The following is a 225,295-nucleotide window of genomic DNA, read 5'->3' as shown; positions in this document are numbered from 1 at the left end:
GATCCGGTCGAAGGTGCGCGCGATGGTGTTGGTGCGGCCCTCGATGCGCCGCTCCAGCTGCTGGGTGTCGCGCTGGAGGCGGTGGTAGCGCTCGGCCCAGCGGGCGTGGTCCTCGCGCTCGTCGCAGCCGTGGCAGGGGTGGGCGCGGATCTCGGTGCGCAGCCGGGCGATCTCGCGGTCGTCGGCGGCGGCCGAGCGCTGCTTGTGGTGGCGGTCGGGGTTGATGTGGCCGGCCTTGCTCCGCAGGGCGGAGGCGAGGTCGCGACGGGACTGCGGGGAGCGCGGGTTGAAGGACTTGGGGATCCTCATCCGCTCCAGTGCCTCGACCGGGACGGGGAAGTCGATGGAGGCGAGCCTCTTGACCTGCCGCTCGGCGGTGAGGACGAGGGGGCGGGGTCCGTCGTGGTGCTCGAAGCCGCGGTGGCCGTTGGTGCGGCCGGCGGGGATGCCCGGGTCGAGGACGAGGGCGAGTCCGGCGAACTTGCCGGTGGGGACGTGGATGACGTCGCCGGGCTTGAGCTTCTCCAGGGAGCCGGCGGCCTGGGCGCGGCGCTGGGCGGCGCCCTGGCGTGCCAGTTCGGTCTCGCGGTCCTTGAGGTCGCGGCGGAGCCGCGCGTACTCCTCGAAGTCGCCGAGGTGGCAGGTCATGCCCTCGCGGTAGCCTTCGAGGCCCTCCTCGTTCTTCTGCACCTGTCGGGAGATGCCGACGACGGAGCGGTCGGCCTGGAACTGGGCGAAGGACGTTTCGAGGAGCTCGCGGGAGCGGTGCCGGCCGAAGCCTTCGACGAGGTTGACCGCCATGTTGTACGAGGGCTTGAAGCTGGAGCGCAGCGGGTATGTGCGGGTGCCGGCGAGTCCGGCGAGGTGGTCGGGGTCGAGACCGCGCTGCCAGAGGACGACGGCGTGGCCCTCGACGTCGATGCCGCGGCGGCCGGCGCGGCCGGTGAGCTGGGTGTACTCGCCGGGGGTGATGTCGGCGTGCTGCTCGCCGTTCCACTTGACGAGCTTCTCCAGGATGACGGTGCGCGCGGGCATGTTGATGCCCAGGGCGAGCGTCTCGGTGGCGAAGACGGCCTTGACGAGGCCCTTCACGAAGAGGTCTTCGACGACCTCCTTGAAGGTCGGGAGCATGCCGGCGTGGTGGGCGGCGATGCCGCGCTCCAGCGCTTCGAGCCATTCGTAGTAGCCGAGGACGTGGAGGTCTTCGGTGGGGATGGCCGCGGTGCGCTCCTCGACGATCTCGCGGACGCGGCGGCGCCCCTCGTCGTCGTTGAGCCGGAGTCCGGCGTAGAGGCACTGCTGGACGGCGGCCTCGCAGCCGGCGCGGCTGAAGATGAAGGTGATGGCGGGCAGGAGGCCTTCCGCGTCGAGGCGCTCGATGACCTCGGGGCGTCCGGGGGTCCAGATGCGGGAGCGCTGGCGGCGCTCGCGCTCGCGGTCGGCCTCGCGGATCATCTTGCCGCGGCGCCGGTCGCGCGGGTTGTACGTGCGCGTGTTCTCGGTGCGGGCGAGACGCTGGAGGTCGGGGTTGACCTCGCGGCGGGAGGCGCCGCGGCCGCCGTGGTCGGTCTCCTCCTCGAAGAGGTCGTACATCCGGCGTCCGGCGAGGACGTGCTGCCAGAGGGGGACGGGACGGCTCTCCGAGACGATGACCTCGGTGTCGCCGCGGACGGTGTCGAGCCAGTCGCCGAATTCCTCGGCGTTGGACACGGTCGCGGAGAGTGAGACGAGGGTGACCGATGCGGGGAGGTGGATGATCACTTCCTCCCAGACGGCGCCGCGGAAGCGGTCGGAGAGGTAGTGGACCTCGTCCATGACCACGTAGCCGAGGCCGGAGAGGGCCTGGGATCCCGCGTACAGCATGTTGCGGAGGACTTCGGTGGTCATGACCACGATGGGCGCATCGCCGTTGACGCTGTTGTCGCCGGTGAGCAGGCCGACCTTGTCGTTGCCGTACCGCCTGACGAGGTCGGCGTACTTCTGGTTCGACAGCGCCTTGATCGGGGTCGTGTAGAAGCACTTGCGGCCCTGGTCGAGGGCGAGGTGGACGGCGAATTCGCCGACGATGGTCTTGCCGGAGCCCGTGGGCGCGGCGACGAGTACGCCCTTGCCCGCTTCGAGGGCCCGGCATGCCTCGATCTGGAAGGGGTCCAGACCGAACTCGTACATCTCGCGGAAGGGGGCCAGCGCGGTGGCCGCATCGGCGTTGCGGGCAAGGGCGGCCGCGTACGCCTCGGCTGGTGTGAGGTCCTCTGTCATCTTGTTCTCGAGCCTACCCGCCGCCTGTGACAGTGACGCGATCTTTATCGAGGGGATGTGGAGGGTCTCGCTCCGGGGCTCGGCGCGGGTTCCGCACCAGGCCTCGGCGCGGTTCCGCTACGCCTCCGTTCCGGGCTCCTCGCCGGGGGCCGGGGCGAGGACGCGCAGTGCGCCGGGGACGCAGCTCACGGTGAGGGGGAGCCTGCCGAGGGGCTCGCCGTCGGCGTACCCGGTGGTGTCGGGGGCTTCGAGGGTGAGGGTGCGGACCCGGTACGTGGTGACCTTCGGGTGGCTGAGGTGGGTGCCCTTGTAGACGCGGGGGAAGACCTTGAGCAGGGTCCTGCGGTCGCAGTCGCCGACGACGGTGACGTCGAGGAGTCCGTCGTCGAGGCGGGCGTCGGCGCAGATCCGCATGCCGCCGCCGTAGGAGCTGCCGTTGCCGACGGCGACGAGGGTGGCGTCGGTCTCGACGACGCTGCCGTCGTCGAGGGTGAGGCGGTACGGGACGGGCCGGAAGCCGGCGAGCTCGACGAGGATCGCGAGGTCGTACGTGAAGCGCCCGGCGGGGACGCGCATGCGGTTGCCCCGGTCGTTGACGCGGGAGTCGAAGCCGGAGGCGAGGACGGTGGCGTACCAGCGGCCGTTCGCGGATCCCCCGGCGAGGCCTTCGGCCGCGTCGCCGGTGGGTTCCCCGGTCGCAGCGCCGGCCGGGTCGCCGGCGCCGGTCGGGCCCCCGCCGGTCCGGATCCGTCCCAGGTCGATGCTCCGGGCGCCCGTCGTCCTGAGGATGCGTGCCGCGAGGCGTGCCGCGGCGGCCGGGTCGCGGACGGGCAGGCCGAGTGCGCGGGCGAAGTCGTTGCCGGTGCCGGCGGGGATGATTCCGAGTGGGGTACGGGTCCCGGCGACCGCGCGGAGCGCGAGGGAGATCATTCCGTCGCCGCCGACGACGACCAGGGCGTCCGTGCCCGCCGCGACCGCCTCGCGGGCGCGTCGGAGGGCGTCGTCGGCGTCGTGTCCGAGGACCGTACGTACGGAGAATCCGGCGTCTCGCAGGATGCCGGCGGCGGGCCGGGCGGCGTGGGCGCCGCGGCCGCGGCCCGCGGTGGGGTTGACGAAGAGGGTGAGCTCGCTGGTCATGGGGTCCCCCCGGACGGAGTCTGGGGGGACCCTACAAGATCAGGTGATGTCGTCGTAACCGTTCGCGCGCTGTACGCCGGCACCGCCGGGTTCGCCGGTGGCCTGCTCGGGCAGGGCGCGGGCGGCGCCGACCGGCTCGATGGCTCCGACGGCCTGCGGGGTGAGGTCCAGCACCGAGGCCTCGTCGTCGTCGAGCTCGGCGTCGGGGTTGTTGCGCTTGCGCCGCCGGTCGTTGAGGAGGGAGAAGCCGACGGCCCCGAAGTACAGGACGGTGATGGGTCCGGCGAGGGCGATCATGCCGACGGGGTCGGTGGTGGGGGTGATGACGGCGCCGAAGACGAAGACGCCCATGATCACGCCGCGCCACCAGCCGGCCATCCGGCGGCCGGTGAGGACTCCGGTGAGGTTGAGCATGACCAGGACCAGCGGCAGCTCGAAGGCCAGGCCGAAGACGAGCACCATGCGGAGGGTGAAGTCGAGGACGTCACCGAGCGAGAGGATGTTCGCGGAGCCCTCGGGCGTGAGGCTGATGAGGACCTTCACGCTGATGGGGAGGATCAGGTACGCGAGGTAGGCGCCGGCGGAGAACAGCGGTACGGCGGCGCCGACGAAGGCGTACGTGTACTTCTTCTCGCTCTTGTGCAGTCCGGGCGCGACGAAGGCCCACAGCTGGTAGAGCCAGATGGGGCTCGCGACGACGAGGCCCGTGGTCAGCGACAGCTGGATCGTCGTGCTGAACGGGGCCATCAGCGTGTTGAAGGAGACGATCGCGCAGTTTCCACCGTTGCTGGCGACGTTCGGGCCGCAGGTGGGCACCGACTTCGTCAGGAACTGCATCAGCTCCTCGCTGTACACGAGGGCCACGATCGTCACCGCGGCGACGGCGAGGAGACCTTTCGCCAGTCGGTTGCGGAGTTCACGCAGGTGCTCCACGAGGGGCATCCGGCCCTCGGGATCCTTCTCCTGCTTGCGGGCAGACTTGGGCAACCCACGTCCTCATCTCGTGCGGCAGGCCGCCGCACGGTGCGGCGGCCGCGGCGGACCGGGTCAGCGCTTGGTGGTGTCCGAGGGCTCGGTCACGGGACGCGCGCTGGTCACGTCACCGGGAGCGGCCTGGATGGTGCGCGGGGCGGGCTCCTGGGCGGCGGCGGTGCCGGCGACGGGCGGGTCGGCGGGGGCGCTCTGCTGGTCGTCCGACTTCATCGCCTTGGCCTCGCTCTTGAGGATGCGGGCCGACTTGCCGAGCGAGCGGGCCATGTCCGGGAGCTTCTTGGCGCCGAACAGCAGGATGATGACGACGAGAATGAGAATGATCTCGGTGGGGCCGAGCCTACCCATAGCTGTTTACCTTCTTCACCGAGGCGACATGGAGTGCGGTGCCCGGCGGGTCGGACAAGCGTCCGGCCACCGCGCTGTCTGCGATCGTAACCCGCAGGAGTAAACGCAGGGCAATGCCCTTGCATACTCCCGATTGCGTCCCGCGCGCCCGGTTCAGGGCCGCTCCACGCAGCGTACGGCACGGACTCAGCGCAGGGACTCGCCCGTTCGGGCCAGACCGACGGCGGCCGTTTCGAGGTCTTCGGCGGCCTGGCTGATCCGCTGTGTGGTGTGGGCCACTTGACGGCCGAGGCGCTGGACCTCGACGAAGACCCGGACGGCGAGGACGCCGAGGACGGCGATGCCGAGGAAGCCGAGGGCGATGGCGAGCATGGGCCAGAACATGTGCTGAGCCTAGACGTTGGATGCGGCGGACCCGGCGGCCGGGCCGCGCGCTCAGACGCTCGTGTGGAGTCTGAGGGTCCGGACGCCGCCGCCGGTGAGGAGTTCGACGATGCGCTCGCCGGCGGGCTTGCGGACGGAGCTGCCGCACTCGGGGCAGGTGAAGGAGTAGAAGGTGGTGCGGCGGCTGGCCCCGATGGCGAGGCGCAGGGCGCTCGCGGAGAGTTCGAAGCGGGAGCGGCAGTCGGGGCAGGCGGCCTTGAAGAGGACCGGGGCCACCGTCGCCGTATAACCGTGCATCACGGACATTTCCCTCATCTCTTGACTCCCGCTCTCTACGCACCACGGGACGCGAGGCACGTACGTCCGCACCTGCCTCGGCGTGCCGGGGCCGTCACCACACCGGTCACCACGTCAGCGACGCCACCACGTCAGTAACAGCGTCCCCCGGGCGGGGAACGTCACTCGCCCCCGTACGCGGCGAGCGCGGCGGCCGCCGCCGTCCTGGCGTTGTCGGCGAGCTCCTGCGGCGCGACGATCCGCCCGTCGCTGCCCAGCCGCAGCGCGAGCCGGCGCAGCGAGGCCGGGTCCGGCGTCCGCAGGGTGATCCGCAGCCCGCCGTCGGGCAGCTCCTCGGCCCGGTCGTGCGGGTAGTACTCGGCGACCCAGCGCCCGCCGGGACCGACCTCGACGACGACCTCGGGGTCGTCGGCGGAAGGCTGGACCAGACCCGCGGAGAGGTCACGCAGCTCCAGCTCGGGCGGCGCCGCGTGCTCGTCGAGGATGCGGATCTCGGCCACGCGGTCGAGCCGGAAGGTGCGGCGCGCCTCGGAGAGCCGGCACCACGCCTCCATATAGGTGTGGCCGACGGCGAAGAGCCTGATCGGGTCGACCTCGCGCTCGGTGAGTTCGTCGCGGGCGGGCGAGTAGTAGCGCACCCAGAGGCGGCGGCGCTCGGAGATCGCGCGGTCGACCTCGGCGAAGACCCCGCCCTCGGACTCGAAGGTCACCGAGAGCCGGGAGCTGGCCCCGGCGGCCTCGCCGGCGGCCGCCTCCAGCTTGGCGGTGGCGCGGAGCAGCGCCTCGCGGTCGCTCTCCCGGAGTCCGGGAAGGGTGGCGACGGCGCGGGCGGCGACGAGGAGGGCGGTCGCCTCGTCGGCGGCGAGCCGCAGAGGCGCGGCGACGTCGTCCGGGTTGTGCCACCAGATCCGGTCGCCGTCGGTGTCGATGTCGAGGAGGTCCCCGCCACGGAAGCTGGTGCCGCACATGGGCAGCACGTCCAGGTCGGAGATCAGCTCGTCCTCGGTGATCCCGAAGGCGCGGGCGACATCGGCGACGTGGGCGCCGGGGCGCTCACGGAGATAGGTGACGAGCGAGAGCATCCGCCTCGTCTGGTCGATCGCGTTGGCAGCCATGCGGTACGTCTCCCCCTCAGCCCTTGGCCACGGCGCGCAGCCGGTCCACCACGTCGGCCCGCAGATCGGCCGGTTCCAGTACGACGACATCGGGGCCGAACTCGACGAGCCAGGCGTCGAGGCCGTGCCCGTACGGGATCTCCAGCTCGTCCCAGCCGTCGGCGCCCTCGGTCACGGACTGGGCGCGGGCGCGCAGCGGGTAGCCGCAGCCCGTGCGCAGCCGGATCCGGGCGGAGCGGGTGGCGGTCTCGCCGGCCCAGCTCTCCACGGTCTCGCGGACGGTGACGACGTCGGGCACGGGCGCGGTGAAGGCGCCGGCCCGGGAGCGGACCTTGCCGGTGATGCGGGAGAGCCGGAAGACGCGCTCGGCGCCGCGCTCGCGGTCCCAGCCGGCCAGGTACCAGTGGCCGCGCCAGCATTCGAGGGTCCAGGGTTCGACCTGGCGGGCCTCGGGGCGGGCGGCGTTGGCCTTGCGGTAGTCGAAGGTGACGGGCCGGCGGTCGCGGCAGGCCAGCATCAGTGGTTCGAAGGCGGTCTCGTGGACGGGGATCCGCGGTTCGAGGGCGCTGGGCTGGGTGTCGTACGAGTCCTCCGCCTCCGGCATGCCGGCGGCGCGGAGCTTCTGCAGGGCGCCGCTGGCGGCCCCGGCGAGGCGGGCCTGCTGCCAGACCTTGGCGGCGAGGCCGAGCGCGGCGGCCTCCTCGGCGTCCAGGGTGATGGGCGGCAGACGGTTGGAGTCGCGGCGGGCCAGGTAGCCGGTCTCGCCCTCCAGGTTCTCGACGGTCTCGATGACGAGGCCGAGCTCGCGGAGATCGTCCTTGTCGCGCTCGAACATGCGGTTGAACGCGTCGTCGCCGCTCGCTTCGAGGTAGGCCTCGATGGAGCCGCGGAGCTCCCGCTTGCTCAGCGGGCGGCGTGTCCCGAGCAGGCACAGCGCGAGATTCATCAGCCGCTCGGACTTGGCAATCGCCATCGACGCCCCGCACCCCTTCGCCGTTCCACTTCTCGGACGTCCGACCGTACCGCCCCGGGGTGTCGGGACCAAAGCCGGGACCGGAGCCGGGAGCACGGCCGAGGGCCCCCGCCGGCGATGGCGGGGGCCCTCGGAGCGACCGGAACCGGTCGGGGTGCGCGGGTCAGCGCTTGGTGACGCCCACGAGGTCGCAGACGAAGATCAGCGTCTCGCCCGGGGCGATCTTGCCACCGGCGCCGCGGTCGCCGTACGCGAGGTGCGCGGGGATGACCAGCTGGCGGCGGCCGCCGACCTTCATGCCCTGGACGCCCTGGTCCCAGCCCTGGATGACCTGACCGGCACCGAGGTGGAAGTCGAGGGGGGCGCCGCGGTTCCAGGAGGCGTCGAACTCCTCGCCGGAGTCGAAGGACACACCGACGTAGTGGACCTTCACGAAGTCACCGGCTTCGGCGAGGTCGCCGTCGCCCTCCCAGATGTCCTTGATCTCCAGGTCCTTCGGCGGCTCGCCACCCGGGAAGTCGATCTCGGGCTTCTCGATGCTCACTGAACTGCTCCTCATACTGATGAACTGCGTGATCGGGACAGTCTTACATCTTCGCCAGGATGTCCACGGCGAACACCAGCGTGGAGTTCTTCGGAATGCCCTGCTGCTCTTTGTCGCCGAACGCCTCGGACGGCGGGGCGACGATGAGGACGCGGCTGCCGACCGTCTTGCCGACCAGACCGTCCTTGAGGCCCTTCAGCGTGAGCTGCGAGAGCGGGAAGTTCGCGGGCTTGCCCGAGGTGTACGTCGAGTCGAAGACCTTGCCGTCCTTCCACAGGGCGGCGACGTAGTTCACGACGACGGTGTCGGTGGCCGTCACGGCCTCGCCCTTGGCCTCGAGCACGTAGTTCGAGACGAGCTTGGTCGGCGGGTCGACCTTGGGAACCGTCAGCGAGGGGGCCTTGCCGTCGGTGTTCGTGCCGACCTTCGGCAGGTCCTTGTTGTCCTGGGCGACCGGCGTGCCGGTGGCGGACTTGGGGATCGTGACGGACTTCAGGATGTCCACGACGAAGACGAGGGTGGCGTTCGGCTGGATGCTCGGCGGCGAACCCTTCTCGCCGTAGCCGAGCTCCGGCGGGATGCCGACCTCGATGCGGCTGCCGACCTTCTGTCCTTCGAGGGCCTGCTCCCAGCCCTTGATGACCTGGCCCTCGCCCAGCGTCACGCTGAAGGGCTCGCCGCGGTCGAAGCTGTTGTCGAAGGGGGTGGTGGAGTCCCAGGCCTGACCCAGGTAGTTCACCGAGAGGGCGTCGCCCTTCTTGGTCACCGCGCCCTTGCCCTCGCTGATGACGTTGACCTTGAGTTCCTTGGGCGGGGCGCCCTCGCCCTTGGCGAGGGTCGGCTTCTCGCCGAACTTGGCCCCCGCGGTGATGGCGGGCAGCCCGTTCGTCATCGAAGCGGAATCGGAGCCCTTGTCGTCGCTGCCGCACGCCGCTGTGGAGAGCAGCAGCAGCGGGACGACGAGAAGGCCGGCAAGTCGGCGCACGTGTTCCTCAGATCTCAGACGGCACAGTAGTGGTCCCGACACTCTAGGGGACCCTCCTGTCACGTCGAGGGCCCCGCACGCCAAACGTGCGGGGCCCACATCGCCGGTACGACCGGCCTACATTCCGGCGATCAGCTTTTCCACGCGGTCGTCGACGGAGCGGAACGGGTCCTTGCACAGCACCGTGCGCTGTGCCTGGTCGTTCAGCTTGAGGTGCACCCAGTCGACGGTGAAGTCCCGTCGCTGCTCCTGGGCGCGGCGGATGAAGTCGCCGCGGAGCCGGGCCCGAGTGGTCTGCGGGGGCACCGACTTGCCCTCGAAGATCTTCATGTCGTTGCAGATCCGAGCCGCCTGGCCGTTCTTCTGCAGCAGGTAGTACAGCCCACGACGGCGGTGGATGTCGTGGTAGGCGAGGTCTATCTGCGCGACCCTCGGGTTCGACATGGTCATGTTGTGCTTGGCCCGGTAGCGCTCGATGAGCCGGTGCTTCATGACCCAGTCGATCTCGGTCTCGATCCTGTCGAGCCGCTCGCTCTCGATCGCGTCGAGCGTGCGGCCCCACAGCTCAAGGACCTGGGCGACGGTGCCGTTGCGGATCCCGCGGCGGTCGACGAAGTCGACGGCCTTCTCGTAGTACTCGCGCTGGACCTCCAGAGCGGAGGCCTCGCGGCCGCTGGCGAGCCGGACCTTGCGCTGCCCGGTGGTGTCGTGGCTGACCTCGCGGATGGCCCGGATCGGGTTCTCCAGGGTCAGGTCGCGCATCACCGTGCCGGCCTCGATCATGCGGAGCACCAGGTCGGTGGCGCCGACCTTGAGGAGCATGGTCGTCTCGGACATGTTCGAGTCGCCCACGATGACGTGCAGCCGGCGGTAGCGCTCGGCGTCCGCGTGCGGCTCGTCGCGGGTGTTGATGATGGGGCGTGAGCGGGTGGTCGCCGAGCTGACGCCCTCCCAGATGTGCTCGGCGCGCTGGGAGACGCAGAACACCGCTCCGCGCGGGGTCTGGAGGACCTTTCCCGCGCCGCAGATGAGCTGCCGGGTGACCAGGAACGGAATGAGGATGTCCGCGAGCCGGGAGAACTCTCCGTGGCGGGCGACGAGATAGTTCTCGTGGCAGCCGTAGGAGTTTCCGGCCGAGTCGGTGTTGTTCTTGAAGAGGTAGACGTCGCCCGCGATTCCCTCCTCGTGCAGGCGGCGTTCGGCGTCGACGAGCAGGCCCTCGAGAATGCGCTCACCGGCCTTGTCGTGGGTGACCAGTTCGGTCACGTTGTCGCATTCCGGTGTGGCGTATTCCGGATGCGATCCCACGTCCAGGTACAGGCGGGCGCCGTTCCGCAGGAAGACATTGCTGCTGCGGCCCCATGACACGACACGGCGGAAGAGGTAGCGCGCCACTTCGTCAGGAGACAGTCGGCGCTGTCCCCTGAACGTGCACGTGACGCCGTACTCGTTCTCCAGCCCGAAAATGCGGCGGTCCATGTCTGAACATTACGCCTGACGGCCTGTGCTGAAACCGGGTTGGGCGTTCCCGTTTCGATCATTTTCCGATCAGTGCGTGTTCTTTTCCGTGTGTACGGCGGTGGGGGCGCCCGCACCGACGGCGTGTCGCGGCTCGGCCCCGGGGGGTTCGGGGGCCGCGGGCACGTGGAGGACACGGCCGGTGGCGAGCAGGACGAGGAGGGCGACCAGGCCGCCCGCCCCGGCGACGGCGAATCCGGCGACCGTCCCGGCGAGTTCGATGGCGGGGCCCGCCACGGCGGAGCCGAGGGCCGAACCGACGCCGAAGGTGGTGACGAGCCAGGAGAAGGCCTCGGTGACCGTGCCGCGCGGCGCGTGCCGGTCCACGACGATGAACGCGCAGGCGAGGACGGGCGCCAGGAAGAGCCCGGCGAGGGCCGCGAGGCCGGCCATGGCGACGGGGCCGGGGGTGAGCACCAGCGGCAGGTAGCAGACGGCGAGGAGCAGGACGAGGACGCGCAGCCGCCGCTCGGGCGCTCCGGACCACTGCCGGGTGCCGTAGGTGACACCGCCGACGAGGGCGCCGAGGCCGAGCGCGGCCATCAGCCAGCCGTAGACGGACGGGGTGCCCCGGTCGTCGGCGTACGCGACGGCGGCGACGGTGATGGAGCCGAGCGCGAGGCCGACGAAGAAGAACGAGCCGAGGAGGGCGAGGAGGCCCGGGGAGCGCAGGGCGCCCAGCCAGTGGGCCTCGCGGGGCGCGGAGCGCCAGGTGCGGGAGGGCTCGGAGAGGACGACTGCGAGGGCGCCGAGGACGCCGAGGAGGTTGATGACCAGGAGGGCGGCGGCGGGCGACCAGAGGGAGACCAGGAGGGTCAGCAGCAGCGGGCCGACGGTGAACATGACCTCCTGTGCGACCGCGTCCATGGCGTACGCGCGGTGGACGCGGTCCTCGCGGCCGAGGACGCTCGGCCACAGGGCCCGCAGCCCACCCTCCAGGGGCGGTGTGAAGAGTCCGGCGACGACGACGGCCGCGTAGGCGAGGCCGAGGTGGCCGATGCCGGTGAGGGCGAGCAGGGCCATGCCGAGGGCGGAGAGGACCGCGGCGGGCAGCTGGACGCGGGGCTGGCCCTTGAGGTCGACGGCGCGTCCGAGCAGGGGCTGGCCGACGGCGGTGGCGACGCCGTAGGCGGCGATGAGGCCGCCGGCCAGGGTGTAGCTGCCGCCCTGGTCGCGGACGAAGAGGGTGATGGCGATGGGACCGACGCCGTTGGGCAGGCGCCCCACGAGGGTGCCGGCGAGCAGCCGGGCCGCGTGCGGCGCCCGGAGTATGTCGAGATAGCCGCCTCGCGCCGGGGCCTCGGTGGCCATGTGGTCTCCCCTCGCCTCGGACCGCGCCGAGGTTTTACGTATAACTTCCGTGGTCATACGTACCATGTCGGCAGCGCGCGGGTCCACCCCGCGCCCAGTGACCGGTTCGTGGACCGCCCGACGCGGAGGCTTGTGTGCAGACCCCGGAGCCGCTCGGCGGCACCCGCCCCACCAGCCGGGACGTCGCCCGGACCGCGGGCGTCTCCCAGGCCACCGTCTCCCTCGTGCTCGGCGACAAATGGCGCGGCCGTGTGTCGGAACGCACCGCCGAGGCGGTGCGCGGGGCCGCCAGGGAGCTCGGCTACCGGCCCAACCTGGCCGCCCGCAATCTGCGCCTCGGCCGCACCCGCACCGCCATGCTCGTCGTCCCGGCCCTCACCAACGAGTTCTTCGCGCACGTCTACACGGGAGCGGCCGCCGAGGCGGCCCGGCACGGCTTCGGCGTGGTCCTCTACCCCTCCCCCGACGGCCTGGGTCCCGCACGCGACCCCTTCGCCTCCGCGCAGGCCGCCCTCGACGGGGTGATCGCCTCCTCGATGGCGACCGGCGCCCTGGAGGCCTTCCGGGGCACCGACCTCCCGCTCGTCATGCTCGACAGCGACCCGGCCGGACCCGGGGCCGCCGCCCACGTGAACCTCGACGTCGCCGACGGCATGCGCCGGGTGACCGACCACCTGCTCGGCCTCGGCCACCGCCGCTTCCTGCACCTGGCCTCCGCGGCCCCGTCCTGGACCTTCGACGTACGGGCCGCCGCCCTCGCCCACGCCCTGCGCGGCACGGAGGTGCGCACCGTGCGGTCGCCGCTGAACGTCGCGGACGCGTGGGAGGCCGCCGGCCGGGCCCTCGACGTCCCCGGCCCCCTGCCCACGGCGGTGATCTGCGACGACGACATCCTCGCGGTCGGCGTGTGCAAGGCCGCGCGCCGGCTCGGACTGCGCGTCCCCGAGGACCTGTCGGTGACCGGCTTCGACGACATGGCCCTGGCGACGGTGGTCGAGCCGGAACTCACCACCGTGCGGCTGCCCGCCGAGGACTTCGGCCGGCGGGGCATGGAGGCCCTCCTCGCCGTCCTCGCGGGCGAACGGCCCCTGCCGGACACCCTTCCCGTCGCCCTGGTCCCCCGAGGCTCCTCGGGGCCCGCACCGGCCGCCTGAGGGGCGGACACGCCGGAGGGGCGGACACGCCGGAGGGGCGGACACGCCGGAGGGGCCCCGGTCCGCGCGGACGCGACCGGGGCCCCTCCGGGCCGTGCCGACTACTCCTCGGGAGCCTCGTCCGAGGGCTCGTCCGTCTTCGCCACCGCCGCGTTGTCCGCCTCCAGGAGACGCGACAACTGACGGCCGACGATCCGCTTGAACTTGCGCTGCTGCGGCCGCGTGCGGTCCAGGACCGCCACCTCCAGGCGCTCCGCGGGGATCTCCCGCTCGCTGCCGTTGGTGTCCCGCGAGAGCGCCTGCACGGCCAGCCTCAGGGCCTCGGCCAGGGACATGCCGTCCCGGTGGCGCTGGTCCAGGAAGGAGCCGATCTGCTCGGCGTTCCCGCCGACCGCGACCGAGCCGTGCTCGTCCACGATCGAGCCGTCGTGCGGCAGCCGGTAGATCTGGTCGCCCGACGACTCGGTGCCGACCTCGGCGACGACCAGCTCCACCTCGTAGGGCTTCTCCCCCGCGCTGGAGAAGATCGTGCCGAGCGTCTGGGCGTAGACGTTGGCCAGGCCGCGCGCGGTGACGTCGTCCCGGTCGTAGGTGTAGCCCCGCAGGTCGGCGTAGCGCACGCCGCCGATGCGGAGGTTCTCGTACTCGTTGTACTTGCCGGCGGCCGCGAAGCCGATCCGGTCGTAGATCTCGCTGAACTTGTGCAGCGCGCGGGACGGGTTCTCACCGACGAAGACGATCCCGTCGGTGTACTGGAGGACGACAAGGCTGCGGCCTCGGGCGATGCCCTTGCGGGCGTACTCCGCCCGGTCGGCCATGGCCTGCTGGGGTGAGACGTAGAACGGAGTGGACACCGGCGGTCCGTCCCTTTCTTCTGGGCTTCAGTCGGGCGACGAGTGGTCAGAGCAGGGCGGCGCGGGGCCCGTCGGGCTCCTCGAGACGCCGCTCGGTGACCGACCGGGCCAGCGCGGAGGACTCGTCCTCCGTGAGCCTGCGGTAGCCCTCGTCCGTGATGACCGTGATGATCGGGAAGATCCGGCGTGCCATGTCCGGACCGCCGGTCGCCGAGTCGTCGTCCGCCGCGTCGTAGAGCGCCTGCACGACCAGCGTGGTGGCCTGCTGCTCGGTCAGGTCGGCGCGGTAGAGCTTCTTCATCGAACCGCGCGCGAAGATCGAGCCGGAGCCGGTGGCGGCGAACCCGTGCTCCTCGGAGCGGCCGCCGGTCACGTCGTAGGAGAAGATGCGGCCCTTCTCCTTGCCCTCGTCCCAGCCCGCGAAGAGCGGTACGACGGCGAGCCCCTGCATGGCCATGCCGAGGTTGCCCCGGATCATGGTGGAGAGGCGGTTCGCCTTGCCCTCCAGGGAGAGCGTGACGCCCTCCACCTTCTCGAAGTGCTCCAGCTCCAGCTGGAACAGCTTGACCATCTCCACGGCGAGGCCGGCGGTGCCGGCGATGCCGACGGCGGAGTACTCGTCGGCAGGGAAGACCTTCTCGATGTCCCGCTGCGCGATCATGTTGCCCATGGTGGCCCGCCGGTCACCGGCGAGCACGACCCCGCCGGGGAACGTGGCCGCCACGATGGTCGTCCCGTGCGGGGCCTCCACGACACCGTCGGGGAGCTTCCGCCCGCCCGGCAGCATCTCCGGCGAGTGGTCCGCCAGGAAGTCGATGAACGAGGACGAGCCCGGCGTCAGGAAGGCCGCCGGCAGACGCCCGGTGCTACGAGGGTTGGCTTCCACGCGATTCCTTCCGGGTGGGAGAGTCGGCCCGCCGTGGGAAGCGCCGGCCGATCTTGCTTGCTGTGCACGGACCTTACCCGTGCCACCGCTTGTCATCCGTCCCCGGGCCCACGGCTTTCGCCGGGGCTCCGGGGACGGTGACGACAGACGCGCCGTGCGGCTACTCGCCGCCCTTTTGCACAAAGGACCGAACGAAGTCCTCGGCGTTCTCCTCGAGGACGTCGTCGATCTCGTCCAGGACGGAGTCCACGTCGTCGCTGAGCTTCTCCTGGCGCTCCTGGAGATCGGAGCTCGCCTCCGTGGTGGTCTCCTCGACCTCCTCCGTGGAACGCGTCGCCTTCTGCTGTCCGCCGCCGGTGTCCTTGGTCGCCATATCCCTCACCCCGCTCGAATCGGCCCGCTCGGTTGAGTCCGTACAAGATCAGACCCTATAGGGCGGGTCCGACTTCGGCCCCGCAGTTTCGACAACGCCCGGGCACTGATTCCATGATTCCCAGTGCCGGGGCATTTCAGGCCCCCGTGGGGCCTCCGATCAGCCGCCGGACAGGACCCGCACCAGTTCCTCGGCGGTCCTGCATCGGTCCAGGAGCGATTTCACATGGGCTTTGGTGCCCCGCAGCGGCTCCAGGGTGGGGACGCGCTGGAGCGAGTCCCGGCCGGGCAGGTCGAAGATCACCGAGTCCCAGGAGGCCGCCGCGACGTCGTCGGCGTACTGCTCCAGGCACCGGCCGCGGAAATAGGCGCGGGTGTCCTCCGGAGGCGCCGTCTCGGCCCGCTCCACCTCGGTCTCGTCCAGGAGCCGCTTCATGCGCCCACGGGCCACCAGGCGGTTGTAGAGGCCCTTCTCGGGGCGTACGTCCGCGTACTGGAGGTCCACCAGGTGCAGCCGGGCGGCGTCCCAGTCCAGGTCGTCCCGGCGCCGGTAGCCCTCCATGAGCTCCCGCTTGGCGATCCAGTCGAGCTCGCCGGCCAGGCTCATGGGGTCGTTCTCGAGCCGGTTGAGCGTGTCCTCCCAGCGGATCAGGACGTCCTTGGTCTGCTCGTCGGCGTCCACGCCGTACCGCTCCTCCACGTACTTCCTGGCCAGCTCGAAGTACTCCATCTGGAGCTGCACCGCGGTGAGTGTCCGGCCGCTGCGCAGCGTGACCAGGTACTGGAGGGTCGGGTCGTGCGAGACCTGGTGGAGGGTCCGTACCGGCTGGTCGACGGCGAGGTCGACGGTGATGAACCCGTCCTCGATCATCGAGAGGACCAGGGCGGTGGTGCCCAGCTTGAGGTAGGTCGAGATCTCCGAGAGGTTCGCGTCGCCGATGATCACGTGCAGGCGGCGGTACTTCTCGGCGTCGGCGTGGGGCTCGTCGCGGGTGTTGATGATGGGCCGCTTGAGGGTGGTCTCCAGACCGACCTCGACCTCGAAGTAGTCGGCGCGCTGGCTGATCTGGAAGCCGTTCTCCCGGCCGTCCTGTCCGATGCCGACCCGTCCCGCGCCGGTCACGACCTGGCGGGAGACGAAGAAGGGGGTGAGGTGGCGCACGATGTCCGAGAAGGGGGTCTCCCGCTTCATCAGGTAGTTCTCGTGCGTGCCGTAGGAGGCGCCCTTGTTGTCGGTGTTGTTCTTGTAGAGGTGGATCGGCTGGGCTCCGGGGAGCTGGGCGGCCCGCTCGGCGGCCTCCGCCATGATCCGCTCGCCGGCCTTGTCCCAGAGGACGGCGTCGCGCGGGTTGGTGACCTCGGGTGCGCTGTACTCGGGGTGGGCGTGGTCCACGTAGAGGCGGGCCCCGTTGGTGAGGATCACGTTGGCCAGGCCGATGTCCTCGTCGGTGAGCTGGCTGGAGTCGGCGGCCTCGCGGGCGAGGTCGAAGCCGCGGGCGTCCCGCAGCGGGTTCTCCTCCTCGAAGTCCCAGCGGGCGCGGCGCGCCCGGTGCATCGCCGCCGCGTAGGCGTTGACGATCTGGGACGAGGTGAGCATGGCATTGGCGTTCGGGTGTCCCGGGACGGAGATCCCGTACTCCGTCTCGATGCCCATTACTCGCCGTACGGTCATGCGGCCCTCCTTGCCCGGCGGCGCTCACTGTGCGCGACTCGGCGGTACCGATGAGCCTAGAGCGGCTCCGCGCTGGTGGGGAGATCAGTTGCGTATTTCCCTGTGATGCCGGGGAAATGCTGGATGGAATGCGTCGGCTGCGGATGCCCGGTTTCCGGACATCCGCAGCCGGTGGGCGTTTTACAGGTACTGGCCGGTATTGGCCACCGTGTCGATGGAGCGCCCGGTGTCCGCGCCCTGCTTTCCGGTGACGAGGGTGCGGATGAAGACGATCCGCTCGCCCTTCTTTCCGGAGATTCGGGCCCAGTCGTCGGGGTTGGTGGTGTTGGGCAGGTCCTCGTTCTCCTTGAACTCGTCCACGCACGCCTGGAGGAGGTGGGAGACCCGGATGCCCTTCTGGTTGTGGTCGAGGAAGGCCTTGATGGCCATCTTCTTGGCCCGGTCGACGATGTTCTGGATCATCGCGCCGGAGTTGAAGTCCTTGAAGTAGAGGACTTCCTTGTCGCCGTTGGCGTACGTGACTTCGAGGAAGCGGTTCTCCTCGGATTCGGCGTACATCTGCTCGACGACGGACTGGATCATTCCGTGGGCGGCCGCCGCCTTGGAGCCGCTGTGCTCGGAGATGTCGTCCGAGTGGAGCGGCAGGGTGGCGGTGAGGTACTTCGCGAAGATGTCCTTCGCGGCCTCGGCGTCCGGACGCTCGATCTTGATCTTGACGTCGAGCCGGCCGGGTCGCAGGATCGCGGGGTCGATCATGTCCTCGCGGTTGGAGGCACCGATGACGATGACGTTCTCCAGGCCCTCCACACCGTCGATCTCGGCGAGCAGCTGGGGGACGATGGTGTTCTCCACGTCCGAGCTGACACCGGATCCGCGGGTGCGGAAGAGGGATTCCATCTCGTCGAAGAAGACGATGACGGGGGTGCCCTCGCTCGCCTTCTCCCGGGCACGCTGGAAGACGAGGCGGATGTGCCGCTCGGTCTCACCGACGTACTTGTTGAGGAGCTCGGGGCCCTTGATGTTGAGGAAGTAGGACTTCCCCGCGGGCTGGCCGGTCACCTCGGCGACCTTCTTGGCCAGGGAGTTGGCCACGGCCTTCGCGATCAGCGTCTTGCCGCAGCCGGGCGGGCCGTAGAGCAGGATGCCCTTGGGCGGCCGCAGTTCGTGCTCCTTGAAGAGGTCCGGGTAGAGGTAGGGGAGCTCGACCGCGTCCCTGATCAGCTCGATCTGGTTGCCCAGGCCGCCGATCTTGGTGTAGTCGACGTCCGGGACCTCTTCCAGAACGAGCTCTTCGACCTCGCTCTTGGGGACCACCTCGTACACGTAGCCGGACCTGGAGTCGAGCAGCAGGGCGTCGCCGGGGCGGATGGTGACGTCCAGCAGAGGCTCGGCGAGCCTCACCACCCGCTCCTCGTCGGTGTGCCCGACCACCAGGGCGCGCTCGCCGTCCTCGAGGATCTCCTTGAGGGTGACGATGTCCCCGGCCCGCTCGAACTCCATGGCCTCGACCACGTTGAGCGCTTCGTTGAGCATGACTTCCTGGCCGCGCTTGAGCTCTTCGAGCTCGATGCTCGGGCTGACGTTCACCCGGAGCTTGCGGCCCCCAGTGAAGATGTCGCACGTGCCGTCCTCATTGGCCTGCAGGAAGACACCGAAGCCGGCCGGCGGCTGCGCGAGCCGGTCGACTTCCTCCTTGAGGGCCACGATCTGGTCGCGGGCCTCACGGAGCGTGTTCGCCAGTCGTTCGTTCTGCGCGGACACGCCGGCCAGGCTGGTCTGCAGCTCGACGATCCGCTCTTCGAGAATCCTCGTGTGTCGCGGAGAGTCGGCGAGCTTGCGGCGCAGGACGGCGATTTCCTGCTCGAGATAGGCAACCTGGCCGGCGGGGTCTTCAGACCCCCGCCCCGGCCGGATGCCGCGGTTGATGTCGTCGTCGTGGGCTGCCACGGTCCTCACCTCCTCCAAGGGGAGCTGGACGCTTCCTGACCCTACCTGCGTGGGTGGTGATTGAAACCCCTAGATCAAAAAGACTCCGAGGTGTGTCCGATCTTCACCCTTGCGCTTCCCCTGTCGACAGGGGAATACCCACCCTGCGCTGCTTGAAAGCGGGCGGTTGTATCGTCGTCATGGGCCAACACCCGTCAGAGGTGGCCCGACTTACCCGCGAGAAGCGACACGAGAAGCAGAAACGGCAGGAGATATGACCGTGCAGCACGAGGCTCCGTCCACGGGCGCCGCAGAGGCGCTGGAGGTCTGGATCGACCAGGACCTGTGCACCGGGGACGGGATCTGCGCGCAGTACGCTCCCGAGGTCTTCGAGCTGGACATCGACGGGCTCGCTTATGTGAAGAGCGCCGACGACGAGCTCCTCCAGGACACCGGTGCCACGACGCCGGTCCCGCTGACGCTGCTCCAGGACGTGGTGGACTCCGCGAAGGAGTGCCCGGGCGACTGCATCCATGTGCGCCGGGTCACGGACAAGGTCGAGGTGTACGGCCCCGACGCGGAGTGACGGGTCAGGCGCCGCGCGCCTCGGCCTGTCCCGTACGTACGAAGGCGCCGCCCTTCCAGTGCCAGCTGACCTGCTCCTTCTCGTCGGGGCAGCAGCTGGGGACGTCGGGTGACGAGTAGCCGAGCAGGGTGGCGTGCACCGCTCCGCCGCGTACGGAGAAGTCGGTGACGCTCTTGAGGAGCTCGGGCGCGACGAGGGTGGCCACCACGCGCGCGGGTGCGCCGGCCTGCTTGCCCCGGGTGAGGACGTAGACGCCGCTCGGCGGCGTGCCGGAGCCCGCTTCGCAGTGCACGACCGCAACGGTCTCGGGGTTCCCGTCTCCGTCGAGGTCTCCGGAGGCCCGCTTCGCGACCCTGTGGGGTGCTCCCCCGCAGTCCAGGGGGTAGGCGGCGCCGGCGGCCTCGGGAGCCGGTGCGGGGCTCGGTGCCGTGGCCGGGGTCGCGGCGGCTCCGGCGGGGCCGGGCTGGAGCAGGCCCGCGAGGGCGACGACCGCGGCGGTCGCGGTGGCGGTGGCGAGCCACTGGGCCGGCCGGGCGTGGGCGTGTGCGAGGTCCGCGAGGTCCGGGGCGGCGGAGGGCTGCACGCGAGACGTCTCCTGTGGGGGTGGTGCGGCGGGTTTCCGGCATCGTGCCACACGTCACAGGGGTACGGAACCGTCGGGGTCGGCCTCGTGGGAGACGGGGGTCCGCCGAACATGAGGACGCCGCCGTCGAGTTCCCCGCTGTGGGCGGGGAACTCGACGGCGGCGCACCGTGGATGTCGGGACGTCAGCCCTTGTTGGGGCCTTCGTAGTCCTCGCCGTAGGCGCCCTTGGCGGGGCGGCGGCGGCGCATCGGGGGCTCGACGCCGTCCGCGAGGCGGCGGGCGGTGACGAGGAAGCCGGTGTGGCCGATCATGCGGTGATCGGGGCGGACGGCGAGGCCCTCGACGTGCCAGTTGCGGATCATGGATTCCCAGGGCTGCGGCTCGGCGTAGCAGCCGAACTCGCGGATGGATTCCACGGTGCGGGCGAGCTGGGTGGTGGTCGCCACGTAGCAGCAGAGGATGCCGCCGGGGACGAGTGCCTTGGAGACGGCCTCCAGGCACTCCCAGGGGGCGAGCATGTCCAGGATGACGCGGTCGACGTCGGTGTCGGACAGGTTGTCCTGGAGGTCGCCGACGGTCAGCTGCCACGCGGGGTGGGGGCCGCCGAAGTAGCGTTCGACGTTGCCCTTCGCGATCTCGGCGAAGTCCTCGCGGCGCTCGTAGGAGTGCAGCATGCCGCTGTCTCCGATGGCGCGGAGGAGGAAGCTGCTCAGCGAGCCCGAGCCCACTCCCGCTTCCACGACGCGGGCGCCGGGGAAGATGTCGGCGAAGGCCAGGATCTGCCCCGCGTCCTTGGGGTAGACCACGGCGGCGCCGCGGGGCATGGACAGGACGTAGTCGGGGAGCAGGGGGCGCAGCGCGAGGTAGGCGACGTTTCCGGTGGTGCGGACAACGCTGCCCTCGGGGGCGCCGATCAGTTCGTCGTGCGGGAAAGAACCCTTGTGGGTGTGGAAGTTCTTTCCCTCTTCGAGCGTGAACGTGTAGTGACGGCCCTTGGGGTCGGTCAGCTGAACCTGGTCCCCGACCTTGAAGGGCCCGCGTCGGCGGGCGGCACCGGTCGGTTCGGACATGTGACCAGAGTACAAGGACTACGAGGAGGGTCGTGCCATGGCCTGGACGAAGGCGCGCTCGACGTCGGTGGTGGAGAGGACTCCGTAGATCTCGCCGGTGTCCTCGACGACGAGGTACTCGGTGGCCGGGCTGGCGCGGAGGTGGTCGAGGAGGGGCTGGCCGGTGAGTTCGGCGGGGACGCGCATGCCGTCGGTGAGGTCCTGGGCGAGGGTGCTGACGGCGACCCAGGGGCGGCGGTGCTCGGGGACGGCGGCGATGGCGGTCTCGCGGACGATGCCGGTGGGGTCGCCGTGGCCGTCGACGACGACGAGGGCGCGGGCGCCCGCCTCGTTGGCGCGGCGGAGGGCCTCGGAGAGGGGGGTGACGGGCTCGACGGGGATGGCGCGGCGGGTGAGGCTGCGGGCGCGGAGCTCGGGGAGGTGTTCGCGGAGGCGGGCCATGCGGAGGCTGTTGCCGGCGCCGGTCCAGATGATCGCGGCGAGGATCGCGGCGAGCAGGGCGTCGGTGACGGTGTTGAGGCCGCTGATGTCGTCGGTGGAGTTGCCGAGGAAGCCGGTGCGGGTGAGCAGGGGCAGTCCGATGAGGACGAGGACGGCGAGGGCGCGGCCGACCCAGGCGGCGGCGATGGTGCCGCTCATGGGCTTGCCGGTGATCTTCCAGACGACGGCGCGGAGCATGCGGCCGCCGTCGAGGGGGAGGCCGGGGAGCAGGTTGAAGATCGCGACGATCAGGTTGGAGATCATCAGGCCGGCGAGGAGGACGCCGGGGACGGTGCCGGACTCGACGGCGTACATCGAGAGATAGAACACGCCGGCGAGGACGAGGGAGAGGAGGGGGCCGACGAAGGCGAGGACGAATTCGCGGCCGGGGGTCTCGGTCTCCTTCTCGATCTCGGAGACGCCGCCGAAGAACTGGAGCTGGATGCGGCGCACCGGGAGTTTGAAGCGGAGCGCGGCGATGGTGTGGGCCAGTTCGTGGACGAGCACGGAGGCGTAGAAGGCGACGGCGAAGAAGAGGGAGACGAGGTAGCGGGCTGCGCCGAGTTCGGGCAGGACGCGCTCGATCTGGTCGCCGAAGACCCAGGTGATGAGGGCGGCGACGAGGAACCAGCTGGGGGCGACGTAGACGGGCACGCCGAAGGGGCGGCCCATGAGGATGCCGCCGCCGGGCTCCTCGGTCCGCTGCGGCTTGGGCTCGTCCTGGTTCACGGGTTCCTTTCGTCGCGGAGGGTGACCCACGTCGGTGTGTCACGGTTCGATCATGCAGTGCGACGGGGTCCCAGGTCGATGGTATTCCGCTCGCTGTCGGTGGCGGGTCGTAGGGTCTTCGTCATGAGTACGAGCGAGCAGGTGCCGGCGGAGCCCCGGGCGCCCATGTCGTTGTCGCCTTCGCGGGCGAGCGATTTCATGCAGTGTCCGCTGCTGTACCGGTTCCGGGTGATCGACCGGCTGCCGGAGAAGCCGAGCGAGGCGGCGACGCGGGGGACGCTGGTGCACGCGGTGCTCGAGCGGCTCTTCGACGATCCGGCGGTGGAGCGGACGGCTCCGCGGGCGCGGGCGATGGTTCCGGGGCAGTGGGACCGGCTCCTGGAGTCGAAGCCGGAGCTGGGTGAGCTGTTCGCGGAGGATCCGGAGGGCGAGCGTCTGGCGGGCTGGCTGGGTGAGGCGGAGCGGCTGGTCGAGCGGTGGTTCACGCTGGAGGATCCGACGCGTCTGGAGCCCGCCGAGCGTGAGCTGTTCGTGGAGACGGAGCTGGATTCGGGGCTGCGGTTGCGCGGGGTGATCGACCGGATCGACGTGGCGCCTTCGGGTGACGTGCGGATCGTCGACTACAAGACGGGCAAGGCGCCGCGGCCGGAGTACCGGGACGGCGCGCTGTTCCAGATGACGTTCTACGCGCTGGTGGTGTGGCGGCTGCGGCGGGTGATCCCGCGGCGGCTGCAGCTGGTGTATCTGGGCAGCGGGGAGGTGCTGACGTACGACCCGGTGGAGGCGGATCTGCTTCGGGTGGAGCGGAAGCTGCTGGCGTTGTGGGACGCGATCCGGCTGGCGACGGAGACGGGTGACTGGCGGCCGCGGCCGACGAAGCTGTGCGGCTGGTGTGATCATCAGGCGGTCTGTCCGGAGTTCGGGGGGACTCCCCCGGTCTATCCGCTGAAGATCGTTTCGGTGCGCCCGCCGGAGTCGGGCGATTCGGGGCAGGGCAGAATGGACCTGGCCCCGCCGGCGCCGTAGTGCCGGTGTACCTCGTGAGCTCAGCCCCGTGAAGGAGCCCTTGTGACGATCCGCGTCCTCTTGGTCGACGATCAGCCGCTGTTGCGCACCGGCTTCCGGATGATTCTGGAGGCGGAGCAGGACATCGCGGTGGTGGGTGAGGCCGGGGACGGTCTCCAGGCGCAGGACCAGGTGCGGGCCCTGCAGCCGGACGTGGTGCTGATGGACATCCGGATGCCGCGGATGGACGGGGTGGAGGCGACCCGGCAGATCACGGGTCCTGGCCGGGACGGTCCGGCGAAGGTGCTGGTCCTGACGACCTTCGATCTCGACGAGTACGTGGTCGAGGCGCTGCGGGCGGGGGCGAGCGGTTTCCTCCTGAAGGACGCCCCGGCGAACGAGCTGGTGCAGGCGATCCGGGTGGTGGCTGCCGGTGAGGCGATGCTGGCGCCGTCGATCACGCGCCGGCTGCTCGACAAGTACTCGGCGCATCTGCCCACGGGCGAGGAGCAGATGCCGGACACGCTGAACACCTTGACGGACCGTGAGGTCGAGGTGCTGAAGCTGGTGGCGCGGGGCCTGTCCAACGCGGAGATCGCGGCGGATCTGTTCGTCAGCGAGACGACGGTGAAGACGCATGTGGGCCATGTGCTGACGAAGCTGGGCCTGCGCGACCGGGTGCAGGCCGCGGTGTACGCGTACGAGAGCGGTCTGGTGCGCCCGGGGGCCAACGGGCAGTAGCCCCGGCGGGTACGACGGCAGCAGGGACGACGGAGGGGCCCGGTGCGCGGGATGCGCGCCGGGCCCCTCCGTCGTGTCCGGGGGCGGGTCAGCCCTTGCGGATCTCCCAGAAGCGGAAGACCGTCGAGGCGTCGAGGGTCCATTCGAGGCCCGTGACGTCCTGGCGGGCGACGGCGTACTGCTTGCCCTGCCAGAGCGGCAGGAGGGGCAGCTGCTCGGCGACGAGGTCCTGGAGCTTGCCGTACTCGTCGGCGGTGGCGGCGCGGTCCGGGGCGGCGGCGGTCCTGGGGAGGAGGCTGCCGGTGATGGTGGCGTTCTCGTAGTGGTTGCCGAGGACGTTGCCCTCGCCGAAGAACGGGGTGGTGAAGTTGTCGGCGTCGGGGTAGTCGGGGACCCAGCCCTTGACGTAGACGCCGTACTTGCCGGCCGCGATGTCCTTCTCGTACTGGTCGTAGGGGACGGACTGGACGTCGGCGTCGAAGAGGCCGCTGGCGTTGAGCTGCTCGGCGATGGCCTTGAGCTCCTGGTCGGTGGACGGGCCGTAGCGGCTGGGCGTGGACCAGAGGGTGAGCTTCACCTTGGCGGTGATGCCGGCGGCGCGCAGGGCCTTCTTCGCCTTCGCCTTGTCGGGGGCGCCGTAGGTGTCGTAGAAGGCGGTGTTGTGTCCGGCGATGCCGGCCGGGACGATCGAGTACAGCGGCGTGGCCGTCGACTTGTAGACGCCTTCGACGAGGGCCTCGCGGTCGACGAGGTGGGCGATGGCCTGGCGGACGCCGAGCTTGCCGGCGACCGGGTCCTTCATGTTGAACACGAGGTGCTGGACCTCGGCGCTGCTGCCCTGGACGACCTCGATGCCCTTGTCGTCCGTGGTCTCGGAGGTCTCGAGGGTCGCGATGTCCTCGGCGGAGAGGCCTCGGTAGGCGACGTCGACGTCTCCGTCGGTGAGGGCCTTGGAGAGGGCGGAGCGGTCGCCGCCGTAGAGCTTGAGGGTGACGGCGTCGTTCTTGCGCTGCGCGGTGCCCTTGTAGCCGGGGTTGGCGGAGAAGGTGGCCTCGGTGGCGCTGAACGAGTCCAGCTTGTAGGGGCCGGAGCCGGTGGCCTTGCCGTCGGTGCGCAGGGCGTCGGCGGGGTACTCGCGGTGGTCGACGATGGAGCCGGCGCCGGAGGCGATCTTGCTGGGGAAGGTGGCGTCGGGGACCTTGAGGTGGAAGACGACGGTCTTCTCGTCCGGGGTCTCGATGCTCTTGATGGTGGCCAGCAGCGGCGCGGGGCCCGAGGGGTCGGCGATCTTGAGGGCGCGCTCGAAGGAGAACTTGACGTCCTCCGAGGTGAGCTTGTTGCCGTTGGAGAAGGTGAGGCCGTCGCGCAGGGTGCAGCTGTACACGGTGCTGCCGGTGGCGAAGCCGCACTTGTCGGCGGCCTCGGGCTCGGGCTCGGAGCCGCCCTTGGGGAAGGCCAGCAGGGACTGGAAGACGTTGTTGAACAGCAGCCAGGAGCCGGGGTCGTAGCCGGCCGCCGGGTCGGTGGCGACGATCTCGTCGGACATGCCGACGCGTATGCCGTTGCCGGAGTCGCCCGAGCCGCCCTGCTCGGTGCCACAGCCGCTGAGGAGGGCGGCGGACAGACCGGCGGCGAGGGGGGCCGTCAGCCACTTGTTGTGCGTCTTCACAGAACGTGCCTCGTGATCTCTTGTCAGGCCGGCCGCGCGCGGGTGCGCGGCCGGTGTAACCGATCCAGTCGACGGGGTTATGCGGTACCGCGGCCCAGTTCCCAGAGCAGGAGGTCGGAGGACGTGTTGAGGGCGTACTCGACTCCGTTGAGGTCGTCGCGCGCGGCGACGTACTGCTTGCCCTGCCAGAGCGGCAGGACCGGTACGTCCTCGGCGACGATCTTCTGGATCTGGTTGAAGACGGGGCTCGCGGCGGTGCGGTCGGCCTGGCGGCGCGAGCGCGGGATGAGCTGGTCGCGGACGACCTTGTTCACGTACGGGGTGTTGAGGAAGTTGTCGCTGTCGAGGAACGGCGCGATGTAGTTGTCCGGGTCCGGGTAGTCCGGGAACCAGCCGAGTCCGTAGACGGCGTAGTCGCCGCGCTTCTGGGCGGTGCGGAACGTCGACCACTCGGCGCCCTGGACGGTGACGTCGAAGAGCTCGCTGGCGACGAGCTGCTTCTTGAGCGCCTCGAACTCCTCGGCGGTCTCGGCGCCGTAGTGGTCGGTGGTGTAGTTCAGCGTCAGCTTGACCGGGGTCTTGACGCCGGCGTCCTTGAGGAGCTTGGCGGCACGGGCCTGGTCGGGCTCGCCGTACGCGTCGAAGAAGGGGGTGGTGTGGCCGGTGATGCTGGAGGGGATCAGCGAGTACAGCGGCTCGGCGGTGGTGCCGTAGACCCGGTTGACGAGGGCGCCGCGGTCGACGACGGCGGCCATGGCCTGGCGGACGGCCTTCTCCTGGACGGCGGGGGCCTTGGTGTTGAAGCCGAGGTAGCGGATCTCGAGGCCGGGGACCTCGATGACCTCGATGCCGTCCTTGGGCGTCTCGGTGAGGTCCTTGATCTGCTGGCGGGACAGGGAGCGGGCCATCATGTCGATGTCGTCGCTCTCCAGGGCCCGGCCCATGGTGTTCGCGTCGGTGTAGGGGCGGAGCTCGACCTTCTCGTTGCGCAGGGTGATGTCGCCCTTGTAGGCCGGGTTCTTGGTGAAGACGAAGCGGGTGGCCTTGTCGCCCTCGCGCTCGACCTTCATGGTGTACGGGCCCGAGCCGTCGACGTCGAAGCCGTCGCGGAGCTTTCCGGCTTCGTACTTGTCCTTGCTGAGGATGCCGGCGACCGGGGTGGAGAGCTTGTACGGGAAGGTGGCGTCGGGGGTCTTCAGGTGGAAGACGACCTCGTCGGCGCCCTTGGTCTCGATGGTGTCGATGTTCGAGAGGAGGGCGGCGGTGCCGTTGTCCGACTTGATCTTCAGCACGCGCTCGATGGAGAACTTGACGTCCTCGGCGGTGATCGGGCTGCCGTCGGCGAAGGTGAGGCCGGAGCGCAGCTTGCAGCGGTAGCTCTCGCTGGCCTTGTCGGAGAACCCGCAGTTCTGGGCGGCCTCGGGGACGGGCTCGCCGCTGTCGCGGGGCACGTGCATCAGGGTCTGCACGGTCTGCCGCAGGATGTTCCACGCGCCGGTGTCGTAGGCGAAGGCCGGGTCGAGCGGCGCGGGGGCGTCCGCGGTGGCGATGAACTGGTCCGTGGTGCCGACGACGATCGCTCCGCCTTCCTCCGCACCGCCGCAGGCGGCGAGCAGGGGGGCGAGCAGTCCGGCCACGGCCGGCAGCACCAGGGTCTTGCGGTTCATCAGGGACGATCTCCTCATCCGGCACTGGGATACAGCGGTCAGTGGAACTCCGCCGCGGCCGCCCGGTCAGGGCGGGAGCGATCGGGCCGGGTGTTGCGATCGGTCCTGTGTTCACGGCGACTTGGGTGTGCGCCGGTGCACGCGGGTTATGCGGCGAAGTACTCGCGAAAGATTAGTGGGCGGCACCGCTATTGCCTGACCACGGGCGGCCGTGGGGGTAATCGCACAGTGATCATGAATACGGGAACCTCGATAGTCATGCGCCGGATGATGCGGACGGTGGCGATCGAATCGGGACACAGGGGGCGCCGAAATGTGCGGTAATCGGACAGGGGACGCACGAAGGCCACCCACCGTCCGGCACTCTGCGTGACCAACGTCACGCGGAGGCCTTTTCGGCGAATGGCCTGATCGTTTTCCCGGGGCGTTCCCCCGGTGCACCGCGCGTGTCCCCCGGGGGCGCTCCGCCGGGTGCCTCCCGGGCGAAATCGCATTCCGCCCGGGGGAAGCTCAGATAAAGCTCAGATTCCGGTGATCAATGTGCGGAGGAAGGGCACGTCGACCTCTTCCAGGGAGCGCACGACGACCCGGCCCGGAGAAGGCGGGATCGGAGCGACCGAGGGCACCGCGACGACCCGGCAGCCGGCCGCCTCGGCGGCCGCCACACCGGTCGCGGTGTCCTCGATGACGGCACAGAGCACGGGGTCGGCCCCGACCCCCTGGGCGGCCGTCAGGTACGGCTCCGGGTGCGGCTTGGTCCGCACGACCTCGTCACCCGCGACGGTGAGCGAGAAGCGGTCACGGCCGAGCGAGTGGAGGACCTTGTCGATGATCCGCCGGTGCGAGGCGGAGACCAGCGCGGTCGGGATGGAGTGCCGGGCCAGCTCGGCGAGGAGCCGCTCGGCGCCGGGCATCAGGGGCACGCCGCGCTCGATGCGCTGCTCGAACTTCTCGTTGAGCAGGACGGTCAGCTCGGCGACGGTGATGTCGGCGCCGGTGGACTCGATGAGGTAGCCCGCGCTGCGCGTCATCGGGCCGCCGACGACGATGTCCCGCCAGGCCTCGTCCAGCCGGTGTCCGAGGTCGGCGAAGACCTCGACCTCCGCGTCCCACCAGAAGCCCTCCGTGTCGACGAGGGTCCCGTCCATGTCGAGGAAGACCGCCTGCAGGGCGGAGCTTCCGTTGGTACGGATCAGGGACGCGGGGACCGTACTGGTCATCCGGCACACCTCCATGGAGGGACGAGAAGGCCGGCCCCCCTCCCCGGTACGGGGAGGAAGACCGGCCTGCACTGGACCGACAAGTGTACGTCCGGATCACCGAAAGGGCGCGGATTTGCCCCGGGGGTCCCCCGGGCGGCGTCCGGGGGTGCCCCGCCCGGTCACCGAGCGTTGAAGTACTTCGCCTCGGGGTGATGGATCACGATGGCGTCGGTGGACTGCTCGGGGTGGAGCTGGAACTCCTCGGAGAGGTGGACGCCGATCCGCTCCGGACGGAGCAGCTCCGCGATCTTCGCGCGGTCCTCCAGGTCGGGGCAGGCGCCGTAGCCGAGGGAGAAGCGCGCGCCGCGGTACTTGAGGTCGAACATGTCCTCGACCGCGTCCGGGTCCTCGCCGCCGAAGCCGAGCTCGCCGCGGACGCGGGCGTGCCAGTACTCGGCCATGGCCTCGGCGAGCTGGACGGAGAGTCCGTGCAGCTCCAGGTACTCGCGGTAGGAGTCGGACTCGAACAGCCTGGCGGTGGCCTCGCCGATCTTCGAGCCGACGGTGACGACCTGGAGGCCGACGACGTCGGTCTCGCCGGACTCCTCCGGACGGAAGAAGTCCGCGAGGCAGAGGCGGCGGCCGCGGCGCTGGCGCGGGAAGGTGAAGCGGGTCCGCTCGTTGCCGGCGTCGTCGAGGATGATCAGGTCCTCGCCCTTGGAGACACAGGGGAAGTAGCCGTAGACGACGGCCGCTTCGAGCAGGTTCTCGGTGTGCAGCCTGTCGAGCAGGCCGCGCAGCCGCGGCCGGCCCTCGCGCTCGACGAGCTCCTCGTACGTGGCGCCGCCGACGCGGGCCTGCTTGAGACCCCACTGGCCCTTGAAGAGGGCTCCCTCGTCGAGCCAGGAGGCGTAGTCCTTGAGCGGGATGCCCTTGACGACGCGGGTGCCCCAGAACGGCGGCGTGGGGACGGGGTTGTCGACGGCGACGTCGGAACGGCCGCCCGGCTCGTCCGCCTCCTCCGCCTGGGGGACCGAGCCCCCCGCCCTCGAAGGCGTCGCGGGCGTAGCGGACCTCGCCCTGGTAGATCTCGTGGAGGTCCTGCTCGACGTACGCCCTGGTGAGGGCGGCGCCGCCGAGGATCACGGGGTACTTGGCGGCCAGCTCGCGCTGGTTCAGCTCCTCCAGGTTCTCCTTCATGATCACGGACGTTGTAGCCGTTGTTGGAGAGGATGATGTCGACGAGGTTCTTGCCGATGTCGTGGACGTCGCCGCGGACGGTGGCGAGGACGATCGTGCCCTTGCCGTCGGCGTCGCTCTTCTCCATGTGGGGTTCGAGGTACGCGACCGCGGTCTTCATGACCTCGGCGGACTGGAGCACGAACGGCAGCTGCATCTGGCCGGAGCCGAACAGCTCGCCGACCGTCTTCATGCCGTCGAGCAGGATCTCGTTGACGATCTCCAGAGCGGGGCGGATCGTCAGGGCCTCGTCGAGGTCGGCCTCCAGGCCGTTCTTCTCGCCGTCGACGATCCGGCGCTTGAGGCGCTCGTCCAGGGGCAGGGCGAGGAGCTCCTCGGTCTTGCCGGCCTTCATCGACTTGGTGTTGACGCCCTCGAAGAGGGCCATCAGCTTCTGCAGCGGGTCGTAGGCCGGTTCGTCCCCCTGCTGGGGACGTCGCCGGTCGTAGATCAGGTCGAGCGCGGTGGTGACCTGCTCGTCGTCGAACCGGGCGATCGGCAGGATCTTCGAGGCGTGGACGATCGCCGAGTCGAGGCCGGCCTTGACGCACTCGTCGAGGAAGACGGAGTTGAGGAGGATGCGAGCGGCCGGGTTCAGGCCGAAGGAGATGTTGGAGAGGCCCAGGGTGGTCTGGACGTCCGGGTGGAGCCGCTTGAGCTCCCTGATCGCCTCGATGGTGGCGATGCCGTCCTTGCGCGACTCCTCCTGGCCGGTGCAGATGGTGAAGGTCAGGGTGTCGATGAGGATGTCGGACTCGTGGATGCCCCAGTTGCCGGTGAGGTCCTCGATGAGCCGCTCGGCGATGGCGACCTTGTGCTCGGGGGTACGGGCCTGGCCCTCCTCGTCGATGGTGAGGGCGATGAGCGCGGCGCCGTGCTCCTGGGCCAGCCGGGTGACCTTGGCGAACCGCGACTCGGGTCCGTCGCCGTCCTCGTAGTTGACGGAGTTGATGACGGCCCGGCCGCCGAGCTTCTCCAGACCGGCCTGCAGCACGTCCACCTCGGTGGAGTCGAGGACGATCGGCAGGGTGGAGGCGGTGGCGAAGCGGCCGGCGAGCTCCTGCATGTCGGCGACGCCGTCGCGGCCGACGTAGTCGACGCAGAGGTCGAGCATGTGCGCGCCCTCGCGGATCTGGTCGCGGGCCATCTCGACGCAGTCGTCCCAGCGGGCCTCCAGCATGGCCTCGCGGAACTTCTTCGAGCCGTTGGCGTTGGTGCGCTCGCCGATCGCCATGTACGCGGTGTCCTGGCGGAACGGCACGGTCTGGTAGAGCGAGGCGGCGCCGGGCTCGGGGTGCGGCTCGCGGACGGCGGGGGTGAGGTCCCGGACGCGCTCGACGACCTGACGCAGGTGCTCGGGGGTCGTACCGCAGCAGCCGCCGATCAGGGAGAGGCCGTACTCGCGGACGAAGGTCTCCTGGGCGTCGGCGAGCTCGGCGGGGCTGAGCGGGTAGTGGGCGCCGTCGGAGGTGAGGACGGGCAGGCCGGCGTTGGGCATGCAGGAGAGCGGGATGCGCGAGTGGCGGGCGAGGTAGCGGAGGTGCTCGCTCATCTCGGCGGGGCCGGTGGCGCAGTTCAGGCCGATCATGTCGATGCCGAGCGGCTCCAGGGCCGTCAGGGCGGCGCCGATCTCGGAGCCGAGGAGCATGGTGCCGGTGGTCTCGACGGTGACGGAGACGATGAGCGGCACGTCGGCGCCGAGGGCGTCGAGGGCGCGGCGGGCGCCGATGACGGAGGCCTTGGTCTGGAGCAGGTCCTGGGTGGTCTCGACGAGCAGGGCGTCGGCGCCGCCGGCGAGGAGGCCCTCGGCGTTCTGCTGGTAGGCGTCGCGCAGCAGGGTGTAGGGGGCGTGGCCGAGGGTCGGCAGCTTGGTGCCGGGGCCGACGGAGCCGAGGACCCAGCGCTGGCGTCCGGTGGAGGCGGTGAACTCGTCGGCGACCTCGCGGGCGATGCGGGCGCCGGCCTCGGAGAGTTCGTGGACGCGCTCGGGGATGTCGTACTCGCCCAGGGCGGCGTGGTTGGCGCCGAAGGTGTTGGTCTCGACGCAGTCGACGCCGGCGGCGAAGTACTCCTGGTGGACCGAACGGACGATGTCGGGCCTGGTGATGTTCAGGATCTCGTTGCAGCCTTCGAGGTTCTGGAAGTCCTCGAGGGTGGGGTCCTGTGCCTGGAGCATGGTGCCCATGGCGCCGTCGGCGACGACGACTCGGCTGGCGAGTGCCTCGCGGAGGGCTGCGGCGCGGTTCCGGCTGTCTGCGGAAGGGGTCGGCAACGAGGCCATGGATGAGCTCCCTGGGATGCGACGGCTGTCGGCTTTGCACCTTCGGAGGAGGGTGCACGGGGCCAGCGTAACCGCGCTCCGGTCGGGGTGGACACGGCGTCTCGCGGGGCGGACGGCATCCTGTGTGCGGGGACTCCCGGTTCTGACCGTTCTTGACCGACACTGTCATGTGTCACGCAAGGTCGGCATCGACCGATAGTGTTCAGCATTGTCGAACAGCGTGAGAGGGAGAAGGGGTCGGGCGATGGCGAAGAACATCCAGTCGCTTGAACGGGCGGCGGCGATGCTGCGACTGCTCGCGGGCGGCGAGCGCCGGCTGGGCCTGTCCGACATCGCGTCCTCGCTGGGACTCGCCAAGGGCACCGCCCACGGCATCCTGCGCACGCTCCAGGCGGAGGGCTTCGTGGAGCAGGAGGCGGCCTCGGGCCGCTATCAGCTCGGTGCGGAGCTGCTGCGGCTCGGCAACAGCTACCTCGACGTCCACGAGCTGCGCGCGCGGGCGCTGGTCTGGACGGACGACCTGGCGCGGTCCAGCGGCGAGAGCGTGCATCTGGGGGTGCTGCACCAGCAGGGCGTCCTGATCGTGCACCACGTCTTCCGGCCGGACGACAGCCGGCAGGTCCTGGAGGTGGGGGCCATGCAGCCGCTGCACTCCACGGCGCTCGGCAAGGTCCTTTCGGCGTACGACCCGGTGGCGCACAGCGAGGTCCTGGAGATCGAGCGGGAGCCGTTCACGCCGCGGACGACCACGGCGCTCGGGGAGTTCGAGTCGCTGCTCGACATGACGCGGGCCAAGGGCTGGGCGGCGGACGTGGAGGAGACCTGGGAGGGGGTCGCCTCGGTGGCGGCGCCGATCCACGACCGGCGGCGGATGCCGGTGGGCGCGGTGGCCGTGACGGGCGCCGTGGAGCGGCTGTGCCCGGGCGGGGAGCTGCGTCCCGAACTCGTCGCGGCGGTGCGGGACTGCGCCCGCGCGGTCTCCCGGGATCTGGGAGCCGGGCGCTTCTGACCCTGCGCCACCACGCACCCCGACCCGAGTGAACCCGCCGGTAACGATCGCGTTATCGGCGGGTTTTTCGCTTCCCGGGGCCTTGACGTGCTGTTAACCCGGGGGCAAAACTTCCGTTCATCGGTCGGCAATGCCGAACACCTAACGGCAATACACGCTAGAGTGTGGCACTGCCAAGGGCCGGAAACAGCCCTCACACGAGGGTGCGGACCCCCGGAGAGATCCGGAGTCCGCCGTTCCCCTGGACGAAGGACAAAGGAGTCGCGGGTGTCCAGCTCCGACATCTTCCTCGGCGAGACCATCGGTACCGCCGTTCTGATTCTGCTCGGCGGCGGCGTGTGCGCCGCCGTCACGCTCAAGGGCTCCAAGGCCCGCAACGCGGGCTGGCTCGCGATCACCTTCGGGTGGGGCTTCGCCGTCATGACGGCCGTCTACATGACGGCTTCCCTCTCGGGTGCCCATCTGAACCCCGCCGTCACGGTCGGCATCGCGATCAAGGACGGCGAGTGGGGCAACGTCCCCGTCTACATCGCCGGCCAGATGCTCGGCGCCATGATCGGCGCGGTCCTGGTCTGGGTCGCCTACTACGGCCAGTTCCAGGCGCACCTCGCCGACCCCGAGGCCTCGGGCAAGAAGCCGATCGAGGGCCCCGGACCGGTGCTCGGCATCTTCTCCACCGGCCCCGAGATCCGGAACACCTGGCAGAACCTGGCCACCGAGATCATCGGCACCGTCGTGCTCGTCCTGGCCGTGCTCACCCAGGGCCTCAACGACAGCGGCAAGGGCCTCGGCGTCATAGGCGCCCTGATCACCGCGTTCGTCGTGGTCTCCATCGGCCTCTCGCTCGGCGGCCCGACCGGCTACGCGATCAACCCGGCCCGTGACCTCGGCCCGCGCATCGTGCACGCCCTGCTCCCGCTGCCGCACAAGGGCACCTCCGACTGGAGCTACTCCTGGATCCCGGTGGCCGGTCCGCTGATCGGTGGCGCCATCGCCGCGGGTATCTACAACATCGCGTTCGCCTGAGCCGTCCTTCTCCCAGACTTCCCTTGGAGCCAACCGTGACCGACGCACACACCTCCGGCCCGTTCATCGCGGCCATCGACCAGGGCACCACCTCCTCCCGCTGCATCGTCTTCGACAAGGACGGCCGGATCGTCTCGGTCGACCAGAAGGAGCACGAGCAGATCTTCCCGAAGCCGGGCTGGGTCGAGCACAACGCCGCCGAGATCTGGACCAACGTCCAGGAGGTCGTCGCCGGCGCCCTGACGAAGGGCGGCATCGCCGCCGCCGACGTCAAGGCCATCGGCATCACGAACCAGCGCGAGACCACGCTGCTCTGGGACAGGACCACCGGCGAGCCCGTCCACAACGCCCTCGTCTGGCAGGACACCCGCACCGACGCCCTCTGCAAGGAGCTCGGCCGCAACGTCGGCCAGGACCGCTTCCGCCGCGAGACCGGCCTGCCGCTGGCGAGCTACTTCGCCGGCCCGAAGATCCGCTGGATGCTCGACAACGTCGAGGGGCTGCGCGAGCGCGCCGAGGCCGGCGACATCCTCTTCGGCACCATGGACTCGTGGGTCATCTGGAACCTCACGGGTGGCACCGACGGCGGCGTCCACGTCACCGACGTCACCAACGCCTCGCGCACCATGCTGATGAACCTGCACACCCTCGCCTGGGACGAGAAGATCGCGGAGTCGATGGGGGTCCCCCTCAACGTCCTCCCCGAGATCCGGTCCTCCGCCGAGGTCTACGGCCACGTCAAGGACGGCGCCCTCGCCGGCGTCCCGGTCGCCTCGGCGCTCGGTGACCAGCAGGCCGCCCTGTTCGGCCAGACCTGCTTCGCCGAGGGCGAGGCCAAGTCCACGTACGGCACCGGCACCTTCATGCTGATGAACACCGGTGACAAGATCATCAACTCCTACAGCGGCCTGCTGACCACGGTCGGCTACCAGATCGGCGACCAGAAGCCGGTCTACGCCCTGGAGGGCTCGATCGCCGTCACCGGTTCGCTGGTGCAGTGGATGCGCGACCAGATGGGCCTCATCAAGTCCGCCGCCGAGATCGAGACCCTCGCGTCCTCGGTCGAGGACAACGGCGGCGCCTACTTCGTGCCGGCCTTCTCCGGCCTGTTCGCCCCGTACTGGCGCTCCGACGCCCGCGGTGTGATCGCCGGCCTCACCCGGTACGTCACCAAGGCGCACATCGCCCGCGCCGTCCTGGAGGCCACCGCCTGGCAGACCCGCGAGATCACCGACGCCATGACGAAGGACTCCGGCGTCGAGCTCACCGCGCTCAAGGTCGACGGCGGCATGACCTCCAACAACCTGCTGATGCAGACCCTCTCGGACTTCCTGGACGCGCCCGTCGTGCGCCCGATGGTCGCCGAGACCACCTGCCTCGGCGCCGCCTACGCCGCCGGCCTTGCCGTCGGCTTCTGGCCGGACACCGACGCGCTGCGCGCCAACTGGCGCCGGGCGGCGGAATGGACCCCTCGCATGGACGCCGACAGGCGTGACAGCGAGTACAAGAGCTGGCTCAAGGCCGTCGAGCGGACCATGGGCTGGATCGAGGACGAGGAGTAATTCGACATGACCACCCTGCAGAGCGTCCCTGCCCTCGGGACGCACCCGGCGTCCGGCTCCCTCCCGAGCCGCGCCGAGACCCGGGACCAGCTTTCCAAGGCGACGTACGACCTCCTGGTGATCGGCGGCGGCATCCTGGGCATCTCCACCGCCTGGCACGCCGCGCAGTCGGGCCTGCGGGTGGCCCTGGTGGACGCCGGCGACTTCGCCGGCGCCACCTCCTCCGCCTCCTCGAAGCTGCTCCACGGCGGTCTGCGCTACCTGCAGACCGGCGCGGTGAAGCTGGTCGCGGAGAACCACTTCGAGCGGCGTGCGGTCTCCCGTCAGGTGGCACCGCACCTCGCCAACCCCCTCACCTTCTACCTGCCCGTCTACAAGGGCGGCCCGCACGGCGCGGCCAAGCTCGGTGCCGGTGTCTTCGCCTACAGCGCCCTCTCGGCGTTCGGTGACGGCGTCGGGCACCTGCTCTCCCCCGCCAAGGCCGCGCAGGACGTGCCGGAGCTGCGCACCGACAACCTCAAGGCCGTGGCCGTCTACGGCGACGACCAGATGAACGACGCCCGCATGGCGCTGATGACGGTCCGCGCCGCCGTCGACGCCGGCGCCACCGTCCTCAACCACGCCGAGGTCACCGGGCTGCGCTTCACCAAGGGCCGGGTCACCGGCGCCGAGCTCAAGGACCGGACCAGCGGCGACGAGTTCGGTGTCACCGCCCGCCTCGTGCTCAACGCCACCGGCCCGTGGGTCGACCACCTGCGCCGGATGGAGGACCCGAACGCGGCCCCCTCCATCCGCCTGTCCAAGGGCGCGCACCTGGTCCTCAAGCGGACCGCGCCGTGGAAGGCCGCCCTGGCCACCCCGATCGACAAGTACCGCATCACCTTCGCCCTCCCCTGGGAGGACATGCTGCTGCTCGGCACCACCGACGAGGAGTACGAGGGCGACCCGGGCCAGGTCGAGGTCACCGAGAAGGACACCGCCCAGATCCTGGACGAGGCCGCCTTCTCCATCCGCGACCAGCAGCTGTCGCGCGATCTGATCACCTACGCCTTCGCCGGTCTGCGGGTGCTCCCGGGCGGTCCCGGCGACACCTCGAAGGCCAAGCGCGAGACGGTCGTCACCGAGGGCCGCGGCGGGATGCTGTCGGTGGCCGGCGGCAAGTGGACGACCTTCCGTCACATCGGCCGTACGGTGATGAAGAAGCTGGAGCAGCTCCCCGGCCACCCGCTGGGCGAGGACTACGAGTCGGTGTCGACGCTGCCGAAGCGGCTGCCGCTGCCCGGTATCGCCAACCCGAACGCCGTCGCGCACCGGCTGCTCGTCGACGGTCCGGCGCCCGGCCCGCGGATGGCCGCCGACACCGCCAAGCACCTGGCGACGCACTACGGCTCGCTCTCCTTCGACATCGCCCGCATGGCGAACGAGAACCCGGAGCTGGCACGGCGCATACACCCGGACGCGCCGGAGATCTGGGCGCAGGTCGCCTACGCCCGCGACCACGAGTGGGCCGAGACGGCGGACGACGTACTGCGCCGCCGTACGACCCTGACCATCCGCGGCCTCGCGACGGACGAGATCCGCGCGGACGTCGAGAAGATGCTGAACAAGTAGCACCGGGAGCGACTCCCGTACGCGCAGGGGCGGTTCCTCTCCGGAGGACCGCCCCTGAGGCGTGCCACACGCCGTCCACACCGCCGCAACACCCGGCGCGCAGAGTGGAGCGCATGAAATTCCAGGTGCTCTCGATCGTCCACCACTCCCCGCACCCGCTCACCGGCGAACTCCTTTCCGCCGCCGACCGGTTGGAGCAGGTCGTCGCGCTCGGCGAGACCGCCGAGCGGTTCGGATTCGACGCGTACGCCGTGGGTGAGCGGCACGCCGGCCCGTTCCTCTCCTCCGCCCCGACCGTGCTGCTCGCCGCGCTCGCCGCCCGCACCACCCGGATCAGGTTGCTCACCGGTGTCACCGTCGTCGCGATCCTCGACCCGGTCCGGGTCGCCGAGGACTACGCCACCCTCGACCAGCTCTCCCGCGGCCGGCTCGAACTCGTCGTCGGCAAGGGCGCCGAGGCCGGCCACTTCGACCTCTTCGGCCTGGACGAGGGGCGGCAGTGGGACCTCCAGAAGGAGAAGTACGAGCTGCTCCGGCGGCTCTGGACGGAGGAGGGCGTCGACTGGGAGGGCGAGTTCCGGCCCGCGCTGAAGAACGTCACCACGGTGCCGCGCCCGTACGCGGGACCGCCCCGGATCTGGCACGGTTCGGCCACCAGCCTCAACTCCCCCGAGCTCGCCGCGAAGCACGGCGATCCGCTCTTCACCGCCAACGCGATCCAGCCGCGCGAGGCGTACGCGAGGCTCATCGCCCACTACCGGGAGAAGTTCGAGGAGTACGGGCACGACCCGGCGCACGCGCGCGTGGCGGCCGGTTCCGGCGGCCTGCTCATCGCCGACACCACCGAGGAGGCGATCGCCCGCTACAAGGACCTGTACGAGGCGAAGGTACGGCAGAGCTTCAGGCCGCACCTGGAGGGCAAGGCCGGATACAACACCCCGTTCCGCACGATCGAGGACGCCGTCGCGGACGGCCCCCAGCTGATCGGCTCCCCGCAGCGGATCATCGACAAGATCCTCGGCTATCACGCCCATTACGGGCACGACCTGCAGTCCGTCACCGTCGACCCCTTCGGTCAGTCGACGGCCGAGCAGATCGAGACGCTCCAGCGCTTCGCCGAGGAGATCGCGCCGGTGGTCCGGAGGGAGGCGCCGAGCACGCTCTGGGAGGACTGAGACCGCCGTGTGCGAAGGCGAGTTCCTGGGTAGTCGATCAAGGCCGCACGGGTTTTCGGGGATGTCCGGGGGCTGCGGACGGACCTGGAGAAAGCCGTAAGGTTGGTCCGTACGACAGGAACTTCGAAAAGGAGGCGCTGGGTGATCGAGCTCGAGGGGGTACCCGAGCTGATCGACCCGGTCATGGTGGCCGCGTTCGAAGGCTGGAACGATGCCGGCGACGCCGCCTCCACCGCGGTCGCCCATCTGGACCGGGAATGGAAGGGCGAGGTGTTCGCGGCGCTCGACGCCGAGGACTACTACGACTTCCAGGTCAACCGGCCGACGGTCTTCCTGGACAACGGCGTCAGGAAGATCACCTGGCCGACGACCCGGCTCTCCGTGGTCCGGGTCGGCGGCGACAAACCCCGTGACCTGGTGCTCGTGCGCGGGATCGAGCCGTCGATGCGCTGGCGCTCCTTCTGCAACGAGATCCTCGCCTTCGCCCACGAGCTGGGCGTGGAGATGGTCGTGATCCTGGGCGCGCTGCTCGGGGACACCCCGCACACCCGGCCGGTGCCGGTCAGCGGCGTGACCTCGGACCCTGACCTGGCGCGCACGATGGACCTGGAGGAGACCCGGTACGAGGGCCCGACGGGCATCGTGGGCATCCTCCAGGAGGCGTGCACCCACGCGGGCGTGCCGGCGGTGAGCCTGTGGGCCGCGGTGCCGCACTACGTGTCGCAGCCGCCGAACCCGAAGGCGACCCTGGCGCTCCTCAACCGGCTCGAGGACCTGATCGGGCTGCGCATCCCGCTGGGCGAGCTGCCCGAGGACGCGCGGGCCTGGCAGGTGGGCGTGGACCAGCTGGCCGCCGAGGACAGCGAGGTCGCCGAGTACGTGCAGACTCTTGAGGAGGCCCGGGACACGGCGGAGCTGCCGGAGGCCTCGGGCGAGGCGATCGCCCGTGAGTTCGAGCGGTATCTGCGGCGGCGCGAGCCGGGCACGGGTCCCGGCGGCCCCGGGGTGGCGATGGAGGGCGGCGACACTCCGTTCCTCCGGGACACCGGCAGTGGCCGTACGCGTCCTCCGAAGCCGGAGCAGCCGGGACCGGAGGCGGTCCCGGGTACGGAGGAGGGCGAGGGGGTCGAGGCGGCGGAGGAGCCGGACGCTCCCGAGGCGCCGCAGGCGGGCGGTGCACCGGACACGGGCGAGGACACGGCTCCCGATCCGAGCACGGACACCGCCGCGGACACCGACACCGACACCGACGGCGGCACGGACGCCGAGTCCGACAAGTAGCCGCCTGCGCCGGGGAGTCGTGACGGAACGGGAGGGGTGCCCGAGGGCGCCCCTCCCGTTCTCGCGTCAGCCGCAGCCGAACCGGGCCGCCGCCCAGTCGCCGTGGTCGCCGCTCTTGGACCCGTTGGTGTCCGTGATCTTCAGCCGGACGTGCCGCGCCCCGGTCACGTCGACGTTCACGGGCAGGGTCGCGGAGGCGCCGGTGACCCGGGGTGAGGTCCACAGGACCTTGCCGTCGGCCTCGACGGAGAAGGCCACCTCGCCGTAGCCGTTGATCTCGTCGTCGATCCCGACGTCGGCGGTGAAGGTGGTGCAGCGCCCGCCGAGGTAGACCTCGATGTCGGAGTCGGCGTGGGCACCGATGCCCTTCTCGTAGGTCGTGCCGGCCAGGGTGAGGGTCCGGCCGTCGGTGGCGCCGGACTCGCCGTTGGAGCGGTCGCGTTCGGGCGGTCCCCAGCCGTTGGTGGAGCGCAGCCAGACGAGGTCGCTCGCCCAGGCGTCGCCGGTGGGCGGCGGGGGCATCACGCCGACCGCGAACCGCTGCGTGGCGGTGCGGTCGGTGCCCGCGGCGCGGTGCCGGGCGGTGGCGGTGAGGGTGGCCTCGCCGGGCTTCGCGTCCGGCGCGGGGGTGACGGTGACCTCGACCCGGCGGGTGGTTCCGGCCGGGACGCGGCCGATCGGCGCGGCCGGGGTGACCTGCCAGCCGGCCGGAGCGGCCAGGGACACCCGTACGTCGGTGGCGTCGCGGGTGCCGGCGGTGACGTCCACCGCGACGGTGCCGGGCGCTCCGGCGCCGAGCTCCTGCGCGGTGGGGACTGCGAGGGTGGCGGAGGCTCCCGGTACGGCGCCGCCGACCGCGCTGGTGTCGCTCAGCCGCAGCTCGAAGTCGCGGGCGGTGGAGAGGGCGGCCGTCTTGACCCGGACCACTCCCCCGCGCTCGTCGCGGTCGTACCACCAGCCCTGGGAGGCCGCGTCGAAGGCGGCGCGGGAGGTGAGGGCGGGCAGCGTGCGCCCGTCGAGCCGGACGGCGCCGGGGGCGTCGCCGGTGTGGACCGTGAAGGCGTACGGCCGGGCGTTCGCCTTGCCGGTGTACGTGCCCTTGCTCGCGCCGATGCGGACGGTGACGTCGCCGGCGCCGCGCTGCGGGGCGCGGACCTCGGCACGCTGGGTGGCGTACCGGCCGGTGCGGTGTTCGCGGGTGACGCCGTCGTCCTCGTACAGCTCGAAGGAGGAGTCGCCCTTCGGGTAGACGTCCCAGGCGATCGGGTCGCCGGGGGCACGGTCCGTGTACGAGCGGATGTCGCCGGGCCACATCGGGACGGTCGCCCCGGCCCGTACGAAGAGGGGCAGGGTGTCGAGCGGGGCGCTGTAGTCGTCGACGGTGACGGGGCCTTCGTAGGTGCGACCGCTCCAGTAGTCGATCCAGGTGCCCTTGGGCAGGTAGATGCCGTCGCGCTCCACGGCGTCCTGGTAGACGGGGGCGACCAGGAAGTCCTCGCCGCTGAGGAACTCGTACTTGGCTGCTTCGGTGGCGGCCCTGGGGTCGTCCGGGTACTCCAGGGCGAGCGGCCGGGCGAGCCCGACGCCGGTCTTCGTGGCCTGGTGGGCGTGGCTGTAGATGTACGGGAGCAGGGCCTCGTGCAGCTTGAGGGAGGCGCGGTTGATGCCGGTGTAGGGCTCGCCGTAGCGGAAGGGCTGCTTGTCGTTGGCGGCCCAGCCGTCCATGGTCATCGTGACCGGCAGGAAGGTCTTCCACTGCAGGTCGCGGGTGTAGGTCTTGGCGCTGCCGCCGAAGATGCCGTCGACGTCACCGGTGGTGTAGGCGAGTCCGGACATGGACGCGCCCGCGTAGGTGGGGATCTGCCAGCGGATGTACTCCCAGGTGCCGGACTGGTCGCCGGACCACTGGACGCCGCAGCGCTGGGCGCCGGACCAGCTCTCGGGGGCCCAGGTGAAGCCGCGGGCGTCGCTGTGGGCCTCGATGCCGGCGTGGGCGTCCTTGCAGCCGTCGAGGGCGAACTTGTAGCCCTCGCCGACCCAGGCGACGTCGAGCTTGGCGACCCGCTGGCCGGCTTTGACCTGCTCTTCGAGCTTGTCGATGCCGTCCTCGGTCCAGAGGCCGAGCTTCATGCCGCGCTCGCCGAGTCCGGCGGAGGCCTCGGCGAGGTTCTCGTAGCCGCAGCCGTAGCCGTCGTTGACGAGCATCCAGCCGTTGGGCATGTCGTTCTCGACGTAGCCGTCGGCGACCTTCAGGGCGTCGAGGGTGCGGCGCTCGCCCCGGTTGGCGTTGTGGAGGTAGCAGTCGGCGTCGCCGATCTCCAGGCCGTACACGGGCGGCATGAAGGGCTTTCCGGTGAGCCGGGTGTACTGGCCGATGACGTCCTTGGCGGCATCGCCGCCGGTGCCGGCGAAGTAGTAGGCGTCGAAGCGCCGTTCCTCGGCGCTGGTGGTGACGGGCTCGGTGAAGGCGTAGGTGTTCGGCGCGTAGGTGTTGCGGTAGACGCCGTATCCGGCGGAGGAGAGGTAGAACGGGACGGAGTTGGGGTGGCCGCCGTCGTTCCAGTTGTAGTCGACGCCGACCTCGACGGTCTTGTCCCGGTGGGAGGTGTTGCCGCGGCCGTTCTGCATGCCGGCGCCGTAGAACTGTTCGGTGGCACCGCGGGCGAGGGTCTGGGTGGTGCGGTCGGCGGTCCAGCTGAGGCCGCGGGACTCGCTCCAGAGCGGGGTGCCGTCGGCGCGCAGCGCGGCGAAGCGGAGGGGTGACTTGTAGGCGCGCAGGGTCACCGCGGCGCTGCTCAGTTCGTAGCGGTCGCCCAGGTCGCGCCAGCGGGTGGCCGGGGGCGGGCCCTGGGGCAGCGTGATGTCGCTGCCGGTGGGGTCGGTGAACGTGCCGTCGGGGGCGAGTTCGATGCGGAAGGTGTCGGCGGTGACGAAGCTGACCCGTGCCTGGGCCTGGCCGGCGGTCAGCCGGTAGACGGGCCCGGCTGCGGCGAACCCGGTGAGGTCGCCGACCGTGGTGTCGGGCTCCTGTGCCGTGGTGTCGGCCTTGGCGGCGCTGTCGGTGGGGAGGGCCGACGCGGTGGTGCCGGGTCCCGCGAGGGCCGTGAGGAGCCCGAGGACGGCTCCGGCGAGTGCAACTTTCATGCGTGATGATGATTGCATGAAGCTTATTTAGCGCAGGAACGAGCATGCCCGCCAGGACAAAACGGAACCGCCCTCGGACTTCGGCGAGAAGTCCGAGGGCGGTTGCCTGAAAGGGAGTTGTGCGGTCCTGCCCGCTACAGGGCCACACCGAGCAGTGCGTCGACGGCGCGGGAGACGAGACCGGGAGCGGAGTCGTCGGTGCCGCCCTCGGCCGTCTGGAGTGCGGCCCAGCGGTCGACCGCGGCGAGCGCGGTGGGCGTGTCGAGGTCGTCGGACAGGGCCTCGCGGAGCTCCTCGACGAGCGCGTCGGCGGACGGGCCGTCGGGGCGCGACACGGCGGCGCGCCACCGGCCGAGACGCTCCACGGCGTCCTGGAGGACCTGGTCGGTCCACTCCCAGTCGTCGCGGTAGCGGTGGGAGAGCAGCGCGAGCCGGATGGCGGCCGGGTCGACGCCGTCGCGGCGGAGCTTCGAGACGAAGACCAGATTGCCCCGGGACTTGGACATCTTCTCGCCGTCGAGGGCGACCATGCCGGCGTGGACGTACGCCTTCGCCATGGGGAACTCGCCGGTGAGGGTCTGGGCGTGGGAGGCGCCCATCTCGTGGTGCGGGAAGATCAGGTCGGAGCCGCCGCCCTGCACGTCGAAGCCCATGCCGAGGTGGTCGAGGGCGATGGCGACGCACTCGATGTGCCAGCCGGGGCGGCCGGGGCCGAGACTCGCGCCGTCCCAGCTCGGCTCGCCCTCACGGGCCGCCATCCAGAGCATCGGGTCGAGCGGGTTCTTCTTGCCCGGACGGTCCGGGTCCCCGCCGCGCTCGGCGGAGAGATGACGCATCAGCTCGGTGGTGTAGTTCGAGACCTGCCCGAAGTGCGGGTCGGCGTCGACGGAGAAGTAGACGTCCCCTTCGAGCTCGTAGGCGGCTCCGGAGTCCCGGAGGCGCTCGACGAGCGGGACGATGCCGGGTATGGCTTCGACGGCGCCGATGTAGTGCTGCGGGGGCAGCATCCGCAGGGCGGTCATGTCCTCGCGGAAGAGGGCGGTCTCCCGCTCGGCGAGGCCGACCCAGTCGATGCCGTCGCGGATCGCGCGCTCCAGGAGCGGGTCGTCCACGTCCGTGACGTTCTGGACGTAGTGCACCTGCCGCTTGGTGTCGAGCCACACGCGCTGAACGAGGTCGAACGCGTTGTAGGTCGCCGCGTGACCCATGTGGGTCGCGTCGTACGGCGTGATGCCGCAGACGTAGATACGGGCGACGGGGCCGGGGGCGAGGGTCACTCGTCCACCGGTCGCGGTGTCGTGGATCCGGAGGTCGCGGCCCTTGCCGGGAAGGGCGGGGACCTCAGAAGCGGGCCAGGCATGCATGACCCGAGCGTAACCGGACAGGTGTTCCGGATACGAACCGGATCCGGGATCTTGACCTATTAGGCGCTCTTGCGGGTCGGAGGCCTGCGTGCATACCCCCCAGGGGTGCACGACCCCGGGGAGGCCCATCCGCAGGGATGGCCGGAACCTTTCGGTCCCGTCAGACGGGAGGCCAGGGGATCGCCGGCCACTGCCCCGAGGGCTCCGGGTGCCGTCCCGTGGTCCGCAGCACCTCCACGCGGGCGCGTACGGCCACCACCTCGGCATCCGTGAGCAGTTCCGCCAGACGGGCGGACAACGGCGCTCCCGGGGCCAGGGAGCGGCCGAGGCCGTCGAGCACCCCGGCGGCCTCCGCGGGCAGCTCCTCGCCCGCCCAGCCCCACAGGAGGGTGCGCAGCTTGTCGTCGACGTGGAAGCTGACCCCGTGGTCGATGCCGTAGAGGTGTCCGCCGGGAGCGGGCAGCAGGTGCCCGCCCTTCCGGTCGCCGTTGTTGATGACGGCGTCCAGGACGGCGAGCCGCCGCAGGTCGGGGGTGTCCGCGTGGACGAGGAGCGCGGTGCGGTCCTCGGCGACCTGGGCGGGACCGACGGCCTTCCAGCCCTCGCCCGCCTCGTCGTCCTCGGTCAGGGCGAGCAGCCGCGCCTCGGGATCGGCCTCGATCCACAGCTGGACCATGCCCTCCCCGTACGGACCGTCGCGAAGCACGGTCGGCGGGACCAGGCCCCAGCCGGTGGCCTCGGAGATCTCGTACGCCGCGACCTCGCGCTGGGCGAGCGTGCCGTCGGGGAAGTCCCACAGCGGCTGCTCCCCCACGACCGGCTTGTAGACGCAGGCCGCCTCCCGTCCCTCGTACGCGACGGAGCAGTAGAGCACGGCGTTGGAGGCCTCGCGGACCCGGCCGCGCACGGTCAGCTCACCGTGGGCGAGCAGCTCGGCGTCGGGCGGCGTCGGGGGGGTGCTGCTCATGCTCCGCGGCGGTATCCGTTCTGGCGCGGGCAGACATGGCCCTCGGGGTCGAGCGGCAGGCTGCACAGCGGGCAGGGCGGACGGCCGGCGTTGACGACGTCCAGCGCCCGCTTCGCGAAGGCACGGGCCTGGGCGCCGCTGAGGCGCACCCGGAGCATCGGCGGGCCGTTCTCCTCGTCCTGGAGCAGCCTCTCCTCGGCCTCGGCGAGGTCCTCCTCCGACTCCACGTCGAGTTCGACGAGCGCCTGCGCCTCGACGATCATGCGCTGCTCCTCACCGTCCCAGGCGAGCGCCATGGTCCCGACCCGGAACTCCTCCTCGACGGGTACGTCGAGGGGGGCGGTGTCGGCCACCTCGGCGGGCGCGACGGCGGGAACCGGGGCGTTGCCCCCGGTGCGGCGGACGACCTCGTCGAGGAGTTCGTCCATGCGCTCGGCGAGCGCGGCGACCTGTGTCTTCTCCAGGGCGACGCTGGTGACCCGGCCGGCGGCGGACGCCTGGAGGAAGAACGTACGGCGGCCAGGCAGCCCGACCGTACCGGCCACGAAACGCTCCGGTGGGTCGTAGAGGAACACCTGACGGGACACGTTTCCCGGCTCCCTTGCGTCTCGACAGTCGTACTACAGCGGCGCGTCCACCCTACTGCGCGAAGGGATCACGGTGCGCCCGCACCGCCCCCGACCTCAGCGGTCCCACTGCTGTCGGGGTGCTCGCGCGGGGCGAAGCCGGCGAAGTCCCCGGTGTCGCCGAGGCGGACGAGGAAGGGACGCAGGCGCGTGTAGCGGATGACGGTGACCGAGCACGGGTCGACGTGGATGCGCTGGAAGAGGTCGAGGTGGAGGCCGAGCGCGTCCGCCACGATCGACTTGACGATGTCGCCGTGCGAGCACATGACGTAGGCGGCGTCCTCGCCGTGTTCGGCCTCGATCCGCGCGTTCCAGTCGTGCACGGCGTCGACGGCACGGGCCTGCATCGCGCGCATGGACTCGCCGCCGGGGAAGGCCGCGGCGGAGGCGTGCGCCTGGACGACCTCCATCAGGGGTTCGTCGTTGAGCTCGGCCAGCTTCCGGCCGGACCAGTCGCCGTAGTCGCACTCGTTGATCCGGTCCTCGACGTGCAGCGGGAGGTCCGGGCGGGCGTCGAGGAGGGGCCGTACGGTCTCCCGGCAGCGCTGGAGGGGACTGGAGACGACGGCGGCGAGCGGGACGTCCGCCAGCCGCCCGGGGAGCGCGGCGGCCTGCGCGGCGCCCCGCTCGTCGAGGGAGATCCCGGGGGTGCGCCCGGCGAGGACCCCGGAGGTGTTGGCGGTGGAGCGTCCGTGCCGGACGAGGATCAACGTGGCCATGGCGGCCAGCCTAGGCGGTGCCCGCAGGTGCCCGACGGGTCCGGCCTCCGGGGCCGGCGGCGCTGCGGGCGGATCCACGCGTGCGTCGCGAGGCCGTTCGATGGAGAATACGGCGCGTGATCGTGGACTCAGCCATCTACCGGGACGGGCGCCGTACGGACGGCCCCGCCGACCTCTCCGACGCGCTCGACCAGGCGCGGGCCACCGGGGACGCCTTTCTGTGGGTGGGGCTCCACGAGCCCACGGAGGCGGAATTCGACCATGTCGCCTCGGAGTTCGCGCTGCACCCGCTGGCCGTCGAGGACGCGCTGAAGGCCCACCAGCGTCCCAAGCTCGAGGTCTACGACGACTCGCTGTTCGCGGTGCTCAAACCGGTCGACTACGAGCCGGAGAGCGACCGGGTCTCCTCGGGCGAGCTGATGCTGTTCATGGGCGACTCCTTCGTGGTGACCGTCCGGCACGGCGAGGGCGCTCCGCTCGCGCAGGTGCGCCGGCGGCTCGAAGCCGACCCGGAGGTCCTGAAGCACGGGCCGACGGCGGTGCTGTACGCGGTGAGCGACGCGATCGTGGACCACTACCTCGATGTGGCGGGCGAGCTCCAGGTCGACCTCGAGGAGCTGGAGGCGGACGTCTTCGCGCCCACCGGCGGCAATCCCGCGAACACGGCGGAGCGGATCTACACGGCGAAGCGGCAGGTCCTGGAGTTCCGCCGGGCCAGCGGTCCGCTCGCCGGGCCGATGTCCCGGCTCACGGGCGGTTCGGTGCCGTTCGTGAACGAGAGGTCGCAGCCCTTCTTCCGGGACGTCAACGACCATCTGCTGCGCGCCAACGAGCAGGTGGAGGGGCTCGACCGGCTGCTGTCCGACGTGCTGTCGGCCCACCTCGCGCAGATGGGGGTGCGGCAGAACGACGACATGCGGAAGATCTCGGCGTGGGCGGCCATGGCGGCCGTCCCCACGATGGTCGCGGGCATCTACGGCATGAACTTCGACCACATGCCGGAGCTGCGCTGGGTGGCCTCGTACCCGGTGGTGCTCGTGGCGATGGCGGGCATCGTCCTCACCCTGTACCGGATGTTCAAGCGGCGCGGCTGGATGTGAGCCGCCGGCCCGCCCCCCGCGGCCCGGCGGCCGCCCCGGAGCGGGTCAGAACGCCGGGGCGGGGGTCGCGGGCCCGCCGAGGGCGTCGAGTCGCTCGGGCATCTTCAGGCCGACCATCCGGTGCCAGCCCGCGGCACGCTCGTACACGTACATCCCGCGGATGCCGGCGGCGAGCGCGGCGGCCTTGGGCCTGGGCCAGCGCAGGATCCGCCCCATGTGGCCCATCACGGCGAGACTGACGTCGCGGTAGACCTGGATCTCGACGAGGGCGGACTCGCGCAGGGTCCGCTGGATGAGCCGGCCGTGCCCCGCGCGCGCGAGGCGCAGCAGTTCCTCGTGGCAGTAGGCGAGGTGGTTCACCTCGTCGTTGTCGATCATGTGGATGGCCTTGCCGAGTTCGGGATGGTCCCCGAAGTACGTGACCAGCATGTCCATCTGGTCGGCGGCCCGCTGCTCGGTGACCCGGCTGTGGGCGAGGTAGACGACGATGTCGTGCTCGGTCAGCGGCTCGTCGCGGCGCAGCTTGTCGTGCGCGAGGCCGATGCCGCGCTGTTCGAGCAGCATCGTGTAGTCGGTGTCGGGCGGCACCGGGACGGGTTCGAGGCCGCGCTTCTTCATCAGCGCGTTGAAGATCCGGCCGTGCTTGTCCTCGTCGGCGCCGTGGCGGGTGATCTTGGGCGTGAGATCCCTCATGCCGGGGGCGACGAGCGCCGCGATCCGGGCGTTCTCCCAGCCGCCCTGGGACTCGCCGCTCGCCGCGATCGAGCAGAAGAGGGCGAAGGACTCGTCGTTGTCGATGATTTCCTGGAACAGACCCTTGGCCGTGAGCATCGCCGCCACCTCCGTGCGCATGTCCGCACTCCGTCCGGCCCCCGGGACAACGAGTCAAATGCGGTACGCGGCGAGGGGCAACACGAGGACCCGACGACTCGGCCGAAAGAGTGAGTCCCGAGGGCGTAACCGAGGGCCCCGCGAAGCCGTTGTGCAGCGTGACGGCCGTGGCGGGGAAGACCCCCGAGCCCCCACCACGGCCGCAGAACCTCCGACGGCGCCCCTCGGGGTCACGCCAGTCCGGCTCGCTCCATCGCCTCGACGCCCGCCCGCAGCGCCGCCACCCGCTCGTCCAGGGTGAAGCCGGCCGGGGCGAGGGTCAGGGTGGTGACACCGGCCTCCGCGTAGGCCGTCATCCGCTCGGCGATCCGCTCGACGGACCCGAGCAGCGAGGTCTGGTCGATCAGGCTCTGCGGTACGGCCGCGGCGGCACCCGCCTTGTCGCCAGCCAGGTACTTGTCCTGGATCTCGGCCGCCTCCTTCTCGTAGCCCATGCGCTGCGCGAGCTGGTTGTAGAAGTTCTGCTTGCGGCTGCCCATGCCGCCGACGTACAGCGCGGTGTACGGGCGGAACACGTCGGCGAGGGCGTCGACGTCGTCCCCCAGGGCGAGCGGCACGGTGGGACAGACGTCGAAGCCGTCCATCGTCAGCCCGGCCTTCTCGCGGCCCGCGCGAATGTGCCGGAGCGCGGTCTCCTCCAGGTGGGCGGCGGAGGGGAAGATCAGCAGGGCGCCGTCGGCGATCTCGCCGGTCTGCTCCAGGTTCTTGGGACCGATCGCGGCGATGTAGAGCGGGATGTGCTCTCGCTCCGGGTGCACGGTGAGCTTGATCGGCTTGCCGGGGCCGCCCGGGAGCGGCAGGGTCCAGTGCTCGCCCTCGTAGCTGAGGCGCTCCCGGGTCATCGCCTTGCGGACGATCTCGACGTACTCACGGGTCCGGGCCAGCGGCTTGTCGAACTTCACGCCGTACCAGCCCTCGGAGACCTGCGGTCCGGAGACGCCGAGGCCGAGGCGGAAGCGGCCGCCGGTGAGCGAGTCGAGGGTGGCGGCGGTCATGGCCGTCATCGCGGGCTGCCGGGCCGGGATCTGCATGATCGCGGAGCCGACGTCGATCCGCTCCGTCTTCGCCGCGACCCAGGCCAGCACGGTGGGCGCGTCGGAGCCGTAGGCCTCGGCGGCCCAGCAGACGTCGTAGCCGAGGCGGTCCGCCTCCTGGGCGACGGCGAGGTTGTCGCCGTCCATGCCCGCGCCCCAGTAGCCGAGGTTGATGCCGAGCCGCATGTCCACGCACCCCTTACCCATCGGTAACGTTCTTGTGGGCGGGACTCTAGCGCGCGGTCGGCGCATCCGTCAGGACGCCGTTGTCCACAGGCTCTCTCCGCGTGGTGCCCTGGCCAGTAATCTCGCGCCCATGGAGCAGAGGCATCTCGGACGTACCGGCCTGCGTGTGTCGCGCATCGGACTCGGCACCCTCACCTGGGGCCGGGACACCGACGAGCACGACGCCGCCGAGCAGTTGAAGTCGTTCTGGGACGCGGGCGGCACGCTCGTGGACACCGCCGACGTGTACGGCGGGGGCGAGGCGGAGTATCTGCTCGGCCGTCTCATGGAGCGGCTCGTGCCCCGGCAGGACCTGGTCCTCTCGACCAAGGCGGGCAGCGTGCCGGACCCCGACCGGCGTACGGACGGCTCGCGCGGGCATCTGCTCGCCGCGCTCGACGCCTCCCTCGCCCGGCTCGGCACGGACCACGTGGACCTGTGGCAGCTGCACGCCTTCGACCCGTACACGCCGCTCGAGGAGTCGCTCCAGGCGCTCGACATCGCGGTACGCAGCGGACGCGCGCGGTACGCGGGCGTGGCGAACTTCTGCGGCTGGCAGCTCGCCAAGGCGGGCACCTGGCAGCTCGGCGGGGACCGGACGCGGCTGGCGGGGGCGCAGCTGGAGTACTCGCTGCTCCAGCGGGGCGTGGAGCGCGAGGTGCTGCCGGCGGCGCAGGACCTCGGGATAGGCCTGCTGCCCTCCTCCCCGCTGGGGCGCGGGGTCCTCACGGGCAAGTACCGCGGCGGGACCCCGTCCGACTCGCGCGGCGCCTCGGAGACGATGGCCCCGTTCGTGGAGCCGTATCTGGACGATGCCGCGAGCAGGATCGTGGACGCGGTCACGACGGCCGCCGACGGCCTCGCGACGACCCCGCTGCACGTGGCGCTCGCCTGGGTCCGCGACCGGCCCGGGGTGACCGCGCCGATCGTCGGCGCGCGCACGGCGCGCCAGCTCACGGCCGCGTTGTCGGTGGAGACCCTTAGTCTTCCTGACGAGATCTGTCGGGCGCTGGACGATGTGTCGGCGCCCGTGCACCGCTATCCGGATCACGACTGGAGCACCTTGTGACCGAGCCTTCCGGGGAGACCGCGCCCGAGGCACCCGAGGACGTGGCACCCACCGAGGACGTCCAGGAGGACGTACGGCAGGGAGCCGCCGAGCCGGAGGAGCCGGGGACGGCCGAGGAGTCGGCGACCGGCGAGGAGCCGGCGGCGGCCGAGGAGCCCACGGCGGCTCAGGAGCCCGACGTGGCCGAGGACTCGGACGAGCCCGACGCGGACGCGGCGGAGACGTCGGACGAGCCCGACGTCGCCGACGCGTCTCACGAGTCGGCCGGCGCCGAGCCCGACGAACCCACCTCCGAGGCGGCCGAGGCGGCCGGAGCCTCCGAGGAGCCCGGCGCGGACGGGGACGCAGGCGCCAAGCCCTCCGACACGCCCGAGTTGAGCGACGCGCAGGCCGAGCTCGCCGCGCAGCGGGAGCTGCGGGCGAAGATCGAGGCGCGCAAGGCCGAGAAGGAAGGGCCCCTGTCGAGCGGCGCCAAGCTGAGCGGCACGGCCGCCGATCTGCTCGCGGCCGTCCGGGCCGTGGAGGGCGGCGCGGCCTCGGGCAGCGCGTTCTACGAGGCCCCCGAGCCCGCACCCCGCCGGCCCACCCCCGAAGCGACCCCCGCCCTGACGGTGCGGCCGCCCGTACCGGCGCAGGCGTCCGCCCCGGCTCCCGGCACCACCGCCGCCGTGCGGGAGGTCCTGGCCAAGGGCGGCGCCCCCGAGACCCTGGCCGCACAGGTGGCCGCCGCGCTCGGCGAGGGCGCGGCCCAGGCCCTGCTCGACGACCCCTGGCAGCTGCTCGCGGTCCCCGGGCTCCGCCCCGAGCAGGCCGACGGCTTCGCGCGGGCGCTGCTCGGCGCCGCGTGCGGCCCCGACGACCCACGCCGGACGGTGGCCCTGACGGTGTGGCTCCTGGAGCGGGCGGCGCTCCAGGGGCACACGGCGCTGGAGATCGACACCGTGCGCGCCGGACTCGCCGGGCACGCGGTGCCCGATCCCGGGTCGGCCGTCGAGGAGGCGGTGTCCGCGGGCGCGGTCCTCGTCTTCCAGGAGGAGGAGTCGGCCGAGGAGGTGCACGAGGAGGACGAGGAGTCGCCGGAGGCAGCTGAGGCCGCCACCGACGAGCCGGCCGCGACCGTGCTGCTGGGGCTCGACCGGTACGCGCTCGCGGAGGAGAGCCTCGCGGACGGCCTCGCCCGGCTGGTCAGGACGGCGGCGGCCGACCCCTGGGAGGGCTCCGAGCTCGAACGGGCCGCCGGGGCGCACGGCCTCGTCCTGCACACGGGCGGCGAGGCCTCCCGCGCCGAGCCGGTCGCCCTCGCCGCGGCCGCCCGCGAGCGCGGGCTGCGCACCCTGGTCGCCGTCCACGCGGACGGCGGGCGGCGCGCGCTCGGCCCTGCCGGGGCGGACGCGGTGACGGTCGCCGCGCTGCTCTCCGGAGCGGCCGGGCCCGGCCGGGACGAGGAGGGGGCCTTCGCCCTGGACCTCCTGGTGGTGCTCGACGCACCACAGCTGGACGTGGAGACCGCCGCGATGCTCGTGGAGTCGCTGCCCGACAGCTGCCGGCTGGTACTGAGCGGCGACCCGGCCGTGCTCGGCGCGCCGGGTGCCGGCCAGGTCTTCGGCGATGTGGTCGCGGCCCGGGTCTGCCCGCGGATCGCCTCGCGCGTGCCCGACCCGGGCCCGCTCGGCGAGCTCGTCTCGGGCATCGGCGCCGGCGAGCTGAACCAGGTCGAGGCACCCGGCAAGGAGATCGTGATCGTCCCCGTGCGGGACGCCGGCGAGGCCGTGCACCGTACCGTCCAGCTGGTGGCCGACTCGGTGCCGCGGGCGATCGGGGTACCGGCCGAGCAGACGCAGGTCGTCACGGTCGGCCACGGCGGCTCGGCCGGTACGCGCGCGTTGAACGCCGCGCTCAAGCAGCGGCTGAACCCCGGTCCGGGCCGGTTCGGCGGTTACGACCCCGGGGACCGCGTGGCCTACGCGCCCGTGCCGGGGCGCACGGTGACGGGCACGGTCCTGTCGGCCGACGCCGAGGGGCTGCGGCTGCGGTGCGGCGACGAGGAGCTCCTCGTACCGAAGGAGCGCGTGGAGTCGGCGCTGCGGCACGGCTGGGCTCTCACCGCGCACCAGGCGGCCGGGCTGCGCTGGCCCGCGGTGGTCGTGGTGCTGCCGGGCGACGCAGCCGGGGGCCTGAGCAGGCCGTGGGTGTACACGGCGTTCGGCCGCGCGGAGCGGCACCTGTCCGTCGTGCACGGCGTGGACCAGGCGCTGCCGCGCGCGGTGGCCGAGGGCGTGGCCCCGGAGCGTACGACGCGACTGCGGCCGCTCCTGGAGGCGCTGCTCGCCGTGCCCGAGGAGTAGGAACCGCGAGGAGCGTGGGCCCCGGGCGACAGGGGCCTGAGCGCGGAACGGCGGAGGGCCGGGACACCACGATCGGTGTCCCGGCCCTCCGCCGTCTCCCCGCGTCTCACGCTCCCCCAGGTCTGCCTCAGGAGGCGGCGCGGCCCGCCCCGTCCTCGTCGCCGTCGTGATCGCCGTCCTCGTCCTCGTCGAAGACGGAGCTGACGTCGAAGCGGCAGACGATCCGCTCCGGATCGGCGTGCTCGAAGGGGGCGTTGAGCCACTCCCCCGGTTCCGGGAGCTCCTCGGCGGCGGTGACCCAGAGCGTGGAGTCCCCCTCCTCCAGGCCGAACTCCTTGTGCCGGGAGGCGATCTCGTCCGGTTCGTACTCTCCGAAGAGCACACCGAGCGCGGCGAGCGGCGAGACTCCGGCCCGGGCGCCGGGACCGGTGGCGGCGTCCGCCTCGCCGTCGATCTCGGCGATACGGCGGGCCTGGGCGAGCAGACGCTTCGGTTCCGCCACGGCGTAGTCGCGGCGGATCAGCAGGCTGAGCGCATGCGGTTCGTCGGGTCCGGCGTACGGCGGCAGCGAACCGTCCGCTCCGGGGATCTCGAAGGGAGTGACCTCGTCGTAGCGGTCGTAGAGGAGTTCGTCGTACGCCTCGGCCGCCCCCGCGAGGGCGTTGAAGGCTTCGTAGACGGCCGGGTCGTCGTCACCCGTGCGGCGTTCGACCGCCGTGAGGTGACGGTCCAGTGCGGCTTTGACCGCCTCGGCGGCGGCACGTACCTCGGCAGCGGTGGGCTGCGCAGCATCAGACATGGGACGCACGCTATCCGTAGCGGGCCCGTGCCCGCACAATAGATGCGATGCCGGAATACGAATTTGTCGACGTGTACGTGCCGCGCGGTGTCTCCCGCAGGGAGGCGACGCGCCTGCTGACCGACCATGCCGAGTACGGACACTGGGAGTTGGACCGTCTGAGCCTGCACCGGGACGGGAGCCGCAGAGTGCGGCTGAAGCGGCGGATCATCCGCCAGGTTCGAGCGACCTGGTAGTACGACGAGAAGGGGCCCCGCGGTCTGCGGGGCCCCTGTGCGTGGTGCGCGTGCGCCGCGCGCGGTGCGCCTGGATCGGCCCTCCGCGCGTCTCGACCGGCGCCGCGGGTCAGGCGGCGCTGCGGGTCAGGCGGCGCCGCGAGTCAGGCGGCGCTGCGGGACCGGCGGTAGATCAGCGAACCGGCGAGCAGCAGACCGGCCCCGGCGGGGACGATCACGCCGAGCGGACCGGAGCCGGTCTCGGCGAGCTCCTCGACGGCACGGGGCGGCGTGACGCTGTGCTCACCCGGGGTGTTCGGACCACCCTCAGTGCCGGGGGTACCCGGGTTGCCCGGGGTGCCGGGCGTCCCCGGAGTGCCGGGGGTTCCAGGAGTACCCGGAGTGCCGGGGTTGCCGGGGTTGCCGGGGTTGCCCGGATTCCCCGGGTTCCCCGGGTTCCCCGGGTTACCCGGATTCCCGGGGTTGCCCGGGTTGCCAGGGTTCCCGGGGTTCCCGGGGTTCCCGGGATTGCCCGGATTCCCGGGGTTGCCCGGGTTGCCAGGGTTCCCGGGATTGCCCGGATGCGTCGGCTCGATGCCGTTGCCGCAGCTGTTGCCCGCGGCGGCGTTGCCGAGGCCGATGCCCGTGACGCTGTTGCCGCACACGTTGACCGGGACGTCGACGGGCACCTGGACGGTGTTGCCGGAGCCGACGCCCGGGGAGTTGGCGGTGTGCCCGCCGGCGGAGGAACCACCGCCCGGCTTGCCGGGCCTACCCGGCTTGGAGGTGTTGGCGCACTTGTTGCCCATCGCCGGATTGAGCAGTCCGACGACGTTGACGGTGTTTCCGCAGGCGTTCACCGGCACGTGCACCGGGACCTGGACGGAATTTCCGGACGCGACGCCCGGGGAATTCATGGCCGTACCGTTCGCACCGGAATCGGCGTGCGCATAACCGCCGCCGACGGCGGCGAAAACGCCTCCGGCTGCCGCAACGGTGACAAGACCCTTGCGCGTGACCTGTCGCATAGCTTGTTCCCTGCCTGATCGGCTTCGAAAGAGTGCCACCGGGCGGAACACCCGGGGCGGAAATGGCCACCGGCCCCGGAGTGCATGGCACGCACTCCGGGGCCGGACCGGCTCACGCCCTCACGGGCGAGGCACAACGTCAGGCGTTGACGCAGGTGTTGCCGAAGGCGGGGTTCAGCAGCCCGATCACGGAGACCGTGTTGCCGCACACGTTCACGGGGACGTGAACCGGCACCTGGACGACGTTGCCCGAGAGGACACCGGGGGAACCGATGGCCGCACCCTGGGCACCCGAGTCGGCAACGGCCATGCCCGCGCCCGCGAGAACCAGACCGCCAGTGGCAGCCGCAGCAGCGACGACCTTCTTGATCATTATTCCTCCTAGTTGGAAATGCGGTCCCAGCCGCGGACCGCACCACCTGTAACGAGGGGGAATGGTGGGGGCTACGAGCCCCCGAGTTCATTCACTCTTTCCGGTCACATGCAAACGCGCGGACGAATTCCGGCGAACGACGTGCACGGGTGCCGTGCACGGACGTCGCGATCGTCGTCAGCAGGCGTCGATGAAACGGTCCAGGACACGGGCGCCGAACTTCAGGCCGTCCACCGGCACCCGCTCGTCCACGCCGTGGAACATGCCGGCGAAGTCGAGCTCCGGCGGCAGCTGGAGCGGGGCGAAGCCGAAGCAACGGATGCCGAGGTCGTCGAAGGACTTCGCGTCGGTGCCGCCGGACAGCATGTACGGCACGGCGCGGGCGATCGGGTCCTCGGCGCGCAGCGCCAGCTGCATGGCGTCGACCAGGGCCCCGTCGAAGCTGGTCTCCAGGGCCTTGTCTCCGTGGACGTCCTCGCGCTTCACGTTCGGGCCGAGGATCCGGTCGAGGTCGGCGAGGAACTCCTGCTCGTAGCCGGGCAGGAAACGCCCGTCGACGTGCGCGGTGGCCTGGCCGGGGATCACGTTCACCTTGTAGCCGGCGCCGAGCATGGTCGGGGCGGCCGAGTTCCGCAGGGTGGCGCCGACCATCTTGGCGATGCCGCCGAGCTTGGCGAGGGTGCCGTCCATGTCCTCGGGGTCGAGCGGGGTGCCCAGCGCGTCGGAGAGCTCGTCCAGGAACGAGCGGACGGTCTTGGTGACCCGCACCGGCCACTGGTGGCGGCCGAGCCGGCCGACGGCCTCGCAGAGCTCGGTGATGGCGTTGTCGTCGTTGGTCATCGAGCCGTGACCGGCCGTGCCCTCGACGGTGAGCCGCATCCAGTGCATGCCCTTCTGGGCGGTCTCGACCAGGTAGAGCCGCAGGTTCTCGTTCACGGTGAAGGAGAAGCCGCCGACCTCGCCGATGGCCTCGGTCACCCCGTCGAAGAGGTCCCGGTGCTTGTCGACCAGGTGCCGGGCGCCGTAGGTGCCGCCCGCCTCCTCGTCGGCGAGGAAGGCGAGGACGATGTCGCGCGGGGGCTTGCGGCCGCTGCGCAGCCGGTCACGGACGACCGCGAGGGTCATCGCGTCCATGTCCTTCATGTCGACGGCGCCGCGGCCCCAGACGCAGCCGTCGGCGATCTCCCCGGAGAAGGGGTGGTGGGTCCAGTCCTCGGCGTTGGCCGGGACGACGTCGGTGTGGCCGTGGATGAGCAGGGCCGGCCGCGACGGGTCCTCGCCCTCGATGCGGGCGACGGTGGAGGCCCGCCCCTGGTGCGACTCGATGACCTTCGGCTCGAGACCCACCTCCGCGAGCTTCTCGGCGATGTACTCCGCCGCCGCCCGCTCACCCGGGCCGGAGTGGTCGCCGTAGTTGCTGGTGTCGATGCGGATGAGGTCGCGACAGAGGTCCACGACCTCGTTCTCGGCGGTCTCGGCGTTGCCGCTTCGACCCGTGTTCGACTCGCTCACGCTGCTTCCTCCCACTACGTGCCCCACGTGATTGCTTCGGTCCTCGCCCCATCCTCGCGCGTGCCCCCCTCCCCGCCCAAGGGCGGCCCTCGGCCGACATGCGGCTGTCACACGGCAGGGGGTGACCAGGGGTGGTGATCGGCCACCCCGAATGTTTGCTATGGTTTTCCTCGTCGGAAGGGCCCAGCGGCCGGGAAGACAGACACCTTGTCCGGGTGGCGGAATGGCAGACGCGCTAGCTTGAGGTGCTAGTGCCCTTTATCGGGCGTGGGGGTTCAAGTCCCCCCTCGGACACCACACGAAGTCCCGGTCGATCTCATCGACCGGGACTTTCGGCATGAATACGTGCAGTCACGAGGCGGAGCCGTGAGACGGAGAGCGAAGGCGCCGGTCGCGCCGTTGCCGCAGCGGGACGGGATCGACCCCGTGCGCCTGCGGCTGCCCGAGGACCCGGACGGGGTCTGGGCGACCGTACGGGAGCACCTGCTCGACCGGTACGGGGTGGCCGTCGGGGCCGGGCGGGTCGAGGAGATGCTCGGTGAGGGCCGGTTCGTCGGGATCGACGGGCCGGTGGCCGGGGACGATCCGTACACCGTGGGCCGTTATCTCTGGTTCCACCGGGACTTTCCCGTGGAGGAGCCGGTGCCGTTCCCCATCGGGGTGGTGTACCGGGACGAGCGGATCGTCGTCGCGGACAAGCCGCACTTCCTCGCCACGATGCCCCGGGGGCGGCATGTCACGGAGACCGCGCTCGCGCGGCTGCGACGGGAGCTGGGGCTGCCGTCGTTGCAGCCCGCGCACCGGCTCGACCGCCTGACGGCGGGCCTCGTGCTCTGCGTCGTACGGCCGGAGGACCGGGGGGCGTACCAGACGCTGTTCCGGGACCGGCTGGTGCGCAAGGAGTACGAGGCGGTGGCGCCGTACGACCCGGTGGTGGAGCTGCCGGTGACGGTGCGGAGCCGGATCGAGAAGGAGCGCGGGGTGATGGCCGCCCGGGAGGTGCCGGGCGACCCGAACAGCGAGAGCCGGATCGCGCTCGTGGAGCGGCGGGGCGGCCTCGGGCGCTACCGGCTGGTGCCGGAGACCGGGCGGACGCATCAGCTGCGGGTGCACATGAACGCGCTGGGGCTGCCGATCCTGCACGATCCGATCTATCCGGTGGTCCGTGAGGACGGGCCGGAGGACTTCCGGCGTCCGCTGCAACTGCTGGCCCGGACGCTGGAGTTCACCGACCCGTTCACGGGTGCGCCGAGGCGCTTCGAGAGCCGGCTGGCTCTCAGTGGCCTCGGTTGAGCCACTCCTGGAGGTGCGGGGCCTCGGCGCCGATCGTGGTGCTGTCGCCGTGGCCGGTGCGGACCACCGTCTCCGGCGGGAGGGTGAGGAGCTTCTCGCGGATCGAGTCGACGATCGTCGGGAAGTCCGAGAAGGACCGGCCGGTGGCGCCGGGGCCGCCCTGGAAGAGGGTGTCGCCGGTGAAGACCGTGCCCAGGTCGGGGGCGTACAGGCAGATGCCCCCGGGGGCGTGACCGGGAGTGTGCAGGACCGTGAGGTCGGTGCCCGCGATGGTGAGGACCTGACCGTCGGCGAGTTCGCCGTCGGGGCTGTGGCCGGGGTGGGTCTGCTTCCACAGCGGCTGGTCGGCGGGGTGGAGCAGGATGCGGGCGCCGGTGGCGGCCGCGAGCGCCGGGGCCGCGTCGATGTGGTCGTTGTGGGCGTGGGTGCAGACGATGGCGCGCAGGGCGCGGCCGTCGAGCGCGGCGAGGATGGCCTCGGCGTCGTGGGCGGCGTCGATGACGATCGCCTCGCTGTCGTCGCCGACGATCCAGACGTTGTTGTCGACGTCCCAGGTGCCGCCGTCGAGGCTGAAGGTGCCGGAGGTGACGAGGTGGTCGATGCGGGCGGCCATCAGAACACCACCACCGAGCGCAGCACGTCGCCCTCGTGCATGCGGCCGAAGGCCTTCTCGACGTCGCCGAGACCGATGGTCTCGGTGACGAAGGCGGCGAGGTCGATGCGGCCCTGCTGGTGCAGGTCGACGAGCATCGGGAAGTCGCGGGAGGGCAGGCAGTCGCCGTACCAGGAGGACTTCAGCGCGCCGCCGCGGCCGAAGACGTCGAGGAGCGGGAGTTCGAGCTTCATCTCGGGGGTGGGGACGCCGACGAGGACGACGGTGCCGGCGAGGTCGCGGGCGTAGAAGGCCTGCCGGTAGGTCTCGGGGCGGCCGACGGCCTCGATGACGACGTCGGCGCCGAAGCCGCCGGTGAGCTCGCGGACGGCTTCGACGGGGTCGGTGGACCGGGAGTTGACGGTGTGGGTCGCCCCCATCGTCCTCGCCGTCTCCAGCTTCCGGTCGTCGATGTCGACGGCGATGATCTTCGCGGCTCCGGCGAGGCGGGAGCCGACGATCGCCGCGTCGCCGACGCCGCCGCAGCCGATGACGGCGACGGTGTCGCCCCGGCCGACGTTTCCGGTGTTGATGGCGGCGCCGATGCCGGCCATCACGCCGCAGCCGAGGAGGCCAGCGACCTCGGGGGCGACGGCGGGGTCGACCTTGGTGCACTGGCCGGAGGCGACGAGGGTCTTCTCGGCGAAGGCGCCGATGCCGAGGGCCGGGGACAGCTCCGTGCCGTCGAGCAGGGTCATCCGCTGCTTGGCGTTGTGGGTGTCGAAGCAGTACCAGGGGCGGCCGCGCAGACAGGCGCGGCACTGGCCGCACACCGCGCGCCAGTTGAGGATCACGAAGTCGCCGGGCTCGACGTCGGTGACGCCCTCGCCGACCGACTCGACGATTCCGGCGGCCTCGTGGCCGAGCAGGAAGGGGAACTCGTCGTTGATCGCGCCCTGCTTGTAGTGGAGATCGGTGTGGCAGACGCCACAGGCCTGGATCTTCACGACGGCCTCACCGGGGCCCGGATCGGGGATCACGATCGTCTCGACCCGTACCGGTTCGTTCCTGCCGGGGGCGATGACCCCCTGGACGTGCTGCGGCATCGCGAACTTCCCTTCCTCCGACCGGATCTTGTAAGGCTCTTGCGTACCACTATCTCCTGACAAAAGGCGAGACCCCCGCAGGCCGTGCCTGCGAGGGTCCCGCCGTTCCCGTGGGGGAGGTCAGTCGCGGTTCGCCGCGGCGGTCGTACGGACCCGCTTGCGGACGAGGAACCAGCCGCCGACGAGGGCCGCCGCGATGAGCGGCAGGCAGTTGACGGTGGTGCGGCTGATGCCGCCGTCCATCCACATGAGGACGAGGACGGAACCGAGGAAGACGAGGGTCACGATCTGGGTGTACGGGGCCCAGGGCAGGTTGTAGCCGGGGCGGGTCAGCCTGCCCGCCTGGGCGCTGCGCCAGAACAGGAGCGAGCAGACCATGATCATGGCCCAGGTGCCGATGATGCCGATGGAGGCGAAGTTGAGGACCAGTTCGAAGGCCTCGCCGGGCATCACGTAGTTGAGCGCGACACCCATGACACCGAAGGCGGCGGTGAGCAGGATGCCGCCGTAGGGGACGCCGCCCTTGTTCATGACGCCGGTGAACTTCGGCGCGGAGCCGGAGAGCGACATGGAGCGCAGGATGCGGCCGGTGGAGTAGAGGCCCGAGTTGAGGCTGGAGAGCGCGGCCGTGAGGACGACCAGGTTCATCACGCCGGCGGCGCCGGGGATGCCCAGCTTGTCGAAGACGGTGACGAAGGGGCTCTGGTCGCCGGAGTACGCGGTGTACGGGAGGATCAGCGCGAGCAGGACGACGGAGCCGACGTAGAAGAGGCCCACGCGCCACATGATCGAGTTGATCGCCTTCGGCATGATCTTCTCGGGGTTCTCGGTCTCACCGGCGGCGACGCCGCACAGCTCGACGGAGGCATAGGCGAAGACGACGCCCTGGATGAGCAGCAGCATCGGCATCATGCCGTTGGGGAAGATGCCGCCGTTGTCGGTGATGTTGGAGAGGCCGGGAGTACTGCCGCCGACGTCGTGCGAGGTCACGACGAGGAAGATGCCGATCAGCATGAAGGCGACGAGGGCGCCGACCTTGATGATCGCGAACCAGAACTCCATCTCGCCGAAGTACTTCACGGAGATGAGGTTGGCGGCGAGGACGACCGCGAGGGCGATCAGCGCGAGGATCCACTGGGGGACGTCGCTGAACATCGACCAGAAGTGGGCGTAGGTCGCGGCCGCGGTGATGTCGGCGACGGCGGTGGTCGACCAGTTGAGGAAGTACAGCCAGCCGGCCGTGTAGGCGCCCTTCTCGCCCATGAACTCACGGGCGTAGGAGACGAAGGCGCCGGACGAGGGGCGGTAGAGCACGAGCTCGCCGAGGGCACGCACGACGAAGAAGGCGAAGACGCCACAGACCGCGTACGCGATGAAGAGGGAGGGGCCCGCCTGGGACATCCGTCCGCCCGCGCCCAGGAAGAGGCCGGTGCCGATCGCGCCGCCGATGGCGATCATGTTGATGTGGCGGGACTTGAGGTCCTTGCGGTATCCGGCGTCGCCGGCGTCGACGTGGGGGGCGGCCGGGTTCGCCGTGGGGGCGGACAGCGGGTCGGCCGCGATGACGCGGTCACTCATGGAGTTGTTCGCCTTCGTGAGGGGGCTGTGCGGTACCCGGCCGTGCCTGGTGGGGGGGGTCACCCCGGCACGGCCAGCGCACATCCTCACGGCAAGCAGCGGTAACTGACTGTGGCGCATGTCACTGAACGCCCATATTTGAGCTAGTTCAGAGCTTGCATCCGCTTTACCTGAGGTTTACGGCGTGGTTTGCGGGTGTTCCGCCGCGGAGCTCGTCGCGAGCCCTATGGAGCGAGGACGTCCAGTTCCTGGAGGGCGCCGACCGCGATCTGGCGGGTGAGCTCCTCGGCGCGGGCCGCGTCCCGTTCCCGTACGGCCTCGGCGACCTGGACATGGAGGGTGACGGCGGCCGGGTCGGGATCCTCGAACATCACGTGGTGGTGGGTGCGGCCGGTGAGGACCTCGGCGACGACGTCGCCGAGGCGGGCGAACATCTCGTTCCCGGAGGCGTTGAGCACGACCCGGTGGAAGGCGATGTCGTGGACGAGGTACTCCTCCAGGCGCCGGCCGCGCGAGGTGGCGACCATGCCGAGGGCGTGCTCGGTGAGCTCGCGGCACTGGTCCGGGGTGGCGTTCTCGGCGGCCAGGCCGGCGGCGACGGGCTCGACGGCCGAGCGGAGCACGGTGAGCGAGCGGAGCTGGCGGGGGCGGTCGGAGCCGGCCAGGCGCCAGCGGATGACCTGGGGGTCGTAGACGTTCCAGCCGGCGATGGGGAGGACGGTCACGCCGACGCGGCGGCGGGACTCGACGAGGTGCATGGACTCCAGGACGCGGACGACCTCGCGGACCACGGTCCGGGACACGTCGAAGCGCTGGGCGAGTTCGTCGGAGCGCAGCACCGTGCCGGGCGGGTACTCCCCCGCGGTGATCGCGAGACCCAGGGCGGCGAGGACGTGCGAGTGAAGCCCCTGAGCCGGTGTCGTCATGGTGGCAAGCCTATGCGGGCTCGCACGGATGATCACGTCGGGATTAAAAGTACGACTTTTACATCACAGTCTCTTGAATACGTCGTACCCAATGGGTTTCATGGGCGCGACGGATCGATGTCGAAGAAGACAGCGAGGCACCACCCATGAGCACCACCCCCCAGCCCAGGACGAGGACGGTCGTCGTCGTGATGGGCGTCGCCGGGACCGGCAAGACCACGATCGGCCCGCTGGTCGCCGAAGCCCTCGGCCTTCCCTACGCCGAGGGCGACGACTTCCATCCGGCGGCGAACGTGGCCAAGATGTCGGCCGGCATCCCCCTGGACGACAGCGACCGCGAGCCCTGGCTGGACGCCATCGGCGTCTGGGCGCACGACCGGGCCGGGCTCGGCGGTGTGGTGAGCAGCTCCGCGCTGAAGCGCAGCTACCGGGACCGGCTCCGCGCCGCGGCCCCCGGTGTGGTCTTCCTTCATCTGACCGGTGACCGGGAGCTGATCGAGCAGCGCATGGGGGCCCGCAAGGGCCACTTCATGCCGACGGCGCTCCTCGACTCCCAGTTCGCCACCCTGCAGCCGCTGCAGGAGGACGAGGCCGGCGTCGCCGTCGACGTCTCCGGCACCCCCGAGGAGATCTCCGCCCGGGCCGCCGCCGCGCTGCGCGGCCTCGCCGGCTGATCCCCGCCCCCGTCCCCCGTTCCCCCGCTCGTACGAAGGACACCAGCGTGACCAGTCTCAGCGTCGAGATCCTGGCAGCGGATGCCGCCGAACCGATCACCTCGGCAGGCAACGCCCAGCTCGGCATCGCCGTACTCGCCGGCATCGCCGTCATCGTCGTGCTCATCACCAAGTTCAAGCTGCACGCGTTCCTGGCGCTGACCATCGGGTCGCTCGCTCTCGGCGCGTTCGCCGGTGCTCCGCTCGCGGACACCATCAAGTCGTTCACCACCGGCCTCGGCAACACCGTCGCCGGCGTGGGCGTCCTGATCGCCCTCGGCGCGATCCTCGGCAAACTGCTCGCGGACTCGGGCGGCGCCGACCAGATCGTCGACACCATCCTGGCGAAGGCGAGCGGCCGGGCGATGCCCTGGGCCATGGTCCTGATCGCCTCGGTGATCGGCCTGCCGCTCTTCTTCGAGGTCGGCATCGTGCTGCTGATCCCGGTGGTGCTGCTCGTCGCCAAGCGCGGCAACTACTCCCTGATGCGGATCGGCATCCCCGCCCTCGCCGGACTGTCCGTCATGCACGGCCTCATCCCGCCGCACCCCGGCCCGCTCGTCGCGATCGACGCGGTCGGCGCCAACCTGGGCGTCACCCTGGCCCTCGGTCTCGTCGTCGCGATACCGACCGTGATCATCGCCGGTCCTGTGTTCTCCCGGTACGCGGCCCGGTGGGTCGACATCCCGGCCCCCGAGAACATGATTCCGGTGCGTCCCTCCGAGGGCCTGGAGAAGCGACCCGGCTTCGGCATCACCGTCGCGACCGTGATGCTGCCCGTCGTCCTCATGCTGGTGAAGGCGCTCGTCGACATCGTCGTGGACGACCCGGAGAACGGCGTCCAGAAGGTCACCGACGTCATCGGCTCCCCGCTCATCGCGCTGCTCGCGGCCGTCATCGTCGGCATGTTCACCCTGGGCCGCGCGGCCGGCTTCACCAAGGAGCGGCTGTCCACGACCGTCGAGAAGTCCCTCGCCCCGATCGCGGGCGTGCTGCTGATCGTCGGCGCGGGCGGCGGCTTCAAGCAGACGCTGATCGACATCGGCGTCGGCCAGATGATCCTGGAATTCTCCGAGAACTGGTCCATTCCGGCTCTGCTGCTGGCCTGGCTGATCGCCGTCGCGATCCGGCTGGCGACGGGCTCCGCGACGGTGGCGACGATCTCTGCGGCGGGCCTCGTGGCTCCGCTGGCGGAGGGCATGTCCACGAGCGAGACGGCGCTGCTCGTCCTCGCGATCGGCGCGGGTTCGCTCTTCTTCAGCCACGTCAACGACGCCGGGTTCTGGCTGGTGAAGGAGTACTTCGGGATGACCGTCGGCCAGACGATCAAGACCTGGTCGGTGATGGAGACGATCATCTCGGTCGTCGGCATCGGGTTCGTGCTGCTGCTGTCGCTGGTGTTGTAGCCCGGCGCTTCCGACACGCCTCCGAGGGCCGGTCGTGGCTGACAGACTGTCGGCCATGACCGGCCCTCACGCGCTCAAGCCCTTCCTCCTCGCCTTCCCGGGACCCCTGCGGGACCGGCTCGTCGCGGCGGTCCTCTCCGGCGAGAAGGTCGCCACGACGGGGCTCCTCGTGGAGTACGAGGTCGAGAACGAGGAGCTGCCGGAGGCGGGGGAGCGCTCGGCGCTCATCGACTCGGACGGTCGCGAGGTGGCGGTCGTGGAGATCACGGAGGTCGAGGTCCTTCCCCTGGGCGCGGCGGACCTGCGGCTCGCGCTCGACGAGGGCGAGGGCTTCCTGTCGGTCGCGGACTGGCGGGAGGCGCACGAACGTTTCTGGCACAGCGCGGAGATGCGGGAGGGGCTGGGAGACCCCGGGTTCGTGGTGGACGACGCGACGATGGTGGTGGTGGAGCGGTTCAGGGTGGTGGAGACGCGCCCCCAGGGGTGAGCGGTACGCGTTCCGTCACTCCGTCACCCCGCGCCGGCGGGGTGCCGTTCGTCAGCTCACCGCCCTGGCCGCCGCCCTGCCCGCCGCGCGGCCCGAGAAGATGCAGCCGCCGAGGAACGTGCCCTCCAGGGAGCGGTAGCCGTGGACTCCGCCGCCGCCGAAGCCGGCCGCCTCGCCCGCCGCGTACACGCCCTCCAGGGGTTCGCCGCCCTCGGTGAGGACGCGGGAGTCGAGGTCGGTCTCCAGTCCGCCGAGGGACTTGCGGGTCAGGATGTTGAGGCGGACGGCGATCAGCGGGCCCGCCTTGGGGTCGAGGATGCGGTGCGGGCCGGCCGTGCGGATCAGCTTGTCGCCCAGGTACTTGCGGGCACCGCGGATCGCCGTGACCTGGAGGTCCTTGGTGAAGGGGTTGGCGATCTCGCGGTCGCGGGCGGTGATCTCCCGGCGGAGGGCCTCCTCGTCGATGAGGGGCTCGTCGGTGAGCGCGTTCATGCCCCGGACGAGGGCGGAGAGGTCGTTCTCGACGACGAAGTCGACGCCCTTGTCCATGAACGCCTGGACCGGGCCCGGCACATCGGCGCGGGCGCGGCCGATCACGTCGCGGACGGACTTGCCGGTGAGGTCGGGGTTCTGCTCGGAGCCGGAGAGGGCGAACTCCTTGCCGATGATCCGCTTGTCGAGGACGAACCAGGTGTGGTCGTGGCCGGTCCGCATGATGTGTTCGAGGGTGCCGAGGGTGTCGAAGCCGGGGAAGAGCGGGACGGGCAGCCGCTTGCCGGTCGCGTCCAGCCACAGCGAGGACGGTCCGGGGAGGATGCGGATGCCGTGCTTGGCCCAGATGGGGTTCCAGTTCTCGATGCCCTCGGTGTAGTGCCACATCCGGTCGCGGTTGATGTGGTGGGCGCCGGCCTTCTCGGCGATGCCGAGCATCAGGCCGTCGACGTGGGCGGGGACGCCGGAGAGCAGCTTGGCGGGCGGGGTGCCCAGGCGTTCGGGCCACTGGGCGCGGACGAGCTCGTGGTTGCCGCCGATGCCGCCGGAGGTGACGATCACCGCCTGGGCGCGCAGTTCGAAGGCGCCGGTGGCCGTGCGGGTGCTCGCGGCGCCGCGCTCGGCGGTGGAGGGTTCCAGGATCTCGCCGGTGACGGTGTCGACGGCTCCGGCGGTGCGGCCCAGGGCGGTGACCCGGTGGCGGAAGCGGAGCTGGACGAGGCCGCGGGCGACGCCCTCGCGGACCTTCCGCTCGAAGGGGGCGACGAGGCCGGGGCCGGTACCCCAGGTGATGTGGAAGCGGGGGACGGAGTTGCCGTGGCCGTTGGCGTCGTAGCCGCCGCGCTCGGCCCAGCCGACGACGGGGAAGAACCGCACCCCGCGCGCGTGGAGCCAGGAGCGCTTCTCGCCGGCGGCGAAGTCGACGTACGCCTCGGCCCACTTCTTCGGCCAGTGGTCCTCGGTCCGGTCGAAGCCGGCGGTGCCGTACCAGTCCTGGAGGGCGAGGGCATGGCTGTCCTTGACGCGCATCCTGCGCTGTTCGGGCGAGTCGACGAGGAAGAGACCGCCGAAGGACCAGTGGGCCTGGCCGCCGAGGGACTGTTCGGGTTCCTGGTCGAGGAGGATCACGGTGCGGCCGGCGTCGACCAGCTCGGCGGTGGCGACGAGGCCGGCGAGGCCCGCCCCGATCACGATCACATCTGCGTCGTAGGACATGGACCGCATCTTGGATACACGGATGTATCGAGTCAACCTTTTCGCCGTTCCGTCGTGACGCACACCTCCCTCCCGTTTTCTAATGCCGAGCATTAATATGAGTGCATGGCGAGGACATCGGGGCCCGAGACCCGGGACAGACTGATCCGCGCGGCGGAGGAACTCTTCGCCGCCCAAGGCGTCCACGGCGCGCAGCTGCGGGACATCGTGAGCCGCGCGGGGCAGGCCAACCCCTCCGCCGTGCAGTACCACTTCGGCTCGCGCGCCGGGCTGCTCGACGCCGTGATGGCCGGCCGGCAGGCTCGTACGGAGGGCGTGCTCGCCCCGCTGCTCGCGGCCGCCCCCGACGAGACGCACGCCCTGGTCGGCGCCCTCGTCACGGCCGAGGCCAGTGAGCTGCGCACCGACCGGGGCCGCCGCTGCCTGCGGATCTCCGCGCAGCTCAGCCACGAGAGCGGTGTCCGCACCCGGACCCCCCATCCCACGCTCGCCGGCACCGGCTACTGGCGTCTGATCGAGCGGATCGCGGACCGGCTCGCCGCCGACGGCCTGCCCGAGCCCCTGCTCCTGGAGCGCCTCGACCTGGCGCTGACCGTGGTGGGCGCGGCGATGGCCGACCGGGCGCGGCAGTACCTCGACGGCACCGAACCCCTCACCGGTGAGGCGCTCTTCCTCGCCGACCTGGTCGAGACCACCACCGCCCTGCTGCATGCCGCGCAGCCGGAGCAGGCGCACCTCCCCCGAAAGGACCTTTCATGAACGACCTCACCGGCAGGACCGTCCTCATCACCGGCGGTGCCCGCGGTCTGGGCGCGGAGGCCGCCCGGCAGGCGGTCGCGGCCGGCGCGAACGTCGTCGTCACCGATGTGCTCGACGAGGAGGGCAGGGCGACCGCCGAGGCGCTCGGCGAGCGGGCGCGGTACCTCCACCACGACGTGACCTCCGAGGAGGAGTGGGCGGCGGCCGTCGCGTACGCCGTGGCGGAGTTCGGCGGGCTGCACGGCCTGGTGAACAACGCGGGCGTCTCCACGGGCGCGTTCCTGGAGACCGAGTCCGTCGAGCACTTCCGCAAGGTCCTCGACATCAACCTGACCGGTGTCTTCATCGGCATGAAGGCCGCGATACCGGCGATGAGGGCGGTCGGCGGCGGCTCCATCGTCAACATCTCGTCGGCGGCGGGCCTGATGGGCCTGGCGCTGACCGCCGGATACGGCGCCTCCAAGTGGGGCGTGCGCGGGCTGACGAAGATCGGCGCGGTGGAGCTCGGCACGGCGGGGATCCGCGTCAACTCGGTCCACCCGGGCATGACGTACACCCCGATGACGGCCTCCGTGGGCATCGAGCGCGGCGAGGGCAGGTACCCGAACACGCCGATGGGCCGGGTCGGGGAGGCCGACGAGATCGCCGGCGCGGTCGTCTTCCTGCTGTCGGACGCCGCCTCGTACGTGACGGGCGCGGAGCTGGCGGTGGACGGCGGCTGGACCACCGGGCCGACGGTCAAGTACGTCATGGGGCAGTGACCCGCGTACGTCGTGGGGCAGTGACCCGCGGCCCAGGCGGTTTGCTTGGATGGCGGGATGAGCGCCGCTGAAGAGATTCTCGATGTCGTCGACGAGCACGACCGGGTGATCGGGCAGGCCCCGCGCGGTGAGGTGTACGCGCGCGGACTGATCCATCGCTGCGTCTTCATCCGGGTCCGGGACGCCGAGGGCCGGATCTTCGTGCACCGCAGGACGCCGACCAAGCTGGTCTTCCCGTCGATGTACGACATGTTCGTCGGCGGGGTCGTCGGCGCCGGCGAGTCCTACGACGAGGCCGCGCTGCGCGAGGCCGAGGAGGAGCTGGGGGTGCGGGGCCTGCCCCGGCCCGAGCCCGTCCTGACGTTCTTGTACGACTCCGCGGGCGTGGCCGGCAAGTGGTGGTCGGCGGTCTACGAGGTGCGGTGCGACCTGCCGGTGAACCCGCAGGTGGAGGAGGTCGCCTGGCACTCCTTCCTGACGGAGGAGGAACTGGCGGCGCGGCTCGGTGAATGGGCGTGGGTGCCGGACGGGCTCGCGGCGTACGAGCGGCTGCGGGAGCACGGGGGCGGCGGGGTGCGGCCGGCGGGCTGATCACTCGCGCGGGCCGGGCCCGGTGGGGCACGGGCCGTGCCCGACCGGTGGCGGCGGGCCCGAGGGCACCCGGCGGGCCCCTCAAGCGAACGTTAGGGTGCGCGTGTGAGCGATTTCGTACAGAGCCTGCGGCTGTGGTTCGCACCGCAGCGGATCCGGGACGAGGGAGAGACCCCCGACTACCGGTTCTCCCTCGCCAACGAGCGGACCTTCCTGGCCTGGATCCGGACCGCGCTCGCCCTGGTCGGTGGCGGTTTCGCCGTCGACCAGTTCCTGCCGGACCTGCGCTGGGGCGTCCGGGTCGGGCTCGCGCTCGCGCTGCTCGCGGCCGGGGTGCTGTGCGCGCTGCGGGCGGTGAACCACTGGGTGCGCTGCGAGCGGGCGATGCGGCGCGGCGAGGACCTTCCGGGGTCCCGCTTCCCGGCGGTGCTGAGTCTGGTCGTGGCGGTGGTGGCGGTCGCGATGGTCGTGGTCGTGCTCTTCGGCTGGGCGGGGCGGTGACGGAGACCGCCTCCGGGATCGACGCGCGTGATCCCGGGCTCCAGCCGGAACGGACCCGGCTCGCGTGGCGGCGGACGACCCTGTCGTGCACGGTGGTGGCGGTGCTCGCCGTCAAGCTGGCCGTGAGCGACGAGATCACGGCCGTGGGGATCACCGGGCTCGCGCTGTCGGCGCTCGTGTGGATCGGGTTCCTGGCCGTCGCCCACCGCCGGATCCGCGCTCTCAGCCCGGCCCGGCCGCAGCCCCTCTCCCACCGGGGCGCGCTGCTCGCGGCCTGCTGCACGATCGCGCTCGCCGTCTGCGGGGCGGCGATGATCTGGTGAGCCGGCCGGCCGGAGCACCGCCGGGGAGGCCTCAGGGGACGGTGACGACGACCTTGCCGTTCAGGCCGCCCGCGGCGTTGGCGCGCTGGGCGTCCGCCGCCTGCTCCAGGGGGAACGCCCTGGCCACCCGTACGGACAGCACGCCGTCGTCGACCAGGTCCGCGAGGGCCGCGAGGTCGACGGGATCGGGGCGGACCCAGAAGTAGCGGCCGCCGAGGGCGAGGACCTCGCCGTCGGCGATGGAGGCGAGCCGGCCGCCGGCCGCCAGCAGCCCGGCGGAGATCCGCAGGAACGGTCCGCCGATGGTGTCGAGGACGGCGTCGACGCCCTGCGGGGCGAGGGTGCGGACCTGGTCGGCGAAGGTCGCCTCGTCGTAGACGACCGGTTCGGCGCCGAGCTCCGCGACCCGCTCCAGGCCGGCCTCCCGCGCCGCGCCGATCACCCGGCAACCGAGGTGGCGGGCGATCTGCACCCCCATGGAGCCGACCCCGCCGGCCGCCGCGTGCACGAGGACGGTGTCGCCGGGGCCGACCGCGAGGGGCTGGTGGAGCGCCTGGTAGGCGGTGAGACCGACGAGCGGCAGGGCGGCGGACTCCTCGAAGCCGACCGAGCGCGGCTTGCGGGCGAGGGTACGGACGGGGGCGGCGACGTACTCCGCGAACGTGCCCCGGGAGAGGAAGTCCTCGCGGACGTAGCCCATGACCTCGTCGCCCTCGGCGAACTCGGTGACGGAGACCCCGGGCCGGACGACGACACCGGAGACGTCCCACCCGGGGATCACGGGGAAGACCGCGTCCATCATCCCGTCGAGGTACCCGGCCTGGCACTTCCAGTCGACCGGATTGACCGCGGCCGCCCGCACCCTGACCAGCACCGCGTCGGGGCCGATCTTGGGGTCGGGCAGCTCGCCGTACTCCAGGACCTCGGGGCCGCCGTACCGGCGGTAGCTGATCGCCTTCATACTCCGACCCTCGATGCAGCACTGTCGGCCCGCAAGCCGGGGAGACTCTTCCCTGTCCGATCGGGCCCTCACGCCTCTCAACCGGGGGAATCCCTATGTCTGCCACCGACTCCTACGACGCCTACGCTCCCCACGTGGTCACGCTCGCGCCGAACGTCCACGCCTTCCTCCAGCCCGACGGCGGCTGGTGCCTGAACAACGCCGGCTTCCTCGGCGACGCGCGCGAGACGCTGCTCGTCGACACCGCCGCCACCGAACGCCGGGCGCGGCTGCTCCGGGAGGCGGTCCTCGCGGCGGGTCTTCCCCTGCCGGGGACGATCGTCTCCACCCACCACCACGGCGACCACACCTACGGCAACGGGGTGTTCCTGCCGGAGGCGCGGATCGTCGGCCACGAGAACTGCCGGAGGGAGCAGCTCGCGGCCGGGCACCAGCTCCATCTGCTGTGGCCGCAGACCGACTTCGGGAAGATCGACATCGTGGCGCCGTCCGTCACGTACCACGAGCGCATGACGCTGTACGTCGGCGGGATCGAGGTGCGGGTGATCCATCCGGGGCCCGCGCACACCACGGGCGACTCGATCGTGCACCTCCCCGAGCAGGGCATCGTCTTCACCGGTGACCTGGTCTTCCACGGCGGGACGCCCTTCCTGCCGATGGGTTCGCTGGCCGGGTCGCTGCGGGCGCTCGACCTGCTGCGCTCGCTGGACGCGCCGACGGTGGTCCCGGGGCACGGCCGGGTGACCGACCCCTCGGCGTACGACGCGACCGAGCGGTATCTGCGCTGGGTGCGGGAGATCGCGGCGGAGGGGTACGCCAAGGGGGCGACGCCCCTGGAGACGGCGCGGCGGGCGGAGCTCGGCGAGTTCGCCGCGTGGCGGGAGAGCGAGCGCCTGGTCGCCAACCTGCACCGGGCCCATGCCGAGCTGGCCGGCCTGCCGGAGGCGTCGCCGCTCGACCCGGTGGCGGTCTTCGGCGACATGGCGGCGATGAACGGCGGGGTGCCGGTGGCCTGCCACGCGTAGCCGGTGGCGGACGGCGGCCCGGTGCGAGGCCGCATGGTGCGGGAGGGAGCGAGGGGCGCAAGCGCCCGCGAGGGCGCCGTCCCTTGCGCCCACCCTCCCCCGGACTCCGGGGGGGGCGCCCGCACCCCGCGGGACCATCGCCCACGAGCGACTACCAACGGCGGGGCCGCCACTCGGGGTTCGCCGCATGCATCGCCGCCGCGTCGTCGCGGTCCCGCAGGGTGCCGTCGTCGTCGAGCCAGCGGCGGTGCAGGGCGGCGAGCGCGTCCCGGTCGAGGTCGACGCCGAGACCGGGCGCATCGGAGACGGTGAGCCGCCCGTCCCGGAAGACGGGGCGGGTGGTGACGACGTCCTCGGTCTGCCACGGGTAGTGGGTGTCGCAGGCGTGGTGGAGTTCGGGCAGGGTGGCGGCGACCTGGGTCATGGCGGCGAGGCTGATGCCCAGATGGGTGTTGGAGTGCATGGAGAGGCCGACACCGTACGTCCGGCAGAGCGCGGCGAGTTCGCGGGTGCGCCCGAGGCCGCCCCAGTAGTGGTGGTCGCAGAGGACGATCCGTACCGCCCCCTTCGCGAAGGCCTCCGGGATCTCCTGGACGGTGGTCACGCACATGTTGGTGGCGAGCGGGACCTCGGTGCCGGCGGCGACCTCGGCCATCGCGTCGGTGCCGCTCGCCGGGTCCTCCAGGTACTCCAGCACGTCCTTGAGTTCGCGCGCGACGGAGAGGGAGGTCTCCACGGACCAGGCGCCGTTGGGGTCGAGGCGGAGCGGACGGCCGGGGAACTCCTCCGCCAGCGCTCGGATCGCCGCCATCTCCTGCTCCGGCGGGAACACCCCGCCCTTGAGCTTGAAGGACCGGAAGCCGTGGGCGCGGTCGAAGCGGCGGGCCTGGGCGACGATGCCGGCGGGGTCCAGGGCCGCGCCCCAGTCGTCGACGGGGCCGCCGGCGGGGTGGGCGGCCCAGCGGTAGAAGAGGTAGGCGCTGTACTCGACGGAGTCGCGGACCTTGCCGCCGAGGAGGGCGTGGACGGGCAGGCCGAGGGTCTTGCCGAGGGCGTCGAGGCACGCGGTCTCGAAGGCGGAGACCACGGAGAGGCGGAGCTTGTCGGCGGTACGGACGCCGCGCAGACCGCCCGCGTCGACGCCGGCTTCGGAGGCGCCTTCGTCGCCGGAGCCGGAGCCGGAGCGGGGACCCGGATCGGTGGCCTCCGCAAGCGCGAAGAGATCATTCACATCCGTGACCGCCCGTCCCGGGAGCGCCTCGGCCAGCGGGCGCGCCAGGTCCAGGTAGACACCGTCGCCGTACGTCTCCCCCAGACCGCTCACACCGCCCCGGGTGATCACCTCGACCACGAGGCGGGGCGTGTACGGCTGGTGAACCCCCTGGACGTTGAGGAGAGGCGGGTCGGAGATGAGGATCGGGGTCAGCCGGACTTCGTCGACGATCAGCTTCGCATCCATATGTGAACCCTATTCATGGACAGGACCGGTGGCCAGAGGGCGCGGGACGCTTTCACGACTCCCCTCTGGACGACATACCGACTGGTCGGTCATCATGAACGCCGACCGAAGCCGATCCGGAGGTACGCACGTATGAGTTCCGCCCCGCCGCCAGGCCTCGACCCCGAGCAGCTGCGCCGCTTCCTCGACCGCGAGCGCCCCGGCCTGGTGTCCGGCCCCCTCGAAGCCCGGCTGATCGAAGGCGGCCGGTCGAACCTGACGTACGTCGTGACCGACGGCACCGGTCGCTGGGTCGTCCGCCGGCCGCCGCTCGGCCACGTCCTCGCCACCGCCCACGACATGCGGCGCGAGCACCGGGTCATCAGCGCCCTGCACGCCACGGACGTGCCCGTGCCGGAGACGCTGCTGCTCTGCGAGGACGACTCCGTGCTCGGGGCGCCCTTCTACGTCATGGAGTTCGTCGACGGGACGCCGTACCGCTCGGCCGCGGAACTCGCCCCGCTCGGCCCCGAGCGCACCCGTGCCGCCGTCCTCGGCCTGGTCGACACCCTCGTCGATCTGCACGCCGTGGACCCGGCGGCCGTCGGGCTCGCCGACTTCGGGCGCCCCGAGGGCTTCCTCGACCGGCAGCTGCGGCGCTGGGGCAAGCAGCTCGACGCCTCGCGCGGCCGTGAACTCCCCGGGATCGAAGAGCTGCACGCCGCCCTCGGCCGCGCACTGCCCGTCTCTCCGGCGCCCACCGTGATCCACGGCGACTACCGCCTCGACAACGTCCTCATCGACGGGGACGACCGCATCCGGGCCGTCCTCGACTGGGAGATGTCGACCCTCGGCGACCCGCTGACCGACCTCGGCCTGCTCGTCATGTACAGCACGCCGCTCGACCTGCCCGACTCCCCCATCTCCACCACCGCCACGGCCCCCGGGCACCCGACCGCGGCCGAACTGGTCGAGCGCTACGCCGCCCGCTCGGGCCGCGACACCTCCGCCCTCGCCTGGTACACCGCCTTCGCCTGGTTCAAGCTCGCCGTGATCCTGGAGGGCATCCACTACCGCTGGACCCTCGGACAGACGGTCGGCGCGGGCTTCGACCGCATCGGCGAACTCGTCCCCGTCTTCATCGAGCACGGCCTGACCACCCTTCAGGAGGGCTGAACCGCCATGGACTTCGCCTACGACGCGCGCACCGAGGAACTCCGCGAGAAGCTCCTCGCCTTCATGGACGAGCACGTGTACCCGGCCGAACGGACGGCCGAGGAGCAGCGCGCCCTGCTCGCCTCGCCGTGGGACACCCCGCCGGTCGTCGAGGAGCTGAAGGCCGAGGCCAAGCGGCAGGGCCTCTGGAACCTCTTCCTGCCGGACGCGGAGTACGGTGCCGGGCTGACGAACCTCCAGTACGCGCCGCTCGCCGAGATCACCGGCCGCAGCCCGCAGCTGGCCCCGACCGCCCTCAACTGCGCCGCCCCCGACACCGGGAACATGGAGCTGCTCGCCCAGTTCGGTGACGAGGCGCAGAAGAAGCAGTGGCTGGAGCCGCTCCTCACGGGTGAGATCCGCTCGGCGTTCGCGATGACGGAGCCGGAGGTCGCCTCCTCCGACGCGACGAACATCGAGACCCGGATCCGGCGGGACGGCGAATCGTACGTCGTCGACGGCCGCAAGTGGTACATCTCCGGGGCCATGAACCCCGACTGCAAGATCTTCATCGTGATGGGCAAGACCGACCCCGACGGGACCGACCCCCGCCGGCAGCAGTCGATGATCCTCGTGCCGCGCGACACCCCCGGCGTGGAGGTGCGGCGCGCGATGCAGGTCTACGGGTACGAGGACCACTCCCACGGCGGCCACGCCGAGGTGATCTTCGACGGCGTCCGGGTCCCCGCCTCGCACCTCATCGGCGAGGAGGGCGGCGGCTTCGCCATCGCGCAGGCCCGGCTCGGCCCCGGCCGCATCCACCACTGCATGCGGCTCATCGGCATGGCCGAGCGGGCCGTCGAGCTGATGTGCCGCCGGGCGGTCTCCCGTACCGCCTTCGGCAAGACGCTGGCCCAGCAGGGCGTCGTGCAGAACTGGATCGCCGACGCCCGGGTGCAGATCGAGCAGCTTCGGCTCCTCGTCCTCAAGACGGCCTGGCTCATGGACACCGTCGGCAACCGGGGCGCGCACACCGAGATCCAGGCCATCAAGATCGCGACCCCGCGCGCGGTGGTCGACATCATCGACAAGGCCGTGCAGGCGCACGGGGCGGGCGGGGTCTCGCAGGACTTCCCGCTGGCCGAACTGTGGGCGGCGGCGCGGACGCTGAAGCTCGCGGACGGCCCGGACGAGGTGCACCAGCGGTCGCTGGCGCGGCGGGAACTGAAGAAGTACCTGTAGTCGAGGGCGTTCAGCCGAGACGGAGGCAGAGGATCCCCGTCGAGGTGTGGACGCAGAGGCGTTCGTCGTCGAGCCACTCCAGGCGCAGGATCTCCCCGCCCAGGAAGATCCGGTGCAGGATCTCGGTGGTCTCGGCGTCGAACAGCGTCAGTCCGCCGTCGGCCCCGGCCGTCAGGACCGTGGGGCGGCCGTGCCTGGTCTGCAGCCGCAGGGCGGTGACCGGGACACGGTCGGGGCGGGGGACGACATCCGGCTCCCCCGTCTGCTCGCCCGCGGTGCGGGGGAACCGGGTCAGGACGGCGAGGTCCCCGTCCGGCGTGACGAGACCGAAAACCGGGCCTTCCGGCCAGTGGCCGAGGTCGTGGCCCACGGTGGCGGAGGTCACCTCCGTGGTGAACCGGACCGTGTCGTCCGGCAATGACCGCACCAGGAGGAAGGATCGGGGCGGCGGCGAGGAGATGCCGCTGTCGTCGGTGCCGGCGTAGTACCGGTCCCCGACCACGGAGACGACGATCCGGTCGCCGTCGGGCACGATCCGGACTTCGGTGAGCACCTGGAGTTCGGTGCGGACGGTCGGCCCCTCCGGGCCGTCGGCCGCGTGGAGGGCGAGCATGCTGTGGGCGCCCCGGACGGGCCCCACATCGGCGACGAAGCGCGGCGCTCCGTCGCCCGGCACCGGGTGGGCGTGGGCGAACTTGCGTACCTCGGAGAGCCGCACCCGGGCTCCGGCGGTCCACACCCCGACCTCGACGGGGTCCCGCCACCTACGGACCAGGTCCCAGCGCAGAACCGGGGCGCCCGTGAGGGCTCCGACGGCCGAACCCCGCTCGCCGTCCTCGGCGCGGTCCAGCAGCTCGCCGGTCGCGCCGTCCAGAAGCCGGGCTCCGGAGGCGTCGTGGACGACCACGACGGGCCGTCCGTCGTAGAGGCCGGTCCCGACGGTCGTCGGGAGGCGACCCGCCTTGTCACCGCCCTCGGGCGGCGGGCCGAGATCCCATACCTTGGCGGACCGGGCAGCGGCGCCGAGGGAGACGAGCCGGGGTCCGTCCGGTCCGTGCCCGGCCGCCAGGAGCCGCTGGACCGGCGCGTCGGTGCGCGTCGCGCCGACGACGGCGCCACGGGCGTCCTGGGCGGTCACGACCGGCCCTGACGCGAAGAAGCACATCGGGCCCTCCTCCGCCGCGGCCGTCGGGACGCGCCCGTCCCCGTCCCGGACGTCCTTCCCCGTATCGGCCCCCGCCACGGTCGCGAGGAGCGGATCGGTCCATGGGACGTGCCCTCTCCACTCGACCACGCGCAGGCCGTCCGGCTCGGTGACGAACGGTCTGGTGTCGCCCGCACTCGCCACGTCGGTGCGTGTGGCCGCGGCGACCACACCGCCCCCGCGGAGGGCGAGGGCGGAGGTCGCCCGGCCTCGCAGGGTGTGGCGCAGCACCCGGTGGAGGGCCAGGGTTTCGGGGGACTCGCCCCTGAGCTCCCACACCGTCAGCCGGACGCGGCGCCGTGGGGCGTCGCCGCACTGGTCACGGGTGGCGGCGACGCGCAGCACCCGGCCGTGGCGCTCGACGGCGAGCCGGGTGGCGTCGAACGGACGTCCGAGGTGCAGCACCGGCCCGGACCGCAGGGTGAGCGGGGCCGTGTCGCCGGACGCGCCGGCCAGGGTGACGGTGCCCTTCCGGTCGAGGGCGCCGACCAGGCAGGCGCCGCCCACCTCGGCCAGGGCGCAGTCCACCGTGTCGGGCGGCGCGGCGACCGCTCCGATCAGGTCGCGGGTCTCCACGTCCCAGACCCAGATCCGTTCGGCGGTCCTGAGTGCGGCCCAGGGCCGGGTCGGGCAGCCGTGGACGGCGGTGATCGGGCCGAGGTCGTCGGGGAGTTCGGCGAGGAGTTCGCCGCCCTCGGTGTCCCAGGCCCGGACCGGCCCGTCGCGTTCGGCGGTGACGAGGACGGGGCGCCCGTGCACGGGGACGACGTCGGCCCCCGGGAGCCCGGCGGCGAAGGTGCCGATGGTGGTGTACGGGACGGGGGCGACCTCGGCCCATTCGGTGTCCCAGGGCAGGTCCGGGTAGCGGCGGCGGACGGCGGCGGCCAGTTCGTCGGCACCGGACTGGAAGGCGGAGAGCCGGAGTTGGGCGGCCCGGGTGCCGTGGTCGGCGCGGGCGCGCAGGAGGGCCGCGCAGTGGCCGACGGCGCGGGCGGCGGCCCGGGCGGGCTCGGTCGTGGCCCGGTTGAGGACGCGCTGGAGCGCGGAGGTCCCGGCGGCGAGCAGGAACGCGGGATCGAGGGCGAGCTCGTCGAGCAGGTCGGTGCCCTCGGCGTGCTCGGCGAGGTGCCGGCGTACGTACGGGGGTGCGGCGGCCCAGTCGGGTCCGTCCGGTCCCTCGGGAACGAGCCCGGCGAGCGCGTGGGCCACGCGGGAGCGGGCTCCGGGGTCGACGGTGGTGCGCAACGCCTCGGCGTACGCCTGGTGGTAGAGGCGGTAGACGGAGCGGCCGTCGGCGTCGAGTTCCTCGACCAGGTGCTCGCCGACGGCTTCGAGCAGCCAGGCGATGTCGTCCCAGGTGAAGGCGGTGCCCTCCCGCCCGGTCTCCTGTCCGGTCGCCCGCCCGGTCGCCCGCCCGTTCTCCTGTCCGGTCTCCCGCCTGGTCCCCCGCCTGTTCTCCGGCTCGCCGGCGCACGCCCCCGCCGTCGCCCGCCAGACGGCGTCCGGCGGCAGGCCCGGGCCCTCCGCGAGGGCGAGGGCCGCGAGGAGGGCGAGCCCCCGCTCCCGGTCCGGGCCCAGCTGATGGCGGACCACCCGGAGGAAGGTCAGGCCGGGGGTCTCGCCGACCTCCGGCACGTGGGTGCGCCAGTCCGGGGCGGTCGTGTCGACGGCGCGGGCGGCGTGGCCCAGGTGGCGGGCGGCGATACGGGCGGAGAGGAAGCTTCCGTGGGCGCGGGCGGCGATCTCCCGGGCGACCGTCACCGCGGTGGCGTCGTCGTACGGGCCCTCGCTCCCCGGGCCGTCGGGGGCCTGGAGCAGCCGGCGGGCGTAGTGCGCGACGTCCCGGGCGCTGCTCTCCCGCACGTCGTCGAGGTCGATGACCTCCGGTTCGCCGTCGAAGGCGTCCAGGACATGGGGGCGGGTGCCGACGAGGAGCCGTACGCAGCGGACGCGGAGCAGGGGGCGCAGCAGGACCTTCGCGATCCGCCGGGCCTCGGTGTCGTCGCCGTGGGCCTCCCCCGCCTCGTCGAGCGCGTCGACGATCAGGTGGAGCGGGGCCCTGCGGGCCGCGAGGGCGCCCAGGAGCGCCTGCGGGGTGGGGGCGGTGATCCCCGCGGCGTCGGCGACGGCGGCCACGAGGTCTTCGAGGAAGCGGTGCCGCGCGTGGATCGCGGTGGGGGCGGGAATCCTGGCCGTACGGGCGGCGGAGCGCAGCAGCAGCTTGCCGAGCAGGGCGGACTTGCCGACGCCGGGGCCGCCGGTGACGACCAGGCCCCGGCGCCCGCGGCGGTCGCCGTGGGCGAGCCAGTGGCCGATGCGGTCGAGTTCGTCGGTGCGGCCGACGAAGTAGGAGCCGTGCCGTCCGGGCGCGGTGTGTTCGAAGCCCTGGCCGCGCGGGGCGAAGTGGTTCTCCAGGTCGGCGCGCCTGCGCCGGGCCTCGGGGCCGGTGCGGGCGAGACGGGCGGCGAGTTCGGCGACGTCCCCCTCGTCGTACCGGGCCTCGGGGCGGTAGCCGGTGTTCTCGAAGGAGAAGAAGGAGTGGCGCTCGCTCTCGACGAGCGCGCGGGCCGTCTGGCGGATCCGGGCACTTCCGTAGATGTCGTTGACGGTGTCGACGACCTGGCTCACGGAGAGGTACTGCTGCTTGTGGGAGACGGAGAGCCGGTGGAGGGCCGTTTCGAGGGCGGACGCGAAGACCATCGGGGAGGCGGCCTCCCCGGCGCGGGCGACGGCGATCACGGCGAAGTCGGTGAGCCGGCGCCCCTCGGGGCCGGGGCGCCCCCCGAGGTTCTCGGCGGCACCCTGCCGGAGCGCGGCGCGCAGCCCCTCGGCGATGGCGGTGGCGTCGGCGCCGCCCTGTCCCGCCTCGCAGGTGTCGATGACGAGCAGGACCCGTTCGGCGCCGGAGGCGAGGACGTAGCGGGTGAGGTCCTCGGCGGCGAGCGCCGTGCCGACGAGCCGGTCGGGGTGGCTGTCGGCGCAGAGCAGATAGTGCCGGCCGGGGTCCCCGATGCCGTGGCCGGTCCAGTAGAGGACGACGGCGGTGCCGGTGCCGTCGGTGCGGTAGGCCCAGTCGCGGAGCCGGTCCCGGGTGGTGGTGAGGTCGGCGTCGGTGATGCGTTCCTCGACGCGGTAGCCGAGTCCGCCGAAGACGTCGACGGCGGCACGCAACTCCTCCGGGACGAAGGGGAGTTCGGGGAGGTGTCGGTAGGTGCCGGTGCCGACGACGACGAGCCTGCGGCCGATCCCGGCCGCGCCGTCCGCCCCGTGCACCCCGACCACCCCGTCCACGGGGCCAGTTATACCCCGAAGGGTTCCGGGTGTCCGGGCCTCAGGGCCGCAGGGCCCGGAGCAGGAGGTCGGCGAGGTGGCCGGCGACCTGCTCGGGGGTGAGCGGGCCGTCCGGGCGGTACCAGGTGGAGAGGTGGTGCACCGAGCCGAAGTGGTAGTCGACGACCAGGTCGGCGGGGGTCGCCGAGGAGAACACCCCGGCCCGCTGCCCCTCCTCGATCAGGGCGCGGAACCGCTCGTGGTAGCGGCGCCGCTCCGACCTGACCTGCTTGTTCTTCTCCGGGCTGAGGTGGTGCATGGAGCGGAAGAAGATGGCGGCGTCGTCGAGGTTCTCGATGGTGGTGACGACGACGTCGGCGGCGGCGTCGCGCAACCGGTCCCCGATGGGCGCGTCGGCGTCCGCGAAGGCGTCGAGGCGTTCCTGCTGGAGACGCAGGACGCGGGAGTAGACCTCCTGGAGGAGGTCTTCCTTGGAACCGAAGTAGTGGTAGAGCGCACCCTTGGTGACCCCGGCGGCCTCGACGATCTCCTGGACGGAGGTGCGGTCGTACCCCTGCTCCGCGAAGAGCCGGGTGGCGGCGGCGAGGAGCCTCTGGGGGACGGGTGTGCCGCTCCCGTCCGTCGTCCTGGCCATGCTCCGCCGCCTTCCTTGGTGGTCGTTCTCGGTGGTCGTTCTCGTGATGATTTTCGGTCAGGGGAACGCGTTCCCGCCGGTAGATCTTCGCATCCGATCGGGCCCGGCTAGCGCGTGCCCGTCTCCCAGGTCTGCTGGACGTGGTTCATGGTGCCGAGCCAGCGCTCCGGATCGGTGGCGCGGTTGCGGTAGTAACCGGCAACCTCGGGGTGCGGCAGGACGAGGAAGCGGTCGGCGGAGATCGCGTCGAGGAGGGCGTCGGCGACGTCCTCGGGCTCGATGGCGGTGGGGGCGAGGACGAGTTCGCCGGCCGTTCCGGCGGCCGTGAGCATGTCCGTACGGACGCCCTGCGGGCAGATGGCGTGGACGGCGAGGCCGCGGTGCCGGTAGGTGAGGGAGAGCCATTCGGCGAAGGCGTACGCGCCGTGCTTGGAGACGCTGTACGGCGCCGCGCCGATCATGGTGAGCAGCCCGGCGGCGGAGACCGTGGAGACGAAGCGGCCGCCGCCGCGCTCCAGCCAGTCGGGAAGCAGGGCGCGTGCCGCGCGGACGTGGGCCATGACGTTGACGTCCCAGGCGGCGGCCCAGACGTCCTCGTCGGCGAAGGCGTCGCCGGGCGAGGAGAGGCCGGCGTTGGCGCACCAGATGTCGACGGCGCCGCCGAGGGCCTCGCGGGCCTCGTCGACGACGGCGGAGGCGTCACCGGGGACGGCGAAGGCTCCGATCTCCTCGGCGACCGCCTTGGTGCGGACGGGGTCGAGGTCGTTGACGACGACCCGGGCTCCCTCGGCCGCGAACCGGCGCGCGAGGGCGGCACCGATGCCGCCGCCCGCTCCCGTGACGACGACTCCGGCGCCCTGGACCTGGTTCGTGCCCTCGCTCATGGACCCACCTCTCCGCTCGACGACCTGTGACGATCCGTGACTCTGATGACCTGTGACGACTGTGATGACCAGTGACGACGCGAACAGACTAACCAGTCGGTATGGAAAGACGGAAGAGTGTCGACCGCATGCCTCGTTCCCGTGGGCGATCAGGACCGCTAGCGTGCGTGCCCATGTCACGCGCCCCGGCCGGGGACGGCGATCGAGGAGGTTTCGCATGGGCCTGTCGCGACGGAGTCTGCTGGCCGCCGGGGGCGCCCTCGGGGCGGTGGCGGCCGGCGCGCCGACCGCCTCGGCGGAGGAGCGGCCGCACGGACACGCGCGCGTACGGACCGGATTCGAGCGCCTCGCCGACGACGGGTACGCGCTGCTCGCCGGGGAGCGCGTCGGCGTCGTCACCAACCCGACCGGCATCACCCGGGACGCCCTGCACATCGTCGACGTGATGCACGCCGACGAGCGGGTGGACCTGGTGGCCGTCTTCGGCCCGGAGCACGGCTTCCGGGGCACCGCCCAGGCGGGCGGCTCGGAGGGGCGGTACGACGACCCGGCGACCGGGCTGCCCGTCTACGACACGTACCTGAAGAGCGGGCGGCCGCTCGCGGACGTCTTCACCGCCTCCGGCGTAGACACGGTCGTCTTCGACATCCAGGACGCCGGCGCCCGCTTCTACACCTACATCTGGACGCTGTACGACTGCATGGCGGCCGCCGCGCTCGCCGGGAAGCGGTTCGTGGTCCTGGACCGGCCGAACCCGGTGACCGGGCGGGCCGCGCTGGGCCCCGTCCTCGACCGGGCGTTCGCCACCTTCGTCGGACGCGAGCCGATCGCGCAGGCGCACGGCATGACGGTGGCCGAGCTGGCCCGCCTCTTCGACGGCGAGTTCCTCGCGACGCCGGTCGCCCTGGAGACCGTACGGATGACGGGCTGGCGGCGGACGGACTTCTTCGACGCGACCGGACTCCCCTGGGTGCCGCCCAGCCCCAACATGCCGACGCCGGAGACCGCGCTCGTCTACTCCGGCACCTGCCTCTTCGAGGGGACCAACCTCTCCGAGGGCCGGGGCACCACCCGCCCCTTCGAACTCCTCGGCGCGGAGGGGATCGACCGGCGATGGGCGGAGGCGGCGAACGCGCTCGGCCTGCCCGGCGTCCGTTTCCGCGAGGCGTACTTCGCGCCGACCTTCTCCAAGTTCCAGGGGAAGACCGTCGGCGGCGTGCAGCTGCACGTCCACGACCGGGAGTCCTTCGATCCGGTGCGGACCGGGATCGGGCTCCTGGTGACCGCCCGGAGCTCGTGGTCCGGCTTCGCCTGGCGGGCGGACAACTGGATCGACAAGCTGACGGGTTCGACGCGGGTGCGGACGCTGATCGACGCCGGCGCCGGGGTGGACGAGGTCGTCGGGGCGTGGCAGGCGGACCTGGCGGCCTTCCGGGCGGTGCGGAGGGAGTACCTGCTGTACCGCTGAGGGCGGTTGAGGCGAGGCCGACCGAGCGGCGAGCAGGGCGGGGGTGGGGTTTTCCCCATGATCGACAGGGGTGCAGAGGGTATGTCCGTGGAATGTCCCGCCGACCAGGCTTGACCCCATGAACCTCTCCGGCACCTCCGTACGACGTCGACTGCCCCTCGTAGGACTCCTGCTCGCCGCCTGCCTCGGCTCCCTGGCGCCCGCCGCCGGAGCCGCCGGGCCCCCGGCCGCTCCCGACCCCGCCCGCGAACTCGCCCGCACCGCACAGCCGTTCACCGATCTCCGGCCGCTCGACCGGATGATCGGCTCGGCCAAGGTCGTCGGCGTCGGCGAGGCCACCCACAGCTCGGCGGAGTTCTTCACCGCCAAGCACCGGATCTTCGAGCACCTGGTGGAGCGCAAGGGCTTCACCACCTTCGCCCTGGAGGCCAACTGGTCCACCGGGCTGCTCGTCGACGAGTGGGTGCGCACGGGGCGCGGCGACATCCGGGCGATCATGCGGGACGAGTTCCAGGAGTCGTACCGCCTCTGGAACACCGAGGAGTACCTCGACCTCTTCCGCTGGATGCGGCGGCACAACCAGCTCCACCCCGACCACCAGGTCCGCTTCATGGGCAACGACCTCGGCTACGCGGGCGCGAACCTCTTCGACCACGTGACCTCGTACGTGGCCCGCACCCATCCCGCGCTCCTCCCCCGCTTCCAGGAGCTGTACCGGAGCTCGCGCCCCACGGGCGAGGTCGCGGCCTGGATGAAGGGGTACATGACCAAGCCGCGCCCCGAGCGGCAGCGGATGGCCGCCGATGTGAACGCGGCGCTCGCCCTCCTGGAGCGGCAGCGGCCCGAGAAGGAGCCCCGGGCGCGTGAGGCGGCCCGGTGGGCGGTGCAGCACGCGCGGGCCATCGCCCAGGTCGGCACCGAGTACGCCCACGACATGGAGACGGAAGGGGGCGTCGCCGCGGCGATGCTCTACCGCGACCGGGTCATGGCCGAGAACACCGTGTGGTGGCAGCGGCAGACCGGCGACCGGATCGTGCTCTCCGCGCACAACGGGCACGTCGGCTACGAGACCCCGAAGCCCGACCACTACCCGCGGATCCAGGGCGCCTTCCTGCGGGACGCGCTCGGCCGGGACTACGTGAGCGTCGGCGCCTCCTTCGGGCAGGGGTCGTTCAACGCGCACGACACCGAGGCACCCGGTGAGCCGCTCCGCCCGTTCACCGTCGGCACACTCGGCCCGGACAGCAACGCCCACACCCTCGACCGGGTCTCGCCGACCGCCTTCTACCTGGACATGCGGCGCGCGACGCCGGCCGCACGGGACTGGCTCGCCACCCCCCGGCCGACCCGGGGCATCGGGACGGCGTACCCGTGGTCGGACGCCGTGCACCAGGCACGTCTCTCCACCGGGTACGACCTGCTGATCCACTTCCCCCGGATCACGGCGGCGCGCATCCGCTGAGGCGGGAGGTACGGGTGGGCCGGCCGTGACGGTACGCGGCCGGCCACGGACCGTCCGGAGAGGTACGCCTCCCGGTCGAGGTCTGGCCGGGGTCAGGCGCGGGCATGCTGGCCCTGGAGCCGCCGCCCGCGCTTGGCGCGTCCGGGTGCGACGGCCACCTCGACGGAGAGGGACGGGTCGGCCGTGACCGGGATGAGTGTGGAACCGTACCGGGAGATCACCTTCGACAAGGAGGGCGACGGGCCCGCGGGGCAACCCGCGGCCCTCGCCGCACTGGCCCGGCAGGGCGTCACCGACCTGGTGGTCTTCGCGCACGGGTGGAACAGCTCCCCGGCCGGCGCCACCCGGCTCTGCTCCGACTTCTTCGAGCCCTTCCCCGGTCTGCTCGCCCCCGGCGTCGAGGCCGGGTACGCGGGCGTGATCTGGCCGTCGATGATGTTCACCGGCGAGCCGGTGCCCGACTACCGGGCCCTCGTGACGGTCCTTCCCGAGAAGGAGCCGGTCCTCGACCGGCTCACCGGACTCCTCGTGACGGCGCCGGCGGACGAGGCGGCGTTCGCCGAGTTCGGCGCGCTGCTGCGGGAGCTGACGGACGTGGCCGCCGGTGAGGACGGCCGGGCGGGCGCCGCGGGGCCCCGGGAGCCGGTGCCGGAGTTCCTGGTCGGGGACCTGGTGGAGGTGTGCGCCCTGTTCACCGAGGCACTGGAGGCGGATGCCGGCCGGCCGGAGGACCCCGGGCCTGGTGCCGGGCAGGGCTCCGGTCCCGCGGAGGGCTTCGGGGAGGGGCTCAAGCGGTACTGGAAGGGGGCCCGGGAGGTCCTGAGGCAGGCCACGTACTACGTGATGAAGAAGCGGGCCGGTCACGTCGGCGAGTTCGGCCTCGGCCCGCTGCTCGGCGAGGTCGCCCGCGCCGCCCCCCGCCTCCGCGTCCATCTGGTCGGGCACAGCATGGGCGCCCGGCTCGTCGCGTACGCGTTGAAGGGGCTGCCGTCGGGGGCTCGTCCGGTCGCCTCCGTGACCCTCCTCCAGGGCGCCTTCTCGCACTACGCGTTCGCGGCCCGGCTGCCGCACGACTCCGGGCGCCCGGGCGCGCTGCGGGACCTGCAGAACCGGGTCCGGGGGCCGGTGGTGGCCTGCTACTCGCGGCACGACACGGCGCTCGGCGTGTTCTACCCGCTGGCGTCCCGGCTCGCGGGCGACTCGGCGTCGCTGACCCGGGCCGCCGGTCTGCTCGGTTCGGACGACCCGCGCTGGGCGGCGATCGGGCACGACGGCGTCCAGGCGGTGCCCGGGACGGTCGTCCGGCCGCTGGCGACGGTGCTGCGCGAGGGAGTGCCGGCCTCGGGGTGCGTGAGCGTCGACACGGCGGACGTGGTCCGCTCCCACAGCGACATCTGCCGCGCGGAGCTGGCCCGGGTGGTGGTGTCGGCGACGCGGACGGGCAGGTAGAAGGGGGTACGGGCCTCCCCCGAGCCTCGTCCGGACCTCACCGCCGCCTCGCCGGACTCCTTCGTTCCGCCCTTCCTCGGGGGCCCCTCGGGCACCACTGATGGCTGCCATCCGAATTTCGATGGAACACGACGGGGCGCTCGTTCGTCCCTCTGATATCGCGGAATGACCAGCGACGGAGGTGGCGGGAGATGGCCGGTTTCCGGAGTCTCGCGAGACAGGTGCGCGATCCGGGGTGCGACACGGCCCTGCGCAGGTACTCGCTGCGCAAGTGTCTGGAGCGGTTCGCGCCGTACGGGCACCGGGCTACGTGGGACCACCTGTGCCGCAGGCACAGGTTCGGACCCGAGGACCGGGAGCTCGACCCCGGGCGGCTGATCGCCGCGCTCGACGAGCTGGAGGAGGCGCGGGCCGTGTGGCTCGCGTACGAGGAGGAGTTCGCCGCCCGGCGGCGGCGCGAGAAGCACGAGGGGCTGCGCGGGCTCGGCGCCCTCGACGACTGGCACCGGCGGGTCTGGGGCGGCAACGGCGTGGTGCGGTGCGGCGATCCGGCCGTGCACCCGTCGGACCCGCTGCCCGAGGTGCTGCGGCGGCTGATCAAGGCCCTGGAGAGCGGCCCCGGAGAGCGGTGCCCGGTGTGCTCGGGGCCGCGCATCGAATGGGCCGGTCCCGGCGACACGTACGAGCCGTGGCACGGGCCGGTCTGCGGGGACTGCGGAGTGGGTGTGCCGCGCGCGGTCCTCACCTCGGGGGCGCTGGCCCGCGCTCGTGGGGAGCGGAGCCGCTCACTGGCCTCTGCGGCGTGAGTCCGCGGGGACCCGACGTGCCACAGGTTCCACCGGGGGTTCCGGTGCTTCAGGTCTGTCTCAACGGCGCGCGGGGGCCCGGGGATTCGGCGGCGGTGCCGATGTCGCCCGAGTCGCTCGCGGAGTCCGCGGCGCGGGCGGTGGCGGCGGGCGCCGGGGAGGTGCGGGTGCATCCCCGGACGCCGTGCGGGGGTACGTCGCTCTCGCCCCGGGTGCTCGGACCTGTCCTGAGCTCGGTCCGGGCGGCGGTAGGCAGGGGTGTGCGGGTCACGACCGCCGCGGCTGCCGAGCCCGACACGGGGCGCCGGGTGGAGCGGATCCGGTCCTGGGCGGTGCTGCCCGACCTGGTGTCGGTCGACTGGCACGAGCCGGGGGCGGAGGATGCGGCGACGGCGCTCCTGGAGCGCGGGATCCGGGTCGAGGCCGGGCTGTGGGCCCGTACCGACGGGCAGGAACGCTTCGCCCGCTCTCCGCTCGCACCCCGCGTACGGCGGGTCCTCGTGAAGGTCCCGTACCCGCTGCCCGGGAGCGGGGCGGAGGCAGCCTCGCGCTCCTTCCTGTCCGGGCTGGAACTGCCGCCCGCCGTCCCCGTGTTGCTGCACGGCGAGGACGGCAGCGCCTGGCCGGTGCTGCGCGTCGCCCGGCGGCTGGGCCTGGTCGCCCGCATCGGCCTCGAGGACACCGTGCTGCTGCCGGACGGCACCCCGGCGCGGTCCAACGCGGAGCTGGTCGTCGCGGCCCTCGCGGGCCGGCGGGTGCGCTCTCGCCGATCAGGGCACGAGCCCGGCCCGAGCGACAGGACACCTCCCGGGCGGGACTTTCCGGGTTCGGCCTGATCGGCAGGACAGGTCCTAGCCTTCGTCGCCGCCCGGGGCGGGGTTGCGCACCGGCAGCAGGCGGGATCCCGCCATCCGCTCGCCGAAGACGTCGTCGGGGTTGGACAGCACGCAGGTCTCCAGGGAGAGACAGCCGCAGCCGATGCAGTCCGTCAGGTGGTCGCGGAGCCGGCCGAGCTGTTTGATGCGCTCGTCCAGCTCGGTGCGCCAGGCCGCCGAGAGCCGGGCCCAGTCCTCGTTCGTGGGTGTGCGCTCCTCCGGGAGCTGGGCGAGGGCCTGCCGGATCGTCGCCAGTGGGATCCCCACGCGCTGCGCGGCGCGGACGAAGGCGACCCGACGCAGGGTGTCACGGCCGTAGCGGCGCTGGTTGCCGCTGGTGCGGCGGCTGCTGATGAGCCCCTTCGCCTCGTAGAAATGGAGGGCGGAGACGGCGGCCCCGCTACGGGCGGAGAGCTGGCCGACGGTGAGCTCGTGGATCTTCTCTGGAATCTGCGGCACCCCGCGACCCTACTGGTCCGTTGACAGCGGACCGCTCACCCCACATGCTGAGCAAGCGCTTAGATACCGACCGTTGGGTATGCCGTACCAGGTGGGGTATGCCGGACCAGAAGGGACCAGGAACATGGCCGAGCCGAGGATCTTCACCTCCGCCGAGGAGCTGCGCGCGGGGGTCGGCGAGCAGCTGGGGCACAGCGACTGGGTGGAGATCGACCAGAAGCGGATCGACCTCTTCGCCGAGGCGACCGGGGACCACCAGTGGATCCATGTGGACCCGGAGCGCGCGGCGACCGGCCCGTTCGGCACGACCATCGCGCACGGCTATCTGACCCTGTCGCTGCTCCCGCTGTTCGTTCCGCAGGTGCTGCGGGTCGAGGGCATGAAGATGGGCCTCAACTACGGCACGGAGAAGGTGCGTTTCCCCGCGCCCGTACCGGTCGGCTCGCGACTGCGCGCCTCGGCCGTCCTGACGAAGGTCGAGGAGGCCGGCGGCGGTGTGCAGGTGACGGCGGCCGTGACGGTGGAGCGCGAGGGCTCCGAGAAGCCGGTCTGCGTCGCCGAGTCGGTCTCCCGCTACTACTTCTGAGCGCCGACCATCCTGAGGACGAGGTCGGCGTAGAGCGCGCCGACCTCGTCGGGCGAGCGGCGCCCCTGGGCGTTGAACCAGCGCGAGACGTCGATGCAGAGCGAGAGCACGGCGACCGTGGTGCCGGCCACGTCCGGTACGTCGAACTCGCCCGCCGCCACGCCCTCGTCGATGACGCCGCGCACCGTCGCGTCGGACTGGCGGCGCAGCTCCACGATCTCGGCCCGGTGCTCGGGGCCGAGGGCGTCCAGTTCGTACTGGACGACCCGTGCGGTGGTGTGGCGCTCGGCGTGCCAGCGGACGAAGGAGCGCACGGCGTCGGCGAGGCGCTCGGCGGCCGTGCCGTCGCCGTCGGCCGCGGCCCGGAGGATCTCCAGGGCCTTGTCGTGACCGATGCGGCTGATCCGGTGGAGCAGCTCTTCCTTGGTCTTGTAATGGATGTAGAGCGCGGCCGGGCTCATCCCCGCGCGGCCGGCGATGTCCCGGGTGGTGGTGGCGTGGTAGCCGCGCTCGGCGAACGCCTCGACGGCGGCCACCAGCAGTCGCCGGGCCGCCTCGGGCGTGACCTCGCCCCAGGGCATGTCCTCGCCCCCGGGCGTCTCCTCCGCCGCGCTCATCCCACACTCCCTCTCGGACCCCGTCAGGACGCTCACCATACCAACGAGGGTGAGCAAGCGCTTAGAGACGGAGAGTGGCAGCTCAGCGCCCGCCGAGCGGTCAGAGCTTCTGGAAGGGGTCGTGCTCGGCGAGCAGCTTCTCCAGACGGGCCTGGTCGACCCGGCTGACGATCTGCCCGGCCTCCTGGCGGTCGCGGACGACCTTGGCGAGCGTGAAGGCCGAGGTGGTGAGGTAGAGGACCGCGACGGCGAGGAAGGCGCGGACCCAGGCGCTGGCCTCCAGCTGGTAGATGCCGACGGCCACGGCCCCGAGGGCGAGCGAGAAGGAGGCGACGGCCTGGGCGTAGTAGGCGGCGGTGTTCTGCTGCTTGACCGGTGTGTCACTCATGGGCACAGCATCGGACGGATGTGGCCGGCGCCACATCCGTCCGCGTACTCAGCGAGGTACTCAGAAGCGCGGCCGACGGGTCCGGACGGGGTCAGAACGCCGAGACCCCCGTCAGCGCCCGGCCGATGATGAGCTTCTGGATCTGACTGGTGCCCTCGTACAGGGTCATGACGCGGGCGTCCCGGAGGAGTTTGCCGACCGGGTACTCGTCGATGTAGCCGTAGCCGCCGAAGACCTGGAGGGCGTTGTTCGCGGCGCGGACGGCGGCCTCCGAGGCGTACAGCTTCGCCTTGGAGGCGGCGGTCGCGAAGTCCTGGCCGCGGTCGATCAGGTCGGCGACCCGCCAGGTGAGCAGCCGGGCGGCGTCCACGTCGACGGCGATGTCGCTGATCAGTTCCTGCACGAGCTGGTACGAGGCGATGGGCTTGCCGAACTGCTCGCGCTCCCCGGCGTACCGGACGGCCGCGTCGAGCGCGGCCTGGGCGATGCCGACGCAGCCGGCGGCGACGGACATCCGGCCCTTGGCGAGGGCGGACATGGCGACGGCGAAGCCCTTGCCCTCGGGGCCGAGCATCGCGGAGGCGGGGACGCGGACGTTTTCGAGGACGAGTTCGGCGGTGGCCTGGCCGCGCAGTCCGAGCTTGCCGTGGATGGCGCGACGGGTCAGTCCGGGGCTGTCGGTGGGGACGAGGAAGGCGGAGACGCCCTTGTGGCCGGGGGTGTCGCCGGTGCGGGCGAAGAGCAGCACGACCTCGGCCCAGGTGCCGTTGGTGATGAACATCTTGGTGCCGCTGACGAGGTAGTCGTCGCCGTCGCGCACGGCCCGGGTGGCGAGGTTCCCCGCGTCGGATCCGGTGCCGGGCTCGGTGAGGCCGAAGCAGCCGAGCGCCTCGCCGGACGCGAGCCGGGGCAGCCACTCCCGCTTCTGCTCCTCGCCGCCCCAGGCGGCGACGGTCTTGGCGACCAGGCCGAGGGAGACGGAGACGATGCCGCGCACGGAGGAGTCGCCGCGGCCGAGTTCCTCGGTGACGAGGCAGTACGCGAGGTGGTCGCCGCCGGAGCCGCCGTACTCCTCCGGGAGGGTGAGCCCGAGGAAGCCCACGGAGCCGAGCTTCTTCACGATCGCCCGGTCCACCTCCTCGGCGCGGTCCCACGCCACGGCGTGCGGGGTGACCTCGCGCGCGACGAAGTCCTCGGCGAGCCGCCGTACGGCTTCCTGCTCCTCGCTGAGTTCCAGATTCATGCGGCGCCCACCTCACCCGACCATTTAATTACCACTGCTAGTTTTTGCGGTGCAGGCCTACTATGTGCGCCATGGCCCGACCGCGCAAGCCCCTGCTCAGCCGAGACCGCATCGTCGAGACGGCGGGCGCGCTCGTGGACGCGGAGGGCCTCGGCGCGCTCTCGACCCGCCGACTCGCAGCCGAACTCGGGGTGAGCGGACCCTCCCTCTACAACCACTTCCGCACCAAGGACGAGATCCTCGACGCCGTCGCCGACGCGGTGAGCACGAAGATCGATCTCTCGATGTTCGCGGAGGACGACGGCCGCGACTGGCAGACGGCGCTGCACGACTGGGCCGTCTCCTACCGCGCCGCCCTCGCCGACCACCCGCACATCGTCCCGGTCCTCGCCCAGGGCCCCGGCCGCCGCCCGGCGGGCCTGCGCGTCGCGGACGCCGTCTTCGGCGCGATGGTCCGCGCGGGCTGGCCGCCGGCCCAGGCCACCTCCATCGGCGCGCTGATGCGGTACTTCATCACCGGCTCGGCCCTGGGCTCCTTCGCACGCGGCTTCGTCGACGACGAGGCGGCCTACGACCCGGCGGACTACCCCCACCTGGGCCAGGCGCACCGTCTGGCCGAGCACCGCCAGAAGGTCGACGAGGGAGCCTTCGCCACGGGCCTGCGCGCGCTGCTCGACGGGCTGCGGCTCCAGTACGAGGCCCAGGTGCGCGAGGCCGCGGGGCGCCCCTCCGGCTCTCAGGACAGTTCGGCCACCGCCGAAGCGTGAGTGCGGGAGGCTGGACGCATGGCTGCCAGTGACCTCGCCGCGCTCGCGGCGCTCTTCGCGGACGAGACCCGCGCCGCGTTCCTGCTCGCCCTGCTCGACGGGCGGGCCTGGACCTCCGGGGAACTCGCCCGGCACGCGGGGGTGGCCCCCTCCACCGCCAGCGAGCACCTCGGAAAGCTCGTCACCGGCGGGGTGCTCGCGGAGGAACGGCAGGGCCGCCACCGGTACGTGCGACTCGCCGACCCCGGGATCGCGCATCTCGTCGAGGACCTGGCCACCCGGTCCGAGCCGGCGGTGCCGCCGCCGCCCCGCTCGCTGGGCGCCGCGAGCGCCGGCCGGGCGATGGCCCGGGGCCGGACCTGTTACGACCATCTCGCCGGGCGGCTCGGCATCGCGATCACCGAGGCGATGACCGCCCGCGGGCTGCTGCGCCAGGACACCGGGTTCGCGCTCACGGACCGGGGCCTGGCCTGGTTCGACGAACTGGGCATCCCTCTCGTACGCCGGGGGCGGCGGCCCGTCGCGCGCGGCTGCCTCGACTGGACCGAGCGCCGGCCGCACCTCGCGGGGCTCGCCGGCGCCGCGCTGTGCCGGCACGCGCTGGACGACGAGTGGTGCGTACGGATCGGGTCGGAGCGGGCCGTGAAGGTGACCGGGCGGGGCGAGAGCGCGCTGTTCGCGAACCTGGGCATCGCTCCGGAGGCGCTTCGATGAGACGGCTGCCGCACGGCGACCCCCGGCCCGCTCCCGGCTCCCGGCTCCCGGCCCCGCCTCGGCTCCGGCTCCGGCTCCGGCTCCGGCTCCGGCTCCGGCTCCGGCTCCGGCTCCGGGGATATTGCGGTGAGCGCCGAAGGGTCCGCGCCCTACGGTCGAGCCATGCAGAAGCAATCCTCGCGGCTCGCCCTCGCCGCCGCCGGTGTCACGGTCGTCCTGTGGGCCTCCGCCTTCGTCTCCATCCGCAGCGCGGGAGAGGCCTACTCCCCCGGCGCGCTCGCGCTCGGGCGGCTGCTCGCCGGCACCCTGGTCCTGGGGGCCGTCCTCCTGGTCCGCCGCGAGGGGCTGCCGCCCCGGGCGGCCTGGCCGGGGATCCTGGTCTCGGGCCTGCTCTGGTTCGGGGTGTACATGGTGGTTCTCAACTGGGGCGAGCAGGAGGTCGACGCGGGCACGGCGGCGATGGTGGTGAACATCGGCCCGATCCTCATCGCCCTGCTCGGCGCCCGCTTCCTGAAGGAGTCCCTGCCGCCGCGGCTGCTCGCGGGCATGGCCGTCTCCTTCGCGGGCGCGGTGGTCGTGGGCCTCTCCATGTCCCGCGCCTCCTCCGGCGCGCACGCCTCGCTGCTCGGCGTACTCCTCTGCGTCCTGGCGGCGATGGCGTACGCCGGCGGGGTCGTGGCACAGAAGCCGGCGCTCGCCCACGGCAGCGCGCTCCAGGTGACGACGTTCGGGTGCCTGGTGGGGGCGGTGGCCTGTCTGCCGTTCGCCGGGCAGCTGATCGACGAGGCGGGCCGGGCCCCGCTGTCGGCGACCCTGAACATGGTCTATCTGGGGGTGTTCCCGACCGCGCTCGCGTTCACGACCTGGGCCTACGCCCTGGCCAGGACGACCGCGGGGAGGATGGGCGCCACGACGTACGCCGTGCCCGCCCTGGTGGTGCTGATGGCGTGGCTGTTCCTCGGCGAACTGCCGGGACTGCTCACGCTCGCCGGGGGCGCGCTGTGCCTGGCGGGTGTGGCTGTATCCCGTTCACGGGCGCGGATCCCCGCCGACGCCGGAACGGCTGAATCCACCTGACAGGGCATGGCTCCGGTTCCGGACACTTCACACGCCCCCGGCGTCGGGTGTGCGCCCGCGACCTGGGGCTGAGATGCCCGTCAAGCCCCAGTTTCGGCCGGTGGGGCGAGAGGACACGTTTCGTGGCCCCTCGGCCGGATAGTTTCGAGTCGGTCACAGGCGCGGGCCGGAACATCACGCTCCGGCACCTTCTCGCAAGCCGACGGGGGAGCTCATGGCGATTCAGCAGCGGGCGGAACGTACGAGACAGGAAATCCTGTCGGCGGCCGCGAGGGTGTTCGACAGGCACGGGTACGAGCGGGCCTCGCTCGCCAGGATCGCCGGCGAGGCCCGGGTGACCACCGGCGCACTCGTCTTCCACTTCGCGACGAAGGCGGAGCTGGCGACGGCGGTCCACGGGCGGGCCCACGCGGCCACCCGGATCACGGTCGAGTCGGCGTGCCTGTCCACGGAGGGCGTCGGAGGCACCGCGATCGACAAGCTGGTGATCGCCACGCACGCGCTGATACGGCTCTTCGAGACCGATCCGACGGCGCGGGCCGGTGAACGCCTCGCGCGGGAACTGCAATTAGCCGACCCGGGGTTCTCCCGGGACTGCCCCTGGCGGCGCGAGGTGGCGCGCCTGGCACGCTACGCGGAGGCCGAGAAGGCCCTGCGCCCCGGCGTGGACGCGACGGCGGTCGCCGCGCTGATCGGCTACGTGATCACCGGGGTCGAGCTGGAGATGCGCTGCCCGAACGGTCCGTCCGAGGAGTGCTGGCCCAGCGAGGACCCGAGGAGCGCGGACAGCGGCGCTTTGCACGGCCCTGCCGAGCAACGGCTCGACCGCATCTGGAAGTTGATCCTCCCGGGCCTGGTCCACCCGGCCGGGCGGCGGCCCGGCGCATAGCGGCGCGGGCGGCCGGGAAGCGGCGCCCGGCGGGCGCGCCGCTCCGTCTCACTCCCCCGACCGCAGCAACTGGCGCGCGAAGTCGGCGAGGGAGCGGCCGATGCGTTCGGTCGACAGGCCGAGTTCGTGCCGCTGGAACTGGTAGAGCTCGGGTGACAGCGGGCTGAGAGCGATGTCGATCAGCGGGTCCGGGTCCTGGATCCCGTGGTCGACGAGCAGCGTGCGGACATGCACGCGCCAGAAGCCGTACGCACCCGTCCGGAAGCGCGCGGGGCCGGTCTCCGCACCGAGGGCCAGCGGCAGGTGCCGTTCCAGGAGATCGAGCATCGCCAGGTAGAACGCCGCCAGCCGCTCCCCCGCGGGCGCTCCGGGGCCGAGCGGCGGCGGGCCGTAGATGAGCTGACCCTGGAGCCGTCGCTCGTGCTCGTCGAGCAGTGCGACGGCGACCGACGAGGGATCGGGGAAGCTCCGATAGAGCGTGGCCCGGCCCACCCCGGCGGCCTTGGCGATCCGGTCCATGGTGACCGTCCGCGGATCCTGCTGGGCGAAGAGCTGCTCGGCCGCGGCCAGGATCTGGGCCCGGTTGCGTTCCGCGTCCGCGCGTCTGCGCGGGGCGACCGGCTGGTCGTCCGCGGCCTGAAGATCGCCGAGGAGCCCGCCGACCCGGTGGACGGAGGCGGCTCCACGACCCCGCTGCTCGTCGTCGCTCATGGACCAGACCTTACTTCCCCTGGAGCTAAGTGGACACCTTGTCCGTTTGCCATGTCTCGTGGCATGCTAAACGGACTCAGTGTCCACTTATCCCCGCTCGCCATCCCGCCCCAGGGAGATCCAGATGCACACCGCGCTCCTCGCCGCGGCCCTGCTGGTCGGCTGCCTCCTGGCCGTCCAGGCCTCGGTGAACCTCCAGCTCAACTCGGCCGTCGGCACCCCGTACGGCGCCTCGACCATCCAGCTCGGCGTCGCGACCGGTCTGCTGACCGTGCTCGCGGTGGCGGCCGGAGCACTCGGCGCGCTCGGCAAACTGCCCGACGTCGAGCCCTGGCAGCTGCTCGGCGGACTCGCCAGTCCGCTCTACATCACCAGCGGCATCCTGCTCTTCCCACGGCTCGGCGCCCTCGCCGCCGTCGGACTCTTCGTCACCGGCCAGATGTTCGCCTCGCTCGCGCTCGACCTCTTCGGTCTCCTCGGTCTCGAGCAGCAGGACCTGAGCGCCGGGATCGTCATCGGCGCCGTGGCCGTGCTCGCCGGCATCGTCGTGATCATCCGGGGCATGAAGGCGGCGGCCCCTCCCGGCGCCCCCAGGATGTCGAGTGCCGGCCGCGCCGGCTGGCTCGCCCTCGGCGTCGTCGCCGGAGCCGTGCTGCCCATCCAGGGCGCGGTCAACGCCCAGCTCCGCGCCCAGCTCAAGCAGCCCGTCACCGTCGCCGTGATCAGCTTCGCCGTGGCGACGTTCACCATCGCCGTCGTCCTGCTCGTGCTGTACGCGACCCGGAAGACGCCGAAGCCCAAGATCGCCCCGCTGAAGAAGATGCCCTGGTGGGGCTGGCTCGGTGGCGCTTGCGCCGCCGCCTACGTCACCGGGACCTTCCTGCTCATCCCCGAGATCGGGGCGGCGGTGACCATCGCGCTCACCGTGACCGGGCAGCAGCTCACCTCGGCCCTGATCGACCACAAGGGCCTCTTCAAGCTCCCCCAGCGCTCCCTCACGAAGCCGCGCGCCCTGGGTCTCGCCCTGCTGATCGCCGGCTCCCTGACCATCCAGCTCGTCTGACCGAGGCCGGCGCTCCCCGGGGACCCCGTCCGGGAGCCACGGCCCGCACGGTGCGTCATGAAAGGTGTGCCATGAAAGCGTCCTACACCGCCGGGCCGGACCTCCACGTCCTCCCCTCGGCACTGCCCATCCCGGGCCTCGGCGACCAGCCGGTGAACGCCTTCCTCCTCCGGTCCGGCCAGCCGATCCTCGTGGACACCGGCATGCCCGTCGACCGGGAGGGCTTCCTGGACTCCCTGTGGTCGCTGATCGAGCCGGCCGACCTGCGCTGGGTCGTCGTCACCCACGACGACCGCGACCACACCGGCGCCCTCGCCCGGATCCTGGAGGCGGCGCCGAACGCGAAGGTCCTCGCCAACGCCATATCGCTGACGCGAATATCGGAAGAGTTCGCCATTCCGCAGGACCGGGTCGTCACCGCGAACCCGGGAAGCCGCGTCAAAGTCGGCGACCGTGAGCTCAGTTTTCACCGGCCTCCCACTTTCGATTCACCCGGAACCCTCGCCGTGTTCGACCATTCCGATGGAACGCTCTACAGCTCCGACAGTTTCGGGACCGTCGTAGAAGAAATCAGCCAAGAGTTCACCGAACTCTCCGAGGCGGAATTCTTCCACGGCTTCGAGGTCCTGAACCGGGCGATAGCCCCGTGGACCGCGCTGGTCGACGAGACGAAATTCCTCCGGCCGGTGCACGAGCTGGCCGCCCTGCGCCCCGCGAAGCTGCTGAGCGCCCATGGGCCGACCGTCCGCGAGGCCGCCGTACCGCGGCTCTTCGAGGCGATGGCCCGTATCCCCTCCCTGCCCGCCTGGCTGCCCGACGCCGACCTCGACCTCGAGGCCGCGCTCGACGCCGTCGAGCCCCCCGCCGCCTGAGATCCCCGCACGAACCGAGGAGAACCATGTCCGACCCGACCACCGCCGACCTGACGCCGCCGCGCGGAGTCGTCACCGTCTTCTCCGACATCTGGTGTTCCTTCGCGCACATCGCGATCCACCGGCTGCACACCACCCGGGCCCGTCTCGGCCTGGAGGAGCAGGTCTCCTTCGACCTGCGCGCCTTCCCCCTCGAACTGCTCAACGACGCCCCGAGCCCGCGCCCCGGCACGGACAGCGAGGTCGCCCGGATGGCCAGCCTGGAGCCGGCCGCCGGCTGGCAGCTGTGGCAGGCCAAGGACTGGCTCTACCCCTCGACGACCCTGCCCGCACTGGAGGCGGTGCTCGCCGCCAAGGAGCAGAGCCTGCGCGCCTCGGAGCAGCTCGACCTCGGGCTGCGCCGGGCCTTCTGGGCCGAGTCGCGCTGCATCAGCCACCGCAAGGTGATCCTGGACGTGGCCGCCGAGACCGGCGCCGTCGACGTCGGCACCCTCGCCGAGGCCCTGGACGACGGGCGCGCGCGCCGCACGCTCGCGGACCAGTCGGCGCTCGCCCAGAGCGACCGGGTGGACTGCAGCCCCCATCTGTTCCTGCCCGACGGCTCCGACCACGCCAACCCCGGCATCGAGGTGGACTGGGAGGGCGCCTACGGCATCGGCTGGCCGGTGATCGGCTCGGACGACCCGAAGGTGTTCGAGGACATCCTGCTCAAGGCCGCCACTGAATAGTTGAACACGCCGCCAAAAGCGGCCGCAGCACCGGAACGACGGCCAGGCATTCCTTTACGAGGAATGCCTGGCCGTCGTTCCTTTTTTTCATCGGCAGAACATCGCGGTGATTATTAATTGCGTGACCCGGCCGTTATTCGCAAGGGCGGTCGAAGCTCCTACAGTCATTCACGCCGCCGGAATTCCGGACGGAGATTCGTATCGACAGCGGGAGTTCTTCATGTCGTTGACCGACAAGGCAGACGTCAGCACGTTCGTCGACCTCACCCAGCACGAGATCGAAGCCCTGAAGACCCGGTTCAACCTGGCCGACGCGCACACCCACCAGCGTCAGTCCACCTCCCAGGAGCGGATCGTCTCGCGGCTTCCCGAGCTGTGGCACGAGTCCGAGTCGAAGCAGCAGGCGCACTTCGAGCGGCAGTTCCTGGACGCCTTCTTCCGGCTGCACCAGCAGCCCACCGCCCGCGCGATGGGCCGCACGCTCCTTTCGTACTCCGCGAGCGTGTCGACCATGGTCGCCGGCATGTTCCTCAAGCAGCGCGGGATGTCGGTGCAGTTGGTCGAGCCCTGCTTCGACAACCTGGTCGACCTGCTGCGCAACATGCAGGTGCCGATCGCCCCGTTCGCCGAGTCCGCGCTGCACGACAAGGACGCCATCTACGAGCGTCTCGTCGACGAGATCACCGCGGACGCGATCTACCTCGTCGACCCCAACAACCCCACCGGGTTCACCCTGCTCGCCGAGAAGCTGGAGGGCTTCCGCGAGGTCGTCCGCTACTGCGTGGACCACGACAAGGTCCTGGTGATGGACTTCTGCTTCGCGTCCTTCGCGCTCTGTGACGAGGGCATCGGCCGGGTGGACATCTACCGGCTCCTGGAGGAGTCCGGCGTCACCTACATGGTCATGGAGGACACCGGCAAGACCTGGCCGATCCAGGACGCCAAGTGCGCCATGATCACGGCCAGTCAGGACATCCAGGAGGAGGTCTACAACCTCCACACCAGCGTCCTCCTGAACGTCTCGCCGTTCGTCCTCAACATGGTCACGCAGTACGTCGAGGACTCCATCACCGACGGTTTCGCCTCCGTCCGCGACATCATCCGCACCAACGGCGAGGCCGCCCGCAACGCCCTCAGCGGCACCATCCTGGAGTTCCAGGAGCCGGTCGTCGGCACCAGCGTCGCCTGGTTCCGCATCAAGCCGGATCACCTGACCGCCACCCAGCTCCAGGCCGTCCTCTTCGACGAGGAGGTGTACGTCCTGCCGGGCACGTTCTTCTACTGGAACACCAAGGAGAAGGGCGAGCGCTTCGTGCGCCTGGCCCTGGCCCGCGAGCCGGAGCTGTTCGCCGGCGCGATGGAGCGGATGCGGAAGGTGCTCGAGCGCTATGCCGTCTGACACCGACCCGGTGGTCTTCATCGACGCCACCACGTTCATGGGCATGCACAGCAAGGACGACGCGGTCCGCGTGGCCGCCAAGGCCTTCTTCGCCGGCCGGCTGGCCGCGGGGGACGCCGGCGGGGTCGTCATGAGCTGGGAGCAGGTCGGCCGCTGCGACGACCTCGTGTGGGGCTACGAGCGGGAACTGCAGGACGAGTACTACCCGTTCATGGACGTCCTCCACACGGACCTGGCGATCGACCGGATCGCCTACGCCGAGGACGACGTCCGCCGGGCCTTCACCGAGCCCGCGCTCGACGGTCTGCCCACCCATGAACGCCTGCTGCTCGCCCAGGTCATCGCCCGCGGGGGCGTGCTCCACACGGCGAGCCCCCGGCTCGTCCGGACGGCCGGCCTGCCCGTCGTACCGCTGGCCCCGCTCGCCCCGGCCGACGCTCCCGCCCTCGGCGAGGAGCCGTCGTTCCCCGCGTACCTGGAGGACCTCTACCGGCGGTCGCTGGTCCTGAAGGTCGTCTCCGAAACCCTCTGATTCGTTCCGAAGGGCACCCCACTCATGCCTGGCACCTACTCCGGGACCGTCGTCCCGCTGATCACCCCGTTCGACGAGCACGGCGTCGTCGACGAGCCGAGCGTGGTCCGTCTCCTGGACCACATCCGCACCGAGGTCAACGGCTTCATGCCGGCCCTGACCTCCGGCGAGGGCTGGAAGCTCGACGCACGGCAGTGGCAGGACGTCGTCACGTACACCGTCCGGCACGCGGGCGGTCTGCCCGTCCTCGCCGGCATCCAGCTTCCCGACACCGACGCGGTGATCGACCGGGCCCGGACGGCGGCCGCGATCGGCGCCGACGCCGTCGTCGTCACCACGCCGTTCGGGGCCGAGGTGACGCAGGACGGGATCGTCGAGCACTACAAGGCGATCCGTGCGGCCCTCGACATCCCGATCTTCCTCTACAACGAGGAGGCGCTCTCGGGCAATCGCATCGAGTTCGACACCCTGATCCGGATCTGCAAGGAGATCCCGGGGATCGTCGGCATCAAGGAGTCCAGCGGAGACGCCGCCTTCACCCGGAACATGGCCGAGGCCGGCACCGGCATCCCGGTCTTCGAGGGCTGGGAGAACCTCCTCGTCGACGCCCGCGGCATCGACGGCTTCATCGGCCCGCTGGCCAACCTCGAACCCTCGCTGTGCAACGCGATGCTGGTCGACCCGACCCCCGACCGCCAGGCGGAGATCAACACCGTCTGCGAGCGGTACGGCGTCTTCAAGGACGACTGGTACCGCTGGGTCAAGAAGGAACTGCACCGACGCGGCGTGATCTCCTCCCCGACCGTGCACGAGGAGGCGAAGGCGGCATGAGCACCACCCCCGCCGCTCCCTCCGCGTCCCCGCCGGCCGCGTCCGCCCCGCCGGTGGCCGCGCACTCGATCACCGCCCCGGCCGCGACCTCCCAGCGCGAGCTGCACAGCCTCTACCGGCGGGTCCCCAACCTCGGCGACTACGGCTCGATGACCGCGATCGAGGAGCGCTGGATCCTGCCCAAGGCACGGGCGTACGAGACCTCCGCGCCCCGGTTCGGCTCGCCCGGCGAGCTCCTTCAGGCGCTCAAGGAGTTCCTCGCCGAGGAGGAGGCCTCGCTCCCGGAGAGCGCCACCTTCCTCGCCGAGCACGCGACGCTCGACCAGTTCAAGGTCGTGGTGCGCCAGTTCGCGCTCGACGGTCTCACCGAGTCGGAGTCGCTGCTCCCGGTCGTGCCCCGGCTCCCGTACCGCTCGGCGATGGCGGTCTTCCGCGTCCTCATCGACGAACTCGGCTGCGGCAACGAGGAGAAGGCGCACTCCCAGCTCTACCGCGACCTGCTCACCGAGCTCGGCATGAGCCTCCGGCTCGACGACTACCTCGACGAGACGACCCCCGAGTGCTTCGCCTACGTCAACATGTTCCACTGGCTGGCGAGCCGGGCCCCTTCGCCCCAGTACTTCCTGGGCGCGTACGCCTACTTCGAGACCAGTGTGCTGTACGCCTTCCAGAGCTTCGCCCGGGCGGCGCGGCGGCTCGGGATCACCCACGACGCCTACTACACCGAGCACCTCTACATCGACTCGTACCACAGCAGTCATATGCGTACGGCGATCCGGTCGCTCGAGGAGCCGGACCTGGCGAAGATCTGGGCGGGCGTGCGACTGGCCTCCGACATCGTCGGCACGGCCACGGAGGCGGCCGTCGCGCGAGCCCGGGAGACCGTCGCATGACGGCCGTGCCCGCGGGGCGGCGGCGGGACTCCGACGAGCCCACAGTCCGCCAGGTGACCGAGGACCTGGTCCTCGTCGAGGTCGGCGGCCGCAAGGTCCTCGCGGCCGCCGTCTGCCCCCACCGCGGGGGCCGGCTCAAGTACGGCAGGGTCGACGGGGACAGGCTGCGGATCACCTGCCCCCTGCACCACACCACCTTCGACCTCACCAGCGGGGAACGCCTGGCCGGAGCCGCGTGCGCGGCCCTCCGCGTGGTGGACGTGCTGCCCGGGGACCTCGGCGTGCCCGAGCAGCGCGACCCCACGCACGACAGTGACGCGGCCGCCGCCACCCGAGCGGCCGCGCCCGGGATGGCCCCGTCCGGGGGCGCCTCATGACCACCACACCGACCGGGGCGGCGTCCACCGTGGCGCCGCCCCGTGCGGCGGTCGACCACGACGGCATCGCGCCGGTGCCCGAGGCCGAACGCACCTCGTCCCCGGGCGACTTCGGCTGGATCTGGCCCTCCGCGCAGTTCTCCTTCGGCACGGTCGTGCTCGGCGCGCTGCCCGTCGTCTTCGGCCTCGGCTGGTGGGCCTCGGCGAGCGCCATCGCCGTCGGCGTGGCCGTCGGAACGGCACTGCTCGCCCCGCTCGCCCGCTTCGGCGTCCGGACCGGCACCAACGATCCCGTGTCGAGCGGCGCGCACTTCGGCGTACGGGGCAGGGTCGTCGGCAACGTCCTCACGGTGGTGACTGCGCTCGGCTTCTTCGCCATCGCCGTGTGGACGGGCGGCACCGCCGTCATGGTCGCCGGCCACCGGCTGTTCTCCACCCCCACGGGCCCCGGCGCGCTGACCGCCGCGATGTTCGTGACGGCGGCGGCGGTCGCACTGGTCGCCGTCCGCGGCCACGAGACCCTCGTCCGTACGTACAAGGTCACCGCGGTCACCGGCGGCGCGGTCCTCCTCGGCACCGTGCTCGTCCTCGCCCCGGAGTTCGACGCGGGCTACTCCGGCGGGACGCTCGCGCTCGACAGCACCCTGCACACCTGGCTGCTCGCGGCGACCGCCTCCGCCACCGTGCCCCTGTCGTACGCCACCTTCCAGGGCGACTACACCCGCTTCATGCCCGCCTCCACGTCCACCGGCCGGGTCGTGCGGGCCAGCGGGATCTCCATGTTCCTCAGCAGTCTCGCCGCGCTGCTCACCGGCGCGTACGTGACGACCCTCTTCCCCGTCCCCGACGAACCCTGGCTCCAGGGGCTGACGGACGCGGTGCCCGGCTGGTTCGCGGTCGCGGTCGTCGTCTTCGGCTTCGCGGGCACCCTGCCGCAGGCCGGGCTCTGTCTGTACGCGGCCGGGCTCTCCGCCAACTCCGTGTTCTGGCGCTCCTCACGGACCGGCGTCACCACGGTGGTCGCGGTGCTCGCGGCGGCCGTGCTGTACCTCGGGGCGGTCGTGTACGACGCCATGGACGCGATGTCGGCGTTCGTGACGCTGCTGCTCACCGTCGTCGCCCCGTGGGCTGCCGTGCTCTTCGTCGGGTACGTGCTCCACCGGGGCCGGTACGACGCGGAGGCGCTGCGCACGTTCACCACGGGCGGCGGCGGCCGGTACTGGTACACCGGCGGGGTCAACCCGCGGGCCGCCACGGCCTTCGCGCTCGGCTCGGTCGTCGGGGTCCTCTGGGTCAACAACCCTCTGTACACGGGCCCGTTGACCGATCTCACGGGTGGGGTCGACCTGAGTCTGCCGGCCTCCTTCACGGTCGCCGCCGTGCTGTACGGGGCGCTGTGCCGGGTATGGCCGGAGCCGCTGCTGCCACCGACACGAGTTTCGAGGTGACGATGTCCACCACAGTCCCGCTCACCGCCCGGCTCACGGTCCGGTCGGTCGTCCCCGAGGCCGACGGCGTCGTGGGGCTCGTCCTCACCGACCCCACGGGCGCCGAGCTGGCCCCGTGGGAGCCCGGCGCACATCTGGAGGTGACGCTGCCGTCCGGGGCTGTCCGGCACTACTCGCTCTGCGGGGACCCCGCGGACCGGAGCACGTACCGGCTCGGGGTGCTGCGGGAGCGCGCCGGCCGGGGCGGGTCGGAGGAGGTCCACACCGCCGTCGGCGCGGGCACGGTCCTCGGGGTGCGGGGCCCGTTCAACCGCTTCCCGCTGGTGCCCGCCGAGCGGTATCTGTTCATCGCGGGCGGCATCGGCATCACCCCGCTGCTTCCGATGGTCCGCTCGCTTCCGCCGGGGTCGTGGTCCCTGCTGTACGGGGGCCGGAGCCTGCCGGCCATGGCGTACCGCGAGGAGCTCGCCGCACTCCCCGGGGTCACCCTCGTCCCGCAGGACACGGCGGGGCTGCCCGATCTGGACGACGTCCTGGCGGGGCTCCCGGCGGAGACGGCCGTGTACTGCTGCGGGCCCGAGGGACTGCTGCGGGCGGTGGAGGAACGGTGGACGGGTCGCCTGCACACAGAGCGGTTCGGGGCGGCGCCGGCCCCGCACCCCGGAGGGGGCTCCGGCGAGGACTCCGGGACCGGCGGCGGCTTCGAGGCGGAACTGCGGCGGAGTGGCCGGACCGTGCACGTCCCGCCCGGTCGCACCCTGCTCGACGCCGTGCGCGAGGTGGTCCCCGGTGTCGCGTACTCCTGTGAGGAGGGCTTCTGCGGCACCTGTGAGACGAAGGTGATCGCCGGTACGCCCGAGCACCACGACTCCGTCCTCGGCGAGGACGAGAAGGCCTCGGGGGCGACGATGATGATCTGCGTGGGGCGCTCGCGCGGCGCGCGGCTCGTGCTCGACCTGTGACGCGACCGCGCTCTGTGAGGTGACCGCGCCCTGTGAGGCGGCCTCGATCCATGGCATGACGTGGCCCGTGGCATGCCGTGACCCCTGACGCGACGTGATGCGTGACGCGACATGATGCGTGAGGCGCGTTGACGGGTGACGCGCGGAAGCCCGTACCGGTACGCCGGTACGGGCTTCCGCGCGGGCGTGGCCGCCCGGTGTCAGGGGAAGACCACCAGGGCCCGGCCGCCCTTGCCCGCGAGCATGTTCTCGAAGGCGCCCGGGATCCCGTCCAGGGTGATCCGCTCGGTGACGAGCGCGCTCAGGTCGAGCCGGCCGGCGCGGATGTGCTCGGCGAGGACCGGCAGGTCGACGGCCGGGTTCGAGTTGCCGTAGACGCAGCCCGCGAGGGTGCGGCCCCAGTGGAAGATCTCCAGGGCGTTGAAGGTGACCTGCTGGTCCTTGCCGCCGATGCCGACGACCGTGGTGCGGCCGCCGCGTCGGGTGGAGTCCCAGGCGGCACGGATGGTGACGGCGCGCCCGACGCACTCGACGGCCACGTCGACGCCGTGGCCCCCCGTCAGCCTCCGGACCTCCTTCGCCGTCGTCTCCGAGGCGACGACGTACTCGGTGGCCCCGGCCGCCCGCGCGAGCGCCTCCTTCTCCGGGGAGACGTCCACGGCGACGATCGTCGAGGCGCCCGCGATCCGGGCGGCCTGGAGCGTGGCGAGCCCCACCCCGCCGACGCCGAACACCGCCACCGTCTCGCCCTCGCGGACCCGGGCGGAGTGGTGGACCGCGCCCCAGCCGGTGAGGACGGCGCAGCCGAGGAGGGCGGCGTCGGTGAGCGGCACGCCGTCGGGCACCGGGAGGACGCAGCCCGCGGCGACGACGGTCTCCTCGGCGAAGGCGGCGACGTTGAGACCGGGATGGAGGTCCCTGCCGTCCTGGGTGCGGGCGTGGATGTTCGCGGTGCCGGTGAGCGCGTTGACGCAGAGCCAGACCTCGCCGAGCGCGCAGGGGTGGCAGTCTCCGCAGGAGGGCGCCCAGTTGAGCACGACACCGTCGCCCGGGGCGACGTGGGTGACGCCCTCGCCGACGGAGACGACGGTCCCCGCGCCCTCGTGGCCGAGGACGGCGGGCACCGGCACGCGCATGGTGCCGTTGGAGAGCGACAGGTCGGAGTGACAGACGCCGGCGGCCGCGAGCCGGACCCGGACCTGGCCGGGGCCCGGTTCGGGGAGTTCGATGCCGGTGATCTCCAGCGGGGAGCCGACGGAGGGCAGGACGGCGGCGCGGATCAGGCTCACGTGCGGTGCTCCTCGGGAGTCGCGTGGACGGGGCGGAACGACGGGGCAGATCGGGCCGGTGGGGCCAGTCGGGCCGGTTCGGGCCGGGGGATCGGTCGGGCCGGTGGGGCCAGTCGGGCCGATCGGGTCAGTGGAGCCCGGCGGGCCGGTGGGCGGCTCAGAACTGCAGGGACTTGGTCTGGAGGTACTCGGTGAGGCCGTGCGCGCCGAGCTCCCGGCCCACGCCGGACTGCTTGTACCCGCCGAAGGGGGCCAGCGGGTTGAACCGGCCGCCGTTGATGTCGACCTGGCCGGCCTCCATGCGGCGGGCGAAGGCGACGGCCTCCTCGGGGTCGCCCCAGACCGCTCCGGCGAGGCCGTAGACGGTGCCGTTGGCGATGGCGAGGGCCTCCTCCTCGTCCTCGTACCGGAGGAGCGAGACGACCGGTCCGAAGATCTCCTCCTGCGCGATGGTCATCTCCGGGGTGACATCGGCGAAGACGGTCGGGGAGACGTAGTAGCCGGTCTCCAGGGGGGCCTCGGGGCCGCCGGCGACGAGCCGGGCGCCCTCCTCGACGCCCTTCTCGATGTAGCCGCGGACCCGCTGCCGCTGCTTGGCGTTGACCAGGGGGCCGAGGCGCTCGCCGGGGACGTACTTGGCGACGGCCTCGGCGGCGAGCGCCACCGCCTCCTCGTACCGGTCCGCGGGGATCAGCATCCGGGTCCAGGCGCTGCACTTCTGGCCGGAGTTGGACATCACGTTGGCGACGCCGACGGAGACGGCCTTGGCGAGGTCGGCGCTCGGCAGGATGACGTTGGCGGACTTGCCGCCGAGTTCGAGGGCGACCCGCTTCACGGCGCCGCCCGCGAGGGCGCCGATGCGGCGGCCGACGGCGGTGGAGCCGGTGAAGGAGACGAGGTCCACGTCGGGGTGCTCGGCGAGGGCCTGCCCCGCGACCGGGCCGAGGCCGGTGACCAGGTTGAAGACGCCGGCGGGCAGGCCTGCCTCGTGCACGGCCTCGGCGAAGAGCTGGGCGGTCAGCGGGGTGTCCTCGGCGGGCTTGAGGACGGTCGTGCAGCCGGCGGCGAGGGCCGGGGCGACCTTGGCGACCACCTGGTGGAGCGGGAAGTTCCAGGGGGTGATCGCGGCCACGACGCCGACGGGCTCGGAGTAGACGGTGGAGTTGCCGACCTTCTCCTCGAAGGAGTGGGTGGCGGCGAGGTCCGCGTACGTCCCCGCCACGGCGATCGGCAGTCCTGCGTGCACGGCGGCGGCGAGCTGCGGCGGAGCGCCGAGCTCGGCGGTGACGGTGGCGGCGATCTGCTCCGCGCGGGCGGCGAGGGCGTCGCGCAGGGCGGCGATCCGGGCGCCGCGCTCGGCGGGCGGGGTCGCGGCCCAGCCGGGCAGGGCGGCGCGGGCGGCGCGAACGGCCGCGTCGACGTCCTCGGCGGTGCCGGCCGGGACGTGGGCGATGACCTGTTCGTCCGCCGGGTTGAGGACGGCGATCGTGTCGGGACCGGCGGCGGGCCGCCACTCCCCGCCGATGTACATCGCGTCGTGCGCCTTCATCCGATGTCTCCTCACACTACCGACCGGTTCGACACCCAAACTAGCGCTGTTAGTTTTTGGGCGCCAGGGTCTTCGGACGTGCCCCCGGTCTCAGTACCGAACCGATCGTGCCGCCCTGACGCACCCACTGTCCACGACAGGACCGGACAGGCGCCGGGCGCCGGAACCGGCCCCGGCACCCTGGACGGCGTTGCGGGCGGGGGCTCCCGACCTGCCGGGTTCGCCCGGCGAGGGCACTCCCCCCGCCGGTTCGCGCGTGGGGCTCCCGCCGCGAGGGCGGGTTCTCCGCCGGGCGGGTCCCGGCACGACGCCGCGCCCGGCGGGCGCGCACCGGATGGTGCGGCCCGCCGGACGCGGCGGGGAGGGGCCGACGGAGCGGCTGGGTCCGTCGGAACCGTGGTTCAGATCTGCTGGTCGATGTCCGTGAGGTGGGCGAAGACGACGATGTTCGCCTCGTAGCCCTTTCCGGGGTCGAAGGCTCCGCCACAGGTGAGCAGCCGCAGTTCGGGCCGTCCGGTGGAGCCGTACACCTCCTTGTCGGGGAAGTCGTTCTTGGCGTACGTCACGACGCGGTCGACCGTGAAGACGGCGACCTTGCCGTCGGCGCGCGCGACCCGGACGGTGTTGCCGGGGCTGAGCGAGTCGAGACTGACGAAGATGGCGGGGCCGGTACGGGTGTCACGGTGGCCGACGACGACGGCGGTCCCGCGCTCACCCGGGGTGACCCCCTTCGCGTACCAGCCGACGACCAGGGGGTTGTCGATGGGCGGTGTGGCGAGCCGGCCTTCGGCGTCGAGACCGAGCTCCATCACGGGGGCCTCGATGGTGATGGCCGGTACGGCGACGGTGGTCGGCCGCGAACGGGCCAGCGGCGCGGGCGGGGGCGAGGGGCGGGGCGACGGTACGGCCTTCGGCCTCGCCCTGGGCGTCGCCCTGGGCTTCGCCTCCGGTTTCACCGTGGACCTCACCTGCGGCCCCGCCTCGGGCTGCGTCCCGGGTTTCGTCCCGGGCTTCGTCTGGGGCTTCGCCTTGTGATCCAGGGCCGCCGGCGCTCCGACCGCCGCGCCCGCCCCGCCGGGAGCGGCCGGTGCGGCGAGCGCCGCACCGGCCGGTTCCTCGTCACCGGCCCACCAGACGCAGCCGGTCACCAATGCCACGGTGACCGCCACGGTCCTGACGAGCCGGAACAGGCGCCGTTGGCGACGCGTGAGGCGCGAGGACCTACGCGGCGCCATTGTCGCGGCGGCGCGAGCGGCGGATCAGGACCAGTCCGGCCGTACCGGCGAGACCGGCGGCGACGGCCGCCCCGATGCCGAAGTTGGACGAGTCGTCGGCGGCGACCTCCGCGCTGCCGCCGCCGCCGGCGCCGACCGGTCCGTGCGGGGGCCTGTGGTGACCGTAACCGCCGTTGCCGTTCCCGCCGTTGCCGTTCCCGCCGTTGCCGTTCCCGCCGTTGCCACCGTTCGGGCAGTTGACCCGGAAGACCTTCGACTTCGCCGCGCCGTTCTGGCCCACCCACGTCCATTCGACCTTGTACATGCCGGACGCCAGGCCGGTGATGTCGTCCGTGTGTCCGTCACCGTTGCTGTCGACGGCGATGCTGCCGTTCTTCAGCGACGGATCCTGGTTGCCTGGCTGGCCGGGCTGCTCGTAGATGTTCCATTGGATGCTCTGCAGGCCGTCGAAGTTGAAGGCCGCGAAGCGGAAGACACATCCGACCTGGGGCTCGTTGGCCTGGCTGGTGTCGGGGGTGCCCTGCCGGTGAACCTTGACGTCACCGTTGTCGCCGGGCGCGGCGAAGGCTGCCGGGGCGCCGGCGAGGGTCACGCCGCCGAGCGCCAGGGTGGCGAACGCCGCGCGGAGCAGGGTGCGGGTGTGGGGGGTCGCCATGAGGGAGGTCCTCCAGTCGTGAGTGAAGACAGCGGACGCGTATTGCGATAATCCGACTATCTGTCACGACACGGGCACAGAAGGTGACGGCACGGCCGCGTCGTCCCCCGTCTCCACCCGTCCGGCCCACTCCCCGTCCCCGGCACACCGCGGCCAGGGACGGGTCGGGCCGCACCGGGAGCCCCGGATCGGCTCAGACGATGCCGAAGAGGATCCCCGACACGAGGACGACCAGCGAGGTCAGGGCGGCCCACTTCACCGTGAACCTGGTGTGGTCGCCGAACTCCACCTTCGCCATGCCGACGAGGACGTACACGGCGGGGACCAGCGGGCTCGACATGTGCAGCGCCTGGCCGACCAGGGAGGCCCTTGCGATCTCCAGGGGCGAGACGCCGTGGGCGGCGCCCGCCTCGGCGAGGACCGGCACGACGCCGAAGTAGAAGCCGTCGTTCGACATGAAGTAGGTGAGGGGGATGCTGAGCACACCGGTGACCAGGCCCATGTGCGGGCCCATGCCCTCGGGGATGGCACCGACGAGCCAGTCGGCCATGTGCTTGACCATGCCTGTGCCGGTGAGGACGCCGGTGAAGACCGCGGCGGCGAAGACCATGCCGGAGACGTTGAGGACGTTGTCGGCGTGGGCGGCGATACGCGCCTTCTGCTCGGCCATCTTCGGGTAGTTGACGGTGAGCGCGAGCGCGGCGCCGAGCAGGAACAGCACCGGGATCGGCATCAGTTCGAGGATCATCGTGGCGAGCAGCGCGATCGTCAGTCCGGCGTTGAACCAGTACAGCTTGGGGCGCAGGGTGGCCCGGTTCGGGTCGAGCCCCTGGAACCCCTCGTCCTCCCCGTCGCCTTCCCCTGAGCCCGGGACCGCGCCCGGCGCATCCCCGGAACCGCCGGCGGGCTTCTCGGTCGGATCCACGGCGCCACCGGCACCGCCGCTTCCACCACCGGCACCCGCCGTGACGAGCACCGTGTCCGTCTCGGGCACCAGGACCTCGTCGAGCGTGAGGTAGCCGATGCGCTTCCGCTCGCGGCGCCCGAGGACGTACGCGAGGACGAACACGAAGAGCAGGCCCATGCCGAGCGCCGGAATCATCGGTACGAAGACATCGCCGGCGTCCAGCTTCAGCGCGGTCGCGGCGCGGGCCGTGGGGCCGCCCCAGGGCAGGGTGTTCATGACGCCGTTCGCGGTGGCGGCGACACCCGTCATGACCACCAGACTCATGCCGAGCCGCTTGTAGAGCGGATACATCGCGGAGACGGTGATCATGAACGTGGTCGAGCCGTCACCGTCCAGCGACACGATCGCGGCGAGCACCGCCGTACCCACGACGATCCTCACGGGGTCCGCCTTGCAGAAGCGCAGGATGCCCCGGACGATCGGGTCGAAGAGGCCGACGTCGATCATCACGCCGAAGTAGACGATGGCGAACATCAGCATCGCCGCCGTCGGTGCCAGCTTGCCGACGCCTTCGATGACGTAGTCGCCGAGCTGGGCCCCCTGCCCGACCGCCACGCAGAACAACGCGGGGATCAGCACGAGTGCCGCGATCGGCGACATCTTTTTCATCATGATCAGGACCAGGAAGGTCGCGATCATGGCGAAGCCGAGGACGGTCAGCATGGAGGACACCTCACGTTCACCCTTGAACTCCCGCCGAGCGGCGGTCCGGATGACGGTAGGTGCCCCCTTCTGCCGTTAACAAGACGTTGACGCGTGAGCAATACGAGCAAAACCCCAGGTCACGGGCGGGGTCACGGCGAGAGTCGCAGCAGGGACCCCAGCACGGGTCACGGCAGGGGTCACGGCAGCGGCGCGACCTGGACCGGGAAACCGTTCAGCACGGCCGTCCCCGACAGGGGGTCGAGCCGGGAGCCGTCGAGCAGCTGGTTGACATTGACTCCGGGGCGCGCGGACGCGACGGTCAACCGGGTGCCCGGCCGGTCGTGACCCCAGCCGTGCGGAAGGCTCACCACCCCCGGACGCACCCCGTCGGTCACCTCGACCGGCACCTCCAGCTCGCCGCCCTCGCCCTTGACCCGCGCGAGGCCGCCGTCGGCGAGCCGCAGCCGGGCCGCGTCGTCGGGGTGCACCTGGAGGGTGCACCGGTTCGTACCGCCGCCGAGCGCCGGGGTGTTGTGCAGCCAGCTGTTGTTCGAGCGCAGGTGGCGGCGCCCGACCAGCTGGACGCTGCCGGAGTCGGGTGCGACGTCGAGCGCGGCCCTCAGCCGGGGCAGGTCGGCGGCGAGCGGCGCGGCGAACAGCTCGATCCGTCCGCTTCGGGTCTTCAGGACCTGCGGGACGCGCGGCTTGAGCGGGCCGAGGTCGATGCCGTGCGGGTGGGCCCGCAGCTCGTCGAGGGTGAGCCCGTACGGGCCGAGGCGCAGCATCAGGTCGAGCCGGCGCTCGGGCCCGGTGTCCCCACTCAGCCCCGCGGCGAACTCCACGGGGTCCGCTCCGTACGCCGGTGAGTGCTCCTGGGTCACCGCCTTGGCGAGGGTGGTGTCGATCGCGAGCTGGTCGACGGCGGACGGCGGGGCCCCGTGCATCCCGGAGACGGCGAGGATCAGCCGGGCATGGATCTCGCACTCGTCCATCCGGTCCGCCTCCAGGGGGACGGCGGCCGGGGTGTAGCGGGCCTGGTCGCGGACGGCGAGGGCGTTGAAGGCGAAGTCGAAGTGGGCGCTCCTGGAGGGCGGGGGCGGCGGCAGCAGGACATCGGCGTGGCGGGTGGTCTCGTTGAGGTACGGGTCGACGGCGACCATCAGGTCGAGGGAGCCGAGCGCCGCGTCGAGGCGGTCCCCGTCGGGTGCGGACAGGACGGGGTTGGATGCGACGGTGATCAGCGCCCGGATGCGGCCCTCCCCCGGGGTCTCGATCTCCTCGGCGAGCGCGACCATCGGCAACTCCCCCTTGACCTCGGGGTGGTGCGAGACCCGGCTGTGCCGGCGGCCGAGGGTGAAGCCCCGGCCGGGTCCCGCGGGGCGCGGGGCGGGCGCCGTGGCGGAGAGCGGGAAGAGGGCGCCGCCGGGCCGGTCGAGGTTGCCGGTGAGGGTGTTGAGGACGTCGACGAGCCAGTTGGCGAGCGTTCCGTACTCCACGGTGGAGCTGCCCATCCGCCCGTAGACGGCGGCGGTGGGCGCGGCGGCGAGCTCCCGGGCGAGGGCGCGGATGGTGTCCGCGTCCACGTCGCAGGCGTCGGCGACCGCCTCGGGGCTGAACTCCCGTACCGCAGCCCTTACCTCCTCGACCCCCTCCACATGGGCGGCGAGCGGGCCGAGGTCGGTGAGCCCCTCCTCGAAGAGGGTGTGGACGAGCGCGGCGAGGAGGAACGCGTCGGCGCCGGGGCGAATGGCGACGTGCCGGTCGGCGAGCCGTGCGGTGCGGGTGCGCCGGGGGTCGACGACGGTGAGGGTGCCGCCGCGCCTGCGCAGTGCCTTGAGCCTGCCGGGGAAGTCGGGGGCGGTGCACAGGCTTCCGTTGGAGTCCAGCGGGTTGGCTCCGAGGATCAGCAGGTGATCGGTGCGGTCCAGGTCCGGCACGGGGATCGCGAAGGGGTCTCCGAACAGCAGGCCGCTGGAGACGTGCTTGGGCATCTGGTCGATCGTCGACGCCGTGAACAGGTTCCTGGTGCGCAGCGCACCGATCAGCAGGGGCGGGTAGAGGGCGCCGGCGATCGTGTGCACATTGGGGTTGCCCAGGACGATACCCACGGCATCCGGCCCGTACTCCTCGATCAGCGGACGAATTCTCGCCGCGATCGTGTCGAACGCCTCCTCCCAGGTCGCCTCCTGGAGCCGCCCGTCCTTCCTGACCAGCGGGGTGCGGAGCCGGTCGGGGTCGGCGTCGATCCCGGGGAAGGCGGCCCCCTTGGGGCAGATGAACCCCTGGCTGAACACGTCCTCGCGGTTTCCGCGCGCCCCGGTGACCCGGGACCCGTCGATCGTCAGGGTCAGTCCGCAGGTCGCTTCGCAGAGGGGGCAGATGCGCAGGGCGGTGGACATGGCGTCTCCCGGGGGCAGCGTCGGGTCGGGGCCGGGGCGTCGGCCCGCAGCGAGCATACCGACCGGTAGGCACGCCCGGGAGGGTTACGACAGGGAGGGCGAGAGATAGGCGTGAAGGAGTTGCCGGGTCTCGTCGATGACGGCCGGGTCGCCCTCGGGGGCGACCCGGAAGGCGAGCCGGACGAGCGTGTCGGCGGTCTCGACGCCGACCCGGACCTTGCGTCGCAGCGTCTCGTCGGCGGGACGGCCGAGGTGGGCGGCGAGCAGATCGCAGATCCGCTCGGCGACCAGGCCGTTGGGGTCCTCGCCCGCCTCCTCGGCGGCGGGTACGCCGAAGTCGACGAGGGCGAAGCCGGGGACGGTCCGCTTCATGGCGATGAACTCGTCGAGGACACCGTCGATGGCCGCGTGCGGGTCGGGGTCGGCGGTGGCGTCGAGGTGGGCGGCGATCCGCTCGGCGTACCGGTCGAGATTCCGGTGGGCGAGCGCGGCGACCATGGCCCGCTTGTTGTCGAAGAAGCGGTAGACCGAGCCGATGGGGACTCCCGCACGGGCTGCTACGGCGCGGGTGCTCAGCTGCTCGTAGCCGGTCTCGTCGAGCAGTTCGGCGCAGGTGTCGAGGATCCGGGCGAGCCGCTCGGCGCTCCGCTGCTGCACGGGGGCCCGGCGCAGCGTGGACGGGGTCTGGGCGTGGGACTGGGGCACGGGGTCCATGATGCCGCTCCTGCCGCCCTGCCGGGCCGGGCAGGGCGCGGAACCGTCCGGGCCGGCAGCGCCCGGTCGTTCCGGACGAGCAGTCCCGGGCCTCGGCCGGTGCCGCGCGCCGGAACCGGACGCGGGCGTACGGTCAGGCGATCAACAGGCCGATGCCACCGAGGGTGTACGCGATCATCAGCGCGAACAGCGGGAGTTGGCCGGCGATCGCGCGGTCGGGCGGGAAGAGGCGCACGGACCGGTCGTGGGCGGCGACGACACCGAGGACGTGGCCGGTGACGATCGCGGCCACCTGAAGCGTCGCGAGGCCTCCGGGACCCAGGAACGGGGCGGGTGCGAGGGCGTTGTCAGTACCCCCTGCCATCATGACTGTGCGTGGTCCTTCGGTGACGAAGAGCGAGAAGTAGTGGGCGACGAGATAGCCGAGGGCGATGGGCAGGAGCGAGTGGGCGAAGGAGGTGAGCGGAGTGGTGAGGGTGCGGTTCATCAGGCGGAGGGCGCCCGCGCAGAGGCCGTAGCCGGCGGCGACGAGGGCGACGGCGGCGAGCAGGCCGAGTGTGGCGGTGGGGACGGGGCCGAGGGGTGAGGTCTGGAGGGTGGTGATCCAACGGGGGTTGTCGGAGAGGCCGTCGTAGGCGGTGGAGCCGAGGAGGACGCAGACGGTGGCGACGAGACCGGGGGTCTGCGGGGTGGCGTCGAGGCCGTGGAAGGGGGAGCGGAGGACGAGCCGGCCGTCGGCGCGGCGGCCGAGTGGGGAGAGCCGGGCGAGAAGGGAGGAGTACACCTCGAAGGGGTCGGCGTGGGCGAACCATCGGTCGCCGTGGCGGGCGGCGCCGATGAGCTGGACGCCGGTGTGGAGGGCGAGGGCGGTCAGGAGGGTGGCGGAGGAGGTGTTGTCGGGGGCGACGAGTTCGAGCCAGGTGAAGAGGAGGAGGCCGAGGGCGGCCGGGCGGATGCCGAGGGCGGCCGGCAGCGGACGGGGGTTCGGCGGCGGGTGCAGGGAGTGGACGGCACGCAGGGGGTTGAGGAGGCGCCAGACGGGGCCGAGGAGGAGGGAGGCGGGGACGAGTCCGACCCAGAGCAGGACGTAGAGGGCGCCGGGCGCGGGGTTGCGGTCGGGGTCGTCCGGCCCGAGAAGGAGGTGGAGGAGGAGGACGAGGGCGGCGACGGCGCCGAGGAGCCGGAGCGCGGTGCGGGTGGCGGGGGCGTCGGCGACCCGCTGGAGGGCGAGGGGGAGCGGGCGTCCCGAGAGGTCGCCGCGGAAGCGGGAGGAGGACCAGAGCAGCCCCAGGGCGAGGAAGGAGACGAGAAGCGCGGCGAAGGCGCCCGCGTAGGCGTAGAAGGGAGAGAGAGGGAGGTCGTGCCGGGAGCCCACGCCGTGGGCGAGCGGAAGGCCGGGGCCGGGATCGGGGGCGAGGGCGTGGGCGAGTCGGGTGAGGGGGCCGGTCACCGGACGACGAGTTGGGTCAGCAGAAGTCCGGACTCGTGGGTCTCGACCTCGAAGAGGCCGGTGCGGTCCGCGGTGAGGGTGAGGGTGGCGGGGGTGCCGGGAGAGAGGGGGAGTTCGCGGTCGTAGCCGTGCACATGGAGGGTGTCGGCGCGGTCGCTGGTGACACGGAGGGTGAGACGTTCACCCTGGTGCAACTCGACGCGGGAAGGGGGTGGCTGGACGGTCGATCCGGAGACGGTGATGTCGACGGTGCGCCCGGTGGCGGTCGGCCGGGGTGTCGGTGCCGGGCTCGGGGGCGCGGCACCGTCCAGACGGACGGTGGCCTGGACGGGGGCGCCGGCGACGGCCCAGGTGGTGTGGTCGTCGGCGTGGAGGCGGACGATGAGGGTGCGGGTGCCGGCCGGTATGTGTCCCCACGGGCTGTAGAGGCGGCCGGCCTCGCGGCCGTCGATCAGGAGGCGGGCGTGGCCGCGGCCCGGGAGGGCCGCGCCGCCGGTGCTGTCGGGGGTGAAGCGGAACCTCTCCACCGTGAGGTGGACGTTCCAGCCGCCCTCGGTGTCGGGGCGGGTCTCGACGCGGACGGCGGGCGCCTCCGCCGCGGGGAGTTCGCGGAGCCGGTGCCCGCTCTCGTCCCGCGCGGTGAGCAGGGTGCCGGTGCCGCCGGTGGCCTCCTCGTGGCTGGTGCCGGGCTTGTGGTGGGTGGTGGCCCGGCCGCCGCACCCGGTGAGGAGCACGACGGCGGCCAGGACTGCGGCCAGGGCCGCGACGAGGGGCGGGCGGGTGACGCCGGCGCGCGGCCGCCTCACGCCGTGGCCTCGCCGTGCGGCCGGGGCTCGGCCGGGGCGGCGCCCGCGCCGGGGGCCGTACCCGCCCGTGGGACCGTCTCGGGGTCGGGCTCCGGTGTCGCCTCCGTCGGGGCCGGGCCGCGGGCTCCCGCGGCCACGACCGCCCACAGCACCCAGATCACGCCCAGCAGCAGGCGGAGCCAGGCGGGGCTCAGGGGGATGCCGGGGACCATCAGGATCGCCTTGTCGAAGGCGTCGAGGAGGGTGAGGGCGCCGAGGGCCACGGTGGTCCAGCCGAGGACGGGGCGGGAGGGGCGCAGGGCGAGGCCGAGGAGGGTCCACCAGGCGCCGGTGAGGAGCAGTGCGAGGGCCGGGACGACGGTCGGCGTGAGGGCGAGCGTCGAGCCGGCGACGTCGAGGGCGAGGCCCGCCAGGCCGATGAGGGTGGCGGCGCCGGCGAGGCGGTTGCCGCGCAGGCGGCGCCACCAGAGGGCCAAGCCGGCCAGGGCGAGGACGAGGGAGCTGCCGAGGGCGAGTTGGGTCTCGACGCGCTGGAGGCCGCGGGCGCCGTACCAGTCGCAGCCTGCCGGGAGGCGGCGCGCCTGGACGTTGTAGTCGGCGCAGACCAGGAGTTGGGCGAGTTTGACGGGTTCGCCGATGAGCCGGTCGGTGTCGCCGGAGACGTCGCCGCGGCGTGCCCCGCAGCCGGGCAGGGCGCCGGGGCTGGCGGCGCCGGTGTCGGACTGCCAGCAGTTGCCGCTGCCCTGGCCGTCCCACCAGACGTCGGCGCGGTTGGGGCGGGCGGCGCCGGACTTGTCGACGCCGAGGTGGTTGCCGGCGTAGCGGTTGTGGTGGGAGGTGTCGGTCTGCTTGCCCCAGGCGGACTCGCCGCGGATGAAGGCGGGGACGGCGTTGAGATAGAAGGCGGCGCGCTGGTGGCCGTAGACCCAGTTGTTCTCGTAGAGGTTCCAGTTGCCGCCGGCGGTGATGATGCCGGTGCCGGGGGGCATGGAGATCTGGGGGCAGACGACGCCCTGTTCGTAGCCGCGTTCGACGGGCGGCTTGGCGCAGGTGCCGTCGGCGACGTACGGGTAGTAGTTCTGGTTGTTGTCGTGGATCAGGTTGCGTTCGAAGCGGGCGTGGTTCTGCGGCAGTCCGGGGTGGCCGGGGAAGGCGGAGTCCATCGAGGCGCCGCCCATGTTGTGGTCGAACTCGTTGTCGTGGACCCAGACGGAGTCTCCGGCGGTGCCGGAGTAGCCGACCATGTTGTGGTGGCTGCGGCAGCCGGTGATCTCGATGGAGTAGCGGGGGACGTCGTAGCCGCGGCCGTCGTTGATGTCGGAGGCCGAGCCGGGGTAGATGCCGGAGTCGCCGTTGCCGTAGGACTCGCAGTTCTTGTAGAGGCCGTGGTCGGAGGCGAAGGTGAGGAAGCCGTACTCGTCGTTCCAGCGGGTCAGGACGTCGTCGATGACGAAGCCGTCGGCGGCGAGCACGTACAGCGAGTTGAACGTGGTGCGCTGGGCGGTGAAGTTGCGGAAGTAGACGCCGTCGCTGCCGTCGGCCCGCAGGGCGTTGAGCTTCCGGTACTTGGCGTCGACGACGACGTCGAGGCGGGAGGCTCCGGTGCCCTCGATCTGAAGGTTCTTCTTGCCGAGGATGGCGACGAGGTTCTGGTTGTGCGGGCACTGCCGCTGCTGCTCGTAGCTGAGGATCTGGTAGCCGAGTGAGGACTTGGGCGCGTCGAGCGTGGCGCAGGCCCCGGTGGGCGGGGACAGCGAGGGCTCCTCCTCGTACAGGCCGGGGAGGATCGCGATGGTCATGCCGGGCCGGTCGACGGCGTCGACGGCCTGCTGGAGGTGGCGGTGGCCGTCGCGGGCGCAACGCTCGTAGAGGGCCCGGTTGCGGGCCTTGAGGGGGGCCGGGAAGCCGGAGATCCGGCTTTCGAACGCGGTCCGGTCGGTCTTGCAGACGAGGAGGTCGGGTTCTCCGGTGCGGAGCTTCGGCACGGTGCCGGAGCCGTCGGGGAAGGTGACGGGCCGCTCCTCGTGGGCCTGGGCCCCGGGGGCGGCGAGCAGGGCAGCGGCGAGGGCCGCGAGCACGACCGAGAGCGCGAGGACGAACCTTCGGGTCCAGGACATGGGCGTGAGAGTAGAGGATTGTTCATCTTTTTTGACCCCCTCGCGCAGCACCCGGTTTCCGGGCACCGCGCCCACGGAGGCCCACATCCCGTTTCGGCCACCACCTCCCGGTGCCCCGTTGACGTGAGCCGCGCGGAATCCTACGGTCATGCATAGGATTCCCTTGTGGGCTTCCCTTGTGGGCTCAGGACAGGAGCGGGCGATGACCACGGAGCAGGCCGAGAAGCGCGAGCAGGCCAGGAAGACGGCCGAGGCGCTCGGCTACAGCACCGGTTTCGGCAACGAGCACAGCTCGGAGGCGATCCCCGGCGCGCTGCCGCACGGCCGTAACTCACCGCAGCGGGCACCCCTCGGCCTCTACGCCGAGCAGCTCAGCGGCAGTGCGTTCACCGAGCCGCGGGCGCACAACCGCCGCTCCTGGCTCTACCGGATCCGCCCCTCCGCGGCGCACCCGCCGTTCACCCGGATCGACAACGGCGACGTCCGCTCCGCGCCCTTCGACGAGACCGTGCCCGACCCCAACCGGCTGCGCTGGAACCCGCTGCCCGCCCCGGCCCCCGGCACCGACTGGCTGGCCGGCCTGTGGACCCTCGGAGGCAACGGCGACGCGACCCAGCGGGCCGGCATGGCCGTGCACCTCTACCACGCGAACGCCTCCATGGAGCGGGTGTTCGGCAACGCGGACGGCGAGCTGCTGATCGTCCCGGAGCGCGGCGGCCTCCTCCTCCGCACCGAGCTGGGCCTGCTCGCCGTCCACCCCGGCGAGACGGCGCTGATCCCGCGCGGGGTCCGATTCCGCGTGGACCTTCTGGAGGACACCGCCCGCGGCTACGTCTGCGAGAACTACGGGGCTCCGTTCCAGCTCCCCGACCTCGGCCCGATCGGCGCCAACGGCCTCGCCAACGCACGTGACTTCCGGGCCCCGGTCGCCGCCTACGAGGACGTCGAGGGTCCGGTCGAGGTGGTCAACAAGTACTGCGGCAACCTCTGGTCGGCGACGTACGGCCACTCGCCGCTCGATGTCGTCGCCTGGCACGGCAACCACACCCCGTACGTCTACGACCTGCACCGTTTCAATGTCATCGGGACGATCTCGTACGACCACCCCGACCCGTCGATCTTCACGGTCCTCACCTCGCCCTCCGACACCCCGGGGCTCGCGAGCGTGGACTTCGTGGTCTTCGCCCCGCGCTGGCTGGTCGGCGAGGACACCTTCCGGCCGCCGTACTTCCACCGCAACGTGATGAGCGAGTACATGGGCCTCATCGAGGGCGCGTACGACGCGAAGGCGGAGGGCTTCGTGCCGGGCGGCGGCTCGCTGCACAACATGATGTCCGCGCACGGCCCCGACCGGGAGACCTTCGACCGGGCGAGCGCCGCCGAACTGAAGCCGCAGAAGATCGACGACGGTCTCGCCTTCATGTTCGAGACCCGCTGGCCGGTGACCGCGACCCCGCAGGCCGCGGGCGCCGACCACCTGCAGAAGGGCTACGACGACGTATGGCAGGGTCTTGAGCGCCACTTTCGGCCGTAGTGTCTCGGCCGTAAGCCCGTAGCCTTCGTACGGAGAACCCGTGACCGCCTTCGCACCCGACTCGCTGGTCCTGAACCGCAAGCTGCCGCTCTGGTATCAGGTCTCGCAGTCGCTGCGCGCCTCGATACTGGGCCGCACGCCCGACGCCTCGCTCCGGCTGCCCACCGAGGAGCAGCTCGCGGCGCACTACGGCGTCAGCGTGCTCACGATGCGCCAGGCCCTCAAGGAACTCGAGGAGGAGGGCCTGATCAGCCGGCACCGGCGGCGCGGGACCTTCATCGAGCCGGGCGCCCGGCGCTCCACCCCGCGCCGGCTGCTCGGCTCGATCGACGCGATCGTGGCCCAGCAGTCGGGCGAGCGGACGACGGTCCTGGGGCACGGCAGCGAGGCGGTACCGGGTGAGCTCGCCGAGCACTTCCCCGACCTGACGGAGATCGTGGCGTACCGGCGGCTGCGCCGCGACGGAGAGAGCGGCGAGCCGACCAACTGGGCGGAGAACGCGGTGCGTCCCGAGCTCGCCGCCGCGATCGACCCGGCCGATCTGGAGCGCTGGCCGATGACGAAGGTCCTGCGGGACGTCGTCGGCGTGCGGATCAGTCGCATCACGGACACGGTCGAGGCCCGGCTCGCCGACCCGGAGACGGCGGCGCTCCTGGAGGTGCCGCTCCTGTCGCCGATCCTGCACTACACCGGCGTGACCTACGACGCGGAGGGAAGGGTCGTCGACGTGGCGCGCATCCGGTACCGGGGCGACCGCTTCTCCTTCACGGTCACGGTCGAGGCCCAGTAGCAGGGGGCCGGGGCCTCCGGGACAGTGGAGACCCGCGGACCGCGGTCGTTAGCATGCGGGGCGTGACGGAAGCCCCCGGAGCGAACGACGCCGATCTGCCTCCCCTCGCCGACGCGCCGACCGGCGCCGACCTCCCCCTCCTCGACGACCTCATGCCGTGGTCCGTCGCACCGCTGCGCTTCGGCCGCTCGTGGATCGTGGCGCCGGACGCGCGGACGCTGCGGTCCCGCTGGGACCGACTGGTGGCCGCCGAAGGGGCCGAGCGCGAGGCCCTGTTCCGCCCCAGCCGGGCGCGGACCCCGGCGAGCGCGGTCGCCGCGCTGCCGGGCCAGCGCACCGGGACCGTGCGCTGGGCCCGTGAGTCCGGCCCGTGCCCGGAGCCGGTACGGGTCGCGCGCGGGCCGTTCGACGAGCAGCTGCTGCTGCCCGACCACCGGCTGATCGACACCGCACGCCCGGAGCTGTGGCGGGTCGCCGGCGAGCCGCAGCTCTTCGCCGTCGAGCAGGGTCATGTGCCCGGTGCGGCCGGGCCCGCGCTCCTGGTGACGGCCGCGCTGCCCGAGGGTCGCTCCCCCGCGGGCCGGCCGGGCCGGATCCGTCCGCTGTTCCGGCGCCCCGGAGGCCTGGAGCCGAACCTCGCCCCCGGTCTCCTCGGTTTCCTCGGCGAGCGGTACGGGCACGAGGTCGACGCCCTGGAGTGGCTCGCGTGGACGGTGGCGGCGGTCCGCCCCTCCCCCGGCGGATGCCGGGTGCCCCTCCCCGGGGACCCGGAGGTCTGGGCGGCGGGTGTGGCGCTCGGCCGGGAGCTCGTCGACATCCAGGCGCGGGGTGCGCTGACCGGGACGAAACCGCGGCTGCCGGGCGGGCGCCGTCCGTACGTGCGGGCCGCGGTGCCGCCCCGCCCCGAGGCGATGACGTACGACGCGGCCGACGAGGCCCTGTGTCTCGACGAGGGCCGCATCTCGCCCGTACCGGCGGAGGCCTGGGAGTTCAGCGTCGGCGGGGCACGGGTCCTCGAACAGTGGTTCGCGCACCGGACCGCACCGGTGGAGCCCGGGTCGCTCGACGCGATCGGGCCGGCGGTCTGGCCGCAGGAGTGGACCTCGGAGCTGCTCGACCTGGTCACGGTGCTCGCGCTGCTCGGCGCGCGGGAGCAGGAGCGGGCGGCCCTCGTCCCGGAGGCGGCCGGATCCGCGGGCCGGGCGGAGCTGCGGGCGGCGGGCGTGCTGCCTCCGCCGGCCGGGTCCCGCCGCCCGGCCTCCGTGCTCGACCATCAGGAGGAGGGCCCGGAGGGCCAGTTCATGCTGCTGTGAGGGGGCCCTCCGGCGGTGCGAACGAGTCGAGGAGGCGTCCGATGGTCATGGCGAAGATCTCGTCCGGGTCGACGGGGGCGGCGGGGGCCTCGGCGAGCAGTCCGGCGAGGTGCGGGTACCTCCCGCTCGCGACCTGCCCCATGAGGTAGGCGCCGCGCACCACCTGCTCCTCCTCCTCGGACCAGGGAAGCCCGCGGGCCCGTTCGGCGATGGCCTGTTCGTTGGCGACGGTCGCCATCACCGTGCCGTTGACCATGGCGATCAGCTGCATCTTCAGCCCCGCGGGGACGTCGAGCGGGACGAGGCAGCCGAGGCACCACTCCAGGAAACGCAGGGCGTTGGGGCTGAACCCGTACGCGGTGGTCATCACCCGGGCCAGCCAGGGGTGCCGGTACATGATCGCGCGGCTCTGGTACGCGATCCCGGTCATGTCGGCGCGCCAGTCGCCGCTGGGTTCCTCGGGGAGCGCGTACTCGCCGCTGACCGCGTCGACCATGAGCTCGTACAGGTCCTCCTTGCGGGGGACGTAGTTGTAGAGCGACATGGTGCCGCAGCCGATCTCGGCGGCGATCCGCCGCATGGAGACCGCGTCGATGCCGTCCGTGTCGGCGACGCGCACGGCGGCGTCCACGATGTCCCGGCGGCTGTACGCCGGTTTCGGGCCTCGGCCCGCGCGCTCGGGCCGCGCCCAGATCACTTCCGGTTCGGCCGCTCGGCCCGCCATGGATCATCACCTCGCCCCCCCATCGTAGTTACGTACACCGTACGTAGTGCGGTATGGTCGCGCCATGACGACTACGTACGCTGTACTTAGTGAGGGTCTGCAGAAGCGATACGGCGATGTCCACGCCCTCCGCGGCCTCGACCTCGCCGTCCCCGAGGGTTCGGTCTGCGGCGTGCTCGGCCCCAACGGCGCCGGCAAGACCACCGCCGTCCGTGTCCTGACGACCCTGGTGAAGCCCGACGCCGGCAGCGCGCTCGTGGCCGGCCACGACGTGGTACGCGACCCGGCGGGGGTACGGAAGCGGATCGCGGTCACCGGGCAGTACGCCTCCGTCGACGGGGACCTGACCGGCGCCGAGAACCTGCGGCTCTTCGCACGGCTGCTGCGCGCCCCGCGCGCCCGCGCCGACGAACTCCTGGAGCAGTTCGGTCTCGCGGCGGCCGCCGGGCGCCCCGCCCGCACCTACTCCGGCGGCATCCGGCGGCGGCTCGACCTGGCCGCGAGCCTGCTCGTACCGCCGCGGGTCCTCTTCCTCGACGAACCGACGACCGGGCTCGACCCGCACAGCCGGAACGGGATCTGGGACGCCGTACGGGGGTTGGCGTCCCGGGGCACCACGGTGCTGCTGACCACGCAATACCTGGAGGAGGCCGACCAGCTCGCCGACGACATCGTCCTGATCGACGAGGGCCGCGCGGCCCAGCGCGGCACGCCGGCCGAGCTCAAGGCGCTCGTCGGCAGCTACGCCGAGGTCGTGGTCGCCGAACCCTCGGCCCTCGAAGCGGCCGCGGCCGTCCTCGACCGGCTGACCGGTTCGGCCCCTGTCCTGGACGCCGAGCGCCGCACGGTCGGCGCGGTGACCACGGACAGCACGCTCACCCTGCCCCGGATCGTCCGCGAGGTCGACGCGGCCGGGGTCCTCGTCGTCGACGCCTCGCTGCGCCCGCCCACCCTCGACGAGGTGTTCCTGCGCCTCACCGACCGGAAGGAACTCGTCGCATGAGCACCGCTCTCGTCCCGGAGCAGGGAACGCGTCCCGTGAGCACCGCTCTCGTCCACGACGGAACGGCCGTCCTCGGGCGTCATCTCCTGCGCATCCGGCACGCGCCCGCGATCACCGTGATGACACAGACGATGCCGATCGTGTTCCTGCTGTTCTTCGGGTACGTGTTCGGCAGCGCGCTCGCCATGCCGGGCGCCGAGTACCGGTCCCACCTGGTGCCGGGCCTGCTCGTCGCGACGGCGGCCGGGGGCCTGATGACCGGCATGTTCCAGGCCGCCCAGGACTCCCACCGAGGCGTCATGGACCGCTTCAGGACCATGCCCGTGAGTCGCTCCGCCGTCCCGCTCGGGCAGGCGCTCGCCGACCTCGTGGCCGGCGCCGTCGGCACCGTGCCGCTCGTCCTGGTGGGGCTCGCGATGGGCTGGCGGATCGAGGGGACGGCGCCGGAGGCCCTGGCCGCCTTCGGCCTGCTGCTGCTCTTCCGCTTCGCGACGACCTGGGTGGGCATCCTGCTCGGCCTCGCCTCGAAGAGCGAGGAGGCGGCGGGCCAGCTCGGCAGCGCCACGTTCATGCTGCCGCTGCTCTCCAACGCGTACATCCCGACCGACAACATGCCGGGCTGGCTGCGCGCGGTCGCCGAGTGGAACCCGATCTCGGCGGTCACCACGGCGGTACGGCTCCTCTTCGGCAACGCGCCCGTCCCGGCGGACGCGGCCTGGCCGGTGGCCCACCCGGTCGCCGGGGCGCTGCTCTGGTCGCTCGGCCTGATCGCCCTCTTCGCCCCGCTCGCGGTCCGCCGCTACACCCGCGGCTGACGCCCCTCCCCACGCCGGGGGTGACATGTCCCCTGGTGACAAGGACCGGCCCCGCAGGGTAGGCAGGGCTTTCATGAGCACTCAGCCACTCCCCCTCGAAGGCATCACCGTCGTCGCCGTCGAGCAGGCCGTCGCCGCCCCCTTCGCCACCCGGCAGCTCGCCGACCTCGGCGCCCGCGTCGTCAAGATCGAGCGCCCCGACGGCGGGGACTTCGCCCGGGGGTACGACACGGCCGCGCGGGGCCTCGCCTCCCACTTCGTGTGGTGCAACCGGGGCAAGGAGTCCGTGGCGGTCGACCTCAAGGACCCGCGCGGTCTCGCCCTCGTCCGGCGGATGGTGGGCGACGCGGACGTCTTCGTGCAGAACCTCGCCCAGGGGGCGGCGGCCCGGCTCGGTCTCGACACCGCCGCGCTGTGCGCCGCACACCCGCGACTGATCGCGGTGGACGTCTCCGGGTACGGCGCGGAAGGGCCGTACGCGCACAAGCGGGCGTACGACATGCTCGTCCAGTGCGAGGCGGGTCTCGTGTCGGTGACCGGGACGCCGGAGCAGCCGGTCAAGTCCGGGATCCCGGCGGCCGACATCGCCGCCGGGATGTACGCCTTCTCCGGTGTCCTCGCCGCGCTCGTACGGCGTGGCACGACCGGCCGGGGCGGCCCGGTGGAGGTCTCGCTGCTCGACTCGCTGGCCGAGTGGATGGGGCACCCGTTGCATTACGGCATGCATGGGGGTACGCCCCCGGCGCGAACCGGGCTCGCGCACGCGGTGATCGCCCCGTACGACGCCTATCCCACGGCGGACGGCGGTCTGGTGCTGCTCTCCGTGCAGAACGACCGGGAGTGGCGGCGGCTCGCCGAGCAGGTCCTCGGCAGGCCCGACCTCGCCGACGCCCCGGACTTCGCGACGAACACGGCGCGGGTGGCGGGCCGGGCGGCGACGGACGCGGTGGTCGCGGCGGCGCTGGCCCCGCTGGCGGCGCCCGAGGCGCTGGCCAGGCTCGACGCGGCGGGCATCGCCTGCGCCCGCCTCAACTCGGTGGCGGAGCTCGCCGACCATCCCCAGCTGACGGCCCGTGACCGCTGGCGGGAGGTCGAGTCGCAGGTCGGGGCCCTGCGTTCGCTGCTGCCGCCGATCGTGTTCCCGGACGGGCCGGAGCCGCGCATGGACCGGATCCCGGCCCTCGGGCAGGACACGGACGAGGTGCTCGGCGAGCTCGGGGTGCCGGAGGCGGAGGTGAAGGAGCTGAGGAAGGCGGGGGTGATCGCCTGAGGCCGTGCGGGCCGGGCTCAGCCGACGGGGTCGGGCCCGCGGCCGGGTACGACTGATCGCCGGACGGGCGGGGACACGTCCGGCGATGTCGCAGTCGTGCAGTCGGAGTCGTACGGGCGACCGGGCGGAAGCGGGCGGGAACCTCGGGATTGCTCGGCCCGGAGCGCCCGGCTCCTAGTGACGCGTTCCGAAGAGGGAGCGGCGCAGGCGGCGGAGCGGGGCGAAGAGCGAGACCCGTGCGCTGCGGCTGCGGTGACCGTGCACCGGAACCTCGGGCGTACGCGACGTCAGTTCACGCATCAGCAGCGTCGCCTCGGCCACCTCCCGCTGGGGCACGGCGGGACCGCCGAGCACCGCGAGATGACGGTCGAGCCGCGAACTCGTCGCGCTGCTCCCGCAGGTGATGGCAGGCACTCGCGGCCTGCTGCGCATTGCTATCTGTTCCATGTCACTCCCCACCCGTACAAGGGCACCCGACCCAGGGCAGGTTAACCCTATCGCCCCGCGGTGACACCCGTGTATCCCGGCGGCGGGATTCACGGCACTCGTACGGGGGTTGACGGTCACCGTCCGAATCCATCTGATTCCAGGGCGAGTTGGACAGGATTCGAACACCTGCCGAACCGTCACGAACCATCCTGCCCTCCGGACCCGCGTCCCCGCCCACCCGGACCGGTGTGATCTCCACCACCAAGATCGCTCCCATCGCGCGGCGCCCCGACCGGGCACCGCACCCCCGACGGACCGGGGCCGGGAGGACGCCCCTCGGCTACCGTGGATCCATGACGGCGATCGCGGGTCGTTACCGGCTTCTGGACGTGCTCGCCGAAGGGGCGACGGGCACCGTCTGGCGCGCCCTGGACGAGACGGACCGCCACGAGGTGGCCCTCAAGGAGCTACGGGCCCCGGACGGACTTCCGGCGGACGAGGTGCCCCTTCTGTACGCGCGGCGCGAGCGCGAGGCCCGGGCCGCCGCCCGGATCTCCCATCCCGGAGTCGTGCGGGTGCTCGGCGTCGCCACGGAGGACGGCCGGCCCTGGGTCGTCATGGAGCTCGTCCGGGGCCTCAGCCTCGCCGAGACCCTGGAGGGGGCCGGGCCGCTGCCGCCGCGCGAGGCCGCCCGGGTCGGGGCGGAGGTCCTGGCCGGACTGAGGGCGGCGCGGGAGGCGGGCGTACCGCACCGGGAAGTGGATCCGGAGCACGTCCTCCTCGCCAACGACGGACGGGTCGTCGTGACCGGCTTCGGTACGGCTCCGGAGGACGATCCGGGACCGGCGGCGGAGCTGCGCGCCCTGGGGAGCCTCCTCGGAGCGACGATGTCGGCCCTGCCGTCGCCGCTGCCCGCGAAGGACGACCGGGCCGGGGAGCTCCGTGCTCTCGTCGAGGGGCTGTCGCACGCGGACCCGGAGCACCTCCTGACGGCGGACCGGGTCGAGCGGGAGCTGCGGCGGATGGCGACGGGCGGGGCGCGGCCCGCCCGGGCGGAGCCGGGCCGGACACCGGCGGAACCGCCCGCCGGAGCGCTCTCCGCTCCCGCGGAGGGCGAGCCGAGCCGTCGGAACGGGAGTCCTCACGACAACACCCCCGCGGAGCGGGTCAGTTCGGCGCCGGAATCCCCCGGGGCGAAGTCGCCCCGGCGCGCCCATGTCCTGCTCGCCGGACTGATCGGCGCGCTGCTCATCGCGGGAGCCCTGGCGTATCACCTGGTCCGGGACGAGGAGCGAGGCGCCGGGCCCGGGCCGGGCGGTGTCACGAGCACCGCTCCGGCCGGCCCCGGCGCCACGGACGGCGCGGGCGGCGGTCCGGTTACACCGCGTTCCTGAAGCTGGGCAGGTAACCGCCGGACTGGCCGGCGGCCGTCGGGTGGTAGGACTCCCCGATGTTGAGCCAGTTGACGCTGTGCAGCCAGGCGGAGCCGGAGCAGATCTCGTGTCCGGTGAACGCCGGGACGACGCTGGAGAAGGTGTAGCCGTGGTCGGCCGCGCGCTTGGCGACGGCGGCGTTGAGGTAGTCGGAGGCTCCGTTGATGGCGCGGCGCTCGTTCTCGCTCAGGCCCGCGACGCAGCTGCCGCCCAGCTGGTAGAAGCGCGGGTAGCCGAGGACGATCACGTGGGCGGCGGGCGCCTTGTTCCTGATCGCGGTGTACACGGAGTCGAGCTTGCCGGGCAGCGTCGAGTCGACGTAGCTCTTGGCCTGATTCACACGGCTGATGCAGGTGGCTTCGGACTGCAGCACACAGGTCGTCATGACGTCGGCGAAACCGGCGTCATTTCCCCCGATCGTGAGGGAGACCAGGTCGGTGGCGGACGAGAGCGGACCGAGCTGATTCGCGGTCACATCACCCGTTCGGGCGCCCGAGCAGGCGGTGAACGCGAAGGAGGAGGGGGCGTTCGCGTTCTTCCACAGCACCGGATACGCCTTCGTGGAGCGCTTGCAGTCGCCGCTGGCGCTGTCGTAACTCCCCGATCCGACACCGGAGGAGTACGAGTCGCCAAGGGCCACGTAGTCGAGTGCGGCGGTCTCGGCGGCCTGGGCGGCGCCCGCCCCGGTGAGGGCGAGGACGGCGCCGAGCAGGAGCGAGGACGATAGGGCGGCAAAACGGGACAGTCTCATGGAACCTCCCTGTAGCAGGATCTCTGCGCTACCAGGTAGTAGCATCGGATCCGCCGCGCCGGAAGTGTTCATGTCAAAAGTGAGGGTGAACGTCACCCGACCCTCCGTCAGCGACCGTCGAGTTCCGGCCATGGACGACGGACCGTAGGCGGACGATCGACGAGGGACAGGAAGCGGAGGCTCCGGTCCCGGTCAATGATCGAACGAGAACGCGACACATTCGCACAACAAAGCACAGAAGCCTGATCCCGCATCACTGCCCCCCACATGCAACCGGATTGACCGAATCCGATCGGGACGGTTGCACACGTGACCATCGAAGCTTCGCCAAACTGCGGAAAAGCGGGCCACAGATCAGGGACTTGCCATACAGTCCCATTCATCAATACCGTCGACATCTCACCCGCACCGATCCATCACGCAAAGCGGCTCAGGGGAGGGCTCTAGCGTCGCTGATGGTCCCGGGGCGGGGCGCGGTAGGGGGGTGCCGTGCTCGGTGTTCGAACGTGCGCCGAGTCGCGGGTACCGCGCGGCCAGACATGCCAACTCGCCGATTTCGCAAGGAGATCCTTTCCGCGCGGGCGGTGGCGAGAACCCCCCTTTCGAACCGGACACACCATCGGACCGCCCAAGGGGTGGGCGGCCCACCGGACGAGAGGGAAAACCAGACCCATGAGCTCGTTCCTGCGCCCATCCATCTCGGGCCAAGAAATGACCGAGCCGAGTCGAATAGCCGCCCAGTACCGGGCCATCACCTCACATCTGGCGATCACTCCGCCGGTGAGTGTTGTCATTCCCGCGATGAACGAAGCCGAAAATCTTCCGTACGTGTTCAAGACACTGCCGGAATGGATTCACGAAGTCGTCCTCGTCGACGGAAATTCCACGGACAACACGGTGGATGTCGCCCGTGAACTGCGGCCGGACGTCAAGGTGGTCAAGCAGGTCGGCAAGGGCAAGGGCGACGCGCTGATCAGCGGCTTCGCGGCCTGCACCGGCGACATCATCGTCATGGTCGACGCGGACGGCTCGGCCGACGGCCAGGAGATCGTCTCGTACGTCTCCGCCCTCGTCGGCGGTGCGGATTTCGCCAAGGGCTCCCGTTTCGCCAACGGCGGCGGCACGGACGACATGACGACCATTCGCAGACTGGGCAACTGGGCCCTCTGCTCGCTCGTCAACCGCAAGTTCGGCGCCCGGTACACCGATCTCTGCTACGGCTACAACGCCTTCTGGCGCCACTGCCTCGACAAGATCACCCTCGACTGCACCGGTTTCGAGATCGAGACCCTCATCAACATCAGGGTCGTCACGGCCGGCCTCAAGGTGCAGGAAGTCCCGAGCCACGAATACAACCGCATACACGGCGTCAGCAACCTCAACGCCGTACGCGACGGCATCCGGGTCCTGAAGGTCATCCTCAAGGAGAAGGCCGTCAGCAAGGCCGCCCGCCGCCGGCCGGCCCCGTTCTCGGTCAACGTCCCCCGGGGAGAGGCGTCTTGAACGACCGCACGTCCCCGCTTGGCTTCTCGGTGGTGATCTGCGTCTACACGGAGGAACGGTGGGAGGACATCCTCGCCGCCGTCGACTCCGTACGGAAGCAGTCACTGCCCGCCCTGGAGACGCTGCTCGTGGTCGACCACAACGAGCGGCTCCTCTCCCGGCTGACCGAGGAGTACGCGGAACAGCGGCTCACCGAGGAGGTGCGGGTGCTCGCCAACGCGGGCCCCCGCGGCCTCTCCGCCGGCCGCAACACCGGAATCGCCGCCGCCCGCGGCGAGTTCGTGGCCTTCCTCGACGACGACGCCGTCGCCGAGCGGGACTGGCTCCACCACTTCTCGGCGGCCTACGACGATCCGTGCGTCATGGCCGTCGGCGGCCGGACGCTGCCCTCCTGGGCCTCCGGCCGCCGCCCGGCCTGGTTCCCCGAGGAGTTCGACTGGGTCGTCGGCTGTACGTACCTGGGCCTGCCCCCGGGACGCGTACGGGTGCGCAACGTGCTCGGCGGCAACGCCTCCTTCCGCCGTACGGCCTTCGACGCGGCCGGCGGATTCGCCACCGGCATCGGGCGGGACGGCGACCGGCGGCCCCTCGGCGGCGAGGAGACCGAGCTGTGCATCCGGCTCTCCAAGGCACTGCCCGAGGCGATCCTGCTCATCGACGACCGGGCCGTCATCCACCACAAGGTGCCCGCCGTCCGCGAGCGCTTCGGCTACTTCCGTACCCGGGTCTACGCCGAGGGGCTCTCGAAGGCCCTCGTCGCCCGCAGCGTCGGCGCGCAGAAGGGCCTGGAGTCCGAACGGCGCTACACGACACGGGTGTTGCCCGCGGGAGTCCTGCGAGGAATGCGCGACGCACTGCGCGGGCGCTCCGGGGGCGCGGGCCGCGCCGGGGCGATCGTCACCGGGGTGACGGTCGCGGCCGGAGGCTACGCGCTGGGGACGCTGCGGGCCCGGAGGAGCGGAACGACTTTCTCCTGGGGGCCGATCGAGCGTCACGGCGCCGGGACGACCGCGGCCGGGGCCGGAGGCGATGCCTCTACCGGCGCCGGAACCGGCGAAGCGCTTCGGGCAGAGGCCGTGGCCTCCGAGGGAGGGGCCCGGTGACCGACAACCCCGACTACACCGACAACACCGCCGTGCCCGTCCCCATCCTCATGTACCACGCCGTCGACCCCGACCCCGCCCCCGCGACCCTCGGGCTCTCCGTCACCCCCGAGGCCTTCGCCGCGCAGATGGACGTGGTCGCCGAGCGGGGGTTCACCCCGCTGACCACCGCCGCGCTCGCCGCCGCCTGGCGCACCGGCGGCCCGCTGCCCGCCCGGCCCCTGCTCGTCACCTTCGACGACGGGTACGAGGGCGTCCACCGCCACGCCCTCCCCGTGCTCGCCAAGCACTCCTTCGCGAGCACCGTCTTCGTCTCCACCGGCTGGCTGCGAGGCAGGCACGAGACGGGCGGCGCGCTCGACACCATGCTCGACTGGGCGCAGGTGCGGGAACTCGCCGACGCGGGCACGGAGATCGGGGGGCACAGCCACACCCACCCCCAGCTGGACCAGCTCGACGCGGGACGGCTCCGGTTCGAGACGCTGCGCTGCCGGGAGATCGTCGGCGAGGAGCTCGGGACGGCGCCGGCCTCCTTCGCGTACCCCTACGGATACTCCAGCCGCCGGGTCCGTCGTACCGTCCGGGAGGCCGGCTTCACCCAGGCGCTCGCCGTCGGCAACGCGCTGGCCAGACGTCGCCAGGGGCCGTACGCCCTGGAACGGGTGACCGTGCGCCGGTCCACCGGCGTCGAGGAGTTCACCCGGCTCGTGGAGGGGCGGGCGATCGCCCGTACCTTCGCGGCGGACCGGGTCATGACGAAGGGGTACGCGCTCGCGCGGCGCGCCCGGGGCGCGGCGCGGGGTCACTGGATCTGAGCCCCAGGTCCGGCTCCGGGAGCCGGGCGTCAGAGGAATCGTCCCGATCAAAACCCGGTGCACGCAATGCCCGGTTGCCCGATCATGGGCCCATGGCTGACACCCCACCGGTACCGTCCGAGCCGCAGCGGTCGCTGCCGATCCGGCTCACCCTCGACGACAGCGACTCGCCCGCGGACGTGGTGGACGCGCTGTTCCTCGGCCGCTTCGCGACCGGGGAACAGCCGCACTCGCACAGCACCACCGTGGACCGCGTCAAGCCTGAGGCGACCCTCCTTCCCGTCGGCGCCACCGTGCTGCGGGCCGCGAAGGACGACGACCGCAGCGCCGTGCTCGCCGAGGGCGAGGGATGGACGCTGCTGATCTCCCGCTGGAACCGGGGTGCCGACGTCACCGTCACGGCCACCGACTCCGACCTCGCCGAGCGGGTCCTCAAGGAGGCGACCGACGGGGCGAAGGACGAGCCGGAACCCCAGCCGGAGAACGTGACGATGGGGTTCTGGTACGTGTCCCCGCGCCGCGGCCCGCACCGGACGACCCGGCAGATCAGCGCCGGGACCTGGGACGAGGTCCGGCCCAACTACTCGGCGCCGGTGGCCGAGTCGATGGACCGGCTGATGAAGGTGACGCCCGAGTCGATCTCGGGCCGCCTCCTGCTGCTGCACGGCCCGCCCGGCACCGGCAAGACGTCCGCGCTGCGCACCCTGGCACGGTCGTGGCGGGACTGGTGCCAGGTGGACTGCGTCCTCGATCCGGAGCGGCTCTTCAACGACGTCGGCTATCTGATGGACATCGCCATCGGGGAGGACGAGGGCACGGCGAAGGGGCGCTGGAGGCTGCTGCTCCTGGAGGACTGCGACGAGCTGATCCGGGGCGAGGCGAAGCACACGGCGGGTCAGGCCCTGTCCCGGCTGCTCAACCTGACGGACGGTCTGCTCGGCCAGGGGCGCAACGTGCTCGTCGGCGTGACCACCAACGAGGACCTGGAGCGGCTCCACCCGGCCGTGGTCCGGCCGGGCCGCTGCCTGGCCCGGATCGAGGTGGGACCGCTGAGCCGGGCCGAGTCCGTGGAGTGGCTCGGGCGCTCGGAGGACGTGCCGCGCGAGGGCGCGACGCTGGCGGAGCTGTTCGCCCTGCGCCGCGGCACGCCCCCGGCGGAACTCCCGGAACCCCGCACGGCGGGGGCGGGCCTGTACCTGTAGGTCCTTCGCGTCGGGGTCAGCTGTCGTAGGCCGCGCGCAGGGCCTCGTTCATCGCGGCCTCCGCCGCCTCGCGGCTGAGGCCGAGGCGGCGGGCCTCCTCGGCGTACTGGGCGGCGGCGGTGGCGGCCCGGCGGGTCGCCGCGTCCCCCGCGGCGGCGACGAAGGTGCCGTGACGTCCGCGCGTCTCGATCACCCCGTCCGCCTCCAGTGCCTTGTACGCCTTGGCGACCGTGTTCGCGGCGAGGCCCAGCTGCTCCGCGAGGCCTCGTACCGTCGGCAGCTTGTATCCGACCGGCAGTCTGCCCGACCGGGCCCGCTCCGAGATCTGGGCCCGCAGTTGTTCGTACGGAGCGGTGGTGGATGCGTGGTCCACGGCGATGGTGAGTGTCACCCCGCCGATTCTGCCCCCACCCCACCGGAAAATGGGAGGCGGCGGCGCACCCCCGGCCCGTAGCGTGCGACAACATGACTGTGATCGTCCGTGACGTGCGGGCCGAGGACGCCGAGGGCTTCGCCCGCGTCCGGCGAGCCACGCTTCCCTACATGCTCGCGACCGCCGAGCAGCTCGTCTTCGACTGGTCCCATGCCCATCCCGACAGCCACTACCGCCCGCTCGTCGCCGTGACCGAGGCCGGCGGGATCGTCGGGACCGCCCAGGTCGGCATCGCGCACGAGGCGCCGCAGCCCGGGATCGGCTATGCCAACGTGTACGTGGACCCCGCGCACCTCGGACAGGGCGCGGGGACGCTGCTGCTGCGCGCCGCAGAGGAGTACCTGGCCGAGCGCGGGGCGCGGACCCTGTACAGCTGGGCCCTGGACGCACCGGAGAACCTCGCCTGGGCCGCGCGGCGGGGGTACTCCCCCAGCCGCTCCGCGTACTTCCTCCGGCTCGACCTCACCACCGCCGAGCTGCCGCCGCTGCAGGCGCCGCCGGCCGGTGTCGAACTGCTCACCGCCGAGGACTTCGCGGCCGATCCCCGGCCGCTCTTCGAGCTGGACGCGCTGACGTCGGCCGACGAGCCGGGGGACGTGGGGGTGGAGATCGACGACTTCGCGCACTGGAGGGCGACCACCTGGGAGCACCCGCTCCTCGACCGGGCGTTGACGACGGTCGCGGTGGTGGACGGCGTACCGGCCGCGTTCAGCGCGGCGCAGACGGACGGTCTGGGCCGGTACAACTCGGGGATGACCGGCACCGCGCCGGCGTTCCGGGGGCGCGGGCTCGCGAAGCTCGCCAAGAACGCCTCGCTGCACCGGGCGCGGGCGGCGGGCTGCACGGAGGCGTTCACCGGGAACGACACGGGGAACGAGCCGATGCTGGCGATCAACAAGTGGTTCGGTTACGAGGTCGGAGCGCGGGAGGTGCGGCATGTCCGGACGATCGGTTGAGGTAACCCTGACGAAGGCGGGCCGGACGAAGATCCGCTACCCGGCGGAGGTGCTCACGGAGGACGGCGCCCGGCTCTCGGTGCGTGCCCCGTGGGCTGCCGAGGGGGTACGGGACTTCGGCTTCGTGCGGTTCGAGCCGGGCGATGTCTTCGTGGAGCACTACTGGAGCGACCGCTGGTTCACGGTCAAGGAGGTGTGGTCCGCGGACGGCGCCCTCAAGGGCTGGTACTGCGACATCACCCGGCCGGCCGTGATCGACGGCTCCGGGGTGGTGATCGAGGACCTGGACCTGGACCTGTGGGTGTCGGCGGACGGCAGCGAGGTGCTGCGGCTCGACGAGGACGAGTTCGCGGCGAGCGGACTCACCGCCTCCGATCCGGAGGCGGCAGCGTGCGCCGTGGTGGCTCTCGACGAGCTGGAGGTCCTGGGGCGCGAGGGCCTGATCGAGCTGCTGCGCTAGCGGGGGTCCGGCCCGGGGGCCGGCCGCCGGCCGCCGAACCGGCGACCGTATGCCCGGGGCGTCGTCAGCGGAGTTCGACGGCCGCGTCCTCGGCGGCGAGGAAGCCGGGCGTCGGCAGGCCCGTCTCGCCGGCCGTGAGCTGCATCAGGGTGGCGCGTACCCGGGCCGCGCCCGGCCGGTAGGCGGGGTCCTTCACGACGGAGGTGTTGACCCACTCGTGGAGGTGCCCGTCGCAGACGGCCTGGGTGCCGCCGATCCCGGCGGAGCGGTCCCCCTGGACGAGGGTGGAGCTGACGAAGACGGGTCCGGCGCTGTCGTCGAGGCAGCGGTACATGCCGGAGAGCGTCACCGTGCTGTCGTCGCCGACGGTTCCGTATCCGTAGACGGAGAGGTCGTCGGCGACGCCGCTGTCGAGCGCCTGGCCGTTCAGGGCGGGGCCGTCGAGGGCGGGGCCTGCGGAGAGGCCGTCGGCCCCGCCCGCGTGGGCGAGTGGGGCGACGGTGGCGGAGGCGAGCAGGACGCCTGTGGCGATGACGAGTCGGACGCGCATGAGCGGGGTCCCTTCGGGGTGGGGGATGGTACTGCCCGCCAGGCATACCGGATCCGGCCGCAGCCTGGCCGAAACTCACCCTATCGGGGGCGAGTTGAGCGCCTTTCGGTAGTGAATACGGTCGTACGGTCCGTCCACGTGGCGCTCGACGACCTCATAGCCGTACCGCTCGTACAGCTTCTGGTTCTCCCACATCATCGCGTTGGTGAGCAGCCGGACCTCGGGAAGACCGAGCTCGCGCGCCCGGTCCTCCAGGAAGCGCAGCAGCCGTCGCCCCAGACCCGTGCCCTGGGCGTCGGGGTGGACGGCGATGTTGTCCAGGTAGAGGTGGTCGGCCTCGGTCCTCAGGACCACCAGACCGACCACCGGGTCACCGGCGACGAACACCCTCCCCGCGGCGACGTCCGCCGCGTGGTCCGCCTCCATCGGTGCCGGTACGAGACCGATGCGGTCGATGTAGTGGTGATAGGCCGCGTCGGTCACGGCCTTCACCCTCGGGACGTCGGAGCTCGTCGCGCGGCGGATGTCCTGTGTCATGCCGACACGTTACGACGCCGGACGACCACCTTCCTGAGCAGCGGCCAGGTGAGCAGGAGGACGACGACCGCGTAGACGGTGATCGAGAACGGGGTGTTCACCAGACCCGTCACCGAACCGTCGCTGATCTGCAGGGCACGGCGCAGTTGCTGTTCGGCGGCCGGGCCGAGGATGACCCCGATGACGGCCGGCAGGACCGGGAGTCCGTACCTCCGCATGCCGAGTCCGATCAGGCCGATGACCAGCAGGATGACCAGGTCGAGGGCCTCGCCGCCCACCGCGTACGCGCCGACGGCGGCGAAGAAGAGGATGCCGGCGTAGAGGTACGGGCGCGGGATGCGCAGCAGCTTGGCCCAGACGGGAGCGAGCGGCAGGTTGAGCGCGAGCAGCAGCACCATGCCGACGAACAGCGAGGCGATGAGCCCCCACACCAGGTCGGGCTCGCGCTCGAAGAGCAGCGGGCCGGGCTGGATGCCGTACTGCTGGAACGCGGCCAGCATCACGGCGGCGACGGCCGTCGTCGGCAGCCCGAGGGTCAGCATCGAGACGAGCGTCCCGGCCGCCGAGGCCGAGGCCGCCGACTCGGGTCCGGCCACGCCCTCGATGGCTCCCTTGCCGAACTGCTCCTTGTGCTTCGAGAGCCGCTTCTCCGTCACGTACGACAGGAAGGTCGGTATCTCCGCGCCGCCGGCCGGGATCGCACCGAACGGGAAGCCGATGAGGGGGCCGCGCAGCCAGGACTTCCAGGTGCGCTTCACATCCTCCCCGCCCAGCCAGGGACGGCCGACCGGGATGGCCTCCCCCGCCGTGCGGCGCAGGTGCGCCGCGACCCAGAGGGCCTCGCCGATGGCGAAGAGTCCGACCGCGACGATGACGACGTCGACGCCGTCGGCGAGCTGGAGCGAACCGAAGGTGAGGCGCTGCTGCCCGGTCATCTGGTCGAGGCCGACCAGACCGATCGTGAGGCCGACGAGGAGGGAGGCGAGACCGCGGATGCGGGAGGAGCCGAGGACCGAGGTCACCGCGATGAAGGCGAGGACCATCAGGGCGAGGTAGTCGGGGGCGCCGATGTCGACGGCGAGCGCGGCGACCGTCGGGGCGAGGACGACGAGCAGGATCGTGCCGATCATGCCGCCGGCGAAGTGACCGACGGCGGCCGCCGCGAGCGCCTGCGCGCCCCGGCCCGTCTTGGCCATGGGGTTGCCCTCGATGGCGGCGACGACGGCCGCGCTCTCCCCGGGGGTGTTGAGGAGGATCGAGGTGGTGGAGCCGCCGAACATCGCGCCGTAGTAGATGCCGGCGAACATGATGAACGCGCCGGTCGGTTCGAGGCCGTACGTCACCGGGAGCAGCAGGGCCACGGCCATGGCGGGGCCGATGCCGGGCAGGACGCCGATGGCGGTGCCGAGGAGCACGCCGACGGCGGCCCACAGCAGGTTCATCGGGGTGAGGGCGGTGCCGAAGCCGTCGATGAGGGAGTTCAGGGAATCCATGGGTCAGATCACTCCCATCAGCGGACCGCCGGGCAGCGGGACGCCGAGCAGCTTGTCGAAGACGACGTAGGTCAGGAGCGAGAGGGCGGCCGCGATCAGCGGGTCGCGGTGGAAGTGGCGGCTGCCGAGGGCGTACGCCGCGCCCCAGAAGAGGAGCGCTCCGGCGACGGGGAAGCCGACGGGGCCGATGAGGACGGCGAAGGCGAGGAAGACACCGGCGAGGAGCAGGACCGTGCGCCAGTCGGCGGGCTCGGTCAGGTCGACGTCCTCACCGGCCTCGGCCTCGCCGCGGCCGCCGCGCAGGACGTCGACGGAGAGGAGGACGGCGACGACGAGCAGTCCGCAGCCGACGACGAGGGGGACGGTGGCAGGGCCGACGGGGCCGCGGCCCGCGAGGTCGGCGTCGAGGGTGAGGGCATCGGTGAGGACGAGCGCACCGAGGACGAACAGCAGCACGCCGACGCCGAGTTCGGATCGCTCGCGCCACCAGGCGGCGAGGTTCCCCTTCCTGGTGCTCACGGATGCGGTGCTCACGGATGTGGTACCCCCGGAGGAGGTGCTCCCGGCTGGGGTGCTCACGGATGTGGTGTTCTCGGATTCGGTGCTCTCGGATTCGGTGCTCACAGACCGAGCTCCTTCAGTACGGAGCCGACGCGGCGGTCCTGCTCGGCGAGGAAGGTGCCGAACTCCTCGCCCGGCAGGAAGGCGTCGTTCCAGCCGTGGGTCTTCAGCGACTCGCGCCACTGCGGGGAGTCGTGCAGCTCGGTCACCAGGGTGACGAGCTTCTCGCGCTCGGCGTCGGAGAGGCCGGGCGGGGCGACGATGCCGCGCCAGTTGGTGAACTCGGTGTCGAGGCCCGCCTCGCGGAGGGTGGGTGCGTCGAGGCCGGGGACACGCTTCGGCCCCGTGACGGCGAGCAGACGCAGTTCGCCCGCCTTGATCTGGTCGAGGTACTCGCCGACGCCGGAGACGCCGAAGGCGACCTTGTCTCCGAGGATGGAGGCGAGGAGCTCGCCGCCGCCGTCGAAGGGGACGTAGTTGACGTCCTTCGGGGCGATGCCGGCCGCCTGGGCCATCAGCATCGGGGCGAGGTGGTCGGGGCCGCCGGGCGAGGAGCCGCCGCCGACGGGCAGCTTGCCGGGGTTCCCCTTCCAGGCGGTGAGCAGCTCGTCGATGGTCTTGTACGGGGAGTCCTTGCCGACCACGACGATGTCCTGCTCCTCGGTGAGCCGGGCGATCGGAGTGGTGTCGGCGAGGGTTCTGGGGGTCTCGTTGGTGTGGACGGCGCCGACGACGCCGAGGCCCATGGACATGGCGAGACGGCCGTTGCCGCGTTCGCCGACGAGCCGGGTGAGCCCGACGGTGCCGCCGGCGCCGGGCAGGTTGAAGACCTCGATGTCGCCGGTGAGGTCCGCCTCCTCGGCGTTCTTGGCCGCGGTGCGGGCGGTGATGTCGTATCCGCCGCCGGGGGTGTTGGGGACCATGAAACGCAGGCCGGGTATCCGGGTGCCGGTGTCGGAGCCGCTGCCGGGACTGAGCAGCGGTGGGCCCACCAGCACCAGGAGCGCGGCCCCGAGGAGGGCGAAGGGGGTGCGCAACCGCACGTGTGCCGCCTCTCAGCTGTAGGGGAAGGGATGTGAGGTGGCCCACATGTTGCCCTCGCGTGAGGAAGCTGTCTCTCTTCCGCAATCAACGGACGTTGTGGTCGTTGTGGTCGGGACCTAGCGTGGGTCGTCGTGACGAACGTGCTGGTGGTGGACGACGACTTCATGGTCGCCAAGCTGCACTGCCGCTATGTGTCGGCGGTGGCGGGCTTCACGGTGTCCGGGGTCGCGCACAACGGCGCCGACGCCCTGCGCGCGGCCGAGCGGCTCAGGCCCGACCTGGTGCTCCTCGACGTGTTCCTGCCGGACATGGACGGCATCCAGGTGCTGCGGGAGCTGCGTGCGGCGGGCCTGGGCATGGACGCGCTCTTCATCACGGCGGCCCGGGACGTGGGCACGATCCGCGAGGCGCTGCGGGCGGGGGCGCTGCACTATCTGATCAAGCCGTTCAGCCAGGCGGCGCTGCACGAGCAGCTCCGCCATGTGGCCTCGCTGCGCAGCCGCCTCGACGAACTCGACGAGGCCCGCCAGGAGGACGTCGACCAGATCTTCGGCACCCGCCCCCGCGGCTCCCGGGAACTCCCCAAGGGCCTGGCCGCCCACACGGCCGACCTGGTCGACTCGGTCCTCCGCGCCCACCCGGAGGGCCTCTCGGCCACGGAATGCGCCGAGGCCGGCTCCCTGTCCCGGGTGAGCGCCCGCCGCTACCTGGAGTACTTCGCGGAGACGGGCCGGGCGGAGATCACGCTGCGGTACGGGGGGACGGGGCGGCCGGAGCGGCGGTACCGGCGGTTGGGCTGAGCCCCTCCTACGAGGACGTCCCGGCGTTCCGGTACTGGTCGAGGAGTTCCTCCGCGTGAACCGTCCAGGGATGCGTCGGGCCCAGCACCCGGGTCCGCCCCTCCACCAGCAGCTCTCCGTGCTCGATCGCCTCGGCGTGCCGGCCCAGGGCGTGCAGGACGACGCTGAGCGTCTGTCGTGTGTTGAGCAGCAGGGGGTAGTCCGGCGCGAAGACGCGTTCGAATCCGGAGAGGGCTCTCCGGGCATGGGGCAATGCCTCGGCCGGTCTCTCGGCGGCGGCGAGTGCGAACGCGTAGTTCAGTTCGGCCCCGAGCGTCATGGGGTGATCCTCGCCGGCGGTGCCACGACAGTCCTCGATGACGGCGGGGCCCGTGGCGAGGATCTCGTCCCTCTCCGGAAGCGCGGCCGCGTCGGGGCGCCCGATCACCTCCAGGACGGCCTTTCGCGCGATGAGCGTGAGCGGGTGAGATCTCCCGAGTGTCTCCTCGCGGCCGCGGACCGCCCGCTTCCTCAGGAGGATCCCGTCCTGGAGTCGACCACGGTGGGGGAGCACGAACCCGAGCCGCAGACATGCCTCCCACGTGTCCGGATCGTCGGGCCCGAGGACCCGCTCGCAGTCGTCGAGCACCGCCTGGTACACGGCCTCGGACTCCTCGAACCGTCCCTGCCGGAAGAGGGCACGGCCGACCCGCATCCGCAGCCTCAGCAGGAACGCGTTGTCGACGGGAAGGGCCCGGGAGGCGATGTCGACGGCTTCGTTCGCCAAGGTGAGCGCGGAGGCGTAGTCCCCCGACCTGTGCACGGCGACGACGAGCCGGAGTGCGCAGTCGGCCGCGCCCTCCACCACGGCGGGGGCGGCACTCCAGCCGGTCACGCGCCGGAGGAACGCGGTGACATGGGGAGCGAGCAGGGTCACCGCGGGATCCTGCTCCCCCCGCTCGGGCACCTCCGGAAGGACGGCCCTGAGGAGTCGGACGGCCGTCGTGGCGAGCCGTTCCCGCTGGTCGGGCGGGGTGGCCTGGGCGACGCTGTCGAGGAGGATCCCGTGGACGCGCAGGCAGCGCACGCGGCCCGGTACGAGCTCGGCCAGCGAGTGGTCGAGGAGGCCGCGGAGGGCGGACTCCACGCGGGACGGGTGGAGCTCCGTGCCGAGTTCGGCACCGGAGAGGAGCGGGAGCGGGAGGGGGTCGCCGGCCCAGCAGGCGAGCAGGCGCAGCAGGGCGGTGGCCTCGGGGAGCCCCTGGGCGGTGAGCGCGTCCAGGGAGAGCTGCCACGTACGGCTGAGCAGGTGGCGGGACTCGGCGCCGGTCTCGGCGCCCCGGTCGAGGAGTTCGATGGGGTGGTAGCCGGCCCCGCCGTCGAGTCCGTTGCGGTAGTCGGCGAGGTTCCACGGGTCGATGATCTGGTGGGCGAGGAATCCGCCGGCGAGGGTGAGCGCCAGGGGGAGCCGCCCGAGGCGGTCGGCGATCTCCGCCGCCTCCTCCATGCTTCCCGCGTGGGGGGCGAGATCCTGGAGGACGAGGGCGGCGTCGTCCCGCGGGAGGACTCCGAACTGGAGGAGCTCGGCGCCTGACCACCAGTGGGACGCCGCCTGGCGGGTGGTGACGATGACGATGCCCTGGGAGCTGGTCCGCAGCCACCCGCCGTCGCGGAGAACGGCAGGGGTGTCGGCGTTGTCCAGGACGAGCAGCCAGGGCCGGTCGGAGGCGTCGAGGTACTGCCAGACGAGGTCGGCGGCCGGGCGAAGCCCGCTGCGGGCGCCGGTGAGTTCGGCGTCGGTGGCGCCCCGGTCGGCCGCGACGGCGAGCATGCCGGCCCGCAGGGAGGCCGGGTCGGAGGCGTTGACCCAGAGTCCGATGCGCTCGGCGTGCTGGGTGGCATGGCGGAAGACGGTGTACGCGACGGCGGTCTTGCCGCAGCCGCCCATGCCGTGGAGGACGTAGGCGCGGTTGCCGACGCCGGGCTCGACAGCGGCTCTCAGGCGGTCCATCTCGCCGACGCGGTCGCGGAGTACGACGGGAGCCCGGCCGACCGCCGGGTGACGTACCGAGTCGGGGCCGGACCACTCGGGGGCGTGGTGATGGTGCTCGACGATGTGCTGGTCGCCCGAGGCCTGGTACACCCGCCCGTACCCGTCGGCCCGCGCGTCGTTGGCGCCGCTCATCGCTGGTCGATGTGCTGGTCGCGGCCCGCCTGGTACACCCGGGCGTGTCCGGAGGCGGTGGCGTGCTGCGTCACCGACGGGACGTCGGGCGTCAGCGGCTGCAGTTCGTCGATCAGCCTCCGGAGCGCGGCGGCCTCCTCGGGATGCGTCACGAGCAGCCGCCGGATGCGGCCCTGCCACTCCGCCCCCAGTTCGCCGCCGACCTCGGCATCGCCACTGTCCCGCGCGGCCAGCAGGTCCGTCCGGGCGACTTCGAGCTCGGCGGAGATCGCCTCGGCCCGCGTCGGCTCGGCGCGACGCCACAGCGAGGTGATCCCGTCGCTGACGCGCTGCCACGCCTCGGTCGTCAGCAAGGTGACCAACGTCGTCCCCGCCGTGCCCGCCAGCACGGCCAACTCCGCGTCCAAGACCCCGTCCCCTCCAGCCAGTTGTCGCCTGTCGGCCCAGAGTAGTCGCAACCACGGCCCGGAGGCGGCCGGCGGCGGCTTCCTCAGGCGCCGCTTAGTCCTTCCTTAAAGCGGTCCTAAGGATCGCCACATCCCGCTCTCCAGCAGCGATTTCGCGGTTCGGGGCGGCTAGTTTTCTGGGCATCCCCCCACCTCACCCTCGTGAAGGAGCTGTCCCCCCATGACTTCTCGCCGTACCGCCGCCGTCACCGCCACCGCGGTTCTGGCTCTCTCCGGGCTCGCCTCCGGGCCGGCGTTCGCGCACGGGTCGATGACCGATCCGGTGAGCCGGGTCTCGGCCTGTTACGCGGAGGGGCCCGAGTCGCCGAAGTCGGCGGCCTGCAAGGCGGCCGTGGCGGCGAGCGGGACGCAGGCGTTCTACGACTGGAACGCGGTGAACATCGCCAACGCCGCGGGCAAGCACCGTGAGCTGATCCCGGACGGCAGGCTGTGCAGCGCGGGGAACGACAAGTACCGGGGACTCGACCTCGCGCGGGCCGACTGGCCGGCGAGCCCGATGGCCTCCGGGGCGCACACCTTCCGTTACAAGGGGACCGCGCCGCACCGGGGCTCGTTCGCGCTGTACGTGACGAAGGACGGGTACGACCCGTCGAAGCCGCTGAAGTGGTCGGACCTTGAGGAGAAGCCGTTCGCGACGGTGACCGACCCGCGGATGGAGAGCGGCGACTACGTCTTCCAGGGCACGGTGCCGAACAAGTCCGGCCGCCACCTCATCTACTCGATCTGGCAGCGTTCCGACTCCCCCGAGGCCTTCTACACCTGCTCGGACGTGGTGTTCGGGAAGGACAGCGGCGGCGGTACGGCCCCGGCGCCGACCGCGTCCGCGCCGAGCGACGAGCAGATCGAGGACGGTCAGGACGAGTCCTCGGTCGAGCACGGCGGGCACGGGGACGGTGACGCCTCCACGGGCGCCGGGGAGACCGCGCCCGCCCCCGGGCCGAGCCAGGAGGCGAGTCACGGGGCGGGCCACGAGACGCAGCCCGCTCCGTCCGCCGAGGCCTCCTCCGCCGCGCCCAACGCGCCCGCTCCCGCGGCCGGTTCGGAATCCGGCTCCGGTGAGGTGCTCGCCGAGACCGGTGGCGACGCCACCACCCCGTATCTCGCGGTCGGTGGCGCCGCCGTGCTCGCGATCGGCGCGGCCGTGCTCTTCGGGTCGACGCGCCGGCGGCGTACCCAGGGCTAGAAGGACTAGCCGATCACCGAGAGGCAGGTGGTCGGGGTCGCGTGGGCCGGGTCGAGGGCGTTCTCCACCTCGTGGAAGGTGACCCGGTCCACCGTGCCGATGGCCACGTGCTCGGACAGGTCGAGCGCGCACTTGTCCTGGATCAGGACGTTGGTGACGTTCGGGCCGCTCAGGAACTGCGAGCGGTACGGGGTGACCACCTCGTCGTACTGGGTCGCGATGACGTGGTAGCGGACCCCGGGCACGGTGTCGCCTCCCTGGTTGAGCTTGGTGATGAACGGCGACCCGGCGATCTGGTCGGCGAGGCCGGGGGTACCGGCCTTGATCAGGTCCTCGGCGCCGGGGAAGTACGGCAGGAGCTTGGTGAGGCCGAGCAGGGTGGTGCCGTGGTTGTCGGGGGCGATCCCGACGAGCGCGTTCACCTTCTCGGCGCCGCCGAGGAACTTGAGGTACCAGCGCGGCATCATGCCGCCCTGCGAGTGTCCGACGATGTCCACCTCCGGGGCGCCCGTGGCGGCGAGGACCCGGTCGACGTAGGCGTCGAGCTGTCCGGCGGAGGCCTCGATGGGGCCGAGTCCGTGGAAGAACGGCACGTTCGGCAGCTGGCCGTAGTCGAGCGAGAAGACGCAGTATCCGCGGTTGACCAGATACGGCGCGAGGACGAGCCAGTTGTCGACGGAGTTCCCGAGGGTTCCGTGGACGAGGACGACGGGCCGCGGGTGCGCGGCGGAGGGCTTGCAGGAGTAGTCGTTCCAGCCCCGACTGGTGGTGGCGGTCTCGGCCTGGGCCGAGGCGGCGGTGGTCGGCGCGAGGGTGGCGGCGGCGGTCAGCAGCAGGACGGACAGCGCTCTGACGGTGTGTTTCCAGGGCAGCATCGGGCGATCTCCTTGCGGCTCAAGGGGATGGTGGGGGTGCTGTGCCCTGCGGTCCGGACCACAAGTGGGGATGCGCGGTGGGGATGCGCTTCAGCCAAGCTACGCACGGGTAGCCTTGGCTGGGAAGTTACGCGTCGGTAAAAAGTGATGTGTCGTCACGAGAGCCTGGTGAAAGGGCCGTCAGGCCGCCAGCGATCCCGGCAGTACCGCCCGCGGGCCGAATTTCGCCCGTGCCTTGTCCGCCACCGCCTCGATCCGCCGGGCCTTCTCGTCCGCCGGGTCCAGGGACAGCTGGTGTGCCGCGCCCTCCGCGCCCGCAAGCCCCTCGGCGCGCAGGGCGATGCCCCGTACCCGGGCCCGCTGGAGGCCGAAGGAGTCGTGGACGGCGTGGGCGAGGGCGGTGAGCGCCGCCGAGTGGGCGGTGGGTTCGGGCAGGGTACGGCTGCGGGTGGTCGTGGTCCGGTCCGCGTACCGCACGGTGACGGCGAGCGCGCGGCACACCTGCCCCTCCGTGCGCAGCCGGGTGCCCAGTTCCTCGGCGAGCGAGAGGAGGGCCCGGCGCTGCTGCGTCCGGTCGGTCTCGTCGTGCGGGAAGGAACGTTCGGCCGCGACCGAGCGGGAGGCCGCGTGCGGGACGACGGGGGTGCGGTCGATGCCCCGGGCCCGTTCCCACAGCTCGCGGCCGGTCTTCGCGCCGACGAGCCGCTGGAGCACGGCGAGCGGCGCGTCCGCGACGCGGCCGACGGAGTCGAGTCCGTAGCCGCAGAGGGTGCGGGCGGTGGCGCGACCGACGCCGTCGAGCGCGACGACCGGCCGGTCGCGCAGGAAGGTCGCGGGGTCGTCGACGACCAGGGTGACGCCGGGCCGGGCCTCGCTCGCCGCCATCCGGGCCAGCATCGGGTTGGGGCCGGCTCCGATGACGCAGTCGACGCCGTACAGGGCGAGGGCCCTGACGCGGATCACCGAGGCGAGCTCGGCCGGGCTCCGGTCGAAGTAGCGCAGCGCACCCCGCACGTCGGCGAGCGCCTCGCAGGGCGGGGCCGCCTCGACGACGGGGGTGAACTCGGCGAGCAGGTCGATCAGCGGGGGAAGCAGAACCCCGGCCCCTCCCGTCCCGGAAGCGGGGGAAGCGGGGTAAGCGGGGGACTCCAGCCGGAACCGCACACAGAGGATCATGTCGCTCCCCTCCGTCCCGTGTCCCTGTTCGCCCTAGGGCGGTTTGCCCCTGAACGCCCCTTCCCGCTCCCTCAGCCTAGAGCATGTTCGAATATTTGTGCGAGTCACGAGAGGGGTGTCAACCGGGGTTGACGCCCGAGTGCTTGTCAACGTAAGTTGACGTCATGACCGATGCGACCGATCTCGCCGCACGGGCGGGCGACCGCGACCCACGGGTCGGACTAAGGGCCGTCTCCGCCCTGAGGCGACTGCTCGAACAACTGGAAGCCGTCCAGGTGCGCAGTGCGCGCAACCAGGGGTGGTCGTGGCAGGAGATCGCGACCGAACTGGGTGTCAGCCGACAGGCCGTCCACAAGAAGTACGGGAGGCAGTGATGTTCGAACGGTTCACGAAGGCCGCGCGCACCGTGGTGAAGGGCGCGGTCGAGCACGCGGAGCGGAGTGGCGCGACGGTCGTCACCCCGGAGCATCTGCTCCTCGCCCTGCTCGACGGGGAGGGCACCCGGGCGGCGGACGCGTTGCGCGCACTGTGCCCGCTGGAGCGCCGGCCGTCCCTGGTGGCCGCGCTGACCGGCGCCCGCCGCCGGGCGGGACTCTCCCGCGCGGACGAGGAGGCCCTGGCGGACCTCGGCATCGACGTCGGCGCGATCGTGGCGCGGGTGGAGGAGACCCACGGCGAGGGCGCGCTGGCGGGCGACCGCAGGGACTCCGGGTGGCGGTCGGGTCGCCGCTCCTTCTCGCGGGAGGCCAAGACCGTCCTGGAGAAGTCCCTCCGGGTGGCGCTGGCCCGCAAGGACCGGGAGATCGGCGACGAGCACATCCTGCTCGCGCTCACCACGACCGGCGGGTTCGTCGCGGAGGTCCTGGCCGACCACGGGGTGACGTACGCCTCCGTCGACACGGCGGTCTCCGGAGCGGCGACCGCCTGATCCACGGCGGTCCGTCCCACGGAACGGCTCAGCCCGCCGAACCCGGGCTGCTGTGCCACAGCTTCCGTCCACTCGGAGTCCCTTCACCCGCCGGCTTGAGGTCGGCCCAGGGGTTCATCTCGTATCCCGTGGGCATCGTGATGCGCCGGCCGGAGTCGCCGCGCCCGGCGACGGGCGCGGCGTCGCCGTTCCCGACGCCCGTGGCGGGCGCGGTCGGCTCGGCGGGTTCGGCGAGGCGCTCCCCCACCGCGTCCAGGCCGCCGGACGCCCGGAGTTCGACGAGTTCGGCGAGGTTCCAGGCGGCGGCGCCGACCACGCTGACGCTGCGTGGGCCGCGCCGCTGCACCACTCCCCGGACCAGCAGCAGCCAGGAGTGGAAGACGGTGTGGGCGCAGCGCTCGTGGGCGTCGTCGAAGAAGGCGAGGTCGACCAGGCCGGTGCCGTCGTCGAGGGTGGTGAAGATGACGCGCTTGCCGGAGCGGATCGGCGGGGTCTGGGTGGCGGCCTTGGCGCCCGCGACGAGGACGGTCCTGCCGTGCGGGGTCTCGCGGAGGCGCTGGGCGGAGACGACGCCGAGTTCGCGGAGGAAGGCGTGGTGGTCGCCCATGAGGTGGCGGGAGGCGTCCATGCCGAGGATGCCGAGCTCGGCGCTGAGGCGTTCCGTCTCGTCGAGGTCGGGCAGGCCGATGGGTGCGGTCTTCCCGCCCTGGGCGAGCGGGAGTTGACCGCCGTGCGAGGCGGCTCCCCGCTGGATGCGCCGGAGTTCGGTGAGGTGGAGGAGGAGGTCGCGGCGGTTGGCGCCGAAGGCGTCCAACGCACCTACCTGGGCGAGTCGTTCGGCGACGTGGGTGCGGGGGCGGGCCCGTTCCCAGAAGTCGAGGAGGGAGGCGTACGGCCGGCCGGCCTCGATCCGTGCGCCCTCGGCCTCGCTGATGCCGTGGACGTCGGTGAGGCCCAGCCGGAGCCCCCACCGACCCGTGGATTCAGACACCAGTTCGATACGGTGGGCGACCGCCGACCGGTTCACATCCAGCGGCAGCACCGGCACCCCCCGCCGGCGCGCGTCCGCGAGCAGCAGCCGCTTGGGGTACATGCCGGGGTCGTGGGTGAGCAGCCCGGCATAGAAGGCGGCCGGATGGTGCGCCTTGAGCCAGGCGGACTGGTACGTCGGTACGGCGAAGGCCACCGCGTGCGCCTTGCAGAAGCCGTACGAACCGAAGGCGGCCACGATCTCCCAGGTACGGGCCACGACCTCGTCCGCGTATCCGCGCGCCGAGGCCTCCCGGGCGAACCAGAGCCTGATCCGGCCCTGCGATTCAGGGTCCGAGAGCCCGCGCCGCACCTGGTCGGCCTCGTCACGGCCGCAGCCGGTCATGATCCGTACGATCTCGATGATCTGCTCGTGGAAGACGACCACGCCGTACGTCTCCCGCAGCGTCTCCTCCAGGTCGGGGTGCGGGTAGCGGACGGGCGCGCGGCCGTGCCGGGCCTCGATGAAGGGGCGGACCATGTCGGCGGCGACCGGACCCGGCCGGAAGAGCGAGATGTCGACGACGAGGTCGTGGAAGGTGGCGGGCTGGAGCCGGCCGACCAGGTCGCGCTGGCCCGGCGACTCGATCTGGAAGCAGCCGAGGGTCTCGGTGGAGCGGATGAGCCGGTAGGTCTCGGGGTCGCCCTCCGGGACCGCGTCGATGTCCGGGCGGGTGCCGGTGGCCCGCTCGACCTCGGCGACGGCGTGGGCCATCGCGGACTGCATCCGTACCCCGAGGACGTCGAGCTTGAGCAGCCCGAGGTCCTCCACGTCCTCCTTGTCGAACTGGGACATGGGGAAGGGGGCACCCCCCGTGCCCTTGAGGCTGTGGGGGACCTCGCCGCTGGTGGGCACCACGGGGGTACGGGCGAGCAGCGAGGCGTCCGAGAGCAGGACCCCGCAGGGGTGCATGGCGGTGCCGCGCGGCAGCGCGTCGAGGGCCTCCACCAGCTCCCAGAGCTTCCCGAACTTCTGTCGCTCGCCCGCGAGTTCACGCAGCTCGGGCAGTTCGTCGAGGGCGGCGAGGGCGTCGCGGGCGCGGATGTGCGGGAAGGCCTTCGCGACCCGGTCGATCTCGGCCGGGTCCATGGAGAGGGCCGCGCCCACGTCCCGTACCGCGTGGCGGACCCGGTAGGTCTCGGGCATGGAGACGGCGGCGACGCGTGCGGTGCCGAAGCGGTCGATGATCGCCCGGTAGACCTCCAGACGGCGGGCGGACTCCACGTCGATGTCGATGTCGGGCAGGGCGGTGCGGCGCTTGGAGAGGAAGCGTTCCATCAGGAGGCCGTGCTCGACCGGGTCGGCGTGGGCGATGCCGAGCAGGTGGTTGACCAGGGAGCCGGCGCCGGAGCCGCGGGCGGCGACCCGGATGCCCGTCTTCCGGACGTCGTCGACGACCTGGGCGACGGTCAGGAAGTAGGGGGCGAAGCGGTGATGGGCGATGACGTCCAGCTCGCGGTGCATCCGGTCCCAGTAGGCGCCCCGTTTCTCGTACCCCTTGAGGATCATGCCGGCGGCGGCGCGGGAGGCGAGGACGCGCTGGGCGGTGCGGTGCTCGGCGCCGACGAGGTGCGGTTCGGGGAAGTGCGCGGAGCCGATGCCGAGGTCGTCCTCGGGGTCGACCAGGCAGGCGGCGGCGACCGTCGCGGTCTGTTCGAGGAGCCGGTGGGCGGTGTCCCGGCGGAAGCCGGCGGCCTCGACGATCCGTTCGGCGGCGGCCAGCATGCCGTCGGCCCCCTTGAGCCAGGCGGCGCCGCTGTCGAGCTCCTTGCGGGGGTCGACGGGGACGAGCCGGCGGGCGGAGTCGAGGACGTCGGCCACCGGGCCCTGGCCGGGGTCGGCGTACCGGACGGCGTTGCTGAGGACCGGCCGGACGTCCTGCTCGGCGGCGAAGCCGACGGTCCGGGCGGCGAGCCGCAGGGAGCCGGGCCCGGTGCCGGAGCGCCCGTGGTCGACGGCCGCGAGGCGCAGCGCGTCGCCGTACCGGTCGCGCCAGGGTGCGAGCAGCCGGACGGCCCGGTCGGGGCGGCCGGCGGCGAGGGCCTGTCCGACGTCGGAGTCGGGGCCGAGGAGGACGAAGACGTCCTCGTCGCACAGGGCGGACCAGGGCAGCAGGGGCCGCGCCCCTCCCCCGGCGTGGGCAGCGGTGATCATCGCGCAGAGCGAGGCCCAGCCGGCGCGGGAGCGGGCGAGGAAGAGGGCGCGGGGCGCGGACTCGTCGATGAAGGCCCCGCCGCGGACGGGTACCCGCCGGATGTCCTGCGGGCCGCGGCCGGGGACCCGCCCGCCCCGCGGGCCGCCGCCGGGCGCGGTCGCCCGCGCCTGCCCCGCTCCCTGTCCGGACCGTCCCGGCCCCGACCCGGGCGCCGTCGCCTCGTAGGCGAGGTCCACGCCGAACAGGGGGCGGACCCCCGCCTTCGCGCAGGCCTTCGCGAAGCGGATCGTGCCCGCGAGGGTGTCGCGGTCGGTCAGGGCGAGCGCGTCCATGCCGCGCTCGGCGGCACGCGCGGCCAGTCGTTCGGGGTGGGAGGCTCCGTAGCGCAGGGAGTAGCCCGACGCGGTGTGCAGATGCGTGAACCCCGGCATGGCGCACCTCCCGGCTTCCGCATCGAAATCGTACGTACGTTCCCACCCCCTCGTTTCTCACCTTAGCTCATTTCGAACGTCCGTACGATAAGCGCGCCGGGTCGTCCTTCGGTCAACCATTCGGGCGCATCCCACCTGCGGAAACACCCCCTGCCCCGGAGCGTGGGGGCATGAGCCTCGTCGACGAACTGAAAAGCGCCGTCACCCCCCGAGCCGCCCTCCTTGTCGTCGGCGTCTTCGCCCTCCAGCTGCTGTTCATCACCTCGTACGTCGGGGCTCTGCACCACCCCGAGCCGAGGGACGTCCCCTTCGGCGTCGTCGCACCGCAACGGGTCTCCGCACAGCTCGTCGGACAGCTGGACCAGCTCCCCGGCGCCCCGCTCGACCCCCGCCCGGTCGCCGACGCGGCCACGGCACGGAACCAGATCCTGAACCGGGACATCGACGGCGCCCTGATCGTCGACCCCACCGGCCGCACCGACACCCTGCTCGTGGCCTCCGGCGGCGGCACCGTGCTCTCCTCGGCCCTGGAGACGATCCTCACCCGGGTGGAGGCGACCCAGCAGCGCACCGTACGGACCGTCGACGTGGCCCCCGCCTCGTCGGAGGACTTCGACGGGCTCTCGGCCTTCTACCTCGTCGTCGGCTGGTGCGTCGGCGGCTACATCTGCGCCGCGATCCTGGCCATCAGCGCGGGCTCCCGGCCCGCGAACCGGGAACGCGCGATCATCCGCCTCGGGGTCCTCGCGGTCTACTCGGTCCTCGGCGGGCTCGGCGGCGCGGTCATCGTCGGCCCGATCCTGGGCGCCCTGCCCGGCAGCGTCGCCGCCCTGTGGGGGCTCGGGACGCTGGTCGTCTTCGCCGTCGGCGCCGCCACCCTCGCCCTGCAGTCGGTCTTCGGGATCGTCGGCATCGGGCTGGCGATCCTGCTCATCGTGGTCGCGGGCAACCCCAGCGCGGGCGGCGCCTTCCCGCTGCCGATGCTGCCCCCGTTCTGGAACGCGATCGGCCCCGCCCTGCCACCGGGCGCCGGCACCTGGGCGGCGCGCTCGATCGCGTACTTCAAGGGCAACGACATGACGAGCTCGATGCTGGTCCTCTCGGCCTGGGCGGTCGTCGGCGTGGTCGTCACCCTGGTGATGTCCTCCCTGAAGCGCGGGCCCGAGGCGGAGCCGATCGCGGACGAAGTCGACACCGCGAGCGGCGCGCGGACCCACTGACGTCAAAAACCCTTGGCCCACCAGCCCGTCGGCCGTTACGTTCACGGGGCAGCATCAACCCTTCCCCGAACCGACAAGGCTCTCCGTGACACGTGTGCGCCCCGCCCGTCCCGACGAACTCCCCGCCCTGGTCGAGCACCCCGGCGACCCCGAGCGCAACGCCGCCACCCGCGCGTATCTCGCCCAGCTCCTCGACAGCACGTGCACCCGGCCCGAGTGGTGCCTGGTCGCCGAGGACGGCGACGGCCGGCTCACCGGCAGCGTGGTGCTGTGGACCATGCCGGGTCACGAGGTCCCGCTCGCACTGGTGCTGTTCGAGGCGCCGGAGGACGCTCCGCAGACCGCTGCCGCGCTGCTCGACGCGGCCGCTGTCACGGCCCGGGAGCTGGGCGCGACGGAGCTGGAGCACGTCGTCGACTCCCCCGCCCAGGCCCCGCAGTTCCAGCGGAACCCGGAGCACCGGGGCGAGCTGCTGCGGGCGTCCGGGTACGCCGTGATCCGCGACGGCCGCAGGTTCAGCCTGCGGGCCCCCGCCGCGAACGGAACCGGTGACGCCGGGCCGGAGGCACCCGGTGCGCCGGACGGGCTGCCGGCCGACGACCCCCGGCTGACCTTCCGCTCGCTCGCCGAACTCGGCCCCGAGCCCTTCGTCGCGGTCCTCGCCGAGCTTCTCGCCGAGACCGCCGACGCCCGCCTCGCGGCCGACGTACGGCAGCACGGCGCCCGGCGCGCGGCCGAGCTGCTCTTCGAGGAGACGGCCGAGCTGAAGCACGAGCCCGCGTGGTGGGAGCTCGGCTACGACGCGGACGGCACCGTCGCCGTGATCAGCCTGCCCGCCGAGAACCCCAGCGTTCCGGTCATCGGTTTCGTCGGCGTCGCCCCCGCCCACCGGGGCAAGGGATACGCCACCTCGGTGGTGATCCGGGGCACGCGCGTCCTGGTCGGCGCCGGGGCCACCGAGATCCGCGGGGACTGCGACGCCGCGAACGTGGCGATGGCCAAGGCCTTCGAGCGCGCCGGATACGTGAACTTCGCCGACCGGCTGGAGTTCGCCCGCGCCCTCTGAACTCGCGCCCTCTGAACTCGCGCCCTCCGCCCCGCGCCCCCTGACGCGGTCCGGCAGGACGGCAGAGTGCCGCCCCGTGCTTCCTCGCACGGGGCGGCACCGTCGTGCGGCGGCGGACTACCGGCCGGAGTACGCCCGGGTCATCAGTTCCTCCGTCTCCGGTACCCGCGTCCCGGGTCGGCTAGAAGACGCTGACCCCGTACGCGCTCAGCGCCTCCGTCACGGGCTGGAAGAAGGTCGTCCCGCCCGTGGAGCAGTTGCCGCTGCCTCCCGAGGTGAGGCCGACGGCGCGGCTCCCCGAGTAGAGCGGGCCGCCGGAGTCGCCGGGCTCGGCGCAGACGTTCGTGCGGATCAGGCCGGAGACGATGTCGCCGCCGCCGTAGTTCACGGTGGCGTTGAGGCCCGTCACGGAGCCGCTGTGGGTGCCGGTCGTGGAGCCGCGCCGGGTGACGGACATGCCGACGGTGGCGTTGACGGCACTCGTGATGTCCACGTTGCCGACCGTGCCGGACTTGGTGACGGAGGTGTTGGTGTAGCGCACCAGACCGTAGTCGTTGCCCGGGAAGCTGGACCCGGCGGTGGTACCGAGGACGGTGGTACGGGAGGAGTTGGAGTACCAGGTGCCCGCGCCGTCGGTGCAGTGTCCGGCGGTCAGGAAGTAGTAATTGCCGGAACCGTCGCGGACGTTGAAGCCCAGCGAGCAGCGCCAGCTGGTGGCGTAGATCGCGTCGCCGCCGGATATCAGCTTGCTGAACCTGCCGGGGGTGCGCTCGACGCGGATGGCGTCCGCGTTCGCGCCGGCCTGCCGCTTGATCTTCGCGAGCTCGGCCTGGCTGACGGTGGAGTCGGCGGTGACGACCAGCTTGCCGGTGGCGGTGTCGGCGTACCAGGCGGTACCGGCCACGTCCGCGGCGCGGACGGCGTCGCCGGTCGCCGAGAGGGCGGCGGCGTCGAAGGTGCGGGTGCTCTGTGCGGTGCCGGCGCTCGCGGTGGGGGCGGCGAGCGCGGCGGCGGCGGCGAGGCCTGCCACGACGGCGAGCAGCCGGACGGTTCTCGTGGGGGTGGTGCGCATGGTCCTCACTTCTGTTCCTCCCGAGGGGAATCGGGGGCCCGCCGTGGGGTGCCGGGCCCGTGAGGCGCGGCCTGGGGCCGGCGCTGTGGGGGAGTCTCGGGCCGTACGACTTCACGCCGCAAGGGCGCGATTCGGCCGTACGGCCCGCAACTTCCCGGCGATTCGCCCGGGTTGAGGAGTCAGACCCCGCTCAGCCGTCGCTCCCCCGCCGCGACGGCGGTGTCGAGCGTGTTCCCCGGAGGCGGGAACGGGCAGATGAAGTGGTCGACGAAGGCGCAGGGCGGCAGCAGCGCACGATTGAGGTCGACCGTCACCGAGCCGTCCGCCGCCGGGGCCGCGGGGCGCAGGAAGCGGAAGCGGTAGCTGTCCCGGCCGCTGGTGGCGTCCGCGAAGACCGCCCACAGGGTGCCGTCGTCCTCGACGGCCACCTGGAGGGTGTGCTCGCCGCCGTGCAGTTCGAAGACCAGCTCTCCGGAGAGCCCGAGACCGCGCTCGCGGCCGTCGGCGTTCTCCACCCGTACGCTGCGCGTCCGCTCGTACGGCCGGAAGACTCCGGGCACCACCCAGCGCTCGTCGTACGGGGTGGCCTCGATGCCCCGGAAGGCGGTACGGGCCTCGGAGCCGGGGTCGAAGTCCCGTACGGCCCAGAGCCCTTCGCGCCGCAGCACCACGAGCCGCCGGCCCGCCGACTCGACACGGGACTCGTGGATCGGGCCGTGGTCGGCGGTGAGCCGGACGGTGCCGGTGAAGGGCTTGCCGTCGACGGTGATCCCGTCCTCGGCGCCGGCGCTGAGGAGCACCTCGTCGCCGTCCTCCCGCCACTCCCCCGGAACGGCCGGAATTCGCCCCTCCGGGAAGTCCGAGAGCCAATGGGTGCCCGTGAGGGAGAGCGGACCGTACGAGGAGGAGACCGCGGCCTCCCGCTGCTCGTGCCAGTGCTGCCACTCCTGCCGGGGGTCGGCTCCCGCGTCCGTACCCGTACCGCTGTCGTTGTCCGTGCTCATGGTGCTCAACCTTTCCACACGGGCTCGGGAAGCCCGAGGTGCGACCGGAGCGTCGTGCCGGAGTACTCCGTACGGAAGACCCCCCGCTCCTGGAGCAGCGGGACGACCCGGTCGACGAAGTCGTCGAGGCCGCCGGGGGTGAGATGGGGGACGAGGATGAAGCCGTCGGCGGCGTCCGTGGCGACGAACTCCTCCAGGGCCGCCGCGACCGTCCCCGGGCTGCCGACGAAGGACTGCCGGCTCGTGGACTCGACGACCGTCTGACGGATCGACAGGCCCTTGGCCTCGGAGAGCGCCCGCCACCTCCTGGCCACCCCGACCGGGTCGGCGACCCGCACCCGTCCCTGGACCAGGGTCGAGTCGGGATCGGGGTCGATGTCCGGGAGCGGTCCGTCCGGGTCGTAGCCGGACAGGTCGCGGCCCCAGATCTGCTCCAGGGCGAGGATCGCGTTCTGCGGGGAGACCTGCTGACGGCGGATCTCGCCGGCGCGCTCCTGTGCCTCGCCGTCGGTGTCCCCGAGGACGTACGTCACCCCGGGCATGATCTTCAGATCGCCCGGCTCCCTCCCGTACCGGGCGAGCCGCCCCTTGACGTCGGCGTAGAACTCCCGGCCGGCCTCCAGGGTCGAGTGCCGGGTGAAGACCACGTCGGCGGCCGAGGCGGCGAACTCCCGGCCCTCGGCGGAGTCGCCGGCCTGGATGACGACCGGGTGCCCCTGCGGGGAGCGCGGGACGGTGAACTCGCCCTCGATCCCGAACTGCGGCCCGCTGTGGACGAAGGGCCGCTGGCGGCCCTCCGGGGTCCAGGAGTCCCACAGCTCCCGGGCCGTGGCGAGGAACTCGGCGGCCCGGGCGTACCGGTCGGCCCGGTCGAGGAAGCCGCCGCGCCGGAAGTTCTCGCCGGTGAAGGCGTCCGAGGAGGTGACGACGTTCCAGGCGGCCCGGCCCGCGCTGAGGTGGTCGAGCGAGGCGAGTCGCCGGGCCAGTTCGTACGGCTCGTTGAAGGTGGCGTTGACCGTGCCGGCCAGGCCGAGCCGGTCGGTGACGGCGGCGAGCGCGTTCAGGACGGTGATCGACTCGGGCCGGCCGACGACGTCGAGGTCGTGGATGCGGCCGTTGTGCTCGCGCAGCCGCAGCCCCTCGGCCAGGAAGAAGAAGTCGAAGAGGCCCCGCTCCGCGGTCCGGGCGAGATGCTCGAAGGAGGAGAAGTCGATCTGCGAGCCGGAGCGCGGATCGGCCCAGACGGTGGTGGAGTTGACGCCGGGGAAGTGCGCGGCGAGGTGGATCTGCTTCCGGCCCGGAGTCGTGCTCATGCACGTGCTCCCGTCGTCACCCGTGCTTCGGCGGCGTACTGGCTGACGGGGCGGGCGAGCCCCAGCTGGTCGCGGAGGGTGGTCCCCTCGTAGGCCTTGCGGAAGAGCCCGCGGTCGCGCAGCCGGGTGACGGTGCCGGCGGTGAACCGCTCCAGGTCACGCTCGGGCACGGCCGGAACGAGGTGGAAGCCGTCGACGGCGCCGCCGCCGTGCCAGCCCGCGATCAGTTCGGCCAGCGCCGCGGGCCCGCCCTCGTACGCGTCGAGGTCGACGGTCGCCGAGAGCAGGACGCGCAGCTGTCCGGGGTCCCGGCCGTGGGCGCGGGCCCCCTGCCGCAGCTCGGCGCGCAGGGCCGCGGCCTCCTCGGCGGAGGAGGCCCTGATCAGAGCGACGTCGGCGTGGTGGGCGGCGGTGTCCCGGGCGGCGGGGCGGGTGGCGTCGACGACGGTCACCGGGTTGCCCTGCGGGGGCCGGGGGACGATCGAGGGGCCCGTGACCGAGAAGGTCGCACCCTGGAAGTTCACGTGGTGCAGCTTGCGGCGGTCGACGAACCGCCCGGTCACCACGTCCCGTATCTCGGCGTCGTCCTCCCAGCTGTCCCACAGTTTGCGGGAGACCTCGGCGACCTCGCCCGCCTCCTGCCAGAGCTCGGCGGTGGCCGGGGCCGTGCGGCGGCCGAAGAGCGCGGCCTCGGCTCCTGTAGGGGAGACCGCGATCCGCCAGCCCGCCCGGCCCCGGCTCACCCAGTCGAGGGTGGCGACGGCGGCCTGGACGTGGAAGGGCTCGGTGTGGGTCGTGGTCACGGTCGGCACGAGGCCGATGGAGCGGGTCTCGGGGGCGACCCGGGCCAGGACGGCGAGCGCGTCGAGGCCGGGCCGCGTGAAGGAGTCGTCGTGGGTGAGGAAGTCGAGCGCGGCACCCTCGGCGAGCCGGGCGAGCGCGACGGTTCGGGCGGCGGTGCCGCCGACGGCGGGTGCGGCGGTCCGGGCGGAGGCGAGGGCGCTCGGGGAGTCACCGGCGCCCGGGGCGAGTTCGGCGGCGAGGTGGAGCGTTCGGCTGCTGGTCATGCGGTCTCTCTCGAAGCGACGTGGAGCGGACGGAGCGGGGCGCGGTCAGTTCTTGGTGCGGGGCAGCCCGGGCGGGTTGATCTCCGACTTCGTCACGGCCTCGCTGTCGAGGCCCCAGCGCTTGAGGACCTGGGCGTAGGTGCCGTTCTCGACGATGTGGTCGATCGCGGCGGCGTAGGCGGCGACGAGCCCGCTGTCCTTCTTCGTGGTGGCCGCGATCTTGCCCTGGAGTCCGGCGCCCGCGCCGGAGAACTTCCCGACGATCTCGGTCTGCCCGGCGGAGAGCACGTGGTAGGCGGCGACGGGGTTGGGCCCGAGGTAGCCGTCGATCCGTCCGGACTGGAGCGCCAGGTAGTAGTCCGAGGTGTTCTGGTAGTACTTGATGTCGACCGGCTTGCGGCCGGCCTTCTCGTTCTGCGCGGACCAGTCGACGAGGATCTTCTCCTGGTTGGTGCCGGAGCCGACGGCGATCGCCTTGCCCGCCACGTCCTCGGGGCCCTTGACCGTCCAGCCGGAGCCCTTCTTCGCCTCGAAGGCGAGGTCGTCCAGGCGGTAGGTGGCGAAGTCGTACTTGTCCTTGCGCTCCTCGGTGACGGTGACGTTGGAGAAGACGGCGTCGTACTTGCCACTGTCGAGGCCGACGAAGAGGTTCTCCCACGAGACCGGGTTGAACTCGGGCTTCAGACCGAGGGCGTCGGCGACCAGGGTCGCGAGGTCGACCTCGACGCCGATCAGCGTCTTGTCGTCGGTGGCGTGGAAGGCGAGCGGCGGATTGCTCGTCGCGGACACGCCGAGGACCAGGGTGCCTCTCTTGCGGACGGCCTCGGGCAGCTGGGCGGCGAGTGCGTCGACCTTGGGGGTGTGGACGCGGTTCTGCTCGGGGCTGAGGTTGATGCCGTCGGCGGCCTTCTTCGCCTCGGGCTGGGCCGCGTCGAGGGCGGCGTCACCCGAGCCGCAGGCGGTGAGGACGCCGAGGGCGGTGAGCGAGGCGAGGGCGGTGAGGACGGTGCGACGGGTCTTCATGGCAGTACTCCTGAGAGGAAGGGGTGGGTGGTCACATGACCTTGGAGGGGAAGGCGCGGGTGGTCAGAGGACCTTGGAGAGGAAGGCGCGGGTGCGTTCGTGGCGGGGGCTGTCGAGCACCTCGGCCGGCGGACCCTGTTCGACGATCCGGCCCTCGTCCATGAAGACCACGGTGTCGGCGACCTCGCGGGCGAAGCCGATCTCATGGGTGACGACGATCATGGTGGTGCCGGAGGCGGCCAGGTCCTTGATGACGTCGAGGACCTCGCCGACCAGCTCGGGGTCGAGCGCGGAGGTCGGCTCGTCGAAGAGGAGCAGGCCGGGTTCGAGGGCGAGCGCGCGGGCGATGGCGACCCGCTGCTGCTGTCCGCCGGAGAGCTGTTTGGGGTACGCCTCTGCCTTGTCGGCGAGTCCGACGCGTTCCAGCAGCGTCCGGGCCGCGGCCTCGGCTTCCTTGCGGGGGCGCTTCAGGGCCGAGACGGGGGCCTCGACGATGTTCTCCAGCACGGTGAGGTGCGGGAAGAGGTGGAAGTTCTGGAAGACGAAGCCGATCCGGGTGCGCTGCTTGAGGATGTCCCGCTCGCGCAGCTCGTAGAGCTTGTTGCCGGAGCGGCGGTAGCCGACGAGGGTTCCGTCGACGCTGACGGTGCCGCTGTCGACCTTCTCCAGGTGGTTGATGGTCCGCAGGAGGGTGGACTTGCCGGAGCCCGAGGGGCCGAGGACGACGGTGACCTCGCCGGCGCGGACGTCGAGGTCGATGCCGCGCAGGACGTGCAGGGGGCCGAAGGTCTTGTGGACGGCCCGGATCTCGACCTTGGCGGTGGTGGCGGCCTGGGCTTCGGCGGCCGGGTCGACGGTGACGGAGCTCATCGGACGCTCCCCTTCGCGTAGTGGCGTTCGACGTAGTGCTGGACGACGGAGAGCGCGGTGGTGAGCAGGACGTACCAGGCGGTGGCGACCATCAGGAGCGGGACGACCCGTCCGTTGCGGCCGTAGACGACCTGGACCTGGTAGAAGAGTTCGCCGATCGCCATGACGGAGACGATCGAGGTGCCCTTGAAGAGCGAGATGATCTCGTTGGCCGCGTTGGGCAGGATCGAGCGCATCGCCTGCGGCAGGACGATCCGCCGCACCTGCCGGAGCCGCGGGATGCCGAGGGAGGCCGCGGCCTGCACCTGGCCCTCGTCCACGGCGAGTACACCGCCGCGGACGATCTCCGCCGCGTAGGCCGCCTGGTGCAGGGCGAGCCCGAGGACGGCGGCGCTCATCTCGCCGACCAGGCCCGTCGTGTCGAAGGAGAGGAAGCTCGGCCCGAAGGGGATGCCGATGCTCAGTTCCTTGTAGAGGTAGGCGAGGTTGAACCAGAAGAGCAGCTGGACGATGAGCGGGATCGAGCGGAAGGCCCAGATGTAGCCGAAGGCGACGGACCGCAGGAACGGGCTGGCCGAGAGGCGCATGAAGGCGAGCACGATGCCGATCGCGAAGCCGAGGGCGGTGCCGTGGAAGGTGAGCTGGAGGGTGACCCAGACGGCCCGCAGGACGGTCTCGGTGGTGAAGAACGCGGCGAAGACGTCCCACTCCCAGCCGGGGTTGGTGACGAGCCCGTGGACGAACTGGACGAGCAGGACGGCGGTGACGGCGACGGCCACCCAGCGCCAGGGGTGCCGCACGGGGACGACCACGAGCTCGGGGCCCGCCACGGGTTCCTTCTCGACGGCTCTGGTGACGGGCGGATCGCTGGTGAGAGACATGGCGGTTCCTCGGAAAGGGGTCGGGCGGCGGGAGGGAGTGGAGAGGGATCAGGCGCTCAGCGGGGCCGGGAGCCGACACGCCCGGTCGCGCAGGAACGTCAGGGCCGCCCGCGCGGTGACGTCGTTCTGCCGGAAGGCGACCCCGCCGGTACGGGGCCGGGTGAAGGCGCTGTCGGTCCGCGCGGTGGTGTGCGGACCGAGCGCGAAGCGGCGCGGGTGCGGACGTCCGTCGAAGTCGAGGACCCGGCCGTCGACGGGGTCGACGACGAGGAGGCCGCTGGCCGTGGCCCGGGCGCCCTCCTCGTGCAGGGCGCGCAGGAGCGGGCTGCTGGTGAGTTCGAGGGTGGGGTCGGGGAGCCGGGCCTCGACCAGGGCGCGCGCCTCGGTCCACTCCCCCGGTACGGCGGCGGACGCGGCCCGGAAGACGCCGCGTGCCTCGTCGGCCTCGACGGTGATCTGGGGGCCGAGGAAGCGGACGACACCGGCGCGGGAGAGGGCGAGGAGCTGGCGCAGCCGGGGGCCGGGCGGCCCGGAGGCGAGGTAGCTGAAGAAGCCGTGCCACCAGTCGCCGGTGTCGATGCGGTTTCCGAGCCGGAGGAGTTGTCCGTAGACGGAGAGCAGGCCGGCGAAGACGGCGGCGTCGGAGCTGTGGCCGGGATCGTGACGGCGGGTCAGGTCGTCGGTGATGTAGTCGCGCAGACCGTGCTGGAGGGCTTCCTTCGAGGCGAAGCGGAGGCCGTCCAGGGGATGGTCGAGGGCGTCGAGGTCGAGCCGGTCAGCCGGGTCGGGGACGGCCGCGGCGACGACGGCGGCGAGTTCGGCGCCGCGCGGCGGCGCCGCCTCGTAGGCCCGCTCGAAGTCGCCCCACGCGAGCGTGGTCCGCTCGGGGTGGGTGGAGAAGAGCCGGTGGTAGTGGGCCCAGCCGAGTTCCTTGTCGACCAGCGGCCACACATCGCGCCGGAAGTCGATCGGCCCGGGCCTCCGCAGCAGGGCGTCGGTCTGCTCGGGGCCGAAGAAGCGGGGCAGCGGGGGCCGTTCGCCTTCGAGGGCGTAACCGATCTTCGAGTGGTACGGGACGCCCCGGCGCGATCCGACGTGCAGCACCGGCTCCCTGCCGGAGGGTACGTAGACCAGCGCGTCGCCCTCGCCCTCGTACCGTCCGCCGCGGCCCTCGGTGAGCAGCACCATCAGGTCGACGAAGGCGAGCCCGAAGCCGCGGACGAGGACGGCCTCGCCGGCGGGAACGGCGGTCAGGTCGGTGTCCGCGGTGAAGTCGGGCGGCAGGTGGACGAGGCCGTGGCGGGCGGCGAAGCCGGCGAGGGCCCGCTGCTCCGGATCGGGTTCGGCGTCGAGATGGCCGACGGTGAGGACGACGAGGTCGGCGAGGAGGGGCACGGCGGAGCCCTCCAGCCAGACCCGCTGGCGTCCCTCGCGCGGACCGCCGATCCGCAGGGCGGTGGTGCGGTGCTCGTGGACGGAGACGGAGGCGGGCAGCGCGGCCCGGGCCCGCTCGAACACCCAGCGCAGATAGGCGCCCTGCTGGGGGCGGGTGGGGAAGGTCCGGCCCTCGATGCCGGCCCATTCGGCGACGGTGGGGCCGGGGCGGACGGGGCCCACCAGGTCCACGGTCTCGTCGGTGAACATGGTGACGTCCTCGGCCCGGGAGTTCATCCAGAGCAGCGGGGACTGCGCGGTGCGCCAGATGCGGCCGGGGCCCGGCGGGTGCGGGTCGACGAGGTGGAGGTCGAGGGGGCGGTCGCCGTACAGCTCGGGCAGGTTGGCGGCGAGCCGTTCGAGGAAGCCGGTCCCCCGCGGCCCGGCGCCCACGATCACGATCGCGTGCGTGGAGGGGGTCGTGCTCATCGCGCACCCGCCGTACCGCGGGCGTAGTGGCGCTCGACGTAGTGCTGGCCGAGGCTCAGGACGGAGGTGACGGCGACGTACCAGAGCGTGGCCACCAGCAGCAGCGGGATGACCTCGTACGTGCGGTGGTAGACGAGCTGGGTCGAGTAGAGCAGGTCCTGGACGGCGATCACGGAGACGATCGAGGTGCCCTTGAGGGTGCCGATCAGCATGTTCCCGGCCGGCGGGACGATCGCCCGCATGGCCTGCGGCAGCACGATCCGGGAGAGCCGGCGCCACCGGCCGAGGCCGAGGGACTGGGCCGCTTCCAGCTGCCCGCGGTCGACGGAGAGGATGCCGCCGCGTACGACCTCGGCGGCATAGGCGGCCTCGTGCAGGGTGAGGCCGATGACGGCGACGGACACGGGGCCGAGGAGGTTGACCGTGCTGACGCCGAGGATCTGCGGGTAGAGGGCGCCGATGTTGAACCAGAAGAGCAGCTGGACCAGGATCGGGGTGGACCGGAAGAACCAGACGTATCCCCAGCTCACCGCGCGCAGCACGGGGTTGGCGGAGAACCTGAGCACGGCGAGCAGGGTGCCGAGGACGAAGCCGAGCGCCATGACGAGGGCGGTCAGCCACAGGGTGAGGCCGAGTCCGCGGAGCACGGACGCCGAGGTGAAGTACTGGGCGACCACGTCCCACTGGAAGGCCTTGTTGCGGACGACCGAGACCAGGCCGAGTGCGAGCAGGGCGAGGACGAGGGCCGCGGCGGTCCACTGCCCGGCACGGCGGGCGGGGACGATGCGGGGCGGTGGTTCGGCCGGCCGGGCCGTGGAGGGGGTTCTGACCAGGGTCGCGGACATACGAAGACTCCGTGGATGCCAGAGGCGGATCGAACACGGGGTGCGCCTTCACACGCGGTGAGCACGGAACCGGGCCCCTCAGCCCGATCCGCCCTTCGAGGCTATGCGGTCAACGGCCCCCATTGTCAAGGGTGTCCGCACTGTGAGCCGTACGTCTCATCATGGTTGACGCGGGAACGGATGCCTGTTCCACTGTGGCCATGCATTCGCAGCAGCTGGTCACGCGCTCCCACATCGACTTCGGTCGCGTGTGGTCCTCTTCCTGTTGAGCCGACCCTCTGCTCGGTGAGCCGACCTCCGGCTCCGCCCCGTCCGCGTGCTGTTCTCCGCGGCGCCTTCACATCCAGGCCCCTCGTGGTGCCTGAGCTCTCCCCTCCCCTCGCTCTGCCGTGCCGCCCTCCCTCGTTCTGAAGGGCTGCCACTCCTTCGTCCTGAAGGACCGTCATGACCTTCGCGCTGTCCGTGCACCGGACCACGACCACCGACCCCCTGGCGCGCCCGCTCCTCGACGAGCTGGCGCACGAGTACACGACCCGGTACGGCTCCGCGCACGATCTGAGCCGCTACCCGGCGGAGGAGTTCGCCCCGCCCCACGGCGCCTTCCTGCTCCTCCTGGAGCAGGGCCGGCCCGTGGCGGGCGGCGCCTACCGCCGCTACGACGACGACACCGCCGAACTGAAGAGGATCTGGACCAGTTCGGCGCACCGCAGGCGCGGACTCGCCCGCCGGGTCCTGACCGTGCTCGAACGGGAGGCCGCCGCCCGCGGCTACTCCCGCCTCTATCTCACGACCGGACCGCGCCAGCCGGAGGCCAGGGGCCTCTATCTGGCGAGCGGCTACCGCCCGCTCTTCGACGTGTCCGCCGATCCCGAGTCGATCGGCCCGCTGCCGTTCGAGAAATCCCTGGAGAACCCGAAGCCATGACCACGCGCACGCGTCCCGGCACCGCACGCACCGCCCTCGTCTTCGCCCTGATCACCGGCGCCGCCCTCACCCTGACCGCCTGCGCGGGCGGGGATCCCGCGACGGCACCGGCCGGCGCCTCGGGGGCGCCGGGTGCCGCGGGGGCCGCGAAGGGCACGCTCCCGACGGAGGACGTCGTGTCGGCGGTGAAGAGGAACGAGGCGGCGGCGAAGCTGCTGCCCGCCGAGGTGCGGCAGCGGGGCAGCTTCACGATCGCCTCGTCCGTCGCCACCCCGCCCAGCTCGGCGTACCTGCCCGACGGCAGGACCGTCGTGGGGGTCGACGCCGACTTCGCCGCGGCCGTGGCGAAGGCCCTCGGCCTGGAGCTCAAGCGCGAGGTGGTCGGGTTCGAGGCGATCCTGCCGGCGCTCGGCAGCGGCAAGTACGACGTCGGCACCGGGAACTTCGGCGTGACCGAGGAGCGGCGCAAGGCCATCGACTTCGTGACCTACATCAACGACGGCCAGGGGTTCGCGAGCCGTGCGGACAGTCCGCTGAAGGCGGTCACCGACCTCACGCAGCTGTGCGGCCTGAAGGTGGCCGTGAACGCGGGCACCACCTTCGAGCGGACCCTGGAGCAGAACAAGGGCCGGTGCGCGGAGGCGGGTAAGAAGCCGTACGAGGTGAACGTCTACAGCGAGACCGGGGCGATCTGGATGTCGCTCCAGCAGGGCCGCAGCGATGTCGTGATGAACACGATCAACGGGGTGCGGTACGCGGTGACGCAGCAGAAGAACGTGAAGTTCCTCAACGAGTACCGACGGCTCGACGTCGGCTTCGCCTTCAAGAAGGGCACGCCGCTCGCGCCCGCCTTCCAGGCCGCGGTGAACGGCCTGAAGGCGGACGGGACGTACGACAGGATCCTGCGGAAGTAGGGCGTGACGGGATCGGGCATCGCCACGTCGCAGATCTCCCCGCCGGAGCTCCCGGCGCCGGAGAGGTAACGGGAACGGGCTCCGGTGGGGCGAAGCTGCGGCGGACCGACGGTCCGTCAGCAGCCGTCGCAGGGGCAGCAGCAGTCGCAGTTGCCGCAGCCGGGGTCGCAGTCGCAGTCCCGGCAGCAGCCCTCGCGCTTCTTGCGGGACCAGGGGCCCTCGTACTCCTTGGCACAGCAGATCTGGCAGGTGCAGAAGAGCCAGGTGAACATGGCGCACCCGGCGAGGAAGCCGCGTGGCTTGGGTGCCTGCGGGGCGCCGCCGCCGAACTGCGGCGGCAGCCCGCCGGGCCCGCCGAATCCACCGGATCCGCCCTGGCCGCCGGATCCGCCCTGGCCGCCGTGGCCGCCGCCGTACGGGTTCCCGCCACCGCCGCCGTGGGGCTGGTACGGGCCGGGCGCCCCGCCCGCGTACGGATTGCCCGGCACCGGCACCGGCCCCTGCCCGTACCCCGGCCCCTGCCCCGCGCCCGGCGCCCCGTGCGCACAGGTCGTCGTGCCGAAGGCGCGGTCCACCGAGGTACGGAGTTCATGGGCGAGCAGCACATGCGCCAGCTTGTCGTCGACGAACTCTGCGTCCCTCAGCGCGAGGCGGATGCCGTGCAGGGCGTCGTCGGCGAGCCGGCGGGCCTCCTCTCGGGAGGTGCCGGTGGCGGTGAGCGGGTTCCAGGCACCCTTCTCCGCGTCGGCGGTCTGGTCCTCGACGGCGTCGAGGAGGTGGGCGAGGCGTCCGAAGAGCCGGCCCGCCTCGGCGAGCGGCTCCGCGTTCCCGGGCCGTCCGGCGAGGACCGCGGTGTGCGCGAAGGCGGCCGCGGTGGCGGTCTCGGTCGGTTCGGTGACGGTGAGCAGGGAGGTGCCGGGTCCGGCGAGGGCCTCGATCCCGGTCTGGCGGTCGACGGCGTCGACGAGGACGGCGGTGTCGAAGCCGAGGGCACGGCCGGTCCTGGCCCCTGCCTTGTCCCAGGAGCGGGCGACGCGGCGGGCCGCGGCGGCGGCGGGCCGTCGGGCCAACAGCCCGTCCCGGTCGGCGACGTGGTCCCGTACCTTCGCCGAGGCGAGGACCAGCGAGACGGCGGCGGCGAGCCGGGCGCCCTCGCCCCTGGCCACGGGGGCGGTCCGCATGGCGCGCAGCGCGCAGGGCCCGGCCGTGCGACGGCCTGCCGCCGTGACACCGGTCTGAGCCTCCGTCAGAACAGAGACGATGAGCCCGTCGTAGTTGGTGACGACTCGGGCGAACTGGCCGTGGTCGGCGCGAAGTGCCAGGCAGAGGCCGCAGAGATGGGCCATCCACTCGGTCTTGAGCCCGTCGGTGAGCCGATGGGTGCAGGGTCTGACGATTCCGAACATGGACTCCCCCGTGAGTCGTGAATCTGGGCCGGGCTATGGACCGCCGGACGGCCTCGCGGCATCGTAGCGAGCGGATCCGTTCACCCGTACGCGCCCATCGTCACCCTTGTGACCCGACTTTCATATTTTCAGCTACATGGCCCTCCCTCAGGCCCCGCATACCGCAAGTTTCCTGACGAATCACCAGGAAACGGTGCTCACGTTCTGCACCAGTACCGTCACGAATCCCCTGCGCGCCGACTATCCACTTGGCGCGCGATCCGCATCATGAAGGACGATAGGGATTGCGGAACCACAAGTGACCGCGTGAAAGGAGGCGTCCATGGGATCGGTGCGCAAGGCGAGTGCCTGGCTGGGACTCGTCGAGGACAACGACGAGCGTTACTACGACGACGAGTACGCCGACGGTGCCGAGGGCGGCGACGCCTGGGTGACGGACCCCCGGGTCCGGGTGGCCACGGACACCGCCGAGGACCGGGGCCGGCGGATCGCCACCGTCTCCCCGGACGGCTTCCGGGACGCCCGGGGCATCGGCGAGCTCTTCCGTGACGGTGTTCCGGTGATCGTGAACCTGACCGCGATGGAGCCGAACGACGCCAAGCGCGTGGTCGACTTCGCCGCCGGTCTCGCCTTCGGTCTGCGCGGTTCGATCGAGCGCGTGGCCACGCGGGTCTTCCTGCTGACCCCCGCCGACACCCAGATCGTCACCGGTGAGACGGGCCGCCGCCAGCAGGACGGTTTCTTCAACCAGAGCTGAGCGGGTCCGCCGGCCGGCCGGGCACCCCCCGAGGGATCGGGTCAGTGCGCCGGACGCCCCGAGCCGGCGGGCTCGATCGCTTCCCGGGTCGCGGGCACCCGCGGCTCGGACGGGTCGGCGAGCCGCGGCGCCTCGGACGAATCCGGGGACCTCACGGCCCCCGTCGACTTCGAGAGCACCGGCGCGGACCGGACGGGCTCGGATCCAGCCGCCTCGGACCCGGCCGTCTTGAAGCCGGCAGTCTCGGATCCAGCCGCCTCGGACCCGGCCGTCTTGAGTTCGTCCGCCGCGAACCCGGCCGCCTCGGACAGAGCCGGCTTCGACCGCGCCGGCGGCTCCGCCTCCGGGACACCGGCGGACATCGTCTCCTCCGGATTCACCGGGCACTCCATCACCCGGGGCAGGCGCCGGGCCATCGCCGCGCCGAGCAGCAGCAGCCCCGCGCTCACGAAGAGCGTGATGTGCAGCCCGTTCACGAAGGCGTGCCGGGCGGCCTGGTACAGCGCGCCGCCGGCCGCGCCGCCGAGCTGATCGGCGACCTGATAGGCCTCTCCGAGCGAGTTCGCGGCGGCCCGGCTCGCCTCCGCGGGCACCCCGGGGAGGGCGGCGAGCCCGGGGGCGTACGCCGCGTTCATCACGCTGCCGAGCAGGGCCGTACCCATGCCCGCGCCGAGCTGGTACGAGGTCTCGCCGATCGAGGCGGCGGCGCCGGCGCTCCGCTGCGGGGCCTCGCTGAGCATCGACTCGTACGCCGAGAACAGCGTGGTCTGCAGGCCGAAGCCGAGCAGCACGAAGCCCACCGTGAGCAGCAGGGGCCGGTCGTGCTGTCCCATGAAGGTGAGCAGCAGCACGGCGGCGGCGGTGAGGACGAAGCCCCAGCCGACCATCCGGCGCGGTCCGATCCTGCGCAGGGTGTACGAGCCGGTGGCGCCGGCGGCCATCGCGGCGAAGGTGAGGGGCAGGAGGCGCAGCCCGGTCTCCAGCGGGCTGAGGCCGAGGACCAGCTGGAGGTACTGGACGGCGATGAGCTGCAGGCCGACCAGGGCCAGCATCGCGAGCACGATGCAGCCGACCGAGGTGGTGAAGGCGGCGCGGGAGAAGAGGCGCATGTCGATCAGCGGGTGGGGCCGTCGCCTCTGGCGTCGCACGAAGAGGACGAGGAGCGCGGCACCGAGCAGCAGCGGCCCGGCGGTCGGGAGCGCGAGGAGCGGTTCGCCGGCGCCGGCCCGCTTGACCCCGAGGACGCAGCCGAGCACACCGGCGGCGGCCATGAGCGCGCCGAGGACGTCCCAGGGTCCGTCGGCGGCTCCCCGGGACTCGGGGAGGAGGCGGCGACCGAGCGGCAGGATCAGCGCCATCAGCGGAATGTTGATGAGGAAGACGGAGCCCCACCAGTAGTGCTCGACGAGGAAGCCGCCGAGCACGGGTCCGGTGGCGGCCCCTATCGCGGCGACCGCCGTCCAGATCCCGATGGCGGTGGCGCGCTCCCGCCGGTCGGGGAAGACCGCCCGGAGGATGGAGAGCGTGGCGGGCATGATCATGGCGCCGCCGACGCCGAGGAGCACCCGGGCCCCGATGAGGACGGAGGGTTCGGTGGCGAGCGCGGCGACCGCCGAGGCGATGCCGAACAGCGCGTATCCGAGGAGGAGGATTCTGCGCCGCCCGACCCGGTCCCCGAGGGTGCCGAAGAGGATCAGGAGCGAGGCGCAGATCAGGGGGTAGGCGTCGACGATCCAGAGCAGCGAGGTGGAGCTGGGGCGCAGGTCCTCGGTGAGCGAGGGGATCGCGACATGGAGGATGGTCGCGTCGAGGGCGACCACGAGAAGGCTGACGCAGAGGACGACGAGGACGACCCAGCGGTTGGCTCCGCCGTCGGCTGCGGCACGCGGTCGTGCTGGGGCCGTGTTCGTCCGCGACATGTACGTACCTCCCAGTGAAGCTCTCGCGCTCGGCGGGCCCCGACCAGGGCTTATGCCCCTGGGGTGGCCCGGCATCGACGGGCGAGTGAGCCGTCAGCGTACGCGAGTTCAAGGCCCGAGCGCGTGGTGCAGCTCTCACCCCGGCGGGCCACGCGGTGTGGCGTACGCCACTCGGGGCGGGCCGCGCGTCGCATGGAATTCCGTACGGACACCTGTTTGAAGCAATTCCCGAGCATTCAAACACTCTTCCGGAAACGACTCCGCGACAATAGGGCGGAAGGTCATCGGATTTCCTGACGGACGACAGGAATAGGCCGCCGACTGAGACCTACTCCACATCACATCAACATCACGAACAGACCGGAACGACCGGGTCTGCTTCTCACTCCCTGTAACGTCCATTGGGTGCGTACCGACATCTTTGCCCGGCTGGACCGGGAGCCGGAACCGCCGAAGATAGAGGTCCCGCGGATGACCCGCACGCGTCTCGCCCTCTTCGGCGGGACGTCGGCGTTCTATCTCGCCATGGTCGTCGCCGTGCTGCTCTCGACGTGGCTGGTGACCCTCGACTGGAAGATCATGCTCTTCCGGCCCTATCAGCAGTGGCCGGAGATCCACGGCTTCCTCGACTACTACGTCGTCCTCGGCCAGCGCGGCCCCACGGCCGTCATGGTGGCCGCCTGGCTGGGCTGGCGCTCCTGGCGCCAGCACACGCTGCGGCCCCTGCTCTGCCTCGGCGCCGCCCTCCTGCTGCTCAACGTCACGGTCGGCGCGGTCAAGCTCGGGCTCGGCCGTCTCGGACCCCACTACGCGACCGAGGTCGGCTCTGCCGAGCTCTTCGCGGGCGGCGACATATTCCCCTCGGGTCACACCGCCAACGCGGTCGTGACCTGGGGCATCCTCGCCTATCTGGCGACCACTCCGAGGGCCAGGCGCTATCTGTCGGCGCTCTCCGCCGTGGTCGCGCTCGGCGTCGGACTCACCACGGTCTACCTCGGCACGCACTGGCTGAGCGACGTCCTCCTGGGCTGGGCCGCCGGACTGCTGATCCTGCTCGCCCTGCCCTGGTGCGAGCCGGTCCTCGCCGTGGCGGAGTCGTGGATCCTCACCCTGCGCGACCGGGTACGGGACCGGCTGCGGGACCGCCGCCGTCTGGTTCCCTCGCTGCCCGTGGCCTCCGGAGGACCCCGCCCGGGGTACTTCCCGCAGCGTCCGCCCGGGTCCGAGGAGCCGGTCCGAGGGCCGGCCGGAGTGGCCGGCGGGCGCGCTGCGGCGACCCGCACGGGAGTGGCCGGCGGCCGCGCCCCGGCGACCCGCGGCTGACCACGAGCGTCTGCCCACCCGCATACGGAAGGGCCCCGGCCGATGGATCGGCCGGGGCCCTTCCGTATGCCCGGGTACCGGACGCACCGAGCGCGCCCGGTGCGTCCGGCGCCGGTCCCTCAGCCGAGCCAGCAGCGGGTGACCGTGCCGCCCTCGACCTCGAAGTTGATGCGTCCGGCGAGGTACTCCATCGTGATGATCGAGCCGGGCGGGAGCGACCTCACGGTGCTCCAGCCCCGCGTCCTGGCGAGCCGTGCGGCGCCGTCCGCGTCCAGGCCCACATAGGACTCGGGGGCGTCGCGGGGCGGTTCGGGAGTGCGCGATGTGGGTGCCATGGCCCTCACGTTAGTCCCTTGGCGGTCACGCTTGTGTCACAAGTTCTCGACATATGTTCGGCATGATCCCGGTCACTTCGGGACACGGATTCCGGCCGTTTCTCCAGTAATTCCGAAGGGCATCCGGCAGTTCGCACCACGGGGCCGGAAGTGCCGACGGAACGCGGGTAATTCGACTCTTCCCGCTCCGCCCGTCCCGAATTGTCTCGGCGACGCGCACGCGAGGCGCTCACTCTTCCCTTACACAATGCTTACGCTGTCCGAACGCCCGGAGACGCGGAGCCGGGACGACCGCGAAGCGGAGGCAGCGGATGGGCAACGGGACAGCGACCGCGACCGTCGAATCGAGCCGCGAGCGGCACGGCCGGATCCTGATCGACTGGCTCACCACCACCGACCACAAGAAGATCGGGCACCTCTATCTGGTGACCGCGTTCGTCTTCTTCCTCATCGCCGGACTGATGGCGATGCTGATGCGGGCCGAGCTGGCCCGCCCCGGACTCCAGCTGCTCACGAACCAGGAGTTCAACCAGGCCTTCACCCTGCACGGCACGATCATGCTGCTGCTCTTCGCCACACCGACCTTCGCCGGCTTCGCCAACGAGCTGGTACCGCTGCAGATCGGCTCGCCCGACGTCGCCTTCCCCCGACTGAACATGTTCTCGTACTGGCTGTTCCTCTTCGGCAGCCTGATGGTGATCGGCTCGCTGCTCACCCCGACCGGCCCGGCCGCCTTCGGCTGGACCGCCTACGCCCCGCTCAACAGCCTGGAACGGTCCCCCGGCGTCGGCGTCGACCTGTGGATCGTGGGGCTCGCGCTCTCCGGCTTCGGCACCATCCTGACGTCGGTGAACTTCCTCGCGACCATCATCGGGATGCGGGCGCCCGGCATGACCATGTTCCGGATGCCGATCTTCACCTGGAACGTGCTCTTCACGGCGGTCCTGGTGATCGTCGCCTTCCCCGTGCTCGCCGCGGCCCTGCTCGTCCTGGAGGCGGACCGGCGCCTCGGCTCGGTGGTCTTCCAGCCCGAGAACGGCGGCGCGCTGCTCTGGCAGCACCTCTTCTGGTTCTTCGGTCATCCCGAGGTCTACATCATCGCGCTGCCGTTCTTCGGGATCGTCAGCGAGATCATCCCGGTCTTCGCCCGCAAGCCGATCTTCGGCTACACCACGCTGATCGCCGCCACCATGGCGATCACCGGCCTGTCGGTGGTCGTCTGGGCCCACCACATGTTCGCGACGGGCGCGGTGCTGCTGCCGTTCTTCTCGCTGCTCTCGTTCCTGATCGCGGTGCCCACCGGGGTGAAGTTCTTCAACTGGACCGGGACGATGCTGCGGGGCTCGCTCTCCTTCGAGACCCCGATGCTGTGGTGCGTGGGCTTCCTGGTGTCGTTCCTCTTCGGCGGCCTGACCGGAGTGATCCTCGCCTCGCCGCCCATGGACTTCCAGGTCACCGACTCGTACTTCGTGGTCGCCCACTTCCACTACACGGTCTTCGGCACGGTCGTCTTCGCGACCTTCGCCGGCTTCACCTTCTGGTGGCCCAAGTTCACCGGCCGGATGCTCGACGAACGCCTCGGGAAGATCCACTTCTGGACCCTCTTCATCGGCTTCCACCTGACCTTCCTGGTACAGCACTGGCTCGGCGCGGAGGGCATGCCCCGGCGGTACGCCGACTACCTGGCGGCGGACGGCTTCACCGCCCTCAACACCGTCTCCACCATCGGCGCCTTCCTGCTCGGCGCGTCCACCCTGCCGTTCCTCTACAACGTGTGGAAGACCACGCTGTACGGGCCGAAGGTCGAGGTCGACGATCCGTGGGGCTTCGGCCGCTCCCTCGAGTGGGCCACCTCCTGCCCCCCGCCCCGGCACAACTTCGAGGCCGTCCCCCGGATCCGCTCCGAGGCGCCGGCCTTCGACCTGCACCACCCCGAGTTCGCGGCCTACGAGCGGATGCGGATCACGAGCCCTCCGCCGGAGCGGAGGCGGACCGGTCGAGGGAACGGGACAACAGGTCCCTGAGCGCCCGTACCCGGTCGACCAGCTCGGGCGGGTCGAGCACCTCGAACTCGAAGCCGATCAGCGACACGTGGATCACCATCACATCGAGGCTGTGGGCCCCCGTCCGGAGCAGGCAGGCGTCCTCACCGTCCGCCGTCAGGACGCCGTCGGCCGCTCCGACGGCCGCGGCGGCCTCGGCGAGCGGCACATGCAGCCGGATCGTCGCCTCGGTCGCGTACGCCGAGGTGGACACGCCCTTCGCCACGTAGGCGGCCAGATCCTCGGCGGGCGGCTCGCGGGGCGGGAAACGGGGCCCGTGCGGCGGCGTCGGCACGATCCGGTCGGCCCGGAAGGTGCGCCAGTCGGCCCGGTCCACGTCCCAGGCGACCAGGTACCAGCGCCGCTCGCTGCAGACCAGGCGGTGCGGCTCGACGTTCCTGCGGGTGGTGGCCCCGCCGTGGTCCCGGTACTCGAAGCGGAGCCGTTCGGTGTCCCGGCAGGCGTTGGCGAGTTCGGTGAGGACGGCCGGGTCGATCCGCTCGCGCGGCGTGCGCAGCATCGGGACGGTGAAGGCGTTCAGGGCGCTCACCCGGCGCCTCAGCCGCCCCGGAAGCACCTGCTCCAGCTTGGCCAGGGCACGTACCGAACTCTCGCCGATGCCCTCGACCCCCTGCCCGGCGGCGGCGCGCAGGCCGACGGCGACCGCCACGGCCTCCTCGTCGTCCAGGAGCAGCGGCGGCAGCTCGGCCCCGGCACCCAGCTGGTACCCGCCGCCGGTCCCGGGGCTCGCGTTGACCGGGTAGCCGAGCTCACGGAGCCGGTCGACGTCCCGCCGTACGGTGCGGGGCGTGACCCCGAGCCGGTCGGCGAGGTCGGCACCGGACCACTCGCGGTGGGCCTGGAGCAACGAGAGCAGACGCAAGAGCCGTGCGGAGGTCTCCAACATGATCCCGAGTCTGCCAGCCCTCGCGGACGACTTCTGTCCTCGATGAACGGGCGTCCCGGGGGGGGCGGCCGGTCAGCGGAAGCGGCGGACGAGCCTGCCGGCCCGCGCCTTCAGGGCGTAGACCGCGTCGATCACGCGACCGGTCCCGGTGTGCAGCGCCACCCGGCCCTGCGGGTGGGTGCGCAGGCTCGCGCCCCGCTCGACGAGCTCCGTCCACAGCGCCTCGTGCCGGGCGGCGATCCGGACCGGGTCGAACCGGTCGGACGCGTCGAGCGCCGCCCGTGCCGTCTTGGCCCGCAGTTCGTCGTCCTCGACGAGTCGGCGCAGTGCCCGCGCGAACGCCGTCACGTCGTCGACCGGCACCAGGAAGCCGTCGACCCCGTCCTCGATGATCTCGCCCGGTCCGTGCGGGCAGTCGGTGGAGACCACGGGGAGTCCGCAGCGCATCGCCTCGACGATGGTCATGCCGAAGGACTCGCGCTGCGAGGTCACCGCGGCGATCGAGCCCTTGGCCAGCTCCGGTTCCAGCGGAGTCGCCGACCCCATGAGGAAGACCTGCTCGCCGAGGCCCCGGTCCTTGATCTGCCGGGTCAGCGGCCCCCTGAGGTTCTGGACGGCGTCGCCGCTGCCGTAGATCCGCAGCCTCCACTCCGGGTGGTCGGCCGCCACCTCGGCGAAGGCGTCGATCAGCAGGTCGTACCGCTTGACGCGGGTGAGCCGGCCCGCCGCGACGACGGTCTTCGCCGCGGGGTCGGCGGGCGGCACCGGGGGCGCGGGCACGCTGTTGGGCACGGACTCGACGCGTACGCCGGGCAGCCCGAGCTTCCGGTAGGCGCGGGCGTCCGCCTCGGTGACGGTGGTGACGGCGTCGAGCAGCGCGTACTCGTGGCCGATGTCCCGGCGCAGCCGGAAGGTGTGGCCGTCGAGGATCAGGTGCTCCTGTCCGACGAGGACCGGCCCCCGCCGGGCCTGTCGGACGAGTTGCACGTTGAGCCCGGGGCGGGTGCCGACGAGGACGTCGGCCTCGACGCCGCGCAGGTGCTCCCCGATCCGGGCGTCGGTGAGCGCGCTGTACTGCTTCCAGCGTCCGTCGCCGCGCGGGAAGACCTCGGCGGGCCGGTGGAAGTCGGGGTGGCCGCCGTCGTATCCGGGGCTGTCCTCGCGCAGGTCGACGAGGTGCCGCAGGGTCACCCCGGAGGGCAGGCCGAGGAGGGGGCGGTCGCGGTGGCGGAACACCGAGACGATCTCGACCTCATGACGCTTCGCCAGTTCCTCGGCGAGGGTGAACGTCGTCCGGATCGTGCCGCCGTAGTGGTAGCCGTTGTGGAGCAGAAAGGAAATACGCATCGCGCTGCCGGTTCCCCCCGGTCAGTTGATCGGTCGCCCGACTGTACTGCCGGTGGAGGGGGGCCGTTCACGGCCCGTGGCCGACGAGGCGTCAGGGGCGGTAGCCGAGCTGGGGCACGGTCGCGCAGTTCTTCGTCATCTCGCCCTGGCTCACCCAGCCCCGGCCGTCCTGCCAATGGGCCACGGAGAGACAGGTGTTCCGGGTCGCGGGCGGTCGCGCGAGGTGCTCGTAGCGGACGGGGAGCAGCAGTCCCCGCGCGGTGTACGCCTCCGGGCGGTTCATGTACGCCTCCACGCACGCGCGGGTGAGCCCACCGCCGGCGTCACCGTTGCCTCCGCCGCCGGCGGCACCGCTCCCCCCGCCGCTGTCCCCGCCGTCGGTTCCGCGCCCGGCGAGGCAGGAGCGGGCCGCGTCGGTGAACCACATCGCCGCCGCCCAGCCCTCCAGCTGCCACTGCGACAGCGGCCGTTCCCCCATCGCCGCCCGGAACTCGCGGACCGCCGGATTCCCGGTGTCCTGGTGGTTGCGGCTCGCGCCGGTCACCCAGAGGGCGTCCCGGCAGCCGGGCGCGCGGGCGTAGTCGCGGGCGACGGACGAGGACCAGTTCTGCACGTTGGTGACCTTGGCGTCGACCCGTACGCCGAGGTCCTCCATCGCCTCGCACAGGCGCACGTTGCCGTGGGTGTCCATGGCGTCGAAGAGGACGTCGACGTGCTGGGCCCGCAGATCGGCGGCGACCGCGCGGAAGTTGGGCAGGGCGAAGTCCACCTGTTCCCCGACGACCCGGTAGCCCTCGGCGCGCAGCCCCCGGGTGACCAGCCGGGCGTACGCGGCGGACGCGCTCTGGTTGTAGGAGACGACGGCGGCGGTCCGTGCCCCCTTCTCCTTCGCGAACCAGCGGTAGACCTCGGTCCCGCCGTACAGGACCCCGCCCCAGCCGGGTTCCTTCCCGGTGCGCGGGGCGGAGCTGCCGTAGATCCCGTACAGATGCGGATAGGTGTCGTACGCGGGGGTGAGTGGCTGGCCGCCGATGTCGGGCACCCCGGCACGGGAGACGAGGGGCGCGCCCGCGTAGTCGAGGGCGGTGGTGGCGACCAGGGCGAAGACCCCTCGCTCGTCGATCAGCCGGTGCACGCACGCGTTGTTCCCGACACCGCTGCCGCCGTCGTCGCAGGTCTCGACCTCGACCCGGCGCCCGTCCAGGCCACCGCGCGCGTTGAGGGCGTCGAAGTAGGCGCGGGCGCCGTCGCGCGTGCCCGTGAAGGCCTGTCCGCCGACGGGGCTGGTGACGCTGGTGATGATCCCGACGCGGAGCGGCTCACCGCCGGAGGGGTGGGCGGTGGGCCGCGTCTCGAAGGCACGCTCCGGGAGCCGGCTGCCGCAGGCCGTGAGAAGAAGGAGCAGCAGGGCCAGGAGCAGTGCCGCTCCCGCCTCAGCAGCCCGGAACGGTGACACCGCTCAGCTGGACGAGGCCGCACAGCGTCTTCACGGTGACCTTCCAGGTGTCGTTCTGGAGGACGGACGTGCCCTGCGAGCCGGGCAGCGCGGGGGCTCCGCCGACCAGCAGGTCGTATGTCACATTGGCCTCGGTGGCGGAGGTGAACTCGACGCCGGTGACCTTCGCCGAGGTCATGGCGGCGTTCTTGTCGCCGCCGAATGCGGCGAGGACGCCCTGCATCTGCTCCCCGTTCTCCAGGAGCTTCACCCGCTCGGCGGCGGGGGTTCCGGGGTCGAAGAACGCCGTCCAGTTCCTGGTGATCTCCGCCTTGGCGGCGGCGGGGTCGTCGGGTTCGTCGCCCCCCGTGGGCGCGGCGGAGGTCTCGGTGCCGTCGTAGCGGCCCTCGCCACCACCGGCACCGTCGTCGGAGCACCCCGCGACGACGGGGGTGAGCACCAGGACGGCGGCGGCCGCGAGGGCGGCGAGCCGGGGGCGTCGGCCGAGTCGTGCGAAAACCATCTGGTTCACCACCGGTGTCCCTCCGGGCCGTACGGCCCGATGCTTCCAGGGTGGGACGTATCGGGGCATAGTGCAAGATCAGGGCATAGCGTGAGGAAGAGACGAGGGAGGTCGCCGTGCCGACATCCCGGACCCTGCTGTGGAGCGGTCTCGTGGCGGCCGCCGGGGGCGCGGTGCTGTGCGTGCTCGGCTGGTACGGGATCTCCGGCGAGCGGTTCGCGGAGCGACAGCTGCCCTATCTGGCCTCGTGCACGGTGCCGGGCGCGGCCCTGATCGTGGCGGGCGCGATCCTCGTGGTGACGGCGTACGCCCTTCCCGTACGCCCGCCGGAACCGCACGGCCCGAGGACGGCGGAGGACGGCCCCGCGGCGGAGGACGGCCCCGCGATGCAGGAGACTCCCCCGCCCTCCTCCGACGGTCCGCCGCTCCGCGTCCCGGGCGGAACGCTCGCGCACCGCCCGGACTGCCCGCTGATCACGGGCAAGCCGGAGGCGACGGAGGTGGGGGAAGCGGTCCTGGCCCCCTGTCCGGTATGCGAGCCGTGGCCGCCCTGATGGCCTCCCTGACGTACGAGTTGACGCTCGCCGGCCTCGCGGTCGGCAGCGCCGCCGCGCTCACCGGGATCGGACTGATCGTCACCTACCGGGCGACCGGCGTCCTGAACCTGGCCCACGGCGCGGTGGCCATGATCTGCGCGTACGTGCTCCGCCAGCTGGTGGTCGTCTGGGGCTGGCCGCTGCCCGTGGGCGCCCTCGTCACCCTTCTCGTCTTCGCCCCCGGCATCGGACTCGTCCTGGACCTCGGGGTGTTCCGGCCGCTCGCCCGGCGGGAGGCGAACCCGGCGCAGTCCCTGGTGGCCTCCATCGGCGTCTTCGTGCTGCTCGTGGGCGCGGCGGTGCTGCTCTGGGGCCCGGGGGCGCGCGACGACGCACCCGTGCTCCTCGGCGACGATCCCTGGGCGCAACTCGGCGCGGTGGTGGTGCTCGCCTGCCTGGTGGGCGCGGTGACCCGGTGGACCCGGTTCGGGCGGGAGCTGCGGGCCGTGATCGACAACCGGCCGCTCGCGGTGCTCTCCGGGATCGACGCGGACCGCGTCGCGGCGGCCGGCTGGGCCTTCGGCTCGTTCACCGCCGGGCTCACCGGGGTGCTCCTCGCCCCGTACGTACGGCTCGACCCCTACGGGATGTCGCTGCTCGTCGTCGAGGTGATCGCGGTCGCCGTCATCGCGCGGATGCGGTCCCTGCCGGTCGCGGTGACCGCCGCGCTCGCCATCGGCGTCGCCCAGGCCCAGCTCACCCGGCTGCACCCGGAAGGATGGGCGGGACCGCTGGTCCAGGCCGTCGGGGCGAACCTGTTCGTGGCGGCGCTCCTGGTGGCCGCCCTCGTCCTGCCGGGGATCGGCGGCAAGGGCCGGGACGCGCTGCCGCCGCCGGTGCGCTCGGAACGGGTGCCGGGGGCCGTGTGGCTCGTCGTGGGCCTGCTGTTCCTGCTCCCGCTGGGCTTCGCGGGCTCGGACCTGCACACGGCGATCCAGGTCCCGGCGCTCGCGGTGATCCTGCTGTCCCTGGTCGTGGTGGCGGGGCGGGGCGGGCAGATCACGCTCGGGCAGGCGGCGTACGCGGGCCTGGGCGCCCTGTTCACGGCGCTGCTCACGGCACGCGGGGTCCCGGGCCTCCTCGCCCTCGGCCTGGCGGTGCCGCTGGTCGGGGCGGTGGGCCTGCTCACGGGCTGGCCGGCGATCCGCCGGCACGGCCTTGCCCTGGCGCTCGTGACGCTGGCGACGGGCGTGGCGGTGAGCCGTTTCGTCCTCACCCAGCCGTACGCGACGGCCGGCCTGTCCCTCGGCCGCCCGGCGGGCTTCTCCGACGACCGCGCCTTCTACGCCCTCGAACTCGTCGTCCTCGCGGGCTGTCTGGCCCTGGTGGCGGCCCTCCGCAGGGGCCGGACGGGCCGGGCGCTCGCGGCGCTGCGGGACCACGAGCCGGGCGCGGAGGCGGCGGGTGTCGCGGTCCCCGGCCTGAAGCTCCTCGCGTTCGTCCTGGGCGCGGCCCTGGCGGCCCTGGGCGGCGGCCTGCTCGGCATGGGCCTGCGTGCCTTCGACCCGGAGGCGTACGACCCCGTCCGCGGCCTGCTGTGGTTCGCCGCGGTCCTGGTCCTGGGCGCGGACAGCCTCCTGACACCGCTGGCGGCGGCGGCCCTCCTGACGACCCTCGACGCGGGCGCGTACGCGGGCACGGCGGCCCTGGCCCTGGGCCTCCTTGCCACCCTGACGGCCAGAATCCCCCCGCTGACGACGTTGCTCCCCCAGACGCACCCCGCACCCGCGGCCGCCGACGGCGGCGCGCGCCCCACGGGAGGACCGAGGGCCCTCGTGCCCCGCCGCACCGCCCCTGCCGGCGGGGAGCCCCGTCGTGCCGAAGGCCGGACCCCCTCCCACCGGCCCGCGGTCCACGCCCGCGCGCCCGTCCCCCGCCTCCATGCCCACGACCTCACCGTCATTCACCCCGGAGGGGTCACCGCCCTCGACCGCGTCACCCTCGACCTCGCCCCCTCCCGCGTCACCGCCCTCGTCGGCCCCAACGGCGCCGGCAAGAGCACCCTCTTCGACTGCCTCGCGGGCACCCTGCGCCCCCGTGAGGGCCGGATCACCCTCGACGGCACCGACATCACCCACCGCTCGGCCCACGCCCGCACCCGCCTCGGCATCGCCCGGACCTTCCAGCGCCTCGCCGTCTTCCCGTCCCTCACCGTCGAGGAGAACGTCCGCCTCGGCGAGGAGCAGGGCCACCTCCGAAAGGACCCCGCCGCGGTCGAGCGGAGCCTGCGTCTCCTCGGCCTCGCCGGATCCGTACGGCACGCCGCGGCGACGGGCCTGCCCACCGGGACCCTGCGCCGGGTCGAGCTGGCCCGCGCGCTCGCGGGGCAGCCGCACACCCTGCTCCTCGACGAGCCCTCCGCCGGTCTCGACGCCGCCGAGACGGCCGCCCTCGCCCGGGTCCTCGCCGCGCTGGCCGCGGACGGCCTGACCGTCCTGGTCGTCGAACACGACCCGGATCTCGTCGCGGGCATCGCCCACACCGTGCACACCATGGAAGGCGGCCGGATCGTGTCATGAGCGTCGAGATCGCCCTGCGCGCCGCCCGGGTCGGCTATGGCCCCCTGGAGGCCCTGCACGGCCTCGACCTGCCCGTCCCCGCCGGCACGGTCACCGTCCTCCTGGGCCGTAACGGCTCGGGACGGACGACGGCCCTGCGCGCCCTCGCCGGCGTGGTACGGCTCACCGCCGGCCGGGTCCTGTGGCGGGGCGCCGACGTGACCCTCCTCCCGGCGCACGAGCGGGCGCGCCGCGGGCTGTGTTTCGTACCGGACCTGCAAGCGGTGTACGCGGGCCTCACCGTCGCCGAGAACCTCGCGCTCACAAGTCCCGGGGCGCGGCCCCCCTTCCCCGAGCTCGTCCCCCTCCTCGACCGCACCGCCGGGACCCTCTCCGGCGGTGAGCGCCGCATGCTGGCCCTCTCCCGGGCCCTTCTCCCCCGCCACGCGCGCGTGGTGCTGGTCGACGAACCGTCGCTCGGCCTGGCGCCGCCGGTCGCCGCCCGCACGTACCGAGGGCTGGCGGCACTCGCCGTGGAGGGCGGCGCCGCCGTGGTCCTGGCGGAGCAGCGGGTCCCGGACGGACTGCCGCCCGGGACTCTCGTGCACGAGCTGCGGCGCGGATCCCTCGCGTTCAGCGGGGAGCGGACCGAACTCGGGTGACGGCCCCGAGTCCCGTCACAGCGGGCCGATCCGCAGCATCGTCCCGACGACGACCCGGTTCGGATCGGGCCCGACGAGGCTCCGGTTCGCCGCGTACAGCGCCTTCCAGCCGCCCTTGATCCCGAAGCGGCGGGCGATGGAGCTGAGGGTGTCGCCGGGCTGGACGGTGTGGGCGCGCCCGCTCAGCCCGTACCGCTTGGAGCAGACCGGCCAGGCCCCCCATCCCTGGGTGCGGAGCACCTCCTCCGCGACGGCGATCTGCTGGGGGCGGGTCGCCAGGTCGGCGCGGGGCGCGTACCGCAGTCCGCCGTGCTCGACCCAGGTCGGGTGCCAGAACTGGAGCCCGCCGTAGAAGCCGTTCCCGGTGTTGATGTGCCAGTCCCCGCTGCTCTCGCACTCGGCGACACAGCCCCACGGCCACTGGTCCTTGGCGCAGGGATAGGCGGGCACGGCCGCGGCCGCCCGAAGCCCTTCGGCCACGTCCCGGAGCACGGTGGACGTGGTCCGGGGCCCGGCCGCCACGTCCCGGGCCAGGGCGGGTGCCGGGGCCAGGGTCAGCAGCGCGGCGGCGGACGCCGCCACAAGCGAACCCGCCGTCCAAAATCGGATCTTCGACATCGGGGCAGGCTAGGCAGCGCCCCGCCGCCCGCGGTCCGTGCCGCGCGGAACACTGTTCACACCCCACCCGGTCGGAGTCACCCGCGTTCCGGGCCTCCCCGGAGCCCCGCTGCCCCGCTTCCGCACGGGCCGGTGCCAAGTTGCCTCGCTTCCACGCGTGACCCCGGCCGAGCCTGACCCGTTGAACTCGTCATGAGACGACCGGGAACGGCCCGGCGTCCCCCCGTACCGAGTCCAGGGAGCCCCCCGTGCCGCGCATGCTCGACGTCAGCGAGGACGTACGCGCCGAGATCGGCGACGAAGAAGCGGACCGGCTGCTCGCCGGCGACAACGCCCCGGGCAGCTACGACTGCACCTCCTGCCGCACGCCGGGGGACTCCGGGCAGGAGCGCACCAGCACGGTGCTGTTCGTCGGCGACGAGACCGCGGTCCTCGCGTTCGCCCACGCCAGCTGCATTCCGTCGCAGGTCGTCCGGGTCGCCGAGGAGCAGCTCCAGGGCGCCGTCGCCTCCATCACGGCCTCGGACACCGCCGACGCGCTGTCCGCCGCCCACCCCGAGCAGGCCGTGCTCGGCGTCACCAGCGGTCTCGTCCTGATCCAGGGCGAGCTGCACCCGGCGCTCGTCGTGGAGCCGACCGCGCCGGTGGCCCGTCCGGGTTCGGACGGCCTCACCGACGAGTTCCTGCCGCTCCTGGCCGACCAGGGCTTCCACCAGGTCATGAACCTCGACGAGAAGCCGGCCGCGCTGCCGGGCTGGTCGGTCCTGGTCGCCATGGGCCAGCTGCACTCCGTCCTCCAGCCCGGCCCCGGCGGCGCCGGGCAGGCCGCCTGGTGGCAGGCGCACCAGCCGCTCCAGGTCACCGAGGGCTGGCGTGCGGCGGCCAACAAGTCGCACACGGTGCTGGTCTTCGCCGCCCCGGTCGGCTCGATCGGCCAGCAGCCGCGCGAGGACCTGCTGCGCGACGCATTGGAGAAGGCCGCGGCGAACGGGCGCCTGGTCGCCGCCGCGATGCCGCTGGCCGGTACCTGATGGAGGGCAGCCGGCCGGGCATAGGGTGGGCGCGGGTCTCCGGCGTACCGACGGGGTCCGCCGGTCCGGCGTCCCCGACGGTGCCGCGTCCCCGGCCTGCGCTCCTTTCGGAGAGCCGCCCGCATCCGACGGGCGGCGGGGTCGTTGGCACCTACGTGCACCCATACGACCCCTTCCTCCCGCCGTATCCGAGCCAGATCCCTTCGATGCGCCCTGCGCAGGACGTCACGGCGGGGGCCTCGCCCACGCCGATCTACGACGCCCTGTACTCGGAGTACCGCAGGTCGTTCCGCACGCTGCCGGGTGACCGCAGCGGCGAGGAGGAGCTGACGTTCCGGGCGTTCGGTACGGCGGTGAGCACGGGCGTGTACGGACACGGGCAGGGCAGCCGGTACACGTCGGCGTATCCGGCGGCGTGGTCGGCCCCGTACCCGCCGACGCACACCCACACCCAGGCGGCCCTGCCGCCGGGGCCCCGCAGGGGCGTCTAGGCACACGGCACACCGGGGGAACGGCGGAGGGCCGGGGCGATCGCGCCCCGGCCCTCCGCCGTGTCCCCGGTCCATATGGCCCGGACGGACCGACTACTTCTTGCGGCCGCGCTTCTCGCGCACGCGCACCGAGATGTGGATCGGGGTGCCCTCGAAGCCGAACTCCTCGCGGAGGCGGCGCTCGATGAAGCGTCGGTAGCCGGCCTCGAGGAAGCCGGAGGCGAAGAGCACGAAGCGGGGCGGCTTGGTGCCGGCCTGCGTGCCGAAGAGGATGCGGGGCTGCTTGCCGCCGCGGATCGGGTGCGGGTGGGCCGCGACGATCTCACCGAGGAAGGCGTTGAGCCGGCCGGTGGGGACACGGGTCTCCCAGCCGGCGAGGGCGGTCTCGATGGCCGGTACCAGCTTCTCCATGTGGCGGCCGGTCTTGGCGGAGACGTTGACGCGGGGCGCCCAGGCGACCTGCTGCATCTCGGTCTCGATCTCGCGCTCGAGGTAGTAGCGGCGCTCCTCGTCGAGCTCGTCCCACTTGTTGTAGGCGATGACGATGGCGCGGCCCGACTCGACCGCCATCGTGATGATGCGCTGGTCCTGGACCGAGATGTTGTCGGTGGTGTCGATGAGGATGACGGCCACCTCGGCCTTCTCGACGGCGGCGGCCGTCCGCAGGGAGGCGTAGTAGTCCGCGCCCTCCTGGAGGTGGACCTTCTTGCGGATACCGGCGGTGTCGACGAACTTCCACGTCACGCCGCCGAGCTCGATCAGCTCGTCGACCGGGTCGCGGGTGGTGCCGGCCAGCTCGTTGACGACGACGCGGTCCTCGTTCGCCACCTTGTTGAGCAGCGAGGACTTGCCGACGTTCGGGCGGCCGATGAGAGCGATGCGGCGCGGGCCGCCGACGGCGTTGCCGAAGCGCTGCTCGGGGGCCTCGGGCAGCTTCTTCAGGACCTCGTCGAGGAGGTCGCCGGTGCCGCGGCCGTGCAGCGAGGAGACGGGGAACGGCTCGCCGAGGCCCAGGGACCACAGCATGGCCGCGTCGGCCTCGCCGGACTGTCCGTCGACCTTGTTGGCGGCGAGGACGACCGGCTTGCCGGCGCGACGCAGCAGCTTGACGACGGCCTCGTCGGTGTCGGTGGCGCCGACGGTGGCGTCCACCACGAAGAGACAGGCGTCGGCGGCCTCGATGGCGAACTCGGCCTGGGCGGCGACGGAGGCGTCGATGCCGAGGACGTCCTGCTCCCAGCCGCCGGTGTCGACGACCTTGAAGCGGCGCCCGGCCCATTCGGCCTCGTAGGTGACGCGGTCGCGGGTGACGCCCGGCTTGTCCTCCACGACGGCCTCGCGGCGGCCGATGATGCGGTTCACCAGGGTCGACTTGCCGACGTTCGGACGGCCGACGACGGCGAGGACGGGGAGGGGGCCGTGGCCCGCCTCCTCGATCGCGCCCTCGACCTCTTCGACGTCGAAGCCTTCTTCGGAGGCGAGCTCCATGAACTCCGCGTACTCGGCGTCGCCAAGTGCCCCGTGGTCGTGCTGGTCGTTCATGAAGTCCGTTCCTTGATCATTCGTGGTCGGTGGGTCCCCGGGCCGCGGGGCCCACTACTGAAAGTCTCGCTCAGCGCCCGGTGAGACGCCTGGCGTTTTCCAGGTGGTCGGTGAGCTTCCCCTGGATCCGTACGGTGGCCTCGTCGAGCGCCTTGCGCGTGCGCCGGCCGGAGCCGTCACCCGCGTCGAAGGCGTCGCCGAAGACGACGTCGACGCGGCCGCGCAGCGGAGGCAGTGCCTTGACCAACCGTCCGCGGCGGTCGGTGCTTCCCAGGACGGCCACCGGGACGATCGGGGCTCCGCTGCGGACGGCGAAGTACGCCAGGCCCGAGCGGAGCGAGGCGAAGTCGCCGTCGCCCCTGGTGCCCTCGGGGAAGATCCCGAGGACGCCGCCCTGCTCCAGGACGCCCAGGGCGTTGCCTATCGCCGTGCGGTCGGTGCTGTCGCGGTCCACCTTGAGCTGCCCGATGCCCTCCAGGAAGCTGCCGAGCGGGCCGACGAACGCCTCCTTCTTGATGAGGAAGTGCACGGGGCGCGGTGCGGTGCCCATGAGCATGGGGCCGTCGATGTTGTGCGCGTGGTTGACGGCGAGGATGGCGGGGCCGGTGGCCGGCACCTTCCAGGCGCCGAGGACGCGCGGCTTCCAGAAGCCGTACATCAGGCCGATGCCGATGCGTCGGCCGACGGCGGCGCCCTTCCCGGAGGGCACGGTCACTTGGCGGCCGTCCTCTTCTCGTCCACCAGGGTGACGACGCATTCGATGACCTGGTCGAGGGTGAGCTCGGTGGTGTCGACCTCGACGGCGTCGTCCGCCTTGGCGAGCGGCGAGGTCTTACGGCTGGAGTCGGCCGCGTCCCGCTTGACCAGGGCCTCCTTCGTCGCCTGTACGTCGACGCCCTTCAGCTCGCCGGAGCGGCGGGCGGCACGGGCCTCGGGCGAGGCGGTGAGGAAGATCTTGAGATCGGCGTCGGGCAGGACGGTGGTGCCGATGTCCCGGCCCTCGACGACGATGCCGTGCTCCGCGCTGCGGGCGATGGACCGCTGGAGCTCCGTGATCAGGCTCCGCACCTCGGGGACGGCGCTGACGGCGCTGACCTTGGAGGTGACCTCCTCGGTCCGGATGGGGCCCGCGGCGTCGGCGCCGTCGACGGTGATCGTGGGCCGCGCCGGGTCGGTGCCGGAGACGATGACCGGCTTGGCCGCGGCGTTGGCGACGGCGTCGGCGTCGTGGACGTCCACACCGTTGCTGATCATCCACCAGGTGATCGCCCGGTACTGGGCACCGGTGTCGAGGTAGCTCAGACCCAGCTTGGCGGCGACCGCCTTCGAGGTGCTGGACTTGCCCGTGCCGGAGGGCCCGTCGATGGCGACGATCACGGATTCCACGGTGGGAACACCTTCCTGGGGGTGAGTGACGGGCCCGGCAGGATGCGGGGGACCTCCACAAGGTTACCGAGTCCCCGGCCCCCGCCCGGCCCCACCTCTACGGGGCCCCCGCCGCCCCGCCGCGCGCCGCGTCCCGCGGGGCCCTACGGGAGCGGCCCCCCGCCGCCGGGGCCGGGGCGCGTCAGCCTGTCCGAAGCGCCCAGCCGCGTTCCTGCAGCGCCGCCCCCAGCCCCGGTGCCGCCGAGGGTTCCACCATCAGCTGGACCAGACCGGCCTGCTGCCCCGTCGCGTGCTCGATGCGGACGTCCTCGATGTTGACCCCTGCCCGGCCCGCGTCGGCGAAGATCCGGGCCAGCTCGCCCGGCTGGTCGCTGATGAGGACGGCGACCGTCTCGTACGCCGTGGGCGCGGCACCGTGCTTGCCGGGGACGCGGGAGCGGCCGGCGTTGCCGCGGCGCAGCACGTCCTCGACGCCCGAGGCGCCGTCCCGGCGCTTGTCCTCGTCGGCGGACTGCAGGGAGCGCAGCGCGCGGACGGTCTCGTCGAGGTCGGCGGCGACGCCGGAGAGGACGTCCGCCACGGGGCCGGGATTCGCGGACAGGATCTCGACCCACATGCGCGGGTCCGAGGCCGCGATCCGGGTGACGTCGCGGATGCCCTGCCCGCAGAGGCGTACGGCCGACTCGTCGGCCTCCTCGAGGCGCGCGGCGACCATCGACGACACCAGCTGCGGGGTGTGGGAGACCAGGGCGACCGCGCGGTCGTGGGCGTCGGCGTCCATGACGACGGGGACGGCCCGGCACAGCGCGACGAGCTCCAGAGCGAGGTTGAGGACCTCGGTGTCGGTGTCCCGTGTCGGGGTGAGCACCCAGGGGCGTCCCTCGAAGAGGTCGGCGGTCGCGGCGAGCGGGCCCGAGCGCTCCTTGCCGGACATGGGGTGCGTACCGATGTACGCGGTGAGGTCGAGGCCCAGGGCCTCCAGCTCGCGCTTGGGGCCGCCCTTGACGCTGGCCACGTCGAGGTAGCCGCGCCCGAGCCCGGCGGTCATGGCCTCGGCGAGGGTGGCGGCCACGTGCGCCGGGGGCACGGCGACGATGACGAGGTCGACGGGCCCCTCGGGCGCCTCGTCGGTGCCGGCGCCGAGCGCGGCGGCCGTGCTGGCGCGCGCCGGGTCGTGGTCGCGCAGATGGACGGTGACGCCCCTGCCCGCGAGGGCGATCGCGGCGGAGGTGCCGATCAGTCCGGTGCCGATGACGAGCGCTGTTCTCACTGGGCGATGTCCTTGCGCAGAGCGGCCGCGGCGCCGAGGTAGACGTGCGCGATCCGGGACTTGGGAAGTTCGGTCTCGACATGGGCGAGGAGCCGGACGACCCTCGGCATCGCGCCCTCGATGTCGAGTTCCTGCGCGCAGATCAGGGGGACGTCGACGATGCCGATGCGGCGGGCCGCGGCGGCGGGGAAGTCGCTGTGGAGGTCGGGGGTGGCCGTGAACCAGATGCTGATGAGGTCGTCGGCGTCGAGTCCGTTGCGCTCGAGGACGGCGGTGAGCAGCTCTTCGACCTGCTCGCTCATGTGTCCGGCCTCGTCCCGCTCCAGCTGGACGGCTCCTCGGACCGCTCGTACCGCCACGTCGTGCTCCTTCGCCTGCGTCAGTGCTCCGTTCAGCCTAGTCAGGGGCCGGAGGGCGTGCCGGGGCGCCCGCTCTCCGAGACGGAGGACGGGCGCCGCGAGGGCCTTCGGAGCCCCGGGAGGCCGGGAACCCGGGTTCGCCGGTCAGAGATTCTGCTCGCGGATGATGTCTTCAAGGGAGCCCTGGGGCATCGAGCCGGTCGGCGTCAGCTTGTCGACGGCCTGCGGCAGCGACTGCGCGATCCGGTCGGCGGCCTCCTCCGGGCTGACGCCGGCGTCCTGGGCCACCTTCCGCAGGGTCTCGTCCGGGAGGGCCTCGGCGATCTGGGCGCCGCTGACGGGCTGGTTCTCACCGGTGCCGACCCAGGACCGGGTCTGGTCGGTGAGGCCCGACCTGGTGAGCATGTCGAGGAGTCCACCGAGCGGGTTCGACGCACCGCCCGCGCCGCCCCCGCCCTGGCCGCCCGCGAGCGCGCCGATCAGGGAGCCGAGGATGCCGCCGGCACCGCCACCGCTCTGTCCGCCGGGACCTCCCAGGAGACTCCCGAGGAGCCCGCCGAGGTCGTTTCCCGCCATGGTCCTGCCTTTCGTCCGGTTCGGATCACGCCCAATGTCACCCGAACCGGGGTGCTCCGCCACTCGGGGTACAGGCCTCGCCCGGATGATCCGCGGGGTAGAACTGTCGACATGTTGCTGCACGTCGTACCGCTGGCCGACTGGTCCGCCGCCCCCGATGCCCCGTACGCCCCGGCGTCCCTCGGCGCCGAGGGCTTCGTCCACTGCTCGCCGGACGAGGCCGCGGCCCTCGTGATCGCCGACGCCCGCTACCGGGACGTCCCGGGCCCGCTCCTGGTGCTGGTGATCGACGAGGAGCGGCTGGCCGGGGAGGTCCGCTGGGAGGGCTCGGGAGGGACGCTCTTCCCTCATGTGTACGGGCCGATCGAGCGGGACGCGGTGACCTCGGTCCTGGAGGTGCGGCGTGGCGCGGACGGCCGTGCGAGGGAGCTGACCCTCCGGGCGTAGGCGTGTTGCGGGACCCGGCGTCCCGGCGGCGCCAAGGTGGCCGTATGACTTCACGCGTCACGAACCTGACCTCACGCGCCACGAGCCGCCGTACCGTCCTGGTCGCCGCCGCGGCCCTGACGGCGGGCTGCGGCTCGGACGACGGAGGCGACGGCGGTACGACCACCGGCGCACCGGCCACCCCGGGCGACACCGCCGGCACGAGCGCTCCCGGCACGAGTGCGCCGGCCACCCCGAGCGCCCCCGCCGAGACGAGCGCCTCCCCCGGTGCTCCCAGAGGCAAGGCCCTGGCCAAGACCGCCGACATCCCGGTGGGCGGCGGCAAGGTCTTCGCCGGGGAGAAGGTGGTCGTCACCCAGCCCACGGCCGGTGACTTCAAGGCGTTCTCCGCGGTCTGCACCCACCAGGGCTGTCTGGTGAACAAGGTCGCGGACGGCACCATCGACTGCCCTTGTCACGGCTCCAAGTTCAGCGTCACCGACGCCGCGGTGGTGGCGGGACCGGCCCCGCGCCCGCTGCCGCCCGAGCAGATCACCGTCTCGGGGGACTCGATCACCCTGGCATAGCCCTGTCACAGCCCTGTCGTAGCCTGACCGGCATGACTCCGGACGAGCTGGTGCGCGAACACACGATCTACTCCTGTGTGATGGGCTCACGCGCCTTCGGTCTCGCGACCGAGGGCAGCGACACGGACGTCCGGGGCGTGTACCTCGCCCCGACGCCGTTGTTCTGGCATTTCGACAAGCCCCCCGCCCATGTCGAGGGACCGGGCGAGGAGCAGTTCAGCTGGGAGCTGGAACGCTTCTGCGAGCTGGCTCTGCGCAACAACCCGAACGTCCTGGAATGCCTCCACTCCCCCGTGGTCGAGTACGTCGACGACCTCGGCCGCGAACTGCTCTCGCTGCGCGGCGCCTTCCTCTCCCGGCAGGCCCATCAGACCTTCGTCCGTTACGCGGACGGGCAGCGCCGCAAGCTCGACGCGGACGTACGCCAGTACGGCCACCCGCGCTGGAAGCACGCCATGCACCTGCTGCGGCTGCTGACCAGCTGCCGGGACCTGCTGCGCTCGGGCGAGCTGCGGATCGACGTCGGCGAGGAGCGCGAACGCCTCCTCGCGGTCAAGCGCGGCGAGGTGACCTGGCCCGAGGTCGAGTCCTGGATGAACCGCCTCCAGGAGGAGGCCGACCGCGCCCTGGACGCGACCCCGCTCCCGGCGACGCCGGACCACGCGCGCGTGCAGGACTTCCTGATCCGCGCGCGCCGGGCCTCGGTGCCGGCGGTACCGGACGCGCGGTAGGGCCCGTTCCGCCCTGCCGGGCTGCCCCGCCCGGCCCGGGCGCACGTCCTACGGGGCCGTCGACCGCGCCCGTACGACCAGATCGTGCAGCAGGTCGTGGGCGCGTACCGACGCCTCCCGCAGGCCGGACACGGCCTGCGCCTCGTCCAGGACCCCGTGCAGGGCCTCCGTCTCCGCCCGTACGTCCTCGACCGACACCCCCGCGAGCCCGTGCTCCGCCGCAGCCTTCGCCGCGACGAGGTCAGGCAGCCGGGCGGGCGCCTCGGCGACCTCCTCGACCAGCGTCGGCAGATGCGCCTGCACCTCGCCCGCCCGCATCAGATGGATGCCGGTCAGCAGCGCCCGGTAGGTGTAGAGCAGCGGCTTGAGCTCGCCGCTGCGCTCGAAGAGCCGCCACTGCGTGCCGGCGAACCCCCGGTAGTGGTGGGCGTGGTGGGAGGTGAGCACCTCGGGCACGAGCGAGACCAGCTCGGCGTGGGTCTCCGTGGTGTGCGCGACGAGCGGGGAGGTGAGCTGCTCCAGGACGTAGCCGTTGCGGCGCAGCATCAGCCGGGCGAACTTCCGCAGGTCGTGGGTGACCAGGTCCATCTCGACGCCGTCCCGGTCCCACATCCGGCTGCGGGTCTCCTCGGGCTCGCGCAGCCCGACCAGCGCCTCCGTCGGCAGCAGGTGCGCGCCGCGCAGGTCCACGTCCGAGTCGCGGGACGGGAACCCGTACAGGTGCGCGCCGGAGACGGTCGCGAAGAGCAGGGGGTCGGGCTGTCCGGCCACGACGGCGGCGAGGTCGGTGTCCAGGGCGGACTCGAGGGAGAGCGTCATCGGTCAAGCGTCCCAGAGCGCACCGAAGGTCAGCAGGTCGCTCCGGTACTCGACGCGCTCCTCCCACTCCTTCGGCCAGGCGTCCGCGCCGAGGTGGGCACCGGCGAAGGCGCCCGCGAGGGCGGCGATCGAGTCGGAGTCGCCCCGGGTGCAGGCGGCCCGGCGCAGCACGGCGAGGGGCTCGTCGGGGAAGAGGAGGAAGCTGAGGAGCCCGGTCGCGAGGGCCTCCTCGGCGATCCAGCCGTCTCCCGTGTACGTACAGGGGTCGAGCTCCGGGTCGGCCGTGCGCTGGACGGCGTCGAGGCGCTCCAGGACGGCCAGGCACTCGTCCCAGCCGCGCTCGACGAAGTGCCGGGCGGAGGGGTCCTGGGAGCGGGTCCAGAGGTCGCCGAGCCAGTGCTCGTGGTAGCGGGAGCGGTTCTCGTACGCGTACGAGCGCAGCTGTCCGACGAGTCCGGCCGGGTCGACGCCCTGGGCGAGGAGGTACACGGCGCGGGCGGTGAGGTCGGAGGCGGCGAGCGCGGTGGGGTGACCGTGGGTCAGGGCCGCCTGGAGCTGCGCCGCGCCGGCCCGCTGCTCCTCGCTGAGGCCGGGGACGAGACCGATGGGCGTGACGCGCATGTTGGCGCCGCAGCCCTTGGAGTGGATCTGGCTGGCGTCCTGCCAGAGCCGGTCGCCGTCGAGGAGCGCACAGGCGCGGAGGCAGGTGTTGCCGGGGGCGCGGTTGTTCTCGGGCGAGTGGTACCAGTCGACGAACTCGTCCCGGACGGGCCGAGCGAGGCGCAGCGGGGCGAGCACGCCGCGGTCCGTCGCGGTGCGGATCCCCCGGGCGAAGGCGAGGGCCATCTGGGTGTCGTCGGTGACGTACGCCTTCCCGTTCCTGACGGGCAGCGGCATCTCCCGCCAGGGTCCGAACGAGGCGAGGATCGACGGCACGTCCTTGAACTCGGTCGGGAAGCCCAGCGCGTCGCCGAGCGCCAGCCCGATCAGGGAGCCGGTCGCGGCCTGCTTGGTCGCGGTGCGGGTCGGGTTCACGTGGATCGTCCTTCCGGTCGCAGGAGGGGCGGATGGAGGGTGGTGGCCTCGCCCGCCCGGTAGAGAGCGGCCGGTTTCCCCCGTCCGCCGGTGAGGCGCGGCGGTCCTTCCACGGCCTGGACGAAGCCGGGCGTGGCGAGGACCTTGCGCCGGAAGTTGGGGCGGTCGAGCTCGACGCCCCAGACCGTCTCGTAGACCTGCCGCAGCTCGCCGAGGGTGAACTCGGGCGGGCAGAAGGCGGTCGCGAGGCAGGTGTACTCCAGCTTGGCGCCGACCCGTTCGTGGGCGTCGGCGAGGATGCGGTCATGGTCGAAGGCGAGCGGCCCGTGCGTCCCGTACGGCATCCACCGGGCCTGCGCCGCGTCTCCGCCGCCGCGTGGCTCGGGTGCGTCGGGCACGAGCGCGGCGAAGGCGACGGAGACGACCCGCATCCTCGGGTCGCGGTCCGGTTCGCTGTAGGTGCGGAGCTGTTCGAGGTGGAGTCCGGCGACGGTGGTGTCGGAGAGCCCGGTCTCCTCGGCGAGTTCGCGGCGGGCGGCCCGCTCGGCGGACTCGCGGGGCAGGACGAAGCCGCCGGGGAGGGCCCAGTGTCCGGCGTACGGCTCCTGGCCGCGCTCGACGAGCAGGACGTGGAGGCGCTCCTCGCGGAGGGTGAGGACGGCGAGGTCGACGGTGACGGCGAACGGCTCGAAGGCGTACGGGTCGTAGCCCTCGGGCGCGTCTGCCGGCCCTGCCCCGGGAGTGCGCCCCGGCTCCCCGCCCGGCCCCGCCCCGGATGTGTACTCCGACTCCCCGCCCGGACCCGCCCCGGGCGTGCTCCCCGGCCGTCCTCCGCCCGGCACCCGGCCGCCGCTCATCGGCGCTCCGGCAGCGGGTCGGCGAGGTCCCAGCCCTCGGCGAGCAGCCCGTCGACGGCGGCGACCGCGGCAGCGAGGCGTTCCTCGTGCGGGCCGCTGAGGACGGCCGTGCGGCGGCCGCTGTGGGCGAGCTGGGTGAGGAAGCGCGCGGTCATCCAGGGCCGCAGGTGCTCCCCGTCGCGGAGGCCGTCGTCCTCGAAGTCGACGCCCCGGTGGTCGGTGAGCAGCCAGAGGTGCTGTCGGCCGTGGGCGGCGATCTCGCCGGTGGCGGGGCTGGTGGTGCCCATGTAGCGCTCGTGCCAGATGGTGGTGGCGAAGGCGTCGGTGTCGCAGAAGAGGACGGGTGAACCGTCGCGGGCCGCCTCTTCCTCCAGTTCGGCCTGGCGCTGGGCGATGACGGGGAAGTCGGAGGAGTGGAAGGCGACGTCGGCCCATGCGGCGCCGGGGCGTTCGGCGCGGAGTTCGGCGAGTTTGAGTTCGCTGTACTCGCGTCCGTACTCCGGCACGTACCGGGTCCGGGCCCAGACGCCGCCGCGCCGCCGGTAGTGGTCGGCGAGGGCGAGGGCCATGGTGGTGGTGCCGGTGGACTCGGCGCCGAGGACGACGACGCGCCGGGTGAGCGCGGAGCGCACGGGCGCCTCCAGGAAGTCCCAGCAGCCGGCGGGGTCCGCGCGGACGGCGGTACCGGAGACGGGGAAGCGGTCGCGCGCGGGGTCGACGCAGACGGACTCGGCACCGAAGCGGCGGGCGAGCTCCTCCCCGTACGGCTCCGAGGTGAAGACGGCGTCGACGCGTTCGGGCACGGCGGCCCGGAAGACGGCCATGTGGGCGTCCCAGACGTCGGGGTCGTGGAGGTCGACGGGGATGTCGTCGACGGCTCCGACGACGAGGGCGTCGGGGTGGACCTCCCTCATCCAGGCGACCCGGTCCTCCAGGGGGATGCTCTCCACGGAGGAGGCGCAGACGAGGACGGTGAGGCGCTCGCAGCGGGCGAGGGCCGTGTGGACGAGATGGTGGTGGCCGGCGTGCGGCGGATAGAACTTGCCGAGGACCAGGCCGTGTCCGTAGCGCCTCATGCCGCCGCCTCCACCTGGAGGGCACGGCGTGCGGTGAGGTCCCTGGTCCAGCCGCGCAGGCCGAGGGCGCAGAGCGTCATGAAGCCGACGTAGAGCAGCGAGGTCAGGTACAGCTCCTTGTACGCGTACAACGGTACGTAGACCACGTCGGCGGCGATCCACAGCCACCACGACTCCAGGCGCTTCCGGCACTGGCCGTAGGTCGCCATGAGGGAGAGCGCGGTCGTCAGGGCGTCCCAGAAGGGGACGGTCGAGTCGGTGGCGCGGTCGAGCAGGAGGGTGAGGGCGAAGGTCCCCACCACCCCCGCCGTGAGCAGCCACGTCCACTCGGTGCGCGTGGTGCGGCGCACCGGGAGGGCGTCGGAGCCTGGTCCACCCCCGTGGGTCCAGGTCCACCAGCCGTACACGGCGAGGGTGATGAAGACGATCTGGAGACCGGCGTCCGCGTACAACCCGGCCTGCGTGAAGAGCAGGACGAAGAACAGGTTGTTGGCGATGCCGATGGGCCAGTTCGCGAGGTGCTGACGGGCGACGAGCCAGACGCAGAGCGCCCCGCTGCCGAATCCCAGGACCTCGGTCCAGCTGACCGGGGTGTCCAGGATCGTGAAGAGCGGCTGCTGCAGCGGTTCGAGAATGCTTGCGAGGCTCACGCCCGCCTCCTTAAGAGTCATATTGACTATAAAGCGTGGCGGCCTTCGGCCACAAGCCCGAAAAGCGCGGCGCCGAGCCCCGCCGGAGATCAGCCGGCTCTCGCCCGGGCGCCGGCGCGGAGAACACGGAAGCCCGCGACCGGCGGACGGTCGCGGGCTTCTCGCGTGGAGCAGGCCTGGGGCCTGCGGGCCTCGGGGCCTTACATGCCGACTTCCTTCATCAGCATGCCGACCTCCGTGTTGGTGAGCCGGCGCAGCCAGCCCGACTTCTGGTCGCCCAGGCCGATCGGGCCGAAGGCCGTACGGACCAGCTTCTCGACCGGGAAGCCCGCCTCGGCGAGCATGCGGCGCACGATGTGCTTGCGGCCCTCGTGCAGCGTGACCTCGACCAGGTAGTTCTTGCCGGTCTGCTCGACCACACGGAAGTGGTCGGCCCTGGCGTAGCCGTCCTCCAGCTGGATGCCGTCCTTGAGCCGCTTGCCGACCTCACGGGGCAGCGGGCCGGTGATGGCGGCCAGGTAGGTCTTCTTCACGCCGTACTTCGGGTGCGTGAGGCGGTGGGCCAGCTCACCGTGGTTGGTGAGCAGGATGATGCCCTCGGTCTCCGTGTCGAGCCGGCCGACGTGGAAGAGGCGCGTCTCACGGTTGGTGACGTAGTCGCCCAGGCACTGGCGGCCGTCCGGGTCCTCCATGGTGGAGACGACACCGGCCGGCTTGTTCAGCGCGAAGAACAGGTACGACTGGGTGGCGACGGTCAGGCCGTCCACCTTGATCTCGTCCTTCTCCGGGTCGACGCGCTTGCCCTGCTCCAGGACGATCTCGCCGTTGACCTCGACGCGGGCCTGCTCGATGAGCTCCTCACAGGCGCGGCGCGAACCCATGCCGGCGCGGGCGAGGACCTTCTGCAGCCGCTCGCCCTCCTGCTCGGCGCCGGGGAAGGTCTTCGGGGTCTTGATCTCCGGCCGGTTCTCGTACCGCTCCCGGTTGCGCTGCTCGATCTTGGCGTCGAGCTCGCGCGAGCGGGCCGGGGCCTGGCGCTGACCGTGCGGGCCACGACGGGGCGGCATGCCGCCCTGAGGGGCCTTGGGGCCGCCCTTGGCGCCGCCGCGGGCCGCGGAGCCGCGACCCTTCTTCGGGGCCTCGGAGGGGGGGCTCACGTCGTAGGAGCGCTCCTCGGGGCGAGGCCGGCGCGGGTTGCTCGGGCTCTTCTGGCCGTCACGGCCGCCGCCCTGGTAGCCGCCACCGCCGCCGCCCTGGTAGCCACCGCCACCGGAGCCACTGCCGCTGCCGCCGCGGTAGCCACCGCCACCGCCACCGCTGCCACTCCCGCCACCGGAGCCCCGGTAGCCGCCACCGCCGGCGCCGCTGCCACCACGGCCGCCACCGCTGCTGCCGCCGCGGCCGCCGCTGTTGCCACCACGGCTCCCGCCGTTGTTTCCGCTGCTGTTCCTGCCGCTGCTGCTTCGCATCAAACTTCCGTCTTGTCGTCGTCGTCCTCACGATCCGGTGCATCCGGATCGAACGACGGGACTCCTTCCAGTGAGTCCGGCTCGACCGCCTCCGCCTCGGGGAGGAAGGGCGCGAGCTCGGGGAGCTCGTCCAGGCCGCGCAGGCCCATCCGCTCCAGGAAGTAGTTCGTCGTCCTGTACAGGATCGCACCTGTTTCGGGTTCCGCGCCCGTCTCCTCCACCAGACCCCTCTGGAGGAGGGTCCGCATCACGCCGTCGCAGTTCACTCCGCGGACCGCGGAGACCCGGGAACGGCTGACCGGCTGGCGGTACGCGACGACCGCGAGGGTCTCCAGGGCCGCCTGGGTGAGCCGGGCCTGCTGGCCCTCCAGGACGAAGGCCTCGACGGCCGCGGCGTGGGCGGCGCGGGTGTAGTAGCGCCAGCCTCCGGCCACCTGGCGCAGCTCGAAGCCGCGGCCCTGGACGGTGTACTCGTCGGCCAGCTCGCGCAGGGCGTCGGCCACCTCGCGGGGAGTGCGCTCCAGGACCTTGGCGAGATGCGACTCGGTGGCGGGTTCGTCGACGACCATGAGGACGGCTTCGAGAGAGGGCTTGAGGTCGCTCATGCGGTGGTCTCCTGGGTGGTCTCCTGGTCGAACTCGTCGGTCACTGCCCCCGTGGGATCGGTCTCCCCGCCGGTCCAGGAGACCGTGAGGTCCCCCAGGGCGGTCTCCTGGTCGAGGGCGACGGCCTTCTCCCGGTAGAGCTCCAGGAGGGCGAGGAAGCGGGCGACGACGGTGAGGGTGTCGTCGCCGACGTCCTCGATGAGCTCCCGGAAGAGCGCGGTCCCGCGCTCCCGCAGCAGCGAGACGACCACGGCGGCCTGCTCACGGACGCTGACGAGCGGGGCGTGGATGTGGTCGACGTACACCTGCGGCTCGGCCCTGGGCTGCATCGCCTTGACGGCCAGCCTGGCGAAGCCCTCGGCGCCGATGGAGATGACGACCTCGGGGAGAAGCTCGGCGTGGTGGGGTTCGAGTCCGACGGTACGGGGATGGCGGCGGCCCTCGGCCTCCCAGCGCTCCTCGAAGATCGCCGCGATGCGCTTGTACGCGCGGTACTGGAGGAGCCGGGCGAAGAGCAGGTCCCGGGCCTCCAGGAGCGCGAGGTCGGCCTCGTCCTCGACCTCGGCGGCGGGCAGCAGCCGGGCGGCCTTGAGGTCGAGCAGGGTGGCGGCGACGACGAGGAACTCGGTGGTCTGGTCGAGATCACCGTCGGGCCCGAGGGCACGCAGATGCGCCATGAACTCGTCGGTGACCTGGGAGAGCGCGACCTCGGTGACGTCGAGCTTGTGCTTGGTGATCAGCTGCAGCAGCAGGTCGAAGGGCCCCTCGAAATTGGCCAGCCGCACGGTGAACCGCCCGTCCCCGGCCTCGGGCGTGGACCCGGACTCGGGCCTCGGCCCTGACCCGGACCCGACCGCAGGCCCTGCCTCGACCTCCAGCCCGGACTCGGGCGTGGACCCGGACTCGGGCGTGGGCCCGGACTCGCGCGTGGGCCCGGACTCAGGCGTGGGCCCGGATTCAGACTCGGGCGTCGGCTCGGGCTCGGGCGTGGGCCCGTCCTCGGGCCCGTCCTCGGACTCGGGCGTCGGCCCGGACTCGGGCCCAGACCCAGGCCCCAGCCCAGTCGCGGGCTCGGTCGGCACACCGGATCCGGCCGCGTCGGCATCGCCGTCCGCGCCCGGCACCGCCCCGTGGCCGTCCCGGACCTCCCCCGCCGCCGGAGCGGCCGCGGGCCCCTCCGGCTCGCCCGGGCCGCGGCCCAGGGCGCGGCGGCGTGGCGGGCGGGACGTTTCGTCAGAGGCGTGGTGCATGGAGGTCCAGGGGAACGGGGAGCGCGGCAGCCCGCAGGCTACCGTCAGCGGCCGCGCAGGCGGCGCACGAGGATGCTCGCGTCGCCGCGGGACTCCAGGTCCGCCAGGACGACCGCGACGGCCTCCCGGACGATCCGGCCCCGGTCCACGGCGAGACCGTGCTCGCCCCGGAGGACGAGCCGGGCGTGCTCCAGGTCCATCAGCTCCTCGGCGGAGACGTAGACCGTGATCTTCTCGTCGTGGCGCTCACGGCCGCTGGGCCGCCGGTTCGGGGCCCGGCCGCCGCCGCGCCGCCGTGCCGCCGCCGGGGCGGGCACCGCGGCGGTGGGCGTCGCGGGCTTCTGAGCGGCGGCGCCCTCGGGCTCCGCCGTCCGGGCGCGCGGCTCCGACGCCTCGGAGTCCGCAGCCGTGTGCTCCGCGGAGCCCTCGGCCGCCGTCGTGTCGCTCTCGCCCGCGGGTGCCGGGACGGCCCTGCGGGGTGCGGACGCCTGGAGCGCCGTTCCCCCGGTCGTACGGAAGAGTTCGTCGGCGCCGGGCAGACTCACTCGGCGTGACACCGGGCGAGCACCTCCCTGGCGAGCTGACGATAGGCGGCGGCGCCCACGGAGTTGGAGGCGTACGTGGTGATGGGCTCGCCGGCGACCGTGGTCTCCGGGAAGCGCACCGTCCGCCCGATGACCGTGTGGTACACGTGGTCGTCGAAGGCCTCGACGACGCGCGCGAGGACCTCACGGCTGTGCACGGTACGGGAGTCGTACATGGTGGCGAGGATGCCGTCGAGCTCCAGCTCGGGGTTGAGCCGCTCCTGGACCTTCTCGATGGTCTCGGTCAGCAGTGCCACTCCGCGGAGAGCGAAGAACTCGCATTCCAGCGGCACGATGACCTTGTGAGCCGCCGTCAGGGCGTTCACGGTCAGCAGGCCGAGCGAGGGCTGACAGTCGATCACGATGTAGTCGTAGTCGTTCATCAGCGGCTTCAGGGCGCGCTGGAGCGTCGACTCGCGCGCGACCTCGCTGACGAGCTGGACTTCGGCGGCCGAGAGGTCGATGTTGCTCGGCAGCAGGTCCATGTTGGGTACGGCGGTCTTGAGGAGGACCTCGTCCGCCGACATGCCCCGCTCCATGAGCAGGTTGTAGACGGTGAGGTCGAGCTCCATCGGGTTCACGCCGAGGCCGACCGACAGGGCTCCCTGCGGGTCGAAGTCGACGAGCAGCACCCGTCGTCCGTACTCCGCGAGCGCGGCACCCAGGTTGATGGTCGACGTGGTCTTGCCGACGCCGCCCTTCTGGTTGCACATCGCGATGATCTTCGCGGGTCCGTGGTCCGTCAGCGGACCGGGGATCGGGAAGTACGGCAGGGGCCGTCCCGTCGGGCCGATCCGCTCGCGGCGCTGACGGGCAGCGTCGGGTGCGAGGGTGGCCGCGTACTCGGGGTCGGGCTCGTACTCGGCGTCGGGGTCGTAGAAGTGCCCCTCGGGCACCTCGTCAAAGGCGGCGAAGTGGGTGGACTCTCGGCCCATCTCGTTGCCGGCCGTGGCGTTCACGTGTAGGCCGTCCATCGTCTTCATCGTGTGGGCTGTCGTCATGGGCTGGTGCGTCGCGAAGGTCCGCACCGCGACGGAGCCGATCGGAGCACCTGGCGCACCGCTCCCGGGAGTAATTGTCGACTCATTCACAAGTCGTCTTACCTCCTTGGATGTCACCAGGAACATTTATCGATAGGTCAGCGTGGCACCATGCCGACGGTTGGCGACTCTATGGCGTGTCACCGCTCCGCAGCAACACAATCCGCCGGACCCGGCCCGATGTGTCGGCAACCGAACACCTCTCTGTCAAGGGTGCGCAGGCATGCATCCACACGTTTCAGGGGTGTGCGAAACGGTTAAAGGGTTACGTTCGAGGCGAGTTGGCCGAACGTTCCGCCGGGTGCGGACACACATCCGGCCGGACCTTGTCGAACAAGGTCCGGCCGGGTGTGTGGCATTGACGGCACGCGTTGACGGCGGTGCCGCGAGGGTCAGCCCAGGAGGGTGCTCAGCTCGACGTGCTCGAGGCCGTGCGCCTCGGCGACCTCCTTGTAAACCACCTTGCCGTCATGGGTGTTGAGGCCCAGACCGAGCGCGGCGTCGCGGCGCAGCGCCTCGGCCCAGCCGTTGTTCGCCAGCGACACGATGTAGGGCAGCGTGGCGTTGGTGAGGGCGTAGGTGGAGGTGTTCGGGACCGCGCCCGGCATGTTGGCGACGCAGTAGAAGACCGAGTTGTGGACCTGGAAGGTCGGCTCGGCGTGAGTGGTCGGGTGCGAGTCCTCGAAGCAGCCGCCCTGGTCGATCGCAATGTCGACAAGGACACTTCCGGGCTTCATCTTGGCGACGAGCTCGTTGGTGACCAGCTTCGGGGCCTTGGCGCCCGGGATGAGGACGGCGCCGATGACGAGGTCGGCCTCGACGACGGCCTTCTCCAGCTCGTAGGCGTTGGAGACGATCGTCTTCACCTTGGTGCCGAAGATCTTGTCGGCCTCGCGGAGCTTGTTGATGTCGCGGTCGAGCAGGGTCACGTGGAAGCCCATGCCGACGGCGATCTGGGTGGCGTTCCAGCCGGAGACGCCACCGCCGATGACGACGCACTCGCCGGCGTGGGTGCCGGGGACGCCGCCGGGGAGCACGCCGCGGCCGCCGACCGAGCGCATCAGGTGGTAGGCGCCGACCTGCGGGGCCAGGCGGCCCGCGACCTCGGACATGGGGGCGAGCAGCGGGAGCGCGCGGTTGGCGGTCTCGACGGTCTCGTACGCGATGGCGGTGGTGCCGGACTCCAGGAGCGCGTCCGTGCACTCGCGGGAGGCGGCGAGGTGCAGGTAGGTGAAGAGGGTCTGGTCCTTGCGGAGGCGGTGGTACTCCTCCGCGATGGGCTCCTTGACCTTGAGCAGCAGGTCGGCGGTGGCCCAGACCTCGTCGGCGGTGGGGAGGATCTCGGCGCCGGCGGCGACGTACTCCTCGTCCGTGATCGAGGAGCCGACACCGGCGTTCTGCTCGACGAAGACCTGGTGGCCGTGGCGGACGAGCTCATGGACACCGGCGGGGGTGATGGCCACGCGGAACTCGTTGTTCTTGACCTCGCGGGGGATGCCGACCTTCATCGTCGATCACGGTCCTTGAATCTGGGGGGATACATGGGGCACTGCGATACATACCCGGATGCACTGCGGCGCACCGGGGCAGACCACGTTCGAACGCGGCGCACCCAGTCTAATGAAGGAGTTCCCGCTGTCTAGCCTTTCAAAGTACTAATCTTCGATCGACCCACTGCGGATTTCGTAGGCAGAGGATTCCGTTTCCAGCAGTCTCTCGGCCGCAGCCCGGTGCAGCCGGGCCGCAGCCGGGTCGCCGAGCCGGTCGAGAGTGTCGGCGAGCCGCAGCTGGAGCGCGGCCTGGAGCCGGGAGTCCTGGGCGCGCCGGGCCCACTCGACGGCCTCCTCGCAGGTCCGGAGGGATTCCTCGGGCCGTCCCGCGTACTCCTGGACCCGGGCGGCCTCGCTCAACGCCCGCGCGTAGCCGGGGAGATCGTCGAGCCGCCGATAGCCGGCCGCGGCAGCCCGCCAGTTGCGCAGGGCCTCGCCGTACCGGCCCGCGTAGGTCTGTACGGCGCCGAGGCGGGCGTACAGCCTGGCCTGATCCGCTCGCTCGTCGCGGGCGAGGCGCTGGGCGAGCGCCCGCCCGTACCAGTCGCCGGCCCGCTGCCAGTCCCCCAGCTCCTGATACGAGCCGCCTACGGATTCCATTGCCCGACCGGTCGCGTACGGGTCATTTGCTGCGCGTCCGGCGTCCAAAGCCGACCGATATCGCAGCAGAGCGTCCTTCGTCCTGCCGGTACGGGCGTCGAGATCGGCCAGGTTCAGCAGGGCCGCGGCCCGCTCCCTGTGCAGCCCGCGCCGCTCGGCCACGTCCAGGACCAGCTGGTGGAGCCCGTACAGCTGGGGGGCGGCCGCCTCGGCGCCCCGGTGCGCGGCGAGCGCCCTGACCAGGGAGGCGACGAGACGGCGGGCGAGGGTGTCGAGCTCCCCGTCGGCGACGGCGAGCCGGGCGGAGGCCAGCAGGAAGGACTGCCGGGAACGCAGCCAGTCGGCCCCGGCGGCGACGCTGGGGAAGCGCAGGGCGCGCGGCAGACCGGCCAGTTTCCGCCGGGCCGGCGAGCCCTCGGGTTCGGTGACCGCACGGCAGGACTGGAGGAGCCGTACGGTCCGCTCCAGCATCCGGGCCCGGGCGAGCTGCACCTCGGCGGGCCGGTCGCGCTCCTCCAGCTGAGCGCGCAGGAGGGGGACGAGATGGCCGGGGACCTCGTACTGCCCGTCCTCGCCGCCTTCGAGCAGCCCCAGGGCGGCGAAGTCGGCGAGGGTGGTCGCGGCGGCCGAGACCGAGCAGCCGGCCAGGGCGGAGGCCGTGTGGGCGTCGGCCCGGCCGAGGGGGGCGAGGGAGAGGTAGCGCAGTATCCGGGCGGCGGTCGCGGGCAGCGCCTCGTGGGCGAGGGAGAAGGCACGGGTCAACGGATCGCCACTGAGCGCGCGCAACCGCTTCGCCAGGTCGGCGACGGAGGCCTTGGGCCGGGTCGAGAGCCAGCCGCCGGCGAGGACGACCGCGGCGGGCAGCCCGCCGCACTCCTCGACGAGCGTCTCGGCGGCCTGCGGATCGACGGTGATGCGTACGGAGCCGGTGAAGGCGGTGAGCAGCTCGATGGCCGACTTGGGGTCGAGCCCGCCGAGGGTGCAGGGCCGTACGTCGGGGATGCCGGTGAGCGGTCCTCGGGCGACCCCGATCACCAGGGAGTCGGGGTTGTCGGGGATGAGCGGATCGGCGTGCTCGGCGTCGACGGCGTCGTCGAGGACGAGGACGGCACGGCGCTCGCCGAGTGCCCTGCGGACCAGCTCGGTCAGCTCGTCCTCGGCCGCGCCGGGAGGCTCGGGGACCCCGAGCGCGGCGAGGAGTTCCTGCGCGACACGGGCGGTGGGGACGGGGTCGCCGCCGGGCTCGGTGAGCCGGGCGCGGAAGATCCCGTCGGGGTACTGGTCGGAGAGTCCGGCGGCGAGCTCCTCGGCGAGCGCGGTACGTCCGGAGCCCGGCTTGCCGGCGACGAGCAGGACACGGGCGCGCGGAGCCTTGCGGCCGGTGAGGGTGTCGAGGCCGGTCCGCTCGATGTCGGCGCGCAGGGCCTTCAGCTCCCGCTGCCGGCCGAAGAACTGCCGGCTGCCGGCCGCCGCCACCGCCTGATCCGTCACGGGCCACGCTCCCGTCCACCTGCGCACGAGCCGATCCCGCGGGGGGCTCCGCACGGGCGATCTCGAGCGTAGTTCAGGGCGTGTGCCGGACCTGGCGGAGCACGACGAAGACGTCCCCCGATCGGATCAGCAGATCGTCACACCATCCACCGCCCCACCCTCGATGCGCCGCCGTGCGGGCGTACCCGCTCCCCCGCCCCTCCGCGTGACCACGCCCGCCACCCCCGCCGTGTGGGAACGCCCGCGCCCCCGCCGGGTGGGCACACGGGACGGCGCGCTTGGCGGCGCCTGCGCCCCTTGTACCCGGCCAGCACCCCTTGCGCGTCGCACCCATGGTGCGGGTTCAGGCGCGTAAGCCCAGGCCCGGCAACGGGCACCGTCCGTCGTGCCCACCCGATCCGCCCCAGCGGAACGAATGCCCACAACGGGGGGCGGCGACCGCGCGCCGGCCGAGCGCGCGGCCCACAGGGCCGGAGGCCCCACCGCCCCCCCTACGCCTCGAACGGTCGCGCCGGCCACTCCGCGTCCGCCGCCCGGAGCTCCCCCTCACCCCCGCCGGCGCGCGCGGCCGCCAGCGACAGTACGCCCACCACCAGGCAGTTGTTGTGCAGCTCCCCCGCGAGAACCCCCCGCACCAGCTCCCCCAGCGGCACCCGCGCCAGTTCCATGTCCGCCTCCTCGTCGGAGACTTCGTACCGTCGGCCCTCCGCCTCGGAGAGCCCCCGCGCGAGGAAGATCCGTACGGCCTCGTCGCAGCCGCCCGGAGTCGTGTAGACGTCGGCCAGGACCCGCCACTCCTCGGCCTTGACGTGCGCCTCCTCGTAGAGCTCGCGCTGGGCGGCGTGCAGGGGGTTCTCGCCGGGGACGTCGAGGAGTCCCGCCGGGATCTCCCAGAGCTTCTGCCGCACCGGGTGCCGGTACTGCTTCAGCAGCAGGACCCGGTCCTGGTCGTCGAGGGCCAGGACGGCCACCGAGCCGGGGTGGACCTGGTAGTCGCGGCGGGCGACCGTGCCGTCCGGCATGACAACGTCGTCCGTGCGGACACTCGTCTTCTTTCCCTGGAACGGGGTCGTCGTCGCGACGACCCGCCACTCCTCCGGGGTGTCCTGCAACTCCATCTGCGTCCTCCCACACACGAAAGCCGGGGTACGGATCCGTCAGGACCCGTACCCCGGCAACGTTAACGCGCGGCGACTACTTGGCCGGCTTGCCCGTCTTGCGCTCCACGGCCGCCTTCACCAGACCGGCGAAGAGCGGGTGCGGACGCGTCGGACGCGAACGCAGCTCCGGGTGCGCCTGCGTGGCGACCAGGTAGGGGTGGATCTCGCGCGGGTACTCGACGTACTCGACGAGCTTGTTGTCCGGGGAGGTGCCGGAGAAGACCAGACCGGCCTTCTTCTCCAGCTCCGCGCGGTAGGCGTTGTTGACCTCGTAGCGGTGACGGTGGCGCTCGTCGACGTACGGCTGGTCGTCGTAGACCTCACGGACGATCGAGCCCTCGGCGAGCTTCGCCGGGTACAGGCCCAGGCGCATCGTTCCGCCCAGGTCGCCGGCGCCCTCGACGTACGCGAGCTGCTCCTCCATCGTCGAGACGACGGGGTGCGCGGTGGCCGGGTCGAACTCGGTGGAGTTGGCCTCGGGGATGTCGGCCAGGTTCCGGGCCGCCTCGATGACGATGCACTGCAGACCGAGGCAGATGCCGAGCAGCGGCACCTTGTTCTCCCGTGCGTACTGGATCGCGCCGACCTTGCCGCTCACACCGCGGTCGCCGAAGCCACCGGGGATGAGGATCGCGTCGACGTCGCCGAGCTGCTTCTTGGCGTCGGCCGGGGTCTTGCAGTCGTCGGAGGTGACCCACTTGACCTTGACGCGGGCCTTGTTCGCGAAGCCGCCGGCCCGCATCGCCTCGGTGACCGAGAGGTACGCGTCGGGCAGGTCGATGTACTTGCCGACGAGCGCGACGGTGACCTCGTGGTCGGGGTTGTGGACGCGGTCGAGCAGGTCGTCCCACGTCGACCAGTCCACGTCACGGAAGGGCAGGTCGAGCTTGCGGACGACATAGGCGTCCAGGCCCTCGGTGTGGAGCACCTTGGGGATGTCGTAGATCGACTTGGCGTCGATCGCGGCGACGACCGCGGCCTCGTCGACGTCGCACATCAGCGAGATCTTGCGCTTGATGGAGGTCGGGACCTCACGGTCGGCGCGCAGCACGATCGCGTCGGGCTGGATGCCGATGTTGCGGAGCGCGGCGACGGAGTGCTGGGTCGGCTTGGTCTTCAGCTCGCCGGAGGGGCCGATGTAGGGCAGCAGCGAGATGTGCACGACGAAGACGTTGTCGCGGCCGACCTCGTGGCGGACCTGGCGGACGGTCTCCAGGAACGGCAGCGACTCGATGTCGCCGACCGTGCCGCCGACCTCGGTGATGACGACGTCGACGTCGTCGGTCGCCATGCGGCGGATCCGGGACTTGATCTCGTTGGTGATGTGCGGAATGACCTGCACGGTGTCACCGAGGTACTCGCCGCGCCGCTCCTTGGCGATGACCTGCGAGTAGACCTGGCCGGTGGTGACGTTGGCCGAGCCGTCGAGGTCGACGTCGAGGAAGCGCTCGTAGTGGCCGATGTCCAGGTCGGTCTCGGCGCCGTCGTTGGTGACGAACACCTCGCCGTGCTGGAAGGGGTTCATCGTGCCCGGGTCGACGTTCAGGTACGGGTCGAGCTTCTGCATCGTGACCCGCAGGCCCCGGGCCTTGAGGAGCGCACCCAGGCTGGAGGCGGTCAGGCCCTTGCCGAGGCTGGAGGCGACACCCCCGGTGACGAAGATGTGCTTGGTCGTCGTGGTTTTGGGCGGCATCGCCAAGAGGGGGCTCCCGTGGTCGCGTTCTGGAGGTGCGTACCGGCGTCCCCTCCGGAAGAATCGGGGGGTGCCGTCGCTGCGGTTTCGGGGTCCTCGGCTGTCGCCGTTTCCCACCGGTCCACGGGGTACCAGGGTATCAGCGACATCGGGAGACCGCTTCCGGCCACACGCGGCAGTCGGGTGTTCACGGACGGCGATGACAGGGCGGACGGAGTCTCCCGGCGGATCGGGGGAAGGGTCTCCCGACGTACGGGGGAAGGTTCTCCCGACAGGCGGGGAACGTCCCCGCCGGGCGGGGGGACCGGCCTCCCGCCTGGCAGAAGGGAGGAGCACTCACTGTCTCTCACCTGCGACGCACAGGATGTCCGCCGGATCTTCCGGCCGACGTTCCGAAGGGCCCTGCCCGCACGACAGGCGGACCTTCCACCGGCGAACCGGACTCGTTCACCCGATCGGAGCAACGCCGTTACCGACGTGATCACCGGGTCACCAGGGTGCGACGTATCCTGCTCGGACATTGCCCGCCGAGCCGGCCGGCCAGCGGCATCACCCCGCCCGTCATCCGGACCAAGAGCTCGTCGAAGATCCCTTGACCGCTGACACACACAGACCCGGCTGACACCCAGCCGGCGCATCTGAGCAAGCGCCCCGCGGGGCGGACGTGGCCGTTCGACTGGAGTGAAGCACGTGGCCGGGCGCATCGAGGATTACGCACTCATCGGAGACATGCAGACCGCCGCCCTGGTCTGCCGCGACGGCAGCGTCGACTGGCTGTGTCTCCCCCGATTCGACTCCCACGCGATCTTCGCCGGGCTGCTCGGCACCGAGGAACACGGATTCTGGCGGGTGGGCCCCGCGACGCCCGACGACGCCGAGCCGGCCCCGGCCGCCCGGCGCCGCTACCGCGGCGACTCCCTGATCCTGGAGTCCGAGTGGGACACGCCGCGCGGCACGGTCCGGGTGACCGACTTCATGCCGCCGCGCGACGGCGCCCCGCAGCTGATCCGGATCGTGGAGGGCGTCTCCGGCCGGGTCCGGATGCGCTCCTCGCTGCGGATGCGGTTCAGCTACGGCCGGATCGTGCCGTGGGTCCACAAGGTCGGAGACCGTACCGTCGCCGTCGCCGGGCCCGACTCGGTGTGGCTGGACACCGACGCCGAGACGCACGGCAAGGACCTCACGACGTACTCCGACTTCACCGTGAACCCCGGTGACCGGGTCACGTTCACCCTCTCCTGGCAGCCCTCCCACAAGGAGCCGCCGGCGCTTCCGGACCCCGAGGGCTCCCTGGAGGCGACCGCCGACTTCTGGCGCGAATGGGTCGAGCACTGCACGTACCACGGCCCCTACCGGGAGGCCGTGATCCGCTCCCTGATCACCCTGAAGGCGCTGACGTACGCGCCGACCGGCGGCATCGTGGCCGCGCCGACCACCTCGCTGCCAGAGGAGATCGGCGGCGTCCGCAACTGGGACTACCGCTACACCTGGCTGCGCGACGCGGCGATCACCCTCTCCTCCATGCTGCGTACCGGCTACCGCGAGGAGGCCCGCGCCTGGCGGGACTGGCTGCTCCGCGCCGTCGCCGGCGACCCGGAGAACCTGCAGATCATGTACGGCATCGCCGGCGAGCGGGAGCTCGGCGAGGCGGAGCTCGACTGGCTCCCGGGGTACGAGAACTCCGGCCCGGTCCGGGTCGGCAACGGCGCCGCCAACCAGCTCCAGCTGGACGTCTACGGCGAGGTCACCGAGGCCCTCCACCTCGCGCACATGACGGGCCTGTCCCGCAACGACTACGCCTCGCTCCTCCAGATCAAGCTGATCAACTACCTGGAGAAGCACTGGGACCAGCCCGACGAGGGCATCTGGGAGGTCCGCGGCCCGCGCCGGCACTTCGTCCACTCCAAGGTGATGGCCTGGGTGGCCGTCGACCGCACGATCAAGCTCATCGAGTCCGGGGACGCGGACGGCCCGCTGGAGCGCTGGCACGCGCTGCGCGACGAGATCCACCGGGACGTCTGCGAGAAGGGCTACGACCCCGAGCGGAACACCTTCACGCAGTCGTACGGCTCCAAGGAGCTGGACGCCTCCCTGCTGCTGATCCCGCAGATGGGCTTCCTGCCGCCGGACGACAAGCGGGTCATCGGCACGATCGAGGCGATCCAGCGCGAGCTGTCCACGGAGGACGGTTTCGTGCTCCGCTACCCGACCTCCGGCGAGGAGGCCGGCGTCGACGGCCTGGAGGGCGACGAGGGCGCGTTCCTCGCCTGCTCGTTCTGGCTGGCCGACGACCTGGCGATGATCGGCCGGGTGGACGAGGCGCGCTCGCTCTTCGAGCGGCTGCTCGCGCTCCGCAACGACCTGGGACTGCTCGCCGAGGAGTGGGACCCGAGGCTTCAGCGTCAGGTCGGCAACTTCCCGCAGGCGTTCAGTCACGTGCCCCTGATCGACACGGCCCTGCGCCTGACGGCGAGCGGCGCGTACGGGGGCTGAGGCGGTCCCGCGCGGGGGACGGTACCCGGACCTACGATGAGAAGGTCCCGTCCCCCGTACGAAAGGGGGGCTCCCATGGGTCCCCACGTCTCCGAAAGCGCCCTCGCCGGACTGGTCGAGGACCTGGCCGGTGAGGTGATCACCCCCGGCGGGCCGGGCTACGAGGAGGCGCGCCTCCTGCACAACGGCATGATCGACCGGCGCCCGTCGGTGATCGCCCAGTGCGCCACGGCGGCCGACGTCTCCAACGCGATCCTGTTCGGCCGCGAGACCGGGCTGCCGATCGCGGTACGCGGCGGCGGGCACAGCGTCGCCGGGACCTCCATGATCGACGGCGCGCTGATCGTCGACCTCCGCCGGCTGCACGCTGTCGTCGTGGATCCGGAGGACATGACGGTACGGATCGAGGGCGGGGCGACGATGGCCCACCTGGACCACGCGTGCCAGCCGTTCCATGTCGCGACCACCGGCGGGCGGGTGTCCACCACCGGCGTCGGCGGCTTCACGCTGGGCGGCGGATCGGGCTGGCTGGAGCGGAAGTTCGGCCTCGCCAGCGACAACCTGCTGGCCGCCGATCTGATCACGGCCGAGGGCAAGCACGTCCACACGGACGCGGAGGAGAACCCGGAGCTGTTCTGGGCGCTGCACGGCGGCGGCGGCAACTTCGGGGTGGCGACCTCGCTGACGCTGCGGCTGCACCAGCTGCCCCGGATGAGCGTCGCGATGCTGTTCTTCCTGCCGGACGACGCGCCCGAGGTGGTGCGCACCTTCCGGGACATCGCCGACGCCGCCCCGGACGAGGTGGGCGGCGGGGCGATCTACATGCCGGCGCCGCCCGAGCCGTTCGTTCCGCCGGAGCTGGTCGGCCGGCTGGTGTGCGGGACGCTGCTCACGTACGCGGGGCCGGTCGAGGAGGTACGGCAGCTCGCGGCGCCGCTGTTCGCCCTGAAGCCCGTGATCGAGATCGTCATGGACATCCCGTACGCGGAGCTGCAGTCCATGCTCGACGATCCTCCCGGCCTGCGGAACTACTGGTCGGCCGAGTACCTGACCGCCTTCCCGGACGAGGCCGTGAACCTGTTCTGCGAACGCGGCGCGGGGATCCCGCTGCCCGCGGCGACCCAGCACGTGCTGTTCGTGCAGGGCGGCGCGGTGGCGGCCGGGGCCGGGTCCTACCCGCAGCCGTGGCGCGTCGCGCCCTGGGCCGTGCACCCGTTCGCGACCTGGGAGGACCCCACGATGGACGAGGCCGAGATCCAGTGGGTGCGGGACGTGCGGGCCGACGTGCGGCCGTGGGCGATCGACTCCGTGTACCTGAACTTCGTCGGCGCCGAGGGCGAGCAGCGCGTGGTCTCCTCGTTCGGCGAGGAGAACTACCGCCGGCTCGCCGCCGTGAAGGCCGCGTACGACCCCGACAACGTGTTCCGCTTCAACCAGAACATCGTCCCGGCCGCCGCCTGAGCGACCGGGCCGACCACCCGCCGCCCGGGCTCACCTCAGTGCGTCGACCACCTCCCGGGCGGCGCGCTCGCCCTCGGTCGCTCCGCCTTCCATGAAGCCCTGGAAGTCGTAGCTGCAGTGTTCGCCGCCGATGTGGACATTGCCCTGGGCGGTTCCCTCGTATCCGGCGTAGCGGTGGAGATAGCCGACCGGCCAACAGGAGTACGCGCCCAGCGAGTACGGGTTCCGGTGCCAGGCGGAGAGCTGGGCGCGGCCCGTGTACGCCCTTGAGGTGCCGGGGAAGAAGGCGTCGATGCCCGCGAGGTGACGGCTGACGAGGCTCCGTACGTACGGGTCGGACTCGGTGGAGAACGGTCCGGCGGGCGTGAGCGACCCGGCGAGACTGCCGCCGCCGTACTGGAGGAGGATGCCTCCGGTCCCGCCCTGGATCTTGGTGGTGTCCCAGGTCTGCTGGACCTCGGTGTCGGTGAAGCAGTCGCCGGCGGAGACGCCCGGCCAGGCGCCGGTGCCACGCCACGGGCGGGTGCCGAACTGCATGTTGAGTTTGGTGCAGTGGCCCATCCGGGCGTCCCGCAGCAGGTTCCGCATCAGCGGGTCGAATCCGGCCTGGGAGAGATCGAGCTCCTTGAGGATGGGCAGCGGGAGGCAGAGGATCGTGTGGTCGCTGGTGACGGTCCGGGTGGCACCGGCCTCGGTGAAGGTCAGTGTCTGGGTGCCGTCGGCGTTGGCCCGCAGAGCGGTCAGGGACCAGCCCTGACGCAGGGTGCCGGGTGCGAGCGCCCCGGCGACGGCGTTCGGGAGCCGGTCGTTCCCGCCGACGATGTGGTATCGCTCGTTGGACAGGCCCCAGACGTTGAAGTTGCCCGGATTGGTCTGGTAGCCCATCAGCAGCACCAAGGCGAGCGAGGACTGTTCGGTGGTGTCGGCGCCGTACTCGACGTTGTAGGCCACGTCGATGAACCGGCCGAGCGGCGAGGAGTGCCCGCCGGGGACCCGGGTCTCTATCCACTCGTACACCGACATGGTGTCGAGTGCGGTGCCGGTGGGCGTGGTCCGGTTCCAGAACACCTCCCCCGCCTCGGAGAGGTCCCGGCGCAGCGACTGGTAGACGGCGTTGAAGTCCTCGTCGGCCTGGTGGCGCGGGTAGTACGCGCCGTTGAACCAGAGGACCTCCTCCGCGCCGTTGGGCCCGCCGCCGAGGAAGTCCTCGGTGTCGAGGTCGAAGCGACGGCAGAGTTCCAGGATCTTCTTGTGGCTGGTGTCGATCAGCTCGCCGCCGATCTCGGAGGTCTGTCCGTACGCCCAGTGCGCGCGCTGGGTCCACATGCGGCCGCCGACCCGGGTGGGGTTCGCCTCGTAGAGCACCGGGCTCAGGCCGGCGTCCTGAAGGGTGAGGGCGGCGGTGAGGCCGGAGATCCCGGCGCCGACGACGGCCACTCGGGCGGTGGTCCTGACGGGCGGGTCGGGGGTGGCGGCGCGGGCGGGAACGGCCCCGCCCAGGCCTGTCCCGGCGATGGCACCGGCGGTGACACCGGCAGCGGCGGCGTACTTGAGGAGCGATCGACGCCCGAGGGCGTCGGCTCTCATGCCCCTCAGCTCGTCGACGGGGAGGTGGAGTCGTCGGGCGTCGGCGTGCTCGGCGGCGAGGGTCTTCAGGAGGTGCATCGGGTTGGTGCGTGCCATGGGGCTCTCCTGGGGCTGGAAGGGGAACTGGGCTCTGCGGTACGGGAGCGGGGGACGGCGACTCAGCTCTGCGGTACGGGAGCGGGGGCGGGAGCCTGGTCGGCGGGGCGCTCGGCGGCGTCCTCCAGCACGATCCGGCCGATGATCTCGTAGCGCTCGGGCCGCTTGGCCTTGAGGTGGAAGCCGAGGCCGAGCCCTCCGAGGAAGACCCCGCCGACGATCCAGGGGATCGCCTTGAAGAAGAGCGAGTCGGCGGCGAGACCGGCCGCCGTCTCCATGTTCAGGATCAGCAGCACGACGACGGCGATCATGCCGACACCACCGAGGAGCGGGGCCGTCAGCGTCCTGAACCAGTGCCGGTCCTCGGGGTGGTTCTTCCGGAAGTAGCCGATGACGGCGAACGAACAGAGGGTCTGGACGATGAGGATCGCCATCGTGCCGAGGATCGCGAGCAGGGTGTAGAGGTGGATGTACGGGTCCTGGCCGGTGAGCCAGAAGGCGCCGACGAGGAGGACGGCGATGGCGGTCTGCACGTACGAGGCGATGTACGGCGAGCCGTGTTTCACGTGCGTCCGGCCGAGCGCGGGGTGGAGGAAGCCCTCGCGGCCGATCGCGTACAGATAGCGCGAGGCGCACTGGTGGAAGGCCATGCCACAGGCGAAGGAGCCGGTGAGCAGCAGCCACTGGAAGGCGTCGACGGCCCAGGCGCCGATGAAGCTCTGGGTGGGCGCGAAGAACAGGTCGAGCGGCGAGGCGGAGGAGGACAGCTTCACCGATCCGGCGAGGCCGTTCCCGGCGATCGTCATCCAGGACACGTAGATGTAGAAGACGCCGACGCCGATGACGGAGATCAGGGTGGCGCGCGGGATGACCCGCTTGGGGTCGCGGGACTCCTCCCCGTACATCGCGGTCGACTCGAAGCCGACCCAGGACCAGAAGGCGAAGAAGAGGCCGAGGCCGGCGGAGGTGCCGGTGAAGGCGTTCGCGGGGTTGATCGGCTCGACGGGGATGCCGTCGGGCCCGCCGCCGGCGATCAGGACGGCGGTGGCGACCGCGAAGAGGACGGCGATCTCCGCGATGAGCATCACGCCGAGCGCCTTGGCGGTCAGGTTGATGTCGAAGTACGAGAGGACCGCGGTGACGGCCAGCATGACCGCCGCGTACAGGATCCACGGAATGTCGACGCCGAGCTGATCGGCGACCGTCGTCTTGGCGAAGTACGCGAAGACGCCGACGATCGAGGCCTCGAAGACGATGTACGCGAGGACGGCGAGCATGCCGGAGGCCATCCCCGCGATCCGGCCGAGGCCGTGCGAGATGTAGCCGTAGAAGGCGCCGGCGGCCGTGATCCGCTTGGCCATGGCGACGTAGCCGACCGAGAAGACGGTCAGGACGAGCGTCGCGAACAGGTATCCGGCGGGGGCGCCGGTGCCGTTGCCGAAGCCGACGGCGATGGGGAGGTTGCCGGTCATCGCGGTGATCGGGGCCGCGGTGGCGACGGCCATGAAGACGACGCCGACCAGCCCGACCGAGTTCGCCTTGAGCCGGTGGACCTCTGGGGTGGGGTTCTCTGTCATGGCGCGAGAGCATCCTCGCGAGTGACGTAGGCCACAATCGACAGGCGGTCACACAATTCCCGCCAGGGGGCGACGAGTTGTCGCCCCTGGGTGCGAACCGTCCGGTCCCGTGACCGTGGGGTGATGTCGCCGGAACACGGACGCGGGTAGCGTCCGGCCCCATGGACAATCAGGGCGGGATCACCGTGCAGCGGGCGCTCGAACTCCCGGGCCTGCGCAGCGGGCTCCCGGAGGTCGTCGCCGGCGCGGACCGGCTGCACCGCACGGTGCGCTGGGTGCACGCGGGCGAGGTGCCGAACATCGCGTCGCTGCTCAAGGGCGGTGAGCTGCTGCTGACCACGGGCCTCGGGCTCGGCACCCGGCCGGCCGAGCAGCGTGCCTTCGTCCGGCGGCTCGCCGACCGGGGCATCGCGGCGCTCGTGGTGGAACTGGGGCCGCGCTTCGCCCGCCTCCCGTCGACGATAGTGGAGGCCGCGCGGGCCGCCGGTCTGCCCCTGGTGCAGCTGCACCGGGAGGTCCCGTTCGTGGCGGTGACGGAGGAGATCCACACCGAGATCGTCAACGGCCACTACGCGCTCCTGCGGCAGGCCGAGGAGGTCCACCGGCAGTGCACGGAGGCGCTGCTCGGCGGCGGCGGGATCCCCCAGGTCCTGCGCATCCTCTCGGACTTCGCGGCCAACCCCGTCTTCCTGGAGACCGCCGACGGACAGCTGCTGTACGCGGCGGGCACCGAGTCCGCGCCCGCCGACCCGCTGCAGGTCTGGGACGGGCTGCGCGGCGGGCGGGCGGCCCGCGAGTCGGGCCCGCCCACCGGAACGGTCCTGGTCGACGTCCCCGGCGGCGGCCCCGGTACGGCCTCGGTACGGGCCCGCCTCGTCCTGCTCTCGGTCTCCGGCGCCCTCTCCCCCGTCCACCGGATGGCGGCCGAGCGCGCTGCGGGCCTCCTCGCGGTCGTCCTCATGCAGGCGCGTCAGGAGGAGGAGCTGGCGGCGCGCGGCCGCGGCGACTTCCTGACGGACCTGGCGGAGGGCAGGATCACGGCCGAGGACGCGCCGGCGCAGGCGCGGGTCCTCGGCTTCAAGCCGGGCGACGGCCCGCTCCTGCCGGTGGTGATGCGCCTGGCATCGGAGCTCTCCCCCTCGGGCAACTGGGCCCTCCTGGCCCGCGCGGTCCTGGAGGAGCTGTCGTCCGTCGGAGTTCCGGTCCTGCTGGGCGTCCGCCCGGTCGAGGGCCGGGTGCCGCTCCTGCTCGGTCTGCGCTCGGAATCGGAGCGTACGGCGGTCGCGGACCGGGTCGCGGCGGCCCTGCGCGCGGGCGTGGAACGCGCCGGCCTCGAACGCGCCGGGGTGCATCCGCCGGTCGTCGTGGTGGGCGTCGCCGGCAGCTGGGCGGCGGCGTCGGCGGGGCTGCGGCACGCGGCGGAGACGGCGACGGCCGCGCAGGGTCTCTCGGACCTGCCCTGGTACGACGCCCGGCGCCTCGACATCGACCTGCTGCTGTGGCGGCTGCACTTCCACGGGGACACGGTCCTCGCGGCGTTCGTGGACCGCGCGATCGGCCCCCTTCGGGACCACGACCGCACGTCCCGCCCCCCGCTCCTGCCGACCCTGGAGACGTATCTGGCGCACGCGGGCCGCAAGGCGGAAACGGCCCGGGAACTCCACCTCAACCGCCAGACCCTCTACAACCGCCTGGCCCGCATCTCCGAACTCCTGGGCACGGACCTGGACGACCCCCAGACCGTCCTGGCCCTCTCCCTGGCCCTGAGGGCCCGCCGCCACACGCCGTAGCGACCCACGGGGCGGTGGCGCCGTTCCCCCGCGGAGAGCCCGGCAGGGGGCTCCCGGAGAGGGAGGGCGACTACCGCCCCACCAATTCGTCGTACACGCTCAGTACGTGCGCCACCGTCTCGTCCTCGGTGGGCCAGGTCCCGGCCTGCACCCGCCCCGCCGCCGCGAGGTCCATGCGCCGCTCCGCGTCGTCGAGCAGCCCGCGCACCGCACCGGCGAGCGCCTCGGCGTCGCCGTACGGCACCAGCTCCGCCGCGTCGCCGACGAGTTCCGGCACGCCGCCCACGGCCGTGGCGACCAGTGGCACCCCGAGCCGCAGCGCCTCCTGCGCGAGCAGGGACCGCGCCTCCCACCGCGAGGGCAGCACCGCCACGTCGGCCGCCGCGAGCAGCTCGGCGACGTCTTCCCGCCGCCCGATCAACCGCACGGGCAGCTGCTCGGCCACGATCCGCCGCTGGAGGGCGGCCCGTTCGCGCCCCTCTCCCGCGATGACGAGGAGCGGCTGCGGATCGAGCTCCCGCCAGGAGCGGGCCGCGTCGAGCAGCGTCCGGTATCCCCGGCCCCGCTCCAGGGCTCCGACCGCCATCAGCAACGGCCGGTCGACCGCGCCGAGTTCGGCCCGGGCCTTGCCGTCGTGGAGGCAGACGGGCCCCCGCGAGGGAGGCACGGTGACGGGCGCGAGCCGGGCGTCCCTCGCCCCGCGGCGACGCGCCCGGTCGACGAGCTCGGAGGAGGTGGCGAGGACGACGGTCGCGGCCCGCACGGTCCTTCGCTCCAGGAGTCGCAGCGCCCCGCCCCGCGCCGCGCCGCGAGCCTGGATCCGGCTGTCCCAGGTCGTCACGAGCGGAGCGCGATCGCCGGCCCCGGACAGCGCGAGCGCGGCCCGCACGGACGCCTCAAGGCCGTGCGCGTGGACCACGTCGGCGCCGATGCAGGCGTTACGGAGCGCGGCGATCGTCGCGGGGTCGCCGAGGCGCGGCAGCGGCACGAAGTGCGCGCCGGCACCCGGGTAGTCGTAGACGCGGTCGAGTTCGGCCGGGGCGCACACGGTCACCCGCACGCCCCTCGCCACCAGCCCCGAGGCGAGTGATCGGACGTGAGCGCTGCTGCCCGCGCTGCCGCCGCCCAGCACTTGGACCGTACGGAGCTGTGTCACGCGCCCAAGGATGCCAGCCCGTACCGCCGACCGTACGCACGTTCCGACACCGAAGTGGCGTCGTTCCCCCGTACGGAAGGCATACGGCTCCGGGACCCCACCACGGGTTCACCCACTCGGGGGAGCGCACGAGGCGGACTCGCACTCCCCCGGGCCCTCTCTGACGACCGGCGGCACGCCCGCCCACGCCCTGACCGGTCACCCGGTCGGAACCGACCGGCGTCAGCCGTCCGCCCGGGCCGTCGCCAGCAGCTCCTCCGCGTGGGCCCTGGCCGTCTCGGAGTCCTCCTGGCCGGCGAGCATCCGGGACAGCTCCCGTACGCGCTCCTCGCCCTCCAGAACCGTGACGCCGGACCGCGTCACGGATCCGTCGTTGGTCTTCTCGACGAGCAGCTGCCGGTCGGCGAAGGCCGCGACCTGCGGCAGGTGCGTGACGACCACGACCTGCGCGGTCCTGGCGAGCTTGGCGAGCCGGCGGCCGATCTCGACCGCCGCCTTGCCGCCGACACCCGCGTCGACCTCGTCGAACAGGTACGTCGGCACCGGGTCGACCCCGGCGAAGACGACCTCCACCGCGAGCATCACCCGGGACAGCTCACCGCCGGACGCGCCCTTGGCGATCGGCCGCGGCGGGGCCCCGGGGTGCGGGGCGAGCAGCAGCTCGACCTCGTCGGCACCGGACGGGCCGTAGGCGACCCGGCGGCCGCCGACCTCGACGCCGTCGGGGTCCTCGGTCTGCCGGATGTCGAAGGACACGCGCGCGTGGGGCATGGCGAGCGACGCGAGTTCGTCGGTGACCGCGCCGGCGAACCGGTCGGCCGCCTCCGTACGGGCGTCGGTGAGCCGCTGCGCGAGCACCGACAGCTCGTCGCGCAGCCGGTCGCGCTCGGCGGTGAGTTCCTCGATGCGGTCGTCGTCGCTGTCCAGCTCACCGAGCCGGCCCGCGCTCTCCTCCGCCCAGGCGAGGACGGCGGCGATGTCCTCCCCGTACTTCCGGGTCAGCTGCGTGAGCGCCGCCCGCCGCTCCTCCACGGCGGCGAGCCGCAGCGGGTCGGCATCCAGGTCGTCGGCGTACCCGGCCAGCTCGGTGGCCACGTCGCCGAGAAGGATGGAGATCTCCCCCATCCGGTCGGCGAGCGCGGCGAGCGCCGGGTCGTGCGACCGTACGGCCTCCAGGGCCCGGCCCGCGCCCGCGACCAGGGTCGTGGCGTCGACGGACTCGGGATCCTCGGGAACACCCGCGAGCGCGGCGTGCGCGAGCGCGGCGGCGGAGGCGAGGGCCTCGGCGTGCCCGAGCCGCTCCGCCTCGGCGGCGAGTTCGGCGTCCTCCCCCGCGCGGGGGGCGACGGCCTCGATCTCACCCAGCCCGAACCGCAGCAGATCGGCCTCCTGCGCCCGCTCCCGCGCCCGCGTGGTGATCTCGTCCAGTTCGCCGGTGACGGCCCTCAGCCGCCGGTACGCCTCCGCGTAGGCGGCGAGCGGCACGGAGACGGCCTCCCCGGCGTACCGGTCGAGCGCCCCGCGCTGCCGGGCCGGCTTGAGCAGGCCCTGCTGGTCGGTCTGGCCGTGGACGGCGACGAGTTCGTCGGCGAGTTCGGCGAGCAGCCCGACGGGCACCGAGCGCCCGCCGAGGTGGGCGCGCGAGCGTCCCTCGGCCGAGACGGTACGGCTGACCAGCAGCACCCCGTCCTCCAGCTCCGCCCCGGCTTCCTCGGCGCGCACGGCGGCGGGCGCGCCCGCGGGCACGCTGATCCGCCCCTCGACGACGGCCGAGGCCGCGCCGATCCGCACCAGGGCCGGGTCGGCCCTGCCGCCGAGCAGCAGGCCCAGGCTGGTCACCACCATGGTCTTGCCCGCACCGGTCTCACCGGTCACCGCGGTGAAGCCGGGCGACAGCTCGACCACCGCGTCGTCGATGACCCCGAGCGACCGTATCCGCATCTCCTCCAGCACGCCCCAGACCATACGAGGTTTCCCTGGTGCGATGCGACATCACCCCCGGGCGTAACTCTCCGGCGCGCCGATCGTTCGCTCCCGCCGGAGCCGGCCGACCGGGGGCGTAAGGGGGCGACCGCCCCCCGCCGAAGCCGGCGGACCGGGCGCGTACGTCAGCGAGCCCCGCCCCGCCACCCGGACACGGGCAGGGCGAACTTCGCGACGAGCCGGTCCGTGAAGGAGGCGTGGTGGAGCCGGGCGAGCCGGACCGGCACGGCACCCCGCCGCACCTCGACCCGCGCCCCCGCCGGGAGTTCCACCGTCCGCCGCCCGTCGCACCACAGCACCCCGTGCGGGGTGTGCGGCTCGACCTCCACGGCGAGCACCGACTCGGGAGTGGTGACGAGCGGCTTGGCGAACAGGGCGTGCGCCCCGATCGGGACCATGAGGAGCGCCTCGACCTCGGGCCAGACGACCGGGCCGCCCGCCGAGAAGGCGTACGCGGTGGATCCGGTCGGTGTCGCGCAGATCACCCCGTCGCAGCCGAAGCCGGTCACCGGGCGCCCGTCGATCGCGAGGACGACCTCCAGCATCCGTTCGGGGGACACCTTCTGCACGGCCGCCTCGTTGAGCGCCCAGTCGCGGTGCAGGACGTCGCCGTTCTCGTACACGACGACGTCGAGGGTCATCCGCTCCTCGACCTCGTACGCCTTCGTCACGACCCGGTCGACGACCTTGTCGAGGTCGTCCCGCTCGGCCTCCGCGAGGAAGCCGACACGGCCGAGGTTGACCCCGAGCATCGGGACGCCGGAGGCGCGGGAGAACTCGGCGCCGCGCAGCAGGGTGCCGTCGCCGCCGAGGACGACGAGGAGTTCACAGCCGTCGAGGGCGTCGGAGCAGGCCTCCTTCACCCTCTCGACGGACGGCGGCAGCGGCAGGTCGTCCGCCTCGGCCTCCAGGACGCGGACGCCGATGCCGCAGCGCAGCAGTCCGAGGACGACCAGTTCGGCGCTGCGCACAGCGGCGGGCCTGCCGGTGTGCGCGAGCAGGAAGACGGTACGTGGTGCGGTCTCTGATGCTGCTGCCGTTGAGCTCAACGAGGTCCTTCCGCCACGGCGCGGTCGACATCCGCCGGATCCAGCGCGGGCGCGCCTGCCCGCAGCCACAGAAAGTACTCGACGTTGCCGGACGGGCCGGGCAGCGGGCTCGCGGTGACGCCCAGGACCCCGAGGCCGAGCTCGGCGGCGCGCCGGGCGACGTTCTTCACGGCGTCGGCGCGGAGTTCGGTGCTCCGGACGACCCCGCCCGTGCCGAGCCGCTCCTTGCCCACCTCGAACTGCGGCTTCACCATCAGGACGAGGTCTGCATCGGGCGCAGTGCAGGCCGCGAGGGCCGGCAGGACGAGGCCGAGCGGGATGAACGAGAGGTCGCCGACGACCAGGTCGACGGGCACGCCGTCGATCGCGTCGAGCGTCAACTCGCGTACGTTCGTGCGGTCCTTCACGGTGACCCGCTCGTCGCTCTGCAGCGACCACGCGAGCTGCCCGTAGCCGACGTCGACGGCGACGACATGGGCGGCGCCGGCCCGCAGCAGCACATCGGTGAAGCCGCCGGTGGAGGCCCCGGCGTCCAGGGCGCGCCTGCCCTCGACCTTCAGCCCGAGCGGGACGAAGGCCTCGAAGGCCCCGGCGAGCTTGTGACCGCCGCGCGAGACGTAGTCGGGATCGGAGTCGTCCTGGACGACGACGATGGCCGCGGCGGTCTCGACCTGGGTGGCGGGCTTGGTGGCGACGGTCTTGCCGACGGTCACCCGGCCCGCGGCGATCAGCTGGCTGGCGTGCTCGCGCGAGCGCGCGAGCTTGCGCCGGACCAGCTCGGCGTCGAGACGGCGGCGTGCCACTCCTGCCACGTTCGGTTCAGCTCCTGTTTTCGTACGGACGAGGGGCGGGGTGCGCGTCGAGCGAGGTCAGCTCGGCACGCAGTCCACGGTGTACATCCTCGTACACCTCCAGGTGTCCGTCCGCCGGGAGGTCGTCCACCTCGGCGAGACGCGCCAGGTCGGCGTCGACCCCGGGGTGCCCGGTGAGCTCCCGTACGACCTCCAGCGGCGCGGCCTCGGCGGGCTCGTGGGCGCCGTCCCGCGGGGCCTCCGTGTCCGACGCCTCGGGTCCGGACGTCTCGTCCACGGGCTCGGGCTCGGCCATCGCGTCGTTCATGCTCCCGACGCTACCGCGAACCCCTGGGGTACGGTCGACGGCGATGGCGACGATCACGGAGTGCCGCGACGCACTCGACACACTCTCGGACAACCTCGCGCGGGCGGACGGCGACGTACGCGGCGCGGCCGCGCTCGACCGCACCCTGAGCTGCCACATCACCGACCTGGACACCACGTTCACCGGCCGCCTCACGGACGGCCGGATCAAGGTCGAGTCCACGGTGGCGGGCCCTCCGCCGGCCAAGGCGCAGATCCGGCTCGCGATGACCGGCGACGACCTGGTGGCGATGGTGGGCGGAGACCTGAACTTCGCGAAGGCCTGGGCCTCGGGCCGGGTCAGGCTGGAAGCGGGCTTCCGCGACCTGCTCCGCCTCCGCTCCATGCTCTAGCCGCCCCCGCGGAGCCGGCGGGCCCGGCTGCCGCGCGCAGGGCGGGCCCGGCTCACTTGCCGAGGGCGGGCTCCGGCGCCGCGGACGCCGAAGCGGGCCGCGGGACACGGGCCTTCCGCCCGGCCGGTACGACCAGCGGCGTCCCCGTCTCGGGGTCCTCGATGACCTGGCAGCGCAGCCCGAAGACCCGCTCGACGAGCTCGGCGGTCACCACCTCGGCCGGCGGGCCCTCGGCGACCACCTCGCCGTCGCGGACGGCGATGAGGTGGGTCGCGTACCGGGCCGCGTGGTTGAGGTCGTGCAGCACGGCGACGAGCGTCCGCCCCTGGGTCTCGTGCAGCTCGGCGCACAGGTCGAGGACGTCGATCTGGTGCTGGATGTCGAGATACGTCGTCGGCTCGTCGAGCAGCAGCAGCGGGGTCTGCTGGGCGAGCGCCATGGCGATCCAGACGCGCTGCCGCTGACCTCCGGAGAGCTCGTCGACGTACCGCTCGGCCAGCTCGGCGACGCCGGTCGCCTCCATCGACTCCCGGGTGATGCGCTCGTCCTCCGGCGACCACTGGCGCAGCAGCCCCTGGTGCGGGTAGCGGCCGCGGGCGACGAGGTCGGCGACGGTGATGCCGTCGGGCGCCACGGAGGTCTGGGGCAGCAACCCGAGCGTCTTGGCGACCTTCTTGGCCGGCATCGTCTGGATCGACTGCCCGTCGAGCAGGACGCGCCCCTGGCTGGGCTTCAGCATTCGGGAGAGGGCGCGGAGCAGGGTGGACTTGCCACAGGCGTTCGGCCCGACGATGACGGTGAACGAGTTGTCGGGGATCTCGACGGACAGATCGCGGGCGATGACCCGCTGCTCGTACGCCAGGGTGACCGATTCCGCGCTCAGCCGCTGCTGCCGACCATCCATGCCCGTACTCCCGTGCCCTCTGCCCAAATAAAGTTAGGTTAGCCTACCCAATTTCACGACCCGGGCCGATGTCACAGCCCGAGCCGCGCGAGCACCTTCCCCGCGTCGGGCACCCCGCCGCCCACGGCGTCCGCCGCCGACCAGGCCGCCCCGCACAGGGCCCGCACGGCGTCCATGGGATCCGCCGCCGCACCGGCCGCAGCCTCCGCCGGCCCCTCCAGTACCAGCTCGCCCCCGCTCGGCGCGTTCACCGAAGCCCGCCAGCCCCCGCACACGAAACTCCCGTCCTCCTCGGCGACGACCTCCGGCTGACCCACGAGCAGCCCCCGCAGATCGGCCGCGACATAGGTCGGCCGGTGCTCCGGCACCGCCCGCAGCAGCTGCGCCGCGTCCGTCACCCCGGTGAAGACGAGCAGTGAGTCCACTCCACCGTTGAACGCGCCCTCGATGTCCGTGTCCAGCCGGTCCCCGACCACCAGCGGCCGCCGCGCGCCCGTCCGCAGCACCGTCTCCCGGTGCATCGGCGGCAGCGGCTTCCCCGCCACCCTCGGCTCCACCCGGCCGCCCGTGGCGATCCGGACGACCTCCACCGCGGCCCCGTTCCCGGGCCCGATCCCCCGCGCGCCGGGAATCGTCAGATCGGTGTTCGACGCGTACCAGGGCAGCCCCCGCGCCACCGCGTAACTCGCCTCGGCGAACCGCCCCCACGGCATCTCCGGCCCCCCGTACCCCTGCACGACGGCCACCGGCTCGTCCTCCGCCGAGTCCACCGGCACCAGACCCCGCTCGCGCAGCGCCACCCGCAGCCCCTCGCCGCCGATGACGAGCACCCGGGAGCCCGGCGGCACGTCGTCGGCGATCAACCGGGCCACGGCCTGCGCCGAGGTGATCACGTCCGCGGCCTCGGCGGGCACCCCGAGCTCGGTAAGGTGCTCGGCCACCGCGTCGGGCGTCCGCAGCGCGTTGTTGGTGACGTACGCCAGGTGCATCCCGCCGGCCCGGGCCACCCCGAGCGCCTCCACGGCGTGCGGAACGGCCTCCCCGCCCGCGTACACGACCCCGTCCAGGTCCAGCAGCGCCGTGTCGTACGCCTCGCTCAGCGGCACCGCGCTGCCACCCGGCCGCAACCTGCCCACGCCCTGCTGTCCCTGGCCGTTCCGCACCGTCACCGCACACTCCTCGCCTCACCGGGTGGGTTCCCCGCTCCCCCGATCATCGCTCATCCCACCGGCCACATACGATGACGAGATGAACACCTCAGGTCACGCGGCCGACGACGTCCGCGACGACGCAGCCGGGCTGCACCTGGCGCCGTTCCGCGGGCTCCGATACGTCCCCGAGCGGGTCGGCAGCCTGGCCGCCGTGACGTCCCCGCCCTACGACGTGGTCGTACGACCTGACGGACTTCTCCATCTGGAGTCCGCGGATCCCCACAACATCGTCCGGCTCATCCTGCCCCAGGCGATCACCGCCGGCACCCGCCACCGCAAGGCCGCCGTCACCCTCGACCGCTGGCTCGCGGACGGCGTCCTCGCCCCGGACCCGGAACCCGCGCTCTACGTGTACGAGCAGCACGGCGACGGCATCCTCCAGCGCGGCATCATCGGGGCCCTCGAACTCTCCACCCCGGCCGAGGGGATCGTCCTCCCGCACGAGGACGTCATGCCGCACGTCGTCGAGGACCGCGCCGCCCTGATGCGGACCACCGCGGCCAATCTGGAGCCGCTGCTCCTCACGTACGTCGGCGAGGGCGACGGCGCCGGCGAGGTCGTCGAGCGCACGGTGCAGCGCCCTCCGCTGCTCGCCACGACGACGGAGGACGGCTTCCACCACCGTCTCTGGGCGGTGACCGACCCTGCCGAGCAGGCCGCCGTCTCCGCCGAGCTCGCCCGCCACCAGGCCCTCATCGCCGATGGCCACCACCGCTGGGCGACCTATCTGCGCCTCCGCGAGGAGCACCCGTCGCCCGGCCCCTGGAACTACGGCCTGGTCCTCCTGATCGACACCGCCCGCTACCCGCTCCGGGTCCGCGCGATCCACCGTCTCCTCAACCGCCTGCCGGTGGCCGACGCCCTCGCGGCCCTCGACGGCGCCTTCCGGGTACGCCGCATCGAACGGCCCCTGCCGGAGGCCATGGAGGCCCTCGCCGAGGCCACGACCGAGGGCAACGCCTTCCTCCTCGCCGGAGACGGCGCCTTCCACCTCGTCGACCGCCCGGACCCGGCCCTCCTCGACCGCACGATCCGCACGGACCGCCCGGACGCCTGGCGGACCCTGGACGCCACGGTCCTGCACTCCACCCTCCTGGAGCACGTCTGGCACATCCCGGACGCCCCCGAGGACATCGCCTACATCCACGACACGAAGGCCGCGGTCGAGCAGGCGGAACGCCGCGGCGGCACGGCCGTCCTGATGCACCCGGTCCGCGAGGAGGTCGTCCGGGACCTGGCCCGCCAGGGCGTCACGATGCCCCGCAAGTCCACCTCCTTCGGCCCGAAGCCGGCGACGGGCCTGGTCCTGAGAAGCCTGGCGCTGGACTGAGAGACCTCGGAGAACGAAGAAGGGCGGCACCCGCAGGGGGTGCCGCCCTTCTCATAGGTCAACCGAGTCAGCTCTTGTCGCCGACGCTGTCGTCACTGTCGTCCTCGTCGAGGTCGTCGTCCTCGTCGAGATCGGCATCCACATCGACGACGTCGCCACGGTCCGACTCCTCGTCGGCCTCGTCCTCGTCGAACGCGTCGACGAACTCGACACCGTCCATCTCGGCCAGCCGGTCCGAAGCGTCCGTGGCCCCGTCCTTGTCGGCCTCGAGAGCCTTGGCGAACCACTCCCGCGCCTCGCGCTCACGGCCGGCGGCGAGCAGCGCGTCGGCGTAGGCGTAGCGCAGGCGCGCGGTCCACGGGTGAACGGCGCTGGAGGCGAGCTCGGGGCTCTGCAGCGTCACGATGGCCGCGTCGAGCTGACCCAGGTCCCGGCGGGCGCCGGCGGCCACGAGCCGCATCTCGACCTGACCGGCCTTGTCCAGCTTCTGAACCTCGGGCTCGCCGGCCATCGCCAGCGCACGCTCGGGGCGGCTGAGCCCACGCTCGCAGTCGGCCATGACGGGCCACAGCTCGACGCCACCGCTCATCCGGCGGGCGGCACGGAACTCGGCCAGCGCCTCGGAGTACTTCTGCGTCGCGTACGCGGCGAAGCCGGCGGCCTCGCGCACGGCGGCGACACGGGAGGCGAGCCGCAGGGCGATCCTGGAGTACTCGTACGCCTTCTCCGGGTCCTCGTCGATCAGCTGGGCGACCATGACGAGGTTGCGCGAGACGTCCTCGGCGAGCCCCTTGGGCAGGCTCATGAGCTCCTGGCGCACATCCGGGTCGATCTCCTCACCTGTGACCTCCGGCGGGATCGGCAGACGCTTGATGGGCGCGCGGTCGCTGCGCTCGCGGTCGTCACGACGCCCGTAGCCACCCCGGTCGTCACGCCCACGGAACCCACCACGGTTGTCGCCCCCGCGGTCGTCACGGCGGAAGCCACCGCGGTTGTCGCCGCCACGGTCGTCACGCCGGAACCCGCCGCCACCGCGGTTGTCGTCGCGACGGAACGAGGACGGACGCTCATCACGCCGGTCGTCCCGACGGAAGCCACCGCCACCGCCACGGTTGTCGCCGCCACGGTCGTCACGCGAGGGGTACGAAGGCCGGTCGTCCCGACGGAACGAGGACGGACGCTCATCACGCCGGTCGTCACGACGGAAACCACCGCCGCCAACCACCGCCGCCACCACGGTTGTCCCCACCACGATCGTCACGACGGAAACCACCGCCACCGCCACGGTTGTCGCCACCACGGTCGTCACGCGAGGGGTACGAAGGCCGGTCGTCCCGACGGAACGAGGACGGACGCTCACCACGCCGGTCGTCACGGCGGAAGCCACCGCCACCACCGCGGTTGTCGCCACCACGGTCGTCACGACGGAAACCGCCACCACGGTTGTCCCCACCACGGTCATCGCGACGGAAGCCACCGCCGCCACCACGGTTGTCCCCACCACGGTCATCGCGACGGAAACCACCGCCGCCACCACGGTTGTCGCCACCGCGGTCGTCACGACGGAAACCACCGCCGCCACCACGGTTGTCGCCACCGCGGTCGTCACGACGGAAACCACCGCCACCACCACGGTTGTCCCCACCACGGTTGTCACGCGGGAAGGAGGGGCGGTCGTCGCGACGGAACGAGGACGGACGCTCGCCACCACGGTCGTCACGGCGGAAGCCACCGCCGCCACCGCGGTTGTCCCCACCACGGTCGTCACGACGGAAACCGCCACCACGGTTGTCGCCACCGCGGTCATCGCGACGGAAGCCACCGCCGCCACCGCGGTTGTCGCCGCCACGGTTGTCGTCACGGCGGAAGCCACCCCCGCGGCTGTCGCCACCGCGGTTGTCGTCACGGCGGAAGCCACCCCCGCGGCTGTCGCCACCGCGGTTGTCGTCACGGCGCGGGCCACGGAAGCCGCCCCGGTCACCGCCGGCGCCGGCACCGTCCCTGCGACGCGGCTCGCGCTCCGGACGGTCGTCGGGAGAGTTGGTGGACATCGACGTGACTCCTGTCTTCGGGTACTGCAGTCATTCTCGCGCAGCCGGCACTCGGCCGCGCATCGGAAAAAGTCAAGCAAAAAACAAAAGGACCCCTGGTCCCAGCGTGAACGCTGGGCCCACAGGGTCCCCCCTGCAGTACCATCGGCGCTGAAAGGCTTAGCTTCCGGGTTCGGAATGTAACCGGGCGTTTCCCTAACGCTATGACCACCGAAACCCTATCGGTTTCGAGCGAACAAGCACACTCTGTAGTTGTGTTCTAGCTCTAGAAACCAGCAACCGTTCGTTGCTTCAGAACTAACACAGTGGACGCGAGCAACTGAGGACAAGCCCTCGGCCTATTAGTACCGGTCAGCTCCACCCATTACTGGGCTTCCACATCCGGCCT

203 protein-coding genes, 1 tRNA gene, 1 rRNA gene and 3 pseudogenes (1 of these 208 cut by a window edge) are annotated in these 225,295 nt (G+C 72.2%); 85 read left to right on the top strand and 123 right to left on the bottom strand.

The annotated features are described in order from the left end of the window. From IF00_RS0108745 to IF00_RS0108690, 12 genes are all read right to left on the bottom strand, one after another. A protein-coding gene (locus IF00_RS0108745; RefSeq protein WP_030316028.1) for a DEAD/DEAH box helicase crosses the window boundary here: on the bottom strand, nt 1-2,259 show its 5' portion. 570 nt of this gene lie to the left of the window's left edge; 2,259 of the gene's 2,829 nt are visible here — the first part of the coding sequence; it begins with the start codon at nt 2,257-2,259; its stop codon lies off the left edge, out of view. Nucleotides 2,260-2,376: 117 nt separating this feature from the next. Further along, nucleotides 2,377-3,396, bottom strand: coding sequence for a diacylglycerol kinase (locus IF00_RS0108740; protein ID WP_030316026.1), 1,020 nt, complete (start codon nt 3,394-3,396; stop codon nt 2,377-2,379). A gap of 39 nt (nt 3,397-3,435) precedes the next feature. Further along, nucleotides 3,436-4,338 (bottom strand): twin-arginine translocase subunit TatC, encoded by a 903-nt coding sequence (gene tatC / locus IF00_RS0108735; protein WP_209439743.1) that lies wholly within the window; start codon nt 4,336-4,338, stop codon nt 3,436-3,438. Nucleotides 4,339-4,443: 105 nt separating this feature from the next. Beyond that, nucleotides 4,444-4,734, bottom strand: coding sequence for a Sec-independent protein translocase subunit TatA (gene tatA / locus IF00_RS0108730; protein ID WP_030316021.1), 291 nt, complete (start codon nt 4,732-4,734; stop codon nt 4,444-4,446). Between the two features lie 186 nt (nt 4,735-4,920). Next, nucleotides 4,921-5,118: a hypothetical protein gene (locus tag IF00_RS0108725; RefSeq protein ID WP_030316018.1), complete on the bottom strand. Its 198-nt coding sequence runs from the start codon at nt 5,116-5,118 to the stop codon at nt 4,921-4,923. A 51-nt stretch (nt 5,119-5,169) separates the two neighbouring features. Continuing rightward, entirely contained in the window at nt 5,170-5,433 is a 264-nt protein-coding gene (locus IF00_RS0108720; RefSeq protein WP_037637777.1) for a CpXC domain-containing protein, read from the bottom strand. Between the two features lie 143 nt (nt 5,434-5,576). Then, nucleotides 5,577-6,530 (bottom strand): helix-turn-helix transcriptional regulator, encoded by a 954-nt coding sequence (locus IF00_RS0108715; protein WP_030316014.1) that lies wholly within the window; start codon nt 6,528-6,530, stop codon nt 5,577-5,579. 16 nt (nt 6,531-6,546) lie between these two features. Next, complete coding sequence (locus tag IF00_RS0108710; protein ID WP_030316011.1) at nt 6,547-7,503, bottom strand: helix-turn-helix transcriptional regulator; 957 nt, start codon at nt 7,501-7,503, stop codon at nt 6,547-6,549. A gap of 163 nt (nt 7,504-7,666) precedes the next feature. Continuing rightward, on the bottom strand, nt 7,667-8,047 hold the full coding sequence (locus IF00_RS0108705; protein WP_030316009.1) for an FKBP-type peptidyl-prolyl cis-trans isomerase: 381 nt from the start codon (nt 8,045-8,047) through the stop codon (nt 7,667-7,669). Between the two features lie 43 nt (nt 8,048-8,090). Then, nucleotides 8,091-9,032 carry an FKBP-type peptidyl-prolyl cis-trans isomerase gene (locus IF00_RS0108700; RefSeq protein WP_030316007.1) on the bottom strand — a complete coding sequence of 314 codons (942 nt, stop codon included), beginning with the start codon at nt 9,030-9,032 and terminating at the stop codon, nt 8,091-8,093. Nucleotides 9,033-9,149: 117 nt separating this feature from the next. Further along, nucleotides 9,150-10,511: a Pup--protein ligase gene (pafA, locus tag IF00_RS0108695; protein ID WP_030316005.1), complete on the bottom strand. Its 1,362-nt coding sequence runs from the start codon at nt 10,509-10,511 to the stop codon at nt 9,150-9,152. 69 nt (nt 10,512-10,580) lie between these two features. Further along, nucleotides 10,581-11,861 carry an MFS transporter gene (locus tag IF00_RS0108690; protein WP_030316003.1) on the bottom strand — a complete coding sequence of 427 codons (1,281 nt, stop codon included), beginning with the start codon at nt 11,859-11,861 and terminating at the stop codon, nt 10,581-10,583. A 134-nt stretch (nt 11,862-11,995) separates the two neighbouring features. Between IF00_RS0108690 and IF00_RS0108685 the strand changes: the two genes are divergently transcribed. Then, a complete protein-coding gene (locus IF00_RS0108685) occupies nt 11,996-13,015 on the top strand; it encodes a LacI family DNA-binding transcriptional regulator (protein WP_030316001.1) in 1,020 nt (339 codons plus the stop codon). 101 nt (nt 13,016-13,116) lie between these two features. Here the strand turns inward: IF00_RS0108685 and prcA are convergent, their stop codons facing one another. The 5 genes from prcA to arc all read right to left on the bottom strand — a co-directional run bounded on the left by prcA (nt 13,117) and on the right by arc (nt 18,746). Then, the gene (gene prcA / locus IF00_RS0108680; protein WP_030315999.1) at nt 13,117-13,869 is read right to left on the bottom strand and encodes a proteasome subunit alpha; all 753 of its coding nucleotides are present in this window, start codon (nt 13,867-13,869) and stop codon (nt 13,117-13,119) included. Between the two features lie 46 nt (nt 13,870-13,915). Beyond that, a complete protein-coding gene (gene prcB / locus IF00_RS0108675; RefSeq protein ID WP_030315998.1) occupies nt 13,916-14,755 on the bottom strand; it encodes a proteasome subunit beta in 840 nt (279 codons plus the stop codon). 160 nt (nt 14,756-14,915) lie between these two features. Next, entirely contained in the window at nt 14,916-15,128 is a 213-nt protein-coding gene (locus IF00_RS0108670; RefSeq protein WP_030315996.1) for a ubiquitin-like protein Pup, read from the bottom strand. Nucleotides 15,129-15,287: 159 nt separating this feature from the next. After that, entirely contained in the window at nt 15,288-16,799 is a 1,512-nt protein-coding gene (gene dop / locus IF00_RS0108665) for a depupylase/deamidase Dop (protein ID WP_037637774.1), read from the bottom strand. 180 nt (nt 16,800-16,979) lie between these two features. Next, nucleotides 16,980-18,746, bottom strand: coding sequence for a proteasome ATPase (gene arc / locus IF00_RS0108660; RefSeq protein WP_030315993.1), 1,767 nt, complete (start codon nt 18,744-18,746; stop codon nt 16,980-16,982). A gap of 253 nt (nt 18,747-18,999) precedes the next feature. Between arc and IF00_RS0108655 the strand changes: the two genes are divergently transcribed. Continuing rightward, on the top strand, nt 19,000-19,311 hold the full coding sequence (locus tag IF00_RS0108655; RefSeq protein ID WP_030315991.1) for a ferredoxin: 312 nt from the start codon (nt 19,000-19,002) through the stop codon (nt 19,309-19,311). A gap of 4 nt (nt 19,312-19,315) precedes the next feature. Here IF00_RS0108655 and IF00_RS0108650 read toward each other — a convergent pair whose 3' ends face one another. From IF00_RS0108650 to IF00_RS0108640, 3 genes are all read right to left on the bottom strand, one after another. Then, nucleotides 19,316-19,894, bottom strand: a complete 579-nt coding sequence (locus IF00_RS0108650) for a hypothetical protein (RefSeq protein ID WP_030315989.1) — start codon at nt 19,892-19,894, stop codon at nt 19,316-19,318. Nucleotides 19,895-20,078: 184 nt separating this feature from the next. Continuing rightward, nucleotides 20,079-20,966, bottom strand: a complete 888-nt coding sequence (locus IF00_RS0108645; protein WP_015032448.1) for a tRNA (adenine-N1)-methyltransferase — start codon at nt 20,964-20,966, stop codon at nt 20,079-20,081. A gap of 18 nt (nt 20,967-20,984) precedes the next feature. Further along, nucleotides 20,985-22,118, bottom strand: a complete 1,134-nt coding sequence (locus IF00_RS0108640; protein WP_245234466.1) for a site-2 protease family protein — start codon at nt 22,116-22,118, stop codon at nt 20,985-20,987. 180 nt (nt 22,119-22,298) lie between these two features. Between IF00_RS0108640 and IF00_RS0108635 the strand changes: the two genes are divergently transcribed. Beyond that, a complete protein-coding gene (locus IF00_RS0108635; RefSeq protein WP_245234461.1) occupies nt 22,299-23,201 on the top strand; it encodes a RecB family exonuclease in 903 nt (300 codons plus the stop codon). 42 nt (nt 23,202-23,243) lie between these two features. Then, on the top strand, nt 23,244-23,921 hold the full coding sequence (locus IF00_RS0108630) for a response regulator (RefSeq protein ID WP_030315976.1): 678 nt from the start codon (nt 23,244-23,246) through the stop codon (nt 23,919-23,921). Nucleotides 23,922-24,009: 88 nt separating this feature from the next. On the opposite strand, the gene IF00_RS0108625 is transcribed toward IF00_RS0108630, so the two are convergent. The 4 genes and pseudogenes from IF00_RS0108625 to IF00_RS41040 form a co-directional block, all read right to left on the bottom strand. Next, entirely contained in the window at nt 24,010-25,590 is a 1,581-nt protein-coding gene (locus IF00_RS0108625; RefSeq protein WP_030315974.1) for an ABC transporter substrate-binding protein, read from the bottom strand. Nucleotides 25,591-25,667: 77 nt separating this feature from the next. Further along, nucleotides 25,668-27,257, bottom strand: a complete 1,590-nt coding sequence (locus IF00_RS0108620) for an ABC transporter substrate-binding protein (protein WP_030315972.1) — start codon at nt 27,255-27,257, stop codon at nt 25,668-25,670. Between the two features lie 521 nt (nt 27,258-27,778). Beyond that, complete coding sequence (locus IF00_RS0108615) at nt 27,779-28,477, bottom strand: HAD family hydrolase (protein WP_030315970.1); 699 nt, start codon at nt 28,475-28,477, stop codon at nt 27,779-27,781. Between the two features lie 161 nt (nt 28,478-28,638). Next, nucleotides 28,639-31,979 (bottom strand): annotated as a pseudogene (locus tag IF00_RS41040) (homocysteine S-methyltransferase family protein). Between the two features lie 244 nt (nt 31,980-32,223). On the opposite strand from IF00_RS41040, the gene IF00_RS0108605 reads away from it, so the two are divergent. From IF00_RS0108605 to IF00_RS0108580, 6 genes are all read left to right on the top strand, one after another. After that, nucleotides 32,224-32,988 (top strand): IclR family transcriptional regulator, encoded by a 765-nt coding sequence (locus tag IF00_RS0108605; protein ID WP_030315969.1) that lies wholly within the window; start codon nt 32,224-32,226, stop codon nt 32,986-32,988. A 267-nt stretch (nt 32,989-33,255) separates the two neighbouring features. Continuing rightward, on the top strand, nt 33,256-34,014 hold the full coding sequence (locus IF00_RS0108600) for an MIP/aquaporin family protein (RefSeq protein ID WP_030315967.1): 759 nt from the start codon (nt 33,256-33,258) through the stop codon (nt 34,012-34,014). A gap of 35 nt (nt 34,015-34,049) precedes the next feature. After that, nucleotides 34,050-35,576 (top strand): glycerol kinase GlpK, encoded by a 1,527-nt coding sequence (gene glpK / locus IF00_RS0108595; RefSeq protein ID WP_030315965.1) that lies wholly within the window; start codon nt 34,050-34,052, stop codon nt 35,574-35,576. A 6-nt stretch (nt 35,577-35,582) separates the two neighbouring features. Continuing rightward, nucleotides 35,583-37,187 carry a glycerol-3-phosphate dehydrogenase/oxidase gene (locus IF00_RS0108590; RefSeq protein WP_030315963.1) on the top strand — a complete coding sequence of 535 codons (1,605 nt, stop codon included), beginning with the start codon at nt 35,583-35,585 and terminating at the stop codon, nt 37,185-37,187. Between the two features lie 113 nt (nt 37,188-37,300). Beyond that, complete coding sequence (locus IF00_RS0108585; protein ID WP_030315959.1) at nt 37,301-38,362, top strand: LLM class flavin-dependent oxidoreductase; 1,062 nt, start codon at nt 37,301-37,303, stop codon at nt 38,360-38,362. Nucleotides 38,363-38,503: 141 nt separating this feature from the next. After that, nucleotides 38,504-39,643, top strand: a complete 1,140-nt coding sequence (locus tag IF00_RS0108580) for a PAC2 family protein (RefSeq protein ID WP_078944589.1) — start codon at nt 38,504-38,506, stop codon at nt 39,641-39,643. Between the two features lie 66 nt (nt 39,644-39,709). Here IF00_RS0108580 and IF00_RS0108575 read toward each other — a convergent pair whose 3' ends face one another. From IF00_RS0108575 to IF00_RS0108555, 5 genes are all read right to left on the bottom strand, one after another. Then, nucleotides 39,710-42,805 carry an NPCBM/NEW2 domain-containing protein gene (locus IF00_RS0108575; protein WP_030315952.1) on the bottom strand — a complete coding sequence of 1,032 codons (3,096 nt, stop codon included), beginning with the start codon at nt 42,803-42,805 and terminating at the stop codon, nt 39,710-39,712. A gap of 116 nt (nt 42,806-42,921) precedes the next feature. Next, nucleotides 42,922-44,151, bottom strand: coding sequence for a cysteine--1-D-myo-inosityl 2-amino-2-deoxy-alpha-D-glucopyranoside ligase (mshC, locus tag IF00_RS0108570; protein ID WP_030315950.1), 1,230 nt, complete (start codon nt 44,149-44,151; stop codon nt 42,922-42,924). Nucleotides 44,152-44,311: 160 nt separating this feature from the next. Then, nucleotides 44,312-45,151 carry an SCO1664 family protein gene (locus IF00_RS0108565; protein ID WP_425338288.1) on the bottom strand — a complete coding sequence of 280 codons (840 nt, stop codon included), beginning with the start codon at nt 45,149-45,151 and terminating at the stop codon, nt 44,312-44,314. Next, nucleotides 45,115-45,705, bottom strand: coding sequence for a DUF3090 domain-containing protein (locus tag IF00_RS0108560; protein WP_030315944.1), 591 nt, complete (start codon nt 45,703-45,705; stop codon nt 45,115-45,117). The genes IF00_RS0108565 and IF00_RS0108560 overlap by 37 nt, the downstream gene beginning before the upstream one ends. Before the next feature lie 68 nt (nt 45,706-45,773). Next, on the bottom strand, nt 45,774-46,463 hold the full coding sequence (locus tag IF00_RS0108555) for a histidine phosphatase family protein (protein WP_030315942.1): 690 nt from the start codon (nt 46,461-46,463) through the stop codon (nt 45,774-45,776). Nucleotides 46,464-46,570: 107 nt separating this feature from the next. Here IF00_RS0108555 and IF00_RS0108550 point away from each other — a divergent pair, with 107 nt between their 5' ends. Then, on the top strand, nt 46,571-47,563 hold the full coding sequence (locus IF00_RS0108550; protein WP_030315940.1) for a magnesium and cobalt transport protein CorA: 993 nt from the start codon (nt 46,571-46,573) through the stop codon (nt 47,561-47,563). A gap of 45 nt (nt 47,564-47,608) precedes the next feature. Here the strand turns inward: IF00_RS0108550 and IF00_RS0108545 are convergent, their stop codons facing one another. Together IF00_RS0108545 and IF00_RS0108540 are read right to left on the bottom strand one after the other, a co-directional pair. Next, complete coding sequence (locus IF00_RS0108545) at nt 47,609-48,394, bottom strand: hypothetical protein (protein ID WP_030315938.1); 786 nt, start codon at nt 48,392-48,394, stop codon at nt 47,609-47,611. 230 nt (nt 48,395-48,624) lie between these two features. Beyond that, entirely contained in the window at nt 48,625-49,674 is a 1,050-nt protein-coding gene (locus tag IF00_RS0108540) for an LLM class F420-dependent oxidoreductase (protein ID WP_030315937.1), read from the bottom strand. Between the two features lie 130 nt (nt 49,675-49,804). Between IF00_RS0108540 and IF00_RS0108535 the strand changes: the two genes are divergently transcribed. Both IF00_RS0108535 and IF00_RS0108530 read left to right on the top strand, forming a co-directional pair. Next, the gene (locus tag IF00_RS0108535) at nt 49,805-50,782 is read left to right on the top strand and encodes an aldo/keto reductase (protein ID WP_030315935.1); all 978 of its coding nucleotides are present in this window, start codon (nt 49,805-49,807) and stop codon (nt 50,780-50,782) included. Next, on the top strand, nt 50,779-53,127 hold the full coding sequence (locus IF00_RS0108530; protein ID WP_030315933.1) for a helix-hairpin-helix domain-containing protein: 2,349 nt from the start codon (nt 50,779-50,781) through the stop codon (nt 53,125-53,127). Before IF00_RS0108535 ends, IF00_RS0108530 begins: the two co-directional genes overlap by 4 nt. A 127-nt stretch (nt 53,128-53,254) precedes the next feature. Here the strand turns inward: IF00_RS0108530 and IF00_RS0108525 are convergent, their stop codons facing one another. Beyond that, complete coding sequence (locus IF00_RS0108525) at nt 53,255-53,926, bottom strand: hypothetical protein (protein WP_030315931.1); 672 nt, start codon at nt 53,924-53,926, stop codon at nt 53,255-53,257. Nucleotides 53,927-53,973: 47 nt separating this feature from the next. Between IF00_RS0108525 and IF00_RS0108520 the strand changes: the two genes are divergently transcribed. Beyond that, complete coding sequence (locus tag IF00_RS0108520) at nt 53,974-54,162, top strand: DUF5703 family protein (protein WP_030315929.1); 189 nt, start codon at nt 53,974-53,976, stop codon at nt 54,160-54,162. Between the two features lie 143 nt (nt 54,163-54,305). Here IF00_RS0108520 and IF00_RS45565 read toward each other — a convergent pair whose 3' ends face one another. The 3 genes from IF00_RS45565 to IF00_RS0108505 form a co-directional block, all read right to left on the bottom strand. Further along, nucleotides 54,306-55,169 carry a chaplin gene (locus tag IF00_RS45565; RefSeq protein ID WP_030315927.1) on the bottom strand — a complete coding sequence of 288 codons (864 nt, stop codon included), beginning with the start codon at nt 55,167-55,169 and terminating at the stop codon, nt 54,306-54,308. A 139-nt stretch (nt 55,170-55,308) separates the two neighbouring features. Next, nucleotides 55,309-55,542, bottom strand: a complete 234-nt coding sequence (gene chpH / locus IF00_RS0108510) for a chaplin ChpH (RefSeq protein WP_030315925.1) — start codon at nt 55,540-55,542, stop codon at nt 55,309-55,311. 177 nt (nt 55,543-55,719) lie between these two features. Further along, nucleotides 55,720-57,054: a M20/M25/M40 family metallo-hydrolase gene (locus IF00_RS0108505; protein WP_030315923.1), complete on the bottom strand. Its 1,335-nt coding sequence runs from the start codon at nt 57,052-57,054 to the stop codon at nt 55,720-55,722. A gap of 209 nt (nt 57,055-57,263) precedes the next feature. Here IF00_RS0108505 and IF00_RS0108500 point away from each other — a divergent pair. Next, a tRNA-Leu gene (locus IF00_RS0108500) sits at nt 57,264-57,351 on the top strand. A gap of 69 nt (nt 57,352-57,420) precedes the next feature. After that, nucleotides 57,421-58,347 (top strand): pseudouridine synthase, encoded by a 927-nt coding sequence (locus IF00_RS0108495; protein WP_030315919.1) that lies wholly within the window; start codon nt 57,421-57,423, stop codon nt 58,345-58,347. Here the strand turns inward: IF00_RS0108495 and IF00_RS0108490 are convergent. The 4 genes from IF00_RS0108490 to IF00_RS0108475 form a co-directional block, all read right to left on the bottom strand. Beyond that, nucleotides 58,331-58,960 (bottom strand): MBL fold metallo-hydrolase, encoded by a 630-nt coding sequence (locus IF00_RS0108490; protein ID WP_030315917.1) that lies wholly within the window; start codon nt 58,958-58,960, stop codon nt 58,331-58,333. The genes IF00_RS0108495 and IF00_RS0108490 overlap by 17 nt on opposite strands. Beyond that, nucleotides 58,960-60,045: an S-(hydroxymethyl)mycothiol dehydrogenase gene (locus IF00_RS0108485; RefSeq protein ID WP_030315916.1), complete on the bottom strand. Its 1,086-nt coding sequence runs from the start codon at nt 60,043-60,045 to the stop codon at nt 58,960-58,962. Before IF00_RS0108485 ends, IF00_RS0108490 begins: the two co-directional genes overlap by 1 nt. A 120-nt stretch (nt 60,046-60,165) precedes the next feature. Continuing rightward, on the bottom strand, nt 60,166-61,623 hold the full coding sequence (locus IF00_RS0108480) for an amino acid permease (protein ID WP_030315914.1): 1,458 nt from the start codon (nt 61,621-61,623) through the stop codon (nt 60,166-60,168). Nucleotides 61,624-61,847: 224 nt separating this feature from the next. Continuing rightward, complete coding sequence (locus IF00_RS0108475; protein ID WP_030315912.1) at nt 61,848-62,549, bottom strand: FadR/GntR family transcriptional regulator; 702 nt, start codon at nt 62,547-62,549, stop codon at nt 61,848-61,850. 146 nt (nt 62,550-62,695) lie between these two features. Between IF00_RS0108475 and IF00_RS0108470 the strand changes: the two genes are divergently transcribed. Genes IF00_RS0108470 through IF00_RS0108460 form a run of 3 tightly spaced genes read left to right on the top strand, consistent with a single transcriptional unit; the run spans nt 62,696 to nt 65,155 of the window. Next, a complete protein-coding gene (locus IF00_RS0108470) occupies nt 62,696-63,223 on the top strand; it encodes a gluconokinase (RefSeq protein WP_030315910.1) in 528 nt (175 codons plus the stop codon). Nucleotides 63,224-63,270: 47 nt separating this feature from the next. Next, a complete protein-coding gene (locus IF00_RS0108465; protein ID WP_030315908.1) occupies nt 63,271-64,668 on the top strand; it encodes a GntT/GntP/DsdX family permease in 1,398 nt (465 codons plus the stop codon). Nucleotides 64,669-64,723: 55 nt separating this feature from the next. Beyond that, nucleotides 64,724-65,155, top strand: coding sequence for an ASCH domain-containing protein (locus tag IF00_RS0108460; RefSeq protein WP_030315906.1), 432 nt, complete (start codon nt 64,724-64,726; stop codon nt 65,153-65,155). Nucleotides 65,156-65,206: 51 nt separating this feature from the next. On the opposite strand, the gene IF00_RS0108455 is transcribed toward IF00_RS0108460, so the two are convergent. Continuing rightward, nucleotides 65,207-66,862, bottom strand: coding sequence for an FAD-binding dehydrogenase (locus IF00_RS0108455; RefSeq protein ID WP_030315904.1), 1,656 nt, complete (start codon nt 66,860-66,862; stop codon nt 65,207-65,209). Between the two features lie 105 nt (nt 66,863-66,967). Here IF00_RS0108455 and IF00_RS0108450 point away from each other — a divergent pair, with 105 nt between their 5' ends. The 5 genes from IF00_RS0108450 (at nt 66,968) to IF00_RS0108430 (ending at nt 69,797) form a co-directional block, all read left to right on the top strand. Continuing rightward, nucleotides 66,968-67,621: a TetR/AcrR family transcriptional regulator gene (locus tag IF00_RS0108450; protein WP_051819997.1), complete on the top strand. Its 654-nt coding sequence runs from the start codon at nt 66,968-66,970 to the stop codon at nt 67,619-67,621. Then, entirely contained in the window at nt 67,618-68,382 is a 765-nt protein-coding gene (locus IF00_RS0108445) for a glucose 1-dehydrogenase (protein ID WP_030315900.1), read from the top strand. The genes IF00_RS0108450 and IF00_RS0108445 overlap by 4 nt, the downstream gene beginning before the upstream one ends. Nucleotides 68,383-68,439: 57 nt before the next feature. Beyond that, nucleotides 68,440-68,973: an NUDIX hydrolase gene (locus IF00_RS0108440; RefSeq protein WP_037637770.1), complete on the top strand. Its 534-nt coding sequence runs from the start codon at nt 68,440-68,442 to the stop codon at nt 68,971-68,973. A 105-nt stretch (nt 68,974-69,078) separates the two neighbouring features. Then, nucleotides 69,079-69,474, top strand: coding sequence for a YidH family protein (locus IF00_RS0108435; protein WP_030315896.1), 396 nt, complete (start codon nt 69,079-69,081; stop codon nt 69,472-69,474). After that, nucleotides 69,471-69,797, top strand: coding sequence for a DUF202 domain-containing protein (locus IF00_RS0108430; protein ID WP_030315895.1), 327 nt, complete (start codon nt 69,471-69,473; stop codon nt 69,795-69,797). The genes IF00_RS0108435 and IF00_RS0108430 overlap by 4 nt, the downstream gene beginning before the upstream one ends. Before the next feature lie 31 nt (nt 69,798-69,828). Here IF00_RS0108430 and IF00_RS0108425 read toward each other — a convergent pair whose 3' ends face one another. After that, nucleotides 69,829-70,758, bottom strand: coding sequence for an NADP-dependent oxidoreductase (locus IF00_RS0108425; protein WP_030315893.1), 930 nt, complete (start codon nt 70,756-70,758; stop codon nt 69,829-69,831). 95 nt (nt 70,759-70,853) lie between these two features. Between IF00_RS0108425 and IF00_RS0108420 the strand changes: the two genes are divergently transcribed. After that, nucleotides 70,854-71,783, top strand: coding sequence for an MBL fold metallo-hydrolase (locus tag IF00_RS0108420; RefSeq protein ID WP_030315891.1), 930 nt, complete (start codon nt 70,854-70,856; stop codon nt 71,781-71,783). A 151-nt stretch (nt 71,784-71,934) separates the two neighbouring features. Here the strand turns inward: IF00_RS0108420 and IF00_RS0108415 are convergent, their stop codons facing one another. Then, complete coding sequence (locus tag IF00_RS0108415; RefSeq protein ID WP_030315889.1) at nt 71,935-73,242, bottom strand: enolase C-terminal domain-like protein; 1,308 nt, start codon at nt 73,240-73,242, stop codon at nt 71,935-71,937. Between the two features lie 132 nt (nt 73,243-73,374). On the opposite strand from IF00_RS0108415, the gene IF00_RS0108410 reads away from it, so the two are divergent. After that, complete coding sequence (locus IF00_RS0108410) at nt 73,375-74,397, top strand: phosphotransferase (protein ID WP_030315887.1); 1,023 nt, start codon at nt 73,375-73,377, stop codon at nt 74,395-74,397. Nucleotides 74,398-74,403: 6 nt separating this feature from the next. Then, nucleotides 74,404-75,618: an acyl-CoA dehydrogenase family protein gene (locus IF00_RS0108405; protein ID WP_030315885.1), complete on the top strand. Its 1,215-nt coding sequence runs from the start codon at nt 74,404-74,406 to the stop codon at nt 75,616-75,618. A 10-nt stretch (nt 75,619-75,628) separates the two neighbouring features. Here IF00_RS0108405 and IF00_RS0108400 read toward each other — a convergent pair whose 3' ends face one another. The 3 genes from IF00_RS0108400 to IF00_RS0108390 form a co-directional block, all read right to left on the bottom strand. Next, nucleotides 75,629-80,113, bottom strand: a complete 4,485-nt coding sequence (locus tag IF00_RS0108400; RefSeq protein ID WP_030315883.1) for an NACHT domain-containing protein — start codon at nt 80,111-80,113, stop codon at nt 75,629-75,631. 40 nt (nt 80,114-80,153) lie between these two features. After that, a complete protein-coding gene (locus IF00_RS0108395) occupies nt 80,154-80,747 on the bottom strand; it encodes a TetR/AcrR family transcriptional regulator (protein WP_030315881.1) in 594 nt (197 codons plus the stop codon). A 107-nt stretch (nt 80,748-80,854) separates the two neighbouring features. Beyond that, the gene (locus tag IF00_RS0108390) at nt 80,855-81,631 is read right to left on the bottom strand and encodes an SDR family oxidoreductase (RefSeq protein WP_030315879.1); all 777 of its coding nucleotides are present in this window, start codon (nt 81,629-81,631) and stop codon (nt 80,855-80,857) included. Between the two features lie 217 nt (nt 81,632-81,848). Here IF00_RS0108390 and IF00_RS0108385 point away from each other — a divergent pair, with 217 nt between their 5' ends. The 5 genes from IF00_RS0108385 to IF00_RS0108360 all read left to right on the top strand — a co-directional run bounded on the left by IF00_RS0108385 (nt 81,849) and on the right by IF00_RS0108360 (nt 87,652). Next, the gene (locus IF00_RS0108385; RefSeq protein ID WP_030315876.1) at nt 81,849-83,099 is read left to right on the top strand and encodes an exo-beta-N-acetylmuramidase NamZ family protein; all 1,251 of its coding nucleotides are present in this window, start codon (nt 81,849-81,851) and stop codon (nt 83,097-83,099) included. 118 nt (nt 83,100-83,217) lie between these two features. Next, complete coding sequence (locus IF00_RS0108380) at nt 83,218-84,561, top strand: erythromycin esterase family protein (RefSeq protein ID WP_030315874.1); 1,344 nt, start codon at nt 83,218-83,220, stop codon at nt 84,559-84,561. A gap of 192 nt (nt 84,562-84,753) precedes the next feature. Then, nucleotides 84,754-86,010: an alpha/beta hydrolase family protein gene (locus tag IF00_RS0108370; RefSeq protein WP_167346849.1), complete on the top strand. Its 1,257-nt coding sequence runs from the start codon at nt 84,754-84,756 to the stop codon at nt 86,008-86,010. 191 nt (nt 86,011-86,201) lie between these two features. Next, nucleotides 86,202-86,816, top strand: a complete 615-nt coding sequence (locus IF00_RS0108365) for a hypothetical protein (RefSeq protein WP_030315871.1) — start codon at nt 86,202-86,204, stop codon at nt 86,814-86,816. Between the two features lie 44 nt (nt 86,817-86,860). Further along, a complete protein-coding gene (locus IF00_RS0108360; protein WP_078944588.1) occupies nt 86,861-87,652 on the top strand; it encodes a 3-keto-5-aminohexanoate cleavage protein in 792 nt (263 codons plus the stop codon). Between the two features lie 15 nt (nt 87,653-87,667). Here the strand turns inward: IF00_RS0108360 and soxR are convergent, their stop codons facing one another. Continuing rightward, nucleotides 87,668-88,150, bottom strand: coding sequence for a redox-sensitive transcriptional activator SoxR (gene soxR / locus IF00_RS0108355; protein ID WP_030315867.1), 483 nt, complete (start codon nt 88,148-88,150; stop codon nt 87,668-87,670). 124 nt (nt 88,151-88,274) lie between these two features. Between soxR and IF00_RS0108350 the strand changes: the two genes are divergently transcribed. Continuing rightward, nucleotides 88,275-88,736, top strand: coding sequence for a MaoC family dehydratase (locus tag IF00_RS0108350; protein ID WP_030315866.1), 462 nt, complete (start codon nt 88,275-88,277; stop codon nt 88,734-88,736). Here the strand turns inward: IF00_RS0108350 and IF00_RS0108345 are convergent. The 3 genes from IF00_RS0108345 to IF00_RS0108335 all read right to left on the bottom strand — a co-directional run bounded on the left by IF00_RS0108345 (nt 88,727) and on the right by IF00_RS0108335 (nt 90,984). Continuing rightward, on the bottom strand, nt 88,727-89,353 hold the full coding sequence (locus IF00_RS0108345) for a TetR/AcrR family transcriptional regulator (RefSeq protein ID WP_030315865.1): 627 nt from the start codon (nt 89,351-89,353) through the stop codon (nt 88,727-88,729). The genes IF00_RS0108350 and IF00_RS0108345 overlap by 10 nt on opposite strands. A 100-nt stretch (nt 89,354-89,453) precedes the next feature. Then, a complete protein-coding gene (locus IF00_RS0108340) occupies nt 89,454-89,741 on the bottom strand; it encodes a YiaA/YiaB family inner membrane protein (protein ID WP_030315864.1) in 288 nt (95 codons plus the stop codon). Nucleotides 89,742-89,832: 91 nt separating this feature from the next. Further along, nucleotides 89,833-90,984: an acyl-CoA dehydrogenase family protein gene (locus tag IF00_RS0108335; RefSeq protein WP_030315863.1), complete on the bottom strand. Its 1,152-nt coding sequence runs from the start codon at nt 90,982-90,984 to the stop codon at nt 89,833-89,835. 71 nt (nt 90,985-91,055) lie between these two features. Here IF00_RS0108335 and IF00_RS0108330 point away from each other — a divergent pair, with 71 nt between their 5' ends. From IF00_RS0108330 to IF00_RS0108310, 4 genes are all read left to right on the top strand, one after another. Continuing rightward, complete coding sequence (locus tag IF00_RS0108330) at nt 91,056-91,751, top strand: TetR/AcrR family transcriptional regulator (protein ID WP_037637838.1); 696 nt, start codon at nt 91,056-91,058, stop codon at nt 91,749-91,751. Nucleotides 91,752-91,769: 18 nt separating this feature from the next. Beyond that, nucleotides 91,770-92,465 carry an ArsR/SmtB family transcription factor gene (locus IF00_RS0108325; protein WP_030315857.1) on the top strand — a complete coding sequence of 232 codons (696 nt, stop codon included), beginning with the start codon at nt 91,770-91,772 and terminating at the stop codon, nt 92,463-92,465. A gap of 162 nt (nt 92,466-92,627) precedes the next feature. Then, on the top strand, nt 92,628-93,542 hold the full coding sequence (locus IF00_RS0108315) for a DMT family transporter (protein ID WP_037637769.1): 915 nt from the start codon (nt 92,628-92,630) through the stop codon (nt 93,540-93,542). Between the two features lie 214 nt (nt 93,543-93,756). Then, nucleotides 93,757-94,431: a TetR/AcrR family transcriptional regulator gene (locus IF00_RS0108310; protein WP_030315853.1), complete on the top strand. Its 675-nt coding sequence runs from the start codon at nt 93,757-93,759 to the stop codon at nt 94,429-94,431. A gap of 48 nt (nt 94,432-94,479) precedes the next feature. On the opposite strand, the gene IF00_RS0108305 is transcribed toward IF00_RS0108310, so the two are convergent. After that, a complete protein-coding gene (locus IF00_RS0108305; protein WP_030315851.1) occupies nt 94,480-95,142 on the bottom strand; it encodes a TetR/AcrR family transcriptional regulator in 663 nt (220 codons plus the stop codon). A 124-nt stretch (nt 95,143-95,266) separates the two neighbouring features. On the opposite strand from IF00_RS0108305, the gene IF00_RS0108300 reads away from it, so the two are divergent. The 10 genes from IF00_RS0108300 (at nt 95,267) to IF00_RS0108255 (ending at nt 104,247) form a co-directional block, all read left to right on the top strand. Further along, complete coding sequence (locus IF00_RS0108300) at nt 95,267-96,205, top strand: DMT family transporter (protein WP_030315849.1); 939 nt, start codon at nt 95,267-95,269, stop codon at nt 96,203-96,205. Between the two features lie 71 nt (nt 96,206-96,276). After that, complete coding sequence (locus IF00_RS0108295; protein WP_030315847.1) at nt 96,277-97,077, top strand: MBL fold metallo-hydrolase; 801 nt, start codon at nt 96,277-96,279, stop codon at nt 97,075-97,077. A 26-nt stretch (nt 97,078-97,103) separates the two neighbouring features. Further along, nucleotides 97,104-97,805, top strand: coding sequence for a DsbA family oxidoreductase (locus IF00_RS0108290; RefSeq protein ID WP_030315845.1), 702 nt, complete (start codon nt 97,104-97,106; stop codon nt 97,803-97,805). 220 nt (nt 97,806-98,025) lie between these two features. Further along, nucleotides 98,026-99,204: an aminotransferase class I/II-fold pyridoxal phosphate-dependent enzyme gene (locus tag IF00_RS0108285; RefSeq protein ID WP_030315844.1), complete on the top strand. Its 1,179-nt coding sequence runs from the start codon at nt 98,026-98,028 to the stop codon at nt 99,202-99,204. Then, a complete protein-coding gene (locus IF00_RS0108280) occupies nt 99,194-99,736 on the top strand; it encodes a DUF6190 family protein (RefSeq protein ID WP_030315843.1) in 543 nt (180 codons plus the stop codon). The genes IF00_RS0108285 and IF00_RS0108280 overlap by 11 nt, the downstream gene beginning before the upstream one ends. 24 nt (nt 99,737-99,760) lie before the next feature. Further along, nucleotides 99,761-100,567 carry a dihydrodipicolinate synthase family protein gene (locus IF00_RS0108275; RefSeq protein ID WP_030315842.1) on the top strand — a complete coding sequence of 269 codons (807 nt, stop codon included), beginning with the start codon at nt 99,761-99,763 and terminating at the stop codon, nt 100,565-100,567. Continuing rightward, on the top strand, nt 100,564-101,460 hold the full coding sequence (locus tag IF00_RS0108270) for an iron-containing redox enzyme family protein (protein ID WP_030315840.1): 897 nt from the start codon (nt 100,564-100,566) through the stop codon (nt 101,458-101,460). The genes IF00_RS0108275 and IF00_RS0108270 overlap by 4 nt, the downstream gene beginning before the upstream one ends. Then, nucleotides 101,457-101,837: a Rieske (2Fe-2S) protein gene (locus tag IF00_RS41035; RefSeq protein WP_078944587.1), complete on the top strand. Its 381-nt coding sequence runs from the start codon at nt 101,457-101,459 to the stop codon at nt 101,835-101,837. The genes IF00_RS0108270 and IF00_RS41035 overlap by 4 nt, the downstream gene beginning before the upstream one ends. Beyond that, nucleotides 101,834-103,285 carry a purine-cytosine permease family protein gene (locus IF00_RS0108260; protein ID WP_037637768.1) on the top strand — a complete coding sequence of 484 codons (1,452 nt, stop codon included), beginning with the start codon at nt 101,834-101,836 and terminating at the stop codon, nt 103,283-103,285. The genes IF00_RS41035 and IF00_RS0108260 overlap by 4 nt, the downstream gene beginning before the upstream one ends. A gap of 2 nt (nt 103,286-103,287) precedes the next feature. Further along, nucleotides 103,288-104,247: a PDR/VanB family oxidoreductase gene (locus IF00_RS0108255; RefSeq protein ID WP_030315836.1), complete on the top strand. Its 960-nt coding sequence runs from the start codon at nt 103,288-103,290 to the stop codon at nt 104,245-104,247. Between the two features lie 200 nt (nt 104,248-104,447). Here the strand turns inward: IF00_RS0108255 and IF00_RS0108250 are convergent, their stop codons facing one another. The 3 genes from IF00_RS0108250 to IF00_RS47790 all read right to left on the bottom strand — a co-directional run bounded on the left by IF00_RS0108250 (nt 104,448) and on the right by IF00_RS47790 (nt 107,909). Beyond that, nucleotides 104,448-105,530: a Zn-dependent alcohol dehydrogenase gene (locus IF00_RS0108250; RefSeq protein WP_030315834.1), complete on the bottom strand. Its 1,083-nt coding sequence runs from the start codon at nt 105,528-105,530 to the stop codon at nt 104,448-104,450. Between the two features lie 163 nt (nt 105,531-105,693). Next, the gene (locus tag IF00_RS0108245; RefSeq protein WP_030315832.1) at nt 105,694-107,085 is read right to left on the bottom strand and encodes an aldehyde dehydrogenase family protein; all 1,392 of its coding nucleotides are present in this window, start codon (nt 107,083-107,085) and stop codon (nt 105,694-105,696) included. 401 nt (nt 107,086-107,486) lie between these two features. Further along, nucleotides 107,487-107,909, bottom strand: a complete 423-nt coding sequence (locus IF00_RS47790) for a class F sortase (RefSeq protein ID WP_342451031.1) — start codon at nt 107,907-107,909, stop codon at nt 107,487-107,489. Here IF00_RS47790 and IF00_RS47785 point away from each other — a divergent pair. After that, the gene (locus IF00_RS47785; protein ID WP_078944585.1) at nt 107,908-108,120 is read left to right on the top strand and encodes a hypothetical protein; all 213 of its coding nucleotides are present in this window, start codon (nt 107,908-107,910) and stop codon (nt 108,118-108,120) included. The genes IF00_RS47790 and IF00_RS47785 overlap by 2 nt on opposite strands. Nucleotides 108,121-108,306: 186 nt before the next feature. Here the strand turns inward: IF00_RS47785 and IF00_RS0108235 are convergent, their stop codons facing one another. The 7 genes from IF00_RS0108235 to IF00_RS0108205 all read right to left on the bottom strand — a co-directional run bounded on the left by IF00_RS0108235 (nt 108,307) and on the right by IF00_RS0108205 (nt 118,073). Further along, nucleotides 108,307-108,975, bottom strand: coding sequence for a hypothetical protein (locus tag IF00_RS0108235; protein ID WP_030315828.1), 669 nt, complete (start codon nt 108,973-108,975; stop codon nt 108,307-108,309). 193 nt (nt 108,976-109,168) lie between these two features. Further along, nucleotides 109,169-110,605: a CitMHS family transporter gene (locus IF00_RS0108230; protein ID WP_030315826.1), complete on the bottom strand. Its 1,437-nt coding sequence runs from the start codon at nt 110,603-110,605 to the stop codon at nt 109,169-109,171. Nucleotides 110,606-110,784: 179 nt separating this feature from the next. Further along, nucleotides 110,785-112,986, bottom strand: a complete 2,202-nt coding sequence (locus tag IF00_RS0108225) for a molybdopterin oxidoreductase family protein (RefSeq protein ID WP_030315824.1) — start codon at nt 112,984-112,986, stop codon at nt 110,785-110,787. An 84-nt stretch (nt 112,987-113,070) separates the two neighbouring features. Next, complete coding sequence (locus IF00_RS0108220) at nt 113,071-113,700, bottom strand: TetR/AcrR family transcriptional regulator (protein ID WP_030315821.1); 630 nt, start codon at nt 113,698-113,700, stop codon at nt 113,071-113,073. A gap of 133 nt (nt 113,701-113,833) precedes the next feature. Beyond that, nucleotides 113,834-115,075, bottom strand: a complete 1,242-nt coding sequence (locus IF00_RS0108215; protein ID WP_030315819.1) for a hypothetical protein — start codon at nt 115,073-115,075, stop codon at nt 113,834-113,836. Between the two features lie 71 nt (nt 115,076-115,146). After that, nucleotides 115,147-115,956: a cupredoxin domain-containing protein gene (locus IF00_RS0108210; RefSeq protein WP_051819992.1), complete on the bottom strand. Its 810-nt coding sequence runs from the start codon at nt 115,954-115,956 to the stop codon at nt 115,147-115,149. Further along, a complete protein-coding gene (locus IF00_RS0108205) occupies nt 115,953-118,073 on the bottom strand; it encodes a right-handed parallel beta-helix repeat-containing protein (RefSeq protein WP_245234460.1) in 2,121 nt (706 codons plus the stop codon). The genes IF00_RS0108210 and IF00_RS0108205 overlap by 4 nt, the downstream gene beginning before the upstream one ends. Before the next feature lie 202 nt (nt 118,074-118,275). On the opposite strand from IF00_RS0108205, the gene hmgA reads away from it, so the two are divergent. From hmgA to IF00_RS0108190, 3 genes are read left to right on the top strand one after another with little or no spacing between them, the layout of a single operon-like run. Beyond that, the gene (gene hmgA, locus IF00_RS0108200; protein WP_030315814.1) at nt 118,276-119,607 is read left to right on the top strand and encodes a homogentisate 1,2-dioxygenase; all 1,332 of its coding nucleotides are present in this window, start codon (nt 118,276-118,278) and stop codon (nt 119,605-119,607) included. 40 nt (nt 119,608-119,647) lie between these two features. Further along, entirely contained in the window at nt 119,648-120,397 is a 750-nt protein-coding gene (locus tag IF00_RS0108195; RefSeq protein ID WP_030315812.1) for a GntR family transcriptional regulator, read from the top strand. 53 nt (nt 120,398-120,450) lie between these two features. After that, nucleotides 120,451-121,710: a type ISP restriction/modification enzyme gene (locus IF00_RS0108190; protein ID WP_030315810.1), complete on the top strand. Its 1,260-nt coding sequence runs from the start codon at nt 120,451-120,453 to the stop codon at nt 121,708-121,710. On the opposite strand, the gene IF00_RS0108185 is transcribed toward IF00_RS0108190, so the two are convergent. Continuing rightward, on the bottom strand, nt 121,697-122,434 hold the full coding sequence (locus IF00_RS0108185; protein WP_030315808.1) for a TetR/AcrR family transcriptional regulator: 738 nt from the start codon (nt 122,432-122,434) through the stop codon (nt 121,697-121,699). The two genes, IF00_RS0108190 and IF00_RS0108185, sit on opposite strands and share 14 nt — an antisense overlap. Before the next feature lie 64 nt (nt 122,435-122,498). Between IF00_RS0108185 and IF00_RS0108180 the strand changes: the two genes are divergently transcribed. From IF00_RS0108180 to IF00_RS0108170, 3 genes are all read left to right on the top strand, one after another. Continuing rightward, complete coding sequence (locus IF00_RS0108180) at nt 122,499-123,437, top strand: daunorubicin resistance protein DrrA family ABC transporter ATP-binding protein (protein ID WP_030315805.1); 939 nt, start codon at nt 122,499-122,501, stop codon at nt 123,435-123,437. Beyond that, nucleotides 123,434-124,252 carry an ABC transporter permease gene (locus tag IF00_RS0108175; protein ID WP_051819991.1) on the top strand — a complete coding sequence of 273 codons (819 nt, stop codon included), beginning with the start codon at nt 123,434-123,436 and terminating at the stop codon, nt 124,250-124,252. Before IF00_RS0108180 ends, IF00_RS0108175 begins: the two co-directional genes overlap by 4 nt. Nucleotides 124,253-124,325: 73 nt before the next feature. Then, nucleotides 124,326-125,522, top strand: a complete 1,197-nt coding sequence (locus IF00_RS0108170; RefSeq protein ID WP_030315800.1) for a CaiB/BaiF CoA transferase family protein — start codon at nt 124,326-124,328, stop codon at nt 125,520-125,522. 174 nt (nt 125,523-125,696) lie between these two features. On the opposite strand, the gene IF00_RS0108165 is transcribed toward IF00_RS0108170, so the two are convergent. Next, nucleotides 125,697-125,969 (bottom strand): hypothetical protein, encoded by a 273-nt coding sequence (locus tag IF00_RS0108165; protein WP_030315798.1) that lies wholly within the window; start codon nt 125,967-125,969, stop codon nt 125,697-125,699. Between the two features lie 335 nt (nt 125,970-126,304). Between IF00_RS0108165 and IF00_RS0108160 the strand changes: the two genes are divergently transcribed. Next, nucleotides 126,305-127,345, top strand: a complete 1,041-nt coding sequence (locus IF00_RS0108160) for a serine/threonine-protein kinase (RefSeq protein WP_030315795.1) — start codon at nt 126,305-126,307, stop codon at nt 127,343-127,345. Here the strand turns inward: IF00_RS0108160 and IF00_RS0108155 are convergent. Continuing rightward, a complete protein-coding gene (locus IF00_RS0108155) occupies nt 127,329-128,135 on the bottom strand; it encodes an SGNH/GDSL hydrolase family protein (RefSeq protein WP_030315793.1) in 807 nt (268 codons plus the stop codon). The genes IF00_RS0108160 and IF00_RS0108155 overlap by 17 nt on opposite strands. 672 nt (nt 128,136-128,807) lie before the next feature. Here IF00_RS0108155 and IF00_RS0108150 point away from each other — a divergent pair. The 4 genes from IF00_RS0108150 to IF00_RS0108135 all read left to right on the top strand — a co-directional run bounded on the left by IF00_RS0108150 (nt 128,808) and on the right by IF00_RS0108135 (nt 132,758). Then, nucleotides 128,808-129,638: a glycosyltransferase family 2 protein gene (locus IF00_RS0108150; RefSeq protein WP_030315791.1), complete on the top strand. Its 831-nt coding sequence runs from the start codon at nt 128,808-128,810 to the stop codon at nt 129,636-129,638. Further along, entirely contained in the window at nt 129,635-130,741 is a 1,107-nt protein-coding gene (locus tag IF00_RS0108145) for a glycosyltransferase family 2 protein (RefSeq protein WP_245234459.1), read from the top strand. Before IF00_RS0108150 ends, IF00_RS0108145 begins: the two co-directional genes overlap by 4 nt. Nucleotides 130,742-130,791: 50 nt before the next feature. Beyond that, nucleotides 130,792-131,556 carry a polysaccharide deacetylase family protein gene (locus tag IF00_RS0108140; RefSeq protein WP_030315787.1) on the top strand — a complete coding sequence of 255 codons (765 nt, stop codon included), beginning with the start codon at nt 130,792-130,794 and terminating at the stop codon, nt 131,554-131,556. A gap of 92 nt (nt 131,557-131,648) precedes the next feature. Beyond that, entirely contained in the window at nt 131,649-132,758 is a 1,110-nt protein-coding gene (locus tag IF00_RS0108135; protein WP_030315785.1) for a DUF5925 domain-containing protein, read from the top strand. Between the two features lie 16 nt (nt 132,759-132,774). Here IF00_RS0108135 and IF00_RS0108130 read toward each other — a convergent pair whose 3' ends face one another. After that, complete coding sequence (locus IF00_RS0108130) at nt 132,775-133,149, bottom strand: GntR family transcriptional regulator (protein WP_030315784.1); 375 nt, start codon at nt 133,147-133,149, stop codon at nt 132,775-132,777. Between the two features lie 74 nt (nt 133,150-133,223). Here IF00_RS0108130 and IF00_RS0108125 point away from each other — a divergent pair, with 74 nt between their 5' ends. Continuing rightward, entirely contained in the window at nt 133,224-134,147 is a 924-nt protein-coding gene (locus tag IF00_RS0108125) for a GNAT family N-acetyltransferase (protein ID WP_030315783.1), read from the top strand. Beyond that, nucleotides 134,128-134,607, top strand: coding sequence for a ribonuclease FAU-1 family protein (locus IF00_RS0108120; RefSeq protein ID WP_030315782.1), 480 nt, complete (start codon nt 134,128-134,130; stop codon nt 134,605-134,607). The genes IF00_RS0108125 and IF00_RS0108120 overlap by 20 nt, the downstream gene beginning before the upstream one ends. Nucleotides 134,608-134,671: 64 nt before the next feature. Here IF00_RS0108120 and IF00_RS0108115 read toward each other — a convergent pair whose 3' ends face one another. The 5 genes from IF00_RS0108115 to IF00_RS0108095 form a co-directional block, all read right to left on the bottom strand. Continuing rightward, a complete protein-coding gene (locus IF00_RS0108115) occupies nt 134,672-135,157 on the bottom strand; it encodes a DUF6299 family protein (protein ID WP_030315781.1) in 486 nt (161 codons plus the stop codon). 75 nt (nt 135,158-135,232) lie between these two features. After that, the gene (locus tag IF00_RS0108110; RefSeq protein ID WP_030315778.1) at nt 135,233-135,694 is read right to left on the bottom strand and encodes a GNAT family N-acetyltransferase; all 462 of its coding nucleotides are present in this window, start codon (nt 135,692-135,694) and stop codon (nt 135,233-135,235) included. Further along, nucleotides 135,691-137,187 (bottom strand): tripartite tricarboxylate transporter permease, encoded by a 1,497-nt coding sequence (locus tag IF00_RS0108105; protein ID WP_030315777.1) that lies wholly within the window; start codon nt 137,185-137,187, stop codon nt 135,691-135,693. Before IF00_RS0108105 ends, IF00_RS0108110 begins: the two co-directional genes overlap by 4 nt. Nucleotides 137,188-137,190: 3 nt before the next feature. Then, nucleotides 137,191-137,706 (bottom strand): tripartite tricarboxylate transporter TctB family protein, encoded by a 516-nt coding sequence (locus IF00_RS0108100; RefSeq protein WP_030315774.1) that lies wholly within the window; start codon nt 137,704-137,706, stop codon nt 137,191-137,193. Between the two features lie 101 nt (nt 137,707-137,807). After that, nucleotides 137,808-138,791: a Bug family tripartite tricarboxylate transporter substrate binding protein gene (locus tag IF00_RS0108095; RefSeq protein WP_030315772.1), complete on the bottom strand. Its 984-nt coding sequence runs from the start codon at nt 138,789-138,791 to the stop codon at nt 137,808-137,810. 132 nt (nt 138,792-138,923) lie between these two features. Here IF00_RS0108095 and IF00_RS0108090 point away from each other — a divergent pair, with 132 nt between their 5' ends. After that, nucleotides 138,924-139,592, top strand: a complete 669-nt coding sequence (locus IF00_RS0108090; protein WP_030315770.1) for a response regulator — start codon at nt 138,924-138,926, stop codon at nt 139,590-139,592. A 7-nt stretch (nt 139,593-139,599) separates the two neighbouring features. On the opposite strand, the gene IF00_RS0108085 is transcribed toward IF00_RS0108090, so the two are convergent. Continuing rightward, nucleotides 139,600-141,756 (bottom strand): tetratricopeptide repeat protein, encoded by a 2,157-nt coding sequence (locus IF00_RS0108085; RefSeq protein WP_030315767.1) that lies wholly within the window; start codon nt 141,754-141,756, stop codon nt 139,600-139,602. Continuing rightward, nucleotides 141,753-142,163 (bottom strand): hypothetical protein, encoded by a 411-nt coding sequence (locus IF00_RS0108080; protein ID WP_030315766.1) that lies wholly within the window; start codon nt 142,161-142,163, stop codon nt 141,753-141,755. Before IF00_RS0108080 ends, IF00_RS0108085 begins: the two co-directional genes overlap by 4 nt. Nucleotides 142,164-142,383: 220 nt before the next feature. Between IF00_RS0108080 and IF00_RS0108075 the strand changes: the two genes are divergently transcribed. After that, on the top strand, nt 142,384-143,406 hold the full coding sequence (locus IF00_RS0108075; RefSeq protein ID WP_030315765.1) for a lytic polysaccharide monooxygenase: 1,023 nt from the start codon (nt 142,384-142,386) through the stop codon (nt 143,404-143,406). A gap of 5 nt (nt 143,407-143,411) precedes the next feature. Here the strand turns inward: IF00_RS0108075 and IF00_RS0108070 are convergent, their stop codons facing one another. Together IF00_RS0108070 and IF00_RS0108065 are read right to left on the bottom strand one after the other, a co-directional pair. Further along, entirely contained in the window at nt 143,412-144,281 is an 870-nt protein-coding gene (locus tag IF00_RS0108070; RefSeq protein ID WP_030315764.1) for an esterase/lipase family protein, read from the bottom strand. 180 nt (nt 144,282-144,461) lie between these two features. Then, a complete protein-coding gene (locus IF00_RS0108065) occupies nt 144,462-145,457 on the bottom strand; it encodes a DNA polymerase Y family protein (protein WP_030315761.1) in 996 nt (331 codons plus the stop codon). A 164-nt stretch (nt 145,458-145,621) separates the two neighbouring features. On the opposite strand from IF00_RS0108065, the gene IF00_RS0108060 reads away from it, so the two are divergent. Next, the gene (locus IF00_RS0108060) at nt 145,622-145,831 is read left to right on the top strand and encodes a helix-turn-helix domain-containing protein (RefSeq protein ID WP_030315760.1); all 210 of its coding nucleotides are present in this window, start codon (nt 145,622-145,624) and stop codon (nt 145,829-145,831) included. Then, nucleotides 145,831-146,385 carry a Clp protease N-terminal domain-containing protein gene (locus tag IF00_RS0108055; RefSeq protein ID WP_030315758.1) on the top strand — a complete coding sequence of 185 codons (555 nt, stop codon included), beginning with the start codon at nt 145,831-145,833 and terminating at the stop codon, nt 146,383-146,385. Before IF00_RS0108060 ends, IF00_RS0108055 begins: the two co-directional genes overlap by 1 nt. Nucleotides 146,386-146,413: 28 nt before the next feature. On the opposite strand, the gene IF00_RS0108050 is transcribed toward IF00_RS0108055, so the two are convergent. Then, nucleotides 146,414-150,001, bottom strand: a complete 3,588-nt coding sequence (locus tag IF00_RS0108050) for a DNA polymerase III subunit alpha (RefSeq protein WP_030315756.1) — start codon at nt 149,999-150,001, stop codon at nt 146,414-146,416. Between the two features lie 170 nt (nt 150,002-150,171). On the opposite strand from IF00_RS0108050, the gene IF00_RS0108045 reads away from it, so the two are divergent. Beyond that, entirely contained in the window at nt 150,172-151,221 is a 1,050-nt protein-coding gene (locus IF00_RS0108045; RefSeq protein WP_030315754.1) for an ABC-2 transporter permease, read from the top strand. An 85-nt stretch (nt 151,222-151,306) separates the two neighbouring features. Further along, nucleotides 151,307-152,287, top strand: coding sequence for a GNAT family N-acetyltransferase (locus tag IF00_RS0108040; protein ID WP_030315751.1), 981 nt, complete (start codon nt 151,307-151,309; stop codon nt 152,285-152,287). Nucleotides 152,288-152,468: 181 nt separating this feature from the next. Here the strand turns inward: IF00_RS0108040 and IF00_RS0108035 are convergent, their stop codons facing one another. The 9 genes from IF00_RS0108035 to IF00_RS0107995 form a co-directional block, all read right to left on the bottom strand. Then, nucleotides 152,469-153,368, bottom strand: a complete 900-nt coding sequence (locus tag IF00_RS0108035) for a S1 family peptidase (protein WP_037637767.1) — start codon at nt 153,366-153,368, stop codon at nt 152,469-152,471. A 170-nt stretch (nt 153,369-153,538) separates the two neighbouring features. Then, nucleotides 153,539-154,363 (bottom strand): DUF1684 domain-containing protein, encoded by an 825-nt coding sequence (locus IF00_RS0108030; RefSeq protein WP_030315746.1) that lies wholly within the window; start codon nt 154,361-154,363, stop codon nt 153,539-153,541. A gap of 5 nt (nt 154,364-154,368) precedes the next feature. Beyond that, nucleotides 154,369-155,676, bottom strand: coding sequence for an NtaA/DmoA family FMN-dependent monooxygenase (locus IF00_RS0108025; protein WP_030315744.1), 1,308 nt, complete (start codon nt 155,674-155,676; stop codon nt 154,369-154,371). Then, nucleotides 155,673-156,743, bottom strand: a complete 1,071-nt coding sequence (locus IF00_RS0108020) for an LLM class flavin-dependent oxidoreductase (protein WP_030315742.1) — start codon at nt 156,741-156,743, stop codon at nt 155,673-155,675. The genes IF00_RS0108025 and IF00_RS0108020 overlap by 4 nt, the downstream gene beginning before the upstream one ends. A gap of 45 nt (nt 156,744-156,788) precedes the next feature. After that, on the bottom strand, nt 156,789-157,766 hold the full coding sequence (locus IF00_RS0108015; RefSeq protein ID WP_030315741.1) for an ABC transporter substrate-binding protein: 978 nt from the start codon (nt 157,764-157,766) through the stop codon (nt 156,789-156,791). Between the two features lie 63 nt (nt 157,767-157,829). Then, nucleotides 157,830-158,636: an amino acid ABC transporter ATP-binding protein gene (locus IF00_RS0108010; RefSeq protein ID WP_051819987.1), complete on the bottom strand. Its 807-nt coding sequence runs from the start codon at nt 158,634-158,636 to the stop codon at nt 157,830-157,832. Then, nucleotides 158,633-159,517 carry an amino acid ABC transporter permease gene (locus IF00_RS0108005; protein ID WP_030315736.1) on the bottom strand — a complete coding sequence of 295 codons (885 nt, stop codon included), beginning with the start codon at nt 159,515-159,517 and terminating at the stop codon, nt 158,633-158,635. Before IF00_RS0108005 ends, IF00_RS0108010 begins: the two co-directional genes overlap by 4 nt. A gap of 48 nt (nt 159,518-159,565) precedes the next feature. Beyond that, nucleotides 159,566-161,380, bottom strand: a complete 1,815-nt coding sequence (locus IF00_RS0108000; RefSeq protein ID WP_030315734.1) for an FAD/NAD(P)-binding protein — start codon at nt 161,378-161,380, stop codon at nt 159,566-159,568. After that, a complete protein-coding gene (locus tag IF00_RS0107995) occupies nt 161,377-162,225 on the bottom strand; it encodes an amino acid ABC transporter permease (RefSeq protein ID WP_030315732.1) in 849 nt (282 codons plus the stop codon). Before IF00_RS0107995 ends, IF00_RS0108000 begins: the two co-directional genes overlap by 4 nt. Nucleotides 162,226-162,669: 444 nt before the next feature. On the opposite strand from IF00_RS0107995, the gene IF00_RS0107990 reads away from it, so the two are divergent. Together IF00_RS0107990 and IF00_RS41030 are read left to right on the top strand one after the other, a co-directional pair. Then, nucleotides 162,670-163,149: a GNAT family N-acetyltransferase gene (locus tag IF00_RS0107990; RefSeq protein ID WP_030315730.1), complete on the top strand. Its 480-nt coding sequence runs from the start codon at nt 162,670-162,672 to the stop codon at nt 163,147-163,149. Next, nucleotides 163,146-164,060: pseudogene (locus IF00_RS41030) on the top strand (ABC transporter substrate-binding protein); the annotation flags it as partial. The gene IF00_RS0107990 and the pseudogene IF00_RS41030, both read left to right, overlap by 4 nt. Nucleotides 164,061-164,179: 119 nt before the next feature. Here the strand turns inward: IF00_RS41030 and IF00_RS0107980 are convergent. Further along, entirely contained in the window at nt 164,180-165,469 is a 1,290-nt protein-coding gene (locus tag IF00_RS0107980; protein ID WP_030315728.1) for a DUF5685 family protein, read from the bottom strand. A gap of 322 nt (nt 165,470-165,791) precedes the next feature. On the opposite strand from IF00_RS0107980, the gene IF00_RS0107975 reads away from it, so the two are divergent. Continuing rightward, nucleotides 165,792-166,226, top strand: a complete 435-nt coding sequence (locus IF00_RS0107975) for a cell division protein SepF (RefSeq protein ID WP_030315727.1) — start codon at nt 165,792-165,794, stop codon at nt 166,224-166,226. A gap of 41 nt (nt 166,227-166,267) precedes the next feature. Here the strand turns inward: IF00_RS0107975 and IF00_RS0107970 are convergent, their stop codons facing one another. After that, a complete protein-coding gene (locus tag IF00_RS0107970; protein WP_030315725.1) occupies nt 166,268-168,145 on the bottom strand; it encodes an MFS transporter in 1,878 nt (625 codons plus the stop codon). 471 nt (nt 168,146-168,616) lie between these two features. Between IF00_RS0107970 and IF00_RS0107965 the strand changes: the two genes are divergently transcribed. Next, entirely contained in the window at nt 168,617-169,468 is an 852-nt protein-coding gene (locus IF00_RS0107965; protein WP_388308937.1) for a phosphatase PAP2 family protein, read from the top strand. Nucleotides 169,469-169,587: 119 nt separating this feature from the next. On the opposite strand, the gene IF00_RS0107960 is transcribed toward IF00_RS0107965, so the two are convergent. Next, nucleotides 169,588-169,803, bottom strand: coding sequence for an I78 family peptidase inhibitor (locus tag IF00_RS0107960; protein ID WP_030315717.1), 216 nt, complete (start codon nt 169,801-169,803; stop codon nt 169,588-169,590). A 311-nt stretch (nt 169,804-170,114) separates the two neighbouring features. Here IF00_RS0107960 and ctaD point away from each other — a divergent pair, with 311 nt between their 5' ends. Further along, the gene (ctaD, locus tag IF00_RS0107955; protein WP_030315715.1) at nt 170,115-171,827 is read left to right on the top strand and encodes an aa3-type cytochrome oxidase subunit I; all 1,713 of its coding nucleotides are present in this window, start codon (nt 170,115-170,117) and stop codon (nt 171,825-171,827) included. Here the strand turns inward: ctaD and IF00_RS0107950 are convergent. The 4 genes from IF00_RS0107950 to IF00_RS0107935 all read right to left on the bottom strand — a co-directional run bounded on the left by IF00_RS0107950 (nt 171,766) and on the right by IF00_RS0107935 (nt 176,057). Continuing rightward, nucleotides 171,766-172,752 carry a helix-turn-helix transcriptional regulator gene (locus tag IF00_RS0107950; RefSeq protein WP_030315714.1) on the bottom strand — a complete coding sequence of 329 codons (987 nt, stop codon included), beginning with the start codon at nt 172,750-172,752 and terminating at the stop codon, nt 171,766-171,768. The genes ctaD and IF00_RS0107950 overlap by 62 nt on opposite strands. 72 nt (nt 172,753-172,824) lie before the next feature. Further along, a complete protein-coding gene (locus IF00_RS0107945; RefSeq protein WP_030315712.1) occupies nt 172,825-174,099 on the bottom strand; it encodes a glycosyltransferase family 4 protein in 1,275 nt (424 codons plus the stop codon). A gap of 91 nt (nt 174,100-174,190) precedes the next feature. Next, nucleotides 174,191-175,555 (bottom strand): ABC transporter substrate-binding protein, encoded by a 1,365-nt coding sequence (locus IF00_RS0107940; protein WP_030315710.1) that lies wholly within the window; start codon nt 175,553-175,555, stop codon nt 174,191-174,193. Further along, nucleotides 175,533-176,057, bottom strand: a complete 525-nt coding sequence (locus IF00_RS0107935; protein WP_037637822.1) for an MTB12 C-terminal domain-containing protein — start codon at nt 176,055-176,057, stop codon at nt 175,533-175,535. Before IF00_RS0107935 ends, IF00_RS0107940 begins: the two co-directional genes overlap by 23 nt. Nucleotides 176,058-176,173: 116 nt before the next feature. On the opposite strand from IF00_RS0107935, the gene IF00_RS0107930 reads away from it, so the two are divergent. Genes IF00_RS0107930 through IF00_RS0107920 form a run of 3 tightly spaced genes read left to right on the top strand, consistent with a single transcriptional unit; the run spans nt 176,174 to nt 179,813 of the window. Then, nucleotides 176,174-176,611 (top strand): hypothetical protein, encoded by a 438-nt coding sequence (locus IF00_RS0107930; RefSeq protein ID WP_030315706.1) that lies wholly within the window; start codon nt 176,174-176,176, stop codon nt 176,609-176,611. Continuing rightward, nucleotides 176,611-179,172 (top strand): ABC transporter permease subunit, encoded by a 2,562-nt coding sequence (locus tag IF00_RS0107925; RefSeq protein WP_030315705.1) that lies wholly within the window; start codon nt 176,611-176,613, stop codon nt 179,170-179,172. Before IF00_RS0107930 ends, IF00_RS0107925 begins: the two co-directional genes overlap by 1 nt. Beyond that, entirely contained in the window at nt 179,169-179,813 is a 645-nt protein-coding gene (locus tag IF00_RS0107920; RefSeq protein ID WP_030315703.1) for an ATP-binding cassette domain-containing protein, read from the top strand. Before IF00_RS0107925 ends, IF00_RS0107920 begins: the two co-directional genes overlap by 4 nt. A 15-nt stretch (nt 179,814-179,828) precedes the next feature. Here the strand turns inward: IF00_RS0107920 and IF00_RS0107915 are convergent, their stop codons facing one another. Continuing rightward, entirely contained in the window at nt 179,829-180,431 is a 603-nt protein-coding gene (locus IF00_RS0107915) for a LysM peptidoglycan-binding domain-containing protein (protein ID WP_030315701.1), read from the bottom strand. Between the two features lie 248 nt (nt 180,432-180,679). Here IF00_RS0107915 and IF00_RS0107910 point away from each other — a divergent pair, with 248 nt between their 5' ends. Together IF00_RS0107910 and IF00_RS0107905 are read left to right on the top strand one after the other, a co-directional pair. Continuing rightward, the gene (locus IF00_RS0107910; RefSeq protein WP_030315700.1) at nt 180,680-181,462 is read left to right on the top strand and encodes a hypothetical protein; all 783 of its coding nucleotides are present in this window, start codon (nt 180,680-180,682) and stop codon (nt 181,460-181,462) included. A 206-nt stretch (nt 181,463-181,668) separates the two neighbouring features. Continuing rightward, nucleotides 181,669-181,953 carry a hypothetical protein gene (locus IF00_RS0107905; protein WP_106975782.1) on the top strand — a complete coding sequence of 95 codons (285 nt, stop codon included), beginning with the start codon at nt 181,669-181,671 and terminating at the stop codon, nt 181,951-181,953. A 93-nt stretch (nt 181,954-182,046) separates the two neighbouring features. Here IF00_RS0107905 and der read toward each other — a convergent pair whose 3' ends face one another. The 6 genes from der to IF00_RS0107875 form a co-directional block, all read right to left on the bottom strand. After that, complete coding sequence (gene der / locus IF00_RS0107900; RefSeq protein WP_030315694.1) at nt 182,047-183,495, bottom strand: ribosome biogenesis GTPase Der; 1,449 nt, start codon at nt 183,493-183,495, stop codon at nt 182,047-182,049. 70 nt (nt 183,496-183,565) lie between these two features. After that, nucleotides 183,566-184,252: a lysophospholipid acyltransferase family protein gene (locus IF00_RS0107895; RefSeq protein WP_051819978.1), complete on the bottom strand. Its 687-nt coding sequence runs from the start codon at nt 184,250-184,252 to the stop codon at nt 183,566-183,568. Next, the gene (cmk, locus tag IF00_RS0107890; RefSeq protein WP_037637765.1) at nt 184,207-184,881 is read right to left on the bottom strand and encodes a (d)CMP kinase; all 675 of its coding nucleotides are present in this window, start codon (nt 184,879-184,881) and stop codon (nt 184,207-184,209) included. The genes IF00_RS0107895 and cmk overlap by 46 nt, the downstream gene beginning before the upstream one ends. 181 nt (nt 184,882-185,062) lie before the next feature. After that, nucleotides 185,063-186,151 (bottom strand): prephenate dehydrogenase, encoded by a 1,089-nt coding sequence (locus IF00_RS0107885; protein ID WP_030315686.1) that lies wholly within the window; start codon nt 186,149-186,151, stop codon nt 185,063-185,065. Then, complete coding sequence (aroH, locus tag IF00_RS0107880; protein WP_030315684.1) at nt 186,148-186,510, bottom strand: chorismate mutase; 363 nt, start codon at nt 186,508-186,510, stop codon at nt 186,148-186,150. The genes IF00_RS0107885 and aroH overlap by 4 nt, the downstream gene beginning before the upstream one ends. A gap of 144 nt (nt 186,511-186,654) precedes the next feature. Then, nucleotides 186,655-187,086 (bottom strand): YidB family protein, encoded by a 432-nt coding sequence (locus IF00_RS0107875; protein ID WP_030315682.1) that lies wholly within the window; start codon nt 187,084-187,086, stop codon nt 186,655-186,657. Between the two features lie 111 nt (nt 187,087-187,197). On the opposite strand from IF00_RS0107875, the gene IF00_RS0107870 reads away from it, so the two are divergent. Genes IF00_RS0107870 through IF00_RS0107860 form a run of 3 tightly spaced genes read left to right on the top strand, consistent with a single transcriptional unit; the run spans nt 187,198 to nt 188,830 of the window. Next, nucleotides 187,198-187,533, top strand: a complete 336-nt coding sequence (locus IF00_RS0107870; RefSeq protein ID WP_030315681.1) for a DUF952 domain-containing protein — start codon at nt 187,198-187,200, stop codon at nt 187,531-187,533. A 44-nt stretch (nt 187,534-187,577) separates the two neighbouring features. Further along, complete coding sequence (locus IF00_RS0107865) at nt 187,578-188,099, top strand: Rieske (2Fe-2S) protein (protein WP_167346848.1); 522 nt, start codon at nt 187,578-187,580, stop codon at nt 188,097-188,099. A 32-nt stretch (nt 188,100-188,131) separates the two neighbouring features. Further along, nucleotides 188,132-188,830 (top strand): nucleotidyltransferase domain-containing protein, encoded by a 699-nt coding sequence (locus tag IF00_RS0107860; protein ID WP_030315679.1) that lies wholly within the window; start codon nt 188,132-188,134, stop codon nt 188,828-188,830. A 48-nt stretch (nt 188,831-188,878) separates the two neighbouring features. On the opposite strand, the gene IF00_RS0107855 is transcribed toward IF00_RS0107860, so the two are convergent. From IF00_RS0107855 to IF00_RS0107790, 14 genes are all read right to left on the bottom strand, one after another. Further along, nucleotides 188,879-189,649: a nucleotidyltransferase domain-containing protein gene (locus IF00_RS0107855; protein ID WP_030315678.1), complete on the bottom strand. Its 771-nt coding sequence runs from the start codon at nt 189,647-189,649 to the stop codon at nt 188,879-188,881. A 3-nt stretch (nt 189,650-189,652) separates the two neighbouring features. Then, nucleotides 189,653-190,684 carry an ADP-ribosylglycohydrolase family protein gene (locus tag IF00_RS0107850; RefSeq protein ID WP_030315676.1) on the bottom strand — a complete coding sequence of 344 codons (1,032 nt, stop codon included), beginning with the start codon at nt 190,682-190,684 and terminating at the stop codon, nt 189,653-189,655. Further along, entirely contained in the window at nt 190,681-191,541 is an 861-nt protein-coding gene (locus IF00_RS0107845) for an NUDIX hydrolase (RefSeq protein WP_030315674.1), read from the bottom strand. The genes IF00_RS0107850 and IF00_RS0107845 overlap by 4 nt, the downstream gene beginning before the upstream one ends. Beyond that, nucleotides 191,538-192,617 (bottom strand): AAA family ATPase, encoded by a 1,080-nt coding sequence (locus tag IF00_RS0107840; RefSeq protein ID WP_030315672.1) that lies wholly within the window; start codon nt 192,615-192,617, stop codon nt 191,538-191,540. The genes IF00_RS0107845 and IF00_RS0107840 overlap by 4 nt, the downstream gene beginning before the upstream one ends. Continuing rightward, complete coding sequence (pnuC, locus tag IF00_RS0107835) at nt 192,614-193,267, bottom strand: nicotinamide riboside transporter PnuC (protein ID WP_030315670.1); 654 nt, start codon at nt 193,265-193,267, stop codon at nt 192,614-192,616. Before pnuC ends, IF00_RS0107840 begins: the two co-directional genes overlap by 4 nt. Nucleotides 193,268-193,467: 200 nt before the next feature. Continuing rightward, complete coding sequence (locus IF00_RS0107830; protein WP_030315669.1) at nt 193,468-194,736, bottom strand: pseudouridine synthase; 1,269 nt, start codon at nt 194,734-194,736, stop codon at nt 193,468-193,470. Next, the gene (scpB, locus tag IF00_RS0107825; RefSeq protein ID WP_030315667.1) at nt 194,736-195,341 is read right to left on the bottom strand and encodes an SMC-Scp complex subunit ScpB; all 606 of its coding nucleotides are present in this window, start codon (nt 195,339-195,341) and stop codon (nt 194,736-194,738) included. The genes IF00_RS0107830 and scpB overlap by 1 nt, the downstream gene beginning before the upstream one ends. Further along, nucleotides 195,338-196,591, bottom strand: coding sequence for a segregation and condensation protein A (locus IF00_RS43475; protein WP_078944584.1), 1,254 nt, complete (start codon nt 196,589-196,591; stop codon nt 195,338-195,340). The genes scpB and IF00_RS43475 overlap by 4 nt, the downstream gene beginning before the upstream one ends. 44 nt (nt 196,592-196,635) lie before the next feature. Then, a complete protein-coding gene (locus IF00_RS0107815; protein ID WP_167346847.1) occupies nt 196,636-197,148 on the bottom strand; it encodes a hypothetical protein in 513 nt (170 codons plus the stop codon). Continuing rightward, nucleotides 197,133-198,158 carry a ParA family protein gene (locus IF00_RS0107810; RefSeq protein ID WP_037637819.1) on the bottom strand — a complete coding sequence of 342 codons (1,026 nt, stop codon included), beginning with the start codon at nt 198,156-198,158 and terminating at the stop codon, nt 197,133-197,135. The genes IF00_RS0107815 and IF00_RS0107810 overlap by 16 nt, the downstream gene beginning before the upstream one ends. A 449-nt stretch (nt 198,159-198,607) precedes the next feature. After that, nucleotides 198,608-199,723, bottom strand: coding sequence for an alanine dehydrogenase (ald, locus tag IF00_RS0107805; protein WP_030315662.1), 1,116 nt, complete (start codon nt 199,721-199,723; stop codon nt 198,608-198,610). Nucleotides 199,724-199,870: 147 nt separating this feature from the next. After that, nucleotides 199,871-201,856, bottom strand: a complete 1,986-nt coding sequence (locus IF00_RS0107800; protein WP_030315661.1) for an AAA family ATPase — start codon at nt 201,854-201,856, stop codon at nt 199,871-199,873. A 491-nt stretch (nt 201,857-202,347) separates the two neighbouring features. Continuing rightward, nucleotides 202,348-202,974, bottom strand: a complete 627-nt coding sequence (locus tag IF00_RS0107795; protein WP_030315659.1) for an NUDIX domain-containing protein — start codon at nt 202,972-202,974, stop codon at nt 202,348-202,350. Nucleotides 202,975-203,050: 76 nt separating this feature from the next. Next, on the bottom strand, nt 203,051-204,709 hold the full coding sequence (locus tag IF00_RS0107790; RefSeq protein ID WP_030315657.1) for a CTP synthase: 1,659 nt from the start codon (nt 204,707-204,709) through the stop codon (nt 203,051-203,053). 690 nt (nt 204,710-205,399) lie between these two features. Between IF00_RS0107790 and IF00_RS0107785 the strand changes: the two genes are divergently transcribed. After that, nucleotides 205,400-207,202, top strand: coding sequence for a glycoside hydrolase family 15 protein (locus IF00_RS0107785; RefSeq protein ID WP_030315656.1), 1,803 nt, complete (start codon nt 205,400-205,402; stop codon nt 207,200-207,202). 75 nt (nt 207,203-207,277) lie between these two features. Further along, complete coding sequence (locus tag IF00_RS0107780; RefSeq protein WP_030315654.1) at nt 207,278-208,663, top strand: FAD-binding oxidoreductase; 1,386 nt, start codon at nt 207,278-207,280, stop codon at nt 208,661-208,663. Between the two features lie 30 nt (nt 208,664-208,693). On the opposite strand, the gene IF00_RS0107775 is transcribed toward IF00_RS0107780, so the two are convergent. Both IF00_RS0107775 and IF00_RS0107770 read right to left on the bottom strand, forming a co-directional pair. Further along, nucleotides 208,694-210,346 (bottom strand): flavin monoamine oxidase family protein, encoded by a 1,653-nt coding sequence (locus IF00_RS0107775; protein WP_030315653.1) that lies wholly within the window; start codon nt 210,344-210,346, stop codon nt 208,694-208,696. A gap of 62 nt (nt 210,347-210,408) precedes the next feature. Beyond that, nucleotides 210,409-211,923: an APC family permease gene (locus IF00_RS0107770; protein ID WP_030315652.1), complete on the bottom strand. Its 1,515-nt coding sequence runs from the start codon at nt 211,921-211,923 to the stop codon at nt 210,409-210,411. A 161-nt stretch (nt 211,924-212,084) separates the two neighbouring features. Here IF00_RS0107770 and IF00_RS0107765 point away from each other — a divergent pair, with 161 nt between their 5' ends. Next, nucleotides 212,085-213,713 (top strand): PucR family transcriptional regulator, encoded by a 1,629-nt coding sequence (locus IF00_RS0107765; protein ID WP_030315650.1) that lies wholly within the window; start codon nt 212,085-212,087, stop codon nt 213,711-213,713. A gap of 70 nt (nt 213,714-213,783) precedes the next feature. On the opposite strand, the gene IF00_RS0107760 is transcribed toward IF00_RS0107765, so the two are convergent. The 5 genes from IF00_RS0107760 to IF00_RS0107740 form a co-directional block, all read right to left on the bottom strand. Continuing rightward, nucleotides 213,784-214,869, bottom strand: coding sequence for a glycosyltransferase family 4 protein (locus IF00_RS0107760; RefSeq protein WP_030315649.1), 1,086 nt, complete (start codon nt 214,867-214,869; stop codon nt 213,784-213,786). Nucleotides 214,870-215,091: 222 nt separating this feature from the next. Further along, on the bottom strand, nt 215,092-216,834 hold the full coding sequence (gene recN / locus IF00_RS0107755) for a DNA repair protein RecN (protein WP_030315648.1): 1,743 nt from the start codon (nt 216,832-216,834) through the stop codon (nt 215,092-215,094). A 143-nt stretch (nt 216,835-216,977) separates the two neighbouring features. Continuing rightward, nucleotides 216,978-217,901: an NAD kinase gene (locus tag IF00_RS0107750; protein ID WP_030315646.1), complete on the bottom strand. Its 924-nt coding sequence runs from the start codon at nt 217,899-217,901 to the stop codon at nt 216,978-216,980. After that, the gene (locus tag IF00_RS0107745; RefSeq protein ID WP_030315644.1) at nt 217,898-218,713 is read right to left on the bottom strand and encodes a TlyA family RNA methyltransferase; all 816 of its coding nucleotides are present in this window, start codon (nt 218,711-218,713) and stop codon (nt 217,898-217,900) included. The genes IF00_RS0107750 and IF00_RS0107745 overlap by 4 nt, the downstream gene beginning before the upstream one ends. Nucleotides 218,714-218,720: 7 nt before the next feature. Continuing rightward, a complete protein-coding gene (locus IF00_RS0107740) occupies nt 218,721-219,020 on the bottom strand; it encodes a hypothetical protein (RefSeq protein WP_030315642.1) in 300 nt (99 codons plus the stop codon). A gap of 43 nt (nt 219,021-219,063) precedes the next feature. Between IF00_RS0107740 and IF00_RS0107735 the strand changes: the two genes are divergently transcribed. Next, complete coding sequence (locus IF00_RS0107735; protein WP_030315640.1) at nt 219,064-219,411, top strand: SCP2 sterol-binding domain-containing protein; 348 nt, start codon at nt 219,064-219,066, stop codon at nt 219,409-219,411. Between the two features lie 52 nt (nt 219,412-219,463). Here IF00_RS0107735 and IF00_RS0107730 read toward each other — a convergent pair whose 3' ends face one another. Next, nucleotides 219,464-220,315, bottom strand: a complete 852-nt coding sequence (locus IF00_RS0107730) for an ABC transporter ATP-binding protein (RefSeq protein WP_030315637.1) — start codon at nt 220,313-220,315, stop codon at nt 219,464-219,466. Nucleotides 220,316-220,386: 71 nt separating this feature from the next. Further along, complete coding sequence (locus IF00_RS0107725) at nt 220,387-221,484, bottom strand: HAD hydrolase-like protein (protein ID WP_388308970.1); 1,098 nt, start codon at nt 221,482-221,484, stop codon at nt 220,387-220,389. 79 nt (nt 221,485-221,563) lie between these two features. Here IF00_RS0107725 and IF00_RS0107720 point away from each other — a divergent pair, with 79 nt between their 5' ends. Then, entirely contained in the window at nt 221,564-222,856 is a 1,293-nt protein-coding gene (locus IF00_RS0107720) for a DUF1015 family protein (protein ID WP_030315632.1), read from the top strand. 67 nt (nt 222,857-222,923) lie between these two features. Here the strand turns inward: IF00_RS0107720 and IF00_RS0107715 are convergent, their stop codons facing one another. The 3 genes and pseudogenes from IF00_RS0107715 to rrf form a co-directional block, all read right to left on the bottom strand. Continuing rightward, nucleotides 222,924-223,721 (bottom strand): tetratricopeptide repeat protein, encoded by a 798-nt coding sequence (locus IF00_RS0107715; RefSeq protein ID WP_030315630.1) that lies wholly within the window; start codon nt 223,719-223,721, stop codon nt 222,924-222,926. A 364-nt stretch (nt 223,722-224,085) separates the two neighbouring features. Further along, nucleotides 224,086-224,724: pseudogene (locus IF00_RS46805) on the bottom strand (hypothetical protein); the annotation flags it as partial. A gap of 282 nt (nt 224,725-225,006) precedes the next feature. Then, nucleotides 225,007-225,122, bottom strand: a 5S ribosomal RNA gene (gene rrf / locus IF00_RS0107710). Nucleotides 225,123-225,295: the final 173 nt, after the last annotated feature.

Origin of the sequence: Streptomyces flavochromogenes (assembly GCF_000717595.1) — a bacterium.
GTDB classification, from domain to species: domain Bacteria; phylum Actinomycetota; class Actinomycetes; order Streptomycetales; family Streptomycetaceae; genus Streptomyces; species Streptomyces flavochromogenes.
The sequence above is the reverse complement of the archived record's forward strand: the minus strand, read 5'-3'. Positions and strand labels throughout refer to the sequence as shown.

Excerpts from the sequence above, each read along its gene's own strand:
- IF00_RS0108300 (WP_030315849.1), top strand. The coding sequence starts at position 95,267 with ATGCACACCGCGCTCCTCGCCGCGGCCCTGCTGGTCGGCTGCCTCCTG.
- IF00_RS0108475 (WP_030315912.1), bottom strand. The coding sequence starts at position 62,549 with ATGACGACACCGGCTCAGGGGCTTCACTCGCACGTCCTCGCCGCCCTG.
- IF00_RS0108140 (WP_030315787.1), top strand. The coding sequence starts at position 130,792 with ATGTACCACGCCGTCGACCCCGACCCCGCCCCCGCGACCCTCGGGCTC.
- IF00_RS0107960 (WP_030315717.1), bottom strand. The coding sequence starts at position 169,803 with ATGGCACCCACATCGCGCACTCCCGAACCGCCCCGCGACGCCCCCGAG.
- IF00_RS0108555 (WP_030315942.1), bottom strand. The coding sequence starts at position 46,463 with ATGGCCACGTTGATCCTCGTCCGGCACGGACGCTCCACCGCCAACACC.
- IF00_RS0108410 (WP_030315887.1), top strand. The coding sequence starts at position 73,375 with ATGAGTTCCGCCCCGCCGCCAGGCCTCGACCCCGAGCAGCTGCGCCGC.
- IF00_RS0108270 (WP_030315840.1), top strand. The coding sequence starts at position 100,564 with ATGAGCACCACCCCCGCCGCTCCCTCCGCGTCCCCGCCGGCCGCGTCC.
- IF00_RS0108165 (WP_030315798.1), bottom strand. The coding sequence starts at position 125,969 with ATGGAACAGATAGCAATGCGCAGCAGGCCGCGAGTGCCTGCCATCACC.
- IF00_RS0108030 (WP_030315746.1), bottom strand. The coding sequence starts at position 154,363 with ATGAGCACGGACAACGACAGCGGTACGGGTACGGACGCGGGAGCCGAC.
- IF00_RS0107920 (WP_030315703.1), top strand. The coding sequence starts at position 179,169 with ATGAGCGTCGAGATCGCCCTGCGCGCCGCCCGGGTCGGCTATGGCCCC.
- hmgA (WP_030315814.1), top strand. The coding sequence starts at position 118,276 with ATGACCACGGAGCAGGCCGAGAAGCGCGAGCAGGCCAGGAAGACGGCC.
- der (WP_030315694.1), bottom strand. The coding sequence starts at position 183,495 with ATGAACGACCAGCACGACCACGGGGCACTTGGCGACGCCGAGTACGCG.
- IF00_RS0108315 (WP_037637769.1), top strand. The coding sequence starts at position 92,628 with ATGCAGAAGCAATCCTCGCGGCTCGCCCTCGCCGCCGCCGGTGTCACG.
- IF00_RS0108110 (WP_030315778.1), bottom strand. The coding sequence starts at position 135,694 with ATGACACAGGACATCCGCCGCGCGACGAGCTCCGACGTCCCGAGGGTG.
- IF00_RS0108220 (WP_030315821.1), bottom strand. The coding sequence starts at position 113,700 with ATGGACCCCGTGCCCCAGTCCCACGCCCAGACCCCGTCCACGCTGCGC.
- IF00_RS0108105 (WP_030315777.1), bottom strand. The coding sequence starts at position 137,187 with ATGGATTCCCTGAACTCCCTCATCGACGGCTTCGGCACCGCCCTCACC.
- IF00_RS0108245 (WP_030315832.1), bottom strand. The coding sequence starts at position 107,085 with ATGAAGGCGCACGACGCGATGTACATCGGCGGGGAGTGGCGGCCCGCC.
- IF00_RS0108120 (WP_030315782.1), top strand. The coding sequence starts at position 134,128 with ATGTCCGGACGATCGGTTGAGGTAACCCTGACGAAGGCGGGCCGGACG.
- IF00_RS0108545 (WP_030315938.1), bottom strand. The coding sequence starts at position 48,394 with ATGCTCACGGCCAAGGGTCTGTTCCAGGAAATCATCGACAACGACGAG.
- IF00_RS0108155 (WP_030315793.1), bottom strand. The coding sequence starts at position 128,135 with ATGAGACTGTCCCGTTTTGCCGCCCTATCGTCCTCGCTCCTGCTCGGC.
- IF00_RS0107840 (WP_030315672.1), bottom strand. The coding sequence starts at position 192,617 with ATGAGGCGCTACGGACACGGCCTGGTCCTCGGCAAGTTCTATCCGCCG.
- IF00_RS0107870 (WP_030315681.1), top strand. The coding sequence starts at position 187,198 with ATGTTGCTGCACGTCGTACCGCTGGCCGACTGGTCCGCCGCCCCCGAT.
- IF00_RS0108335 (WP_030315863.1), bottom strand. The coding sequence starts at position 90,984 with ATGAATCTGGAACTCAGCGAGGAGCAGGAAGCCGTACGGCGGCTCGCC.
- IF00_RS0108490 (WP_030315917.1), bottom strand. The coding sequence starts at position 58,960 with ATGGCCGCCCGCATCGACCACCTCGTCACCTCCGGCACCTTCAGCCTC.
- IF00_RS0107915 (WP_030315701.1), bottom strand. The coding sequence starts at position 180,431 with ATGTCGAAGATCCGATTTTGGACGGCGGGTTCGCTTGTGGCGGCGTCC.
- IF00_RS0108340 (WP_030315864.1), bottom strand. The coding sequence starts at position 89,741 with ATGAGTGACACACCGGTCAAGCAGCAGAACACCGCCGCCTACTACGCC.
- IF00_RS0107970 (WP_030315725.1), bottom strand. The coding sequence starts at position 168,145 with ATGTCGCGGACGAACACGGCCCCAGCACGACCGCGTGCCGCAGCCGAC.
- IF00_RS0107895 (WP_051819978.1), bottom strand. The coding sequence starts at position 184,252 with ATGCGTCGTCACCCTGGTGGACGAGAAGAGGACGGCCGCCAAGTGACC.
- IF00_RS0108525 (WP_030315931.1), bottom strand. The coding sequence starts at position 53,926 with ATGTCTGATGCTGCGCAGCCCACCGCTGCCGAGGTACGTGCCGCCGCC.
- IF00_RS0108390 (WP_030315879.1), bottom strand. The coding sequence starts at position 81,631 with ATGAGCGAGGGCACGAACCAGGTCCAGGGCGCCGGAGTCGTCGTCACG.
- IF00_RS0107810 (WP_037637819.1), bottom strand. The coding sequence starts at position 198,158 with ATGAAGACGATGGACGGCCTACACGTGAACGCCACGGCCGGCAACGAG.
- recN (WP_030315648.1), bottom strand. The coding sequence starts at position 216,834 with ATGGTCTGGGGCGTGCTGGAGGAGATGCGGATACGGTCGCTCGGGGTC.
- IF00_RS45565 (WP_030315927.1), bottom strand. The coding sequence starts at position 55,169 with ATGCGACAGGTCACGCGCAAGGGTCTTGTCACCGTTGCGGCAGCCGGA.
- IF00_RS0108450 (WP_051819997.1), top strand. The coding sequence starts at position 66,968 with ATGGCGAGGACATCGGGGCCCGAGACCCGGGACAGACTGATCCGCGCG.
- IF00_RS0108125 (WP_030315783.1), top strand. The coding sequence starts at position 133,224 with ATGACTGTGATCGTCCGTGACGTGCGGGCCGAGGACGCCGAGGGCTTC.
- IF00_RS0108150 (WP_030315791.1), top strand. The coding sequence starts at position 128,808 with ATGAGCTCGTTCCTGCGCCCATCCATCTCGGGCCAAGAAATGACCGAG.
- IF00_RS0108075 (WP_030315765.1), top strand. The coding sequence starts at position 142,384 with ATGACTTCTCGCCGTACCGCCGCCGTCACCGCCACCGCGGTTCTGGCT.
- IF00_RS0108255 (WP_030315836.1), top strand. The coding sequence starts at position 103,288 with ATGTCCACCACAGTCCCGCTCACCGCCCGGCTCACGGTCCGGTCGGTC.
- IF00_RS0107905 (WP_106975782.1), top strand. The coding sequence starts at position 181,669 with ATGCGCCCTGCGCAGGACGTCACGGCGGGGGCCTCGCCCACGCCGATC.
- IF00_RS0108275 (WP_030315842.1), top strand. The coding sequence starts at position 99,761 with ATGCCTGGCACCTACTCCGGGACCGTCGTCCCGCTGATCACCCCGTTC.
- IF00_RS0108720 (WP_037637777.1), bottom strand. The coding sequence starts at position 5,433 with ATGAGGGAAATGTCCGTGATGCACGGTTATACGGCGACGGTGGCCCCG.
- pafA (WP_030316005.1), bottom strand. The coding sequence starts at position 10,511 with ATGGACCGCCGCATTTTCGGGCTGGAGAACGAGTACGGCGTCACGTGC.
- IF00_RS0108180 (WP_030315805.1), top strand. The coding sequence starts at position 122,499 with ATGACGACTACGTACGCTGTACTTAGTGAGGGTCTGCAGAAGCGATAC.
- IF00_RS0108455 (WP_030315904.1), bottom strand. The coding sequence starts at position 66,862 with ATGTCCTACGACGCAGATGTGATCGTGATCGGGGCGGGCCTCGCCGGC.
- IF00_RS0108605 (WP_030315969.1), top strand. The coding sequence starts at position 32,224 with ATGGCGAAGAACATCCAGTCGCTTGAACGGGCGGCGGCGATGCTGCGA.
- IF00_RS0107925 (WP_030315705.1), top strand. The coding sequence starts at position 176,611 with ATGGCCTCCCTGACGTACGAGTTGACGCTCGCCGGCCTCGCGGTCGGC.
- IF00_RS0108310 (WP_030315853.1), top strand. The coding sequence starts at position 93,757 with ATGGCGATTCAGCAGCGGGCGGAACGTACGAGACAGGAAATCCTGTCG.
- IF00_RS0108290 (WP_030315845.1), top strand. The coding sequence starts at position 97,104 with ATGTCCGACCCGACCACCGCCGACCTGACGCCGCCGCGCGGAGTCGTC.
- IF00_RS0108740 (WP_030316026.1), bottom strand. The coding sequence starts at position 3,396 with ATGACCAGCGAGCTCACCCTCTTCGTCAACCCCACCGCGGGCCGCGGC.
- IF00_RS0108010 (WP_051819987.1), bottom strand. The coding sequence starts at position 158,636 with ATGAGCTCCGTCACCGTCGACCCGGCCGCCGAAGCCCAGGCCGCCACC.
- IF00_RS0108690 (WP_030316003.1), bottom strand. The coding sequence starts at position 11,861 with ATGGCCACCGAGGCCCCGGCGCGAGGCGGCTATCTCGACATACTCCGG.
- IF00_RS0108640 (WP_245234466.1), bottom strand. The coding sequence starts at position 22,118 with ATGGGCCGCCCCTTCGGCGTGCCCGTCTACGTCGCCCCCAGCTGGTTC.
- IF00_RS0108280 (WP_030315843.1), top strand. The coding sequence starts at position 99,194 with ATGCCGTCTGACACCGACCCGGTGGTCTTCATCGACGCCACCACGTTC.
- IF00_RS0107965 (WP_388308937.1), top strand. The coding sequence starts at position 168,617 with ATGACCCGCACGCGTCTCGCCCTCTTCGGCGGGACGTCGGCGTTCTAT.
- IF00_RS0107735 (WP_030315640.1), top strand. The coding sequence starts at position 219,064 with ATGGCGACGATCACGGAGTGCCGCGACGCACTCGACACACTCTCGGAC.
- IF00_RS0107770 (WP_030315652.1), bottom strand. The coding sequence starts at position 211,923 with ATGACAGAGAACCCCACCCCAGAGGTCCACCGGCTCAAGGCGAACTCG.
- IF00_RS0108230 (WP_030315826.1), bottom strand. The coding sequence starts at position 110,605 with ATGCTGACCGTCCTCGGCTTCGCCATGATCGCGACCTTCCTGGTCCTG.
- IF00_RS47785 (WP_078944585.1), top strand. The coding sequence starts at position 107,908 with ATGGTGATGGCCGGTACGGCGACGGTGGTCGGCCGCGAACGGGCCAGC.
- IF00_RS0108635 (WP_245234461.1), top strand. The coding sequence starts at position 22,299 with ATGAGTACGAGCGAGCAGGTGCCGGCGGAGCCCCGGGCGCCCATGTCG.
- tatC (WP_209439743.1), bottom strand. The coding sequence starts at position 4,338 with ATGCCCCTCGTGGAGCACCTGCGTGAACTCCGCAACCGACTGGCGAAA.
- IF00_RS0108000 (WP_030315734.1), bottom strand. The coding sequence starts at position 161,380 with ATGAGCACGACCCCCTCCACGCACGCGATCGTGATCGTGGGCGCCGGG.
- IF00_RS0108295 (WP_030315847.1), top strand. The coding sequence starts at position 96,277 with ATGAAAGCGTCCTACACCGCCGGGCCGGACCTCCACGTCCTCCCCTCG.
- IF00_RS0108190 (WP_030315810.1), top strand. The coding sequence starts at position 120,451 with ATGCGGGGCGTGACGGAAGCCCCCGGAGCGAACGACGCCGATCTGCCT.
- IF00_RS0108175 (WP_051819991.1), top strand. The coding sequence starts at position 123,434 with ATGAGCACCGCTCTCGTCCCGGAGCAGGGAACGCGTCCCGTGAGCACC.
- IF00_RS0108590 (WP_030315963.1), top strand. The coding sequence starts at position 35,583 with ATGACCACCCTGCAGAGCGTCCCTGCCCTCGGGACGCACCCGGCGTCC.
- IF00_RS0108050 (WP_030315756.1), bottom strand. The coding sequence starts at position 150,001 with ATGCCGGGGTTCACGCATCTGCACACCGCGTCGGGCTACTCCCTGCGC.
- chpH (WP_030315925.1), bottom strand. The coding sequence starts at position 55,542 with ATGATCAAGAAGGTCGTCGCTGCTGCGGCTGCCACTGGCGGTCTGGTT.
- IF00_RS0107975 (WP_030315727.1), top strand. The coding sequence starts at position 165,792 with ATGGGATCGGTGCGCAAGGCGAGTGCCTGGCTGGGACTCGTCGAGGAC.
- IF00_RS0108225 (WP_030315824.1), bottom strand. The coding sequence starts at position 112,986 with ATGTCCACCGCCCTGCGCATCTGCCCCCTCTGCGAAGCGACCTGCGGA.
- IF00_RS0108235 (WP_030315828.1), bottom strand. The coding sequence starts at position 108,975 with ATGGCGACCCCCCACACCCGCACCCTGCTCCGCGCGGCGTTCGCCACC.
- IF00_RS0108380 (WP_030315874.1), top strand. The coding sequence starts at position 83,218 with ATGAACCTCTCCGGCACCTCCGTACGACGTCGACTGCCCCTCGTAGGA.
- IF00_RS0108460 (WP_030315906.1), top strand. The coding sequence starts at position 64,724 with ATGACCGGCCCTCACGCGCTCAAGCCCTTCCTCCTCGCCTTCCCGGGA.
- IF00_RS0108055 (WP_030315758.1), top strand. The coding sequence starts at position 145,831 with ATGTTCGAACGGTTCACGAAGGCCGCGCGCACCGTGGTGAAGGGCGCG.
- IF00_RS0108060 (WP_030315760.1), top strand. The coding sequence starts at position 145,622 with ATGACCGATGCGACCGATCTCGCCGCACGGGCGGGCGACCGCGACCCA.
- IF00_RS0108365 (WP_030315871.1), top strand. The coding sequence starts at position 86,202 with ATGGCCGGTTTCCGGAGTCTCGCGAGACAGGTGCGCGATCCGGGGTGC.
- IF00_RS0108405 (WP_030315885.1), top strand. The coding sequence starts at position 74,404 with ATGGACTTCGCCTACGACGCGCGCACCGAGGAACTCCGCGAGAAGCTC.
- IF00_RS0108440 (WP_037637770.1), top strand. The coding sequence starts at position 68,440 with ATGAGCGCCGCTGAAGAGATTCTCGATGTCGTCGACGAGCACGACCGG.
- IF00_RS0107945 (WP_030315712.1), bottom strand. The coding sequence starts at position 174,099 with ATGCGTATTTCCTTTCTGCTCCACAACGGCTACCACTACGGCGGCACG.
- IF00_RS0108025 (WP_030315744.1), bottom strand. The coding sequence starts at position 155,676 with ATGAGCACGACTCCGGGCCGGAAGCAGATCCACCTCGCCGCGCACTTC.
- IF00_RS0107990 (WP_030315730.1), top strand. The coding sequence starts at position 162,670 with ATGACCTTCGCGCTGTCCGTGCACCGGACCACGACCACCGACCCCCTG.
- IF00_RS0108020 (WP_030315742.1), bottom strand. The coding sequence starts at position 156,743 with ATGACCAGCAGCCGAACGCTCCACCTCGCCGCCGAACTCGCCCCGGGC.
- IF00_RS0108370 (WP_167346849.1), top strand. The coding sequence starts at position 84,754 with ATGAGTGTGGAACCGTACCGGGAGATCACCTTCGACAAGGAGGGCGAC.
- IF00_RS0107845 (WP_030315674.1), bottom strand. The coding sequence starts at position 191,541 with ATGAGCGGCGGCCGGGTGCCGGGCGGAGGACGGCCGGGGAGCACGCCC.
- IF00_RS0108520 (WP_030315929.1), top strand. The coding sequence starts at position 53,974 with ATGCCGGAATACGAATTTGTCGACGTGTACGTGCCGCGCGGTGTCTCC.
- IF00_RS0108420 (WP_030315891.1), top strand. The coding sequence starts at position 70,854 with ATGTCTGCCACCGACTCCTACGACGCCTACGCTCCCCACGTGGTCACG.
- IF00_RS0107790 (WP_030315657.1), bottom strand. The coding sequence starts at position 204,709 with ATGCCGCCCAAAACCACGACGACCAAGCACATCTTCGTCACCGGGGGT.
- IF00_RS0108620 (WP_030315972.1), bottom strand. The coding sequence starts at position 27,257 with ATGAACCGCAAGACCCTGGTGCTGCCGGCCGTGGCCGGACTGCTCGCC.
- IF00_RS0108535 (WP_030315935.1), top strand. The coding sequence starts at position 49,805 with ATGGAGCAGAGGCATCTCGGACGTACCGGCCTGCGTGTGTCGCGCATC.
- IF00_RS0108070 (WP_030315764.1), bottom strand. The coding sequence starts at position 144,281 with ATGCTGCCCTGGAAACACACCGTCAGAGCGCTGTCCGTCCTGCTGCTG.
- IF00_RS0108485 (WP_030315916.1), bottom strand. The coding sequence starts at position 60,045 with ATGCCGCAGCACGTCCAGGGGGTCATCGCCCCCGGCAGGAACGAACCG.
- IF00_RS0108670 (WP_030315996.1), bottom strand. The coding sequence starts at position 15,128 with ATGGCGACCAAGGACACCGGCGGCGGACAGCAGAAGGCGACGCGTTCC.
- IF00_RS0108170 (WP_030315800.1), top strand. The coding sequence starts at position 124,326 with ATGAGCACTCAGCCACTCCCCCTCGAAGGCATCACCGTCGTCGCCGTC.
- IF00_RS0108480 (WP_030315914.1), bottom strand. The coding sequence starts at position 61,623 with ATGAGTGACCGCGTCATCGCGGCCGACCCGCTGTCCGCCCCCACGGCG.
- IF00_RS0107935 (WP_037637822.1), bottom strand. The coding sequence starts at position 176,057 with ATGGTTTTCGCACGACTCGGCCGACGCCCCCGGCTCGCCGCCCTCGCG.
- IF00_RS0108470 (WP_030315910.1), top strand. The coding sequence starts at position 62,696 with ATGAGCACCACCCCCCAGCCCAGGACGAGGACGGTCGTCGTCGTGATG.
- scpB (WP_030315667.1), bottom strand. The coding sequence starts at position 195,341 with ATGAGCGACCTCAAGCCCTCTCTCGAAGCCGTCCTCATGGTCGTCGAC.
- IF00_RS0108325 (WP_030315857.1), top strand. The coding sequence starts at position 91,770 with ATGGCTGCCAGTGACCTCGCCGCGCTCGCGGCGCTCTTCGCGGACGAG.
- IF00_RS0108350 (WP_030315866.1), top strand. The coding sequence starts at position 88,275 with ATGGCCGAGCCGAGGATCTTCACCTCCGCCGAGGAGCTGCGCGCGGGG.
- IF00_RS0108425 (WP_030315893.1), bottom strand. The coding sequence starts at position 70,758 with ATGAAGGCGATCAGCTACCGCCGGTACGGCGGCCCCGAGGTCCTGGAG.
- IF00_RS0107995 (WP_030315732.1), bottom strand. The coding sequence starts at position 162,225 with ATGTCCGCGACCCTGGTCAGAACCCCCTCCACGGCCCGGCCGGCCGAA.
- IF00_RS41035 (WP_078944587.1), top strand. The coding sequence starts at position 101,457 with ATGACGGCCGTGCCCGCGGGGCGGCGGCGGGACTCCGACGAGCCCACA.
- IF00_RS0108585 (WP_030315959.1), top strand. The coding sequence starts at position 37,301 with ATGAAATTCCAGGTGCTCTCGATCGTCCACCACTCCCCGCACCCGCTC.
- IF00_RS0108710 (WP_030316011.1), bottom strand. The coding sequence starts at position 7,503 with ATGGCGATTGCCAAGTCCGAGCGGCTGATGAATCTCGCGCTGTGCCTG.
- IF00_RS0108345 (WP_030315865.1), bottom strand. The coding sequence starts at position 89,353 with ATGAGCGCGGCGGAGGAGACGCCCGGGGGCGAGGACATGCCCTGGGGC.
- IF00_RS0107720 (WP_030315632.1), top strand. The coding sequence starts at position 221,564 with ATGAACACCTCAGGTCACGCGGCCGACGACGTCCGCGACGACGCAGCC.
- IF00_RS0108015 (WP_030315741.1), bottom strand. The coding sequence starts at position 157,766 with ATGAAGACCCGTCGCACCGTCCTCACCGCCCTCGCCTCGCTCACCGCC.
- IF00_RS0108615 (WP_030315970.1), bottom strand. The coding sequence starts at position 28,477 with ATGACCAGTACGGTCCCCGCGTCCCTGATCCGTACCAACGGAAGCTCC.
- IF00_RS0107795 (WP_030315659.1), bottom strand. The coding sequence starts at position 202,974 with ATGGAGTTGCAGGACACCCCGGAGGAGTGGCGGGTCGTCGCGACGACG.
- mshC (WP_030315950.1), bottom strand. The coding sequence starts at position 44,151 with ATGCATGCCTGGCCCGCTTCTGAGGTCCCCGCCCTTCCCGGCAAGGGC.
- IF00_RS0108575 (WP_030315952.1), bottom strand. The coding sequence starts at position 42,805 with ATGCAATCATCATCACGCATGAAAGTTGCACTCGCCGGAGCCGTCCTC.
- ctaD (WP_030315715.1), top strand. The coding sequence starts at position 170,115 with ATGGGCAACGGGACAGCGACCGCGACCGTCGAATCGAGCCGCGAGCGG.
- IF00_RS0108715 (WP_030316014.1), bottom strand. The coding sequence starts at position 6,530 with ATGGCTGCCAACGCGATCGACCAGACGAGGCGGATGCTCTCGCTCGTC.
- IF00_RS0108085 (WP_030315767.1), bottom strand. The coding sequence starts at position 141,756 with ATGAGCGGCGCCAACGACGCGCGGGCCGACGGGTACGGGCGGGTGTAC.
- IF00_RS0107730 (WP_030315637.1), bottom strand. The coding sequence starts at position 220,315 with ATGGATGGTCGGCAGCAGCGGCTGAGCGCGGAATCGGTCACCCTGGCG.
- IF00_RS0107780 (WP_030315654.1), top strand. The coding sequence starts at position 207,278 with ATGGGTCCCCACGTCTCCGAAAGCGCCCTCGCCGGACTGGTCGAGGAC.
- IF00_RS0107865 (WP_167346848.1), top strand. The coding sequence starts at position 187,578 with ATGACTTCACGCGTCACGAACCTGACCTCACGCGCCACGAGCCGCCGT.
- IF00_RS0107855 (WP_030315678.1), bottom strand. The coding sequence starts at position 189,649 with ATGACGCTCTCCCTCGAGTCCGCCCTGGACACCGACCTCGCCGCCGTC.
- dop (WP_037637774.1), bottom strand. The coding sequence starts at position 16,799 with ATGACCGTACGGCGAGTAATGGGCATCGAGACGGAGTACGGGATCTCC.
- IF00_RS0108065 (WP_030315761.1), bottom strand. The coding sequence starts at position 145,457 with ATGATCCTCTGTGTGCGGTTCCGGCTGGAGTCCCCCGCTTACCCCGCT.
- IF00_RS0108260 (WP_037637768.1), top strand. The coding sequence starts at position 101,834 with ATGACCACCACACCGACCGGGGCGGCGTCCACCGTGGCGCCGCCCCGT.
- IF00_RS0107860 (WP_030315679.1), top strand. The coding sequence starts at position 188,132 with ATGACTCCGGACGAGCTGGTGCGCGAACACACGATCTACTCCTGTGTG.
- IF00_RS0108540 (WP_030315937.1), bottom strand. The coding sequence starts at position 49,674 with ATGCGGCTCGGCATCAACCTCGGCTACTGGGGCGCGGGCATGGACGGC.
- IF00_RS0108415 (WP_030315889.1), bottom strand. The coding sequence starts at position 73,242 with ATGGATGCGAAGCTGATCGTCGACGAAGTCCGGCTGACCCCGATCCTC.
- IF00_RS0107775 (WP_030315653.1), bottom strand. The coding sequence starts at position 210,346 with ATGGCACGCACCAACCCGATGCACCTCCTGAAGACCCTCGCCGCCGAG.
- IF00_RS0108395 (WP_030315881.1), bottom strand. The coding sequence starts at position 80,747 with ATGGCCAGGACGACGGACGGGAGCGGCACACCCGTCCCCCAGAGGCTC.
- IF00_RS0108185 (WP_030315808.1), bottom strand. The coding sequence starts at position 122,434 with ATGGCGGGCCGAGCGGCCGAACCGGAAGTGATCTGGGCGCGGCCCGAG.
- IF00_RS0108285 (WP_030315844.1), top strand. The coding sequence starts at position 98,026 with ATGTCGTTGACCGACAAGGCAGACGTCAGCACGTTCGTCGACCTCACC.
- IF00_RS0108655 (WP_030315991.1), top strand. The coding sequence starts at position 19,000 with ATGACCGTGCAGCACGAGGCTCCGTCCACGGGCGCCGCAGAGGCGCTG.
- IF00_RS0108385 (WP_030315876.1), top strand. The coding sequence starts at position 81,849 with ATGGGCCTGTCGCGACGGAGTCTGCTGGCCGCCGGGGGCGCCCTCGGG.
- IF00_RS0107740 (WP_030315642.1), bottom strand. The coding sequence starts at position 219,020 with ATGAACGACGCGATGGCCGAGCCCGAGCCCGTGGACGAGACGTCCGGA.
- IF00_RS0107830 (WP_030315669.1), bottom strand. The coding sequence starts at position 194,736 with ATGCGAAGCAGCAGCGGCAGGAACAGCAGCGGAAACAACGGCGGGAGC.
- IF00_RS0108305 (WP_030315851.1), bottom strand. The coding sequence starts at position 95,142 with ATGAGCGACGACGAGCAGCGGGGTCGTGGAGCCGCCTCCGTCCACCGG.
- IF00_RS0107980 (WP_030315728.1), bottom strand. The coding sequence starts at position 165,469 with ATGTTCGGAATCGTCAGACCCTGCACCCATCGGCTCACCGACGGGCTC.
- IF00_RS0108135 (WP_030315785.1), top strand. The coding sequence starts at position 131,649 with ATGGCTGACACCCCACCGGTACCGTCCGAGCCGCAGCGGTCGCTGCCG.
- IF00_RS0108205 (WP_245234460.1), bottom strand. The coding sequence starts at position 118,073 with ATGTCCTGGACCCGAAGGTTCGTCCTCGCGCTCTCGGTCGTGCTCGCG.
- IF00_RS0108445 (WP_030315900.1), top strand. The coding sequence starts at position 67,618 with ATGAACGACCTCACCGGCAGGACCGTCCTCATCACCGGCGGTGCCCGC.
- tatA (WP_030316021.1), bottom strand. The coding sequence starts at position 4,734 with ATGGGTAGGCTCGGCCCCACCGAGATCATTCTCATTCTCGTCGTCATC.
- IF00_RS0108160 (WP_030315795.1), top strand. The coding sequence starts at position 126,305 with ATGACGGCGATCGCGGGTCGTTACCGGCTTCTGGACGTGCTCGCCGAA.
- ald (WP_030315662.1), bottom strand. The coding sequence starts at position 199,723 with ATGAAGGTCGGCATCCCCCGCGAGGTCAAGAACAACGAGTTCCGCGTG.
- IF00_RS0107950 (WP_030315714.1), bottom strand. The coding sequence starts at position 172,752 with ATGTTGGAGACCTCCGCACGGCTCTTGCGTCTGCTCTCGTTGCTCCAG.
- IF00_RS0108005 (WP_030315736.1), bottom strand. The coding sequence starts at position 159,517 with ATGTCTCTCACCAGCGATCCGCCCGTCACCAGAGCCGTCGAGAAGGAA.
- IF00_RS0107875 (WP_030315682.1), bottom strand. The coding sequence starts at position 187,086 with ATGGCGGGAAACGACCTCGGCGGGCTCCTCGGGAGTCTCCTGGGAGGT.
- IF00_RS0108645 (WP_015032448.1), bottom strand. The coding sequence starts at position 20,966 with ATGTCCGAACCGACCGGTGCCGCCCGCCGACGCGGGCCCTTCAAGGTC.
- IF00_RS43475 (WP_078944584.1), bottom strand. The coding sequence starts at position 196,591 with ATGCACCACGCCTCTGACGAAACGTCCCGCCCGCCACGCCGCCGCGCC.
- IF00_RS0108330 (WP_037637838.1), top strand. The coding sequence starts at position 91,056 with ATGGCCCGACCGCGCAAGCCCCTGCTCAGCCGAGACCGCATCGTCGAG.
- IF00_RS0108045 (WP_030315754.1), top strand. The coding sequence starts at position 150,172 with ATGAGCCTCGTCGACGAACTGAAAAGCGCCGTCACCCCCCGAGCCGCC.
- IF00_RS0108725 (WP_030316018.1), bottom strand. The coding sequence starts at position 5,118 with ATGTTCTGGCCCATGCTCGCCATCGCCCTCGGCTTCCTCGGCATCGCC.
- IF00_RS0107765 (WP_030315650.1), top strand. The coding sequence starts at position 212,085 with ATGGACAATCAGGGCGGGATCACCGTGCAGCGGGCGCTCGAACTCCCG.
- IF00_RS0108115 (WP_030315781.1), bottom strand. The coding sequence starts at position 135,157 with ATGCGCGTCCGACTCGTCATCGCCACAGGCGTCCTGCTCGCCTCCGCC.